General features: G+C 60.8%; 209 protein-coding genes, 7 tRNA genes and 2 riboswitches (2 of these 218 cut by a window edge). Of the genes, 147 read left to right on the forward strand and 69 right to left on the reverse strand.

Features of this window, described 5'->3' with window-relative positions:
- The 10 genes from FBAL_RS04280 to FBAL_RS04325 form a co-directional block, all read left to right on the forward strand.
- Positions 1 to 2052, forward strand: the 3' portion of a protein-coding gene (locus tag FBAL_RS04280; RefSeq protein ID WP_013344343.1) for a TonB-dependent hemoglobin/transferrin/lactoferrin family receptor. It extends 249 nt beyond the left edge of the window; only the last 2052 of its 2301 coding nucleotides appear in the window; its start codon lies off the left edge, out of view; its stop codon occupies positions 2050 to 2052.
- A gap of 189 nt (positions 2053 to 2241) precedes the next feature.
- The gene (gene glyA, locus FBAL_RS04285) at positions 2242 to 3498 is read left to right on the forward strand and encodes a serine hydroxymethyltransferase (RefSeq protein WP_013344344.1); all 1257 of its coding nucleotides are present in this window, start codon (positions 2242 to 2244) and stop codon (positions 3496 to 3498) included.
- Between the two features lie 143 nt (positions 3499 to 3641).
- Entirely contained in the window at positions 3642 to 4094 is a 453-nt protein-coding gene (gene nrdR, locus FBAL_RS04290; protein ID WP_013344345.1) for a transcriptional regulator NrdR, read from the forward strand.
- Positions 4094 to 5215 carry a bifunctional diaminohydroxyphosphoribosylaminopyrimidine deaminase/5-amino-6-(5-phosphoribosylamino)uracil reductase RibD gene (gene ribD / locus FBAL_RS04295; protein WP_013344346.1) on the forward strand — a complete coding sequence of 374 codons (1122 nt, stop codon included), beginning with the start codon at positions 4094 to 4096 and terminating at the stop codon, positions 5213 to 5215. Before nrdR ends, ribD begins: the two co-directional genes overlap by 1 nt.
- Positions 5216 to 5869: a riboflavin synthase gene (locus tag FBAL_RS04300; protein WP_013344347.1), complete on the forward strand. Its 654-nt coding sequence runs from the start codon at positions 5216 to 5218 to the stop codon at positions 5867 to 5869.
- Positions 5870 to 5887: 18 nt separating this feature from the next.
- Positions 5888 to 6982 (forward strand): bifunctional 3,4-dihydroxy-2-butanone-4-phosphate synthase/GTP cyclohydrolase II, encoded by a 1095-nt coding sequence (gene ribBA, locus FBAL_RS04305; RefSeq protein WP_013344348.1) that lies wholly within the window; start codon positions 5888 to 5890, stop codon positions 6980 to 6982.
- Positions 6983 to 7084: 102 nt separating this feature from the next.
- Positions 7085 to 7552 (forward strand): 6,7-dimethyl-8-ribityllumazine synthase, encoded by a 468-nt coding sequence (ribH, locus tag FBAL_RS04310; protein WP_013344349.1) that lies wholly within the window; start codon positions 7085 to 7087, stop codon positions 7550 to 7552.
- A gap of 14 nt (positions 7553 to 7566) precedes the next feature.
- Positions 7567 to 7977 carry a transcription antitermination factor NusB gene (nusB, locus tag FBAL_RS04315; RefSeq protein WP_013344350.1) on the forward strand — a complete coding sequence of 137 codons (411 nt, stop codon included), beginning with the start codon at positions 7567 to 7569 and terminating at the stop codon, positions 7975 to 7977.
- Positions 7978 to 8029: 52 nt separating this feature from the next.
- Positions 8030 to 8998, forward strand: coding sequence for a thiamine-phosphate kinase (gene thiL, locus FBAL_RS04320; RefSeq protein WP_013344351.1), 969 nt, complete (start codon positions 8030 to 8032; stop codon positions 8996 to 8998).
- Positions 8995 to 9480 carry a phosphatidylglycerophosphatase A family protein gene (locus FBAL_RS04325; RefSeq protein ID WP_013344352.1) on the forward strand — a complete coding sequence of 162 codons (486 nt, stop codon included), beginning with the start codon at positions 8995 to 8997 and terminating at the stop codon, positions 9478 to 9480. Before thiL ends, FBAL_RS04325 begins: the two co-directional genes overlap by 4 nt.
- A gap of 47 nt (positions 9481 to 9527) precedes the next feature.
- On the opposite strand, the gene FBAL_RS04330 is transcribed toward FBAL_RS04325, so the two are convergent.
- From FBAL_RS04330 to barA, 3 genes are read right to left on the reverse strand one after another with little or no spacing between them, the layout of a single operon-like run.
- On the reverse strand, positions 9528 to 9707 hold the full coding sequence (locus FBAL_RS04330) for a DUF2986 domain-containing protein (RefSeq protein ID WP_013344353.1): 180 nt from the start codon (positions 9705 to 9707) through the stop codon (positions 9528 to 9530).
- Between the two features lie 6 nt (positions 9708 to 9713).
- Positions 9714 to 10322, reverse strand: a complete 609-nt coding sequence (locus FBAL_RS04335; protein WP_013344354.1) for a YjaG family protein — start codon at positions 10320 to 10322, stop codon at positions 9714 to 9716.
- Between the two features lie 11 nt (positions 10323 to 10333).
- Positions 10334 to 13033: a two-component sensor histidine kinase BarA gene (gene barA / locus FBAL_RS04340; RefSeq protein WP_013344355.1), complete on the reverse strand. Its 2700-nt coding sequence runs from the start codon at positions 13031 to 13033 to the stop codon at positions 10334 to 10336.
- A gap of 74 nt (positions 13034 to 13107) precedes the next feature.
- On the opposite strand from barA, the gene rlmD reads away from it, so the two are divergent.
- The 13 genes from rlmD (at position 13108) to rpoS (ending at position 26582) form a co-directional block, all read left to right on the forward strand.
- A complete protein-coding gene (rlmD, locus tag FBAL_RS04345) occupies positions 13108 to 14451 on the forward strand; it encodes a 23S rRNA (uracil(1939)-C(5))-methyltransferase RlmD (RefSeq protein WP_013344356.1) in 1344 nt (447 codons plus the stop codon).
- A gap of 29 nt (positions 14452 to 14480) precedes the next feature.
- On the forward strand, positions 14481 to 16673 hold the full coding sequence (gene relA / locus FBAL_RS04350) for a GTP diphosphokinase (RefSeq protein ID WP_013344357.1): 2193 nt from the start codon (positions 14481 to 14483) through the stop codon (positions 16671 to 16673).
- 8 nt (positions 16674 to 16681) lie between these two features.
- Complete coding sequence (mazG, locus tag FBAL_RS04355) at positions 16682 to 17473, forward strand: nucleoside triphosphate pyrophosphohydrolase (protein ID WP_216086803.1); 792 nt, start codon at positions 16682 to 16684, stop codon at positions 17471 to 17473.
- A 119-nt stretch (positions 17474 to 17592) separates the two neighbouring features.
- Positions 17593 to 19227: a CTP synthase gene (locus tag FBAL_RS04360; RefSeq protein WP_013344359.1), complete on the forward strand. Its 1635-nt coding sequence runs from the start codon at positions 17593 to 17595 to the stop codon at positions 19225 to 19227.
- Positions 19228 to 19296: 69 nt separating this feature from the next.
- Positions 19297 to 20592: a phosphopyruvate hydratase gene (gene eno, locus FBAL_RS04365; protein WP_041251509.1), complete on the forward strand. Its 1296-nt coding sequence runs from the start codon at positions 19297 to 19299 to the stop codon at positions 20590 to 20592.
- Positions 20593 to 20695: 103 nt separating this feature from the next.
- Complete coding sequence (gene ftsB / locus FBAL_RS04370; RefSeq protein WP_013344361.1) at positions 20696 to 20977, forward strand: cell division protein FtsB; 282 nt, start codon at positions 20696 to 20698, stop codon at positions 20975 to 20977.
- Positions 20978 to 20993: 16 nt separating this feature from the next.
- On the forward strand, positions 20994 to 21692 hold the full coding sequence (gene ispD / locus FBAL_RS04375) for a 2-C-methyl-D-erythritol 4-phosphate cytidylyltransferase (RefSeq protein WP_013344362.1): 699 nt from the start codon (positions 20994 to 20996) through the stop codon (positions 21690 to 21692).
- A complete protein-coding gene (gene ispF / locus FBAL_RS04380; protein ID WP_013344363.1) occupies positions 21692 to 22165 on the forward strand; it encodes a 2-C-methyl-D-erythritol 2,4-cyclodiphosphate synthase in 474 nt (157 codons plus the stop codon). Before ispD ends, ispF begins: the two co-directional genes overlap by 1 nt.
- Positions 22158 to 23210: a tRNA pseudouridine(13) synthase TruD gene (gene truD, locus FBAL_RS04385; RefSeq protein WP_013344364.1), complete on the forward strand. Its 1053-nt coding sequence runs from the start codon at positions 22158 to 22160 to the stop codon at positions 23208 to 23210. Before ispF ends, truD begins: the two co-directional genes overlap by 8 nt.
- 13 nt (positions 23211 to 23223) lie before the next feature.
- On the forward strand, positions 23224 to 23970 hold the full coding sequence (surE, locus tag FBAL_RS04390; RefSeq protein WP_013344365.1) for a 5'/3'-nucleotidase SurE: 747 nt from the start codon (positions 23224 to 23226) through the stop codon (positions 23968 to 23970).
- Positions 23967 to 24605, forward strand: a complete 639-nt coding sequence (locus tag FBAL_RS04395) for a protein-L-isoaspartate(D-aspartate) O-methyltransferase (RefSeq protein ID WP_013344366.1) — start codon at positions 23967 to 23969, stop codon at positions 24603 to 24605. Before surE ends, FBAL_RS04395 begins: the two co-directional genes overlap by 4 nt.
- A complete protein-coding gene (locus tag FBAL_RS04400; RefSeq protein WP_013344367.1) occupies positions 24606 to 25520 on the forward strand; it encodes a peptidoglycan DD-metalloendopeptidase family protein in 915 nt (304 codons plus the stop codon).
- A 75-nt stretch (positions 25521 to 25595) separates the two neighbouring features.
- Positions 25596 to 26582 (forward strand): RNA polymerase sigma factor RpoS, encoded by a 987-nt coding sequence (gene rpoS, locus FBAL_RS04405; RefSeq protein ID WP_013344368.1) that lies wholly within the window; start codon positions 25596 to 25598, stop codon positions 26580 to 26582.
- 56 nt (positions 26583 to 26638) lie between these two features.
- Here the strand turns inward: rpoS and mutS are convergent, their stop codons facing one another.
- Entirely contained in the window at positions 26639 to 29161 is a 2523-nt protein-coding gene (gene mutS / locus FBAL_RS04410) for a DNA mismatch repair protein MutS (protein WP_083771270.1), read from the reverse strand.
- A gap of 239 nt (positions 29162 to 29400) precedes the next feature.
- Here mutS and recA point away from each other — a divergent pair, with 239 nt between their 5' ends.
- The 12 genes from recA to FBAL_RS04470 all read left to right on the forward strand — a co-directional run bounded on the left by recA (position 29401) and on the right by FBAL_RS04470 (position 36495).
- On the forward strand, positions 29401 to 30441 hold the full coding sequence (gene recA, locus FBAL_RS04415) for a recombinase RecA (protein WP_013344370.1): 1041 nt from the start codon (positions 29401 to 29403) through the stop codon (positions 30439 to 30441).
- A 6-nt stretch (positions 30442 to 30447) separates the two neighbouring features.
- Positions 30448 to 30906 carry a regulatory protein RecX gene (locus FBAL_RS04420; RefSeq protein WP_013344371.1) on the forward strand — a complete coding sequence of 153 codons (459 nt, stop codon included), beginning with the start codon at positions 30448 to 30450 and terminating at the stop codon, positions 30904 to 30906.
- Between the two features lie 137 nt (positions 30907 to 31043).
- Positions 31044 to 33674, forward strand: coding sequence for an alanine--tRNA ligase (alaS, locus tag FBAL_RS04425; protein WP_013344372.1), 2631 nt, complete (start codon positions 31044 to 31046; stop codon positions 33672 to 33674).
- Positions 33675 to 33686: 12 nt separating this feature from the next.
- On the forward strand, positions 33687 to 34907 hold the full coding sequence (locus FBAL_RS04430) for an aspartate kinase (protein ID WP_013344373.1): 1221 nt from the start codon (positions 33687 to 33689) through the stop codon (positions 34905 to 34907).
- A 101-nt stretch (positions 34908 to 35008) separates the two neighbouring features.
- Complete coding sequence (gene csrA, locus FBAL_RS04435; RefSeq protein ID WP_013344374.1) at positions 35009 to 35206, forward strand: carbon storage regulator CsrA; 198 nt, start codon at positions 35009 to 35011, stop codon at positions 35204 to 35206.
- Positions 35207 to 35429: 223 nt separating this feature from the next.
- Positions 35430 to 35517: transfer RNA gene (locus FBAL_RS04440), tRNA-Ser, on the forward strand.
- A 4-nt stretch (positions 35518 to 35521) separates the two neighbouring features.
- A tRNA-Arg gene (locus FBAL_RS04445) sits at positions 35522 to 35598 on the forward strand.
- 68 nt (positions 35599 to 35666) lie between these two features.
- Positions 35667 to 35743 (forward strand) — tRNA-Arg (locus FBAL_RS04450).
- Between the two features lie 97 nt (positions 35744 to 35840).
- Positions 35841 to 35917, forward strand: a tRNA-Arg gene (locus FBAL_RS04455).
- Between the two features lie 43 nt (positions 35918 to 35960).
- A tRNA-Arg gene (locus FBAL_RS04460) sits at positions 35961 to 36037 on the forward strand.
- A gap of 152 nt (positions 36038 to 36189) precedes the next feature.
- A tRNA-Arg gene (locus FBAL_RS04465) sits at positions 36190 to 36266 on the forward strand.
- 152 nt (positions 36267 to 36418) lie between these two features.
- Positions 36419 to 36495, forward strand: a tRNA-Arg gene (locus tag FBAL_RS04470).
- A 299-nt stretch (positions 36496 to 36794) separates the two neighbouring features.
- On the opposite strand, the gene FBAL_RS04475 is transcribed toward FBAL_RS04470, so the two are convergent.
- Positions 36795 to 37778, reverse strand: a complete 984-nt coding sequence (locus tag FBAL_RS04475; protein WP_013344375.1) for a hypothetical protein — start codon at positions 37776 to 37778, stop codon at positions 36795 to 36797.
- Positions 37779 to 38074: 296 nt separating this feature from the next.
- On the opposite strand from FBAL_RS04475, the gene FBAL_RS04480 reads away from it, so the two are divergent.
- The 3 genes from FBAL_RS04480 to FBAL_RS04490 are packed head-to-tail and all read left to right on the forward strand — an operon-like array spanning position 38075 to position 41253.
- Complete coding sequence (locus tag FBAL_RS04480; protein WP_013344376.1) at positions 38075 to 38302, forward strand: OadG family transporter subunit; 228 nt, start codon at positions 38075 to 38077, stop codon at positions 38300 to 38302.
- Between the two features lie 17 nt (positions 38303 to 38319).
- Positions 38320 to 40113, forward strand: a complete 1794-nt coding sequence (gene oadA, locus FBAL_RS04485) for a sodium-extruding oxaloacetate decarboxylase subunit alpha (RefSeq protein ID WP_013344377.1) — start codon at positions 38320 to 38322, stop codon at positions 40111 to 40113.
- A gap of 9 nt (positions 40114 to 40122) precedes the next feature.
- Positions 40123 to 41253, forward strand: coding sequence for a sodium ion-translocating decarboxylase subunit beta (locus FBAL_RS04490; protein ID WP_013344378.1), 1131 nt, complete (start codon positions 40123 to 40125; stop codon positions 41251 to 41253).
- 7 nt (positions 41254 to 41260) lie between these two features.
- On the opposite strand, the gene FBAL_RS04495 is transcribed toward FBAL_RS04490, so the two are convergent.
- Complete coding sequence (locus tag FBAL_RS04495; RefSeq protein ID WP_013344379.1) at positions 41261 to 41443, reverse strand: hypothetical protein; 183 nt, start codon at positions 41441 to 41443, stop codon at positions 41261 to 41263.
- A gap of 160 nt (positions 41444 to 41603) precedes the next feature.
- Here FBAL_RS04495 and FBAL_RS04500 point away from each other — a divergent pair, with 160 nt between their 5' ends.
- The 6 genes from FBAL_RS04500 (at position 41604) to FBAL_RS04525 (ending at position 47901) form a co-directional block, all read left to right on the forward strand.
- Positions 41604 to 41993 carry a hypothetical protein gene (locus FBAL_RS04500; protein WP_013344380.1) on the forward strand — a complete coding sequence of 130 codons (390 nt, stop codon included), beginning with the start codon at positions 41604 to 41606 and terminating at the stop codon, positions 41991 to 41993.
- A 75-nt stretch (positions 41994 to 42068) separates the two neighbouring features.
- Positions 42069 to 42503 carry a nitric oxide-sensing transcriptional repressor NsrR gene (gene nsrR, locus FBAL_RS04505; protein WP_013344381.1) on the forward strand — a complete coding sequence of 145 codons (435 nt, stop codon included), beginning with the start codon at positions 42069 to 42071 and terminating at the stop codon, positions 42501 to 42503.
- 4 nt (positions 42504 to 42507) lie between these two features.
- Positions 42508 to 42948, forward strand: a complete 441-nt coding sequence (locus FBAL_RS04510; RefSeq protein ID WP_013344382.1) for a YqaA family protein — start codon at positions 42508 to 42510, stop codon at positions 42946 to 42948.
- Between the two features lie 28 nt (positions 42949 to 42976).
- Positions 42977 to 45823: a M16 family metallopeptidase gene (locus tag FBAL_RS04515; protein WP_013344383.1), complete on the forward strand. Its 2847-nt coding sequence runs from the start codon at positions 42977 to 42979 to the stop codon at positions 45821 to 45823.
- Between the two features lie 80 nt (positions 45824 to 45903).
- Complete coding sequence (gene gshA / locus FBAL_RS04520) at positions 45904 to 47451, forward strand: glutamate--cysteine ligase (RefSeq protein WP_013344384.1); 1548 nt, start codon at positions 45904 to 45906, stop codon at positions 47449 to 47451.
- A 24-nt stretch (positions 47452 to 47475) separates the two neighbouring features.
- The gene (locus FBAL_RS04525; protein ID WP_013344385.1) at positions 47476 to 47901 is read left to right on the forward strand and encodes a hypothetical protein; all 426 of its coding nucleotides are present in this window, start codon (positions 47476 to 47478) and stop codon (positions 47899 to 47901) included.
- A gap of 47 nt (positions 47902 to 47948) precedes the next feature.
- Here FBAL_RS04525 and FBAL_RS04530 read toward each other — a convergent pair whose 3' ends face one another.
- Positions 47949 to 48566, reverse strand: a complete 618-nt coding sequence (locus FBAL_RS04530) for a LysE family translocator (protein ID WP_013344386.1) — start codon at positions 48564 to 48566, stop codon at positions 47949 to 47951.
- 230 nt (positions 48567 to 48796) lie between these two features.
- Here FBAL_RS04530 and FBAL_RS04535 point away from each other — a divergent pair, with 230 nt between their 5' ends.
- Together FBAL_RS04535 and FBAL_RS04540 are read left to right on the forward strand one after the other, a co-directional pair.
- Positions 48797 to 49423 (forward strand): transglycosylase SLT domain-containing protein, encoded by a 627-nt coding sequence (locus tag FBAL_RS04535; RefSeq protein ID WP_013344387.1) that lies wholly within the window; start codon positions 48797 to 48799, stop codon positions 49421 to 49423.
- A 46-nt stretch (positions 49424 to 49469) separates the two neighbouring features.
- Positions 49470 to 49829: a hypothetical protein gene (locus tag FBAL_RS04540; protein WP_013344388.1), complete on the forward strand. Its 360-nt coding sequence runs from the start codon at positions 49470 to 49472 to the stop codon at positions 49827 to 49829.
- A gap of 62 nt (positions 49830 to 49891) precedes the next feature.
- On the opposite strand, the gene dxs is transcribed toward FBAL_RS04540, so the two are convergent.
- From dxs to xseB, 3 genes are read right to left on the reverse strand one after another with little or no spacing between them, the layout of a single operon-like run.
- The gene (gene dxs, locus FBAL_RS04545) at positions 49892 to 51757 is read right to left on the reverse strand and encodes a 1-deoxy-D-xylulose-5-phosphate synthase (protein ID WP_013344389.1); all 1866 of its coding nucleotides are present in this window, start codon (positions 51755 to 51757) and stop codon (positions 49892 to 49894) included.
- A gap of 24 nt (positions 51758 to 51781) precedes the next feature.
- On the reverse strand, positions 51782 to 52669 hold the full coding sequence (ispA, locus tag FBAL_RS04550; protein ID WP_216086823.1) for a (2E,6E)-farnesyl diphosphate synthase: 888 nt from the start codon (positions 52667 to 52669) through the stop codon (positions 51782 to 51784).
- Complete coding sequence (gene xseB / locus FBAL_RS04555; RefSeq protein WP_013344391.1) at positions 52666 to 52902, reverse strand: exodeoxyribonuclease VII small subunit; 237 nt, start codon at positions 52900 to 52902, stop codon at positions 52666 to 52668. Before xseB ends, ispA begins: the two co-directional genes overlap by 4 nt.
- A gap of 199 nt (positions 52903 to 53101) precedes the next feature.
- On the opposite strand from xseB, the gene pomA reads away from it, so the two are divergent.
- The 4 genes from pomA to aroG all read left to right on the forward strand — a co-directional run bounded on the left by pomA (position 53102) and on the right by aroG (position 57583).
- Positions 53102 to 53866 carry a flagellar motor protein PomA gene (gene pomA / locus FBAL_RS04560; protein ID WP_013344392.1) on the forward strand — a complete coding sequence of 255 codons (765 nt, stop codon included), beginning with the start codon at positions 53102 to 53104 and terminating at the stop codon, positions 53864 to 53866.
- The gene (locus FBAL_RS04565) at positions 53866 to 54810 is read left to right on the forward strand and encodes a flagellar motor protein MotB (protein ID WP_013344393.1); all 945 of its coding nucleotides are present in this window, start codon (positions 53866 to 53868) and stop codon (positions 54808 to 54810) included. The genes pomA and FBAL_RS04565 overlap by 1 nt, the downstream gene beginning before the upstream one ends.
- A gap of 123 nt (positions 54811 to 54933) precedes the next feature.
- Entirely contained in the window at positions 54934 to 56388 is a 1455-nt protein-coding gene (thiI, locus tag FBAL_RS04570) for a tRNA uracil 4-sulfurtransferase ThiI (protein WP_013344394.1), read from the forward strand.
- Between the two features lie 139 nt (positions 56389 to 56527).
- A complete protein-coding gene (gene aroG / locus FBAL_RS04575) occupies positions 56528 to 57583 on the forward strand; it encodes a 3-deoxy-7-phosphoheptulonate synthase AroG (RefSeq protein ID WP_013344395.1) in 1056 nt (351 codons plus the stop codon).
- A 63-nt stretch (positions 57584 to 57646) separates the two neighbouring features.
- Here the strand turns inward: aroG and FBAL_RS04580 are convergent, their stop codons facing one another.
- A complete protein-coding gene (locus FBAL_RS04580; RefSeq protein ID WP_013344396.1) occupies positions 57647 to 58522 on the reverse strand; it encodes a ketopantoate reductase family protein in 876 nt (291 codons plus the stop codon).
- Positions 58519 to 58887 carry a VanZ family protein gene (locus FBAL_RS04585; protein WP_013344397.1) on the reverse strand — a complete coding sequence of 123 codons (369 nt, stop codon included), beginning with the start codon at positions 58885 to 58887 and terminating at the stop codon, positions 58519 to 58521. Before FBAL_RS04585 ends, FBAL_RS04580 begins: the two co-directional genes overlap by 4 nt.
- A gap of 131 nt (positions 58888 to 59018) precedes the next feature.
- Between FBAL_RS04585 and FBAL_RS04590 the strand changes: the two genes are divergently transcribed.
- Positions 59019 to 59501 carry a YajQ family cyclic di-GMP-binding protein gene (locus FBAL_RS04590; RefSeq protein WP_013344398.1) on the forward strand — a complete coding sequence of 161 codons (483 nt, stop codon included), beginning with the start codon at positions 59019 to 59021 and terminating at the stop codon, positions 59499 to 59501.
- A 552-nt stretch (positions 59502 to 60053) separates the two neighbouring features.
- Complete coding sequence (locus tag FBAL_RS04595; protein WP_171814249.1) at positions 60054 to 61790, forward strand: methyl-accepting chemotaxis protein; 1737 nt, start codon at positions 60054 to 60056, stop codon at positions 61788 to 61790.
- A 156-nt stretch (positions 61791 to 61946) separates the two neighbouring features.
- Here the strand turns inward: FBAL_RS04595 and FBAL_RS19490 are convergent, their stop codons facing one another.
- From FBAL_RS19490 to FBAL_RS04620, 5 genes are all read right to left on the reverse strand, one after another.
- Entirely contained in the window at positions 61947 to 63092 is a 1146-nt protein-coding gene (locus tag FBAL_RS19490) for a GGDEF domain-containing protein (RefSeq protein ID WP_013344400.1), read from the reverse strand.
- 44 nt (positions 63093 to 63136) lie between these two features.
- Positions 63137 to 64537, reverse strand: coding sequence for an AmpG family muropeptide MFS transporter (locus tag FBAL_RS04605; RefSeq protein ID WP_013344401.1), 1401 nt, complete (start codon positions 64535 to 64537; stop codon positions 63137 to 63139).
- An 81-nt stretch (positions 64538 to 64618) separates the two neighbouring features.
- Positions 64619 to 65212 carry a peptidylprolyl isomerase gene (locus FBAL_RS04610; protein ID WP_013344402.1) on the reverse strand — a complete coding sequence of 198 codons (594 nt, stop codon included), beginning with the start codon at positions 65210 to 65212 and terminating at the stop codon, positions 64619 to 64621.
- Positions 65213 to 65222: 10 nt separating this feature from the next.
- On the reverse strand, positions 65223 to 65777 hold the full coding sequence (locus tag FBAL_RS04615; protein ID WP_013344403.1) for a YajG family lipoprotein: 555 nt from the start codon (positions 65775 to 65777) through the stop codon (positions 65223 to 65225).
- Positions 65778 to 65906: 129 nt separating this feature from the next.
- Positions 65907 to 67007, reverse strand: coding sequence for a methyltransferase (locus tag FBAL_RS04620; RefSeq protein WP_013344404.1), 1101 nt, complete (start codon positions 67005 to 67007; stop codon positions 65907 to 65909).
- Between the two features lie 38 nt (positions 67008 to 67045).
- Between FBAL_RS04620 and FBAL_RS04625 the strand changes: the two genes are divergently transcribed.
- From FBAL_RS04625 to FBAL_RS04705, 17 genes are all read left to right on the forward strand, one after another.
- Positions 67046 to 67642, forward strand: a complete 597-nt coding sequence (locus tag FBAL_RS04625; RefSeq protein ID WP_013344405.1) for an alpha-ketoglutarate-dependent dioxygenase AlkB family protein — start codon at positions 67046 to 67048, stop codon at positions 67640 to 67642.
- A gap of 97 nt (positions 67643 to 67739) precedes the next feature.
- Complete coding sequence (locus FBAL_RS04630; protein WP_013344406.1) at positions 67740 to 68036, forward strand: BolA family protein; 297 nt, start codon at positions 67740 to 67742, stop codon at positions 68034 to 68036.
- A gap of 79 nt (positions 68037 to 68115) precedes the next feature.
- On the forward strand, positions 68116 to 68625 hold the full coding sequence (locus FBAL_RS04635; RefSeq protein WP_013344407.1) for a TRAP transporter small permease subunit: 510 nt from the start codon (positions 68116 to 68118) through the stop codon (positions 68623 to 68625).
- Positions 68622 to 69986, forward strand: a complete 1365-nt coding sequence (locus FBAL_RS04640; RefSeq protein WP_013344408.1) for a TRAP transporter large permease — start codon at positions 68622 to 68624, stop codon at positions 69984 to 69986. The genes FBAL_RS04635 and FBAL_RS04640 overlap by 4 nt, the downstream gene beginning before the upstream one ends.
- 15 nt (positions 69987 to 70001) lie before the next feature.
- The gene (locus FBAL_RS04645; RefSeq protein WP_013344409.1) at positions 70002 to 71093 is read left to right on the forward strand and encodes a TRAP transporter substrate-binding protein; all 1092 of its coding nucleotides are present in this window, start codon (positions 70002 to 70004) and stop codon (positions 71091 to 71093) included.
- A 74-nt stretch (positions 71094 to 71167) separates the two neighbouring features.
- Positions 71168 to 71677, forward strand: a complete 510-nt coding sequence (gene luxS, locus FBAL_RS04650) for an S-ribosylhomocysteine lyase (protein WP_013344410.1) — start codon at positions 71168 to 71170, stop codon at positions 71675 to 71677.
- A gap of 549 nt (positions 71678 to 72226) precedes the next feature.
- Complete coding sequence (locus tag FBAL_RS04655) at positions 72227 to 73564, forward strand: Na(+)-translocating NADH-quinone reductase subunit A (RefSeq protein ID WP_013344411.1); 1338 nt, start codon at positions 72227 to 72229, stop codon at positions 73562 to 73564.
- Positions 73564 to 74790 carry an NADH:ubiquinone reductase (Na(+)-transporting) subunit B gene (locus FBAL_RS04660; protein ID WP_013344412.1) on the forward strand — a complete coding sequence of 409 codons (1227 nt, stop codon included), beginning with the start codon at positions 73564 to 73566 and terminating at the stop codon, positions 74788 to 74790. The genes FBAL_RS04655 and FBAL_RS04660 overlap by 1 nt, the downstream gene beginning before the upstream one ends.
- Positions 74783 to 75562 carry a Na(+)-translocating NADH-quinone reductase subunit C gene (locus tag FBAL_RS04665; RefSeq protein WP_013344413.1) on the forward strand — a complete coding sequence of 260 codons (780 nt, stop codon included), beginning with the start codon at positions 74783 to 74785 and terminating at the stop codon, positions 75560 to 75562. Before FBAL_RS04660 ends, FBAL_RS04665 begins: the two co-directional genes overlap by 8 nt.
- A complete protein-coding gene (locus tag FBAL_RS04670) occupies positions 75555 to 76184 on the forward strand; it encodes an NADH:ubiquinone reductase (Na(+)-transporting) subunit D (RefSeq protein WP_013344414.1) in 630 nt (209 codons plus the stop codon). Before FBAL_RS04665 ends, FBAL_RS04670 begins: the two co-directional genes overlap by 8 nt.
- A 9-nt stretch (positions 76185 to 76193) precedes the next feature.
- Positions 76194 to 76802 (forward strand): NADH:ubiquinone reductase (Na(+)-transporting) subunit E, encoded by a 609-nt coding sequence (nqrE, locus tag FBAL_RS04675; protein ID WP_013344415.1) that lies wholly within the window; start codon positions 76194 to 76196, stop codon positions 76800 to 76802.
- 34 nt (positions 76803 to 76836) lie between these two features.
- On the forward strand, positions 76837 to 78060 hold the full coding sequence (nqrF, locus tag FBAL_RS04680; RefSeq protein WP_013344416.1) for an NADH:ubiquinone reductase (Na(+)-transporting) subunit F: 1224 nt from the start codon (positions 76837 to 76839) through the stop codon (positions 78058 to 78060).
- Positions 78061 to 78092: 32 nt separating this feature from the next.
- Complete coding sequence (locus FBAL_RS04685) at positions 78093 to 79118, forward strand: FAD:protein FMN transferase (RefSeq protein ID WP_013344417.1); 1026 nt, start codon at positions 78093 to 78095, stop codon at positions 79116 to 79118.
- Positions 79115 to 79348: a (Na+)-NQR maturation NqrM gene (gene nqrM / locus FBAL_RS04690; protein ID WP_013344418.1), complete on the forward strand. Its 234-nt coding sequence runs from the start codon at positions 79115 to 79117 to the stop codon at positions 79346 to 79348. Before FBAL_RS04685 ends, nqrM begins: the two co-directional genes overlap by 4 nt.
- A gap of 203 nt (positions 79349 to 79551) precedes the next feature.
- A complete protein-coding gene (locus FBAL_RS04695; protein ID WP_013344419.1) occupies positions 79552 to 81552 on the forward strand; it encodes a methyl-accepting chemotaxis protein in 2001 nt (666 codons plus the stop codon).
- A gap of 110 nt (positions 81553 to 81662) precedes the next feature.
- Positions 81663 to 82733, forward strand: a complete 1071-nt coding sequence (gene dinB / locus FBAL_RS04700; RefSeq protein ID WP_013344420.1) for a DNA polymerase IV — start codon at positions 81663 to 81665, stop codon at positions 82731 to 82733.
- 217 nt (positions 82734 to 82950) lie between these two features.
- The gene (locus FBAL_RS04705; RefSeq protein WP_013344421.1) at positions 82951 to 83364 is read left to right on the forward strand and encodes a hypothetical protein; all 414 of its coding nucleotides are present in this window, start codon (positions 82951 to 82953) and stop codon (positions 83362 to 83364) included.
- Between the two features lie 167 nt (positions 83365 to 83531).
- On the opposite strand, the gene FBAL_RS04710 is transcribed toward FBAL_RS04705, so the two are convergent.
- Entirely contained in the window at positions 83532 to 84989 is a 1458-nt protein-coding gene (locus FBAL_RS04710; RefSeq protein ID WP_013344422.1) for an aminoacyl-histidine dipeptidase, read from the reverse strand.
- Positions 84990 to 85140: 151 nt separating this feature from the next.
- On the opposite strand from FBAL_RS04710, the gene FBAL_RS04715 reads away from it, so the two are divergent.
- The 8 genes from FBAL_RS04715 to FBAL_RS04750 all read left to right on the forward strand — a co-directional run bounded on the left by FBAL_RS04715 (position 85141) and on the right by FBAL_RS04750 (position 95235).
- Positions 85141 to 86658 carry a M17 family metallopeptidase gene (locus tag FBAL_RS04715; RefSeq protein WP_013344423.1) on the forward strand — a complete coding sequence of 506 codons (1518 nt, stop codon included), beginning with the start codon at positions 85141 to 85143 and terminating at the stop codon, positions 86656 to 86658.
- Between the two features lie 634 nt (positions 86659 to 87292).
- Positions 87293 to 88582 carry an NCS2 family permease gene (locus tag FBAL_RS04720; RefSeq protein WP_013344424.1) on the forward strand — a complete coding sequence of 430 codons (1290 nt, stop codon included), beginning with the start codon at positions 87293 to 87295 and terminating at the stop codon, positions 88580 to 88582.
- A gap of 134 nt (positions 88583 to 88716) precedes the next feature.
- Entirely contained in the window at positions 88717 to 89829 is a 1113-nt protein-coding gene (proB, locus tag FBAL_RS04725) for a glutamate 5-kinase (protein WP_013344425.1), read from the forward strand.
- Positions 89826 to 91082, forward strand: coding sequence for a glutamate-5-semialdehyde dehydrogenase (locus tag FBAL_RS04730; protein WP_013344426.1), 1257 nt, complete (start codon positions 89826 to 89828; stop codon positions 91080 to 91082). Before proB ends, FBAL_RS04730 begins: the two co-directional genes overlap by 4 nt.
- Positions 91083 to 91255: 173 nt before the next feature.
- On the forward strand, positions 91256 to 92233 hold the full coding sequence (locus FBAL_RS04735) for a hypothetical protein (protein ID WP_013344427.1): 978 nt from the start codon (positions 91256 to 91258) through the stop codon (positions 92231 to 92233).
- Complete coding sequence (locus FBAL_RS04740; RefSeq protein ID WP_013344428.1) at positions 92226 to 94742, forward strand: hypothetical protein; 2517 nt, start codon at positions 92226 to 92228, stop codon at positions 94740 to 94742. The genes FBAL_RS04735 and FBAL_RS04740 overlap by 8 nt, the downstream gene beginning before the upstream one ends.
- Positions 94739 to 94936, forward strand: a complete 198-nt coding sequence (locus FBAL_RS04745; RefSeq protein ID WP_013344429.1) for a hypothetical protein — start codon at positions 94739 to 94741, stop codon at positions 94934 to 94936. The genes FBAL_RS04740 and FBAL_RS04745 overlap by 4 nt, the downstream gene beginning before the upstream one ends.
- On the forward strand, positions 94933 to 95235 hold the full coding sequence (locus FBAL_RS04750) for a hypothetical protein (RefSeq protein ID WP_013344430.1): 303 nt from the start codon (positions 94933 to 94935) through the stop codon (positions 95233 to 95235). The genes FBAL_RS04745 and FBAL_RS04750 overlap by 4 nt, the downstream gene beginning before the upstream one ends.
- A gap of 89 nt (positions 95236 to 95324) precedes the next feature.
- On the opposite strand, the gene FBAL_RS04755 is transcribed toward FBAL_RS04750, so the two are convergent.
- Entirely contained in the window at positions 95325 to 96866 is a 1542-nt protein-coding gene (locus tag FBAL_RS04755; RefSeq protein WP_013344431.1) for a methyl-accepting chemotaxis protein, read from the reverse strand.
- A gap of 131 nt (positions 96867 to 96997) precedes the next feature.
- Between FBAL_RS04755 and FBAL_RS04760 the strand changes: the two genes are divergently transcribed.
- Together FBAL_RS04760 and FBAL_RS19495 are read left to right on the forward strand one after the other, a co-directional pair.
- Entirely contained in the window at positions 96998 to 99856 is a 2859-nt protein-coding gene (locus FBAL_RS04760) for a M16 family metallopeptidase (protein WP_013344432.1), read from the forward strand.
- Positions 99857 to 99969: 113 nt separating this feature from the next.
- Positions 99970 to 100638 carry a hypothetical protein gene (locus FBAL_RS19495; protein ID WP_013344433.1) on the forward strand — a complete coding sequence of 223 codons (669 nt, stop codon included), beginning with the start codon at positions 99970 to 99972 and terminating at the stop codon, positions 100636 to 100638.
- Between the two features lie 7 nt (positions 100639 to 100645).
- Here FBAL_RS19495 and FBAL_RS04770 read toward each other — a convergent pair whose 3' ends face one another.
- Both FBAL_RS04770 and ubiU read right to left on the reverse strand, forming a co-directional pair.
- Positions 100646 to 101548, reverse strand: a complete 903-nt coding sequence (locus tag FBAL_RS04770) for a U32 family peptidase (protein WP_148226703.1) — start codon at positions 101546 to 101548, stop codon at positions 100646 to 100648.
- Positions 101539 to 102534, reverse strand: a complete 996-nt coding sequence (gene ubiU, locus FBAL_RS04775; RefSeq protein ID WP_013344435.1) for a ubiquinone anaerobic biosynthesis protein UbiU — start codon at positions 102532 to 102534, stop codon at positions 101539 to 101541. Before ubiU ends, FBAL_RS04770 begins: the two co-directional genes overlap by 10 nt.
- 140 nt (positions 102535 to 102674) lie before the next feature.
- Between ubiU and ubiT the strand changes: the two genes are divergently transcribed.
- Positions 102675 to 103076: a ubiquinone anaerobic biosynthesis accessory factor UbiT gene (ubiT, locus tag FBAL_RS04780; protein WP_013344436.1), complete on the forward strand. Its 402-nt coding sequence runs from the start codon at positions 102675 to 102677 to the stop codon at positions 103074 to 103076.
- A 57-nt stretch (positions 103077 to 103133) separates the two neighbouring features.
- Here the strand turns inward: ubiT and FBAL_RS04785 are convergent, their stop codons facing one another.
- A complete protein-coding gene (locus tag FBAL_RS04785; protein WP_013344437.1) occupies positions 103134 to 105545 on the reverse strand; it encodes an OmcA/MtrC family decaheme c-type cytochrome in 2412 nt (803 codons plus the stop codon).
- A 592-nt stretch (positions 105546 to 106137) separates the two neighbouring features.
- Here FBAL_RS04785 and FBAL_RS20710 point away from each other — a divergent pair.
- The 6 genes from FBAL_RS20710 (at position 106138) to FBAL_RS19500 (ending at position 111453) form a co-directional block, all read left to right on the forward strand.
- Positions 106138 to 106521 carry a 4Fe-4S dicluster domain-containing protein gene (locus tag FBAL_RS20710; protein ID WP_325167050.1) on the forward strand — a complete coding sequence of 128 codons (384 nt, stop codon included), beginning with the start codon at positions 106138 to 106140 and terminating at the stop codon, positions 106519 to 106521.
- Between the two features lie 24 nt (positions 106522 to 106545).
- Positions 106546 to 108780 carry an aldehyde ferredoxin oxidoreductase gene (locus tag FBAL_RS04795; protein WP_013344439.1) on the forward strand — a complete coding sequence of 745 codons (2235 nt, stop codon included), beginning with the start codon at positions 106546 to 106548 and terminating at the stop codon, positions 108778 to 108780.
- Between the two features lie 3 nt (positions 108781 to 108783).
- Positions 108784 to 109311, forward strand: a complete 528-nt coding sequence (locus FBAL_RS04800; RefSeq protein ID WP_013344440.1) for a hypothetical protein — start codon at positions 108784 to 108786, stop codon at positions 109309 to 109311.
- A 42-nt stretch (positions 109312 to 109353) separates the two neighbouring features.
- Positions 109354 to 109740 carry an MAPEG family protein gene (locus tag FBAL_RS04805; RefSeq protein WP_013344441.1) on the forward strand — a complete coding sequence of 129 codons (387 nt, stop codon included), beginning with the start codon at positions 109354 to 109356 and terminating at the stop codon, positions 109738 to 109740.
- Between the two features lie 84 nt (positions 109741 to 109824).
- Positions 109825 to 110838, forward strand: coding sequence for a plasmid segregation protein ParM domain-containing protein (gene parM / locus FBAL_RS04810; protein WP_013344442.1), 1014 nt, complete (start codon positions 109825 to 109827; stop codon positions 110836 to 110838).
- 9 nt (positions 110839 to 110847) lie between these two features.
- A complete protein-coding gene (locus FBAL_RS19500) occupies positions 110848 to 111453 on the forward strand; it encodes a plasmid partitioning/stability family protein (RefSeq protein WP_013344443.1) in 606 nt (201 codons plus the stop codon).
- 39 nt (positions 111454 to 111492) lie between these two features.
- On the opposite strand, the gene FBAL_RS04820 is transcribed toward FBAL_RS19500, so the two are convergent.
- Together FBAL_RS04820 and trhP are read right to left on the reverse strand one after the other, a co-directional pair.
- Positions 111493 to 111744, reverse strand: coding sequence for a YfhL family 4Fe-4S dicluster ferredoxin (locus tag FBAL_RS04820; RefSeq protein WP_013344444.1), 252 nt, complete (start codon positions 111742 to 111744; stop codon positions 111493 to 111495).
- A 1-nt stretch (position 111745) separates the two neighbouring features.
- Positions 111746 to 113113: a prephenate-dependent tRNA uridine(34) hydroxylase TrhP gene (gene trhP / locus FBAL_RS04825; RefSeq protein ID WP_013344445.1), complete on the reverse strand. Its 1368-nt coding sequence runs from the start codon at positions 113111 to 113113 to the stop codon at positions 111746 to 111748.
- Between the two features lie 146 nt (positions 113114 to 113259).
- On the opposite strand from trhP, the gene FBAL_RS04830 reads away from it, so the two are divergent.
- Positions 113260 to 114129, forward strand: a complete 870-nt coding sequence (locus FBAL_RS04830) for an HDOD domain-containing protein (RefSeq protein WP_013344446.1) — start codon at positions 113260 to 113262, stop codon at positions 114127 to 114129.
- Positions 114130 to 114160: 31 nt separating this feature from the next.
- Here the strand turns inward: FBAL_RS04830 and queF are convergent, their stop codons facing one another.
- The gene (gene queF, locus FBAL_RS04835) at positions 114161 to 115021 is read right to left on the reverse strand and encodes an NADPH-dependent 7-cyano-7-deazaguanine reductase QueF (RefSeq protein WP_171814288.1); all 861 of its coding nucleotides are present in this window, start codon (positions 115019 to 115021) and stop codon (positions 114161 to 114163) included.
- Positions 115022 to 115076: 55 nt separating this feature from the next.
- Here queF and syd point away from each other — a divergent pair, with 55 nt between their 5' ends.
- Positions 115077 to 115703: a SecY-interacting protein gene (gene syd / locus FBAL_RS04840; RefSeq protein ID WP_013344448.1), complete on the forward strand. Its 627-nt coding sequence runs from the start codon at positions 115077 to 115079 to the stop codon at positions 115701 to 115703.
- 324 nt (positions 115704 to 116027) lie between these two features.
- On the forward strand, positions 116028 to 116237 hold the full coding sequence (locus tag FBAL_RS04845) for a hypothetical protein (RefSeq protein ID WP_041251187.1): 210 nt from the start codon (positions 116028 to 116030) through the stop codon (positions 116235 to 116237).
- 511 nt (positions 116238 to 116748) lie between these two features.
- Here the strand turns inward: FBAL_RS04845 and exaC are convergent.
- Positions 116749 to 118269: an acetaldehyde dehydrogenase ExaC gene (exaC, locus tag FBAL_RS04850; protein WP_013344449.1), complete on the reverse strand. Its 1521-nt coding sequence runs from the start codon at positions 118267 to 118269 to the stop codon at positions 116749 to 116751.
- Between the two features lie 80 nt (positions 118270 to 118349).
- Positions 118350 to 119126: a Zn-ribbon-containing protein gene (locus tag FBAL_RS04855; RefSeq protein ID WP_013344450.1), complete on the reverse strand. Its 777-nt coding sequence runs from the start codon at positions 119124 to 119126 to the stop codon at positions 118350 to 118352.
- A gap of 154 nt (positions 119127 to 119280) precedes the next feature.
- Here FBAL_RS04855 and FBAL_RS04860 point away from each other — a divergent pair, with 154 nt between their 5' ends.
- A complete protein-coding gene (locus FBAL_RS04860) occupies positions 119281 to 120789 on the forward strand; it encodes an MFS transporter (protein ID WP_013344451.1) in 1509 nt (502 codons plus the stop codon).
- Here the strand turns inward: FBAL_RS04860 and FBAL_RS04865 are convergent.
- Complete coding sequence (locus FBAL_RS04865) at positions 120776 to 121069, reverse strand: hypothetical protein (RefSeq protein WP_013344452.1); 294 nt, start codon at positions 121067 to 121069, stop codon at positions 120776 to 120778. The genes FBAL_RS04860 and FBAL_RS04865 overlap by 14 nt on opposite strands.
- A 160-nt stretch (positions 121070 to 121229) precedes the next feature.
- Between FBAL_RS04865 and FBAL_RS04870 the strand changes: the two genes are divergently transcribed.
- Positions 121230 to 121613 (forward strand): DUF3192 domain-containing protein, encoded by a 384-nt coding sequence (locus FBAL_RS04870; RefSeq protein ID WP_013344453.1) that lies wholly within the window; start codon positions 121230 to 121232, stop codon positions 121611 to 121613.
- A gap of 1 nt (position 121614) precedes the next feature.
- Here the strand turns inward: FBAL_RS04870 and FBAL_RS04875 are convergent, their stop codons facing one another.
- Positions 121615 to 121845, reverse strand: coding sequence for a DUF2789 domain-containing protein (locus tag FBAL_RS04875; protein ID WP_013344454.1), 231 nt, complete (start codon positions 121843 to 121845; stop codon positions 121615 to 121617).
- Between the two features lie 78 nt (positions 121846 to 121923).
- Between FBAL_RS04875 and FBAL_RS04880 the strand changes: the two genes are divergently transcribed.
- Positions 121924 to 122550 carry a GNAT family N-acetyltransferase gene (locus FBAL_RS04880; RefSeq protein ID WP_013344455.1) on the forward strand — a complete coding sequence of 209 codons (627 nt, stop codon included), beginning with the start codon at positions 121924 to 121926 and terminating at the stop codon, positions 122548 to 122550.
- A gap of 1275 nt (positions 122551 to 123825) precedes the next feature.
- On the opposite strand, the gene FBAL_RS04885 is transcribed toward FBAL_RS04880, so the two are convergent.
- Positions 123826 to 124245, reverse strand: coding sequence for a DUF3301 domain-containing protein (locus FBAL_RS04885; protein WP_013344456.1), 420 nt, complete (start codon positions 124243 to 124245; stop codon positions 123826 to 123828).
- Positions 124238 to 125266, reverse strand: coding sequence for a DUF3549 family protein (locus FBAL_RS04890; protein WP_013344457.1), 1029 nt, complete (start codon positions 125264 to 125266; stop codon positions 124238 to 124240). The genes FBAL_RS04885 and FBAL_RS04890 overlap by 8 nt, the downstream gene beginning before the upstream one ends.
- Before the next feature lie 91 nt (positions 125267 to 125357).
- Between FBAL_RS04890 and FBAL_RS04895 the strand changes: the two genes are divergently transcribed.
- The 4 genes from FBAL_RS04895 to FBAL_RS04910 all read left to right on the forward strand — a co-directional run bounded on the left by FBAL_RS04895 (position 125358) and on the right by FBAL_RS04910 (position 128527).
- Positions 125358 to 125684, forward strand: a complete 327-nt coding sequence (locus tag FBAL_RS04895; protein WP_013344458.1) for a YqcC family protein — start codon at positions 125358 to 125360, stop codon at positions 125682 to 125684.
- Positions 125681 to 126424 (forward strand): tRNA pseudouridine(65) synthase TruC, encoded by a 744-nt coding sequence (gene truC, locus FBAL_RS04900; RefSeq protein WP_013344459.1) that lies wholly within the window; start codon positions 125681 to 125683, stop codon positions 126422 to 126424. Before FBAL_RS04895 ends, truC begins: the two co-directional genes overlap by 4 nt.
- Positions 126425 to 126630: 206 nt before the next feature.
- Positions 126631 to 127104, forward strand: a complete 474-nt coding sequence (locus tag FBAL_RS04905; RefSeq protein WP_013344461.1) for a flavodoxin — start codon at positions 126631 to 126633, stop codon at positions 127102 to 127104.
- A gap of 4 nt (positions 127105 to 127108) precedes the next feature.
- The gene (locus FBAL_RS04910; RefSeq protein ID WP_013344462.1) at positions 127109 to 128527 is read left to right on the forward strand and encodes a PTS transporter subunit EIIC; all 1419 of its coding nucleotides are present in this window, start codon (positions 127109 to 127111) and stop codon (positions 128525 to 128527) included.
- Between the two features lie 3 nt (positions 128528 to 128530).
- On the opposite strand, the gene FBAL_RS04915 is transcribed toward FBAL_RS04910, so the two are convergent.
- The 4 genes from FBAL_RS04915 to map all read right to left on the reverse strand — a co-directional run bounded on the left by FBAL_RS04915 (position 128531) and on the right by map (position 133437).
- Positions 128531 to 128881, reverse strand: a complete 351-nt coding sequence (locus tag FBAL_RS04915) for a DUF3718 domain-containing protein (RefSeq protein ID WP_013344463.1) — start codon at positions 128879 to 128881, stop codon at positions 128531 to 128533.
- 342 nt (positions 128882 to 129223) lie between these two features.
- A complete protein-coding gene (gene dapD, locus FBAL_RS04920) occupies positions 129224 to 130048 on the reverse strand; it encodes a 2,3,4,5-tetrahydropyridine-2,6-dicarboxylate N-succinyltransferase (protein WP_013344464.1) in 825 nt (274 codons plus the stop codon).
- Between the two features lie 9 nt (positions 130049 to 130057).
- Positions 130058 to 132634: a [protein-PII] uridylyltransferase gene (gene glnD, locus FBAL_RS04925; protein ID WP_013344465.1), complete on the reverse strand. Its 2577-nt coding sequence runs from the start codon at positions 132632 to 132634 to the stop codon at positions 130058 to 130060.
- 8 nt (positions 132635 to 132642) lie between these two features.
- Positions 132643 to 133437 (reverse strand): type I methionyl aminopeptidase, encoded by a 795-nt coding sequence (gene map, locus FBAL_RS04930; RefSeq protein WP_013344466.1) that lies wholly within the window; start codon positions 133435 to 133437, stop codon positions 132643 to 132645.
- A 271-nt stretch (positions 133438 to 133708) separates the two neighbouring features.
- On the opposite strand from map, the gene rpsB reads away from it, so the two are divergent.
- The 19 genes from rpsB to FBAL_RS05025 all read left to right on the forward strand — a co-directional run bounded on the left by rpsB (position 133709) and on the right by FBAL_RS05025 (position 156038).
- A complete protein-coding gene (gene rpsB / locus FBAL_RS04935) occupies positions 133709 to 134437 on the forward strand; it encodes a 30S ribosomal protein S2 (protein WP_013344467.1) in 729 nt (242 codons plus the stop codon).
- 109 nt (positions 134438 to 134546) lie between these two features.
- On the forward strand, positions 134547 to 135419 hold the full coding sequence (gene tsf / locus FBAL_RS04940) for a translation elongation factor Ts (protein ID WP_013344468.1): 873 nt from the start codon (positions 134547 to 134549) through the stop codon (positions 135417 to 135419).
- A gap of 69 nt (positions 135420 to 135488) precedes the next feature.
- On the forward strand, positions 135489 to 136220 hold the full coding sequence (gene pyrH, locus FBAL_RS04945) for a UMP kinase (protein WP_013344469.1): 732 nt from the start codon (positions 135489 to 135491) through the stop codon (positions 136218 to 136220).
- A gap of 24 nt (positions 136221 to 136244) precedes the next feature.
- Positions 136245 to 136802, forward strand: a complete 558-nt coding sequence (gene frr, locus FBAL_RS04950; RefSeq protein WP_013344470.1) for a ribosome recycling factor — start codon at positions 136245 to 136247, stop codon at positions 136800 to 136802.
- Between the two features lie 89 nt (positions 136803 to 136891).
- Positions 136892 to 137644: a polyprenyl diphosphate synthase gene (gene uppS, locus FBAL_RS04955; RefSeq protein WP_013344471.1), complete on the forward strand. Its 753-nt coding sequence runs from the start codon at positions 136892 to 136894 to the stop codon at positions 137642 to 137644.
- 62 nt (positions 137645 to 137706) lie between these two features.
- Positions 137707 to 138561, forward strand: a complete 855-nt coding sequence (locus FBAL_RS04960; RefSeq protein WP_013344472.1) for a phosphatidate cytidylyltransferase — start codon at positions 137707 to 137709, stop codon at positions 138559 to 138561.
- Positions 138562 to 138565: 4 nt separating this feature from the next.
- Positions 138566 to 139756: a 1-deoxy-D-xylulose-5-phosphate reductoisomerase gene (ispC, locus tag FBAL_RS04965; protein ID WP_013344473.1), complete on the forward strand. Its 1191-nt coding sequence runs from the start codon at positions 138566 to 138568 to the stop codon at positions 139754 to 139756.
- Positions 139756 to 141105 carry a sigma E protease regulator RseP gene (rseP, locus tag FBAL_RS04970; protein WP_013344474.1) on the forward strand — a complete coding sequence of 450 codons (1350 nt, stop codon included), beginning with the start codon at positions 139756 to 139758 and terminating at the stop codon, positions 141103 to 141105. The genes ispC and rseP overlap by 1 nt, the downstream gene beginning before the upstream one ends.
- A 29-nt stretch (positions 141106 to 141134) precedes the next feature.
- Positions 141135 to 143633, forward strand: a complete 2499-nt coding sequence (bamA, locus tag FBAL_RS04975; protein WP_013344475.1) for an outer membrane protein assembly factor BamA — start codon at positions 141135 to 141137, stop codon at positions 143631 to 143633.
- A gap of 41 nt (positions 143634 to 143674) precedes the next feature.
- Complete coding sequence (locus FBAL_RS04980) at positions 143675 to 144178, forward strand: OmpH/Skp family outer membrane protein (RefSeq protein WP_013344476.1); 504 nt, start codon at positions 143675 to 143677, stop codon at positions 144176 to 144178.
- Positions 144179 to 144181: 3 nt separating this feature from the next.
- A complete protein-coding gene (gene lpxD / locus FBAL_RS04985; RefSeq protein WP_013344477.1) occupies positions 144182 to 145219 on the forward strand; it encodes a UDP-3-O-(3-hydroxymyristoyl)glucosamine N-acyltransferase in 1038 nt (345 codons plus the stop codon).
- Between the two features lie 21 nt (positions 145220 to 145240).
- Complete coding sequence (fabZ, locus tag FBAL_RS04990) at positions 145241 to 145690, forward strand: 3-hydroxyacyl-ACP dehydratase FabZ (RefSeq protein WP_013344478.1); 450 nt, start codon at positions 145241 to 145243, stop codon at positions 145688 to 145690.
- A 3-nt stretch (positions 145691 to 145693) separates the two neighbouring features.
- Positions 145694 to 146464, forward strand: a complete 771-nt coding sequence (lpxA, locus tag FBAL_RS04995; protein ID WP_013344479.1) for an acyl-ACP--UDP-N-acetylglucosamine O-acyltransferase — start codon at positions 145694 to 145696, stop codon at positions 146462 to 146464.
- A gap of 17 nt (positions 146465 to 146481) precedes the next feature.
- A complete protein-coding gene (gene lpxB, locus FBAL_RS05000) occupies positions 146482 to 147660 on the forward strand; it encodes a lipid-A-disaccharide synthase (RefSeq protein WP_013344480.1) in 1179 nt (392 codons plus the stop codon).
- Complete coding sequence (gene rnhB, locus FBAL_RS05005) at positions 147657 to 148232, forward strand: ribonuclease HII (RefSeq protein WP_013344481.1); 576 nt, start codon at positions 147657 to 147659, stop codon at positions 148230 to 148232. Before lpxB ends, rnhB begins: the two co-directional genes overlap by 4 nt.
- A gap of 11 nt (positions 148233 to 148243) precedes the next feature.
- Positions 148244 to 151741, forward strand: a complete 3498-nt coding sequence (gene dnaE, locus FBAL_RS05010) for a DNA polymerase III subunit alpha (protein WP_013344482.1) — start codon at positions 148244 to 148246, stop codon at positions 151739 to 151741.
- A 36-nt stretch (positions 151742 to 151777) separates the two neighbouring features.
- Positions 151778 to 152737 carry an acetyl-CoA carboxylase carboxyl transferase subunit alpha gene (gene accA / locus FBAL_RS05015; protein ID WP_013344483.1) on the forward strand — a complete coding sequence of 320 codons (960 nt, stop codon included), beginning with the start codon at positions 151778 to 151780 and terminating at the stop codon, positions 152735 to 152737.
- Positions 152728 to 154068, forward strand: a complete 1341-nt coding sequence (gene tilS / locus FBAL_RS05020) for a tRNA lysidine(34) synthetase TilS (RefSeq protein WP_013344484.1) — start codon at positions 152728 to 152730, stop codon at positions 154066 to 154068. Before accA ends, tilS begins: the two co-directional genes overlap by 10 nt.
- A gap of 26 nt (positions 154069 to 154094) precedes the next feature.
- Positions 154095 to 156038, forward strand: a complete 1944-nt coding sequence (locus FBAL_RS05025; protein ID WP_013344485.1) for a cation:proton antiporter — start codon at positions 154095 to 154097, stop codon at positions 156036 to 156038.
- A gap of 4 nt (positions 156039 to 156042) precedes the next feature.
- Here FBAL_RS05025 and FBAL_RS05030 read toward each other — a convergent pair whose 3' ends face one another.
- Both FBAL_RS05030 and FBAL_RS05035 read right to left on the reverse strand, forming a co-directional pair.
- A complete protein-coding gene (locus tag FBAL_RS05030; protein ID WP_013344486.1) occupies positions 156043 to 157164 on the reverse strand; it encodes a patatin-like phospholipase family protein in 1122 nt (373 codons plus the stop codon).
- Between the two features lie 121 nt (positions 157165 to 157285).
- Positions 157286 to 158998: a proline--tRNA ligase gene (locus tag FBAL_RS05035; RefSeq protein WP_013344487.1), complete on the reverse strand. Its 1713-nt coding sequence runs from the start codon at positions 158996 to 158998 to the stop codon at positions 157286 to 157288.
- A 163-nt stretch (positions 158999 to 159161) separates the two neighbouring features.
- On the opposite strand from FBAL_RS05035, the gene FBAL_RS05040 reads away from it, so the two are divergent.
- Positions 159162 to 160754 carry a CHASE domain-containing protein gene (locus FBAL_RS05040; protein ID WP_013344488.1) on the forward strand — a complete coding sequence of 531 codons (1593 nt, stop codon included), beginning with the start codon at positions 159162 to 159164 and terminating at the stop codon, positions 160752 to 160754.
- Here FBAL_RS05040 and FBAL_RS05045 read toward each other — a convergent pair.
- The 6 genes from FBAL_RS05045 to FBAL_RS05070 form a co-directional block, all read right to left on the reverse strand.
- Positions 160751 to 161368: an acyltransferase gene (locus FBAL_RS05045; RefSeq protein WP_013344489.1), complete on the reverse strand. Its 618-nt coding sequence runs from the start codon at positions 161366 to 161368 to the stop codon at positions 160751 to 160753. The genes FBAL_RS05040 and FBAL_RS05045 overlap by 4 nt on opposite strands.
- Positions 161368 to 162078 (reverse strand): tRNA (N6-threonylcarbamoyladenosine(37)-N6)-methyltransferase TrmO, encoded by a 711-nt coding sequence (gene tsaA / locus FBAL_RS05050; protein WP_148226704.1) that lies wholly within the window; start codon positions 162076 to 162078, stop codon positions 161368 to 161370. Before tsaA ends, FBAL_RS05045 begins: the two co-directional genes overlap by 1 nt.
- A complete protein-coding gene (gene rcsF, locus FBAL_RS05055) occupies positions 162065 to 162448 on the reverse strand; it encodes an Rcs stress response system protein RcsF (protein WP_013344491.1) in 384 nt (127 codons plus the stop codon). Before rcsF ends, tsaA begins: the two co-directional genes overlap by 14 nt.
- 48 nt (positions 162449 to 162496) lie before the next feature.
- On the reverse strand, positions 162497 to 163759 hold the full coding sequence (locus FBAL_RS05060) for an amidohydrolase family protein (protein ID WP_013344492.1): 1263 nt from the start codon (positions 163757 to 163759) through the stop codon (positions 162497 to 162499).
- Positions 163760 to 163771: 12 nt separating this feature from the next.
- A complete protein-coding gene (locus FBAL_RS05065; RefSeq protein ID WP_013344493.1) occupies positions 163772 to 166828 on the reverse strand; it encodes an amidohydrolase family protein in 3057 nt (1018 codons plus the stop codon).
- 162 nt (positions 166829 to 166990) lie between these two features.
- The gene (locus tag FBAL_RS05070) at positions 166991 to 167389 is read right to left on the reverse strand and encodes an H-NS histone family protein (protein WP_013344494.1); all 399 of its coding nucleotides are present in this window, start codon (positions 167387 to 167389) and stop codon (positions 166991 to 166993) included.
- A gap of 334 nt (positions 167390 to 167723) precedes the next feature.
- Between FBAL_RS05070 and FBAL_RS05075 the strand changes: the two genes are divergently transcribed.
- From FBAL_RS05075 to FBAL_RS05090, 4 genes are all read left to right on the forward strand, one after another.
- Positions 167724 to 168473, forward strand: a complete 750-nt coding sequence (locus FBAL_RS05075; RefSeq protein ID WP_013344495.1) for an electron transfer flavoprotein subunit beta/FixA family protein — start codon at positions 167724 to 167726, stop codon at positions 168471 to 168473.
- A complete protein-coding gene (locus FBAL_RS05080; RefSeq protein WP_013344496.1) occupies positions 168473 to 169399 on the forward strand; it encodes an FAD-binding protein in 927 nt (308 codons plus the stop codon). The genes FBAL_RS05075 and FBAL_RS05080 overlap by 1 nt, the downstream gene beginning before the upstream one ends.
- 122 nt (positions 169400 to 169521) lie before the next feature.
- A riboswitch (Lysine riboswitch) is annotated at positions 169522 to 169719 on the forward strand.
- 80 nt (positions 169720 to 169799) lie between these two features.
- Entirely contained in the window at positions 169800 to 171386 is a 1587-nt protein-coding gene (locus FBAL_RS05085) for a Na+/H+ antiporter NhaC family protein (RefSeq protein ID WP_013344497.1), read from the forward strand.
- Positions 171387 to 171463: 77 nt separating this feature from the next.
- On the forward strand, positions 171464 to 172042 hold the full coding sequence (locus tag FBAL_RS05090) for a thymidine kinase (protein WP_013344498.1): 579 nt from the start codon (positions 171464 to 171466) through the stop codon (positions 172040 to 172042).
- A gap of 58 nt (positions 172043 to 172100) precedes the next feature.
- On the opposite strand, the gene FBAL_RS05095 is transcribed toward FBAL_RS05090, so the two are convergent.
- Entirely contained in the window at positions 172101 to 172865 is a 765-nt protein-coding gene (locus tag FBAL_RS05095) for a hypothetical protein (protein WP_148226705.1), read from the reverse strand.
- Positions 172866 to 173194: 329 nt separating this feature from the next.
- Here FBAL_RS05095 and FBAL_RS05100 point away from each other — a divergent pair, with 329 nt between their 5' ends.
- Positions 173195 to 173962 carry a hypothetical protein gene (locus FBAL_RS05100; RefSeq protein WP_013344500.1) on the forward strand — a complete coding sequence of 256 codons (768 nt, stop codon included), beginning with the start codon at positions 173195 to 173197 and terminating at the stop codon, positions 173960 to 173962.
- A gap of 52 nt (positions 173963 to 174014) precedes the next feature.
- Here the strand turns inward: FBAL_RS05100 and pepT are convergent, their stop codons facing one another.
- The 12 genes from pepT to hutW all read right to left on the reverse strand — a co-directional run bounded on the left by pepT (position 174015) and on the right by hutW (position 188047).
- Complete coding sequence (gene pepT, locus FBAL_RS05105) at positions 174015 to 175238, reverse strand: peptidase T (protein ID WP_013344501.1); 1224 nt, start codon at positions 175236 to 175238, stop codon at positions 174015 to 174017.
- Between the two features lie 94 nt (positions 175239 to 175332).
- The gene (locus FBAL_RS05110; protein WP_013344502.1) at positions 175333 to 176283 is read right to left on the reverse strand and encodes a hypothetical protein; all 951 of its coding nucleotides are present in this window, start codon (positions 176281 to 176283) and stop codon (positions 175333 to 175335) included.
- Between the two features lie 103 nt (positions 176284 to 176386).
- A complete protein-coding gene (locus FBAL_RS05115) occupies positions 176387 to 177052 on the reverse strand; it encodes a CoA transferase subunit B (RefSeq protein ID WP_013344503.1) in 666 nt (221 codons plus the stop codon).
- A gap of 17 nt (positions 177053 to 177069) precedes the next feature.
- Complete coding sequence (locus FBAL_RS05120; protein WP_013344504.1) at positions 177070 to 177771, reverse strand: CoA transferase subunit A; 702 nt, start codon at positions 177769 to 177771, stop codon at positions 177070 to 177072.
- A gap of 2 nt (positions 177772 to 177773) precedes the next feature.
- Entirely contained in the window at positions 177774 to 178694 is a 921-nt protein-coding gene (locus tag FBAL_RS05125; RefSeq protein WP_013344505.1) for a hydroxymethylglutaryl-CoA lyase, read from the reverse strand.
- On the reverse strand, positions 178691 to 180640 hold the full coding sequence (locus FBAL_RS05130; protein WP_013344506.1) for an acetyl/propionyl/methylcrotonyl-CoA carboxylase subunit alpha: 1950 nt from the start codon (positions 180638 to 180640) through the stop codon (positions 178691 to 178693). Before FBAL_RS05130 ends, FBAL_RS05125 begins: the two co-directional genes overlap by 4 nt.
- Entirely contained in the window at positions 180637 to 181422 is a 786-nt protein-coding gene (locus FBAL_RS05135) for an enoyl-CoA hydratase-related protein (RefSeq protein ID WP_013344507.1), read from the reverse strand. The genes FBAL_RS05130 and FBAL_RS05135 overlap by 4 nt, the downstream gene beginning before the upstream one ends.
- 3 nt (positions 181423 to 181425) lie before the next feature.
- Positions 181426 to 183033, reverse strand: coding sequence for a carboxyl transferase domain-containing protein (locus FBAL_RS05140; RefSeq protein ID WP_013344508.1), 1608 nt, complete (start codon positions 183031 to 183033; stop codon positions 181426 to 181428).
- A 59-nt stretch (positions 183034 to 183092) separates the two neighbouring features.
- Entirely contained in the window at positions 183093 to 184256 is a 1164-nt protein-coding gene (locus tag FBAL_RS05145) for an isovaleryl-CoA dehydrogenase (RefSeq protein WP_013344509.1), read from the reverse strand.
- Between the two features lie 51 nt (positions 184257 to 184307).
- On the reverse strand, positions 184308 to 184700 hold the full coding sequence (locus FBAL_RS05150) for a MerR family transcriptional regulator (protein WP_013344510.1): 393 nt from the start codon (positions 184698 to 184700) through the stop codon (positions 184308 to 184310).
- A 124-nt stretch (positions 184701 to 184824) separates the two neighbouring features.
- The gene (locus FBAL_RS05155) at positions 184825 to 186570 is read right to left on the reverse strand and encodes an ABC transporter ATP-binding protein (protein WP_245544396.1); all 1746 of its coding nucleotides are present in this window, start codon (positions 186568 to 186570) and stop codon (positions 184825 to 184827) included.
- 127 nt (positions 186571 to 186697) lie between these two features.
- Positions 186698 to 188047, reverse strand: coding sequence for a heme anaerobic degradation radical SAM methyltransferase ChuW/HutW (gene hutW / locus FBAL_RS05160; RefSeq protein ID WP_013344512.1), 1350 nt, complete (start codon positions 188045 to 188047; stop codon positions 186698 to 186700).
- A gap of 213 nt (positions 188048 to 188260) precedes the next feature.
- Here hutW and FBAL_RS05165 point away from each other — a divergent pair, with 213 nt between their 5' ends.
- The gene (locus FBAL_RS05165; RefSeq protein ID WP_013344513.1) at positions 188261 to 190168 is read left to right on the forward strand and encodes a propionyl-CoA synthetase; all 1908 of its coding nucleotides are present in this window, start codon (positions 188261 to 188263) and stop codon (positions 190166 to 190168) included.
- 65 nt (positions 190169 to 190233) lie between these two features.
- On the opposite strand, the gene FBAL_RS05170 is transcribed toward FBAL_RS05165, so the two are convergent.
- Entirely contained in the window at positions 190234 to 191124 is an 891-nt protein-coding gene (locus FBAL_RS05170; protein ID WP_041251190.1) for a 1,4-dihydroxy-2-naphthoate polyprenyltransferase, read from the reverse strand.
- Between the two features lie 181 nt (positions 191125 to 191305).
- On the opposite strand from FBAL_RS05170, the gene FBAL_RS05175 reads away from it, so the two are divergent.
- The 4 genes from FBAL_RS05175 (at position 191306) to FBAL_RS05190 (ending at position 195346) form a co-directional block, all read left to right on the forward strand.
- Entirely contained in the window at positions 191306 to 192208 is a 903-nt protein-coding gene (locus FBAL_RS05175; RefSeq protein ID WP_013344515.1) for an SDR family NAD(P)-dependent oxidoreductase, read from the forward strand.
- Between the two features lie 60 nt (positions 192209 to 192268).
- Positions 192269 to 193144 (forward strand): acyl-CoA thioesterase II, encoded by an 876-nt coding sequence (tesB, locus tag FBAL_RS05180; protein ID WP_013344516.1) that lies wholly within the window; start codon positions 192269 to 192271, stop codon positions 193142 to 193144.
- A 172-nt stretch (positions 193145 to 193316) separates the two neighbouring features.
- A riboswitch (glycine riboswitch) is annotated at positions 193317 to 193409 on the forward strand.
- A gap of 119 nt (positions 193410 to 193528) precedes the next feature.
- Entirely contained in the window at positions 193529 to 194890 is a 1362-nt protein-coding gene (locus FBAL_RS05185) for an alanine/glycine:cation symporter family protein (RefSeq protein WP_013344517.1), read from the forward strand.
- 63 nt (positions 194891 to 194953) lie between these two features.
- Positions 194954 to 195346 carry a YbaY family lipoprotein gene (locus FBAL_RS05190; protein WP_013344518.1) on the forward strand — a complete coding sequence of 131 codons (393 nt, stop codon included), beginning with the start codon at positions 194954 to 194956 and terminating at the stop codon, positions 195344 to 195346.
- A 68-nt stretch (positions 195347 to 195414) separates the two neighbouring features.
- Here FBAL_RS05190 and FBAL_RS20405 read toward each other — a convergent pair whose 3' ends face one another.
- The 7 genes from FBAL_RS20405 to FBAL_RS05220 form a co-directional block, all read right to left on the reverse strand.
- Positions 195415 to 195591, reverse strand: a complete 177-nt coding sequence (locus tag FBAL_RS20405; protein WP_013344519.1) for a hypothetical protein — start codon at positions 195589 to 195591, stop codon at positions 195415 to 195417.
- Positions 195591 to 196310, reverse strand: a complete 720-nt coding sequence (locus FBAL_RS05195; RefSeq protein WP_013344520.1) for a hypothetical protein — start codon at positions 196308 to 196310, stop codon at positions 195591 to 195593. Before FBAL_RS05195 ends, FBAL_RS20405 begins: the two co-directional genes overlap by 1 nt.
- Positions 196310 to 196876: a hypothetical protein gene (locus FBAL_RS05200; RefSeq protein ID WP_013344521.1), complete on the reverse strand. Its 567-nt coding sequence runs from the start codon at positions 196874 to 196876 to the stop codon at positions 196310 to 196312. Before FBAL_RS05200 ends, FBAL_RS05195 begins: the two co-directional genes overlap by 1 nt.
- Complete coding sequence (locus FBAL_RS05205) at positions 196873 to 197499, reverse strand: energy-coupling factor transporter transmembrane component T (RefSeq protein WP_013344522.1); 627 nt, start codon at positions 197497 to 197499, stop codon at positions 196873 to 196875. The genes FBAL_RS05200 and FBAL_RS05205 overlap by 4 nt, the downstream gene beginning before the upstream one ends.
- Positions 197486 to 198748: an ATP-binding cassette domain-containing protein gene (locus tag FBAL_RS05210; protein WP_013344523.1), complete on the reverse strand. Its 1263-nt coding sequence runs from the start codon at positions 198746 to 198748 to the stop codon at positions 197486 to 197488. The genes FBAL_RS05205 and FBAL_RS05210 overlap by 14 nt, the downstream gene beginning before the upstream one ends.
- Before the next feature lie 3 nt (positions 198749 to 198751).
- The gene (locus FBAL_RS05215) at positions 198752 to 200857 is read right to left on the reverse strand and encodes a TonB-dependent receptor (protein WP_013344524.1); all 2106 of its coding nucleotides are present in this window, start codon (positions 200855 to 200857) and stop codon (positions 198752 to 198754) included.
- 193 nt (positions 200858 to 201050) lie between these two features.
- Positions 201051 to 201950 (reverse strand): aldo/keto reductase, encoded by a 900-nt coding sequence (locus FBAL_RS05220; RefSeq protein ID WP_013344525.1) that lies wholly within the window; start codon positions 201948 to 201950, stop codon positions 201051 to 201053.
- A gap of 179 nt (positions 201951 to 202129) precedes the next feature.
- Between FBAL_RS05220 and ompW the strand changes: the two genes are divergently transcribed.
- A complete protein-coding gene (gene ompW / locus FBAL_RS05225; protein ID WP_013344526.1) occupies positions 202130 to 202759 on the forward strand; it encodes an outer membrane protein OmpW in 630 nt (209 codons plus the stop codon).
- 69 nt (positions 202760 to 202828) lie between these two features.
- On the opposite strand, the gene FBAL_RS05230 is transcribed toward ompW, so the two are convergent.
- Entirely contained in the window at positions 202829 to 203557 is a 729-nt protein-coding gene (locus FBAL_RS05230; protein WP_013344527.1) for an SDR family NAD(P)-dependent oxidoreductase, read from the reverse strand.
- A 151-nt stretch (positions 203558 to 203708) separates the two neighbouring features.
- Here FBAL_RS05230 and metA point away from each other — a divergent pair, with 151 nt between their 5' ends.
- Complete coding sequence (gene metA / locus FBAL_RS05235; RefSeq protein ID WP_013344528.1) at positions 203709 to 204644, forward strand: homoserine O-acetyltransferase MetA; 936 nt, start codon at positions 203709 to 203711, stop codon at positions 204642 to 204644.
- A 1-nt stretch (position 204645) separates the two neighbouring features.
- Here metA and FBAL_RS05240 read toward each other — a convergent pair whose 3' ends face one another.
- From FBAL_RS05240 to FBAL_RS05255, 4 genes are all read right to left on the reverse strand, one after another.
- A complete protein-coding gene (locus FBAL_RS05240) occupies positions 204646 to 205041 on the reverse strand; it encodes a hypothetical protein (RefSeq protein ID WP_013344529.1) in 396 nt (131 codons plus the stop codon).
- Positions 205042 to 205193: 152 nt separating this feature from the next.
- On the reverse strand, positions 205194 to 207695 hold the full coding sequence (locus tag FBAL_RS05245; protein ID WP_013344530.1) for a TonB-dependent receptor plug domain-containing protein: 2502 nt from the start codon (positions 207693 to 207695) through the stop codon (positions 205194 to 205196).
- A 164-nt stretch (positions 207696 to 207859) separates the two neighbouring features.
- Positions 207860 to 208402 (reverse strand): NADPH-dependent FMN reductase, encoded by a 543-nt coding sequence (locus FBAL_RS05250; protein WP_013344531.1) that lies wholly within the window; start codon positions 208400 to 208402, stop codon positions 207860 to 207862.
- A gap of 47 nt (positions 208403 to 208449) precedes the next feature.
- The gene (locus FBAL_RS05255) at positions 208450 to 209955 is read right to left on the reverse strand and encodes an FMN-binding glutamate synthase family protein (RefSeq protein ID WP_216086825.1); all 1506 of its coding nucleotides are present in this window, start codon (positions 209953 to 209955) and stop codon (positions 208450 to 208452) included.
- A gap of 413 nt (positions 209956 to 210368) precedes the next feature.
- Between FBAL_RS05255 and FBAL_RS05260 the strand changes: the two genes are divergently transcribed.
- The 19 genes from FBAL_RS05260 to fliG form a co-directional block, all read left to right on the forward strand.
- Positions 210369 to 211553 (forward strand): acetyl-CoA C-acyltransferase, encoded by a 1185-nt coding sequence (locus FBAL_RS05260; protein ID WP_013344533.1) that lies wholly within the window; start codon positions 210369 to 210371, stop codon positions 211551 to 211553.
- A 74-nt stretch (positions 211554 to 211627) separates the two neighbouring features.
- Positions 211628 to 213121 carry a CoA-acylating methylmalonate-semialdehyde dehydrogenase gene (locus FBAL_RS05265; RefSeq protein WP_013344534.1) on the forward strand — a complete coding sequence of 498 codons (1494 nt, stop codon included), beginning with the start codon at positions 211628 to 211630 and terminating at the stop codon, positions 213119 to 213121.
- A gap of 10 nt (positions 213122 to 213131) precedes the next feature.
- On the forward strand, positions 213132 to 214289 hold the full coding sequence (locus FBAL_RS05270) for an acyl-CoA dehydrogenase family protein (RefSeq protein WP_013344535.1): 1158 nt from the start codon (positions 213132 to 213134) through the stop codon (positions 214287 to 214289).
- A gap of 55 nt (positions 214290 to 214344) precedes the next feature.
- Positions 214345 to 215118: an enoyl-CoA hydratase gene (locus FBAL_RS05275; RefSeq protein WP_013344536.1), complete on the forward strand. Its 774-nt coding sequence runs from the start codon at positions 214345 to 214347 to the stop codon at positions 215116 to 215118.
- A 13-nt stretch (positions 215119 to 215131) separates the two neighbouring features.
- Complete coding sequence (locus FBAL_RS05280) at positions 215132 to 216259, forward strand: enoyl-CoA hydratase/isomerase family protein (RefSeq protein WP_013344537.1); 1128 nt, start codon at positions 215132 to 215134, stop codon at positions 216257 to 216259.
- The gene (gene mmsB / locus FBAL_RS05285; protein ID WP_013344538.1) at positions 216256 to 217146 is read left to right on the forward strand and encodes a 3-hydroxyisobutyrate dehydrogenase; all 891 of its coding nucleotides are present in this window, start codon (positions 216256 to 216258) and stop codon (positions 217144 to 217146) included. The genes FBAL_RS05280 and mmsB overlap by 4 nt, the downstream gene beginning before the upstream one ends.
- A gap of 19 nt (positions 217147 to 217165) precedes the next feature.
- Positions 217166 to 217927 carry an SDR family oxidoreductase gene (locus tag FBAL_RS05290; protein WP_013344539.1) on the forward strand — a complete coding sequence of 254 codons (762 nt, stop codon included), beginning with the start codon at positions 217166 to 217168 and terminating at the stop codon, positions 217925 to 217927.
- Between the two features lie 220 nt (positions 217928 to 218147).
- The gene (locus tag FBAL_RS05295; RefSeq protein ID WP_013344540.1) at positions 218148 to 219548 is read left to right on the forward strand and encodes a flagellin; all 1401 of its coding nucleotides are present in this window, start codon (positions 218148 to 218150) and stop codon (positions 219546 to 219548) included.
- 348 nt (positions 219549 to 219896) lie between these two features.
- Complete coding sequence (locus FBAL_RS05300) at positions 219897 to 221327, forward strand: flagellin (protein WP_013344541.1); 1431 nt, start codon at positions 219897 to 219899, stop codon at positions 221325 to 221327.
- A gap of 125 nt (positions 221328 to 221452) precedes the next feature.
- Positions 221453 to 221854: a flagellar protein FlaG gene (locus tag FBAL_RS05305; protein ID WP_013344542.1), complete on the forward strand. Its 402-nt coding sequence runs from the start codon at positions 221453 to 221455 to the stop codon at positions 221852 to 221854.
- A 35-nt stretch (positions 221855 to 221889) separates the two neighbouring features.
- Positions 221890 to 223272 carry a flagellar filament capping protein FliD gene (gene fliD / locus FBAL_RS05310; RefSeq protein WP_013344543.1) on the forward strand — a complete coding sequence of 461 codons (1383 nt, stop codon included), beginning with the start codon at positions 221890 to 221892 and terminating at the stop codon, positions 223270 to 223272.
- Positions 223272 to 223598 (forward strand): hypothetical protein, encoded by a 327-nt coding sequence (locus tag FBAL_RS05315; protein ID WP_013344544.1) that lies wholly within the window; start codon positions 223272 to 223274, stop codon positions 223596 to 223598. Before fliD ends, FBAL_RS05315 begins: the two co-directional genes overlap by 1 nt.
- Positions 223598 to 223999 (forward strand): flagellar export chaperone FliS, encoded by a 402-nt coding sequence (gene fliS / locus FBAL_RS05320; RefSeq protein ID WP_013344545.1) that lies wholly within the window; start codon positions 223598 to 223600, stop codon positions 223997 to 223999. The genes FBAL_RS05315 and fliS overlap by 1 nt, the downstream gene beginning before the upstream one ends.
- Before the next feature lie 282 nt (positions 224000 to 224281).
- Positions 224282 to 225706: a sigma-54 dependent transcriptional regulator gene (locus FBAL_RS05325; RefSeq protein ID WP_013344546.1), complete on the forward strand. Its 1425-nt coding sequence runs from the start codon at positions 224282 to 224284 to the stop codon at positions 225704 to 225706.
- Positions 225707 to 225810: 104 nt separating this feature from the next.
- A complete protein-coding gene (locus FBAL_RS05330) occupies positions 225811 to 226842 on the forward strand; it encodes a sensor histidine kinase (protein WP_013344547.1) in 1032 nt (343 codons plus the stop codon).
- Positions 226835 to 228187: a sigma-54-dependent transcriptional regulator gene (locus FBAL_RS05335; protein WP_013344548.1), complete on the forward strand. Its 1353-nt coding sequence runs from the start codon at positions 226835 to 226837 to the stop codon at positions 228185 to 228187. The genes FBAL_RS05330 and FBAL_RS05335 overlap by 8 nt, the downstream gene beginning before the upstream one ends.
- 102 nt (positions 228188 to 228289) lie before the next feature.
- Entirely contained in the window at positions 228290 to 228604 is a 315-nt protein-coding gene (gene fliE, locus FBAL_RS05340) for a flagellar hook-basal body complex protein FliE (protein WP_013344549.1), read from the forward strand.
- A gap of 20 nt (positions 228605 to 228624) precedes the next feature.
- Positions 228625 to 230376, forward strand: coding sequence for a flagellar basal-body MS-ring/collar protein FliF (gene fliF, locus FBAL_RS05345; RefSeq protein ID WP_013344550.1), 1752 nt, complete (start codon positions 228625 to 228627; stop codon positions 230374 to 230376).
- A protein-coding gene (gene fliG / locus FBAL_RS05350; RefSeq protein ID WP_013344551.1) for a flagellar motor switch protein FliG crosses the window boundary here: on the forward strand, positions 230369 to 230686 show its 5' end (the start). The gene runs 732 nt beyond the window's last position; the window shows 318 of its 1050 coding nt (coding positions 1-318); it begins with the start codon at positions 230369 to 230371; the stop codon falls past the right edge of the window. The genes fliF and fliG overlap by 8 nt, the downstream gene beginning before the upstream one ends.

Here is a 230686-nt window from a genome sequence, read left to right on the forward strand (position 1 = left end):
GTGGATGTGAAAGGCGGCGCCGGCAAACCGACCTCCGTGACCATCCGTGGTATCGGTGGCAACCGGGTGATGATGGTGAAAGACGGTGTGCGGGTGAACAACCAGTACGCGTCACCGCTGGGTCCGGGCGCGGAAGGGACAGGTCGTGGCCTGACGGAAGTGGAAACCCTCAAGCAGGTGGAGGTGGTGAAAGCCGCAGCGTCCACCATGTACGGCTCCGATGCGCTGGGTGGCGTGGTGGTGATGACCACCAAAGACGCCTCCGACTACCTGCTCGGTGACGACAAATACTTTTCCGCCAATGCCGGCTACACCGGCATGAACAATGAGTGGTCTACCGGCTTTACCGGTGCGGCCGCTTACGGCGACTTCGAAAATCTGCTGACCGTGCAGCACCGTAACGGCGAAGAGCAGCAGAACTACGATGAAACCCTGCCGGACAGCGACCTGATCAACAACAGCGTGCTGTTTAAGAGCAAATACCTGGTTAACGATTACACCAATATCCAGCTGACTCTGGATTATCTGGACCAGCAGCTCGACCGTTGGGAGCAGCGTGATTACAACGGCGTGCGCAACGAAGACCGCGATATCGACCGTCGCACCCAGGCGTTTAACAGCTCCCTGCGCCTGCGCTCCGATAAGGCCACCATCCTGCACGATAACCTCGATATCGTGATGTATTACGGCTTTACCGACCAGCAGGAACAGCGCGACTACTTCAGCGTGACCGACGATCAGCGCGGTGACATGACCCAGTACCGTGACTACAACTTTGAGGAGTCCCGGATCGGTCTGGCCAGCACCTTTGGTAAGTACATCGGCAGCGACAGCTACGGCCACCAGCTGACCTTCGGTCTGGACGTTGAGTCCTCCACCATGCAGCGCCACCGTACCTACTACACCCCCGGCAAAAACGGTGCCTGGGTGGGTGAAGACCAGTTCGCCTTCGCCGACACCGACAGCCTGCGGGTGGGCGCGTTCTTCCAGGACGACATCAGCCTGCTGGACGGCAAGCTGAACGTGGTGGCGGGTCTGCGTTACGACTACTACCGAAACACCCCGGACGCCCAGATGGCGGAAGAGGCCGGCCGTGATCCGGCGGACTTCCAACAGATGAGCGAAAGCTTCTGGTCACCCAAGCTGGGCCTGGTGTATCACCTGACTGACGCGGTCAGCGTGTACACCCAGTACGCCTACGGCTACAAGATGCCGACCCCGGACCAAAAGTGGGGTGAGCTGGAGATCCAGGACGGTCGTATGCCGTTCCCTGTGGAGATCATGCCGAACTACGAGCTGGAGTCGGAGAAATCCCACACCATCGAGCTGGGCGTTCGCGGTAACCACCACAGCACCTCTTACGAGCTGACCGGTTTCTACACCCAGGCCAAGGACTACATCGACTGGGAGTTCCACGACGCCCCGATGTGTACCCCGACCAGCTGGGGCATGCCGTTCCCGATCTTCGGCCCCTGGTGTGAGGACCCGAACAAGAACGATCCGGTGCTGGCGCTGCAGTACGACTATATGAACCGAGACCGTGTCGAGATCTACGGCATTGAAGGTCAGGTTAACCACTGGCTGACTGACGACTTCGAGCTGTGGGGTAACTTCGCGTACACCTACGGTAAGGACGATCAGGGCAACTACCTCAACACCATCAGCCCGCTGAAGGTGACCGTGGGGGCCAACGCCTACACCAACCTGGCCGGCATCCCGACCCAGTTTGGTGGTGTGGTTCGCATGGCCGGTGCCATGGACCGCGTGACCGATATGGTGATCATCCCGGACGACTCCATCATCTATAAGCCGGAGTACAACGAGGCTTACACCACCGCTGGCTATGCGGTTGTGGACCTGACCATGGCGATGGAGCTGACCAGCAACTGGAAACTGCGCGCTGGTGTGTTCAACCTGTTCGACAAAGAGTACGTGGAATACGCTGATGTGGCGGGTCAATCCAAGTACCTGATGGACAACATGGGCGCGCCGGAAAGTAACTTTACCCAGCCGGGTCGCTACGTGAACCTCAATGTGAACTACCGCTTCTGAGCGAGTGGTTAAGAAGAAACCGGGCCCAGGCCCGGTTTTTTTGTGCCTTTAAGAAAAGGGATTTCATTCACTCGTTATGGTCTTATCAGTGTGACCGGGGTCTCAAAAGCTTGGGTTGGCGTCGGCATGGGAGTACACTGTGGCGCCAACCAAACCCCCTACACAGATGACACCGCCCAGGAGAGACGGATGCTGGATAGAAAGATGAACATCGCCGACTTTGACCCGGAACTGTTTGCCGCGATGGAAGCTGAAAAGGTGCGCCAGGAAGAGCACATCGAGCTTATTGCCTCTGAGAACTACACCAGCCCCCGTGTGCTGGAAGCTCAGGGTTCCCAGCTGACCAACAAGTACGCTGAAGGCTACCCGCACAAGCGTTACTATGGCGGTTGCGAGCACGTTGATGTGGCAGAGGAGCTGGCCATTGAGCGCGCCAAGCAACTGTTCGGTGCCGATTACGCCAACGTTCAGCCGCACTCCGGCTCCCAGGCCAACGCCGCTGTATTTATGGCCCTGCTTGAGCCCGGCGACACCGTACTGGGCATGAGCCTGGCCCACGGTGGTCACCTGACCCACGGTGCCCACGTCTCCTTCTCCGGCAAGATCTACAACGCCGTGCAGTATGGCATCACCCCGGAAACCGGTGAGATCGACTACGCCGAAGTGCGTGCCCTGGCACTGGAGCACAAGCCGAAGATGATCATCGCTGGTTTCTCCGCCTACTCCGGTGTGATCGATTGGGCCAAGTTCCGCGAGATCGCTGACGAAGTGGGGGCTTACCTGTTTGTCGACATGGCCCACGTGGCCGGTCTGATTGCCGCTGACGTTTACCCCAACCCGCTGCCCCACGCCCACGTGGTGACCACCACCACCCACAAGACCCTGGCCGGCCCCCGTGGCGGTCTGATCCTGTCGGCTATCGGTGATGAAGCGGTGTACAAAAAACTGAACTCCGCGGTGTTCCCCGGTGGTCAGGGTGGCCCGCTGTGTCACGTGATCGCCGCCAAGGCCGTTGCCTTTAAAGAAGCGCTGCAGCCGGAGTTCAAAGCCTACCAGCAGCAGGTGGTGAAGAACGCCCAGGCGATGGCGGAAACCTTCATCAGCCGCGGTTACAAGGTGGTTTCCGGTGGTACTCACAACCACCTGTTCCTGCTCGACCTGATCGACAAGGACATCACCGGTAAAGACGCTGACGCCGCCCTGGGCCGCGCCAACATCACCGTGAACAAGAACTCCGTGCCGAACGACCCGCGCAGCCCCTTCGTGACCTCCGGCCTGCGTATCGGTACCCCGGCACTGACCCGTCGAGGCATCACTGAGGGTGAATCCCGCGAGCTGACCGGTTGGATCTGCGACATCCTCGACCAGTTCGGTGACGAGGCCGTGGTAGAGCGCGTTAAGCAGCAAGTACTGGAGCTGTGCCAGCGTCATCCCGTGTACGCGTAAGGATTCCGTTTCCAGAGCGTGACCAAGCCCGCCATTTTGGCGGGCTTTTACGTAGCCGCGTGTTAACCCCAAGCGGAATTTTCGATATGCTTTGCCGACAGTTAAATCCGCGGTAATCCCATTCCCCAATCGTTGGAGGAGCAATGCACTGTCCCTTCTGTGCCGCCACTGACACCAAGGTGATCGACTCCCGGCTGGTGGCGGATGGCCATCAGGTCCGCCGTCGTCGCGAGTGCCTGACCTGCCACGAGCGTTACACCACGTTCGAAACCGCCGAGCTGGTGATGCCGCGAATCATTAAATCCGATGGCACCCGCCAGCCCTTTGATGAAGAGAAGTTGCGGCGCGGCATCCAGCGAGCGCTGGAGAAGCGTCCGGTTGGGGCCGAGCAGGTTGAGCAGGCGATCACCAAGATCAAATCCTCCCTGCGTGCCACCGGTGAGCGTGAAGTGGGCTCAGAGCTGGTGGGCAACCTGGTGATGGAGCAGTTGTCGACACTCGACAAGGTGGCCTACATTCGGTTTGCCTCCGTTTACCGGGCCTTTGACGATCTGGCGCAGTTTGGCGAAGCCATTGCCAGTTTGGAAAAACGTTGATGTTCTCAACCGATGACGCCCGCCATATGGCGCGGGCGCTGGAGCTGGCCCGTCGCGGCCAGCTCACCACCCGTCCCAATCCTCGCGTCGGCTGCGTGCTGGTGCGCGACGGAGAGGTGGTGGGTGAAGGCTTCCATATCCGTGCTGGCGGTCCCCATGCCGAAGTGCATGCCCTGCGTGCAGCGGGGGATAAGGCCCGCGGTGCTACGGCCTACGTCACCCTTGAACCCTGCAGCCATTACGGCCGAACTCCCCCCTGTTCCCAAGCCCTGATCGACGCAGGCGTTGCCCGCGTGGTGGCGGCCATGGTGGATCCCAATCCGCAGGTGGCAGGTCGGGGCCTGGCGATGCTGGAAGCGGCCGGGATCGAAACCCAGCATGGCCTGATGGCGAATGAGGCTGAAGCGGTGAACCCCGGCTTTATGAAGCGGATGCGCACCGGACGGCCCTTTGTGCGGGTTAAGCTGGCGGCCAGTCTGGATGGTCGTACCGCGCTGGCCAATGGCCAATCCAAGTGGATCACCGGGCCCGAGGCCCGCGCTGATGTGCAGCGCCTGCGCGCCATCAGTGATGCGGTGATCACCGGGGCCGACTCCGTGCTGGCGGACAACCCCAGCATGAACGTGCGCCACGCGGAACTCGGCCACTGGCAAAGCCGCATCAGTGAGGCCGATCTGCAGCAGCCGCTGCGGGTGGTGGTCGATGGCAAGGCGCGACTGGCGCCGCCGTTGAAGCTGCTCGACAGCGACGGGCCGCTGATGCTGGCCAGCCTGCGCGGTTATGATTGCCACTGGCCTGCGTCGGTCAGTGTCTGGCCGGCAGCGGATAATGGTGAGGGCAAAGTCGCCCTGACGGCGCTGCTCGACGAGCTGGGCCGACAGCAGATTAACGAGGTGTTGGTGGAGGCCGGTTCCGCGCTTGCGGGCGCCTTTATCAGTGCCGGGCTGTGGGACGAGCTCTGGCTCTACCAGGCCCCGAAGTTGATGGGCAGCGAGGCCCGGGGCCTGTTGGCTCTGCCGGGTGTCGATACGATGGCCGAAGTGCCCTCGCTGACAATTCAGGATGTACGGCGGGTGGGCGCGGATCTGCGCCTGATTCTGACCCGCCAGGAGAAGCCATAAATGTTTACCGGCATCATCGAAGCGGTAGGAACCCTGCGCAAACTGGAGCCTCGCGGCGGCGACCTGCGCCTGACCGTGGCCACCGGCAAGTTGCCGATGGAGGATGTCCAGCTGGGTGACAGTATTGCCACCAACGGCGTCTGTCTGACCGTGGTGGAGAAGGGCGCCGAGCACTACGTCGCCGACGTCAGTGCTGAGACCCTGGCCCTGACCAACTTCCCCCACTATGCGGTGGGGCATAAGGTGAACCTGGAGCGGGCCGTCACCCCCTCCACCCGCCTCGGCGGTCATCTGGTCAGCGGTCACGTTGACGGCAGTGCCGAAGTGGTGGCCCGGGAGAACCGCGCCCGCGCCATTGAATTCTGGCTGCAGGCGCCGGCCGAGCTGGCTCGCTACCTGCCCCATAAAGGCTCTGTCACCATTGATGGTGTCAGCCTGACTTTGAACGAAGTGGACGGTGCACGGTTCCGATTGACCATCGTGCCGCACACCGCCCAGGAAACCACCTTGCTGGATCTGCAGGTGGGAGATCGCGTTAACCTGGAAGTGGACCTGCTGGCCCGCTACCTGGAACGTCTGATGCAACCGGCCCCAACTCAGACCGACTCCGGGTTAACCTTGGAGATGCTGGCCCGAGCCGGGTTTATGAAGTAATTGAGGAAGACCACAGTCATGGCACTGAATACGATCAACGAACTTATCGAGGACATCCGTCAGGGCAAGATGGTGATCCTGATGGACGATGAGGATCGGGAGAACGAAGGCGACCTGATCATGGCCGCTGAGGCGGTAACGCCCGACGCCATCAACTTCATGGCCCGCTTTGGCCGTGGATTGATCTGCATGCCGATGAGTGCTGAACGCTGTGACCGTCTGGGCCTGTACCAGATGGTATCCAACAACACCGAGCAGTACGGCACCGCCTTTACCGTTTCCATCGAAGCGGCCGAAGGGGTGACCACCGGCATCTCCGCGGCAGACCGCGCCCGCACCATTCAGGCGGCCGTCGCCAAGGACGCCAAGCCCAGCGACCTGGTGCAGCCGGGCCACATCTTCCCGCTGCGTGCCAAAGATGGCGGCGTGCTGAACCGTGCCGGCCACACCGAAGCGTCCGTCGATCTGGCCCGTCTGGCCGGTTTCGAATCCGCGGCGGTTATCGTTGAGATCCTCAACGAAGACGGCACCATGGCCCGTCGTCCTGAGCTGGAAGTGTTTGCGGCCGAGCACGGCATCAAGATCGGCACCATTGCCGACCTGATCGAGTACCGCAACCACAACGAAACCACCATCACCCGTGAAGTGAGCTGCACCCTGCCGACCCGCCATGGCGAGTTTGAGCTGGTGGGCTACCGCGACACCATCGATGGTCAGTTCCATGTGGCGCTGTGCAAAGGCCCGATCGGCGACAACACCCTGGTGCGTGTGCATCTGCATGACCCGATGAAAGACCTGTTGGGCAGCCTCGGCGACAGCGCCTGGCCGCTGGATACCGCCATGTCCCGCATCGCTGAGGAAGGCGGTGTGCTGGTGATTCTGGGACGCGAACAGGGCGCCGAAACCCTCGAAGCGCAGCTGCAAATCCTGTCCCAGGAGCAGCAGGGCCAGCGGGTTCCCCGTAAGGCCGCGGGCGCGTCCCGCACCGTCGGCGTCGGCTCCCAGATCCTGGCGGATCTCGGTGTGACCCGCATGCGTCTGCTGTCCGGGCCCAAGCGTTACCACGCCCTGTCCGGCTTCGGACTGGAAGTGACCGAATACGTGCAAGAATAACGGCCATCGCGGGCGCTGGGATTGCGCGTCCGCTGTGCTATCATTACGCCACTTTTTTGCCCCCCACTGGTGGGGCACAGAAAAAACACTACGGAAATGAAGATGAAGGTAATCGAAGGCAACATCGAAGCCAAAGGCGCTAAGATCGCTATTGTGGTTTCCCGTTTTAACAGCTTTATCGTTGACAGCCTGCTGGAAGGCGCGATCGATACCCTCAAGCGGTTTGGTCAGGTAAACGAAGAAGACATCACTGTTGTTCGGGTACCGGGTGCGTTTGAACTGCCGCTGGCTGCCCGCCGCGTTGCCGCCAAAGGGGAGTTCGATGCCATCATCGCCCTGGGCGCCGTGATCCGCGGTGGCACTCCGCACTTCGACTTCGTTGCCGGTGAGTGCAACAAAGGACTGGCCCAGGTGATGCTGGAGTTTGATACTCCGGTCTCCTTCGGGGTACTGACCACCGACACCATTGAGCAAGCCATCGAGCGCGCTGGCACCAAAGCTGGTAACAAGGGCGGCGAAGCCGCACTGGGCGCGCTGGAGATGGTTAACGTCCTTAATCAACTGGCCTAAGGCCGGAGAAATTTGTGAAGCCTTCCGAGCGTCGTAAGGCCCGCCGTTTGGCGGTGCAGGCCATCTATTCCTGGCAAATGAGCGGCAATGCTGTTGCCGATATTGAGCATGAGTTCCTCACCGAGCAGGACACCAAAGGGGCCGATCTGGGCTACTTCCGTGAGCTGCTGGTCGGTGTGGTTTCCCAGTCATCCAACCTGGATGCCCGGCTGAAACCCAACCTGGCTCGCCTGGTGGAAGAGGTGGATCAGCTTGAGCTGGCCATTCTGCGCCTGGCGGCTTTTGAACTGCTGCACCGGGACGATGTCCCCTACAAAGTGGTGATCAACGAAGCCATTGAGCTGGCGAAGGCTTTTGGCGCGGAAGAGAGCCACAAGTTCGTCAACGGGGTTTTGGACAAGTTGGCCATTTCCCTCCGACGTTAAGCGGATAGGAAGACAGGGAGCGCGGCCACATCAGGTGGCCGTGTCGCGTTTTATGGGTTCCGAATTTGATGTCATCAAGCGCTACTTCGACCGCCCGGTACACCGAAAGGATGTGCTGAAAGGGATCGGTGATGATGGCGCACTCCTCGCTTTGCCCCCCAACAGTGAACTGGTGATCTCCACCGACACCCTGGTGTGTGGTACCCACTTCCTGCCGGAGATTGATCCGGCGGACTTGGCCCACAAAGCGGTGGCGGTGAACCTCAGTGATCTGGCTGCGATGGGCGCTGAGCCCGCCTGGATGACCCTGGCGATCACGCTGCCCGGGGAAGATCCGGCCTGGCTGGAGCGCTTCTCCGATGGGTTGCACGAGATCTGCCAGTACTACGGCGTGGCGCTGGTGGGTGGAGATACCACCCGTGGTCCGCTGAGCCTGACCGTGACCGTCCACGGCCATCTGCCCCAGGGCAAAGCCCTGTTGCGCAGCGGGGCGCGGATTGGCGACTGGATCTACGTCACCGGTAACCTCGGTGACAGCGCCGCCGGTCTGCGCTGCCTGTTGGGGCAGTTGGAGGCCGACGACGAGTCCCGTGATTACCTGACTGAGCGTCACCTGCGGCCCCGGCCTCGGCTGTTGGCCGGGCGCGCCCTGCGCCACCACGCCTCCAGTGCCATGGATCTGTCCGACGGACTGGCGTCCGATCTGGGCCACATCCTTAAGGCCTCCGGCGTGGGTGCCCAGGTGGAGCTGAGCCAACTGCCGATGTCTGCGGTGCTGAAGTCGGTGGTGACGCCGGAGCAGGCGCTGGAGCTGGCCCTGGCTGGCGGCGAGGATTACGAGTTGTTGTTCACCGTCCCTGAGGCGGAGAAGGGCGCGCTGGCGACTGCGCTGGCGGAAACCGGCATCAATCACACCTGCATCGGCCAGATCGTGGCCGGTGAGGCGATTCGTTACCAGAACGCGGGTGAGCCGGTTGAGCTGACCCTGTCGGGATACGATCACTTTAAGGAGTCAGAATGAGCCGCGTAGCCGAGCGTTTACCCGGTTTGCGACTGGCTAACCCGGTTCACTTCCTGGCGGTGGGGTTTGGCCTTGGCCTGGCCCGTAAAGCGCCGGGAACCTGGGGAACGCTGGCGGCCCTGCCGTTTTACTTTCTGATGGCCGACCTCAGTCTGCCACTCTACCTGGGCATCACTGCGGTGATGGGGGTTGTGGGGATCTACCTGTGCGGCAAAACCGCAGAGGATATGAACACCCACGACCACCCTGCCATTGTCTGGGACGAAGTGGTGGGGATGTTGATCACCATGGCGATGCTGCCTGCCGGCTGGCCCTGGATGGTGGGCGCGTTTGTGGCGTTCCGCTTCTTCGACATCCTCAAGCCCTGGCCCATCCGCCTGCTGGACAAGCATGTCCATGGTGGTCTGGGGATCATGATTGATGATGTGCTGGCCGGGGTGTTTGCCCTTGGCGTGGTGCAGTTGGCGGCAGCGCTGCTGTAAGCGCCTGCCACCTCAGACGAAAAAGGCCGCCCATCGGGCGGCCTTTTTTATTGCTCTGAGTCGGTCTCAGGCGGAGTGCTCTCCACGTTGGCTTGCGCCTGTGCCTCCTGCTCGGCCCGTTCGGCCTTGGAGATGTAACGTGGCTTGTTTGGGTTGGTGGCCTTTTTGGCCCGCGCCTTCTTCGCCTGTTTCAGCAGCGTCTGCTTGACCTTCTTTTTGCGGTTCACCCGGGTTTACTCCTCGCTCAGGGAGACGCCGATGTTGGAGACACCCTCTTCGCGCAGCTCTTTACGCAGACCCTTAATGGCGTCGACGTCTTTGCGGCTCAGGGTTTCCACCAGAGTCAGAAGCTCGGACTGAAGGCCGCGCTCCTCCTGCATCAGCGGGTGGGAGAAGACAAACTCGTCGAGGGCGTCGTCGTCCTCGAACTCCGGCTGTTCGGTGGCCTCAATAAAGGCCGCCACGGTGCTGCTGGAGAGCTTGGAGATGTTCACCAGATCCGCTTCCACTTTCTGTTGCAGGGCGGTAAGGATGGTGCTGATCGCCATCAGGGCATCGGAGGCGGGGTAAACGCCATAGAACTCGTGCACCTGCGGGTCCGGCATGCGCTCTTCCAGCTGGTTGAGCATGCGTTCGTAGTTCAGCCGGATATCCTTGCTGTACAAAGACTGCCACAGCATATCGAGCTGAGTGACCACCTTGTCGGCCTCCTCGGCTTCGGTCAGTTCAGCAAACAGCAGGTAGTTGGGCAGCATACGCTCGGCCAGCGCAGTGGCAAACAGGGTTTTCTGCCACAGGTCGAGGGCTTTGATTCGGCTGAAGAAGCCTTGTTTTGCAGTCATGTGTGTGTCCGTCAGGCCGCCAATATCGCTTTGGCGGCGGATTCTACTTTATCCAGCTCATCCCGCAACTCCAGCAGTTCGGGTTGCAGGGATTCGGCGGAGTTGCCCTGCTTCAGGGCGGCCTCCAGCTGGGCACAAAGTTTTTGCAGTGCCGGCACCCCAGAATAGCAGGTGGCACCGTGCAGTTTATGAATGGTTCGAACCAGTTCGTTGTCTGATTGGGCTTCATCCAGCTGGTCGCGGGTGGCGGGGATGCTGTCCACCAACATCGCCAGCATCTCCCGGGCCAGGTCGGCATTGCCGCCAGCCTGGGTCAGCGCCAGTGACCAGTCCACCACCGAATCCCCCTGCTTGGGCGAGCGGACCCAGCGCATCAGCACCTGGCGCAGGTCGGCTTCGTCGATCGGCTTGGTGAGGTAGTCGTCCATGCCGGAGGCCAGGATCTTCTCCCGCTCATCGCCCATGGCGTGGGCCGTAACCGCAATCACCGGGCTGTGGCGGCTGCGGGAGTCCATCCGGATCGCCTGGGTGGCCATCAGACCGTCGATGTCCGGCATCTGGATGTCCATAAAGACAGCGTCGTAGCGGTGTTGGCGGCACAGCTCGATGGCGGATTGGCCCCCGGTGGCGGTGTCCACCTCGGCCACCAGCTCACGCAGCAGGGTGGCAATCAGCTTCAGGTTGGCCGGGTTATCGTCCACCGCCAGTACCTTGAGCGGGTGCTGTGGGGTGACGGGGGGCGCAGGCTCCGGCATCGGTGCCGGGGCCAGTTCCTCCAGGCAGAGGCTGCTGTAGAGGCGACGCTGGCTCATCGGCATCGCCACCAGACGAGCTTTCTCTTGATCGGCCATCTGGCGGGCCCAGCTCACCGGCTCGCCTTCGCACAGCAGCAACAGTTGGCCGCCCTTGGCTTCCAGGGTGGGGAGGATGGCAGCCAGGGCATCGTAACTGGGGACGCTGGCGGTGGCGATCACCGTGTAGTCCACCGGCGGATTGGCCACCAGGGTATCGGACAGGGCCAGCAGGGTGCCGGTGGCGCTCGGCAGCATGTGCCATTGTTCAAACTGGCGTACCAGAGCGTTGCGGCTGAGTCGGCGGGACTCCAGCACCACCACGCGCGCGCCCTGAATCGGTGCCTTGGCCAGTGGGTCGCTGATGGAGAAACCGCTCTTTTCAATGCTGAGGGTAAACCAGAAGGTGGAGCCCTGGTTCTGATGGGAGGTAAAGCCGATCTGGCCCTCCATCTGGTTGACCAGGCGCTTGGTGATCACCAGCCCCAGACCGGTGCCGCCAAAGCGGCGGCTGACGGAGCTGTCGGCCTGGCCAAAGGCCTGGAACAGCATCGGTTGCTGCTCCTCGGCGATGCCGATGCCGGTGTCGGACACTTCGGCCCGCAGCAGCACGCGCTCGGCACTTTCATCCGCCAGGTCGAGACTCAGTCGGACACTGCCTTTGTCGGTAAACTTGATGGCGTTGCCCATCAGATTGGTGATCACCTGCTGGATGCGCATGACGTCGCCACAGAGGCTGTCCGGCACCCGCTCGTCGATCTCCACCACCATCTCCAGCCCTTTGTCGTAGGCGGAACCGGACAGCAGGGTGAGGGTTTCATCCAGCGAATCCCGCAGGGCAAAGGGCACGTTATCCAGCACCATCTTACCCGCCTCCAGTTTGGAGAAGTCGAGGATGTCGTTGATGATCGACAGCAGGTTGGAGGCGCTGCGCTCGATGGTGCGCAGGTAATCTTTCTGGTTGTCGTGCAGCGGGGTTTTCAGCAGCTGGCGGGTAAAGCCGATCACGCCGTTCAGCGGGGTGCGCAGCTCGTGACTCATGTTGGCCAGGAACTCGGACTTGATGCGGCTGGCTTCCAGGGCGCGCTTCTTGGCGATATCCAGTTCGACGTTCTGGATCTCAATCTGCTCCAGCGTTTCCCGCAGGTCGGAGGTGGCCTGGTCGATGTTCTGCTGCATCTCGTTGTGGTACTCCGACAACGAGGCGGCCATGGCGTTGATGCCGCGCTTGAGGTGGTCCAGCTCGCCAATCAGGTCGCCCTGCAGTCGGGTATCCAGTTTGCCTTCGCGGATCTTGGCCACCGCCCGCACCATCTCGGTGACGTTTTTCAGCAGGCGGAAGGTGAACAGCAGGTTCAGCTGCACCCCGATAAGCACGATGATAAAGGCGGCGACCGCTGCCCGGTATTGCTCCAGCAGGGCTTCATGCTTGTTCAGCTGCAGGGCGATGTAGCCCAGTTGGGTCAGGCGGTTATTGCCCAGCGCGGAGGCGGTGCTTTCACTCATCACCGGGGTGCGCAGTACCAGAGTGTCACCGAAGTGCTCGACCTGGGTGCCCCGGTTGAGGTCGCGGTTCTCCGGCAGCTTGATCAGTTCGAAATCCCGATGATACTTACTGCTGACGAAAATCTGGTTTTGATTGTCGAACACGGCAATGGACTGAACCAGACCGGAGTTCTGACGATGGGTAAGGTCAATCAGGCGTTTGGTGTATTCCCGATTGTTCATCAGCAGCCCGTACTCGCTGGCGATGGCCAGGGGCTCGATGATGTTGGTGCCCTGACGCAGCAGGGTCTGTTCCAGTTCGGAGAATCGACTGGAGGTGAAGTAGCCGCCCAGCAGCAGGCCCACCAGCATGGTCGGCGCCAAAGCCAGCACCAGTACCCAGGTGCGCAGACTGTATTTGGTCACCGTTTTCATCTATGGGACAATGCTCCCCTTATCCGTTAGTCGGGCTACGCTCGATCCCACTATTGTAAACATTGACGCTTTCCATGGCACAGTTTTATTCCGCAAAGTCCAACAAAACAAAGCACTTGTCCCAAAAAATTTCGCTGACCCCCACGGCGCTGGACCATCAGGGCCAGGCGGTGGCGGAGCATCAGGGCAAAGTGGTCTTTGTCCCCGGGCTGCTGCCTGGTGAATCCGCCCAGGTGCAACTGGTCGAGAATAAAGCCCGTTTTGCCCGTGCCAAAGTGCTGAAGCGCACCTCGGATCACCCCCAGCGTATCGCCCCGCCGTGCCCCCACTTTGCCCGCTGTGGCGGCTGCCAGTTGCAGTTTGCCCCGACCGGATTGCAGCGTGACTTAAAGCAGCAGGCGCTGGCGCAGGTGGTGAGTAAACTGTCCGGCCTGACGCCGGAACAGTGGGCGGAACCGCTGCTGGGCCCCGATTGGCACTACCGCCGCCGGGCCCGTTTGGGGTGCCGTTATGACGCCGGTGAATTGGTACTGGGCTTCCGCCAGGAGGGCAGCAACCGCCTGACCGCCATCGATCACTGCCCGGTGCTGGCGGAACCTTTGAGTGAATTGATCACGCCGCTGCAGCAGCTGTTGGCGCCGCTGAAGCTGGCCCGGCATGTTGGCCACCTCGATCTGATGCTGGCCAGTGAAGGGCCGGTGGTGGTGGTGCGCCTGCTGCGCCCGCTTCGCGAGGAGGAGCGGGAGGCGTTGGCGGCGTTCGGCCAGAGCCGTGGTGTGCAGATGCTGATCCAGGGCGATGCGTTGACTGACCTGTCCGGTCAGGCGGTGGCGCCGCTGCACTACGACATTGGTGAAGGGCGTCCGCAGCCGGCTTTTCTGCCCGGGGATTTCTTCCAGGTCAACGGAGTGGTCAACCAGGCGATGATCAGCCAGGCCATCGAGTGGCTGCAGCCACAGCCCGGCGAGAAGGGGCTGGACCTGTTTTGCGGCGGCGGCAACTTCACTCTGGCGCTGGCGGGGCAGAGCGCCGAGATCATCGGTGTCGAAGGGGTACCCGCCATGGTGGAGCGCGCCCGTGCCCGTGCCGCTGAACTGGGCCTGGAACAGCTGCGTTTTGAGTACGCGGATCTCAATGGTGAAGCGCCCAAGGCGCAATGGCTGAAAGATGTGGATTGGGTCCTGCTGGACCCGGCCCGCGCCGGCGCCCCCGGGGTGATGGAGTGGCTGGCTAAGCTGCGCCCCAGCCGCATTCTCTACGTGGCCTGCAACCCGGCCAGCCTGGGGCGCGATGGCAAAGTGCTCGCCCAGCAGGGGTATCGTCTGTCAAGGCTTGGTCTGGTGGACATGTTCCCGCATACTCATCACCTTGAGTCGATGGCTCTGTTTGAGCCGGGCAACAACAAACATCCTAAGTAGTTGGTTGCGCAAGGAGGGGAACGCACACCATGGTATCGGTTCGTCAAATTCACTTTGGGGATTCACCCCAGGCATTGGTTCAGTGGCTCGATGGTCTGGGGCTGACTCATCAGCAGCAGCAAGTTCTGACCGCCTGCTATCGCGAATGCGAGGCTCTGCCATGTGATGACGCGGCGCTCAAGGAAGCGCGACTGATGCGGGCACGGGAGATCATTGAGATCCTGCTGCCGCTCAATATGGACCTGGATACCCTCAAGGCCAGCCTGCTCTATGTGATGCTGGATGCGGGCCTGCTCAGTGCTGAAACGCTGGAGGAGACCCAGGGCACCGCCATGAGCACACTGGTGCAATCTGTGGTGGTGATGGACGCCATCCGCACCTTGCGCCAGCAAAGCGCGCCCGGGGTCAGCCAGATTGAGAATCTGCGCAAGATGCTGCTGGCCATGGTGGAGGACGTCCGCGCCGTGGTGATCAAGCTGGCGGAAGCGGTGGTGCTGCTGCGCGAGGTGAAAAAAGCCGACGAGGAGACCCGGGTGGTGCTGGCCCGCGAAGTGCGGGATGTGCACGCGCCCCTGGCTAACCGCCTCGGCATCGGTCAGCTCAAATGGGAGCTGGAAGATCTGGCGTTCCGCTACCTGCACCCGGACACCTACATGGAGATTGCCCACTGGCTCGACGGCAAGCGCCTCGACCGTGAGCAGTACATCGACGAGTTTGTTTCCGGCCTGCAGGCCTCTCTCGATGAAGAGGGGATCCGGGCCGAAGTGTATGGCCGTCCCAAGCACATCTACAGCATCTGGCGAAAGATGCAGAAGAAGAACCTCGCCTTTGACGAGCTGTTCGACGTGCGCGCCGTGCGCATCATTGCCGAGCGTCTGCAGGACTGCTACGGCGCGCTGGGGGTGGTGCACACCCACTGGCGCCACCTGCCTAACGAGTTTGACGACTACATCGCCACCCCCAAACCCAATGGCTACCAGTCTATCCACACCGTGGTGATGGGGCCGCAGGGCAAAACCGTCGAGATCCAGATCCGCACCCGCGAGATGCACGAAGACGCCGAGCTGGGCGTGGCCGCGCACTGGAAGTACAAAGAGGGTACCGGCGGTAAGCAGGGGGGCTTCGAAGAGAAGATCAACTGGCTGCGCAAGATCCTGGCGTGGCAGGAAGACGTGGTGGAAGCGGGCAACCTGGTGGAGGAGATCCGCGCCCAGGTGTTCGAAGACCGGGTTTACGTCTTTACCCCCAAAGGCGAGGTGGTGGACCTGCCCGCCGGTTCCACCGTGCTCGACTTTGCCTACTACATCCATTCGCAAGTGGGCCACAAGTGCATCGGTGCCAAGATCGACGGCCGCATTGTGCCCTTTACCACCACGGTGGAAACCGGCCAGCGGGTTGAGATCATCACCGCCAAACAGCCCAATCCGAAGCGGGACTGGCTGAACCCCAACCTGGGCTACATCAAGACCAGCCGCGCCCGTGGCAAGATCCAAAGCTGGTTTAAGCAGCAGGACAAAGACAAGAACCTGGTCGCCGGCCGCGACATGCTGGAAGCGGAGCTGACCAAGGTGGGCCTCTCGCTGGCTGACACCGACAGCGCCATCGAACGCTTTAATATGCACAGCCTGGACGACCTGTTGGCGGCCATCGGCGGTGGTGACGTGCGCCTGAATCAGGTGGTGAACCACCTGCAGAGCCGCCTGCAGCGTGAAACTTTCGATGAAGAGCAGGCGCTGGAAGACCTGATCGCCAAACCGGCGCACCGGCCCCGCAGCCAGGGCCATATCGAGGTGAATGGCGTTGGTAACCTGATGACCCATATGGCCAAGTGCTGTGAACCGCTGCCCGGCGACAGCATCTACGGCTTTATTACCCAGGGGCGTGGCGTGTCGGTGCACCGGGAGTCCTGTGACCAGCTGGCCACCCTGCTGGAACGCCACCCCGAGCGGGGCGTCGAAGTGGTGTGGGGCGAAAACTACAGCGGCGGCCACAGCGTCAGCCTGCGCGTGGTGGCCAATGACCGTTCCGGCCTGCTGCGGGACATCACCACATTGTTGGCCAACGAAAAGAGCAATGTGCTGGAGATGCGCAGCCACTCTGACACCAAGCAGCAAACCGCGGCCATTGATCTGCGCATGGAGCTGTACAACATGGAGTCGTTGAGCCGCATTCTCAGTCGCCTGAGCCAACTGCCCGGCGTGATCGAGGCGAAACGACTGTGAGCCATTCATTGCCTGACGCACCGATCGAACGTCTGCTGGCGATCATGGCGGCGCTGCGCCACCCCGAGCATGGCTGCCCCTGGGACCGCAAACAAACCCTGGCCACCATCGTACCCCACACGCTGGAGGAAGCTTACGAGGTGGCGGACGCCATCGAGCGCAACGATCTGGACGAGCTGCCCGGTGAGCTGGGTGACCTGCTGTTCCAGGTGGTGTTCTACGCCCGCATCGCGGAGGAGGCGGGCCAGTTTGATTTTGTTGAGGTGGTGAATCGCCTCAACAACAAACTGGTGCAGCGCCATCCTCATGTGTTTGCCGGTCTGCAGGCGGATGAGGCCACCATCAAGGCCAACTGGGAGCAGGGCAAGGCGCAGGAGCGGGCGGACAAAGCTCAGCACTCTGCGCTGGATAATGTGCCGCTCAACCTGCCGGCGCTGTCCCGCAGCATCAAGCTGCAGAAGCGGGTGGCCCGGGTGGGCTTCGACTGGGACAGCCTGGGACCGGTGGTGGAAAAGATCGTCGAGGAGATCGACGAAGTGATGGAAGAGGCGCATCAGGCGGTGCTCGATCAGGCGCGCCTGGAGGAGGAGATGGGCGATCTGCTGTTTGCCGTCACCAACCTGGCCCGCCACCTCAACGTCAACGCGGAGCAGGCGCTGCGTAAAGCTAACCTCAAGTTTGAAAAGCGCTTTCGCCAGGTGGAGGCACGTTGTGCCGAATCCGGCCTGGCAGTAGACCGTGCAGGGCTGGATCAGCTCGAAGCGTTCTGGCAGCAAGTTAAGGCGTCAGAAAAGCGTTAATTAGCACGGCCGACCGTTGTTGGATTTGGGGGGCTCTGGTATAATGTCGTCCCGTCCTATTGGTTGTTGCCGCAGTTCCTGCGCCGCAGCACGAAGTTCCCAATTTTCTCAGGTTCAGCATGACTACAAACTACATCTTCGTTACGGGCGGGGTGGTCTCCTCCTTGGGTAAAGGTATTGCCGCAGCGTCTGTGGCAGCACTGCTTGAAGCCCGCGGTCTTAACGTCACCATCATGAAACTGGATCCCTACATCAACGTGGATCCGGGCACCATGAGCCCGACTCAGCACGGTGAAGTGTTTGTGACCGAAGACGGTGCCGAGACCGACCTGGATCTGGGCCACTATGAGCGCTTCATCCGCACCAAGATGACCAAGCGCAATAACTTCACCACCGGCCGTATCTACTCTGACGTTCTGCGTAAAGAGCGCCGTGGTGACTACCTGGGTGCCACCATCCAGGTGATTCCGCATATCACCAACGCCATTAAAGAGCGCGTTATCGCCGGCGCCGAAGGTCACGACGTGGCCATCGTCGAAGTGGGCGGTACCGTGGGTGACATTGAGTCCCTGCCGTTCCTGGAAGCGCTGCGTCAGCTGGCGGTTGAACTGGGCCGTGAGCGCGCCATGTTCATGCACCTGACTCTGGTGCCTTACCTGGCCGCCGCCGGTGAAGTGAAAACCAAGCCGACTCAGCACTCAGTAAAAGAGCTGCTCTCCATCGGTATCCAGCCGGACGTACTGGTGTGTCGTTCCGACCGCGCCATCCCGGCCAACGAGCGCCGTAAGATCGCTCTGTTCTGTAACGTTCAGGAGCGCGCCGTTGTGTCCATGAAGGACGTGGACAGCATCTACAAGATCCCGGCCCTGCTGAAATCTCAGGGTGTGGACGATCTGTTCGTTCAACGTTTTGGCCTGTCCTGCCCGGAAGCCGACCTGAACGAGTGGGAAAAGGTGATCTACGAAGAAGCCAATCCGATCGGTGAAGTGACCATCGGTATGGTCGGCAAGTACGTTGAGCTGCCGGACGCCTACAAGTCCGTCAACGAAGCGCTGAAGCACGCCGGTCTGAAGAACCGCCTGCAGGTGACCATCAAGTACATCGATTCTCAGGACGTTGAGTCCAAGGGTGACGAAGCGCTGCAGGGCATCGACGGTATCCTGGTACCGGGTGGCTTCGGTGAGCGTGGTGTGGAAGGCAAGATCATGGCCGCCCGCTTCGCCCGCGAAAACAACCTGCCGTACTTCGGTATCTGCCTGGGTATGCAGGTGGCTCTGATTGAGTACGCCCGCAACGTTGCCGGCCTCAAAGGCGCGCACTCCTCTGAGTTCGATGCCAAGGCCAAGCACCCGGTAGTGGGTCTGATCACCGAGTGGCTGGACGCCGACGGTAAAGTGGAAGAGCGTTCCGAGACCTCCGATCTGGGCGGCACCATGCGTCTGGGTGCGCAGCTGTGTCACCTGGTGAAAGGCACCAAGGCTCAGGCTCTGTATGGCAGCGACACCTGTGTTGAGCGCCACCGTCATCGTTACGAAGTGAACAACAACTACCGTGACGCGCTGGAAAAAGCCGGCCTGGTCTTCTCCGGTCTGTCCGCCGACAAAAAATTGGTGGAGATGATCGAGATCCCCAGCCATCCTTTCTTCGTGGCTGGGCAGTTCCACCCCGAGTTCACCTCTACCCCGCGTGACGGTCACCCGCTGTTTGAAGGGTTCGTTAAAGCGGCCGGTGAATTCAGCAAGAGCGCAAGCTGAACCTGACTCCATAAGCCGGGCCATAAGGTCCGGCTTTTCTGTTTTTGGAAAACATTGAGGAAGCTAATGATGGCTAAAATCGTCAAGGTACTGGGCCGTGAAGTGATGGATTCCCGCGGTAACCCCACCGTGGAAGCGGAAGTGCACCTGGAAGGAGGCTTTATCGGCATGGCGTGTGCCCCGTCCGGTGCCTCCACCGGTACCCGCGAAGCCCTGGAGCTGCGTGACGGTGACAAGTCCCGCTACCTGGGCAAGGGTGTACTGAAAGCGGTTGCCAACGTGAATGGCCCCATCGCTGACGCCCTGCTCGGTCAAGACGCCCTCGCGCAACGTGCCATTGACCAGATCATGATCGATCTGGATGGCACCGAGAACAAAGACAAGCTGGGTGCCAACGCCATTCTGGCGGTGTCCCTGGCCAACGCCAAAGCCGCTGCTGCCGCCAAAGGCCAGCCGCTGTACGCCCACATCGCTGAGCTGAATGGCACTCCGGGTGTGTACTCCATGCCGCTGCCGATGATGAACATCCTCAACGGTGGTGAGCACGCCGACAACAACGTCGACATCCAGGAGTTCATGATCCAGCCGGTTTCCGCGCCGAACTTCCGCGAAGCGCTGCGCATGGGTGCCGAGATCTTCCACGCGCTGAAGAAAGTGTTGTCCGCCAAGGGCCTGAACACCGCCGTGGGTGACGAGGGTGGTTTCGCCCCGAATCTGGCCTCCAACGCCGACGCTCTGGCCGTGATCAAGGAAGCGGTGGAAGCCGCCGGTTACGTGCTGGGCACCGACGTGACCCTGGCCCTGGACTGCGCCGCCTCTGAGTTCTACAAAGACGGCCAGTATGTGCTGGCTGGCGAAGGCAAGAGCTTCGACGCCAACGGTTTCTCCGACTACCTGGCTGAGCTGACCGAACAGTACCCGATCATCTCCATCGAAGATGGCCTGGACGAGTCTGACTGGGACGGCTGGGCTTACCAGACCCAGATCCTGGGCGACAAGATCCAGCTGGTGGGCGACGACCTGTTCGTGACCAACACCAAGATCCTCAAGCGCGGTATCGAGAACAGCATCGGCAACGCCATCCTGATCAAGTTCAACCAGATCGGCTCTCTGTCCGAAACCCTGGACGCCATCAAGATGGCCAAGGACGCCGGCTTTACCGCAGTGATCTCCCACCGCTCCGGTGAAACCGAAGACGCCACCATCGCCGACCTGGCGGTGGGCACCGCTGCTGGCCAGATCAAAACCGGCTCTCTGTGCCGCTCTGATCGCGTCGCTAAGTACAACCAGTTGCTGCGCATTGAAGAGCAACTGGGCGGCCAGGCCCCTTACCGCGGCCGCGCCGAAGTGAACGGTCAGGGCTAAGTCCCGCAGTTCACCCATAAAAGCCGCCTTCGGGCGGCTTTTTGCTTTTCTTTTTCCGGAGCTTGCGCCAAGATCTTCGGACGAATGGTTTGAGGCGGGACAGATGCGGATCTTACTGGTGGTGTTGACCCTGTTACTGGTGGCGACGCAGTACCGACTTTGGGCGGGTGAAAACAGCCTGCGTGAAGTGGTGCGCCTGCGGGAGCAGATCCAGCGCCAGTTGGACGGCAATGCTGCCCTGGTGGAACGCAACCAGGTGTTGGAGCAGGAGATTGAAGACCTGCGCCACGGTCTGGATGCGGTGGAAGAACGGGCCCGCCATGAGTTGGGCATGATCCGGGAGGACGAACAGTTCTATCGGGTGATCCGCCGGCCTCAATCCTGAGCTCCCTGGAGTCCCCATGCCACTGAATGAATCCGCTCCGCTCTACGCCGTGGTGCCTGCCGCCGGCGTTGGCAAGCGTATGGGCGCCGATCGGCCCAAGCAGTACCTGCTGCTCAATGATCGCACCATCCTGTCCCACACCCTGTCGGTGCTGCTCAGCCACCCGCGTATTCACCAAGTGATTGTGGCGCTGGGGCCGGAGGATGGCTATTTCGACAGCCTGGAAGAGGCCAGCCATCCGAGACTGATTCGGGTGGACGGCGGCCGCGAGCGCTCCGACTCGGTACGCCTGGCGTTGGCCGCCATTGAGGATAAGGCCGCCTGGGCCCTGGTGCACGATGCGGCCCGGCCCTGCCTGCACCACGATGATATTGATCGCCTGCTGGCGTTCCCCGGCGACCAGGGGGCCATCCTGGCCAGCCCGGTGCGGGACACCATGAAGCGGGCCGGGGCCGATGGCACCATCGACCATACTGTGCCAAGGGAAGCGCTTTGGCATGCCCTGACACCCCAACTGTTTCCAGCGGAGGCGCTGCACCAGGCCCTGGTGCGGGGGGAGCAGGCCGGAGCGGTCATTACCGATGAAGCCTCCGCCATGGAGCGTGAAGGCTGGCACCCGGCACTGGTGGCCGGGCGTCCGGACAACATCAAGATCACCCATCCCGACGACCTGCGCCTGGCGCAGCTGTATTTAGCCAGTAGAGAGGCACAATGATGCGGATCGGACACGGTTTCGACGTACACAAATTTGGCGGCGAAGGCCCACTTATTCTCGGCGGCGTCTCGGTGCCGTTTGAACAGGGCCTGCTGGCCCACTCCGATGGCGACGTCGTGCTGCACGCCATCAGTGATGCGCTGTTGGGCGCGGTGGCGATGGGCGACATCGGTCGCCACTTCCCCGATACCGATCCGGCCTACTCCGGCGCCGACAGCCGGGTGCTGCTGCGCCACTGCTATGGCCTGGTGCGGGAGCAGGGCTACCGACTGGGTAATCTGGACGTCACCATCATCGCCCAGATGCCCAAGATGGCACCGCACATCGACGCGATGCGCGCCAACCTGGCGGCCGACCTCGGGGTCGAGCTGTCTCAAGTTAACGTAAAGGCGACCACGACGGAGCGCCTGGGATTTACCGGACGGGGTGAAGGGATCGCCACCGAAGCCGTGGTACTGCTTTGTCATGACTGATTACACCCTGCCGCAATGGCACTATCTGCTGGGCGAACCCAGCTCTGAAGCCTGGATCCGCCGCGAACCTGAGCACTTCCAGGTCGATGAAATGCTGCCTTTCACCCCCGATGGGGCGGGCGAGCACCACCTGCTGCACATCGAAAAGCGCGACCTGACCACCCACCAGCTGGCCAAGATCGTCGCCAAATTTGCCGATGTGCCGGCCCGGGACGTCAGTTGGGCCGGCCTGAAAGACCGCCACGGCGTGACCCGCCAGTGGTTGTCGGTGCGTATCCCCGGCAAGGTGGACCCGGACTGGGCCCAGCTCAACGATCGATACATTACCCTGCTGGCGGCGCACCGCCATGGCCGTAAGCTGCGCACCGGGGCCCTGCTGGGCAACCGCTTTAAGATCGCCCTCAGTGGCGTCACCGACCGAGACGCGCTGGAAGCCCGCCTGGCTGAAGTCAGCAAAGGGGTGCCGAACTATTACGGTGAGCAGCGTTTTGGCCACGGTGGCAACAATGTGCGCCGCGCCGCCGAGATGTTCTCCGGTCGCAAGGTGAAAGACCGCAACAAGCGCAGCATCTACCTCTCTGCCGCCCGCAGTTTCCTGTTTAACCACGTGGTCTCTGCCCGACTGGCCCAGCACGGTGTGACGCCGCTGGCTGGTGATGCGGTGATGCTGCACGGCAGCAACAGCTTCTTTGTGGCGGAGCAGTGGGATGCGGAAAACCTGGGGCGTCTTCTGCAGGGCGACATCGAACTGTCGGCGCCGCTGCCGGGCGACGGAGACCTGCGCAGCCAGGGCGTGGCCAACGCGTTTGAAACCGAAGTGCTGGCGCCCTTTGCCGAGTTGACCGAGGGGCTGAAGGGCGCCCGGGTGGACGTTGACCGTCGTCGCCTGTTGCTGAAACCGGAGCAGTTCCGCCATCACTGGGAGGATGACCTGCTGTGGCTGGAGTTTGTCCTGCCCTCCGGCGCCTTTGCCACCAGCGTTTTGCGTGAGCTGGCCCGGTATCAGGATGCGCAAGCCATTGAGCTGCGGTCGGAAATTGAATAACAATAGGCAGGTTATGAAGATCTTAGTCAGCAACGATGACGGCGTGCACGCCCCGGGCATAAAGGCCCTGACCGATGCCCTGGCCGCCATCGCCGAAACCGTTACTGTGGCGCCGGACCGCAACTGCTCCGGCGCGTCGAACTCCCTGACCCTGACCAACCCGCTGCGTGCGCAGCGGCTGGAGAACGGCTACTACCAGGTCAATGGCACGCCAACCGACTGCGTGCACCTGGCGATCCGTGAACTGATGGATGGCGAACCTGATCTGGTGGTGTCCGGCATCAACGCCGGCGCCAACCTGGGCGACGACACCCTCTATTCCGGTACCGTGGCCGCGGCCATGGAGGGGCGTCACCTGGGGCTGCCCACCATTGCCGTTTCCCTGGTGGGGCGCAAGCTGGAGCACTACGATACCGCGGCGGCAATCACCGCCCAGATCGTTCAGGGCCTGCTGGCCAACCCGCTGCCGTCAGAGCAGATCCTCAACATCAACGTGCCGGACCTGCCACTGGAGCAGATCCAGGGCATTCGGGTCACCCGGCTGGGCGCCCGCCACAAGGCGGAAGGCATGGTCAAAACTCAGGACCCTGCGGGCCGCGATATCTACTGGTTGGGCCCTCCGGGGGGCGAACAGGATGCCGGTGACGGCACCGACTTCCATGCGGTCGCCAACGGTTACGTGTCGGTGACGCCCCTGACCGTAGACCTCACCGCGCACAGCCAGCTGGCGCCGCTCACCCAGTGGTTTAATCAGCTATGACTACGGCCACTTCCGCCTACGGCAGCCGACTGGCGCACCTGATGCGCGAGGGCGGCATCAGCAACCCCCACGTTTTGGACGCGATGGCCGCCGTGCCGCGCCAGCTGTTTGTTGACGGCGGCCTGGCCCCCCGGGCGTGGGAGAATACGGCGCTGCCGATTGGCCAGGGCCAGACCATCTCTCAGCCCTATATCGTGGCGCGGATGACGGAGTTGTTACTGGAGCGACTGGGCCCTGGCCCGGTGCTGGAGATCGGCACCGGTTCCGGTTATCAGGCGGCGATCCTGGCCAGCCTGGTGCCTCAGCTGTGCACCGTGGAGCGGATCAAAAGTCTGCAGATCCAGGCCCGTCGCCGGCTTAAGCAACTTGACCTTCATAACATCGCCTTTAAGTACGGTGATGGCTGGCAGGGCTGGCCCAGCAAAGCCCCCTTTGGCGGCATTCTGGTGACTGCCGCTGCCAGTGAGGTGCCGCAGGCGCTGTTGGCGCAGCTGGCGGAGGGCGGTCGCCTGGTGATCCCGGTGGGCAGCGAGTACCAGGTGCTGCGGGTGATCGACAAGATCGACGGCCAGCTGCACAGCCGGGATGTGGAAGCGGTGCGCTTTGTGCCTTTGGTACCGGGAGAGACCGAGTAGATGCTCGGCCTGGCCCGCTGCTGGCCCTTTTCCGCCTTACGCCAACTGGGCTGTGTCAGCCTGGCGTTGCTGCTGGCCGGTTGCTCGTTGCAACAGCCACCGGCCCCGGTGGAAACGCTGTACAGCGGGCAGACCTACCGCGAACGCCCCCGTGGCAGTTTGCAGAGCCAGAACTATACGGTTAAGGCTGGCGATACCCTCTACTCGATTGCTTGGGCCGCCGATCAGGACTTTCGAACGTTGGCTCAGCGAAATGGGCTGCGATCGCCCTATGTGATCCACCCTGGTCAGACCTTGAAATTGAGTGGTTCGGCAACAAGAACTCACAATTCTTCAACAGCTACTCCACCGCGTCCTGCGCCAGCGAAACCCAGACCAGCTGCGGCCTCAACAGGTCAAGTTGCTAAAACATCCACAGAAAACCGAGAGAATAAATCGGTTGATCCCGCTCCACAGCCTAGTTATGCTGGTTCAACGACGTTACAAACCAGTAACACGACTGGCTCAGTAACGGCGTCACGCGACACGGCACTGCCGGACCGCGTTGCCCAGTGGCGTTGGCCGGTTAAGGGGAAGGTCATTCGCCGATTCTCAGCCACCGAGCAGGGCAACAAGGGACTCGATATTGCGGCACCCACCGGGACTCCGGTGATCAGCGCCGCCGAGGGGCGAGTTGTGTATGCGGGGAGCGCGTTGCGTGGTTACGGACAGCTGATCATCATCAAACACTCCGATGAATACCTCAGTGCCTACGCCCATAACAGCCGCATCCTGGTGAAAGAAAAACAAAGGGTCAGCGCAGGACAAAAGATTGCAGAAGTGGGCAGCAGTGACGCCGACAGGCCGATGTTGCACTTTGAGATCCGCTATAAAGGCAAGTCCGTTGATCCGCAAAGGTATTTACCCCGTCAATGAGGGGATTGGGTTGTCAAAACAAGGAGGAAAACTGTGAGAGTTAACTAGGTTTGGGACAAATTGGGAGATTAGCCAATGAATCGCAAGAGCAACGCTTTTGATGATGTGGCTGCCGTCGATTTAAGTCGTACCGAGGTTGTAGGGACCCCGGAAGAAGTCGAAGCCAACAACACTGAGGAACGCTCCTCATCTAACATTGACCAACTGGTCCAGGACGATCTGCAAAAAAACCTGGATGCGACACAGCTGTACCTCAGCGAGATTGGGTTTTCCCCCTTGCTGACGGCCGAAGAAGAAGTCTATTACGCCCGCCGGGCTCAGCGCGATTGCGCTAAGTCTCGCAACCGCATGATCGAAAGTAACCTCCGTTTGGTGGTGAAGATCGCCCGCCGTTATAACAATCGTGGTCTGGCCCTGCTGGATCTGATCGAAGAGGGTAATCTTGGCCTGATCCGAGCGGTGGAGAAGTTCGACCCCGAGCGCGGTTTCCGCTTTTCCACTTACGCCACCTGGTGGATCCGTCAGACCATTGAACGGGCCATCATGAATCAGACCCGCACGATTCGTCTGCCCATCCATGTGGTGAAAGAGCTCAATGTCTACCTGCGCACCGCCCGTGAGCTGGCCCATACGCTGGACCATGAACCGACCGCAGAAGAGATCGCCATGAAGCTCGATAAGCCGGTGGAAGACGTCAGCCGCATGCTGAAGCTGAACGAGAAGATCAGCTCCGTGGACACCCCGATCGGTGGTGACTCGGATAAGGCCTTGCTGGATGTGATTGCGGATGACGACCGGGTTTGCCCGGAAGTGCAGGCGCAGGACGACGACATCAACGGCTCAGTAGTGCGCTGGTTGGGGGAGCTGAACTCAAAGCAACGCGAGGTGCTGGCCCGCCGCTTTGGTCTGCTGGGCTATGAGCCTTCAACGTTGGAAGATGTGGGACGTGAAATCGGGCTGACCCGGGAGCGGGTCAGGCAGATCCAGGTCGAAGCGCTGCGCCGACTGCGTGAGCTGATCGGCGCTCAGGGCCTCTCGGTGGAATCTCTGTTCAAACCCTGATGACAACCCATCATAAAAAAACGCCGCCCATCGGGCGGCGTTTTTGATCCTGAGGCTTACAGCTGAGCTTTGAGCTGGTACAGCATATCCAGCGCCTGACGCGGGGTCAGCGCATCCGGGTCGAGGCGTTCGAGCAGTTCGACCACCGGATGAGGCTCCGGCAACAGCGGCAACTGGCCACCGCTGACTTCAGCACTGGGGGCCACACGGGGTTGCTGCTCCAGCTGGGACAGGCGTTGCTTGGCGGCGGCCACCACCAACTTGGGCACCCCGGCCAGGGCCGCCACCTGCAGACCATAGCTGCGGCTGGCCGGCCCCTCCTGTACTGCGTGCATAAAGGCGATGGTGTCGCCGTGCTCGACCGCGTCGAGGTGGACGTTGTGTACGCCCTCAAGCTGGCTCGGCAGTTCGGTCAGCTCGAAGTAGTGGGTGGCGAACAGCGTCATCGCCCGGATCGATTTGGCCAGGTGCTGGGCCGCGGCCCAGGCCAGGGACAGGCCGTCATAGGTCGAGGTGCCGCGGCCAATCTCATCCATCAGCACCAGGCTGCGCTCGGTGGCGTTGTTGAGGATGTTGGCGGTTTCGGTCATCTCCACCATAAAGGTGGAGCGGCCTGAGGCTAGGTCATCGGAGGCGCCAATGCGGGTAAAGATGCGATCCACCGGGCCGACCACCGCGTGTTCTGCCGGGACAAAGCTGCCGATGTGGGCCAACAGGGTGATCAGTGCGGTCTGGCGCATGTAGGTGGATTTACCGCCCATGTTGGGGCCGGTCACGATCAGCATGCGACGCTGGGGTGACAGCAGCACCGGGTTGGCGATAAAGGGTTCGCTCATCACCTGTTCCACCACCGGGTGGCGGCCGTTGTCGATCTGGATGCCCGGCTGTTCGCTCAGTTGCGGACGGTGGTAATCCAGCGTGTCGGCACGTTCAGCGAGGTTTTGCAGTACGTCCAGTTCGGCGCAGGCAAAGGCGGATTCCTGCAGCGCCGGCAGCACCGGCAGCAGCAGGTCAAACAACTCTTCGTACAGGCGTTTTTCCAGCGCCAGAGCTTGGCTCTGGCTGGTCAGCACCTTGTCTTCCAGCTCTTTCAGCTCCGGCACGATGTAGCGCTCGGTGTTCTTCAGGGTCTGGCGGCGCACGTAGTTGCTGGGCACCAGCGCGGACTGGGCACGGCTGACCTCGATAAAGAAGCCATGCACCTTGTTGTAGCCCACCTTCAGGGTGGCGATGCCGCTGCGTTCACGCTCCTGCTGCTCCAGCTGGGTGAGGAAGTCGGTGGCCCCCTGAGACAGGGCACGCAGCTCGTCCAGCTCGGCGTTGTAGCCCTCGGCCAGTACGCCGCCATCGCGGATCACCACCGGCGGGTTGTCTTTGATGGCGCGGGTCAGCAGGTCGAGCTGCTCCGGGAATTCCCCCAGTTGATTGTGCAGTTGTGCCAGCTGGCGGCCGGGCAGCTCGGCCAGCAGTTCACGCAGTTGCGGCAACTGACCAAGGGCCTGGCGCAAGCGGGTCAGGTCACGGGGGCGGGCGCTGCGCAGGGCGAGGCGGGCCAGTACCCGTTCGAGGTCACCCACCGGCTTGAGCAGCTCAGCCAGATCCAGATAAGCGGTTTGATCTTTCAGGCAGGCCACGCTGTCGAGTCGGCCCTCCAGCACGCTGCGCTGGGTCAGGGGCTGGTGCAGCCAGCGTTTCAGCAGGCGTGAGCCCATCGCGGTGGTGGTGCGGTCCAGTACCGCCGCCAGCGTGTTGTCGAAGCCCCCGGCCAGGTTTTGGGTCAGCTCCAGGTTTCGACGGGTGGCCGCATCCAGCACGATGGCGCTGCCGTCCTGCTCTTTCACCAGAGCGCGAATGTGGGGCAGGGCGGTGCGCTGGGTGTCTTTGACGTACTGCATCAGGCAGCCAGCGGCGCACAGGGCGCGCTCCGCCTGCTCAACCCCGAAACCGGTCAGGTCGCGGGTGCCGAACTGTTCATTCAGCAGGGCCCGGGCGGTGCCCAGTTCAAACTCCCACTCCGGGCGACGGCGGCAGCCCTTGAGGTGGTCGATCAGGTCCATGCGGGGGAACAGTTCCGGGTAAAGCAACTCGGCGGGGCGGGTGCGTTGCAGTTCCGCCTGCAGCGCTTCGTCGTCCGCCAGTTCATTCACCACAAAGCGACCGGAGGCGATGTCGAGAGTGGCGTAACCGTATTGGCCGCGGGACTCGTAGACCGCCGCCAACAGGTTGTCCTGGCGCTCCTGCAACAGGGCTTCATCGGTCACCGTGCCGGGAGTGACGATGCGCACCACCTGGCGTTCCACCGGACCTTTGCTGGTGGCCGGGTCGCCAATCTGCTCACAGATGGCGACGGATACGCCTTGCTGTACCAGTCGGGCGAGGTAGCCTTCCACCGCGTGGTAGGGGACACCGGCCATCGGGATGGGATCACCGGCGGCGTGGCCGCGGGCGGTCAGGGAGATGTCGAGCAGTTCGGCGGCTCGCTTGGCGTCGTCAAAGAACAGCTCGTAGAAGTCCCCCATCCGATAAAACAGCAGGACGTCGGGGTGCTGGGCCTTGATGGTCAGGTACTGACGCATCATTGGGGTGTGCTGTTCCAAGTTGGCCGGGCTGCGCTGGGTCACGAGGTCTCCTGAAGACGAAAGAAAGCTAGCCCGCTATGATACCCAAATTTGCCGCTGACGCAGGGCCGGACGAGGGAAAATTTGCCCCGCCGGCGCATTTGCTGAGCCACCAGGGTTGATACTGTATGATTGTACAGTATACTACTGGCATTACATCGAATCCTGTCGCCGCCAAGGCATCTTTTCTGGAGCTTGAAATGGACGAGAACAAAAAACGCGCCCTAAGTGCCGCACTGGGTCAAATCGAGAAGCAGTTTGGCAAAGGGTCCATCATGCGTCTTGGCGATGCGACCACTCTGGACATTGAATCTGTATCCACCGGCTCCCTGGGCCTGGATATCGCCCTGGGCATTGGCGGCCTGCCGTACGGCCGTATCGTTGAGATTTACGGTCCGGAATCTTCCGGTAAAACCACGCTGACCCTTCAGGTGATTGCCGAAGCGCAGAAACAGGGCAAAACCTGTGCGTTTGTCGATGCGGAACACGCCCTGGATCCGGTTTACGCCGCCAAGCTGGGCGTTAACGTCGAAGAGCTGCTGGTGTCCCAGCCGGATACCGGTGAACAGGCGCTGGAGATCTGCGACATGCTGGTGCGTTCCGGTGCCGTTGATGTGGTGATTGTTGACTCCGTGGCTGCCCTGACTCCGAAGGCGGAGATCGAAGGTGAGATGGGTGACTCCCACGTGGGCCTGCAGGCGCGTCTGATGTCCCAGGCACTGCGTAAGCTGACCGCCAACATTAAGCGCTCCAACACCCTGTGCGTGTTCATTAACCAGATCCGTATGAAGATCGGTGTGATGTTCGGCAGCCCGGAAACCACCACCGGTGGTAACGCGCTCAAGTTCTACGCCTCCGTTCGTTTGGACATCCGCCGTATTGGTGCGGTGAAAGACGGTGACGAGGTGGTGGGTAACGAAACCCGCGTTAAAGTGGTGAAGAACAAGGTTTCCCCGCCGTTCAAACAGGCTGAATTCCAGATTCTGTACGGTGAAGGCACCTCCAAAGAGGGTGAGCTGATCGACCTGGGTGTACAGCAGAAGCTGATCGAGAAGTCTGGCGCCTGGTACAGCTATCAGGGCGAGAAGATCGGCCAGGGTAAAGCCAACAGCATCCGCTTCCTGAAAGAGAACGTGGCCATTGCCAACGAGATCGAGAAGCTGCTGCGTGACCGTCTGCTGCTGAAGGCTGCACCGCAAGCCGAAGACGAAGACGAAGTTGAGGCGCCGGAGCTGGGCTAATCGGCCATGGCAAAAGCGTCACAGGACCGGGACCCGGTCGCTGCTGCGGTGGGACTGTTGTCCCGCCGCGATCATAGCCGCGAGGAGTTAAAGCAAAAGCTGCGCTCCCGCGGCTTTGTCGTTTCCGATATCGATAAAGCCATCGCCCGGGTGGACGATTGGGGCTACCTCAATGACGCTCGCTTCGCCGAAGGCTTTGTCCGTTACCGTTCTGCCCGTGGTCTTGGCCCCATCCGGCTGGCCAACGAACTGCGTGAACGCGGCGTCGCGGCGGAGCTGATCCGCCAGACCCTGGCCGAAGCCGAACAGGACTGGTTCGAGCTTTGCGCCGACCTGTGCCAACGCAAATTTGGCACCGCTCCCCCCTCCGATTTCAAGGCTCGGGCCAAGGTACAACGCTACCTGGCTTACCGGGGCTTCGACATGGAACAGATCCGCTACGCTCTGGAGAGCCTGCACAGCTGACCGGAAAATAGGCCAAACCGTGGATTATCTGCGGCCATGGTGCTGGTTTGAGCAGGAGTGTTGCGGATATAATTGGCCGTTTACACGGCTTGCCGGCGGTCGCCGGCGCTCACTGTCAGTTTTTTCAGGATGACCTCATGCACATGACCACCGCCGAGATCCGGACCGCGTTCCTGGAGTATTTCCGTTCTCAAGGCCACGAAGTGGTGGCATCCAGCTCGCTGGTGCCGCACAACGATCCCACTCTGCTGTTCACCAATGCCGGTATGAACCAGTTTAAGGATTGCTTCCTTGGTGCAGAACAACGGGCATACACCCGCGCGACCACGGCACAGCGTTGCGTACGTGCTGGCGGTAAGCACAACGACCTGGAAAACGTTGGCTTTACTGCCCGTCACCACACCTTCTTCGAAATGCTGGGTAACTTCAGCTTTGGCGACTACTTCAAGCATGACGCCATCAAGTTTGCCTGGCAGTTCCTGACCGAAGTGCTGCAGCTGCCGAAAGATAAGCTGTGTGTCACCGTGTACCACACTGACGACGAAGCCTTCGACATCTGGAACAAAGAGATCGGCATCGCCGCGGAAAACATCATCCGCATCGGTGACAAGCCCGGCAAACCGGCTTACACCTCTGACAACTTCTGGCAGATGGGTGACACCGGCCCGTGCGGCCCCTGCACCGAGATCTTCTACGACCACGGCGACCACATCTGGGGCGGCCGTCCGGGCACCCCGGAAGAGGACGGTGATCGCTTTATCGAGATCTGGAACATCGTGTTCATGCAGTTTAACCGTCACGCTGACGGCACCATGGACCCGCTGCCGAAGCCGTCCGTGGATACCGGTATGGGCATTGAGCGTGTGGCGGCCATTATGCAGGGCGGCCACTCCAACTATGACATCGACATCTTCCAGCGCCTGATCAAAAAAGCCGCTGAGATCACCGGTACCACCGATCTCGACAACAAATCCCTGCGCGTTGTGGCGGACCATATCCGCTCCTGCGCCTACCTGATCGTGGATGGCGTGATGCCCTCCAACGAAGGTCGCGGCTACGTGCTGCGCCGCATTATCCGTCGCGCCGTTCGTCACGGTCGCAAACTGGGCGCCAACGACACCTTCTTCTTCAAGCTGGTGGGTGAACTGGCTGACGTGATGGGCGCTGCCGGTGAAGAACTGAAACAGCAGCAGGCCATTGTTGAGAAAGTGCTGCGCATCGAGGAGGAGGGCTTTGCCCGTACTCTGGAGCGCGGTATGCAGCTGCTGAACGAGGCACTGGATAACCTCGACGGCGACGTACTGGACGGCGCCACCGTATTTAAGCTGTACGACACCTACGGCTTCCCGGCTGACCTGACCAACGACGTGGCCCGCGAGCGCGGCTTTAGCATCGACGAAGATGGCTTCGAAGTGGAGATGGAGCAGCAGCGCCAGCGTGCTCGTGACGCCGGTCAGTTTGGTACCGACTACTCCAAAGTGGTCAGCATCGACAGCGACAGCGTGTTCACCGGTTACGACCGCACTGACGACCAGGGCAAAGTTGTGGCCATCCTGGTGGAAGGCAACGAAGTGGACAGTCTGATGGGCGAGCGTGGCACTGATGCTGTGCTGGTTCTGGATCAGTCCCCGTTCTACGCCGAGTCCGGTGGTCAGGTGGGTGACACCGGTGTGATCCGCTGCGGTGATGCTGAATTTGAAGTGACCGACACCCAGAAGCTGGGTAACGCCATTGCCCACAAGGGTAAGTTGGTGAGCGGTGCGTTCCAGCGCGGTGACGCGGTAGCGGCCGAAGTGGACGCCAGCCGTCGTGATGCCATCCGCCTGAACCACTCTGCGACCCACCTGCTGCACGCTGCCCTGCGCAACCTGCTGGGTGACCACGTGACCCAGAAGGGTTCACTGGTTATGGCGGACCGCCTGCGCTTCGACTTCTCCCACTTCGAAGGCGTGAGCCGTGACGAGCTGGTGGCGATCGAAAATCAGGTGAACGAGCAGATCCGCGCCAACCACAGCATCGACACTGAGCTGATGGACATCGAAGCGGCTAAGGCCCGCGGTGCCATGGCGCTGTTTGGTGAGAAGTATGATGACCAGGTGCGGGTACTGGCGATGGGCGACTACTCCATCGAGCTGTGTGGCGGTATTCACGCCAAGCGCACCGGTGATATCGGCTTCTTCAAGATCGTTTCTGAAGGCGGCATCGCCGCTGGCATCCGCCGTATTGAAGCGGTAACCGGCAACGGCGCTGTGGCGTTCGCCCGCAGCCAGGAAAACCAGCTGCTGGAAACCGCGGCGCTGGTTAAAGGTGATGCTCAGAGCGTCGCTTCTAAGGTCAAGGGGCTGTTGGACAAGAACCGACAGCTGGAGAAAGAACTGGAGCAGCTGAAGCAGAAACTGGCTTCCGCAGCCAGTGCCAACCTGGTCGACAGCGCCGTGGATATGGGCGGTGTGAAGGTCCTGATCAGCCAACTGGAAAACGCCGACAGCAAAGCGCTGCGCGGCATGGTGGATGACCTCAAGAACCAGATGGGCAGCGGCATTGTTCTGCTGGGCAACGTGGCCGACGGTAAAGTGGGCCTGATTGCCGGTGTCACCAAAGACCTGACCGGCAAAGTCAAAGCCGGTGAGCTGGTGAACCTGGTGGCCCAGCAGGTCGGCGGTAAAGGTGGCGGTCGTCCCGATATGGCGATGGCTGGCGGCACCGATGCTGCGGCCCTGCCGGCGGCACTGGAAGCAGCCAAAGCCTGGCTGGCTGACAAGCTGTAATTGGACGCGTCTGTGGCCCTTTTTGTACAGAAATTTGGCGGAACCTCGGTGGGCTCATTCGAGCGCATCGAGGCCGTCGCGGACCGGATCGCCCGCAGCGCCCGAGCCGGCCACCAGTTGGTGGTGGTGCTCTCGGCGATGGCGGGTGAAACCAACCGATTGTTGTCGCTGGCCAAGCAGGTCGCGGCAACACCATGCCCCCGTGAGCTGGATATGCTGGTCAGCACCGGTGAGCAGATCTCCATCGCCTTGATGGCGATGGCGCTGCATAAGCGGGGACTCAAAGCCCAGTCATTGCTGGGTGAACAGGTGGGCATCGTCACTGATGGTCGCCATGGCCGTGCCCGTATTCGCGAAGTGCAGACCGAGCGGATGCAGGCGATGCTGGCGTATGGGATCATTCCTATCGTGGCGGGCTTTCAGGGTCGTTGCCTGGACAACCAGGTGACAACACTGGGGCGGGGTGGTTCTGACACCACCGCCGTGGCGATTGCCGCTGCATTGAAGGCCGACGAGTGCCAGATCTTTACCGATGTGGATGGCGTGTACACCACCGATCCCCGGGTGGAACCCAAGGCGCGCAAGATGGACAACATCACCTTTGAGGAGATGTTGGAACTCTCCAGTCTTGGGGCAAAAGTACTGCAGATCCGCTCAGTAGAGTATGCTGGTCGTTACAACGTACCGTTGCGGGTGCTCTCCAGCTTCCGCGATGGTGAAGGCACCTTGATCACCTATGAGGAGAATGCCATGAACGCCCCTGTGGTTTCCGGTATTGCTTTCAGCCGTGATGAGGCCAGCCTGACTCTGGTCGGCGTGCCGGATGCGGCCAATGTGGCGGCCACCATTTTGGCCCCCATCGGCGATGCCGGAATCGACGTCGACATGATCGTTCAGAATGCCACGGGGGATGGTAAAGCGGATTTCACCTTTACCGTGGCTCGGAATGATCTGGATCAGGCTCAAGCGCTGTTGGCGCCGGTGTTACCCCAGTTGGGGGTGGCGGCGCTACGCAGCGATGATACGCTGTGCAAGGTGTCCGTGGTTGGCGTAGGGATGAAAAACCATTCCGGCGTGGCCAGCCAGATGTTCCAGACTCTGGGGCAGGAAGGGATCAGTATCGCCCTGATCGCCACATCCGAGATTAAAATCTCCGTGGCCATCGATGAGAAGTATCTGGAGTTGGCGGTCCGCAGCCTTCACCAGTCATTTAATCTGGCTGGCGAAGAGTAAATCCCTTCGGTGGCTATAGATTTAATCTGGTCTAACTTTATAATACTGCTGAAAGATTCAAACGCCGCTGCGGAATGAGTTGGAGATAGAGGAGCAATAGAATGCTGATTTTGACTCGCCGTGTTGGCGAAACCTTGATGATTGGTGACGAAGTCACTGTTACCGTCCTGGGTGTGAAAGGTAACCAGGTACGTATCGGCGTGAACGCTCCTAAAGAGGTTTCTGTTCATCGCGAAGAGATTTACATGCGCATCCAGGCCGAGAAAGACGGCGGCGCTGCCCCCAGCGGCAACTTCTGATTTGAAAAGACCGGCCAAGCGCCGGTTTTTTTCTGCCTGTACGTCACTTCCTGCAACGCCCTCCTTCAACTTTTTTCCGCTATCTGGCCAGTTTTTGACGGCAAATTCACCGCTTTGTGACCGCCTTGCCACCACCTTGATGGAAATCCGTTCAAACGCGTTCCTGGCCCAGAAAAAGCGTTTGACTTATTTCCCTTAGCCCGTAATATACGCCCCACGAAACGGTGAGGTGGCCGAGTGGCTGAAGGCGCGCCCCTGCTAAGGGCGTATACCGACAGGTATCGAGGGTTCGAATCCCTCCCTCACCGCCATTGCGCGTCCGTAGCTCAGCTGGATAGAGTACCTGGCTACGAACCAGGCGGTCGGAGGTTCGAATCCTCCCGGACGCGCCACTTTTATCAGGAGCCGCGCAGAGCGCGGCTTCTTGGTTTTCAAAGGACGAAAACCCACACCCAATTACGCATCCGTAGCTCAGCTGGATAGAGTACCTGGCTACGAACCAGGCGGTCGGAGGTTCGAATCCTCCCGGATGCGCCATCTTCCTCGTCGGCTTAGCCGAGCGACAGTGCTGATACTGCCATGGATGCGGTCAGGCACTATACTTCGCCACCAGTGCGAGACCCAAGTTTGATGTGCGTCCGTAGCTCAGCTGGATAGAGTACCTGGCTACGAACCAGGCGGTCGGAGGTTCGAATCCTCCCGGACGCGCCATCTTCTTAACCCCAAGTGGCAGGGGCAAAAGCCACACCGATGCGCGTCCGTAGCTCAGCTGGATAGAGTACCTGGCTACGAACCAGGCGGTCGGAGGTTCGAATCCTCCCGGACGCGCCATTTTACTTGAAGGTCGGATTTCCGGCCTTCGCGCGGAGCGCTACGGCGCTCAGGCGGCGCAAGCCAAACTGTTGGCTTGCTCTATCCGCCTTCCCCCTCCCGGACGCGCCATCTTCAACCCCAAGTGGCAGGGGCAATTGCTGCACCGATGCGCGTCCGTAGCTCAGCTGGATAGAGTACCTGGCTACGAACCAGGCGGTCGGAGGTTCGAATCCTCCCGGACGCGCCATTTTACTTGAAGGTCGGATTTCCGGCCTTCGCGCGGAGCGCTACGGCGCTCAGGCGGCGCAAGCCAAACTGTTGGCTTGCTCTATCCGCCTTCCCCCTCCCGGACGCGCCATCTTCAACCCCAAGTGGCAGGGGCAAAAGCCACACCGATGCGCGTCCGTAGCTCAGCTGGATAGAGTACCTGGCTACGAACCAGGCGGTCGGAGGTTCGAATCCTCCCGGACGCGCCATCTTCATAGAAAACCCGACCTTTGGTCGGGTTTTTCTTTTTCCCCCTTCCCTCTCTTCTTTATTTCTTCTTAATTAAGACACCCATCTTAAGCCCATCTTAGCTGAGCGCTTTCAATGAGCTCCGTAGCTCAGCTGACCGTCGAATCTCCATCGTCATTCTGATTCAACTCGAGCACAGGCTCCTGTCGCGCTGTCAGTGGGGCCACGTTGTGGGAAAAGGCTGTCCTTAGCCTGGATGGGAGGTGCGCAGAGCTCTGCACCGGCGTGCATGTGGCATTCGATCTCTGAAGGAAGCCTTTTAGGCTGCAAACAATCGTCTGGCGTTACCTGAGCCGCGTATTCGGATAAGACCGGCGTGGCTCTGACTTCGTCGAAGACTGGGCAATGTGCCAACTCGACAGCCGAACTGGTATTCAAAACCCTGGGTTAAGGTCAGCCAGTTTGCCATGGATATGCCTAAGCGTTGGGCGAGTGCAGGCGCTTGTTCTGGGATCCTGCCCGGTTTATCCATGCTCAGAGCGCGCCCGGTATGCTCGACTAACTCTAAATAGTCATTGAGATGGCATGGCAATGCCGCTTCGTTATCGTGCTCACTGGATCTGAATGGTTTTAATGCAAAGGGCTGAAGGCCTTTTAATGCGGCCTTGATGCGCAACCGGATGCTGGTGTGCTCTGACGTTTCGGGTGTTTTGGCGATATCGGCTCGGATGGGGTTGAGGTCCACGTAGGCCATACAGGACAGAAGAGCTTGTTCGTCCAATAGTGCCTGGGATTTAAACCGCCCTTCCCAGAACCGGCCTGTGCATCCATCCTCCCGATTTGCCATCCGGGCGATTGGCTCATTCAGGGCCCGCATAAACCAACTGATGTCCGTGAGTCTTTGTCTGTAGGTCTCGGCTTGCAGTTCGGCCTTAAGGCGCTCCGCTTTGGGCATCGGCTCGCGCTCATCAGTCTGACAGTAGCGTTGCGTCAGCGGCGTTCCACTGAAGAGCGTATACCAGCGCTTAAGCACCGTCATGGTATCCCAATCTTCAGCCTGTTCTGGGTCTACGCACAGCACCACGTGGGTATGGTTACTCATCACCGCATAAGCGCAAACACTGATGGCAAATGTTTTGGCTAAGAAAAGCAGTCGTTTTTCGACCCACAAACGGCGGTGCTCATAGCTCTTGCCCGTGTACAGGTCGGTGCCGCAGAGAAAGCTTCGGCGTACGCAGCGGCTGATGCAGTGGTAATAGCGGGTTTCCTGCAGGCTGACTTGGTTTCGACGAGGCTGTGCCATAAGTGTGCCCTGGGCTGTGTTGAGTTACTCCTTAACCTACCTGCATGAAAAGGCTGCGAGTCATAAGTTCGAGTTAATTGGGATTAAAGGTGGGTGTCTTGGTTGGGAGGGCAGAGGATTTGGTATTGATGTTTGGTCATACCAATTGGGTTAGGTTTCTTTTGGGTCTGTAATTAACTGATTTGACTATGTCGAATTGGTATAACCAAAGTACGAGGTGGGGGCCGGGCTTTGACATGCTTATGCGTTGCGTGTGAATATCGATGCCCTCGTGAGTGATTTGTTATGGAGTGGCAATGGAATCTTTGGCACCTCTACTCAGCCAGGCCGCGCAGTTGATGCTGATGGGCATGGTTCTGGTGTTTGGCTTTCTCGGTAGCCTGGTTGTGGCTTTGAAACTGCTGGCGCGTGCCTATGCACCTGAGCCGGTTGCGCCACAATTGCCGGTAGACAGCGAATCCGTTGACCCCGCCGTAGTCGCGGCCATCAGCGCGGCCATCCACGCCCATCGCCGCGCCCAGTAATCGATAAGGAGATCCCCATGACGGCAACCCCCCTGGCCCTGACTGACGTGGTGCTGCGTGATGCGCACCAATCCCTGCTGGCCACCCGACTGCGTCTGGACGATATGCTGCCAGCCGCTGAACAGCTCGACCGTGTTGGTTATTGGTCCCTGGAAAGTTGGGGCGGCGCCACCTTTGACGCCTGCATCCGCTATTTGGGTGAAGATCCCTGGTACCGCATCCGGGCGCTGAAAGAGGCGATGCCCAATACTCCGCAGCAGATGTTGCTGCGGGGCCAGAACCTGCTGGGTTATCGCCATTATGCCGATGACGTGGTGGAAGCTTTTGTTCAGCGCGCTTATGCCAGTGGTGTTGAAGTGTTTCGCATCTTTGATGCCCTTAACGACACCCGAAACCTGGAAACCGCCATACGGGCAGTGAATGCCGCCGGCGGCCATGCTCAGGGGACACTCTCCTACACGACTTCCCCGGTACACACTCTGGAGAGTTGGGTTGAACTGGCCAAAGAGCAGGCGGCACTGGGCTGCCAGTCCTTGTGTATCAAGGATATGGCGGGGTTGCTGACGCCAACGGCTGCCTTTGAACTCATCACCACCCTGAAGAGTGAGGTGGGCCTGCCCATCGCCATGCAGTGTCACGCCACCACCGGACTCTCGACAGCCACCTACCAGAAAGCGATCGAAGCCGGTATTGATGTTCTCGACACCGCCATCTCCTCAATGAGCATGACCTACGGCCACACCGCGACGGAGACCGTCATGGCCATGGTGGCGGGCACCGACCGCGATACCGGTCTCGACCCGGCCCAGCTGGCACCTATCGCTCAGCACTTCCGTCAGGTGCGGAGTCGCTATGCCGAATTTGAAGGCAGTTTGCGCGGGGTTGATGCCCGCATTCTGACCGCGCAGGTGCCCGGTGGCATGCTCACCAATATGGAGAATCAGCTGAAAGAGCAGGGGGCGCTCGATCGTCTCGATGAGGTGCTGGAGGAGATCCCGCGGGTTCGCGAAGAGCTTGGCTTCCTGCCGCTGGTGACACCGACCTCTCAGATCGTGGGGACTCAGGCGGTGCTCAACATTCTCACCGGTGAGCGCTATAAGAGCATCACTAAGGAGACCCAGGGCGTCTTGCGCGGCGAATATGGCCGTACCCCCGCTCCGGTGGATGCTGAACTGCAGGCCCGGGTGCTGGATGGGCAGGCACCGGTGACCGGCCGCCCGGCCGATGACCTGGCCCCGGAGCTGAACCGTCTGACCGAAACCGTCACCCAGCTGGCCCAGAGTGATGGCTTTACCCTGGCCGACTCCGCCATCGATGACGTGCTGACCTATGCGCTGTTCCCGCAGATTGGTCGCAAGTTCCTGATGAACCGTGGCAATCCCGATGCCTTCGAACCGGCGCCGGGCCAGGCTAAGGCAGCCAAGCCTGTCGCCACTGAAGCACCGGTTCAGCCGGCTTCCCGTGGCCCTGCCACCTATCAGGTGCGGGTCGACGGCCGCAGCTATTCCGTGGAAGTGAGTGAAGGTGGCGAGATTGGCCAGATCCAGCCTCAGCCTGCGGCATCGGCAACGCCCACACAACCGACTCCGGCCCCTGTCGCCAGCGTGGTGAGCGCGCCGCTGGCCGGTAACGTGTTTAAAGTGCTGATTGGCCCCGGCCAGACCGTCGCCGAAGGGGATGTGGTGCTGGTGATGGAAGCGATGAAGATGGAAACCGAGATCCGCGCCAGCAGTGCCGGCCAGGTGCAGCAGCTGCATGTGCGCGAAGGCGATGCCGTGTCTGTCGGTGACCCTCTGGTCAGTCTCAGCTAAGGAGTGAATGTGGAAGGTATCATCGCATTCTGGCAGCAAACCGGGCTGGCCAATCTGACCCTGGGGCAGGGCGTAATGATGGCGGTGGGGGCCGGGTTGTTGTACCTGGCGATCTCACGCCGCTTCGAGCCCCTGCTGCTGTTGCCCATCGGCTTCGGCGCCATTTTGGCGAACATCCCCGGTGGCGGATTCAACGAGCCGGGCGGGCTGCTTTATTACGCTTACCATGTGGGCATTGAGAGCGGCGTGTTTCCGCTGCTGATCTTTTTGGGCGTCGGCGCCATGACCGACTTTGGCGCGCTGATCGCCAACCCCCGGACGCTGTTCCTGGGCGCCGCGGCGCAGTTTGGTATCTTCGCCACCCTGCTGGGAGCCATCGCCCTCAATCTGGTGCCGGGTTTCTCCTTTACGCTGGAGGATGCCGCCGCCATTGCCATTATTGGTGGTGCCGATGGCCCAACCGCCATCTTCCTGGCGTCACGGCTCGCCCCGGACCTGCTGGGCGCCATTGCGGTCGCGGCCTACTCCTACATGGCACTGGTACCGTTGATCCAGCCGCCGATCATGAAGGCGCTGACCACCGAGCAGGAGCGCCGCATCGAGATGGCTCAGCTGCGTGAAGTGAGCCAGCGCGAGAAGATCCTGTTTCCGCTGCTGGTGCTGGGGCTAACCATCCTGGTGCTGCCGCCGGCCACACCATTGGTGGGGATGTTCTGTTTGGGCAACCTGATGAAAGAGGCCGGGGTGGTGGATCGCCTCTCCTCTACCGCCCAGAACGAGCTGATCAACATCGTCACCATCTTTCTGGGCTTGGCGGTGGGCTCCAAGTTGTCGGCGGACAAGTTTCTGACCGTCAACACTCTGGGGATTCTGTTGCTGGGGGCGGTGGCCTTTGCCGTGGGAACCGCTGCAGGGGTGCTGCTGGCTAAGCTGATGTGTCGCTGGAGTGGTGGAAAGATCAATCCGCTTATTGGCGCGGCTGGGGTTTCTGCGGTGCCGATGGCGGCGCGGGTGGTTAACAAGGTCGGGCTGGAAGCCAACCCCCACAATTTCCTGTTGATGCACGCCATGGGGCCCAACGTCGCTGGGGTACTGGGCAGTGCTGTCGCTGCAGGGGTTTTGCTGGCTGTTCTGGGCTAACCCCAGTTCACATATTCTGGGCGTTGGTGATCCACAACAGCAGACTCATCACGCCCAGCAGTCCCCCGGAGAACACCAGGATATAGATAAAACCTTTTTGACCCTGCTTTAGGCTATAGCCGTTGACCTGTAGGTAGACGTACCACAGCAGGCATAGCACCATCGGGATAAGAAACATGCGGGTAATCATCGGCGCTTACCTCTCCCTTTTTTCTCAGCTTATCATTCACCTTGCGTTGTTGTCAGGGAATGTAAAACCCCGGTAAACAACTGTTGTGATGTGAGCGGTGTCACGATTTGCTCATCGGTGAGTCAGTAGCATGGCGCCAATTTGTCTGTTGGAGCCGGCCATGCGCCTCGCTGTATTACTGCTGTTATTGCCTTGTCAGGCTTGGGCGCTGTTTGGATTCAGTCTGCCGGAATGGCTCGATAAAGAGAGCCGCCAACTGGCTCAGGAACTGAACCGAGGCGTTGGCCAGAGTCAGAACCCCAACTTTCTCCGCGCCGAATACCAGGGCGGTGTGATGTCCTTCTATTACAAGGCCTTCAGTGCGGATGCCATGGCCCCATTCGGTGCGGTTGTGGAAGATCAGACCGACGCGGTATTGCGCGGCTACTGTCAAAGTGGCTACTACCGCAAACGCCTTGATGCCGGCCTGGTGTACCGCCACATCTATGAGGGCCCAACGGCGCCGCCCATGCTCACTATCCGGGCCAGCTCCTGTCAGGGGCAGTACTGAGGTTTAAAAGTTGCACGCCAGAGCAATGTTTCAGCACCTCACTTCGGGTAAACTCTTTCACCGGAGGTACTCAACGTGCAATTAACCAGTTTCAGCGATTTCGCCTTTCGCGCCCTGATCTATCTCGGCACCCTGCCCAAAGAGGAGCTGACCAGCATCAGCCGTGTCACCGAAGTGTACGGTGTGTCCCGTAACCACATGGTAAAGGTGATCAACAAATTGGGCCATGCCGGCTTTGTCACCACGGTACGTGGTAAAAAGGGGGGCATCCGCCTGGCCAAGGCACCGGCCGAGATCGGCCTGGGAGACGTCGTGCGCGCGCTTGAGCCACTGAAGCTGGTGGATTGCGGCAGCCCGTTCTGCCACATCGTGCCGGCCTGCCGCCTGAAAGGGGTACTGGAGGAGGCCACCAACGCCTTCCTGGCCGCACTGGACCAGTACACTCTGGCCGATATGCTGAGCAACAACCCGCATCTGGTGACGCTGTTGCAACAGCCGCCCGCCCGCTAAGCCGATGTTCACCAGTCTGACCCTGTGGGGCCTGTTTGCCAGTGCCTTCATCTCGGCGACACTCGCCCCTGGCGGCTCCGAAGCGGTACTGGCCTACCTGGTGAACCAGGGGGAGTGGGCGCTGCTTCTGCTGTTGTTGGTTGCGACCGTCGGAAATACGCTTGGCTCACTGACCAGTTACCTCATTGGTCGGGTGGTGCACAGTCATAAAACCCCAGAACAGTTGTTGTCCGGGCGCGAAAGCCGGGTGCTGGGGTGGGTTGAGCGCCACGGTATCTGGTCACTGCTGCTGGCCTGGCTGCCGGGCATTGGTGACGCGATTCCCCTGCTGGCAGGTTGGTTTCGTTTTCCCATCCTCTTTAGTACTCTGTTGATCTTCACTGGCAAGTTTCTGCGTTATTCAGTTGTCGCCGGGGTAACCCTGGGGGTCCTCGGGACGGCCTGATCGCATCTCACTCATACACGGAGGTTTTATGAAGGGTTGGCAACGGCTGTCAGTCGCAGCCTTGACCGCGGCCATGCTGGTCGCTTGTGCGGGCGACCCCGCGGCGCCGAAGGTGCCCGCAGGCTTTACCCTGGTTGAGCAGGTGGAAGTCGCTCCGGGCGAAGTGCGCATCCCCTACCAGAAGTATCGGATGGACAACGGCCTCACCGTTATCCTCAGCCCCGATGATTCCGACCCGCTGGTGCACGTGGACGTGACCTACCATGTGGGCTCTGCCCGTGAAGAGCTGGGTAAATCCGGTTTTGCCCACTTCTTTGAACACATGATGTTCCAGGGCTCCAAACACGTTGCCGATGAACAGCACTTTCAGCTGATCACCGAAGCCGGTGGCACCCTGAACGGCACCACCAACACCGACCGCACCAACTACTTCGAAACCGTTCCCGACAATCAGCTTGAGAAGATGCTGTGGCTCGAGGCGGATCGCATGGGCTTCCTGCTCGATGCCGTCACCGAAGAAGCGTTCGAAGTGCAGCGTGCCACCGTCAAGAACGAACGTGGCCAGCGCGTGGACAACCGCCCCTATGGTCGCATGGGCGAGCGGGTTGGCCAGGCGATGTACCCGCAGGGTCACCCCTACTCCTGGCCGGTGATTGGTTGGATGGACGATCTGGACCGCGGCAACGTCGAGGACCTGCGTCGATTCTTCCTGCGCTGGTACGGCCCCAACAACGCCACCCTGACCATCGGTGGCAACATCAACGTGGCACAAACCCTGGCCTGGGTAGAGAAGTACTTTGGCCCCATTCCCCGCGGCCCGGAAGTCGAAGACGCCCCCAAGCAGCCCGCCACGCTGACTCAGGACCGCTACATCTCGATGGAGGACAAGGTTCACCTGCCGCTGTTCTACATGAGCTTCCCTACTGTCTATGCCCGTCATCAGGATGAGCCGGCGCTGGACCTGCTGGGCGACATCCTCGGCGGTGGCAAAACCTCCATCTTCTATAAAAACCTGGTGGAGCAGGGCTACGCGGTCCAGGCGGGCGTCAGCCACCCCTGTCGTGAGCTGGCCTGTGAGTTCACCCTGTATGCGCTGGCCAACCCGGCCAAAGAGCTGAAACTGGCCAACATCGAAGCGCTGGTGCGTGACTCCATCGCCGAGTTTGAACAGCGCGGTGTGACCCCGGCCGATCTCGAAAAAGCCAAAGTCCAACACGAAGCCCGTACTCTGTACGGTCTGCAAAGTGTGCGCGGCAAGGTCAGCACCCTGGCCTACAACGAAACCTTCTTTGACAACCCGGACCTGATCGCCGAAGACCTTAAGCGCTACGAAGCGGTTACCGCAGAGGATGTGGTACGGGTGTTCAACACCTACATCAAGGGTCAGCATGCGGTGATCATGAGCGTGGTGCCGGAAGGTCGTACCGAGCTGATCGCGGCTGAGGACACCTTCACTCCGGCACCGCTGGAGCTGAAAGCGGCTCCGCAAACCCTGCAGGCGGTTATGCCGCCGGTGATCGTGGACAACTTCGATCGCAGCCAGATCCCGCCGGCCGGTCCGAACCCTCAGGTGGACGTGCCCACTCTGTGGCGCGCCAAGCTGGACAACGGCGTGCCGGTGATTGGTACCCAGAGTCTGGAAACCCCCACCATTGAGCTGCTGATCGCCCTCGACGGTGGTAACCGTCTGCTGAATGCCGATCAGGCTGGCCTGGCCCAGCTGACCGCATCCATGATGGGGGAATCCACCGAGAACTACAGCACCTCCGAATTTGCTGAGGCACTGGAGCTGTTGGGCTCCCGCATCAGTGTCAGCGCCTCCGGCTACCGCACCTATGTGTCGGTCAGCGCCCTGAGCCGCAACCTTCAGCCCACCATTGAACTGCTGCAGGAGCGCCTGCTGCGCAGCGCCTTTACTGAGGCCGATTTTGCCCGGGTGAAGGAGCAGCACCTGCAGGGCCTGATGCACTCCATGAACGAGCCGGGTTGGCTGGCTTCCACCGCCTGGAGCGATCTGGTGTATGGCGAGGCCAACCCGCAGGGCCACCCGCTGGGCGGCACCGTGGAGAGCGTGAGCGCCCTGACCCTGGCCGACGTTAAGGCCTTCTATCAGAAGCAGTTCCGTGCCGGTAATGCCGAGATGGTGGTCGTGGGTGATCTCAACGAGAGCCAGTTGATGGCCGCCCTGGCCCCGCTGTCCCAGTGGCAGGGTGACAAGTCCCAGTGGCCGGCCATGGCGCCGCTGCCGCAACTGGGCGGTCCGGTGGTTTACCTGCTCGACAAGCCCGGCTCTGCCCAGTCGGTGATTCGCATCGGTAAGCGAACCGTACCGTACGATGCCACCGGCGAGCACTTCCTATCCACCCTGATGAACTACCCGCTGGGTGGCGCATTTAACAGCCGCATCAACCTCAACCTGCGTGAAGACAAGGGCTACACCTACGGTGCCCGCAGTGGTTTTAACGCCGGTCCTGAGCTGGGTCAGTTCCTGGCCAGTGCGGATGTGCGCTCCGACGCAACCGCGGCCTCCGTGGCCGAGTTCATCAAGGAGATCACCCAATACCAGGCCGAGGGAATGACGGCAGAGGAACTGGCCTTTATGCAGTCCTCCATCTCCCAGTCCGAGGCGCTCAAATTTGAGACCCCGGGACAGAAAGCGCGCTTCCTCGACAAGCTGCAGCGTTACAGCCTGAGCGACGATTACGTCAAACAGCAGGGTAAGATCATCGCCGATGCCACCCTGGAACAGCTTAACGCCGTCGCGGCCCGGGAACTGAAACTGGACCAGATGATCATCCTGGTGGTCGGTGACAGAGCGAGCAATGAACCGGCACTACGCGAACTGGGCTATGACGTACGTCTCATTAGCCTGTAAACTAGATGCCATAACCTTCACATTCCACGGCTAAATGGGCGACCTTCGGGTCGCCCGTTTCCCTAACTAAGAGATCGGCATTGAACGCCTTTAATTCAGCTGTCGAGCGGTTAAGCCAGCCCCAATGGCACGATGCCCTGCGTGGCTTCAATCGCGGTATTGAACGGGAAGCCCTGCGCATTGACGCGCAAGGCCACCTGGCCCAGGACCCTCACCCTCAGTCCCTGGGTTCCGCCCTGACTCACCCCTGGATCACCACCGATTTCAGTGAAGCCCTGATGGAGCTGATCACCCCGGTGTACCAGGACCCGGACGCGCTGCTGGCGCACCTTGCGGACACCCACAGTTACGTGCTGCGCCATCTCAATGGCGAGCGCCTGTGGCCGCTGTCGATGCCCTGCTTTATCGATTCCAGTCAGAATATCCCGATTGCCCAGTACGGCAGCTCCCACAGCGGCCGGATGAAGACCCTCTATCGGGTGGGGCTGGAGCACCGCTACGGCGCCATGATGCAGGCCATCGCCGGTTTGCACTTCAACTTCTCTGTGCCGGACACCCTGTGGCGTGCCCTGGGCGTAGATGGCGATGATCAGGGTGAGATCTCTGCCCGCTACTTCTCCCTGCTGCGCTACTACAAGCGCCACGTCTGGGTACTGGCCTACCTGTTCGGGGCGTCTCCCAGCCTGTGTGGCTCGTTCCTGCAGGGCCAGCGTCCCAACCTGCCGTTTGAGGAGCAGGACGGTACTCTGTACCTGCCGTACGCCACCTCGCTGCGGATGAGCGACCTCGGTTACACCAACAAGGCGCAGGACCAGCTCAAAGTCAGCATCAACAGTCTGGGCGAATACGTTCGTGACCTGAAAACCGCCATCAGTATCCCCTCGGAGGAGTACGCCAAAATCGGCGTTAAGGTGGATGGCGAGTACCGTCAGCTTAACGCCAACGTGCTGCAGATTGAGAATGAGCTGTACTCTCCGGTACGTCCCAAGCGCACCACCGGTCCGGGCGAAACCCCGTCCGATGCGTTGGCGCGCGGTGGCGTGGAGTACGTGGAAGTGCGGGCGCTGGATGTGAACCCGTTTGAGCCGCTCGGCATCAGCCGTGATCAGGTGCTGCTGCTGGACCTGTTCCTGCTGGCGGGCTTGATCGAAGTGCAAGCGCCGATGGATGCCCGGGAAGAGGCTGAGCAGAAGGCTAACTTCAGTGAAGTGGTGCTGGATGGACGTCGCCCCGGCAAGACGCTGCAGCGGGATGGGGAAACCATTGCGCTGGCGGATTGGATGAGCGAGCTGATGGCACGCTGGAGTCAATTGGCGGATGTGCTTGATGCGGCCCATGGCGACGGTCGTTATGGTCAGGCCCTGGCGGCCTGGCGCGGGGCGGCCACGGACCCGGAGCAGACCCTGTCAGCCAAGGTGCTGGCGGCCAGTCTGGCGGAAGGGCACGGCCACTGGGCCAGCCGCATGGCCACCGAGCATCGTCAGGCGCTGCTGAATCGCGATTACACTTTGTTGACCGAAGCCCGACTGGATGCGGCTGTGGCGAAGTCCATTGCGGACCAGGCCGAGCGCGAAGCCAGCGATCGCGGTAGCTTTGACGAGTTCCTGGCGGAGTACTTCCGTCAGTAACCCGGTTAACCGGAGGTGCGTAGTATGGTGGATAAGCGTCATTGGAGTGGCTTGATTGCTGCACTGGTGCTGGCTGGTTGTGCCAGCCAGGGCGATGTGGGCGAACCCTGTGGTGAAGTCTCCACCTTCTACCAGCCGCCGGAGACCCAGAACCTTTACAAGGTGGTGGTGACGCGGATTGACGATGACAACGTCATCAGTAAGCCCAACTACCAGCTGGCTCCGGGGACTTACCAGCTTCGTCTGGTTGAGTTGATTGACGATCCGCGCCTGTCGGTATCGCTGCGTAATCGTGGCTACAAGGAGCTGACGCTGACCGTGAAGGCGGGGACTCGTTACCACCTGGCAGCACGCTTTAACACCGATAAGCGCTTTCAGGGGCCCTCCCGGGAGTATTGGGACCCGGTGGTGTGGCGAGAATCCACCACAGAGTGCCGTATGAAACCCTGAAAACAAAAACGCCCCGTCGAGACGGGGCGTTTTTTTATGGGGCGGGCTCAGTACAGCAGCATCATGCCGCCGAGGCTCATAAACACCAGCCCACAGCAGCGGTTAAACCCCTTTTGGGCGCCAGGGTTGGCCAGGTGGTGAGCCAGCGCGCAGCCGCCCAGTGCCACCAGGTTCAGGATCACAAAGTCCACCGCGGTGAAGGTGAGGCTGAGAATCATAAACTGCTCGGTCAGGTTTTCACCGGACTGGATGAACTGGGGAAACAGGGCAGCGAAGAACAGCAGGCCCTTGGGGTTGGCCAGACCGACCATCAGGGTTTCGCGGAACAGCGCGCGACGGCTGCGGCATTGGTGCTGGTAGCCTTCGGCCGCGGGGGTGGCCTTGCGGGCGCGCCAGGCGTTGATGCCAAGCCAGATGAGGTATGCGGCACCGCCGTAGCGCAGCAGGTCGTACAGCATCGGCTGTGCGGTGATCAGAGCGCCAATACCGGTGGCGGAAAGCACCATCAGGATCAGGCCGGCGACGTTGGAGCCCAGTACAGTGAACAGGGCGCGGCCGTGTCCAAATCGGACGCTGGTCGAGAGGGTCATCAGGGTCATTGGGCCGGGGGCTGCCAGCAGCACCACCACGGTGGCCAGATAGACCAAGTACAGCTCTGTGGACATCAGATTGTTTGAGTGGGTTTCAGAAGGCGCGCAATTTAAGCCGTCATGGAGTCGCTGTAAAGGGTTGGCATAAAAAAACGGGAACCCCTGCCAAGGTTCCCGCAAAATTAGGAGGATAATGATGAACACAGTAAATCGGTTCAGTTAATGAGACTGTGGCCCTTTCCTTAAGTTCCACTTACAGGCAAACTTTTTCTCAGAATCTTCAAAAGACCCAGAATAACAATACGATGCAGATCGACTTTTTTCGCCACTTTGTGCTGGCAGCGGTGCTGACTTCGGTCCTGTCCGGCTGTGCCACCCCGCCGCCGCGAGACCCGGAGAACCTGTGTGCGATTTTTGAAGAAAATCGCAGTTGGTACAAAGCGGCCAAAGCCACCCAGGAGAAGTGGGGCGTGCCGGTGCATGTGCCTATGGCCATGATGTATCAGGAGAGCTCGTTCCGGCATAACGCCCGGCCGCCGATGCAGTACTGGCTTGGCTTTATTCCGGTGGGTCGGGCCTCCAGTGCCTATGGTTATGCGCAAGCTAAGACATTGACCTGGGACGATTATGTGCGGGAAAACAACCGCACCTGGGCCAGCCGCAGCAACTTTGCTGACGCCCACGACTTTATGGGTTGGTTTATCTATAAGAGCCATCAGGTCAATGGCGTGTCCAAATGGGACGCCTATGCCCAGTACCTCAATTACCACGAGGGTTGGGGGGGCTACCGTCGTGGCACCTATAACCAGAAACCGTGGCTGATTAACGTGTCACGGAAAGTTGACAGTCGCGCCAGACGCTATGCGGCGCAATACAACCAATGTAAGGAAGATCTCGACCGCAGTTGGCTGTGGCGGTTGTTCTTCGGCTGATTCAGGGCGCCTTCGGGCGCCCTTTTGCGTTCACAGGGAGGCGAAAATGGTCGTGTTCTATCGTGTCGTGACTCGGCAGGCGTGGCAGCGGGCACAAAGGTCGGGCTATCTGTTGCCTTCGGCCGAAGAGCGGCAGGCAGGCTGGGTTCAGGTGAACTGCCCTGAAGATCTGTCGCTGGTGGCCCGTCGTGACTGCCGCCCGGAGCAGCAACCGCTGGCGCTGGAACTTGACCTGGCCGGGCAGGAGGGGCGCTTGCGTTGGCTCGACCCGAGCCCGGCCAGACCCTGGCAGCAGCCAGTGCTGAAGGTGGCACGACTGGAGCTGGCCTGGGTACGGGCGGTGCACCCTTTGATGGCGGAGGCGCGGGGGGCGCGCTATCGGTTGGGCAGCGCTGAACCGGTTTAACCCGCGCCAGTCTCCCCAACAAAAAAGCCCTGCGAGTGCAGGGCTTTTTGCGTTGTCGGGGCTTAGAGGCTGAAGAACGCCTTGGCGCGCTTGATGATGCCCGGGCCGTCGATCTCCAGCTCGGTATGCATCTCCTCCTGGCTGCCCTGCTCGATAAAGCGGTCAGGCAGGCCCAGTTGCAGCACCCGTTTGGCCAGGCCCTGTTGCGCCAGAGACTCCAGCACTGCGGAGCCGGCGCCGCCCATAATGGCGTTCTCTTCCAGAGTGATCAGGTGCTCGTGGCTGTCCGCAATCTGCTTCACCATCTCGTGATCCAGCGGCTTCACAAAGCGCATGTTGACCACGGTAGCGTTGAGCGCCTCAGCGGCCTCCAGGGCATAGGGCAGCATGGTGCCGAAGCTGAAGATCGCCACGCCTTCACCCTGGCGGCGGATCTCCGCCTTGCCCAGCGGCAGTGCCGTCATTTCGGCCACCGGCTCAACGCCCATGCCGTTACCACGGGGGTAGCGAACCGCAGCCGGACCATTGTGCACATGGCCGGTGTAGAGCATCTGGCGACACTCGTTCTCGTCCGCCGGTGCCATCACCACCAGGTTCGGAATGGCGCGCAGGTAGCTCAGGTCAAAGGCGCCCTGGTGGGTCTGGCCATCGGCACCGACCAAGCCGCCACGGTCAATGGCGAACAGCACCGGCAGGTTCATGATGCCTACATCGTGGATCACCTGATCGTAAGCGCGCTGCAGGAAGGTGGAGTAGATCGCCACCACCGGCTTAAGCCCTTCACAGGCAAAACCGGCCCCCAGAGTCACCGCGTGCTGTTCTGCGATGGCCGCATCAAAGTACTGGCCCGGGAAGCGCTGGGAGAACTCCACCATGCCGGAGCCTTCACGCATCGCCGGGGTGATCGCCACCAGCTTATCGTCAGCCTCAGCCATATCGCACAGCCAGTCGCCAAACACCTTGGAGAAGGTCGGTTTGCCGGGCTCGGACTTGGGCAGTTTCCACTCTTCCGGGTTGAATTTGGGGACGCCGTGGTAGCCGATGGGGTCCTCTTCGGCGGGCTGGTAGCCCTTACCCTTCTTGGTCATCACGTGGAGGATCTGCGGGCCCTTGAGGTTGCGCATATTGCGCAGGGTTTCCACCAGTCCTTCCACATCGTGGCCGTCGATGGGGCCGATATAGTTAAAGCCCAGCTCCTCGAACAGGGTGCCCGGTACCACCATGCCCTTGAGGTGTTCCTCGGCGCGGCGGGCCAGCTCCTTGATCGGCGGCATGGCCCCCAACACCTTTTTGCCGCCTTCGCGGATGGTGGTGTAGAGGCTGCCAGACAGCAGGCGGGCCATGTGTTTGTTCAGGGCACCGACGTTTTCGGAGATGGACATCTCGTTGTCATTGATGATGACCAACATGTCCTTGTGGATGTCGCCGGCGTGGTTCAGCGCTTCAAACGCCATACCGCCGGTCAGGGCGCCATCCCCAATCACTGCCACCACTTTGCGACCAGCGGCTTCGCGGTCGGCGGCAATGGCCATGCCCAACGCGGCACTGATGGAGGTGCTGGAGTGGCCAACACTGAAGGTGTCGTATTCGCTCTCTTCACGCCACGGGAACGGGTGCAGGCCATCCTTTTGACGGATGGTGTGCATCTGTTCGGCACGACCGGTGAGGATCTTGTGCGGGTAAGCCTGATGGCCAACGTCCCACACTAACCGGTCAAACGGGGTGTTGTAGACGTAGTGCAGGGCCAGAGTCAGCTCGACGGTGCCCAGACCGGAAGCAAGGTGGCCAGAGGAGCGGCTGACAGAGCGCAGCAGGAAAGTGCGCACTTCGTCGGCCAGTGGGGCCAATTGCTCCTGGGACAGTTGCCGCAGGTGTTCCGGCGTCAATGCCTGTGAGAGGAGCGGGTAGTCAGACAGATCCTGGCTCATTATCCGTATTCGCTTGTTTGTTCGTTACTGGCCGCGCTCGACGATATAGCGAGCGAAAGCCTGAAGATGTTCGGTATTGTACGGCAACTCTGCGAGTGCTGTCAGGGCATCCTGATACAGACTCTGCGCCGCGTCACGAGCGCCGTCCAGTCCGAGTAGGGCGGGGAAGGTGCTCTTGTCCGCCGCCTGGTCAGAACCCTGGGGCTTGCCCAGCTGTTCGGTGTCGGCGGTGATGTCCAGGATGTCGTCCTGAACCTGGAACGCCAAGCCAATGGCCTCGGCATAGCGCAGCAGCGCATCGCGATGCTCGGTGGCCAGGTCGGCCACGCCGTAGCTGCCCATTTCCACGGCAGAGCGGATGAGTGCACCGGTTTTCAGTCGATGCAGCTGCTGCAGGGCGTCCAGCTCGATACGTTTGCCGGTGCTGGCCAGATCGATGGCCTGGCCGCCACACATCCCCTGATAGCCGGAAGCCCGGGCCAGGCTGCGCAGCATGGCGATGCGATTGCCTTCCAGCGCCGCCGGAAGTGGCGCTTCGGCCAGCAGTTCGTAAGCCAGCCCCTGCAGTGCGTCACCAGCCAGAATCGCGGTGGCCTCATCAAAGGCGATGTGCACCGTGGGCTGGCCGCGGCGCAGGTGGTCATCATCCATGGCCGGCAGGTCGTCGTGGATCAACGAGTAGGCGTGGATGCACTCCACTGCCGCCGCCAGGCTGTCCAGATCGTCCTCTTTGGCCCCCAGCATGGTGCCGGTAGCATAAACCAGAAAGGGACGAACCCGCTTGCCACCCAGCAGGGTGCCGTAGCGCATGGCATCGAGCAGGCGCGGATCGGTGACCGGCAGATCATCGAAGATCCGCTCAAGGGCAGCATTAACCCGGGTTTGGTAGTGACTCAAAGCGGTGTGCATCAGGCGTCCTCAGCACCAAAAGGCTGCAACGGTTGGTTGGGATCCTGGCTCAGGATCTGCACCTGCTGCTGAGCCTGTTCCAGCTTTTGCTGGCTGGCACGCACCAGGGCGATGCCCCGCTCAAACTGGGTCAGGGCTTGCTCCAGCGGCACTTCGCCTTGCTCCAGCTGAGCCACGATTGCCTCGAGCTCGGCCAGTGCCGCCTCGAAGGCCATATTTTCCGGTTTTTTCGCCACTGTCTGACTCCCATGGATATCGGGGGCTAAAAGGTACTGTTTTGGCCAGTCTGGATCAATGAAGCAGCGCCCAGCTTCGGGAAATTTCTCTAAACTTGCCAGTGCCGGAACCGATAAGGACAATAGGGCAGCATTTTCAACTTCCTGCGGCCGCCTTAGGCCATTAACCCAATACAGTGGACTGTAGCTAGGAGCATCTGTGGATCTGGCGACTCTCATCGGCCTTATTGGTGCCTTCGCCTTTGTCATCATGGCAATGGTGCAAGGTGGCGACGTGATGATCTTTGTCAATATCGAATCGGTACTGATTGTACTGGCCGGTTCGCTGTTCGTGGTGATGATGAAGTTCAACATGAAACAGTTTTTTGGTGCGGTAAAGATCGCCACCAAGGCGTTCATGTTCAAACTGGACAAACCGGAAGAGCTGATTGACCAAAGCGTGACAATGGCGGACGCCGCCCGCAAAGGGGGCTTTCTGGCCCTGGAGGAGGCGGAGGTCAACAACAGTTTTATGAAGAAAGCGGTCGACCTGCTGGTGGATGGCCATGATGCCGAGGTGGTGCGGGATGCGCTGGCCAAGGACATCGGCCTCACCGCAGAGCGTCACGCCGCCGGCATCGACATCTTCCGCAAACTGGGGGAGGTTGCCCCGGCCATGGGGATGATCGGTACCCTGATTGGCCTGGTGGCCATGCTGAACAACATGGATGACCCCAAAACCATCGGCCCGGCCATGGCAGTGGCGTTGTTGACCACCCTGTACGGGGCCGTTATCGCCAACATGGTCGCACTGCCCATTGCTGACAAACTGGAGCTGCGGATGCAGGAGGAGATGCTGAATCGCCGCTTGATTATGGATGCGGTGCTGGCGATTCAGGATGGCCAGAACCCCCGGGTGATCGAGGGCTTCCTCAAGAATTACCTGAATGAGAAGAAGCGCGCCATCGATACCACGGAGGATTGATGTCGGAATTTGCTCCTAAGCGTAAGCAGGCGGCTGGCGCACCGGCATGGATGGCCACCTTTGCGGACCTGGCCACCCTGCTGATGTGCTTCTTCGTTCTGCTGCTGGCGTTCTCCGAGATGGACGTGCTGAAGTTCAAGCAGATCGCCGGCTCTATGAAGTACGCCTTTGGTGTGCAGAACAAGGTGGAAGTGAAAGACATCCCCCGTGGCACCTCAGTGATCGCCCAGGAGTTTCGTCCGGGCCGTCCTGACCCCACCCCCATCGAAGTGATTCAGCAGCAAACCGTTGAGTTCACCCGCGATATGCTCAACTACCAGCCCGGCGAGTCTGACCAGGCCGGTGGCCAGCAGAACCAGAGTGGCAACAGCCGCGGCGGCACCTCCAGCCAGACCGCCAACCAGCCCAGAGCGGAGCAGAGCAACCAAAGCCAGACCCGCACCAGTGCCTCGGACGCCGATAACGTCAATGAGCTGACCAAGAAGATCGCCCAACAGCTGGAGGACCAGATCCTCGATGGCGCCATTGAGGTGGAATCTTTGGGTCAGCAGATCATCATCCGGATCCGTGAAAAAGGCGCCTTCCCGGCGGGCTCGGCGTTTTTGCAGCCCCGCTTTCGCCCGGTGATCCACGCCGTGGGTAACCTGCTCAAGGATGTGCCCGGCATCATCAGTGTGACCGGCCATACCGACAACACCACCATCGACAACGAGCTTTACCGCTCCAACTGGGAGCTTTCCACCCAGCGGGCCGTATCGGTTGCCCATGAGCTGGTGAAAGTGGAGGGCTTCGACCCGGGCCGGATGGAGCTGCGTGGTGTGGCGGAAAACGAACCGCTGGTCAGTAATGACACCTGGGAAGGGCGGGTGCGCAACCGTCGGGTTGAGATCACCATCAATCAGGGCAAGGCCAAAGAATCGGAAGAGATCCGCGTTCTTCCCTGATCGGGTTCACCTTTACACCCCTGCGGTGTCACTTCTATGCTCGGAAAAGCGTCAGGAGGCTCCCCCGTTGTCACGGCGTGGGGTATAATCCCGCGCTTTTCAATCTTAGGTGTCAGACAGGTCATGAAATTTATCGTCAAGCTGCACTCGGAAGTGATGATCAAGTCCAAGCCGGTGCGCGTGCGCTTCTCCAAAATGTTGGTGTCCAACATTCGCAATATCCTGCGCAAGCTGGATGACGACGCGCGGGTTCGGTTCAACTGGGATCACATCGTTATCAGCAGCCAGAGCGATGAGCCGCAACTGCGTGACCGCTACGTTGAGACCCTTAAGTGTCTGCCGGGCATCAGCCACTTCCTGGAAGTGACCCAGCACAATTTCGAAAGCCTGGACGACATCTACCAGCACACCCAGCGCATCTTTGGCGACCGCCTGGCCGGCAAGACGTTCTGTGTGCGGGTTAAGCGTTCCGGTAAGCACGAGTTCAGCTCTCTGGACGTTGAGCGCTACGTGGGTGGTGGTCTGAATCAGCACTGCCAGAGCAATGGCGTGAAACTGAAAGATCCGGATATGACCATCCATATCCAGATCGAAGAGGACAAGTGCTATCTGGTTGAGCATCGTCACCAGGGCCTGGGCGGTTTCCCCATTGGTACCCAGGAAGACGTGCTGAGCCTGATTTCCGGCGGTTTTGACTCCGGTGTCTCCACCTATCAGGCGATCAAGCGCGGTACCCGTACCCACTACTGCTTCTTCAACCTCGGCGGTGCAGAGCACGAGCGCGGTGTGAAGGAGGTGGCGTACTACCTGTGGAACAAGTTTGGCAGCTCCCACCGAGTGCGCTTTATCAGCGTGCCGTTTGAGCCGGTGGTTGAGGAGATCCTCGAGCGGGTTGATAACGGCCAGATGGGCGTGGTGCTGAAACGCATGATGATGAAAGTGGCTGCTGAAGTCGCGGCCCGTTTCGACATCCCGGCGCTGGTGACCGGTGAAGCGATGGGACAGGTGTCTTCCCAGACCCTGACCAACCTCAACGTGATCGACCGTGCGACCGACACCGTAATTCTGCGTCCGCTGATCACCTGGGATAAGCAGGAGATCGTGGATACTGCGCGGGCCATTGGCACCGCCCCGTTCGCTGAAGTGATGCCCGAATATTGTGGTGTTATCTCTCAGCGCCCCACCGTGAAAGCGGTGCTCTCCAAGGTGGAAGCGGAGGAAGCCAAGTTCTCCGAAGACCTGATTGAGCGCGTGCTGGCGGCCACCAAAGTACAGGACATCCGGGAGTTGGCGATGGCACAACCGACCGAAACCGTTGAGATGGAAACCGTACAGCAGGCCGCTGCCGGTGAGATCATCCTTGATATCCGCGCCCCGGAAGAGGAGGAGCAGAGCCCCCTCGTCGTGGCGGGCAGCGAGGTGATGACCCTGCCGTTCTTCAAATTGGCCAGCCAGTTCGAAAACCTGGATGCCAGCCGAACCTACCTGCTGTATTGCGACCGTGGTGTCATGAGCAAACTGCAGGCGTTGTATCTGAAAGAGCAGGGCTATAACAACATTAAGGTTTATCGTCCCTGAGTCATCGGGTTATCAACGCAAAACGGCGCCTTCGGGCGCCGTTTTTTGTGATGGGAATTTAGCCATGCTGTGATAGGGTACCAAAGTCAGAGCCATCCAGAAGGCCAAGTTTTTTCCCGAGAACCAGCGTGGTAAGCCAATGTATTACAAGAATGACGATGTTCGCATCAACGAAATCAAAGAACTCCTTCCCCCCATCGCCATTCTGGAACGCTTTCCGGCCACGGAAACCGCCTCTGAGACCGTCTTTAATGCGCGTCGCGCCATCCATAAGTTGCTGCAACGGGAAGATGACCGCCTGTTGGTGGTGATTGGCCCCTGCTCCATCCACGACCCGGAAGCGGCGCTGGAATACGGCCGTCGCCTGCGGGTACTGCGCGAACAGTACCAGGACCAGCTTGAGGTGGTGATGCGGGTCTACTTCGAAAAGCCCCGTACCACGGTGGGCTGGAAGGGACTGATCAATGACCCGGGGCTGGACAACAGTTTCCGCCTCAATGATGGCCTGCGTACCGCTCGTAAACTGCTGGTGGACCTGAATGACATGGGCCTGCCCACTGCCGGTGAGTACCTGGATATGATCACCCCCCAGTACGTCGCTGACCTGATGTGCTGGGGCGCGATTGGCGCCCGAACCACGGAATCCCAGGTGCACCGCGAGCTGGCCTCCGGCCTCTCCTGCCCGGTGGGCTTTAAGAACGGCACTGATGGCACCATCCGCATCGCCATCGACGCCATCGCCTCCGCCAGTGCGCCGCACCACTTCCTGTCGGTCACCAAGTATGGCCATTCCGCCATTGTGGCCACCGCCGGTAACCCGGATTGCCACATCATCCTGCGGGGTGGAAAGACGCCCAACTACAGCGCCGAGCATGTGCAGGCCATCAGCACCGAACTGGCCGAAGCCGGATTGCCGCAAAACCTGATGATCGACTTCAGCCACGCCAACAGCGCCAAGCAGTTCAAGCGCCAGTTGGCGGTGTGCGAAGACGTTTGTGGACAGCTGGCCAATGGCGAGCGCGCCATCTTTGGCGCCATGGTGGAAAGCCATCTTGTGGAGGGGCGTCAGGATCTGGCGGCCGGCTGTGAACTCACCTTTGGCCAGAGCGTGACCGACGCCTGCATCGGTTGGGAGGACACCGAGACGCTGCTGGCGCAGCTGGCGGATGCGGTCAGTCGCCGACGTGCCGGTTAAGTCAGCACCCACTAACAGAAAGGCCAGCGAATGCTGGCCTTTTTCGTATCGGGTAGCGGGTGCTTAGCCCTGAAGTTGCTGATACAGCGCCTGATGGCCGGGGCAGGGGAGGCCGTAACGGCGGGCCTGTTGCAACAGGTAGCCGGTGATGGCATCCAACTCAGTGGGGCGCCCGGCCTCAATGTCCTGCAGCATTGAGGAGCGGTTATTGGCGGTGGCACTGGCCACGCTCAGGGCCCGGTCAAGAATGGCTGCCGGAGAGTCGGCATGCCCTGATGCCTGGCCCACGGCCGCCGCCTCATCAGCCAACTGTCGCAGGGTGGCCAGATAGTCGCGGTGTAGCAGGGTGCCATTGGTGACCCTGTCCCGGGCAGTCAGGGGGTTTATCAGCAGGTTGACCGTGAGTTTCTGCCACAGGGCGGTCATGACCTCTGCGTCATACTCAAATCCCAGCTGGGCCAAGGGAGCGGGCATCGCCATTGCCTGAACCGATACGGAGAGCGGCCCGGCCCGCCGCGTGCCCTGGCCCGTATGACGGACGGTATGCGGGTTCAGCGCCAGGGCGCCATCACTCAGGCTTCCCGCCCACCAAGGGCGTTCTGGCCAACGCTCGGCCGCCGCCTGCTGTGGCCCGAGGCCGTTATGCAGTAGCACCACCGGTACCGACTCGGGCAACCAGCTGAGCAGAGGCGCCAAGGCGTTGAGGCAATCCTGGGCTTTGGTCAACACCAGAACCAGGCTGAGGGGAAGGGGAGTATCGCTGGCGACATGGGTCAGGCTACGTCGCTGCTCAGGTCCGTTAAGGGGGTGCAAAGTATGGCTGATCTGGCGGTCCGTGGTGCCGGGGCGGCGCAACAGAGTAACGGACAGATCGGCCGCGGCCAGCTGATGCGCCAGCAGCTGGCCCAACGCACCGGCGCCCAGCACCCCGACGGTCATGACGCCTGCCAGCGTCGCAGCAGCAACAGCAGCAGGTGGAAACTCAGTGCGCCCAGCATATCGGCGATAAGGTCGGCCACATCGGCACTGCGGTAGGGCAACTGTCCCTGCACGATCTCAATGGCCGCCGCGTAGACCAGTAACAGGGTGAGCTGAGTCAATGGGCGCCAGTTGGTGGCCAGCTGCAGCAGAGCGGCCAGCGAGAAGAACGCGCCCAGATGGCCCAGTTTGTCGAAATGGTTGAACGGCTGACCGTATCCGGGCTTGGAAAAGACCAGATAGGAGGTGACCGCAAGCGCCAGCAGCAGGAGCAGCTGGCCGATTCGACGCTGGTCGGTATTGGGTTGAGTAATGATCTGAAGCATGGGGCGATAGTATGCAGCCAAAGTCCGTATGTCATCAATTAACGCCAAAGTCGACGTGTGCCGACAGGGCGCGGGTGCCAGGCAAGCGTTCCTAAGGTAAACTTGCACCACTATTATGGTAGGAGGTTCCAATGCCGTCATTTGACATCGTATCCGAAGTGGATGCGGTAGAGATTAAGAACGCCGTCGATAATTCCGTCCGTGAGCTGGAAACCCGCTTTGATTTTCGCGGCGTTGATGCGAGCTTCAGCTACAAAGACATGGTCGTGACCATGAAGGCTGATGCGGAGTTTCAGATCCAGCAGATGGAGAGCATCCTGCGTGGCAACCTGGCCAAGCGCAATGTGGATGCCGATGCCATGAGCCTGGGCAAGGCGGAGTTTTCCGGCAAAACCGTCTCCCGTCCCGCGACATTCCGCCAGGGCATTGAGCAAGACTTTGCCAAGAAGCTGGTGAAACTGATCAAAGAGTCCAAGCTGAAAGTGCAGGCTTCGATTCAGGGCGACAAGGTTCGGGTAACCGGCAAGAAGCGCGACGACCTGCAGGCGACGATGGCGTTGCTGCGCGGCGAGAACCTGGACCAGCCGGTTCAGTTCAACAACTTCCGTGATTAATTACCGGTAATGCTGACTCAAAAACGGGCTGCCTCAGGGCAGCCCGTTTTGTTTGGTGACATGCCATTGGGGCCAGTTGAGAGGCAGTGATCCGACGCTTGGCATTGATCCTGTTCTCTTATCCATGAGTCATCATCCTGCGGGCGATTTGGGGAGCGTGCAGTGATGAGCTAACGATTACGATACGTTGTTCACCTCTTTAGAGCCGGACTTTGCATAACAGACGAAGTCGGTCGCTGTTTATAAATTAAATGCCGATTAACAGATCATAAAACTAATTAAATTTTATTAATTAGGTAGATTAAGCAAGGGGATTGGTTAAAGCTCACCTAGATTGCCTTTGGCATTAGCTTTGAGGCGCCGCATATGAAGGCTTGTCTTAACCGGGTTTCGTCTAAAGTGCATTAGGTTAACCTTATGAATATTTTTTCAAGTGTGAAATTTAATATATACTTCATTATTTCCTCTGTAATATCCGCAATAATACTGTTTGGGTATGTGGTAAATAGTGCAATACATGAAAATTCAGTTGGAGTGAGTGTGGTCAACTCCATGAACGAAGTTAAAGAGAATGTATATTTAGCCAGAATATATAAGCAGGGCTATATATTGCTTGGCGACCCAGTAATCGCTGATAGATTTGAGGAAAATTACAGGCACGGTGTCGACAAGCTGGCAGAGATTAATGGGGCGCATAAAGAGCATATAAGCGATGCAGAGTTGTTGAAAATTAGGGGGCTGCTGGATGGGTTTCACCAAACATTTGAGTCCTATAATAAATCAAGTGAAGAGCTGGATATTAAAACGAAGGAGTTTTCTTCTGTTTCATTAATGCTTATTGAAACCATTGAGCGCCTGTTGGAGGATGACTCAGGAATTTTCACCGACTTGGAAAGGGATGAAATTTTTGACCTTAAAGACTCGATAGTTAAAGTGGGTGTGTTGATTCCTAATTCACAATGGCTTGATGATTACCAGTTACTTTTCGATGAAAGTGTTTTAAGTAAAATCCCTGAGGATAATAAGAAAGAGATCGAACAAGAGATATCCACACTGAATGAAATTATATCCAGTACGCTAAAAATCAAGTCAAAAATAAAAGACGACCAAAATCGTGGTATCGACTTGGCCATAAAGTCATCTCAAACGCTCAATGATATGACGGACGAGGAAAAGAGACTCCTTGAACAAACCTCGGAACAAACGAAAAACACAATATACATATATCTTATCGGTGTTCTTGCTTTCTGTAGTTTTGCAGCAGTTTATCTCATAAGGAAAATATACAGGCCAATTGGCGGTGAACCTTTAGAAATTGAAAGGATAGTTGAAAGTGTTGCGTCTGGAGATTTATCAATAGATGACGAGAGTCAATATCACGAAGAGCTCACGGGCATCTACTCTTCGGTTATCCGGATGTCCTCCAACCTGAGTTCTGTTGTTAAAAGTATCATCTCATCATCAAATTCAACGGGTGAGCTTGCCAAGCAGGTGCGTGAGAATTCGATGGAAACGAAAGCGGTTTCCAACCTTCAGGCGGAGCAGATTGAGTGTTTGATGGCTTCGATGACTCAGGTGTCTTCAACCGTTGAGGAGATCGCGAGGAATGCCCAGTTGACTGCCAACTCAACCACAGATGCCAGCACCAATGTCAAGGAGGTTGTCGCGTTAACTGAAAGCTCGAATGAGCTCGTTAGTGATCTGGTTTCCCAAGTGGGTATGGCCAAAGTGAGAATGACGGAGTTGCTGGATGAGTCGAATAACATTGCAACAATATTGGACGTCATTAAAAGCATTACCGAACAAACCAATTTGCTCGCACTTAATGCCGCTATTGAAGCGGCCAGGGCGGGCGATGCCGGAAGGGGCTTTGCGGTTGTGGCGGATGAGGTCAGATTGCTGGCGTTGAAAACCCAGGAAAGTACCGAGCAGATTAACGCTTTGATTCTTGCTTTGCAGACGAAAGCCTCCGAAACAAACGAGTTAATAAACAGTACTCAGGATATGGCAACCGGCAGCATCGACGGGGCCAATGCCAGCTTGGTTGCCATGCAAAATATCTCAAACCTGACGGAATCGATCAGTGACATGAACAATCAGGTGGCAACCGCGGCCGAACAGCAGAACGTGGTGGTACAAAGCGTCAATGCCAACTTGCACAAGGTGCAGGAGTTATCGACCAAGGCATTACGATGCTCTGAAACAACCTATGACATTTCAGAGTCACTGGAGGAAAGCTCCAACAGCATGCACGCGTCAGTCAGTCACTTTACCTTGGCCAAGGCGTGATGGCTTTCCGTACTCTGCAGTGACGCCACACTCTCGACAATCCCGCCCAATCGGGATTCTCGCTGCCGGCTGATTCGACGCATTGGTCATTTCAAGGGTTCGGAAATATGTGATGACGTGGCCTGTTGGGGGGGGCGGTCTACGGGCGCAGTGGCCTCAGAGCCCGCTTAAGCCAGGCGCCGGTCGGCCAGACATTGGTGCAAAGCCGGTGCGGTCTCGACCGGCGCGCTTGGCGTGAAGCAGCCAGTGGTCGGCCCGTTCCAGCAGGGCTTGCGGGGTGTCATCCTGACCCTGCAATACACAAACCCCGGCACTGAAAGTCAGCGAAATGGGGTGTTCAGCCCCCACGTCAAAGGGCTCGGCCTGAATCCGCTCATGCAGTTTGGCCAACACGGTTTTGGCCTCCTCCAGTGAGGTTTGGCTCAGTACCAGACAAAACTCTTCGCCACCGTACCGGGCCAGCAGGTCGCCGGCTCGCAGACCCGCGTTCAGGCGTTGGGAAAAAGCCGCCAGTACCCGGTCGCCAACGCCATGACCGTAGCGGTCGTTGACCCGTTTAAAGAAATCCAGATCCAACATCACCACGGCCAGGGGCTGGCCGTTACGCTTGGCCCGTTCACTGGTGAGCATCAGGTGTTGTTGCAGGAACGCCCGGTTGTAGAGCCCGGTCAGGGGGTCTTTCAGGGCATTGCGCTCGAGGTTGCAGGCACGGTTTACCAGCGTCCAGGCCAGCATGGTGGCCATCAACAGCAGCAGCAGGCGGCTCACCTGGTCCGGCAGAAAGAGATTGCCGTAGCGGTCTATCCACTCTGGCTCAGGGTTGGCGATCGCCGGGTGTTCCAGGGCCACAGCAAACAGCAGGCTGTAGGAGGCGATGGCCAGCCCGCCGCCAAACAGGCTGAGGCGTCGGTCGTAACGCAGTGCGGTGGAGGTGATGGCAAGAAAATAGAGGGCAAAGGTGCCCTTATTGTTCACCAGCGCCAAGCCGGTATCGCGGCTTTGATAATCCAGCCAGAGGCCGAGAGTGATCAGGGAGATATCAAAGGTGACTGAGGCGAACGCCATCGCCGGAACGTACTGTCGGCGGCGCAGAAAGGCGCGCCACATCAGGGCCAGAGCCAGGCCAATAAAGCTGACCGAAAGGGCTGGGGTCAGGTCGGTGCCGGTGATCAGCTTGTAACTGGGCACCAGAGCAATCAGCAGGATCATCAGTACCCGCAGATTGGCCATGGTCTGCTCACCGGACGAGGCGGCCATCAGGGTTTGCTGCTCGGGTCGCCCCCACAGAGTGTCTTGGGTCATCGCCTAAGTCCTTGGCAACGAAATCTTTTGTTACCTTACCCCGTTCATTCAGGCTGGGTCGACTGCAATTTTTCTGGCGCTGGCTTTGGTGAGGCCGCTTGCAGCGTTTGTTTACGCAAAAGGTGGATCAGCAACAGCACCGGCAGACCCAGCAAACTGGCGGAGACGAAGAACCAGATGTAGCCCACCTGATCGACCACATAGCCTGAGAATCCCGCAACGAATTTGGGGAACAGCAGCATCATGGAGGAGAGCAGGGCGTATTGGGTGGCGGAATAGGCGGTGTTCACCAGGCTGGAGAGATAGGCGATAAAGGCCGAGGTGGCGATGCCGGCGCTCAGGTTGTCGGCACTGATGGCAAACACCAGCAGGGTGAGGTTGTAGCCCACCTGAGCCTGCAGCGCGAACAGAAGATTGGTGGCGGCCACCAGCGCCGCACCGAGAAACAGGATGGGGATGGTGCCGAAACGGAACACCAAGGCCCCACCGAGTGCGGCGCCCACCAGGGTCATGATCACGCCGAACACTTTGGACACTGCCGCGATCTCTGCCTTGGAGAAGCCCATGTCGATATAGAACACGTTGGCCATCACTCCCATTACCACATCGGAGATGCGGTAACAGGCGATCAGCGCCAGGATCAGCAGTGCCTGCTTGCCGTAGCGCTGAAAAAAGTCCTGAAAAGGCGCAACGATGGCGCTGTGGCCCCAGGCCAGAATGCGGGCCGGCCAGGGGGGCAGGTGGTTCAACCGGGCCAGGGTGGCAGCCTGTGCGTCGCTGGCTTGTTGGCGGTCCACCTCCGGCTCACTGGCCAGCAGGGTGGTGAGCAGGCCAATGCTCATGGCGGCCGCCATCACCAGATAGGCGGTGCGCCAGGCTTCAATGCGGTAAACCGACGGGTCGGGATCGGCCCAGGCGGCGATGGCCAGGGCGCCGGCGCTGGAGAGGATCATCGCCAGCCGGTAACCCATCTGGTATGCGGCGGCGAGCGCGGCCTGCATCTTTTCCGGAGCGGCCTCGATGCGAAACGCGTCCACCACGATGTCCTGGGTGGCTGATGCAAACGCCACCATCAGGGCAAAGCCCACCAGTGCCGCCAGATTGGCCATGGGATCGGTCATCGCCATCCCCGCCAGACCGGCCATCAGCATCAGCTGGGCCAGTACCAGCCAGGCCCGGCGTCGCCCCAGTAATCGGGTCAGCAGGGGGATGGGCAGGCGATCCACCAGTGGTGCCCAGAGGAACTTGATGGAGTAGGCCAGCGTCACCCAGCTAAGAAATCCGATGGTGGCCCGCTCAACCCCCGCTTCCCGCAACCATGCCGACAGGGTACCGAACACCAGCATCAGGGGCAGACCGGAGGAGAACCCCAGGGCCAGCAGGATCAGCACCCGCTTGTGCAGGTAGACGGAGAGGGCTTCAAAGCGGTGTGCCAATGGCGCCATGGGCAATCGGTTCCTGGTGGGGGTTAGGCTCAGGGTACGGGGTGACAGCAGGCGGACACAAGGTCCGCCCGGTGTAAGGGGTTATTCCGGCAGCAGGGTGGCCTTAATCAGCACCATCGGGGTCACGGGGATGGTGTCACCGGGTACGTCATCATGGGGGCCGGTTTCCACCGCCGCCATGCTCTCAAGCACTTCGCTGCCCTCCACCACTTCACCAAATACCGCGTAGCCCCAGCGGCGGGAGGAGGGGTCCAGGCGTTCGTTGTCGGCGACATTGAAGTAGAACTGGTTGGTGGCGCTGTGGGGTTCGTTGGTGCGGGCCATGGCGATGGTGCCGTAGCTGTTGGAGAGGCCGTTGCCGGACTCGTTCACTACCGGGTCCCGCTCCGGGATGGGCTGGTAGTCGCGATCGTAGCCGCCACCCTGTACCACAAAGTCACCGATCACCCGGTGAAAGACGCTGTTGTTGTAGGCGCCGTCCACCACGTACAGCAGAAAGTTATCGACGGTCAGCTCCGCGCGGCTGCGGTCCAGCTCCACCACCAGGGTGCCGAGGCTGGTTTCCATCTGCACTTTGGGGAACAGGTTGCCCGGCTGGATCCGCGGGTCATTATCGGTGGCCTGGACCAGGCTGGCAAACAGCAGGCCAAAGGCAAGGGTGAGGGCACGGGTCATAGTGGCGTCCTTACTGAATGAATTGATGCAGTTCCGGATCGTTAAGCATGGCATTGAGCAGCTGGTTCAGCCGGTCATTGACCTCACGCTCCAGTACCGACGACTCCACCTTGAGTACGCCTTTCACTTCGCCCCGGGCCTGGTAACGCTTGACCAGCTGGCGGTTGTCCTGCTCCACCACCAGGGTAGCCGTGGCTCGGCTGTTGGCGATGTGGCGCATGGCGCTTTGGTCAACATCCACCTGCAGCTCTTCCAGTGTCAGGGCCATACGCACGGTGCCGTGGCCGCTCATGGCGTAGCCCTGGCGACTCAGGCCATCGCGCAGGCCGGACTCCAGTAGGGCGCGGGGGTTGCTGGAGGCATTAATCAGCTGGGCCGGGCCATCGCCATCATGGATCCGCACCAGGAAGGTGTCGGTGCGATGGTCGGTGGAGCTCAGTTCAACGCTGGCGCTGCTGGCGGCGTTGACGCTGGGCATGGGCTCGGTGGGGGCGATGATCAGGCTTTGCGGATGGCTGGCACAGCCTCCGAGCAGAACGGCGGCGGCCAAAAGCAGTTTTTTCATTGAGTTATCTCTGTGTTAACCGGTACCCGGCAGAATACCCGATTCTGAGATTGGGATCTTCTGCTGTGGCGGAGGGGGGGGAGAGCCAGGCCGTCGCTTCCCGGTGGTGGCAAGCGACGGTCAGCAGGTTTAACGCTTCTGCGCCTCCAGCACCACGAACTTGGCGTTGGAGGCGATGGTGGTGCAGCCACCGAACAGGCGGGTCAGCTTGATGTGGTAGCCGAGGTGACGGTTGCCGACGATGCGCAGACGGCCCCCCATCTTGAGGATGCGTTTGGCGTCTCGGAACATCTGCCAGGCGATATGGTCGGTCACCGCCTGTTGCTGGTGGAACGGGGGGTTGCATACCACCCAGTCGGCCTGGCCGCCATCCATACCGGACAGACAGTCGTTCCACACCACCTCAAAGCGGGATTGATCGGCCACACTGGCGAGGTTTTCCTCGGTAGAGCGCACCGCGTCCCAGGATTCGTCCACGGCCAGAATGTGGGCATCCGGGTTGGCTTGCAGCAGCGCCATCGACAGCACGCCATTGCCGCAACCGAGGTCGACGATTTCACCGTCGCTGCTGGGCAGGTGCTGCAACAGCAGGCGTGCGCCGATATCCAGCGCCTTGGCTCCGTAGACATTGGGGTAGTTACGCACGGTGGCGTCGATGGGCTCGCAATGCCAATCCAGCCGCTCCGGCACGCCGCTTTGGCGACCGCTGAGCTGGCCATACACCAAACGGGCTTTCTTGACCGCACGGGAAGGGGAAACCTCGTCCAGCAGCTGGCGGGTCAGGTCCGGCAGGGTGGAGGGCATGTCTTTCTGACGGGCGCCAATCACCACCGGGGTGCCTGCCGGAAGGTTGGCATTCAGCCAGTCCAGTTGGGTGGTGAGCAGGCGCAGGCTACGTGGCAGCTTGATCATCACCCCAACCACGGCCGTGGCTTCGGTGCCCAGGGCACTGAGGGGAGTGAGCGCGGGCTCCAGCTCATTCAGTTCCAGATTCTGTTCCAGCGCCTGGTGGGCGACATAGCTGTCATTGACCCACACCAGCGGGCGGTCAGACAAACCGCAGGCCAGCGCGCCGAAGTGATCATTCAGCACCAGCACCGGGCCATCGGGAAGCTGGTGAGCATGCAGCAGCAGCTCATCGGCTGCGTCCCAGGCCTGAAGGGGATCTTCTGGCTGGGGAGGGAAGCGCTCAAGGCGCAATTCATTGCCGTTAACGGTAAGCTGGGACATGCAGGGGACTCATAGCCAAAAGGGAAATTTTCGCAAAAATGCCGGATCCTGAACAGTGTATTACCGATCGTGCCGGACGTCTGCTTGCCCGTATCGTGCCGCAATGGTTGAGTGAGGCGGAACAAGCCGAGTTATGGCCGGTGTTGCAGTCGCTGGATTGGCAGCAACCGCAGGTGCAGATCTTTGGCAAATCTCACCCGATACCGCGCCAGCAATGTTATCTGGGGCGGCCCGGTTGCGATTACCGCTATTCGGGGCTGTTGATGGCCCCGCAACCACTGCCTGCGCCCCTGTTGCCGCTGATGGCCCGGCTGGGGCCCGGATTCAATGCGGTGCTGGTCAACCGATACCGGCATGGTCAGGACAGGATGGGCTGGCATCGTGACAACGAACCTGAACTGGCACCGGACTTGGCGATTTTGTCTCTGGGCGGGTGTCGGCGCCTGCGGTTGCGGTTTGATGCCAAAGACGCCCACGGTGTTGATCTGCCCTCCGGCAGCTTGTTGTGGCTGGCACCAGGGGTGTATCACTGCCTGGCGCCCACCGCCCGGGAGGTGGGTGAGCGCATCAGTCTGACCTTTCGTCAGATCACCCCCGGCTTCCACCGTCAGGAGGGAGCCGGAATCCGAGGGTGAAGAGGGCGGCCTGGCTGAATCGCCTGGCTGGCTTGCCCCCGGCCAGTGCCTACGGGTATAACACGGCTCTCCCCTAATACCGACGTTGGAGTGCGCCATGAGCATGCAACAGACCATCGAAACCAAGATCCAAGCCGCCCTCAGTCCCACCCATATGGAAGTGATCAATGAAAGCCATATGCATCGGGGCCCGGCGGAAGAGAGCCACTTTAAGCTGATCGTGGTCAGTGAGCAGTTTGACGGCCAACGCCTGCTGGCCCGTCACCGTGCTGTGAACGCCGCCCTGGCCGAAGAGCTGGCCGGCACCCTGCACGCCCTGGCGCTGCACACCTACACGCCGGTGGAGTGGTCAGAGCAGCAACAGGCCCCGCGCACCCCCAGCTGTCTGGGCTGAGCCGCCTTCTTATAGGGATTTCTTTCCGACGGCGGATTTGTTATCAAAAGGTTACGTTGCCTTTTGAGTATGCAAATCCATGTCGTCCTTCACGCTGTCCTGGATCGATCGCCTGAGTGAATGGCTGGGCCGCCTGTGCGGCCTGCTGATGTTGGCGATGTTGTTGCTGGCCACCGCCGTGGTGGCTTTGCGATATGGCATGGAGAGTGGCTCCATCGCCCTGCAGGAGAGTGTCCTGTACCTGCACGGTGCCCTGTTCACCCTGGGCGCCGGTTTTACCCTCAAACACAACGGCCACGTGCGGGTCGACATCTTTTACCGCAACTGGTCGGCGCGTCGTCGCGCCTGGGTGGACCTGCTTGGCACCCTGCTGTTGCTGCTTCCCCTGATTGGCTTTATTGGCTGGCAAAGCTGGCCCTACGTGATGGCCAGCTGGGCCCGGCTGGAAGGCTCACCGGAAGCCGGGGGGCTGGCGCTGGTGTATCTGCAGAAGACGTTGCTGTTGGGCCTGGTGCTGACCCTTGGGCTGCAGGCGCTGGCGGAACTGGCACGGGCGCTGGCTACGCTGCGCCGGGAGGCCCCGGTATGATGGCGTTGTTGCTGTTTCTCTGTGTCTGCCTGGTGCTGCTGTCTGGTTACCCGGTGGCGTTCGCCCTTGGCGGAACCGCATTGTGGTTTGCGCTGATTGGCTCGGCCACCGGCCATCTTGATGCCGCCTATTTGGGGGCCTTACCCAACCGCCTGTATGGCATTCTCAACAACCAGACCCTGATGGCGGTGCCACTGTTTGTGGCGATGGGGGTGATCCTGGAGCGCTCGCGCCAGGCCGAGGCGCTGCTGTCCGCCATGGGCCAGCTGTTCGGCCGCCTGCGGGCCGGACTGGCGATCTCGGTGATGTTGGTTGGCGTACTGCTGGCGGCCAGCACCGGCATCGTCGGTGCCACGGTGGTGACCATGGGGCTGCTGTCTCTGCCCGCCATGCTTCAGCGCGGCTACCAACCGGCGTTTGCTTCCGGGGCCATCTGCGCCACCGGCACCCTGGGCCAGATCATTCCTCCCTCCATTGCTCTGGTGCTGCTGGGGGACGTGCTCTCCTCCGCCTATCAGCAGGCGCAGCTTAAGCAGGGGATCTTCTCCCCCAAGACCGTCTCGGTGGGTGACCTGTTTGCCGGTGCGCTGATCCCCGGATTGGTGCTGGTGGGGCTCTATATTGCCTACACGCTGCTGCTGTCCTGGCGTCGGCCCCAGCACTTTGCGGCTACCGAATCCGTGCCGCTCAACTACGCTTTCGTGGTGACCCTGCTCAAAGCGCTGGTGCCGCCCATCGCCCTGATTTTGCTGGTGTTGGGCTCCATCCTGATGGGCGTTGCCACCCCCACGGAAGCGGCGGCAGTGGGGGCTTTCGGTGCGCTGATGCTGGCCCTGGCTAAGCGCAGCCTGAGCTGGAGCGCCCTGATGGCCGCGCTGCAGGAGACGGTCCGGGTTACCGCCATGGTGTTTATGATCCTGGTTGGCGCCGCGCTGTTTTCCCTGGTGTTCCGGGGACTCGGAGGGGAAACCCTGATCCATCAGGCGCTGTCCGACCTGCCCGGTGGGGTGGTGGGGGCGACGCTGGTGGTGATGCTGGTGATCTTCCTGCTGGGGTTCATTCTCGACTTTATCGAGATCACCTTTGTGGTGGTGCCCATGGTGGCACCGACCCTGTTAATGCTGGGGCTGGACCCGGTGTGGCTGGGCATCATGCTGGGGCTGAATCTGCAGACCTCGTTTTTGACCCCGCCATTCGGATTTGCCCTGTTTTATCTACGTGGTGTGGCGCCGCCGTCACTGGACAGTGCCACCCTATACCGGGGCGTTGCCCCCTTTATTGCCCTGCAGATCCTGATGATGTTGCTGCTGGCGCTGTGGCCGGAACTGGCCACTTGGCTGCCGCAGCGGATCTACGGCTAACCCGAGGAGAAACACATGAGACGGATCGCACTGAGCCTGTTGGCGCTCGCCTTTACCCTGACGGGGTGTCAGCCGGCTCCGACCCAGACGGAGCAAGCCCAGCCTGAGCAGCCCCAGCAGCAGTACCAGTGGAAGCTGGTGACCTCCTGGCCAAAGAACTTCCCGGGCCTGGGTATGGCGCCGGAACGTTTTGCCGAAAAGGTGAACGCCATGTCCGGCGGTCGGCTGACCGTCACCGTGTACGGCGCCGGTGATCTGGTGCCCGCATTTGAGGTGTTTGATGCGGTGAGTCAGGGCACGGCTGAGATGGGCCACAGCGCCGCCTACTACTGGAAGGGCAAAACCCCGGCGGCCCAATTCTTCGCTTCCATCCCCTTTGGCATGAACGCTCAGGAGATGAATGGCTGGCTCAACTACGGCGGCGGCATGGCATTGTGGCGCGAAGTGTACGCGCCCTTTGGCATCATTCCGCTGGTGGGGGGGAATACCGGTGTTCAGATGGGCGGTTGGTTTAATAAAGAGATCAACAGCATTGATGACCTCAAAGGGTTGAAGATGCGCCTGCCGGGCCTGGGCGGCGAAGTGCTGTCACGGGTAGGCGGGGTGCCGGTGACTCTGCCGGGACGGGAGCTGTTTACCGCCCTGCAGACCGGTGCCATTGACGCCACCGAGTGGGTTGGCCCCTATAACGACCTGGCCTTTGGCCTGCACAAGGCCGCCAAGTTCTACTACTACCCGGGTTGGCATGAGCCGGGCACTACGCTGGAGTTCCTGGTCAACAAAGCCGCGTTTGAAGGGCTGCCGGATGACCTGCAGGCGATTGTGGAAACCGCGGCACAGGCGGTGAACCAGGATATGCTGGATGAGTACACCAGCCGCAATATTGCCGCACTGGACGCGTTGGTGAACGAGCACGGCGTTGAGCTGCGCCGCTGGCCGGATGAAGTGATCGAAGTGCTGCGGGACACCAACGCCGAGGTGATGGCTGAAGAGGTGGCGAAAGACCCGATGATGCGCAAGGTGTACGACCACTACCGTGCCTATCAGGAAGGGGTGTGGCGCTACCACTCACTGTCGGAAGAAGCCTACAACGACATCCGTCAGTAATCCCATTGACCCCGCCCCTGAGGCGGGGTTACCTTTTGTCCACTGGATGGATAGACGTATAGAAGGAGATCTCCATGCCCCTGCTCGACAGCTTTACCGTCGACCACACCAAGATGGCCGCCCCGGCGGTGCGCATCGCCAAAACCATGGCGACCCCAAAAGGGGACACCATCACGGTGTTTGACCTGCGGTTCTGCCTGCCCAACGCCGAGATCCTCAGCGAGAAAGGGATCCACACCCTGGAGCACCTGTTCGCTGGCTTTATGCGTGACCACCTCAATGGCGACTCGGTGGAGATCATCGACATCTCCCCGATGGGCTGTCGCACCGGCTTCTATATGAGCCTGATTGGCACACCGTCTGAAACTCAGGTGGCCGACGCCTGGCGCGCCAGCATGGAGGATGTGCTGCAGGTGGAAGACCAGAACAAGATCCCTGAACTGAACGAGTACCAGTGTGGCACCTACGCCATGCACTCGCTGGCCGAAGCGCGCCAGATCGCAGAGGGAATTCTGGCCCGTGGGATCGCCGTCAATAAAAACGACGAACTGACCCTGAGCGCGGCCCAGCTCTCCGCGCTTTAAGCCATCGGACGGTACGCCGTTCACACCCATAAAGTGGTGAAAAAACGCCCCGCATCGCGGGGCGTTTTTGTTGCTCAATAACATCGTCGTATGTCACACAAGTTCCGGTTATGAATGGAAACTTTATACAAAATGCGGGTTTTATCGGTGCACGGCTGGCTCGGCCGCGAAACCACGGCTTTTGCGCAGTTATTGAACCCCTTTCAGGCCTGTATTGAGCTCTCGGGCGCGTCAGAAAGCGTGATGATGACAGCTTGCAGGGCGGGCAAATGGTGAAAAAGTCTACAAAACAGGGCAAAAATAGCGCGATCTTAATCGGTTCTGCCCATCAGACCATCACCTTGTAAAGGTAAAGCCATTTTTCATGGCAGCAGTGGGGCCTTTGCGGTATGATGCGCCCGAGTCGCCGTGATGCAGGTCGCAAATATTGGGATTTTTTGCGCTACCAGGTGTCCTTCGACGTAAGTGAGAACGATGTCAAGAAAGCCGTCGCGCCGTTAAGCGCAGAGGCGGCGAGATGGACTTCCCAGACAAAGCAGTGCAGTGAGTATGATTACAATAAAACAAGGATTGGACCTGCCCATCAGCGGTGGGCCAGAACAAGTAATCCAGGATGGTCCCGCCATCGCTCGCGTTGCGATCCTGGGTGAAGAATATATTGGTATGCGTCCCACCATGTCCGTAAAGGAAGGGGATCGCGTTAAGAAAGGTCAGGTGCTCTTCGAAGACAAGAAGAACCCGGGCGTCCAATATACCGCCTTCGCCAGCGGGGTTGTCAGTGCGATTAACCGGGGTGCCAAGCGCGTCCTCCAATCCGTGGTCATCGACGTTGATGGCGACGAGCAAGAATCCTTTGCCCGCTATGACGCCTCCGCGCTGGCTTCGCTGGATCGTCAGGCCGTGCAGGACAACCTGGTAGCCAGTGGCCTGTGGACCGCTCTGCGGACCCGCCCCTTCAGCAAAGTGCCCGCTCTGGACAGTGTACCGGCGGGCATTTTTGTCACCGCCATCGACACCAACCCGCTGGCGGCCGACCCGAAGGTGGTGATTGCCGACCAGGCTGACGCCTTCCAACACGGCTTGACCGTGCTGGCTCGCCTGACCGAAGGCAAGGTGTTCCTGTGTGGTGCAGAGGCGCTGCCCGGTGCAGACCTGGCTGGCGTTGAAGCGGCCCAGTTTACCGGCCCGCACCCGGCTGGCCTGGTGGGCACTCACATCCACAAGCTGTTGCCGGCCAGTGCGACCCGCACCGTATGGCACATCGGCTACCAGGATGTGATCGCCATCGGTCACCTGTTTACCACCGGTGAGCTGAACACCGACCGCGTAGTGGCCCTGGCCGGCCCGGCGGTGGTGAAGCCGCGCCTGGTGCGCATCCGCCTGGGTGCTGACCTGAGCCAACTGACCGAAGGCGAGCTGAGCCACAACCACGTCCGGATCATCTCCGGTTCCGTGCTGTCCGGCCGCACCGCCAGTGGTCCTCATGCCTATCTCGGCCGTTACCATAATCAGGTGAGCGTGCTGACTGAAGGGGATGAGAAAGAGCTGTTTGGCTGGGTGCTGCCCGGTGCCAACAAGTTCTCCTTTACCCGCACTTTCCTGTCCCATTTCAGCCCGGGCAAACTGTTCAACATGACCACCAGCACCGGCGGTTCCGACCGTGCGATGGTGCCGATTGGCCAGTATGAGCGCGTGATGCCCCTGGATATTCTGCCCACCCTGCTGCTGCGCGACCTGATTGCCCGTGATACGGACAATGCGCAGAAACTGGGTGCGTTGGAGCTGGATGAGGAAGATCTGGCCCTGTGCACCTTCGTATGCCCTGGCAAGTATGACTACGGCCATGAGCTGCGCAGCTGCCTTGAGATCATCGAGAGGGAAGGCTAATGAGTCTGAAGCATTTTATCGAGCGTATTGAGCCCGACTTCGAGAAGGGCGGGAAATACGAAAAGTGGTATGCGCTCTATGAAGCGGTTGCCACCATTCTCTACACCCCGGGTAAAACCACCCGCGGTACCACCCACGTGCGTGACAACATCGACCTCAAGCGGATGATGATCACCGTGTGGCTGTGTACCTTCCCGGCCATGTTCTTCGGCATGTACAACGTCGGTTGGCAAGCCCAGGAAGCGCTGGCCGCCGGCTTTGGTACCCCGGACGTTTGGCAGGTGGGTCTGTTTGAACTGCTCGGTGGCAGTCTGAGTGCCGACACCGGCCTGTTGGGCCTGATGTTCTACGGCGCCTGTTTCTTCCTGCCCATCTATGCGGTGACCTTCGCCGTCGGTGGCTTCTGGGAAGTGCTGTTCGCCTCCGTGCGTAAGCACGAAGTGAACGAAGGCTTCTTCGTCACCTCCGTCCTGTTTGCCCTGACCCTGCCCGCCACCATCCCGCTGTGGCAAGTGGCTCTGGGTATCACCTTTGGTGTGGTTGTGGCCAAGGAGCTGTTTGGCGGCACCGGCCGTAACTTCCTGAACCCGGCCCTGGCAGGTCGTGCATTCCTGTACTTCGCCTACCCGGCTCAGATCTCCGGTGATGCGGTATGGGTAGCGGCTGACGGCTATTCCGGCGCCACCATGCTGGGTCAGGCCGCTGCCGGCACCGTCGACTTTGCCAACTACGCCTGGTACTCCGCTTTCTCCGACCCGAACTGGATGGACGCCTTCCTCGGCTTTATCCAGGGTTCCGTGGGTGAAACCAGCACCCTGGCGCTGGCCATCGGTGGCCTGATCATTATGTACACCCGCATCGCCTCCTGGCGCATCGTGGTGGGTGTGATGCTGGGTATGATTGCGATGTCCTCGCTGTTCAACCTGATCGGCTCCGACACCAACCCCATGTTCAGCCTGCCGTGGACCTGGCACCTGGTACTGGGTGGCTTCGCCTTCGGCATGTTCTTTATGGCGACTGACCCGGTGTCCGCCTCCTTCACCAACTCCGGCAAGTGGGCTTACGGCATCCTGATTGGTGTCATGACCGTGCTGGTGCGTGTGGTGAACCCCGCCTTCCCGGAAGGGATCATGCTGGCGATTCTGTTCGCTAACCTGTGGGCGCCGCTGTTTGACCACTTCGTGGCGCAGGCCAACATCAAGCGGAGACTGGCACGCAATGGCTAAGAAAAACGATACCTTTGGCAAAACCCTGGGCGTGGTGATTGGCCTCTGCCTGGTGTGCTCCCTGGTGGTGTCCGGTGCCGCCGTTGCCCTCAAGCCTCTGCAAGAGCGCAACAAGGCCGAAGACACCCAGCGTTACGTACTGGAAGCGGCGGGTCTGCTGGACAAGATTGATGGCGGCATTCAGGCCACCTTCAACCGCTACATCGACGCCCGAGTGATTGATTTCAACACCGGCGAATTCGACGCCAGCATTGACGCCACTACCTACGACCAGCGCAAGGCGGCCCGCGATACCGCGACCTCCTCTGTGCCGGCCAACGACATCGCCTCCATCAAACGCCGCGCCGACAAAGGCCTGGTGTATCTGGTGAAGGACGCCAGCGGTGAGCTGGAAACCGTTATCCTGCCGATCCACGGCTACGGCCTGTGGTCCACCATGTACGCCTTCGTGGCGCTGGAGCCGGACTTCAACACCGTAAAAGCGATGGTGTACTACGACCAGGGTGAAACCCCGGGTCTGGGTGCCGAAGTGGAGAACCCGCGCTGGAAAGCCCAGTGGGTAGGTAAGGAACTGTTTGATGCCGATGGCAAGCTGGCCATCAAAGTGGTTAAGGGCGGCGCCCGTGAAGGTGACATTCACGGTGTAGACGGTCTGTCCGGTGCCACCCTGACCAGCAACGGCGTTCAGAACAGCCTCGACTTCTGGATGGGCGACGAAGGCTACGCAGCCTTCCTGGCCAAGGCCCGCAAAGGAGAGCTGAACAATGGCTGAGAAAACCTTGAAAGAGGTCCTGGTCGGACCGATTTTCGGCAACAACCCCATTGCGCTGCAGGTGCTGGGTGTCTGTTCCGCCCTGGCGGTAACCACCAAGATGGAAACCGCCACCGTAATGAGCCTGGCCCTTATCTTTGTAACGGCCTTCTCCAACCTGTTCATCTCGCTGATGCGTAACCACATCCCCGGCAGCGTGCGAATCATCGTTCAGATGACCGTTATCGCCTCGCTGGTGATTGTGGTGGACCAGGTGCTCAAGGCTTACGCCTATGACATCTCCAAGCAGCTGGCTGTGTTCGTTGGCCTTATCATCACCAACTGTATCGTGATGGGGCGCGCTGAAGCCTTTGCCATGAAGAGCCCGCCGCTGGTGAGCTTTGTTGACGGCATCGGTAACGGCCTGGGCTACGGCTTTATCCTGCTGACCGTAGGCTTCTTCCGCGAACTATTTGGCAGCGGCAGCCTGTACGGCGTTGAGATCCTGGCGAAGGCCTCCGAAGGTGGTTGGTATCAGCCGAACGGCCTGATGCTGCTGGCCCCCAGCGCCTTCTTCCTGATTGGCTTCATCATCTGGGCACTGCGCACCTGGAAGCCGGAACAGGTTGAGCCCAAGGAGTAAGGAGCGAACATGGAACACTATATCAGCCTGTTTATCCGGGCGATCTTTATCGAAAACATGGCCCTCTCCTTCTTCCTGGGGATGTGTACCTTCCTGGCGGTTTCCAAGAAAGTCACCACCGCCATGGGTCTGGGTGTGGCCGTTATCGTGGTACTGACTCTGGCAGTGCCGGTTAACCAGGTTATCTACTCCAACATCCTGGCCCCGGGTGCCCTGAAGTGGGCCGGCCTGCCGGAAGCGGACCTGAGCTTCCTGCAGTTCATCACCTTTATTGGTGTGATTGCTGCCCTGGTTCAGATCCTGGAGATGACCCTGGATAAGTACTTCCCGCCGCTCTATAACGCGCTGGGTATCTTCCTGCCGCTGATCACCGTGAACTGTGCAATCTTTGGCGCCGTATCCTTTATGGCGCAGAAGGAGTACACCTTCACCGAGTCCGTGGTGTATGGCCTGGGCGCCGGTACCGGTTGGGCCCTGGCCCTGGTACTGCTGGCAGGTATTCGCGAGAAGATGAAGTACGCCGATGTGCCGGACGGCCTGCGCGGTCTGGGCATCACCTTCATCACCGCTGGCCTGATGGCTCTGGGCTTTATGTCCTTCTCCGGGGTGTCGCTGTAAGCGGCCGTCGTATAGGAAGAAAAAGGATTAGTCGATGGAAATTGTACTCGGCGTAGGGATGTTTACCGCGATTGTGACCGTGCTGGTGCTGGTGATTTTGTTCGCCAAATCCAAGCTGGTTGCCAGCGGTGACGTTCGTATCAATATTAATGGCGACCCCGATAAAGGGATCGTAACCGGCCCGGGCGACAAACTGCTGGGCAGCCTGGCCAACAATGGCATCTTTATCTCCTCTGCCTGTGGTGGCGGTGGCTCCTGTGGCCAGTGTCGCGTCAAGGTGAAAGAGGGGGGCGGTGAGATCCTGCCGACCGAACTCGACCACATCACCAAGCGTGAAGCCCGCGAAGGCTGCCGTCTGGCGTGTCAGGTTGCAGTGAAGAGCGACATGGACATTGAGCTGCCGGAAGAGGTGTTTGGCATCAAGAAGTGGGAGTGCACCGTTGTTTCCAATGACAACAAGGCCACTTTCATTAAAGAGCTGAAGCTGGCCATTCCGGATGGCGAATCGGTACCGTTCCGTGCCGGCGGTTACATCCAGATTGAAGCTCCGGCCCACCATGTGAAGTACAAAGACTTCGATATTCCGGAAGAGTACCGTGCCGATTGGGAGCGCTTTGGCTTCTTCAATCTGGAGTCCAAGGTGGATGAGGAAACCATCCGTGCTTACTCCATGGCCAACTACCCGGAAGAGCATGGCATCATCATGCTGAACGTGCGGATCGCGACCCCGCCGCCGAATAACCTGTCTCTGCCTTGTGGTAAGATGTCGTCGTACATCTGGAGCCTCAAGGCCGGTGATAAGGTCACCATTTCCGGTCCCTTCGGTGAGTTCTTCGCCAAGGAAACCGACGCTGAGATGGTGTTCATCGGTGGTGGTGCCGGTATGGCACCGATGCGCTCCCACATCTTTGACCAGCTTAAGCGCCTCAACTCCAAGCGTAAGATCAGCTTCTGGTACGGTGCCCGTTCCAAGCGTGAAATGTTCTACGTGGAAGACTTTGATGGCCTGGCGGCAGAGAACGATAACTTTGAGTGGCATGTCGCCCTGTCTGATCCTCAGCCGGAGGACAACTGGGAAGGCTACACCGGGTTCATCCACAACGTGTTGCTCGAGAACTATCTGAAGAACCACGATGCGCCTGAAGATTGTGAGTTCTACATGTGTGGACCGCCGGTGATGAACGCCGCTGTGATCAATATGCTGAAAGATCTGGGCGTTGAAGACGAAAACATCCTGTTGGATGACTTCGGCGGCTGATCCACATAACGCCAATGGATAGAGGGTTCACGTTGTTCCGAACCACACTGCAATGGCTGGCCCCGCTGGGGCTGGCCCTTTTTATTCTCGGCTGCACGCCAGCCCCGACCGTGGTGTCCATTCAGGGCAACACCATGGGGACCAGTTACCACATCTCCTGGGTACAACCGGCCAAGCCGGTGGAAAAGTTGACCCTGCAAGCGGCAGTGGACCTGCGGCTTGAACAGATCAACGACTCCATGTCGACCTGGCGTAATAACTCGTTGATCAGTCAGTTTAACCGTCATGACTACACCACGCCGATGCGGATTGACCGCGACTTTTCGCGGGTGGTGGGGGAAGCGATACGGTTGTCCAGGCTGACCGATGGTGCCCTGGATGTGACCGTGGGCCCATTGGTGAACCTCTGGGGCTTTGGTCCTGATGGCCGGGTGGAGAGCGCCCCCAGCCGGGTGGAGATCAACGAGGCCAAGGCCCGGGTTGGGGTAGACCATCTCCGCCTGGACGGCTTGTTCCTCAGTAAGGACCATCCCGGCCTGTACCTCGACCTCTCCTCCATCGCCAAGGGCTATGGGGTGGACGTGGTGGCCGAGGTGCTGGAACAACGTGGTATCCACAACTTCCTGGTGGAGATTGGTGGTGAGTTGCGGTTAAAGGGCCACAAGCCCGATAACAAGCCGTGGCGCATTGCCGTGGAGCAGCCGGATGAGTCCGGGCGCGAAGTGTTCAAGGTGATTGAGCCTGGCCAGATGGCGGTGGCCACCTCCGGTGACTACCGCAACTTTTTCGAAGAAGATGGCCGTCGCTTCTCACACTTGATCGACCCGCGCAGTGGTGAGCCGGTTAACACCCGCTTGGCCTCAGCTACGGTGCTGGCACCCTCCTCGATGACCGCCGATGGCCTGGCCACCGCGTTTATCGTAATGGGGACGGAAGCGGCATTGGCACTGGCGGAGCAGGAAGGTTTGCCGGTAATGTTGATTGAGAAATCCCAGGAGGGGTACCAGGTGCATTACTCCTCCGCATTTAAGCCCTATTTGGGGGAGACCAGACCATGAGTACCTTTTTAGCCACCTTTGGTGCGATGTTGTTGGTGTTTGGCCTGATGTCCGTGGGTTACCTGCTTAAGAAGAAGGCGATCAGTGGCTCCTGCGGCGGCCTGGCTGGCGTTGGCATCGACAAAGAGTGTGACTGCCCGGAACCCTGCGATCGTCGAAAGGCGAAAATGGCCAAAGAAGCGGCCGAAGCCGAGCGTCGTGAGCGACTGGCGCAGCATCGCATTCTGTAATCCCTGAATTCGGCTCGATTCGCCATTGAATTCACCGGGGCGGCCAATAGGCCGCCCCGTTCTTTTCCCCGCTTTACTCATAACTCCTTACGACTCTTACCGTTGTTTTTTCAGGGCTAAACGGTATTTTGTTATCAACTCGTTGCCTCTGGTGCCGATAACAACAAGACACAAAACAAGAATAGGTTTGGGAGATTCAGGGGATGGAGTTCCTTCGTCGATCCATTACGCGACAACTGGTCGCCGCCATCGGCGGCAGTGTGTTCGCGATTCTGTTGCTGGGCAGTGTGCTGCTTATCCTGCAAAGTGCCGACAACACCCGGGCGGAGATCACCGCAGAGGTGCGGCAACTGGTCAAACGCCAGAGCACTGCCATCACCGGATTCTTTGAAGCCCGCGGTCAGGTGATCCACAGCATTTTCGCCAACCCGCAGGTGATCGACTTCTTCCGCGACTACGATCAACGCGGTGGCGACCTGGCCGGTGACGCGGACTACGCCGATGTGGTGCGTTACTTCCGCCACTTCTCCAACACGGATGCCAGCATCAAGAGCATCTTCTTTGGCAGCGAGAATACCCACGAATACTTCGATCTGAACGGTCGTTACGAAGACGACCCCAACTACTACACCGCCAAGCGCCCCTGGTGGGGCGAAGCCAAGGCGCAAAACCGCCTGTTTGTCGGTGACCCGGCGGTCGACGCCAATGATGGCTCCATCTCCGCCACCGTTAAGTTGCCGCTGTATGAGAATGGCCGCTTCCTGGGCATCGGCGGCATGGACATCCTGATCTCCACCATCGGCGAGCAGCTGCTTTCTGAGGTGCGTTATCAGGGCGAGGGCCAGGCGTTCCTGGTGACTGAGCAGGGCAAACTGGTGTTCTTCCCCGGCTTCAATGAGGCCTTTCCTCCCGGCTCTATGATGCAGGATGTGGATGGCCAGTTTGCCGACTCCCACGGCTTCTCTGCGCTGGCGCAGGCCCTGGCACGGGAAGGCAGCGGATTGGCGGAGGTGCAGCTGTCCGGTGAACCGATGCTGGTGGAGTGGGAGAGTGTAGAGAGCGACTATCCGCATCTTCGTTGGCGTCTGGGCCTGCTGCTGCCGCAGCGGGTGGTGTCAGAGCGGGTCACCAGCGCCGCCTGGTCCACCGCTTGGGCCAGCATCGGTTTTACCCTGTTGCTCAGCCTGCTGGTGTGGGCGCTGTTGCTGCCGCTGCGTAAGCAGCTCGGTAAGCTGCTCCACGCCATGGAGGAGATCGCCGACGGCGATGCGGATCTGCGTCAGCGCATCGAGATGGACCGCATTGACGAGCTGGGCCGCATGGGCGGCGCCTTTAACCGCTTCGCCGGCCGCATTCACGAACTGGTGCGCCAAACCACCAATATGACCAGCTCCGTTCGTTCCGCCAGTGCCAACGCCGGTGAGGTATGGCAACAAACCATGCTGGCGATTGAGGAGCAGAAGCTGGAGATCGATCAGGTCTCTACCGCCACCACCGAAATGGCGCAGACCAGCCATGAGATGGCTCAGGCCGCCAGTCGGGTCAGCGATCATGCCGAGTCCGCCCAACGCCAGGTTGGCCAGGCGGTGCAGGAGGTGGACAGTGCAGCCCAGGGCATCCAGCGCCTGAACCAGCAGGTACAGAGTGCCGCTGCGGTGGTGACGGAGTTGCGCAGTAACTCCGAACAGATCGGTGAAGTGCTGAACGTGATCCGCACCATCGCCGAACAGACCAACCTGCTGGCACTGAATGCTGCCATTGAGGCGGCCCGTGCCGGTGAGCAGGGCCGGGGCTTTGCGGTGGTGGCTGATGAGGTGCGTACCCTGGCATCCCGCACCCAGGATTCCACTGCCAACATTCAGCAGATCATTGAACAGCTCCAGCAAGCCAGCGAGGCGGCTCAGCAGGCGATGCAGCACAGCTGCGAAGAGGCCTCTGCCAGTGCCGAGATCAGCGGCAAGATCAGCCAGGCGCTGGCGCAGGCCAATGGTGCGGTAGGGGAGATCCAGGGCCAGATCCACGAGATCAGTGCCGCCATCAGCCAGCAGGCGACGGTGGCGGAGGAGATTGACGCTAAAGTGATCCGGGTGCGTGAGCTTTCCGATGTCACCACCGCTGCGTCTGAAGCCCTGGAGGGGGCGGTAGGGGAGATGACCTCCTCCTCACGGGAGATTGGCGTGCAGTTGGATCAATTTAAGATCTGAGCCTGTTCCGGGCCATGATTCAGGGGCGCCTTCGGGCGCCCCTTTTGCGTTTGTGCCTGCCAGCGACTGTGATAGCATTACTAAACTGGATAAATATACAGTTGTCGGTAATGAGCGAACAGGTGAAGGGCCGCAAGATCATCCATGTGGATATGGATTGCTTCTTTGCGGCGGTGGAGATGCGCGATAACCCGGAGTACCGGGGCCGCCCTCTGGCGGTGGGCGGTGCCGCAGATTCCCGTGGCGTGATCGCCACCTGCAACTACGAGGCGCGCCAGTTTGGCGTGCGCTCCGCCATGCCCAGCAGTGAAGCCAAGCGCCGCTGTCCGGAATTGTTGTTGGTGCGCGGCCGGATGGCGGTCTACAAAGCCGTTTCCGAGCAGATCCGCGCCATCTTCGCCCGCTACACCGACCTGATCGAGCCGCTGTCGCTGGATGAAGCCTACCTGGATGTGACCGACTGCCCCGTCTGCCAAGGCAGCGCCACCCTGATTGCCGAGCGGATCCGGGCCGAGATCCTGGCTGAAACCGGGTTGACCGCTTCCGCCGGCATCGCCCCGAACAAGTTCCTCGCCAAGATCGCCTCCGACGAAAACAAGCCCAATGGTCAGTTTGTGATCCCCCCGGGTAAGACCGCCGAGTTTGCGGCCACCCTGCCTTTGCGCAAGATCCCCGGAGTTGGCCCGAAAACCGCAGAGCGTCTGGCCAGCCACGGCCTGCAAGTGGGGGCTGACGTATTAACCTGCACCCCGGAGCAGCTGGCCAGCTGGTTTGGCAAGTTTGGCCCAGTGCTGCACCAGCGGGCTCAGGGCATTGATCCCCGTCCGGTGCAGACCCACCGCGAGCGCAAGTCCGTTGGCGTGGAGACCACGCTGGCGCGGGACCTGACCAGCGCCGAGGGCTGCTTTGAGATCCTTCAGGGGTTGTTGCCGGAGCTGGAGCGACGACTGCGGGAGCGCCCCTTTAAGGGGGTTCAGGTGAAGCTCAAGTTCCACGACTTTCAGCAAACCACTCTGGCTCAGCAGGCCACCGTACTGGAGTTGAGTCAATTGCAGGCGATGGTGATGGGCGCGTTTGAGCGTGGCGAGGGACGTCGGGTGCGGTTGGTGGGGTTATCCGTGACCCTGTCCGGGCCGGAGCAGGATAAGGTGCAGCAGCTATCCCTGAGTCTGGGAGAGTGACATATGATGTCCGGACAGGTCAAATTGGAAAAACCTGCCGCAAAAGGTCGGTTTTTTTGGCGTTTGATGCTGCTTCGTTGTCGCTTCTGAATAGTTATGTTCAATGAGTGTGGTTTTATTGATCGCGATCAACAGGGATTTCGCGATTCACTCCTAGTCTGAGAGTAAGCCCCTGAGGCAATGGTGGGGCGGAAAGCGCAGCACAAGGAGGCCCAGGATGAGAATACGTAGCCTGTATCGTCAACTCTTTACCGCAGTCTTTATGCTTGGCGTCGTGACCCTGGTACTGTTTACCCTGGCATTCCAGTTCAATGAAGCCAAACCGATGCGTGATGTGGAGCGCTTTGACCAATACGCTGGCGAAAAAACCTACTGCCGTACCCTGAATCACTACCAAGCGAAACAGAAGGACAAAACCGTGGATCGCCTGATCGAATCCAGCGATCACAACGCCATGGATTTCATTCTCTGGCGCTTTGGTAAGGAGAAGGGCACCGATATGGTCAGAACCTGCGAAAAGGCCAAGAAGGCCCATATTGTGGAGCGCTGCGAACAGCAACCGGAACTGTCCATAGAGCAGGTGATACTGGAGTACAACCGACCCGCCATCGTGGCCAAGGGCTACATCTGATATTTTCGGGGGCATCTGCCCCCGTTTTTGATCCTGTGCTGGCGGCCTGAAAGGCCGCCTTTATATTGCCTGACGCTCTGTCCCTTCCGACATTGCAGAGTGGCCGGGCAGGTCAAGGCAATAAAAAACGCCGCCCCAGGGGCGGCGTGTTCTTTTTAGCGCCAGGCTTACTTGGCCGGAATCGCTTTCAGTACGGCCAGCAGCAGCTGCCAGTACTTCTCAACGGTGGCGATCTCCACCTTCTCATCCGGCGAGTGCGGGAAGCGGATGGTGGGGCCGATGGAGACCATATCCAGGGCCGGGTAGGGCTCCTTGAACAGGCCACATTCCAGACCGGCGTGGATCACCTGAATGTTGGGCAGCTTGCCGAACAGGCCCTGGTAGGTTTCCCGAACCACCGCCATGATCGGCGAGGTCGGATCCGGCTGCCAGCCCGGATAGGCACCAGACAGCTTCAGCTCGGCACCGGCCAGATCGGCCAGGGCCTGCAGCATGTTCTCTACCATGGAGCGACCGGAGTCGACGGTAGAGCGGATCAGGCACATCACCCGGACGCTGTCTTCCTTGGTGGTGATCACGCCCATGTTGAGGGAGGTTTCCACCACGCCCGGGAAGGCGTCACTCATGCGGATCACGCCATTCGGTCCGGCGTGGATCAACGCCAGCAGGCGGGTTTGATCGGCGGCGGCAAACACCTCGGCAGGCATATCGATGGCGGATAGGCTCAGGCTCAGGTCGGTTTCGATCGCCTGCAGCTCGTTGCTCAGTACGTCGCTGTAGTGCGCCACCAGACGCTCCAGCTCGGCCACATTGGCGGCGGGCAGAACCAGGTCAACAAAGGCTTCGCGGGGGATGGCGTTACGCAGGCTGCCGCCCTTGAACTTACTCAGGCGCAGGCCCAGCTCGGCGGCGTGGGAGAACAGGAAGCGACCCAGCAGCTTGTTGGCATTGCCGCGGCCGGTGTGGATGTCACAGCCGGAGTGGCCGCCCTTCAGGCCGGTCAGAGCCAGTTGCAGGGAGACGTGGTCCGCCGGTACCGCTTCGCGGCCCACCGGCAGGGTCAGTTCGGCGTCCACACCACCGGCGCAGCCCATGTAGACCTCGCCTTCCTCTTCGGAGTCGGTGTTGATCAGGATGTCGCCCTGCAGCAGACCCGCTTGCAGACCAAAGGCACCGGTCATGCCGGCTTCTTCGTCGATGGTCAGCAGCACTTCCAGCGGACCGTGCTCGATGCTGTCGTCACCCAGTACCGCCAGAGCGGAGGCCATGCCGATGCCGTTATCGGCACCCAGGGTGGTGTCCTTGGCGGTCACCCAGTCACCGTCGATGTAGGCCTGGATGGGGTCGCGGTCAAAGCGGTGGTCGGTGCCCGAGTTCTTCTGCGGCACCATATCCAGATGGGCCTGGATGATGACGCCCTTGAGGTGCTCCAGACCGGCGCTGGCGGGCTTGCGGATCACCAGGTTGCCGACGCCATCGATAACGGTTTCCAGCCCCTTGTTCTCGGCCCACTGCTGGATATGGTCACGCAGGGCGATTTCACGCTTGGAGGGATGGGGGATGGAGCAGATGGTTTCAAACCAGGTCCAGAGGCCCTGGGGGGATAGGGTGCTCAGTGCAGACACAGCACTCTCCTTATCGTTATTCGTTCGGGGGGATTGAAAACCGGGCCAGTGTATCACAGTGGCGCGAAAGCGTGACGCCAGTGGCATATTGGCCGCTGGCCCTGATATGGTGTGGCCCAGAATGACTCGGCCAGGATAAGGAAAAAGGACCATGAGCAAGCTGTTGATTGTCAATGCCGACCACGCCGATGCCCTGTTTGGTGAAGGGGGCTGGGATGCGGTGGTGGTGGTGGGTGAGCCGGAACGTCTGGAGGCGCACCCGGAGATCCGTCAATTGGTGTCTCACGCCGCCCATGTGGACGCCCGCATCGGTCGGGAGCCGCTGATGCTGCTGGCGCCGGGACTGGCGGGAGGCCGTCTGGTGCTGGCCCCGACCGGCGATCTGACTGCAGAGTATGAAGATGTGCGCCGTTTTGCCGAAGCGGCTCAGGCCGGCGTCGGCATCGCCCTGCGCGCCGGTGCCCGCAAGCCGCTGCTGGTGGTGGCGGAGCATGACGACCTGCGTTACAGCAACGCCCTCGAGGTGGCACTGCTGGGGGCGGGCCACGAGATCTATCAGCCTTTCGATGTGGCTGGTCCGGATGTGACCCTTGGGGTTCTGGGTCTGGACGATATGGCCCGGGCCAATGCCCTGGAGAATGGTCGCATCGCTGCCCGGGATCTGTGCGGGGGGGACCCGGAGCAGATGGCCCCGCCGGCCTTTGCCGATTACTGCGTGGAGCTGTTCGCCGACAGCCCGGTCAGCGTCAGTGTGATTGATGATCCCGAGACTCTGGTGCGCGACTACCCGCTGCTCAGTGCCGTGGCGCGGGCCTCCTTTGCCGTCCCTCGCCATGCGCCGCGGGTGGTGCGACTGGAGTACGTCGGTGAAGGGGTCATCAGCCGCAACTGGTTCCTGGCGGGAAAAGGCGTCACCTTCGATACCGGCGGGGCCGACCTGAAGATCGGTGGTGCCATGGCGGGGATGAGCCGCGACAAGGGTGGCGCCGCTGCGGTGGCGGGCCTGATGGCGACGCTGGCCCAGTTGCAGCCCAAGGGCGTGCGCGTGGTGGCCGAATTGGGCCTGGTGCGCAACAGCATCGGTTCCGAGGCGTTTGTCCCGGATGAGATTATTGAGAGTCATGCGGGCGTAAAGGTGCGCATCGGCAACACCGATGCGGAAGGCCGACTGGTGCTGGCGGATGTGCTCAGCCACCTGCGTCTGGCCGCTGCCGAAAGCGACGACCCGGTGATGATGTCACTGGCCACCCTGACCGGCCATGTGGGTCGGGCTTACGGGCCCTACAGTGCGGTGATTGAAAATGGCGTGGCCCGGGGCCAGGCCATGGGTGGCCAACTGCAGATGGTGTCGGAGCTGTGGGGCGAGCCCTTTGAACTGTCCCGCCTGCGCCGTGAGGACTATGCCCAGGTGGCCGCCCGTTCGCCGTCAGAGCGCCTGTTGTCCTCCAACAATGGGGCCTCGGTGAACATCGCCCGTGGGCACCAGTTCCCGATGGCGTTTTTGGTTCAGGCGTCCGGTCTCGACCAGCACGGTCTGGGCAGTGATCACCCCATCGCCTATATGCATCTGGACATTGCCGCTTCGGCGGTAGAGAAACGTGATCCGCTGTATGGTCAACCAACGGCGGCCCCGGTGGCGACCTTGTTGGCTAACTTGCTGGATCACTGAGACTTTCTCACCAGCTGAGCCTCACCAGGGTTTCGCATTAAAATCCCTCATTCGGTAATTAAATTACATCCTGAGCCGAATGGGGGTTTTTTTATGGCTTGAGGTTGTAATAAAACTACATCTTGATATGATGCTTGCCATCGGGAGCTGACGAATCCCGAACACGTTTGGCTAGGACAGCCCGCGTTCTCCAAGGAACCGAGTGACGATGACACCACGGCAATGCCGTGATCCTGTCGTTTATTGTCATTTGTTTATTTTTACGGAGTTCGGTATGCAATACCCATTTTCCTATGACGTGACCCTCTACAACACTTGGTTCTCCCGTTCTTGGACTACCGGTGCCTTGTTCCCCTTGGGTCGCTGATTGTCGTCACTTTGCTTCATCAACCTGTAATTCGGGCGATCTGGTGAACGGCTAGGCAGGCTGTTTTGGATTTCCCCAGTAGGGTTTCTCTTCCCTTTGGCGCCTTTATGGCGCCATTTTTTTTGCCTCTCTCCCAACTTTCGCCCTTTTTATTGGCACCTTCACAACAAAACAGGGATAATCCCGCGCCAAATTTGCTGACGTTTCAAGCGACAGCGAGTTTGCCTCTCTGTGCACTACAAAACACACAATAATTAAGGTCCGACAATGCTCGAGTCTCTGTTCAAGCTCAGTGCGAACCGTACTACGGTTCGTCAGGAAGTGGTTGCTGGTATCACCACCTTCCTCACCATGGCCTACATCATCTTCGTAAACCCTGCCATGCTGGCGGACGCCGGAATGGATCACGGCGCCGTGTTCGTTGCCACCTGTGTGGCCGCAGCCGTTGGCTGTCTGGTGATGGGTCTGTTGGCCAACTACCCCATCGCGCTGGCCCCGGGTATGGGTCTCAACGCCTTCTTTACCTACACCGTCGTTCTGGAGATGGGCCACAGCTGGGAAACCGCGCTGGGTGCCGTATTCCTCTCCGGTATGCTGTTCCTGCTGCTCTCGGTACTGAAAGTCCGTGAGTGGATCGTCAACGCCATCCCGATGTCCCTGCGACTGGGCATTGCCGCTGGTATTGGCCTGTTCCTGGCCCTGATTGGCCTGAAAAATGCTGGCATCGTGGTCTCCAACCCCGCCACCATCGTGGGTCTGGGTGATGTGACCAGCTTCCCGGTGGTGATGGCCGCGCTGGGCTTTGCCCTGATCATCGCGCTGGTGCACTTCGGCCTGAAAGCCGCCGTGATGATCTCCATCCTGGTGATCACCGCTCTGGGCCTGATGTTTGGTGACGTGCAGTACCACGGTCTGGTCTCCATGCCGCCGTCCGTTGCCCCCACTCTGGCTGCTCTGGACATCGCCGGTGCGCTGGAAGTTGGCATGCTGTCCGTGGTGTTCGCTTTCCTGTTCGTTGACCTGTTCGACACCTCCGGCACCCTGGTGGCCGTTGCCCAACGTGGTGGCATGCTGGACGATAAAGGACGTCTGCCGCGCGCGAACCGCGCGATGATGGCGGACTCCTCTGCCACCATTGCTGGCGCCTTCCTGGGCACCTCCACCACCACCAGCTACATCGAGAGCACTGCGGGCGTATCCGCCGGTGGCCGTACCGGCCTGACTGCGGTGGTTGTTGGCCTGCTGTTCCTGGGCTGTCTGTTCATCTCTCCGCTGGCGGGCATGGTTCCGGCCTACGCCACCACTGGCGCGCTGGTCTACGTGGCCATCCTGATGATGTCCGGCCTGGTGCACCTGGAGTGGGACGACCTGACTGAAGCCGCTCCGGTGGTGGTGACTGCCATCATGATGCCGCTGACCTTCTCCATCGCCCACGGCATCGCCATCGGCTTTATCACCTACGCCGTGATCAAGCTGCTGAGCCGTCGTTTCCAGGACGTCAGCCCGGCGGTTGGTATCCTGGCGGTACTGTTCATTCTGAAGTTCATGTACCTGTAAAACGCCCCGCTTTTTGGGTCTTACACCGCCTCCCGAATGGGGGGCGGTGTCGTTTCTGTGCAGCAAACCTGCTGTGCGAACGACGCTTTTTCGGTATAACTACTCCTTCTGTCTTTTTTCGAGCCTTTACCTGAGTGAATCCGCTACGTTATCGCCGGATTGTGGTCAAACTGGGCACCAGTGTCCTGACCTCCGGCAGCCCCAAGCTGAACCGTGCCCATATGGTGGAACTGGTCCGTCAGATGGCGCGCCTGCGCCAGGCCGGTTGTGAAATCATCCTGGTGACCTCCGGCGCCATCGCCGCAGGCCGTGAGCACCTGGGTTACCCAACCCTGCCGGATTCGCTGGCCAGCAAGCAGATGCTGGCGGCGGTAGGGCAGAGTCAGCTGATCCGCACCTGGGAGCAGCTGTTCAACCTCTATAACCTGAACGTGGGCCAGATCCTGCTGACCCGCGCCGATCTGGATGACCGCGAGCGTTACCTCAATGCCCGGGACACCCTGAACGCGCTGCTGGACCACGGCATCATCCCGGTGATCAACGAGAACGACGCGGTGGCGATTGCCGAGATCAAGGTCGGGGACAACGACAACCTGTCGGCGCTGGCGGCACTGCTGGCAGAAGCCGAGTTGTTGATGCTGCTGACTGACCAGCCCGGCCTGTTCGATGCGGACCCGCGCAGCAACCCGGACGCAAAGCTGATCCCGGAAGTGCAGCACATCGACGACAGCCTGCGCCGCCTCGCTGGCGGCAGTGGCACCAACCTGGGCACCGGTGGCATGGCCACCAAGCTGCAGGCGGCCGATGTGGCCCGCCGCGCCGGGGTGGAAGTGGTGATTGCGGCCGGTCATGCCGAAGGGGTGATTGAAGGGCTGACCCGCGGCGAAGCCATTGGCACCCGTTTCCCGGCGCTGGCCTGTCCGCTGGATGGCCGCAAGCGCTGGATCCTGGCTGGGCCGCCGCCGGCAGGTACCCTGCATCTGGACAGTGGTGCGGTCAGAGCGCTGGTGGAGAAGGGCTCAAGCCTGCTGCCGAAAGGGATCACGGCGGTTGAGGGGGACTTCTCCCGAGGCTGCACCCTGCTGCTGAAAGATCCGGAAGGCCACCTGATTGGCCGCGGGATCACCCGATACGGGGCCACCGACTTGCGTCGTCTGGCTGGCCAACACTCTAACGCGATCGAAACGCTGCTGGGCTACAGCTACGGCACCGTGGCGATCCACCGAAACGATCTGGTGGTGCTATGACAACCAACCCGCTTTTGCCGATGGGCGAGAAAGCCCGCGCGGCCAGCTACGCCCTGCTGGGGCTGGGCGCCGCAGAGAAGAACGCGCTGCTGGCCACCATCTCTGCTCAGCTGCATGCGCATCAGGAGGCGATCCTGGCCGCCAACGCCGAGGATATGATCCTGGCTGAGCAGTCCGGCCTGTCCGGTGCCATGCTGGACCGCCTGCTGCTCACTCCTGAGCGGCTGGCCGCCATCCGCGCAGACATCGATACCGTGATCGGCCTGGCCGATCCGGTGGGCATCGACATCGACAGCCGTCTGCTGGAAAACGGCATGCGCCTGGCGCGTCGTCGCATTCCACTGGGTGTGGTCGGAGTGATCTACGAGGCCCGTCCCAACGTCACCGTCGACGTGGCTGTGTTGGCGCTGAAAACCGGTAACGCCGCCATTATGCGCGGTGGCAAAGAGACCGTGCGCTCCAATCAGGCGCTGATGGTGGCGATCCACGCCGCTCTGGCGGAGCGTGGCCTGCCTAAAGAAGCGGTGCAGCTGATCGACAACCCGGACCGCGCCCTGGTGACCGCGCTGCTGAACCTGGACAGCCATGTGGACATGGTGATCCCCCGGGGTGGCGCCGGTCTGCACCAGCTCTGCAAAGAGCAGGCGCGGATGCCGGTGATCACCGGCGGCATCGGCATCTGCCATATGTTTATCGACCGCGCCGCCGATCTGAAGCGCGCCCTGGCGCTGGTGGAGAACGCCAAGGTGCAGCGTCCCACCGTCTGCAACGCCCTGGATACCCTGCTGGTGCACCAACAGGTGGCGGCCGAGTTTCTGCCCCAGGTGGCAGCGATGCTCAAGCCTCAGGGCGTGACCCTGAAGGCCTGCCCCAAGGCGCTGGCGCTGCTGTCCGGTGAAGCCGAAGCGGCGGGCGAGGGGGACTTTGACACCGAGTGGTTGTCACTGGTGCTGGGGGTGAAGGTGGTGGCCGACGTGAATGAGGCGATCGCCCACATCCGTGCCCACTCCTCCGAACACTCCGAAAGCGTCATCACCGAAGATCGTCGGGTGGCAGACCAGTTTGTGGCGGCCATCAACTCCGCCGCGGTGTACGTCAATGCCAGCACCCGCTTCACCGACGGCAGCCAGTTTGGCCTGGGGGCCGAGGTGGCGGTCAGTACCCAGAAGCTGCACGCCCGTGGGCCGATGGGGCTGGAAGCGCTGACCACCTACAAGTGGGTGGGTACCGGCGATTACCACGCTCGTCAGTAAACGCTTTGGCAAAAACAAAAGGGACGCATCGGCGTCCCTTTTTTGTGCCTGTGCACGGCGTAGGCGAAAGGGTCGCTTACGCGGCTTAACGGATTGTAAATGCGGGGAATAAGTGATTGAATGCGGCGCCCGGCAGCGCCTGCGCCGGCGATTGATTAAGGATAGTACTGCTGATGAGAGCCCTTCGCAGTGCGGTGATCACGGCGACAATGATGTCGCTGGCAGCCTGCACCTCAGCCCCCCCGAAAGCCTACGTGGCGCCGACCATCTCCACCACGGTCTCCGCACCGGGTAATGCCGACCTCAGCGAGGCCAATGCGACGCTGCAGCGTGCCTTGAACGAACGCCATCTCTATCTGACCGTGGACGGTGATGTGGCCCCCTATCCGGATTCCAGCTGTCGTAACGGTTTGCTGAAGCGGGTCAGCTCACCCGCTGAGATTGGTGCCGCTCAGGATCCCCTCTATGCCGGGTATCTGTTGCCGGTCCGGCTGCAGGCCAGTGGCGTGCGTTATCGGGACAGCATTGGGCAGTGGCAGCCGCTGACCTCCCTGCCTGCTACCGCCATGACGGTTTATCTCGATCTCAGTGATGATGCCCGGACGCCGCTGGCGGCGCCGGCCCTGTCGGCCCTCTCCGGCCAGCCGGTGTCTCTGGTGCTCAGCGACGCGCAATACCAGCAGTGGCAAAAGGCGGGCAGTGCATTGGGACAAGAACGGGTCTGGGTGAAGCGCGCGCCCCCGCTGCGTCGGCCAGAACCGGCTGGTGCCAGGATTGAGCACCTGTTTCAGGCGCATTCCGGCGCGGCGCTTCTGGCCCTGGACGGCAACCCGCTGGCCGCCTGCCAAAGCCAGCAGGATTCGGTATTTATCGCCAGCGCCACGGTGCCTTTTCAGCCGGGCCGCGGTTACCGGCTGTCGGATCTGGTGGCGATGCTGCCCCAGGACGCAGACTTCAACCAGCTGTTTCGCCAGGCGGCGCTGGTGGCCAAAGGTCGCTATCTGACCTTCTGGGGCAAGCTGGCGGTGCTGCAGGATCGCTGCAAAAGCGGTGAGCTGGGCGCCGACGTGTGCGGCAAAGGCCGGGCCACCAGCCAGCGGGATGATCAGGGGCTGATTGTGGTGATCGGCGGAGAGAGCAGCAATGACTAAGCGTGGCTCCACATTGCTGACGGTGCTGGCGCTGCTGCTGGCCCTGTGTGGCCTGGGGCTCTACCTCGGCGCAGAGGTGATCCTGAATGTCAGTCTGGTCAGCCTCTATTCCACTGACCTTGGGGCGCTGGTGGAGCACCACCACGGCCTGGTGGAGCAGGTGGAGCTGGTGGGTCGCCTGATCAGCGGGTTTGGCCTGGCGCTGGGTATCGCCTCCTGGCTGCCCAATCGATTCCTGGCCCGTTTGCCGCGGGGCCGGGGTGCAGCCCGAGCCGTGCTCTTTGTACTGTTGTGGCTGGTCAGTGTGCCCAGCCTAAAACTGGCGGTGGAGCAGCTGGTGGTCAGTACCACGCCGCAGCAGAAGCTGGCCTCGGTGCGCTCCCTGCTGTTCCGTGAAGCGCTGGATCGCCAGCTGCTGAAGTTTGACGGCGCCGAGAGCCTGAACCGCATTGTGGCCGATGAGGCCCAGCGGGATCTGCTGGTGGCGATGCTGCCCTCGCTGGCGTTGGTGTCCAGCGCCGTGGACAGCACCATTGAGGCCCAGACCGAAGCGATGGTGGTGGCGATGATGGAGCGCGACCAGCGTGGCCACTTCCGCGACCAGATCTTCCCCACCTACCAACGCGCCTGGCAGCGCTACGACGCAGAATGGGCCCGCTACAGCGATGCCAAGGCCAAGGCCAGAGCGCTGCGCCAGCAACTGACGGCGCCTGGGGTGATGGAGCAAACCTTTGCCCGGTTGCAAAAGGGCATTGACCAGCAGCTGGCCTCCGAGTGGCTGCTGTACCAGACCGCCTTTGATGAGGTGGATGAGTTCAGCAAACCGCTGACCGCGGCCTTCCTGCCCTATTTCCGCGAGCGCACGCCCCAGTTCAAATCGAGCCGGTGCGACCGACAGTGTAAGGCGCAGATCAACGCCGACTGGCACCAGTTTATGTTGCAGGCCCGGGCTCAGGGCTTCCAGGGCATGGATGAGATCGATCTGGCGGAAGACGAGAAGTGGTTTGTCACCACCTACGTATTCGGCCGCGAAATCCACTTGCAGGTGAAGTTCCAGCAGGCCCGCGAGCGCTATCTGGAGCAGCGCTTCCCCTTCGATGACGATCTGGAACAGGCGGAGTTTGTCGCTGAACCAGCGATGCAGAAACGGGTGGTTGAGTATGTGCGGTCGCAGGGGTTTGCGGTGCCGGACAGCTGGCAGCGCACCGATTTCCAGGCGATTAAGCGTGCACTACAGGCTCGTGCTCAGCAGCAGATCGACCAAGTCTGGCTGGCGTACCAGCAGCAGAGTGAGTTTAAGTTTGTTGACCGCACCATGGATAAGGCTGAATACGCCCGCGCCCGGGAAGTGGATGCGATGCACCGGCAGCTGCTGGGCGAGCACTACTTCAGTGGTTACCGCCGCAGCCTGAGCTTTGACGCCCTGTATGACCGTTGGTCTGACAACCAGGACAACGCCAACTTTGTCCGCATGCTGACCGATGCAGCGGCGGAAGCGGCGTTCTCGCCCGGCGGTATCCTCTACGACCTCGGGGTCGACGCGGTGCGTCTCTCCTACATCCCGCCGGTGGCCATTGTGGCCTCCTTCAGCGCCATGCTGCTGTTGCTGGGGCGTTTTGGCAGCGTGTTGCACCGACGGTCCCGTTACCTGGGCATGGGCTATGCCGTGGTGTTGGTGGCGCTGGCCGGACTGGGCATTGTGCGGGTCGCCACCAGCCCCAACAGCTATGCCAACGCCATGAAGGAGTTTGGCCAGCAGACGGTGGCGCTTGCACCGACGGATCTGGCGGTGGCCACCCTGTTGGGGGGCATCATCGATGCCGAGCGCGGCTTGTTTAACCTGATGGGCCGACCGGATCTGGCGCAGGTCGGCAGACTGTTCAGCGAAGCGGGGATGCCACCGGCACTGTGGCAGGGCTATCAGGCCATCGATCGGTTCGATGAACTGGCCTATCAGGGACTGAGCCAGCTGTTGCTGCTGAAGCGGGATATGGAGCGCGGTGCCGAGGCCCCGTATGACTTCAATCTGGCGGTGGTGAAAGCGGATGAGCGCATCGGTTTTTACGCCGGTCTTAATTACGACGATGAGGGCCGGTTGAGCCAGGTCAGCATCCCTAATGTGCTGGCGTCAAAGGAGATCGGTTTCCTGTTCGACCAGCGCTGGATCTACCGTCCGGACCCGTTGCGCGACGCCTACCTGGTGATCAACAGCTTCCAGAGCCCTGAGGGGTGGCTGGATCTTCGCGACATCGGCAAAACCTCGCTGCGCGAAGCGCTGGAGCGGCGCACCCTGCAGGTGATGCAAACCAGCAACAGTCCGCAGCTTAAGCGGGTTCACAAGGCCTATGCCAATGGGCACAACAACCTGATTCTGGTGCAGCGCAACCGCGGCGACCTGTATGACTGTTACCAGTTGCCCAAGCTGGGGATGGCCAACATCGCCCAGCTCACTACCGGCCAGGCGATCGCTGGCCAGAACAAGTTTGAATGTCGAGGAGCGTTGTTTTGACCCAGACCCCAACCGCCTCACGCTGGCAATCGGTGCGTGGCGCGATGGCGCCGCTGCTGCTTAAGGTCGTGGTGGCTGCCCTGGTGATTGGTGCGGTGAGCTACCTGACCGCGCAGCAGGACCAGGCCGCTCATGCGGTGTATCAGCAGGCGGAACGCATTAAATTAAAACTTCAGATGACAGGACTGAGATGATGGCAGAACAACACAAAATGCGCTGGTTTTCGGTCAGCGACCTGACCACTCTGGTGGCCGGTCTGGCGGTGATCTACACCGTCTGGGCCCAGCATAACGAGAGCATGGCGAACCTGCGCCAGACCCAGGCGATGCTGAGCAAATACGAAGCCCAGTTGGACCTTGCCATCGCCAACGATGGCAATGTGCTGAAAACCTACCAGAACAATCTGCGTGCCATCAGCAAAGCGATGAGCAAAGAGGAGCGGGCCCTGCTGGAGCAACTGCTGGCGGTGGATGCCAGCGTGGCACGCCAGTAAGGCGGACTGGCCGTCTTATCGAAAAGGGGAGCTTAGGCTCCCCTTTTATTTTTCCCGCCTGAGCGCGGTTATCGGTTTGTCCCGATGGCTCAGCCGAAGGTGCGACCCAGCTCGCTGATCCCTTCCACCTCGCTTTTGACCTGCTCGGCGGTGTGCTCTACCTGTTCCGATTGCTGCAGGACCTGCTGAGTCAGCTGATGGATCGACTCCAGGTTTTCCGCAATCTCGGTGGCGGCCATACGCTGCTGAGACGCGGCGGTTGCGGTTTCTGCGGCCATCTGTTCCACCTGCTGCACCTGTTGGTTGATGGTGTCCACCTGCGCTGCACTGTCTCGGGCGTGGGCGGCGCAATCGTCCGCCTGGGCGCGGTTTTGTTCCATCTGTTCAACCCATTGGGCCAGCACTTGGTTCATCTCCTGCACGCTGGTCTGGATGGCGGTGGTGGCTTGCTGGGTGCGGCTGGACAGCGCCCGTACCTCGTCGGCCACGACGGCAAAGCCACGTCCCTGCTCACCGGCACGGGCGGCTTCGATGGCGGCATTAAGGGCCAGCAGGTTGGTCTGCTCGGCGATGCCGTCGATCTCCTGCATGGCGGCGGATACCTTCTCCGCCTCTCCGTGCAGGGTGCCGGCGCGATTGGCGGCCTGGTCCACGCTGCGGGCCAGATCATCAATGCGCTCAGAGCTGGTCAGCATGGCGCTGCGGGTCTTCTGGCATATCTGGTGCGTCTGCGACACCTGTTGGGAGTTGGCTTCGGCGTGGTTGGCGATCTCGCCAATGGTGACGTTCATCTCCTCCACCGCGGTGGCGATTTGGGCCAGGCGCTGGCGTTCATCGTCGATGCCGGCACGGGCCTGGTGGGCGATGGTCACCAGCTCTTGGGCGGAGCCATCCAGTCGACGTCCGGCGTCTGCGGTGCGGCCCAGTACCCCCTGCATCTTGGCCTTGGCCATCCCCAGCTGGAAGCGGGCTACGGCACTGCTGCCGGTGCCCTCGTAGACCCAGCGACTGACGCTGTCGTACTCCTTCTGCAGGTCTGCCAGCAGGCTGGGCACTGTCACCGCTTCGTCCCAGAACAGCCACACCAACAGCGCGAAGCTGATGGCTGCGGGCAGCAGCACCATAGGGCCAAACTGCCAGGCAGTCAGGACCGCCATCGCCCCGGCCAGCAGGGCGGCAACCCCCTGCTTACGGCGCAGTGGCCACTCCCGGGGCAGGGCTTTGTTGCTGTTGAGGCGATGGTAGAGTCGACTGGCCCGTTGCACCATCTCGGCGCTGGGCTGGCGCCGTACCGACTGGTAACCGACGATGGCGCCGCGTTCAAAAATGGGGGTGACGAAGGCATCCACCCAGTAGTAGCGGCCATCTTTGCAACGGTTCTTAACGACCCCGCGCCAGCTATTGCCCGCTTTCAGGTGTTGCCACAGATCCGCAAAGGCTGCGGCAGGCATATCCGGGTGCCGAACCAGGTTGTGGTTATGGCCAATCAGCTCCGCCTCATCAAAGCCGCTGATGCGGATAAAGTCGGCGTTGGCGTAGGTGATGATCCCTCGGGTATCGGTGGTGGACACTAATTCATCGTCGGCACCAATGGCCACTTCCTGGTCAAGACAATGACGGCTCCGTGTCATGTGATTTACATCCTGTAACGGCGGGAATTGTGAGATTTATCCATTTTAACGGAAGATTATGTGAAAATCTTGAGCCGAAAATTGTAAGTGTCTGAAATTTATTCTGCTTTACTCAGCAAGGAGCGCTACTGATGGTTATCTTTCGCCCCCTGGCGGCGGCCTGCGCCGTGGTGTTGGCCCTGGCGGGTTGCGGCTCGACTGATGCGACCCCACCGGCGGATCGCACCGAGTCCGCCAAACTCTTTACCCTCGACTACCGCCAGTTGACCCTGGATAACGGCCTCAAAGTGGTGCTGGTGCCCACCGATTACCCGGATGTGGTGGCGATGGAGATGACCGTTGGCACCGGGTCCCGTAACGAAGTGGAGCCGGGCAAAACCGGTTTTGCCCATTTCTTCGAGCACATGATGTTCAAGGGCACCGAAACCCACCCACAGGCGGTGTACCAGTCGATGCTGAAGGAGCGTGGTGTGGATAACCGCGCCTACACCACCGACGACTACACCAACTACCATCAGGTGTTTGCCAAAGACCATCTGGAAACCATGCTGCGTCTGGAAGCGGACCGCTTCCAGAACCTCCAGTACGACGAAACCACCTTCCGCACCGAGGCACTGACGGTAAAGGGCGAATACCTGAAAAACTTCGCCAGCCCTGTGAATAAGCTGTTTGCCGGACTGCGTGAGCGGGCTTATACCACCCACACCTACCGTCACAGCACCATGGGCTTTTTCGAAGACATCGAGAAGATGCCGGAGCAGCTCGACTACGCCAGCCTGTTCTTTGCTCGTTACTACAAGCCGGAGTACGTCACCCTGACCCTGGTGGGCGACTTTGACCCCGCCGACGCTGAGCGTTGGGTGCAGCAGTACTGGGGCGACTGGGCCCGTGGCGACTTCAGCGTGGAGGTGCCGGCGGAGCCGCGTCAGACGGTGGCCAAATACGACCACCTGAACGAATCCGCAGGTGGACAGAGCTGGTACGCCATCGGCTTTCATGGCCCGGCGTTCAGTGACAGCAATAAGGATTTTGCTGCGGCGCAGCTGCTGGGAGAGCACTTCTTTGGTGCCAACTCCAGTCTGTATCAGCAACTGGTGGTGAATGAGCAGCTGGCCAACCAGATGTTCCACTACTTCCCGCCCCGCAAAGACCCTAGCCAGCTGATGCTGTTCTTCCGCTCCGCCGATGGCGAAGCGCTGCTGGCGGTGCGTGAGGCGCTGATGGACACCCTGGCGCAGATCCGCACTGAACCGATGTCCGAACGTGACCTGGCCCAACTGAAAAGCCACCTGAAATACCGCTTTGCCAGTGGTCTCGACAGCTCTAAGAGCATTGCTGATGTGCTGGCCACCTTCCTGCACTTTGACCGTGACGTGGAAACCCTCAACCGCTACTACGCCCAGCTGGATCAGGTGACTCCTGCGGACATTCAGGCGGTGGCCAACCGTTACTTTGTGGAATCCGGCAGCACCGGGCTGACCCTGGCAGAGGGGGACGCCGTCGCCGGTTTTGACACCCCACTGGGGCTTGAGCAGCGGGTGGCGGCCCTGACGGCCCCGACTGAGCCGCAGTTCGCGCTGGTGGACCAACGTTCCGCTTCGCCGCTGATCGACCTGAACCTGTTGTTTAACACCGGCGCCGCCTGGGACCCGGCTGACGCCAAAGGGCTGGCTCAGTTCACCGCCCAGATGCTGGTGAACGCCGGTTCAAGCCAGCGCAGCTACCGCGATCTGGAGCAGGCCAATTACCCGCTGGGGGCCAGCCTCAGTGTGCAGGTGGACAAGGAGATGGTCAGCATCCGGGGGCGGGTGCATAAGGACAACTTCGACGCCTGGTATCCGCTGTTTATCGAGCGGGTTCTGAGCCCCGGCTGGCGCGAAGAGGACGTGAGTCGTCTGCGCACCGAACTGGTCAACAGCATCGAGTCCGGGCTGAAGGCCGCTAACGATGAGGAGCTGGGCAAAGAGGCGCTGTATCAGCAGATCTACCAGAACCACCCCTACCAGAGCCTCAATCTGGGCCGGGTCAGCCACGTCGAAGCGATCACCGTACCGCAGCTGCAGGCGTTCTACCGCAACCACTTCACCCAGCAGAACCTGACACTGGGGGTGGCCGGTGATCTGTCCGACGGCCAGTTGGCGCGACTGCAGGCAGACCTGTCCGCATTGCCGGCGAGCGGAGTCGCACAACCGGCCATTGCCGAGCCGACCCTGCCAGCCGGCCGCCATGCGCTGGTGATCAATAAGCCGCAGACCAAGGCGACCGCCGTCAGCTTTGGTTTCCCCATCAGCCTGAATCGGGCGGACCCGGACTGGGTGGCGCTCTACCTGGTGCGCAGCTACCTGGGTGAGCACCGTTCCGCCAACAGCTTCCTGTATCAGCGTATCCGCGAACTGCGGGGGATGAACTACGGCGACTACGCTTACATTGAGTACTTCCCCCGGGGCATGTACCAGACCAAGCCGGACGCCAACCTGGGCCGGTCCAGCCAGATCTTCCAGGTGTGGTTGCGCCCGCTGCGGGATAATCAGGATGCCCACTTTGCCACTCGGGTCGCGATGTACGAGCTGGAGCAGCTGGTGGAGAACGGCATGAGCGACAGCGCTTTTGAAGCCACCCGCAACTTCCTGACCAATGCCGTGCCGCAGTTGGTGGCGAGCCAGGACCGCCTGCTGGGCTACGGCCTCGACAGCGCGTTCTACGGCACTGACACCTTTGTCAGCGAGGTGCGCAAGGGTCTGGAGGCGCTGACTCTGGAGCAGGTGAACCGGGTGATCCGCGAGCAACTGAAGCTGGCGGACATGCAGTTTGTGTTTGTCAGCCCACAAGCGGAAGAGATGGCACAACGCCTGCGTCAGGAGCAACCTTCCCCGATGCGTTATAACGCCGAGATGGCGCCTGAAGTGCTGGCGGAGGATGCCCGTATCGAGGCGCTGCCGCTGAAACTGAAGCAGGTGGAAGTGGTGACGCTGGAGAGCCGATTCCAATGATCCACTGAGAGCCGGATCGGAGAACGAAAAACGCAGCCATTGGCTGCGTTTTTTCCTTCGGCAGATTCGAGTATGCTGGGGCGGTGTCATCGACAAAAGCGAAACAACCTCCTATGCCTGCCAACGACGGACAAACCCTTGAACGCCTTGCCAACCGCTTGGGTTCCATGGGTGTACTGATGCTGGTCCTGCCGTCTCTGCTGGCCTCTCTGTTGTATGAGGGGGAGGCGGGCGAACCCTTCAATTTCCTTAACCACTCGCTGTCGGAGCTGGGCCGTTATGAGTCCTCACCGCTGGCGCTGTTGGTCAATGGCGGGCTGTTCTTTGGTGGCCTGTTCCTGGTGGTCAGTTTTATCTCCCGGGGCTGGCTGCGCCGCCGGCGTCCCATCAAGCTGTCACTCAATCTCTCCGGGGTACTGATGTCGCTGAGCGTGGCGGCCTGTGGCCTGTTCCCGGTGAACGTCGGCATGGTGCACGCCTGGGCGATGACCGCCTTCTACGTGATGACGCCGATCTGTGCGGTGCTCTACTGCTTTGCCATCCTGACCGAAATCCCACCCCGCTGGGGGGTGATCCCGGCACTGGCCGCGGCGGGGTGCGCCATAGCGTTGCTGACCCGGGATGACCGCCTTCTGGCGCTGATGGACCGCTACCCCTACGGCCTGTTCGGCGCTGACCGACCCCTGATCTGGTGGCCAGCGCTGTTGGGCTGGATGTTGCTGGGCTTTGTGGCCCTGTGGCTGCTGTACGCGCTGGTGCTGGTGACCCGCCGCAACCGCTGAGACGGCGTTACTCGTTGGAGAGCGCCACCGTGGTGTGTTGGCGCTGCCAGAACTGACGCATCCCCACCACCGGCGGGTCGAACCGATCCGCCCCCTCCCGCAGTGCCACCGCAAGGTCGGCTGCCCAGTGCCAATCCAGTGTCGGACCCGGGTCCAGGCGCAACCAATCCAGTTTCAGTTCACGCAGAATGGCCAGGCTGTCGAGCAGGTCGATGGGGCGGTCACCGTGCACCTGCACGCCGTTCAGCAGCAGCATCGGATCCCCCTCAAGAGAGTCGGCCCGTTGCGCGCCGCGCTCCTGACACACGGTGTCACAGCGCTTGCGGTTACGTCCGGCCACCCGCGCCGTGGCGCAGCGCGCTGAAACCGACAGCGGCGGCTGGCCGTAGCCGAGCAGTTCCAGCTCAAACCGGGCCCGGCTGCCGCTGGCTTCGGCTTGGGCCATCAGGGTGCTGAGCACCGGCTGAGCCATCTCCAGCGGGGGCTGGTAGCCGGTCATGCCCAGGCTCAGCAGCCAGTCCAGACTGGCCAGGTTATAGATGTTCAGGCCCTGGCCCGCCACAAACGGCAGACCCGCCTCGTGGGCGGCGCCCACCGCCCCCATCTCGTTGGCCTCAATGGCAAACTGGTGTTGCTGGCACAGCTTCTCCAGCAGCGCCAGATCCCGCTCGCTGCCCAGCAGGGTGAGGCTGGTCAGCACCACCTCTTTGCCGGCTTGCTGCAGCTGTTCGGCGAGGGTCAGCAGGGTGCGCGGGGCCAGTCGGTCACGCAGGCTGCAGACGCTCTCGCCCAAATAGATGCGCTCAAAGGGGCTGTCCAGCAGGCTGTCGAGATAAGCGTGCTGCTCGGCACGGGCCATCGGCCACCAGTTCGGCGCCAGACTGAGGCGCGGGGTATGAATCATTGCCATGGGTTCAGGTAGGGTCCGGTGGTCAGCTGCTGGCCTTCCGCCAGGGCACGCAGGGTGGCCTGGGCGGCGGGGTCGGTACGGTAGTGCTGGGGGTCGGCCCGGTACGCGTCGATCGCCCGACGCCAGACCGCGGTGATCTGGGCGCTGTAGTGGGCGCTGCGTTGCCGTCCCTCCAGCTTCAGTGCCGCCACACCGGCCTTGGCCAATCGCGGCAGCAGCGGCAGGGTGGAGAGCGAACAGGGGCTGGAGATGGGGTGCATGGTGCGTCCCTCCACCTGGTAACGGCCCTTACACACGGTGGGGTAGCCACCGGGTTGGTTGGGCGGCACCCGGTCCAGCAGGCGGCCATTGAGGCGGGCCTCACGCCCCTGTGGGGTTTCCACCCAGCTGACCAGCGAGGCCGGTGAACAGGCCCCGCCGGAGTTGGGGGAGTGACCACTGACCCAGGTGGAGAGCTGACACCGTCCTTCCGCCATCACGCACAGCGAGCCGGAGGCAAAGACTTCCAGCTCAACCGGGGAATCTTCGGCAATCCGTTCAATCTGCTCAATGTCCAGCACCCGGGGCAGCACCGCCCGGGTGATGCCGAATTGTTGGTGAAACAGCTTCAACGCTGGCAGGTTGGCGGCACTGGCCTGCACCGACAGGTGGCGCTCCAGGTCGGGGTGACGGTCGGCGGCGTAGGCCAGCAGGCCCGGGTCGGCCATGATGACGGCGCTGATCCCGGCTTCGGCAGCACGGTCCACCGCCTGGTGCCAGCGTTGTTCCTGGCCCGGCTGGGGAAAGGTGTTGATGGCCACGTACAGCTTGCGACCAGCCTGGCGGCACTGTTCTGCGGCCTGGGCCAGTTCGTCCGGGGTAAAGTTGAGGCCGGCAAAACGACGGGCGTTGGTGTCGTCCTTCAGGCCGACGTACACGGCGTCGGCCCCCTGTGCCAGGGCGGGGGCCAAACCTGCCAGGTTGCCCACCGGGGCGAGCAGTTCCATTAATAGGGCTCCATTGCGGATAAGAAAACTACGGCGTCTAACTTAGCAATGGGATCGCGATCATTTATTGATGTAAAACAGGAACAAGATCCAATTGCGGCGTTATCATCCAGCGGTTTATCTCTGTTTTGGTCAAAAAAATGCTACCGCGCCCCCCTTTGGGTCCCATCCGGGCCTTGCTTCTGCCCCTGCTTAACCAACGTCTGGCTGCACCGCTGCGTGACGGCGAGCTCGATTTTCTCGAGGGCCGCAGCGTCAGCATCGCGGTGCGGGAGTTGCCGTTGCCCATCAAGTTGGGCCTGAGCGAAGGTCGCTTATGGCTGGACTGGGCCGATGCCAGCGTGGATGCCCGCCTGTCCGGTGATGCCCGGGCGTTGTTGCAGATGGCGCTGGGCAGTGCCGATGGCGATGCCCTGTTTTTCCAGCGCCGGCTGGCGATGGAGGGGGACACCGAGCTGGCGATGGAACTGAAGTCGCTGCTGGGCCGTTATCCGCTGTTGCCAGCGCCGCCGTTCTCCCTGCCGGGGTTAGGAACGGTGTAAACGCTTCGGCCATAAAAAAGGGCGCTCATTCGAGCGCCCTTTCTGTTTTCTGCCCGCTTATTTCAGCCGGTGCAGTTTGTCGACTCCGGCACTTTGCCCTTCACCGTGGCAGGTGGCGCAGGTCTCGCTGCCGCTCTGGTAGATAGGGCCGTTAATGGCATCCGGGTTGACCACGGCCCCAAAGGCGATGGCGTGGTTTTGCCAGCTGGCCAGGTTGAGGTGGCAGGCGGCGCAGGTGGCGGTAACGGGGGAGATCTCTACGACCTCACCGCGACCGGCCGGGTCTGCCCCTGATTTGGCCACAATCAACGACGGTTGCCCACTCAGTCCGGCCAGAGTGAGCTGACCCGGCGCATGGCAGGCGCGACAGTCGCTGGCGGCACGGGTGTAATCCACCGGTTCACGTTCGCCACCGGTATAGCCGCTGACGGTGCGGGTATTGGCGTGCAGGCTGTGAACCAACTCGGCGTAGGCCAGACTGTTGTTCAGGGTACGGTACCCCTTCACCGTGGCCGGGCCGGTGCCGTGTTTCAGCGTGGCGTTCATGTAGGTCACCATGTCGCCGGTGTGGCAGGCAACGCAGCTGCCGTCGGTCAGGCTGGTGGCTACAGAGGGCGCATGGCAGGCACCACAACCGCCGCTGGACGGCGTATTGTTGCGACTGTGGGCGTCCGCCACCCGCACCATGAACTGATTGTCATGGCAGGCGATGCAGCGCGACTCATCCGCTTTGGCAGTCCGCACCATCAGCGCGTCGCTGTCAGCGGCAAACGCCTGGGGCGGGGCAGACAACTCCACCACCACCTTATCCGGGCTGTCACAGGCGATGGCCATGCCGGTGGCCGGGTCCGCGCAGATCTGCGCTTTCAGCCACAGGCTGCCTCTCTGTTGCGGCCCCCAGTCGGCAGGGTTGATGCCGCTGATGGTGACCGACAGCCGCGGCCCGGCGCGACTCAGCAGGATGTCATCACTGGCGCTGGCCAGGTCCCACACCTTGCGATTCTGGTAGTTGGCCACGTCGTTGTGATAGCTCTCGTCGAGATGGCCCGCCGCGGTCAACCACAGGCGCTGAATCGCCACGTCCTCGGTGGGCAGCTGAGTCAGGCTGGCAAAGTCGATCTCCACCTTTAGGGTGCCGTTGGCACTGGCGAGCACACCAGGCTGCAGGGTGGCGTCGTACAGGGTGGCCAGATCGTGCTCCAGCTGGGCCCGGGCGTTATGGAACACGCCTGCCCCTTGTGGGTTGCTGCTGTCGGGGTGACAGCCGGCACAGCCCATTGCCCACGCCTTTGGATAACGCTCCCGCTGGTGGAACAGGCCCACCGCCGTGCCATCCCACTCGGCGTTGGCATCGCCCTCGTGACAGCTCAGGCACGCTTCCTGACGGGGCCAGAAGTAGGCGCTGGCCTGAGGCGTGGCCGCCTCGCCCTGCTCCACGTGACATTGACGACACTGCGTCATGTCACCGGGGTAGGTGAGGGCACTGTAATCGATGGCGTGGCCACCCCAGCCAATCATCAGGTAATCCCCCTGATGCAGGCGATGCACCATGGCACCCAGATCGAGGGTGGCGCCGGTTTCCGGGTCGCCGCTGTAGGTGGTGTGGCACATCACGCAGCCTTCCAGGGCAAAGCGTTTGTTGCCGTGCATCACCAGAGCGCCGTTATCCAGATCGGTACCGTGGCAGCGTTGGCACTGGCTGGCGGCCATCAGCTCACGGCCCTGGTCCGGCTCAATGGCGCGGGATTCCGCGGGCAGGAAGTCGTAGACCGTATTCACCAGTTTGTCGTTCATCGCCTGGCCGGAAGCGAGGCTCAGTTCGAGGTAAACCCGGTGCACCAGATCCGGCTGGTATTGGGTGTCGATGCCTGCCACAACCGGGTAGTCATCCAGCGGCTGGGTAAAGGTGTAGCGGTACAGGCCGTTGCCCACCACTTCGATGCAGTCGAGTCCGCACTGGGACTCGATGCCCGCCTGGATCTGCGGTGACTGGTGTTTATCCCAGCCCTCCGGCAGCGAATCCGGGTCTTGCACCGTGCCGGGTTCCACCACCCGGTTGAGGTAGCTGACCCACTGCGGCTGCAGCTCGATCGTCATCATCGGGGTGGCGTCTGCCAGGGCCGATTGGTGGCCGGGAAGGGGTCGGTCGCGGCGCTGCAACTCGGAGAGTTTGGCGATGCCCATCCCCAGGCCGTGGACGGCATCGAGTGCCTCCAGGCCGGAGAGCGCTACGCCACGCTCGTCGTGCAGGAAGAAGTCGACGGAGACCTTAAGGGACTCGTCGATATGAACCGATTCGATCTGGGCACGAACAGCCTGCGCTTCGCCGATGGGGATGTGGATCCCGCCGGGGGCGCCATCGTCGCCGTCGCTGCCATCATTGCCATCACTGAAACAGCCAGCGAGTGCCATAACGGGCAACAGCGCCGTGACCAGCCTGCGGCCAGTCAGGACGTTAATGTTTTTCATAATTGCGTTCCAAATTGAACAACGTTATTCGGAGCGGCTTCGGTGTGTGCGATTCAGAGCATAGGGGAATTAAATAAATAAATGGATTCGATGGGATCACAGAAAAACATCGTTCAAGTGAAATATTAATTAATTGCTTCTATCGGAATTCTTTAAGGAAAAATATCAAAAAGGGAAGCGTGACCGACTGCTACGGTTCCGATTTAAAAAGGTAAATAACCTTCTTTTGTGATCCTGACGGGTTTTTGTTTTTTATTTCTCAAAGAAACTGGCAGTGCGGACAAGGTGAGTGTGCAAAACCGTCTGTGAGCTAACCCAAGGGATACTAACAATGATTACCCGTAGGAAAGTGTTGAAAAATGGTACCGCGCTAACTGTCGGTGCCGTTTATAGCGGATCGTTAATCAGCGTGCTGACCGGCTGTTCAAGCAGTTCCGACAGTAATGATGAGGTGGAAGTCTTGGCCGGTGGTTTGATGGTGGTGAGACCCTCTCTCTGTGTCGGTTGTCGCCGCTGTGAAATTGGTTGTTGCTGGAATCATGGTGACAGCAGTCAAGGGCCTGAGCTTTCCAGGGTTAAAGTGGAAAGAAATATGAATTTCGGTCCTCATGGCGTCCAGTTTAATTATCACGATCAGCATGGTCAGGTGGGGAATAGGAATATTGTTCCACAAACTTGTCGCCAATGTGACGTGTGTATGACGGTGTGCCCGCAACAGGCCATCAGCGTCAATGAAACCACCGGTGCCCGGGTGGTGGATGAATCCCTCTGTGTGGGGTGTGGCTATTGCGCCGACCACTGTCCGCAGCAGGTGATCACCATCGACAAGCGCCGCCGCACCGCGCAGAAGTGCGACCTGTGTGAGGGTGAACCGGCCTGCGCCCAGATGTGCCCGACCGGTGCCATGCGCTTCTACAGCTGGGCCGATGCCGAAGCGGCGATCGAGCACCACGACATCTATTTGCGTCTGATTTGATTTTGCGGATAAAGGATTGCAGTTATGACTGAGCAATTAGGCGGTTGGGCAGGTAAAGTCCTGCGCGTAAACCTCACCACGGGCGTGATTCATGTTGAACCCACCAGTCAGTACCACCCCTATATCGGGGGGATGGGCATCGGCTACAAGGTGCTGTGGGATGGCCATGTGGATGACATCCTGGCCACTGACGAAGAGAACAAACTGGTGATCTCCGCCGGTCCGCTGACCGGCTCCGGTGCCATCTGTACCGGGCGCACCACGATCACCTCCCGCTCCCCGGTGATTCGGGGTGATTTGATCACCGACGGCCACTTCGGCGGCCACTTCTCACCGGCCCTGAAGTTTGCCGGTTACGATGCGGTGGTGTTTGAAGGCAAGGCGGCGGAGCCGGTTTGGCTGCGCATTGAGGACGATGAGGTCCGGCTGGAGTCCGCCGCGGCGATCTGGGGCAAGGGGATGCACGACACCTTTGCCTGGGTGGCCAAGACCATGGGCCAGTCAGCCCAGGTGGCGGCGATTGGCCCGGCCGGTGAGCATCTGGTGGCCCAATCCACCATCCAGACTCAGGGCGGCCACTCCGCCGGTGGTCACGGTGCGGTGCTGGGCTCCAAAAACCTGAAGGCGATCGGCGTTATCGGCACCGGCGGTGTCGGCGTGGCGGCGGGCAACGAGGCCCTGCGCCAGCTGGACGATCATGTACTGGGCATCATCGGTGCCAACAACCAGGGTGTGGTGCCTAATCAGCCCCAGTCCTGGGCCGAGTACAGCTCCTCCGGCAGCCGCTGGCGCGGTGGCCCGGGGGTTCAATGGGGCGCCGCCGATGAGCCGGTGGACATCGGGGAAACCCCGTGGGATGACAAGGCCAAGGTGGGGATGCGTACCTCCATGGCGGAGATGTACTTCGGCCGTGAAGAGGCCAACAAGCACTTCCGTCGTGCCGGCGGCTGTCATGCCTGCCCCATCCGCTGCTTCTGCGAGATGAAAAACCCCAAGATGAAGAGCAAGTACGGCCTGCCCACCGAGCACGTGACCAACGTTTGCCTCGGCTTCCTCGACCCCTGGTACGCCATGGGCAAACCGGGCCACTCGCCGAAGCGCACTGACATCCAGACCGTGGGCGGTTACCTGATGGACGATCTGGGGGTCTGGAGTGCCTATGGTCAGATGAGCCACGTATTCCGCGAGTTCCATAAGCGCGACTTCTGGCGTGAGATTCTGCCGGTGGCCGAGTTCGAGGCGATTGCCTGGCAGCAGGTGAACGATCAGGACGCGCACTTTATGGAGTTCTTCTACACCACTCTGGCCCACGGCAATGGGGTGCTGGGCAAGTTCCTCGGTTGTGGTCTCTACCAGGTTGTGGACTTCTGGCATGGCCCTGAGCCGGTCAGTGAGGCGGACTACCGGCTCGATCTGGGGCAGGATCTGGCCTTTATGGTCGTGCTGCACCAAAAGCTCAATGCCCTGACCTTTGCCCTCGACAACGACCTGGCCGACCTCAAGGGGCAACCCTACTCACTGTTCAAGGACAAGGCCTGCAACATCTTCAACCAGTCGATGGTTGGAGGGCTGCACCACGCCAGCGAGACTGCTGCCCAGGTCGGCGCTTTGATCAACACCACGTTCAACCGCGATGCCCAGTGCCACTCACACATCAACCTAGTCAATTGCGGTCTGCCACAGGGGATGATCGAAACCATCGCGGCCGAACTCTGGGGCGAGGGGGCGTTCGATAAGGTGAAGCACTACACCCCGATCAACGCGGCCAAGATCGCCTTTGCCAAGTGGTCGCTGGTGAAAAACGTGCTGCACGACTCGCTGACCCTGTGCAACTGGATGTTCCCGCTGGTGGTGTCGCCGGACAAGAACCGCGATTACCGCGGTGACAGCACCATTGAGGCGCAGATGTTCACTCTGGTCACCGGTCGCCAGACCAGTGAAGCGGAGCTCGACCACATGGCCGAGCGGGTGCTGCACCTGCACCGGGCCCTGACCGTGTTGCAGATGAAGCAGATGGACCAGCGCAACCACCACGACGTGCTGACTCCCTGGGTCTACGACATGGACCCGGACAAGGCGTTTGGCGACGAGGGCACCATCAAGATGGATCGCGACGACATGCAGAAGTCCCTGGACCTGTTCTATGCCGCGTTTGGCTGGGATGTGGCTACCGGGGCACCGACCCGGGCCACCCTGGAGCGGTTCGAACTGGGCTTCGTTGCGGACACCCTTGAGGCCCGCGGCCTGCTGCCGGCTTAAACCATGGACAGCCCGTTGCTCCCCCTGGTGGGGTTCATCCGGCTGCTGAGTCAGCGTGGCCGTCTGGCCACGCTGGACCAGCTGCTGCCGCTGTCTGGACTGGAACTGGAGGTCGAGGACGTGCCAGCCGCCTGGCAAACGCTGGTGGCCGACCCGGCCTATCGCGATGTCCGCCTGCTCAGTGAGGGGGAAAACCACTACCTCTACTCCAACGCGTCGATGGTGGATGCCTACGCGGAACGCTATGTGGCGATACAGTCGGGCCGGTTGGCGCAGACTGTGGCAGAGCACATCCGCCACTACAGCGCGCTGGGGGAGGTGTTTCCCCAGAGCACGCTGAACCATCCGCCCTATCAGTTGGATGAGACAGCTCAGGTGGCATTGCGGGCCCAGCTTCAGGCCGATGACCAGACCCGTGACATCGACTGGGGGGAGGGCAGGGATGGCCCCTATGGTTTCTCCCGTCTTCACCTGAGCCGGGATTACGCGGCGGTACTGGCCAATCAGGACCCGTTCGAGTTCTGCTGCTGAACGCCCCCTATACTGGGGGGAGACAAAAGCGGAGGGACGGCCATGCCATTGGTGCTCTGGTGTTTGGTGGTGCTGCTGTTGATCCCCTATGTGCTGGCGGCACTGGGGGGCTACTACAAACTGCGCCACCTCGGTGGCCTGGATCTGCACCATCCCCGAGCCCAGGACGCGGGTCTGACCGGCATCGGTAATCGCATCAGGGCCTCCCAGAGTAATGCCTGGGAGGCCCTGATTTTTTTCATCGGTTGTCTGCTGGTGGCCTCCCTGCGCGGTGCACCATTGGACGCCCTGTCCCTGCCCGCATTGCTGTTTACTGCCACCCGCCTGGCCCACCCCTTATTGTATGTGGGCGACCTGCCGCCTCTGCGCTCTGCGATGGTGCTGGTGGGGCTGATCAGTGGCCTCTATCTGGCGTTGTGGGCCGGTTGATTTCAGTTTTGCCGAATCTCGGTCGCATTAGCCCACGTAAGTGGGCTTTTTTGGGCCTGGGCAAACACGAATGAGGGATTTGGGATGGCCGTAGCCAAGATGAAATTTGCCATTGATGATGGTTCCACCAACGTCAAGATCAGCTGGATCGAAGGGGGCCAGATGCGCAGCATCATCTCCCCCAACTCGTTCCGCAAAGATTGGAAGAGCGCCGCGCTGCTGAGCGACAAGAAGGTGTACAACTACCAGGTGGGCACCACCAAGTACACCTTTGACGCCACCTCTGACAAAGCGTTGGCCACCACCCACGTGGCTTACCAGTACGATGACCTCAACCTGCTGTCTGTGCATCACGCGTTGCTGCAGACCGGGGTTACCCCCTGCCCGGTGAGCATCATGGTGACCCTGCCCATCACCGAGTACTACAACGCCGATGATTGCCAGAAGAACGAGGTGAACATCGCCCGCAAGCGCGCCAACCTGATGCGCGAGATCAGCCTGAACAAGGGTGAGCTGTTCGAAATCGTGGACGTGGAGGTGCTGCCGGAAAGCCTGCCAGCCGTGCTGACCACCCTGATGGATTCCGGCGTCAACGAATACACCAAATCTCTGGTGATCGACTGCGGTGGCACCACCCTGGATATGGGGGTGATCGTGGGTGAGTTTGAGGACGTGTCGGCGGTGTACGGTAATGCCGAGATTGGCGTGTCCATGGTGACTGATGCTGCCCGCAAGGCGCTGGCTGCTGCGGACAGTGACGCCAGCTATCTGGTGGCCAACGAACTGATCAAGCGCCGCCATGACCGCGAGTTCGTTGAACAGGTGATCAACGACCTGACCAAAGTGGATTGGGTGCTGAGCCGCATCGACGACAAGATCGCCGAGTTGGGCGCAGCGGTGGCCCACGAAGCCAAGATCTTCGCCCGCAACCCCAACCGCATCTACCTGGTGGGCGGTGGCGCACACCTGGTGGCCCCGGCCATCGAATCCGCCTACCCCAGCCTGGGTGAGAAGATCACCGTGGTGCCGGAGCCCCAGTCCGCCCTGGCCCGTGAGATCTGCTGCTACCACGCCGCGGACCAGGCTCAGGCCAGCTAAGGAGTCGTGATGCGTGTGAGTTGCAGCTTTTCCCTCACGCCGGAGGGGTCGGAAGCCGACGCCCGTGCGGTTCAGTTACTGAAAACCTGGCAGCAGGCGGAGCAGGAGCGGGCCGAGAGCTCCGAGGTTCAGCGCCAGAGACGGGGCGACTTCCATCGCCAGATCTACCTGTCTGGCCTGTTTCTGCATCAGTTGGCACCGCGCCTGCCGGCGTTGCTGGCCCAGGCTCTGGACGGCGATGCCGGTGCTGAGCAACTGGTGGCGCTGGCGGCCGGGGCGGGGGTGGAGCTGCGGCCGGAGCCGGGCTTGTCCGCGGCCCAGTGGCAGAAACTCAGCACCCTGATGGCCACCGCACCCACCCTGGACCCCAGCCCCATTGTCGAGGCGTTGTTGCGCCAGCAGGGCAGTGGTGCTGAGGCGCCGGACAATGACGCATTGCTGGGAGGGCTGGCGGCGCTGCAGGCGGGTCAGGCCCGCACTCTGGCGGCCCTGACCGCGCTGTCGGAACAGATGGCAGGCATGGCCCCGGTCGGGGTGCCGGAAGTGGCCCCGGAGCCCGGACTGGAAGCGCAGCTGGAGAAGGCCCGAAAGGTGAAGCAGAAAGGGCTGTGGTAAGGCATGAAAAAAGGCAGCCAATTGGCTGCCTTTTTGTTGTCAGGCTTTCCCGGTCAGGATCAGGTACTTGGCCATCAGGGTGTCCGGGTCTTCAACGTGTTCCGGGTCCACCTCGATGCAGTCGATGGGGCAGACACTGATGCAGGTCGGCTTATCGTAGTGGCCGACGCACTCGGTGCAGCGGTCCGGATCGATCTCGTAGATCTCCTCGCCCATGGTGATGGCGGCGTTGGGGCACTCCGGCTCACACATGTCGCAGTTGATGCAGCTGTCGAGGATCACCAGCGCCATATCAGACTTCCTTCGCCAGCGGGTTACGGGTGGTCTGGCCCTCGTCCAGATTGCGCATCAGGATGGCGTGGGACAGGTCCAGTTCCTGGGGCAGCGGCAGGTACATGGTGTGGCCATTACCCGGCGCCACATCCACCGACTCACCTTTGCGGGACTCGATGTGGCCCAGGGTCAGGTTGAGGTTGCCCTGCGGGGTCATCAGTTCCACGTGGTTGCCCACTTCGAAACGGTTTTTCACCAGCACTTCGGCCAGGCCCTGGGCATTGCGTTCGCCGGTAAACTCACCCACAAACTGCTGCTTGTCGGACACGGAATAGCCGTAGTCGTAGTTCTGGTAGGTGTCGTGGGTGTGACGGCGCAGGAAGCCTTCGGTGTAGCCACGATGAGCCAGAGACTCCAGGCTGTGCATCAGGCTCGGGTCGAACGGCTTGCCCGCCGCGGCATCGTCAATCGCCTTGCGGTAGAGCTGGGCGGTACGGGCCACGTAGTAGAAGCTCTTGGTACGACCCTCAATCTTCAGGGAGTGCACGCCCATCTTGGCCAGGCGCTCCACGTGCTGGATGGCACGCAGGTCCTTGGAGTTCATGATGTAGGTGCCGTGCTCATCCTCAAACGCCGGCATGTATTCGCCCGGACGGTTCTCCTCCTGCAGCAGGAAGATGCGGTCGGTGGCCGGGCCCTCGCCCAGGGTCGGCTGCTGGATCTGCACCTCGGGCTGCACGGCAACCACATCACCGGACTCGTCCTCTTTGGCTTCGTGGACGTCGTACTTCCAGCGACAGGCGTTGGTGCAGGTGCCCTGGTTGGGGTCACGCTTGTTGATGTAACCGGACAGCAGGCAACGGCCGGAGTAGGCCATGCACAGGGCGCCGTGGACAAACACTTCCAGCTCCATCTCCGGCACCTGCATGCGGATCTCTTCGATCTCGTCCAGGGACAGCTCCCGCGACAGGATCACCCGCTCAATGCCCTGTTTCTGCCAGAACTTCACCGACGCCCAGTTGATGGCGTTGGCCTGCACAGAGAGGTGGATCGGCACGTCCGGCCATTTGTCCTTCACCATCATGATCAGGCCCGGGTCGGACATGATCAGGGCGTCAGGATTCATTTCCACAACGGGTGTTAAATCTTTGATAAAGGTTTTAAGCTTTGCGTTGTGAGGGGCGATATTAGAGACCACGTACAGCTTTTTGCCGAGAGCATGGGCTTCCTGGATACCCGTCGCCAGGTTCTCCAGATTGAAGTCGTTATTGCGCACCCGCAGGCTATAGCGGGGCTGGCCGGCGTATACGGCGTCGGCGCCGTACGCGAAGGCGTAGCGCATGTTTTTCAAGGTCCCGGCAGGGGAAAGCAGTTCGGGTTTAAACATGGTGGCCTCAAAGGGGTTCATAGCGGGCGGCAATTCTACTGCCGGCCCTGCCCTGTTGCAAATGTAGACAAGGTGGAAGAGGGTGCGGTTCCCAGCCACGCCCATACCGGAGCACTACGCTCAAGGAACGAGTACAAGAGAAGGCTATGTCAACGGATCATGCGCTGCTGGTGCAGCTACTAGGGAAAGTGAAAAGCGGTGAGCTGGTGTTGCCCAGCCTGCCTGAAGTCGCCATCGGCGTCCGGGAGATGGCCCGTCAGCCCGATTGCTCATTGTCGGAGCTCTCCGCTGAGATCAGTAAAGACCCGGCCCTGGCGGCGCGCATCGTCAGCCTCTCCAACAGTGCCGCCTTTGGTGGTGTCAGCAAGTCTACCAGCGTGATTGCTGCGGTCACCCGACTGGGGTTGCATCGCACCCGCGATCTGGCGGTGGCGGCGGCCATGCAGCAACTGTTTCGCACCTCCCGCAGCATGACCTGGGACCTGATGGACGAGATCTGGCGCTTCAATGTTGAAGTGGCCTCCTGCGCCAGTGCCATTCTGGCCTGTCAGCATGAACTCGGAAACCTGCGCGCGCTCTCAGCCGATACCCTGCTGCTGGCGTCGCTGATCCACAATATCGGCGCGCTGCCCGTGCTGGAGCAGGCAGAACTGAAGCCTGAGCTGTTTGCAGAACGTGAACAGTTGCGCCGCATCACTCAGCTGCTCAAAGCGCCGATTGGCCGCTCAGTGCTGCTGGAGTGGGGTTTCGATCAGGAGCTGATTGAGGTGGTGCACCGCTGGGCGGATTTCAGCTTCCAGACCCAGGAGGTTGGTTATCTGGACCTGGTGCGACTGGCGGCCATCTACAGCCGGGAAGTGGTGTTGGCGGATCCCTTCCCTTCGGTGCTGGAGATGTTTGTCAGCAAAGGGGTGATCCCGAGCCTCGACCTGTTCGGCATGGAAACCTACTTCCTCACCTACAACGAGATCAAAGCCAGCTTCGACAGTGGGCCGGGCTACCGGCGCACTGGCTGAAAAAAAGGGCACCGCAAGGTGCCCTTTTTGTTTACTGGCGTGCCAGCCGGACGTTGTCCGGCAGCGCTTCAAAATCGGAGCGGAACGGATTGATGTCGAGGCCGCCGCGGCGGGTATAACGGGCGTAGACCGTCAGCTGCTGGCAGAAACAGAAGCGTTTGAGGTCCATAAAGATGCGTTCAACGCACTGTTCATGGAACTCGTTGTGGCGACGGAAGCTGATCAGGTAGCGCAGCAGGGCTTCGTGGTTGATCTTCGGGCCGCGATAACGGATCTGCACACTGCCCCAGTCCGGCTGGGAGGTGATCAGGCAGTTGGATTTCAGCAGGTCAGAACGCAGGGTCTCCTCCACCACCTCACCGTCGGCGTCGGCCGCCCCGGCCAGATGCTCAGGCTCAAAGCTGTAATCGGCGATCTCGATGTCGAGGTCATCAATCAGCTCACCCTCCAGCTCGGCCAGCGGCTGGTGACGGAACTCGCTGGGCAGCACCAGGCTGACCTGCACGTCGCCCTCGGCGCAAGCGGACAGGTCAGCGGCCAGGGTTTGCTGGAGCTGTTCCACGGAGTCGATGCGGGTTTGGTTAAAGCTGTTGAGGTAGAGCTTAAAGCTCTTGGATTCGACCAGGTTGGCACTGGTGGCGGGCAGCACAAACTGAGCAATGGCCACCATCGGTTTGCCTTTGGCATTGAGCCAGGACAGCTCGTAGCCGGTCCAGATGTCGGCGCCGCTGAAGGGCAGGGCATCGGTCAGGCCGATGGCGTCGCGGTTGAGCGAACGCGGTACCGGTTGCAGCAGGCTGGGATCGTACTGATCCTGGTATTCGGTTTTCTGGCCCAGGGTCAGGCCTTTGAGCGCATCCGCGCCAGCGTAAGGGTCGTGATGTGACATGATACTCGGGTTTTCTGGCACACTATGGCCCTATTGTACCCCAACTGAGCGCACGCACATGTCTGTTGAGGCCCTGGACGCCTTTCATCAACGTTATTTCACCAGCTGGCAGCAGGCCCTGGGTCAACATCCGGTCAGTGATAAGCCGGAAAGCGGCCCGGCAGAAACCGGCCGCGACGCAGAGGGCCGTGCCCTGTGGCAGGCCCGCCGTCGGGAAACGGTGGCCGGTTTCGATAACGTAGCGCAGGCCCTGGAGCTGACCCTGCATCCCGCCCTGACCGACCTGTATGGCCATTTCTATGCCGGCAACCTCTATTTTGAGGCGCCCTTTGGCCGTGGTGAACTGTTGCAGGTGTGGTGCGATGAGGATTTCCAGTTTCTGCAGGAGAACCTGATTGGCCATCTGCTGATGAAGCAGAAGCTGAAGCAGGCGCCGACGCTGTTTATTGGTGTGGTGGAGGAGCGGATGCTGGTGCTCAACAACGACGATGGCAGTGTCTGGCTGGAGTTGCCTGGCGAAGCGCCGTCTGAACAGGTGGCCGACTCGCTGGCGGCGTTGCTGGCGATGATGGCGCCGGTCACCCAGTTGCCGGAGCCCCCCGCCGCAGCCCCGGCCCCCACTCCCTCATTTGGCGAGCGGGTAAAGACCATGTTGGGCCACCTTTGGCCGGGCGGACGTCGCTGAACGAGTAAAAAACGGGAGCCGAAGGGCTCCCATTTTGCTTAGAACCTTGTCGCTAAGAGTGTATTGTTGATGAATGGCACACCAGAGGTGCCAACCTGAGCTACAGCTTCTGTACTCTACCGGATGCTCTTAAGTCGTTATGGATATTTCACCCTGAACTATATGGTCATGACTCTCAACATTCAAGTCTAGTTTAAGTTGTTAATCAAAATCTTAAATAAACATCATCAAACTTAATCGGTATTAATTCGTAATCAATATCATGTGATGTTAGGTTCCTAATTGCGCCTAAAATATGGCGTAAAATAAATGGAGAGATTTGATATGAACGTTAACAAATTAAAGGAAATGACTAGTGATGAATTAGTGATGGTAGCTGGCGGGAATCCTGTGGTTGGAGGGATCATTGGAGGTATCATTGGAAACTATATATATGACGCTATCGGTGGGGCGGAGGGAATAAACTCATTCTTTAATTCATGGGGCGGTGCCGCACATAGAGCAGCACAACGACAAATGTATATGAGATATTAATGCACTTGATAATAAAGACATCCGCGTTCGCATTGCTAGGGTCTATAATTTATCAGATGTTTATATCTGAAGGTGAATTAGACTTTGTTAGAGCCTTTTTTGTGGGAGTATTTTCCGGGGTTGCAACAAGGGTATATGTTGAATTAAGGTGTTGGTTTTCAAATGATAAAACAGTATGAATTTATTCGTACTGTTTTTCTTTCTGCTGAATAATAATTATATGCAGCATTAATGACCAGGCGATTGTTTTTAGTCAAACACTGCCGATAAGTGGCAATGTACCTCAGTATTGTGTTCTTATGCAGTTGCTAGGAGCCGGATATCATTGCCATTGCCTCAGCATGAGAATGAATTGTACTGATTCTCTAAACGAATTCAGCGTACCTTCACGGCAGTTACCTCACTCCCTCATTTGGCGAGCGGGTAAAGACCATGTTGGGCCACCTTTGGCCGGGCGGACGTCGCTGAACGAGTAAAAAACGGGAGCCGAAGGGCTCCCGTTTTGCTTGGGTCAGAAGAACCCGAGGGGGTTGGGGTCGTAGCTGATCAGCAGGTTTTTGGTCTGCTGGTAGTTGGACAGGGCCATCTTGTGGGTCTCCCGGCCGATGCCGGAGCGCTTATAGCCACCGAAGGCGGCGTGGGCGGGGTAGAGGTGATAGCAGTTCACCCACACCCGTCCGGCTTCAATGCCCCGGGCCATGCGGTAGGCACGGTTCTGGTCCATGGTCCAGACTCCGGCGCCCAGGCCGTAGCTGGTGTCGTTGGCGATGGCCAGCGCCTCCGCCTCGTCACGGAAGGTGGTGATGCCCAGAGTCGGGCCGAAGATCTCCTCCTGGAACACCCGCATGTCGTTGGTGCCTTTCAGCAGGGTGGGCTGGACGTAGAAGCCGCCGGCCAGATCGGCACTCAGTTGGGCGGCCTGGCCGCCGAGCAGGAACTCGGCCCCTTCCGCTTTGGCGATCTCCATATAGGAGAGAATGCGGTCGAACTGCTCCTGGGACACCTGCGCCCCCACCTGGGTGTCGGTATCCAGCGGATTGCCCTGGCGGATGGTCTTGGCCCGGGCCAGCAGCTTCTCCATAAACTCGGGGTAGATCGACTCATGCACCAGCGCCCGGGACGGGCAGGTGCACACCTCACCCTGGTTAAAGAAGCCCAGCAACAGCCCCTCCAGACACTTGTCGAGGTAGGCGTCCCCCTGGTTCATGATGTCTTCAAAGTAGATGTTGGGGGATTTGCCCCCCAGCTCCAGGGTGACCGGGATCAGCGAGTCGGCACCGCAGCGCATGATGTGACGCCCCACCTCGGTGGAACCGGTAAAGGCCAGCTTGGCGATGCGGTCGGAGCTGGCCAGCGCTTGTCCCGCCTCCTCGCCCATGCCGTTGACCACATTAACCACCCCCGGTGGCAGCAGGTCACCGACCAGCTCCATCAGAACCAGGATCGATACCGGTGTTTGCTCCGCGGGCTTCAGTACCACCGAGCAGCCTGCGGCCAGGGCCGGGGCCAGTTTCCAGGCCGCCATCAGCAGCGGGAAGTTCCACGGGATGATCTGCCCCACCACGCCGATGGGCTCATGGAAGTGGTAGGCGGCGGTATTGGCGTCCAGGTCAGCAGCGGTGCCCTCCTGGGCGCGAATGGCACCGGCGAAATAGCGGAAGTGGTCGATACAGAGGGGCAGGTCAGCGTTCAGGGTTTCCCGGATCGCTTTGCCGTTGTCCCAGGTTTCCACGTAGGCCAGGGTTTCCGTGTGCTGTTCGATGCGGTCGGCGATCTTGAGCAGCAGGTTAGCGCGTTCAGTGACGGAGGTTTTGCCCCAGCTGGCCTGAGCGGCGTGGGCGGCGTCCAACGCCAGGTTGATGTCGTCACCATCGGAGCGGGCCACCTCGGCGATGACGGAGCCGTCCACCGGACTGATGGCGTTGAAGTAGCGGCCTGACTTCGGTGGCTGCCATTGGCCACCGATGTAGTTGTGATAGCGGGACTGGAACTGGAACGGGGCACCCTCGGTACCCGGCTTGGCGTAGATCATGGCGCGTCCTTGTACGTGGTTGAGAGTGTCTCAACCTGCGCGCAAAAAATCGCCAGTGTAAGTCGACTTTGGTCGAAGCCTCAGTGCAGGTCCCAGGACAGGTTTGAGACGATGCGGCAGGCGTCGCACTTGAAGTAGAACAGGTCGTGCAGCGGTTCATCCAGTGCCCACTCCGGATTACCGCAGCGGGGGCAGGGACGGGCCCGTTCGGCTTCGAGGCTTTCGCCGCCAACCCGGTACAGGTAGTAGTAAGTCGGCACGCCGGTGAGGTACTCAATGCGACCGCGCAGATCCCAGCCCCGACGGAACAGGGTGCTTTGCGGGTCGGCAATCTCTGCCAGAGCGGCAAACTCCACCTGGCCACTGCCGGCCATCTGCAGTTCATCGCAGGCCTGCCACTCGGTTTGCCACTTCACCACCGCCTTATGGTCACCGTTAAAAGTGGCGGGCAGGCGGTACAGTGGAACCGGCATCATGGTGTTGCCGTCACGCAGGGGCGAGCAGCTGTGAACATAGGTGGTGTACAGCACCTGCCAGTCGGTAGGCACCGCGTCGGCACTGGCTTCGGAGTTGATGTCACGACCCAGCATCTTGACCCGGGGTTGCAACAGCTTGGCATCGGTCAGGGCCGCCAGGGCTTCGCGGGCCCAGTCGGAATGAAAACGGCTGTGCAGGCTGTCGCTCTCCGGGCACATCGCCCGGAGCCGGAACTCCGCCTCGTTCTGCACCAGCGGGAACTCCCTGCCCAGCAGTTGACCGTTATGGCGCCACGCCTCCATCAGGCCATTAATGGCCCGCTCCACCGCACTCAGGGTGGTGTCAGCAAAGCATTCAAAACGGATCTCAACCAGGTACATCAGGGCACTCCTCATTGTGGGGGCGCCAGTATAGCGGTGCCCCGGGATTCCGCCAAACCGGCCTGCTCCCGCGCCGCTGCCGGGGCCTGCCCTTGCCATTTTCCGTGATCCCGGTATGGTTTGTATAAAATATAAAAAGGAAAAGGTTTCACGGATGAATGCAGAAAATCCGACGCTGGATCACGGTCGTCGACTGGGGATCTGGGCGGCACTGGCCAGCCTGGGTTACGTCTTTTGGGTGGTCGGCGGCATGGAGCTGGTTGAGCGCCTGGCTTACTACGGGGTGAAAACCACGGCACCGATCTACGCCACCGATGCGGTGTCCGATGGGGGGCTGGGGCTGACCATGACCCAGTTCGGTCATGTGCTGCTGGCCTGGGCCCTGTTCCAGTCCTTTGTGCCGGTGTTCTTCGGCGGTCTGGCGGATCGCCTGGGCTACAAGGAAACCATCGCTCTGGCCACGGTGTTCAAGGCGTTTGCCTACCTGGTGATGGCGTGGTTCCCCTCGTTCTGGGGATTTCTGGTGGGGGCGGCCCTGCTGGCCTTCGGCACCGGCATCTTCAAACCCGGCATCCAGGGCACTCTGGTGAAATGCAGTCGTCCCGATAACTCCGCCATGGCCTGGGGCGTGTTCTACCAGATGGTGAATATTGGTGGCTGGATCGGCCCGTTGCTGGCGGCGCAGCTGCGGATCCTCTCCTGGGACAAGCTGTTCTACTGCTGCGCGGCCATCATCCTGCTCAACTTTATCCTGTTGCTGACCTACAAGGAGCCGGGCAAAGAGGAGCGCCTTCGCCAGCCCCGTCAGCAGGGGAGCCTGTGGCGCGATGCCTGGCGGGAGATCCAGCAGCCCTACCTGATCCGCTATGTGCTGGTGTTCTCCGGCTTCTGGTTTATGTTTATGGCCCTGTTTGACGTGCTGCCGGTGTACGTGCGCGACTGGGTGGATACCACGGCCATTGTCACCACCCTGTTTGGTGATGGCAGCCCCAGCGCGCTGTGGCGAGGTTTGTTGGCGATGGACCCGGAAGGCACCAGAGTACTGCCGGAAGGGATCATGAACGTCAACTTCGGCCTGATTATGCTGGTGTGTTTTCTCTACGCCGGGCTGGCGGGCCGTCTTGGCACGGTGCCATCACTGATCTTCGGTACTGGTCTGTGCGCCATGGGGCTGCTGTTACTGGGCGCTTCCCACCTGGCCTGGCTGGTGGTGCTGGCGGTGGTGATTTTCAGCTCCGGCGAAATGCTGGCCAGCCCCACCAGCAGCAAATTCATCGGCAATATCGCACCGCCGGACAAAAAGGCGATGTACCTGGGCTTCAAAGAGCTGCCTTATGGCATCGGCTGGGTGGCGGAAACCCTGGTGGGGCCCCGCCTCTATGATGCGACCGGCTCTCGCGAGACCCTGGCGCGGGAAGCGCTGGCCCAGGAGCACGGTGTGGGCGCGGCGCGACTGGCAGAGATCCCGGCTGGTGAAGCCTTCGCCCACCTCGTTCACCTCAGTGGCCAGTCTGAGGCGGTGGTGCGGGAGGCCCTGTACCAGGCGAACGCCGTTGGCACGGTATGGTACGTGATGGGGGGCGTGGGATTAGTCAGCACCCTGGGCCTGGTGGTATTTGGCCGCTGGCTGAAGCGCCAGGGCGCGGATCTTAACGCGGCTTAAGAGCAGCCAGCTGATCGCGAAGTTCTGCCACTTGTTGGCGCAGGTCATCAATCTGCTGCTGAAGTTCAGCGTTGCTGGGCGCTCCGGCAACCCTGGCCTGCGGCTCCGGCGCCACCTCCTCATGCAGGGGTTGTGGCGCCACCTTCCATTGCTGTAACGCCTGGATCAGCACAGGCATGGGGTAGCGCTGAGCGCCCACCCTGGCTTTTAGCTGGGCCAGGGTGGCGGTTTTGCCGGACTCCGTCAGCAGAGTCAGGGCACGGCGAAGCGTGTCGTCCATCGAGATCTCAAAGGGTGGTCGGATTTACTAAAAGTTTGCCTTATCGCCCACGCTTGCGCCAGCATATAACATTAAGTCACTGAAAAGTAAGGTTAATAAAATGTGGCATGATGGCTGCTTTGTTAACGGCGTCCCATCAAAGAGCAATAAGGAAATCGAAATGAACAAGAAGGTGACTTTGGCGGCCATTCTGGCGGTAACCCTGGCTGGCCCTTTGAGCGGTTGTGTCATTGCTGTCGGTGATAAGGGGTGGGACGCTCAGTCCAGCGCCGATTGGGAGAAAAAGCAGGACAGCAATCGTCGCAAGCTGGAACAGATTGAGTTGGGCATGGCGCTGAGCGACGTGCGCAGCATTATGGGCACCGCAGACTTCAACGAGCTGTATCAGCAGCAAGAAGACCAGGTTCAGGTGCTGTATTACCGCACTCACCGGACCCGTGGGGACAGCAAAACCACCAAAGACGAGTGCACCCCGATTGTGCTGACCAACGGGGCCGTGACCGGTTGGGGCAATACTGCCCTGGAAAATGCCGTCCGCCTGTAACCTAGTTTCGCAGTAAGGTGTCCAGGACGTCGATGGTCTCACTCCATTCGGCGTCCCTGGCCCGCTCCTCCCTCAAAAAGGCCCGCTGACTCTCGTTCCAGAAGGGCGCTTCCTCCAACCGTTCGTGGCGGCCGAGTTTATGCTGGCGGATAAAGGCATCGACCCGTTCCGGTTGACCATCCAGGCCCAATTGGGCAAACAGGTGGCTTAAATCATGGGGAGTGGTGTCCATAGGTTCGCTCCGAGCTTGCTTTTTGACTAGTGTTTGTTCGATGTTTAGCCAGGTCAAGCTCACCGCAAAGGAGTCGCCATGGAATTGGCCAATGAATCCTGCTCTTCACCCAAGATGGCGTTTCTGCAGACGGAAGACCTGCGGGTGGCCGCGTCGGTGTTGTTGAACGCCTATAAAGACGATCCCTTCTTTCGCTCCACGTTACCCGCCAGTGACTATGAACAGCGCCTGCGGGCTGCTATTCGTGAGGAGTTGCAGGCGCTATGGCAACAGAATCAGAAATTGGTTGGGCTGTTTATTGGCGACACTCTGGTGGGCATTGCTGCGCTGCTCGACCACAGCTACCCCAAAGGGCAGACCCGTTTTTGGAACTGGCGCCTTAAGATGGCGTTGGGGGCGGGATGGGGTTCAGCCCGGCAGTGGATGGCGCGGGAAGAAGCGTTGGTGGACCTGACGCCAGCCAGCCCCTTTTCGCTGCTGCAGTTTATTGCCATTGCGCCCAACTATCAGCAGCGGGGCTATGGACGCCTGTTGTTACAGGCCATAGTGAACCTGGCCAATGAGCACCATGAAAACCTCGCTGCCTACGTCTATCAGCCTGAACATGGCACCCTATTTGAATCTCAGGGCTTTGAATCCACTGGTGAAATTAACTCGAATGGGGTTTTGGGCAGGCTCTATTTTAAGCGCGATACGGCAGCCTGAATCGAGCGTGATGCGGACAAAGGCCCGGTATCTTGTAAGAGATATCTCACACGGGTGTGAGATATCCATGTTGAGCAAAGCAGGGATAGACTGCGCATAAATGTTAAATAACATATTAATCAACAGCTTGAATCAATGTGATCTCCGTTGGGATTTTGCGGGAATTGTGGGGTTTGTAGGATGAGCCTTGTTCCGAATCGGACTCGGGATACAATGTGCCTGTGTCGAGGGAAAGGCGCCCAGCTGAAATCCAGGTACTGACAGGGAGTCGGAACCAATCGGAATAAGCGGGGAGCGAAGGAACCTTTCTGACAGGGAGTCGGAATGGAAGATCTCGCTCAACCGGTCAGGATGACAATTGCCAGGGACGACATTGGACACCTCCAGGATGGAAGGCGATCGGCAACAGGACGTTGTCGTCATACGGAGATGAGTAACTTCGGTTACAGGGAAGCCCAGGGACGAGGCCAGGGAAGACGCCAGGAACGGCAAACAGTACGCAGGGACGGGCCAGGGAGTGGCACGAATTTAGGCGGGATTGCTTAGCGTAGAAACAAGGGGCGCAACTTAGGTTGCGCCCCGTCCTATTTTGGGCCCGGAGAAATTCAGCGTATCCGGTTATGATCCTCTCTTCATCGGGTTTGAACCGATTTCCCTCTCTGCGTTTTCCCGCGGCTTTCCACCTTTCCATTGGCTTTGTAAGCCTTCTCTCACAGCACTGTGCGACTACACCACTTCACGTTGTCCTACCCCGCCAGAAGATAAATCGATATTCACATTTAAAACAATAGCTTAAGAAAAACCATTCCAGCAGTAAGGGATTGGGCCGGGTACTCTGGTTCAGGAGCCCACCTTGAGAGAGTAGAACCTTGTTCTACAATTACTTTCGTATCGACACGGAATGTTCTGAACCGGAATGGTCACGCAGGATGCGGATCGGATTCCGGGGATGTCAGTCAATGACAGGAAGTCACCAGGCTGACCGGATTTTCAGGGACGATGCAGGAGATCTCCAGGATGGAGAGTGTTCGACCATAGGAAGTGGTCGTGCTAAGGAAGCCAGTACTTCGGTACAGGGAAGCTGACGGAACAGCTCAGGGAAGATGCCAGGAAGGCAACGTACGCATGGATGACTAGGGAAGACAATCTGCAACGGATAGCAGCGTAATGGTAGTACCCGAACCGCAACAGTTTACTGTTGCGGTTCTTTTTTTGCCCAGAGAAACGTCTGGAGCGGGCAATAAAAAACGCCCCGGCTTGGGGCGTTTGCGGTGATCAGCGGCAGCTGCCGCTGCTGCAGTTGCTCTTGGGGCCGCAGCTGCTGGCACCGCCCCCACACCCTCCCATGCCGATGCGGCCGCGGGCGGTTGGGGCTTGTTGCCACTCGGGTTCAGGATAGAGCGGCATATGGATCCCTTTCAGGCGTTGACCCAGCATTTCGATTCGGGCGGTTAACTGGTTCATGCCGTCGGTGCTGAATTCGCACTGGTACTCACACACCCAGCCGATGCCCCCACCGGGTATGCGACCCAACTTGGCCTTGGAGCGGGCGACATTGAGCAGCTGAAGCCGACGTTGCTGGCAGGCGCGCTGGGCATGAAACTGGGCCAGCTCAGAGATGCGTCGAAGCTGCCAGAAAAAGGCACCGATGCCGGCAAGGGCCATCAGAATAACGATGTCGTACAGGTCAATCACGGCGTGCTCCTTTTACGCTTTGCACCAGCTGGGCGATGGCCTGGTTCAGAGACTCAGAGCGAGCCGGATCACGCAGGGTCATCAGTACCCAGGCGCGTTGGCCGGGGATGGCCACCAGATCGCTGTAGATCTGGTTAAACAGTGGGCCTGGATAGTGGGCCAGGTGCTCAAGATATCGGGGCATTCTTGTCTGGTCCAGCGATTCCCACAGTCGGGCGGCCAGCACAATCAGGCTGTCCTCATCCAGCTGTGGTTGGGACAGCAGGGCATCAACGGCCTGATCACGCCAGCGGGGGGCACCAGCAAGAGCACGCAGGCAAAGCAGGGACTCGTGGCGATCGGCACTGGCTTGCCAGCGTTGGAACCAGGCCTGGCCGATGGCATCGTCCAGCTCGGTGTGTTCCTGTACGGTGGCGAGTGCGCTGAGGGGGTCAAACGGCATCGCGTCCACCGCCTGGGCCAGCTGTTCCACCGGCACACTGCCGGGACGTGCCATCAGGTCGGCAAACCCCTGCAAGCCGAGGGAGTGCCACTGCTGCCAATCCTGCTGTCCACTCAGGTATTGCTGAACCGGTTCAAAGTAGACCGACGCAGGCTGAGCCAGGTGTTTGCGAACCAGAGCGTTGAACAGGGCCATCTTTTCCTGGCCCGGCGTGAAGGTGAAGGGGTTGTTGGCCAACCGCTCCTCCTGCTCTTCGGACAATGCCGCCGCCGGATCTTGCCCCAGAGCCTCCATCACCATCTGCAAAAACTGGTTGCGGGCAGCCGGGTTCAGCAGGCCGCGCTCATCCAGCGGCAACTTCAGAAACCAGACGTAGTGCTGTTTGGATGCCTGGGCGTTCCAGAACAACACGCCCATCCAGGCGTATCCACCACGCGGGGTGGGGTAGGGCAGGGTGCCCGCTTCCAGTTGGGCAAACAGGATGGGGTCCAGTGGGCGCACGCGACGGCTCAGGTCGTAAACCTGGAACTGGGTGCCAGCCTGGGTCAGAAATTGGCTCAGTGTGGTGATCGCTTCCATAACGGCTCGGTCCGGATTTTTGCGGCCATTATAGGGGGAGGGCGGGGCAGATGGTATGATTCCGCGCCCAGCCCATCCTCAGGAGAGATCCATGCCTCATTCGGCCCCGATAAGCGTGACCCTGGACGCCATCGAACACGCCATGAAGGTCGCCGGTTTATGGCAAACCGTGCCGCCGTCGCCCGAGGCCCTGGCCAGCAGCCAGCCCTTTTGCTGCGACACGCTGACGTTTGAACAGTGGTGTCAGTGGATCCTGCTGCCCCGTTTACGCGCCTTGCTGGACGCTGGCATGCCGTTGCCGGGAAATGCTGCGATGGCGCCGATGGGGGAGGAGATGTGGCGTGGCCGGCCCGAGTGTGAACCGGTGCTTGAACAACTGCGCCTTCTGGATAATCAACTGAGCGGTACCCCTGAATGATCGAGATCCTCTACCAAGATGACCACCTGGTCGCGGTGCATAAACCGTCTGGTTTGCTGGTGCACCGCAGTTGGCTGGATCGCCATGAAACCCAGTTTGCCATGCAGATGACCCGCGATGCCGTGGGATGCCATGTGTTCCCGGTGCATCGGTTGGATCGCCCCACCTCCGGCGTCCTGCTCTTTACCAAGAGTGCTGAAACCGCGCGCATCATGTCAGAGAAGATGGCGGCCCACGATATCGACAAGCACTACCTCGCGTTGGTGCGCGGCTATGTGCATGAGGCGGGGGAGCTGGATTACGCCCTGAAAGTCGAGCTGGATGACATCGCGGATAAGATGGCGGATAAGGATAAGGCGCCTCAGGAAGCGGTGACCCGATACCGTCCGCTGGCTCAGGTTGAGCTGCCCTTTGCGGTGGGTCGCTACCCCACCAGCCGCTACAGCCTGATGGCATTGGAGCCGCTGACCGGTCGTAAGCACCAGCTGCGCCGCCATATGGCGCACCTGCGCCACCCGATTGTGGGTGACACCACCCATGGGGATGGTCGACACAATAAGTTCTACCGCGACCACTTTGGGGTGCAGCGTTTGTGGTTGATTGCCAAAGGGCTGGGATTTGCTCACCCGGTGTCCGGTGAACCGCTGTGGATCGAGGCACCGCTGGAGCAGGAGTGGCTGACGCTGTTCGAGACCTTTGGTTGGTCAACCGCGCAGCAGGATTACCTTATCCGGTCTTAGGTTTGCCGTTCCAAAGTGGGGCTGGCGCCTTATGTTCCGTCATAAAGTAGAGGGTGCGACGGATCTGCCGGCGGTGGTTAACTTTGCGGTGTGCCTGGCGGCGGCGGAGACTGCGCTGCTGCATGTTGGGCCTTCCCTGAGACCGGTTGCGCCAAAGTGCCCCTTACAGTAAGTTGGAAACCTCTGGGTTTCAAGTGGATCACTCAATGGCAGCATTTCATCTGGCGGTCGGCAGCGTATACGGTGCCGCAGAACACGTGGCAGAACAGTTGACCGAGAAGCTGAGCGAACAGGGGCACCAGGTGCACCTGATTGAAAGCGACGACCCTCAGGTCATCATCGATGCCAGCAAAGACGTGCTGTTGGTGATCACCTCTACCACCGGCAGCGGTGACCTGCCGGACAACCTGGCCCCCCTGTTTTTTGCCCTGAAAGACCGTTTCCCGCTTCTGCCCGATCTCCGTTATGGCGTCATTGCGCTGGGCGACAGCAGCTACGGCGAAACCTACTGTGGCGCCGGCCGCCAGTTTGACGAACTGCTGGAGGAGCTGGGAGCCCGGCGGGTGGGTGAGCGTCTGCAGATCGATGCCTGTGAGACCTTCGCTCCGGAGGAGGAGGCACTCAAGTGGCTGCCGGACTGGCTGGCTCAGTTGGAGCAGCAAACCGCCAACACCGCCTGAGCCAATGAAAAGCGGCTGGTTCCACCGCCTGCAGAGGGTCGGCAAGGCCCTGATGGTGCCGGTCGCGGTGTTGCCGGTGGCGGGCCTGCTGGTCGGCCTCGGCACCAGTCCTATCCCCTTTATTCCTGACCTGCTTGGCGACCTGCTGCTCTACTGCGGCGCCGCCGTCTTCTCCCTGTTGCCCCTGATGTTTGCCATTGCGGTGGCGCTGACGTTCAGCCATCAGGATGGCACTGCGGCGCTGGCCGCGACCACCGGTTACGCGTCGATGCTGGCGGCCATGGCGGTGCTGGCGATGCACTTTGGCTGGCCGACCCGTGATGTTCTGGGATTTGAAACCCTGGACACCGGTGTGCTCGGTGGCGTCCTGATGGGGTTGGTGACCGGTGCGGTTTACCGTCGCTTTCATCAGGTCCGGTTGCCGGAGTTTCTGGCCTTTTTCTCCGGGCGCCGGCTGGTGCCGCTGGTTAACGTGTTGGCCGGGATGGTGCTGGCGGTGTTGCTGGCGTCTCTGTGGCCATTGCTGGCACTGGGACTGGACCGGTTCTCCGAGTGGGCCATCTACCAACAACCGATACTGGCCTGGGGTCTTTATGGCGCGGTCGAGCGGCTGTTGATCCCGTTAGGGTTGCACCACATCTGGAACCTGACGTTCTTTTATGAGTTGGGCAGCTACTCTACCGCCGGCGGTTATCTGGTGCAGGGCGAGGTGGGGCGTTTTCTGGCGGGGGATCCCAATGCCGGTCATCTGGCCGGGGGCTACCTGATTAAGATGTTTGGCCTGCCAGCGGCTGCACTGGCCATCTGGCGTTGCGCCGAGCCCGCTCAGCGTGCGCAAACCGGTGGCATTATGCTGTCGGCAGCGGTGACCAGTGCGCTCACCGGGGTGACCGAGCCCATCGAGTTCGCCTTCCTGTTTATCGCCCCGGGCCTGTTTTTGCTGCACGCCCTGTTGACTGGCCTGGCCTACATGATAGCGGTGCAGCTGGCGGTCCATCACGGCATGGTGTTTTCGCAGGGCCTGATCGACTTTTCCCTCTACTTCCACCTGGCTGACAACCTGGTTCAGCTGGTGTGGCTGGGGCCCCTGTTTGCCGGCTTGTATTACCTGGTATTCACCCTGGCCATCCGCCACTTCAATCTGCCTACGCCGGGGCGTCACCGTCACCGGGCCCGCCGGGTTCGCCAGCGCACAGCGCCCGCGTTGCTGGCGGCACTGGGTGGGGCGGAAAACCTGAATGATCTGGATGCCTGCCTGACCCGGCTTCGGTTGTCGGTCTATGACCCGGACAAAGTGGATGAAGCGGCGCTGAAACGGCTGGGGGCGAAAGCGGTGATTCGTCATGGCCTGGGGGTACAGGTGGTTGTAGGCCCCCAGGCGGAAGGGTTGAAGTCAGCGCTGCAACAAGCGCTGGGTCACTGACCGTTACGGTGCCATATCAAACCACACCTCAACCGGTGCATTCATTGACAGATCCTGGATGGAGACGGTACCTGGCAGGTAACGCTCGATCCGTGCGGCCGTGCGGTCATTGCCCCGACTCAGGGCAAAGGTGTGGATGTCTTCCCCGTTACAGACCAGCTTGGGCAGAACCCGGTGGCCGTTGATGCGGTAAGTTTTCATGGTCTGGTTAAAGGTGACGGGTTGGTTGGTCAGGCTGGCTTTGCATACCGCAACCAGAGACTGTTCCATCCATCCGGTAAAGGCCGCCTGGGCGGTGGCACTGGCCATTAACCCTGTAGCCAGGGTGGCTGCGATGGCGTAACGCGTTTTCATAACCGAGCTCCTGCTGAGGTGCACAACGCTCAATAAAGATGGTGTGATGGCCGCGTTCGCGCCTGTTTCACTGTGTTGCCGAGGATTGCTGAGGGCGACTGCGTCGCAAGAAACGCGGGAAGTGGCGGAGATTGAACCCGCTTTGTTGTCATTGCTGCTTACAAATCAAGCCCCAAAACGGCCCAAATGGTCCCTGTCCCGGCGCAATATTCGGTGAGTGTGTGTAAACGTGAAAAAGGGTGTCTGTGGACACAACTCTGCCCATTCAGACACCCTTTTTACGTTTTCTTACCCTTGTTACCGGCCCTTACAAATTGATGCCGGCAATCGGGGGAGAATCACTTATTCAGCGGCGCGCAGCAGCTCATTGATGCCCACTTTGCCACGGGTCTTGGCGTCCACCTTCTTAACGATGATGGCGGCGTACAGGTCACAGGTGCCGCACTTGGACGGCAGGGTGCCGGACACGACCACCGAGCCTGCCGGTACGCGACCGTAGTGGATCTCACCGGTCTCGCGGTCGTAGATGCGGGTGCTCTGGCCGATGTACACGCCCATGGAGATCACGGAACCTTCCTCGACGATCACGCCTTCCACCACTTCAGAGCGAGCGCCGATAAAGCAGTTGTCTTCGATGATGGTCGGGCTGGCTTGCAGCGGCTCCAGTACGCCACCGATGCCGACGCCACCGGAGAGGTGTACGTTCTTACCAATTTGGGCACAGGAGCCCACAGTGGCCCAGGTGTCGACCATGGTGCCTTCGTCGACGTAGGCACCGATGTTGACGTAGGAGGGCATCAGCACGGTGTTCTTGGCGATAAAGGCGCCCTGGCGAACCGCTGCCGGCGGCACAACGCGCATCCCTTCAGCACGGAAGCGAGCTTCGTCGTAGTCGGCAAACTTCATCGGTACCTTGTCGTAGAAGCGGGTTTCCGCGCCTTCCATAACCTGGTTGTCGAACAGTCGGAACGACAACAGCACCGCCTTTTTCAGCCACTCATTCACGACCCATTTGCCGTCCTGTTTTTCGGCAACGCGGGCAGCGCCGCTGTCCAGCATGGCCAGAACGGATTTAACGTCGGCCACCAGGCTGGCGTCGGCGTTGGCGGGGGTGATGTTGGCGCGGTCTTCAAAAGCCGCTTCGATGCGTTGTTGCAGTTCGGTCATTCCGTACTCCTAGGGTTGGTCTTGCTCCAGCGCGCCCACCAGGGCGCGGCTCAGAGTATCCTGCTCGGCCGGGCTTAACGCCTGGCCTTCGGGGTTGCAAAGCATAAAGAAATCTTCCGCCTTTTCCCCCACGGTGGTGATTTTAGCGGCCTGAATGGACAGTTCGCAGCGATCAAACACCTGGGCGATCTGGGCCAGCAGGCCCGGCCGATCCAGCGTTACCAGCTCCATCATGGTGCAGTTTTTGCGCTGGCTGGAAAGAAATTGCACCCGGGTGGGGACCCGGAAAGAGCGCAATTTTCGAGACAGCGGACGCAGAGGGCGAGCGGTTAAGGTGCCCTTGGTCAGTGCGGTATTGAGACTGTGGCGAAGCCGGTTGATCCGCGAGGGATCCTGAATCGGATGGCCATCATGCTCAAGGATGACGAAGCTGTCCAGTGCGTAGCCGTCGCGAGTGGTGAAGATCTGGGCGTCATGCACCGAAACCCGCTTGGCGTCGAGCTGGGCCATCACCATGGCAAACAGCCCGGGTCGGTCCGGCCCGTACACCAGCAGCTCAGTGCCGCCCCGGGTGACGTGGGTGGAGAGGTGCACCTGGTAGGCTTCCAGATCCCGCCCCAGCAGCATCTCTGAGTGCCACTGGATCTGGGCCGGGCTGAAGCGCAGGAAGTAGTCCGCCGACAGGCGCTGCCACAACGCGTCGATCTGCTCCGGCATAAAACCCTGCCGAACCAGCTGGTTGTGAGCCTTGCCCTTGTGTTCACGGATGCGGGCGCGGCTGTCCACCGGCTTGGCCATGCCGGCATTCAGGCGGTCGCGGGCGGCGTGATACAGCTCCCGCAGCAGTGACCCTTTCCAGTTGTTCCACAGCTTGTCGTTGGTGGCGCAGATGTCCGCCACGGTCAGGCAGTAGAGGTAGGAGAGGCGGTCGGCATCCTGAACCTGATCGGCGAAGGTTTCGATCACCTCCGGATCGGTGATGTCCCGGCGCTGGGCGGTGACCGACATCAGCAGGTGGTGCTCCACCAGCCACGCCACCAGGCGCCCATCGTGCACGTTCATATTGTGCTGCTGGCAGAACTGGCGCGCTTCCTCGGCGCCAATTTCGCTGTGGTCGCCACCCCGCCCCTTGCCGATGTCATGGAACAGCGCGGCCAGCACCAGCAGGCCCTTTTTCGGCAGTTGGTCGATCAGCACACTGCCAAGGGGGAAAATGTCCTTGTGCTCCGGGTCGGCAAAACGCTCGATAAACTGGAGCAGACGGTGGGTGTGTTCATCCACGGTAAAGGCGTGGAAGAGATCAAACTGCATCTGGCCGACGATGCGCTGCCACGGTTTCAGGTAGGTGGCCAGGATGCCATGACGGTGCATCAGCGAGAGCGCCTTGATGCCGTCCGGGTGGCGCAGAATGGCCATAAAGTGGGCCCGGCACTCAGGCAGCTCAGAGAGCGGCTGCTTCTGTTTACGACGGGCCTTACGCAACAGCCGCAGGGTGGCGGCGGACACCGTGTCCACCTCGCGCTGGCGGGCGGCCTGAACAAACAGTGCCAGGATTTGGCTTGGGTCGTCGAACACCTGATCGTGGGCCGCTTCGATCAGGCGGCCCCGGCGGATAAAGGGGCCTTCCAATGCCACCGGATCGGGCAGGGCCCGCTGCCGCAGCGTGGAACGGAACAGCCACAGCAGCATCTGGTTCAACTCCCGTACCGCCCGGACCGTGCGGTAGTAGCGCTTCATCATCTGCTCCACCGCCAACTGGGTGTCGTCGCGGTAGCCCATCAGACTGGCTACGGCCCGTTGGTGGTCGAACAGCAGACGGTCTTCCGCCCGGCCAGCAACACAGTGCAGGGCAAAGCGAAGACGCCACAGGTGGTCGCGGCAGGTGTTGAGCTCTTCCAACTCCTCCGGCGCGAGGAAGTCGTGGCTGACCAGCTCGGCCAGGCAGGAGGCATTAAAGTGACGCATCGCGACCCAGCTGATGGTCTGGATGTCGCGCAGACCGCCCGGGCAGGATTTGAGGTTGGGTTCGAGGTCGAAGGCGCTGGCTTTGTTGTGGCGGGCCTGTTGCTCGGTGAGCTTGGCTTCGAAGAAGGGCGCGCTGGGCCAGAAATCGTCCTGGCTGATCGCCTCCTGAAGTTCGGCATAGAGGCTGGTGTCGCCGGTTAAGGGGCGGGACTCCAGCAGGTTGGTGGCGATGGTGATGTCGGCACTGGCCTGGGCCAGGGTTTCTGCCACCGAGCGGACCGAGTGGCCCACTTCCAGCCGGGCATCCCACAACGCTTGCAGCAGGGTAGTGAGCTTGGCTTCCAAAGCCGCGCTGGGCTCCGGGCCGGTCAGGATCAGCAGGTCGACGTCGGAGTGGGGGTGCAGTTCGCAGCGGCCATAACCGCCGACGGCCACCAGGGTGGCCGCCTCACCGTCCAGGCCGAAATGGTGCCAGAGGCGGACCAGGTTCTGGTCCATCTCATAAGCCCGTTCGGCCAACAGGACGCCGATCGCCTCGCCGTCGATGAATTTCTGCCGGGCCGACTCGGCCTGGGCGCGTAAATTATCCCGGCATTGGGAGATGGCGTCCTTGTCCGTCATGCTGTCTCTCAGGCGTGTTCAATCACGCGGGGCAGAATGCCCTCTTCGTCGGCGCGCAGGGTCAGCACTTCACAGCCGTTTTCGGTCACCAGCAGGGTGTGCTCGTACTGGGCAGAGGGTTGGCCGTCTTTGGTGGTGGCGGTCCAGCCATCTTTCTTGCTGACTTTGCAGCGGTAGTCACCGGCGTTGATCATCGGCTCGATGGTGAAGCACATGCCGGCTTTGATCTCGAGCTTGCCGCGGTTGCGGTAGTGCACGATCTGCGGCTCTTCGTGGAAGGTGGCACCAATGCCGTGACCGCAGAAGTCGCGTACCACGGAGAAGCCCGCTTTTTCGGCGATGGGCTGAATCACCGCGCCGATGTCGCTGATGCAGGCGCCGGGCTTGATGACCTTGATGGATTCATACAGGGCTTCTTGAGTCACTTCGCACAGCTTGCGGTTACGCGGCGAGGTGTTGCCGACGATGAACATGCGTGAGGTGTCACCGTGGTAGCCGTCTTTGATCACGGTGATGTCGATATTAACGATGTCGCCGTCTTTCAGTTTCTTGTGGCTGGGGATGCCGTGACAGACCACTTCGTTGATGGAGATGCAGGTGGACTTGGGGAAGCCGTGGTAGTTGAGCGGCGCCGGGATCGCTTGCTGCTCGTTGACGATAAAGTCGTGGCAGATCTGGTTCAGCTCATCGGTGGTGACACCCGCTTTGACATGGGGCTCAATCATCTCCAGAACCTGGGCAGCCAGCCGGCCGGCCACACGCATTTTCTCGATCTCTTCAGGGGTCTTGATGACGATGGTCATTAGTCTACTCTTTAGTCGGTTTTTGCCTGCAAAAAACGCCCGCCGAATTTGAGCCTGAGGGCGCGTTATGGTATAAAGCGCGCCGACTCTGGCGAGTCTGTGGCGGGAGGGGCCCTATGGGCAACTGCAGTTCGGGCTCAATGGACGTCATTATATCTGTAAAGTGACTTTATAAACCACACACGTACCGGCACATGCTCCGGGGTGCCCGAAAGGGTCGGAACATGGGGTGCGTGGAGGCTTAACCCCAACTTAATTTTTGAGGAATATCATGGCTACTGTATCCATGCGCGACATGCTGAAGGCCGGTGTGCACTTCGGTCACCAAACCCGTTACTGGAACCCCAAGATGAAGCCGTTCATCTTCGGTGCTCGTAACAAGGTTCACATCATCAACCTGGAACACACTGTTCCGATGATGAACGAAGCCCTGGCCTACCTGGGTGGCGTTGCTTCCAAGAACGGTAAAGTTCTGTTCGTTGGTACCAAGCGCGCTGCAGGTCAAGCTGTCCGCGAAGCAGCTCAAAGCTGTGACCAGTTCTACGTCGACAACCGCTGGCTGGGCGGTATGCTGACCAACTGGAAGACCGTACGTCAGTCCATCAAGCGCCTGAAAGACCTGGAAGCTCAAGCTCAAGACGGCACCTTCGAAAAGCTGACCAAGAAAGAAGCGCTGATGCGTTCTCGTGAAATGGCCAAGCTGGAGAAGTCTCTGGGTGGTATCAAAGACATGGGCGGTCTGCCGGACGCTCTGTTCGTGATCGACGCTGAGCACGAGCACATTGCTATCAAAGAAGCCAACAACCTGGGTATCCCGGTAGTGGCTATCGTTGATACCAACACCAACCCGGATGGCGTTGACTACATCGTACCGGGTAACGACGATGCGATCCGCGCCATTCAGCTGTACACCGGCGCTGTTGCTCAAGCCGTTAAAGAAGGCCGTTCTCAGGATCTGGCTGTTCAGGCTGAGCAAGACGGTTTCGTTGAAGCCGAGTAATAGGGCGGATTGCTTGCAATCTCCCAAAGACCAAGCTGAATGATTGGTTTAACGGGGGCCCTATGGCCCCTGTTTTTTAAATCCGACGATTCTCGAGAGGAATAGGACAATGGCAGTTACTGCTTCCCTGGTAAAAGAGCTGCGCGAGCGCACCGGCGCTGGCATGATGGATTGTAAGAAAGCCCTGGTAGAAACCAACGGCGATATCGAGCTGGCCATCGAGAACATGCGTAAGTCCGGTCTGGCTAAAGCCGCTAAGAAAGCCGGTCGTGTTGCCGCCGAAGGTACCATCGTAATCAAGCAAGAGAGCGGTGTTGCTGCAATGGTTGAAGTCAACTGCGAAACCGACTTCGTTGCCATGGACAAGTCTTTCCAGGCTCTGGCCAACGGCGTTGCTGACATCGCTCTGGCTGGCAAAATCACCGACATCGAAGCCCTGCGTGCGGCTCCGATGAACGATTCCGACGTTGAAACCGTTCGTGCTGAACTGGTTGCCAAGATCGGCGAAAACATGGCTGTTCGTCGTGTAGAAATCGTTGAAGGTTCCAACCTGGGTGCTTACATCCACGGCCGTAAGATCGGTGTTATCGCCGTTCTGGAAGGTGGTGATGAAGAGCTGGCCAAAGACGTTGCTATGCACGTTGCCGCTTGCAGCCCGCAGTTCGTAACCCCGGAAGACGTGTCCGAAGAAGTGGTTGCCAAAGAGCGTGAGATCCAGGTTGAACTGGCCATGAACTCTGGCAAGCCGAAAGAGATCGCTGAGAAGATGGTTGAAGGCCGTATGCGCAAGTTCACCGGCGAAGTATCTCTGACCGGTCAGCCGTTCGTTAAGGACCCGTCCATCACCGTTGGCAAACTGCTCGAGCAGCACGGCGCCAAGGTTGTTAACTTCGTTCGCCTGGAAGTGGGTGAAGGTATCGAGCGAGAAGAAGTAGACTTCGCTGCTGAAGTAGCTGCTCAAGTCGCCGCTGCCAAGGCCTAAGGCCACGCTTCTCAATCAAGATCAGACCGCAGCATCCGCTGCGGTCTTTTAGCATCAGGAAATCAGTCAATGAGCACCAATCCAAAACCTGCATACCGTCGTATTCTGCTGAAACTCAGCGGGGAAGCCCTGATGGGCGAGGAAGGGTTCGGCATCGATCCCAAGGTACTGGACCGTATGGCCCAGGAGATCAAAGAGCTGGTTGAGCTCGGCGTGCAAGTGGGTTTGGTGATCGGGGGCGGTAACCTGTTCCGCGGTGAAGGTCTGGCGAGTGCTGGCATGAACCGCGTGGTGGGCGATCACATGGGTATGTTGGCCACCGTGATGAACGGTCTGGCGATGCGCGATGCCCTGCACCGTGCTTATGTGAATGCCCGTCTGATGTCCGCCATTCCGCTCAACGGCGTGTGCGACAACTACAGCTGGGCCGAGGCGATCAGCCTGCTGAAGTCTGGCCGCGTGGTGATTTTCAGTGCCGGTACCGGCAACCCCTTCTTCACCACCGACTCCGCAGCCTGTCTGCGTGGCATCGAGATTGAAGCCGACGTTGTGCTCAAGGGCACCAAGGTTGACGGCGTGTACACCGACGACCCGGTCAAAAACCCCGATGCGACAAAATATGATAAGCTCAGCTACCAGGAAGTTCTGGAAAAAGAGTTAAAAGTGATGGACCTGTCTGCCTTTACTCTGGCCCGGGATCACCATCTTCCGATCATGGTGTTCAATATGAATGAGCCTGGCGCCCTGCGTCGCGTTGTAATGGGCGACAGCATCGGCACCGTGATCTGCGATCTGGATTAATCTGCTTCTAATAGGACGTACAACGTGATTAACGACATCAAGAAAGACGCCAAAGACCGCATGGTTAAGAGCGTAGAAGCCACCCAAACTCAGATGAGCAAGGTGCGTACCGGTCGCGCCCATCCCAGCCTGCTGGACAGCATCATGGTGTCCTACTACGGCGTTGATACCCCCCTGAAGCAGGTGGGTAACGTTACCACCGAAGATTCCCGCACCCTGGCGGTTACCGTATTCGACAAGAGCATGATCCAAGCGGTTGAGAAGGCGATCATGGCCTCTGACCTGGGTCTGAACCCGAACTCTGCTGGCACCATGATCCGCATCCCGCTGCCGCCGCTGACTGAAGAGCGTCGTCGCGATCTGGTTAAAGTGGTACGCGCGGAAGCCGAGCACGGCCGCGTTGCAGTACGTAACATCCGTCGTGATGCCAACAGCGACATCAAGGCGCTGGAAAAGGAAAAAGAGATCAGCGAGGACGATGCCCGTCGCGGTGAAGACGACATCCAGAAGCTGACCGATCAGTACGTGAAGCAGATCGACGCTATCCTGGCTGACAAAGAAAAAGAGTTGATGGAAGTCTAAGCTGACCCCATCTCCCTAGAGTTGAAACGCCGTGTAGGGGTATACTACGCGGCGTTTGTGTTTTTAACCCTATCAGGAAGTTCCACTGAATGACCCAACCGGATCCGCAACCGATTTCCGTTTCCACGCCCCGCCACATTGCCATCATCATGGATGGTAACGGCCGTTGGGCGGAAGCGCAGGGTCAACCGCGCGTCATGGGCCACCGGGCTGGCGTGAAGTCAGTGCGCAATGTGGTCGCCCTGTGTCGGGAACGTCAGGTGGAATCCCTGACCCTGTTTGCCTTCTCCAGTGAGAACTGGCACCGCCCTGAGCGCGAAGTCAAACTGCTGATGCGCCTGTTTACCACGGTGCTGCGCCGGGAAGTGAAGCTGCTTAAGAAAAACGATGTGCGGCTGAAGATCATCGGCGATGTCAGCGGTTTTGATGAGAAGCTGCAGGCGCGCATCCTCCAGGCCGAGGCGGATACCGCTGAGTGCACTGGCATGGTGCTGAATATCGCGGCCAACTATGGGGGTCGCTGGGACGTGGTTAACGCGGCCCGAAAATTGACGGAACTGGCGCTGCAAGGGGAGATTGCCGTCAGTGACATCGACGAAGCGCTGCTCGATCGCTTCACCTCATTGAGTGATCAGGCCGAAGTGGATCTGCTGATCCGCACAGGTGGTGAGCAACGCATCAGCAACTTTGTGTTGTGGCAGTGCGCCTACAGCGAACTGTTTTTTTCCGACACTCTGTGGCCCGACTTTGGCGAAGCCGCCTTGCAGGAGGCGCTCGACGCCTTCGCTTGCCGACAGCGGCGATTCGGTTTGACCAGCGCCCAGGTGGCGCCCGTCGCGTAAAGGGATGCTGCGCCCTCTACACTTCGCTCAGGCTATGACTAAAAAGAGAATAAGAGGTTTTTTTGCTTAAGCAACGTGTCCTGACCGCCCTGTGTCTGCTGCCTTTGGCCCTGGCCGGGATCTTCATGCTGCCCTTGCCCACCTTTGCGTTGGCGGTTGCGGCGATTATCGTTCTTGCCGCACGGGAATGGGGCGCCCTGATCCGCCCCGGTGACCAGCTGATCAAAGGCGCTTATGCGGTGGCTGTTGCGCTGCTGCTGGGGGCCCTGATGGTGCTGGTGCCCGAGCCCTTGCTGTGGGTCGACCAACAGCTCCACCCGCTGGCCCACGGTGTCTTGCTGGCCGGTGGCTTGTGGTGGGTGGCCAGCTTGCTGCTGGTCCTGAGTTACCCCAAAAGTGCCCGCTGGTGGCACCGCTCCCCCTGGCTGAAATCTCTGTTTGGCCAACTGACCCTGCTGCCCTGTTTCGTTGCCCTGGTGGTGCTGAAAAGCTGGCCGGGCCTGGACAACCTCGATGGCGCTTATCTGGTACTGGCGGTTCTGCTGCTGGTGTGGGGCGCGGATACCGGCGCGTACTTTGTCGGTAAAGCCATCGGTAAAAACAAGCTGATCCCCCGTGTCAGCCCCGGCAAGACCCGCGAAGGGCTGTTCGGTGGCATGGCGGTATGCGCTCTGCTGGGCTTGCTGGGCGCCTATCTGGTGCCTAACCTCAGCGTGGTGGAGGCTCTGGCACTGGCTCTGATCACCGGCCTGGCCTCGGCGCTGGGCGATCTCACTGAAAGCATGTTCAAACGCGCCGCCGACATCAAAGACAGCGGCCGCCTGCTGCCGGGTCACGGTGGCATACTCGACCGCATCGATAGCGTCACCGCCGCCATGCCGGTGTTCGCGCTTCTCTATCTCTACTTCGGGATCTGATCTCATGCAAAACCTGGCGGTAATGGGTGCCACTGGTTCCATTGGAACCAGCACCCTGGACGTTGTCCGTCGTCACCCCGACCTGTACCGGGCCTACGCCCTGTGCGCCCACAGCAGCGCTGAGGCGATGGCTGAGCTGTGTCGGGAGTTTCGCCCTGCGTATGCGGTAATGGTCGACAGCGATGCGGCATTGCTGCTGGAGCGCGCTCTGGCCGGACAGGTGCCCACCAGGGTACTGGCCGGTGAGCAGGCGCTGATCGAAGTGGCGGGTCTGGCTGAGGTGGATACCGTGATGGCGGCCATCGTCGGCGCCGCCGGTCTGCACTCTACCCTGAAAGCGGTGGAGCAGGGCAAACGGGTACTGCTGGCCAACAAAGAGGCGCTGGTGGTATCCGGTCGCCTGTTTATGGATGCCGTCGCGCAAAGCGGTGCCACTCTGCTGCCGGTGGATTCTGAGCACAACGCCATCTTCCAGAGCCTGCCGCAGGCGGTGCAAGCCAACCTCGGTCACTGCGACCTGGCTGGCCACGGCATCTCTCATCTGCTGCTGACCGGTTCCGGTGGCCCCTTCCGCACCCGCGATCTGACCACTTTCGATGCCATCTCTCCGGCCGAAGCCTGCGCTCACCCGAACTGGAGCATGGGGCGCAAGATCTCGGTGGACTCCGCTACCATGATGAACAAGGGGCTGGAGTACGTGGAAGCGCGCTGGTTGTTTAACGCCAGTGCGGAACAGATCCAGGTGGTGATTCACCCGCAGAGCGTTATCCACTCGATGGTGCAGTACAAGGATGGCTCGGTCCTGGCTCAGATGGGCCAGCCGGATATGCGGACGCCCATCGCCCACAGCCTGGCCTACCCGGAGCGGATCCAGGCCGGTGTGGAACCATTGGACTTTTTCCGGGTCGGACAATTGACCTTCGAGCAACCGGACTTCGCTCGTTACCCCTGCCTGAAGTTGGCCATTGAGGCCTGCAATCACGGTCAGGAAGCGACCACGGTGATCAACGCCGCGAACGAAGTAGCGGTGGCGGCGTTTCTTGATGGACGCATTCGCTTTAGTGACATTGCCCGGGTAAATGGGTACTGTCTGGAGCAGGCTGAGCTGGCCCCCCTGGGCACATTGGAAGGCTTGGCACAATTGGATATCCAGGCCCGCGCCCTGGCGCAGGACTGGTTGAGCAGAGGACACTGATGCTGGCATTTGTATGGAACCTGGGCGCGTTTATCGTTGCGCTGGGGATCCTCGTTACCGTTCACGAGTTTGGCCACTTCTGGGTGGCACGCCGTTGTGGCGTCAAAGTGGAGCGCTTCTCCATCGGATTTGGTAAAGCGATCTGGCGTCGTACCGGCGCCGATGGCACTGAATACGTGGTGGCGATGATCCCGCTCGGCGGTTACGTCAAGATGCTGGATGGCCGGGTCGATGACCTGGCGCCGGAGATGGCTTCCCAGGCGTTTGACCGCAAGCCGGTCTGGCAACGCATCGCGGTGGTGTCCGCTGGTCCTCTGGCCAACTTCGCCTTTGCCCTGGTTGCCCTCTATGCGATGTACCTGGTGGGCGTGCCCGCGGTGCGTCCGGTGCTGGACAACCCGGCTCCTCAATCCATTGCAGAACAAGCCGGTCTTGAGCCGAAAAGCCTGATCACCTCAGTGGCGGGTCAGGAGGTACTGGATTGGGAAGCGGTGAACCTGGCGTTGCTGGGCCAACTGGGCCAGGAGCACATCGCCCTGACCGTGGAAACCCCCGGTGGTGGTCTGCGTGATGTGTCGCTGAATACCGCCAGTTGGAAGGTGAATCCGGAAACCCAATCCATTCTGGCCAGCCTGGGCCTGGTGCCTTGGTCGCCGAAGGCCACCGATACCCTGGCCTTTGTCGATGAGTCCGGTGCAGCGTATGCCGCCGGAGTGCGCCAGGGCGACCGCCTGCTCGCGTTGGGCGACCAGCCCTATCAGGACTGGGATGAGCTGGTGGCGATGGTGCAGGCGCATGCCGACAAACCTCTGGCCATTGAGGTTGAGCGTGCGGGTGAGCGCTTCAGTTACACCATGGTGCCCAAAGGCGAGCTTGAGAATGGTCAGCTGGTCGGCAAAATTGGCGTGGCGCCGGGTCGCGAAGACTGGCCCGAAGCCTACCGAATCGATTTGAAGTACGGCGCGTTTGACGCGCTGGTAAAAGGCGCCGAGCGGACTTGGGAGCTGACGGCGCTTACCCTGAAGATGATTGGCAACCTGTTTACCGGCGAAGTGTCGGTGAAGAGCCTCAGCGGCCCCATTTCCATCGCTCAGGGAGCGGGTGCCACAGCAGGTTTTGGTCTGGTCTACTTCCTCGGATTCCTGGCACTGATCAGTGTCAACCTCGGAATCATCAACCTGCTGCCTCTGCCTGTGCTTGATGGTGGCCACTTACTTTATTACTTTATTGAACTTTTAACGGGTCGTCCGGTGCCGGAGCGGGTACAGGAGATCGGTTTCCGAATCGGCTCGGCGCTACTTCTGTTGTTGATGTCCATTGCCATTGTCAACGATGTCGCCCGACTTTAGGGACTAAGGGAATAACAAGAAACGCGTCTATGAGACTGAATAAAATCATGGCGTCGATGCTGCTGGTCGGGGCGACCTATGCGGGTCATGCCCAGGCAGTCGGTTTCGAGCCGTTTGTCGTTGACGACATTAAAGTTGAAGGATTGCAGCGTGTTGCCCTTGGGGCGGCACTGCTTAACTTGCCGGTGAAGGTGGGCGACGAACTGGACCCACTGCTGCTGCAGCAATCCATCCGTGCCCTCTATGCCTCGTCCAATTTCGAAGACGTTCAGGTTTCCCGTGATGGCAATACCCTGGTGGTGAAGGTGACCGAGCGTCCCACCATCTCCAGCATCGTGCTTGACGGCAACAAAGACCTTAAAGATGAACAGCTGCAGGAGAGCCTCGACAGCTCCGGCGTGAAAGTGGGTGAACCGCTGGACCGCACCATCCTGTCCGAGATTGAGAAGGGCCTGCAGGACTTCTATTTCAGCGTTGGTAAGTACAACGCCCGGGTGGAAGCGCAGGTGGTTAACCTGCCCCGTAACCGGGTTGAACTGAAGTTTCAGTTTAAAGAGGGTGATGCCGCCGAGATCCACCAGATCAACGTGGTCGGCAATACCATCTTTGCCGACGATGAGCTGATCAGCCAGCTGGAACTGACCGACTACGTAGCCTGGTGGGACTTCTTTGGCGACCGCCGCTACCAGAAGCAGAAGCTGGAAGGGGACCTCGAAACCCTGACCTCCTACTATCAGGACCGCGGCTACATCCGTTTCCGTGTTGACTCCACCCAGGTGGCGATGACCCCCAACAAAATGGGTCTCTACGTCACCATCAACGTGGATGAAGGTGAGCAGTACTCGGTTAAGGAAGTGAACCTGACCGGCGAACTGCTCGGCAAGCGCGAGCTGATGGAGAAGCTGGTTCCGCTGGAACCCGGCAGCACCTACAACGGCGCCGAAGTGACCTTCACCGAGGAGATGCTCAGCAAGTTCCTCGGCCGCTATGGCTACGCCTACCCGGAAGTGACCACTTACCCCGAAATTGACGATGAAACCAAAGAGGTGACCCTCAACATCAACGTCAATCCGGGCAAGCGCGTGTACGTGCGCAACGTGGAGTTCACCGGTAACCAGGTGACCAAAGACGAAGTGCTGCGCCGCGAGATGCGTCAGATGGAAGGCGCGTGGCTCAACAGCCGTAACGTTGAGCTCTCCAAAGAGCGTCTGAACCGTCTGGGCTTCTTTGAAACCGTTGAATCCACCACCACCCCGGTGCCCGGCTCCGATGATCTGGTGGACGTGGCCTACAACGTGAAAGAGCAGCCGTCCGGCTCCTTCACCTTCGGTGTGGGCTACGGCACAGAGAGTAAGCTGAGCTTGCAGCTGGGTCTGTCCCAGAGCAACTTTATGGGCTCTGGTAACAGCGTTGGCATCAACGTGAACACCAACAGCTACTCCAAGAGCGTCAACCTCTCCTATCGTGATCCTTACTTCACCAAGGATGGCGTGAGCGCCGGCGGTAACGTCTACTGGTCCGCCTTTGACGCCGACCAGTTCTACCTCGAGTCCTATAAGAACGACTCCTACGGTGTCGCGTTTGACCTGTCCTGGCCGGTCAACGAATACAACCGACTGGGTGTTGGTGTGGGCTACCGCCACAACGAACTGTCCGAAGTGTCGCCGTACCAGCAGGTGCTCAAGTTCTACAACATCTACGCCGATGTGAACAACCCGACCACCACGCTGGCCTTCGACAACTACGAGTTGAACGCCAACTGGACGCGCAGCACCCTGAACCGGGGCATGTTCCCGACCGCGGGTAACAACCAGCGCCTGTCCGGTAAGATGACCGTGCCCGGCAGTGACAACCAGTACTTTAAGCTGAACTTTGATACCAGCTTCTACTACCCGCTGAACCGGACCCACGAGTGGGTGTTCCTGACCCGTGGCCGTCTCGGTTACGGTAACGGTTACGGCACCTTCGACAACGGTGGTGTTGAGCACGACCAGATCCTGCCGTTCTGGGAGAACTTCTACGCCGGTGGTAGCACCATCCTGCGTGGTTTCGAGACCAACTCCGTCGGTCCTCGTGCGTTCTACCTGACCGGCGACGGTACCCCCTGTATCCCTGACCCGTCCGGCTTCCCGGGCTGTGGTCTGCCGGGTGATCCGGACACCATTACCGTAGAGAATGGCCGTTCCGTGGGGGGTAACGCCATCGCGACCCTGAGTGCTGAGCTGATCGTCCCCACCCCGTTCCTGGACGAAGCGTACCGCAACACCGTGCGTACCTCGCTGTTCGTCGATGCCGGTAACGTGTGGGACACCGAGTTCGAGTACGACAGTTACCGCTTCCTGCCGCAGTCAGAGTTTGATAAGTTGCAGGATTTCTCCGACCCAAGCCGCATCCGTGCTTCTTACGGTTTGTCCGTGCAGTGGGTTTCCCCGATGGGGCCGATGGTGTTCAGCCTGGCCTGGCCCATCAAGGAGTACGAGGGAGACAGAACGGAAGTCTTCTCGTTTAACATTGGCCGCACGTTCTAAGCCGACGTGGGTTTGAGATTCTTTTTGAAGGAGTGAGTGTTTTGAAAAAAGTGATTGCTACTGCCGCCCTGATGCTGGCGACCCTGGCTCCGGCCGCAATGGCGGAACAGAAGATCGCCATCGTGGACATGGGCGCAGTTGTGGCTCAGCACCCGCAGCGTGAAGCCATCGGTCAGCAGATGGAAAAAGACTTCGGCGAGCGTATGGCCGAAGTGCGCAAACTGCAGGAAGAGCTGCGTGGTCTGGCTGAGAAGAGCCAGCGCGACGGCGCCCTGATGAGCGCAGACCAGAAGACCGAGCTGGAGCGTCAGGCTCAGGCCCTGCAATCTGACCTGCAACTGAAAGGCAAAGCCCTGGAAGAGGACATGCAGAAGCGTCAGAACCAGGAGCAGCAGAAGATCCTGATGGACGTAAAACGCGCCATCGACTCTGTTGCTGCGGCTGAAGGCTATGACATTGTTCTGGAAGCCCGTGCCGCCCTGTTCGCCACTGACCAGGTGGACATCTCTGCTAAGGTTGTGGAAACCATCTCCAAAGGCAACTGATCCATGACGACGATGACCCTGGCGCAGTTGGCGAGCGCCTTAGAGGCTCGTCTGCAGGGTAATGGCGACACCCTCATTGAGGGTGTCGCTACGTTGGGCAATGCCAACGCCTCGCAGATCGCCTTCCTGGCCAACAGTAAGTACCGCAGTCATTTGGACAGCACCGCCGCCGGGGCGGTGATTTTGTCTGAAGCGGATGCGGAACATTTCTCCGGCAATGCGCTGATCATGGCGAACCCCTACCTGGGTTACGCTCAGGTGGCGCAGCTGCTTGATACCACTCCGGATTGTGCCGAAGGCGTCCATCCCACCGCGGTGGTGCACCCGGAAGCCACTCTGGGCGACAATGTCAGCCTCGGAGCCAACGTGGTGATCGAAGCCGGCGCCATTATCGGTGATAATGTGCAGATCGGCCCCGGTTGCGTCATTGGCCGTGGTGCCCAGCTGGGTGCTGGCACCAAACTGTGGGCCAACGTGACCGTGTACCACAACGTGATTGTGGGCCAGGACTGCCTGGTGCACAGCGGCGCGGTAATCGGTTCCGACGGTTTTGGCTACGCCAACGAAAAGGGCCAGTGGGTGAAGATCCCGCAGCTGGGCTCGGTTCGTATCGGCGACCGGGTTGAGATCGGGGCCAACACCTGTATCGACCGCGGTGCGCTGGATGACACCATCATCGAAGAGGGCGTCATCTTGGATAACCTGGTGCAGATTGCCCACAACGATGTGATTGGCGCCCATACCGCCATCGCCGGTGCCACCGTTCTGGCGGGCAGCACCACCATCGGCAAGTACTGCATCATCGGTGGCAACAGTGCCATCGCCGGTCACCTGACCATCGCTGACGGCACCCACATCTCCGGTATGACTGGGGTAACCGGAAGCATCAAGGAAAAAGGGCTGTACGCCTCACCCCCGCCGCTGCAGGAAGCAAAACAATGGCGAAAAAATAGCGTGCGCATGCGACAGCTGGACGAGATGTACCGCCGCCTGCGTGAACTGGAAAAGCAGATGGCCAACCTGGCCACTGACGACGACTAATTTTCTGTTGAGGACAGTGCTTTGTCAGAGCAACTGAACACCATGGACATCCAGGAGATCCTGGATTACCTGCCCCACCGCCACCCTTTCGTCCTGGTGGATCGCGTGCTGGAGATCGTCCCGGGCGAGCGCCTGGTGGCGCGCAAGAACGTCACCTTTAACGAGCCCTTTTTCCCGGGTCACTTCCCCAATATGGCCATCATGCCGGGGGTACTGATTCTGGAAGCGCTGGCTCAGGCCTCCGCCATCCTGGCGTTCAAAACCCATGGTAAACAGGACAACGCGCTGTACCTGTTCGCCGGCATCGACAACGCCCGCTTTAAGCAGCCGGTCGTGCCGGGCGACAGCCTGACCCTGGAAGTGGAAGCCATCAAAGAACGTCGTGGCATCGGCTTCTACAGCGCCCGTGCGCTGGTTGATGGCAAGGTGGTGTGCAGCGCCGACCTGATGTGTGCCAAACGCGAGATTTAAGCCGTGATTGATGCTACTGCCGTCGTTCATCCGGACGCGAAAATCGGAAATAACGTCACCATCGGAGCCTTCTGCTACATCGGCGCCGACGTGACCATTGGCGACGACACCTGGCTGAGCAGCCACGTGGTGATTAAGGGCCCGACCACCATTGGTAAGGGCAACAAGTTCTTCCAGTTCTGCTCCATCGGTGAAGAGTGCCAGGACAAGAAGTACGCGGGTGAAGCCACCCGCCTGGAGATTGGTGACAACAACGTATTCCGCGAGTGTTGCACCGTTCACCGTGGCACCATCCAGGATGAAGGGCTGACCAAGATCGGTTCTGACAACCTGTTTATGGCTTATACCCACGTGGCGCACGACTGTGTTGTGGGCAACCACGTGATTCTGGCCAACAACGCTTCCATCGCCGGCCACGTAAAAGTGGACGACTGGGCGATCCTCGGTGGCATGACCGGTGTACACCAGTTTGTGCACATCGGTGCCCACGCCTTCACCGCCGGCTGCTCGCTGGTGCTGCAGGACGTGCCGCCCTACGTGATGGTGTCCGGCCAGAGTGCGGCACCTCGCGCCACCAACAGCGAAGGTCTGAAGCGCCGCAACTTCTCCAAAGAAGCGGTACTGGCCATCCGTCGTGCGTACAAACTGCTGTACCGCAGCGGCCTGACCACCGCCGAAGCCCTGCCGCAGATCCGTGAGCTGGCTGAGGAACATCCGGAAGTGGCCATCATGGCTGACTTCGTGGAGAGCTCCAGCCGCGGCATTGTGCGCTGAACGATGAGGAGAGACGCTTGCGTCCATTAACCATCGGAATCGTCGCCGGAGAACTCTCCGGCGATATTTTAGGTGCTGGCCTGATCCAGGCGATTCGCGCGCGTCATCCTGACGCGCGCTTTGTTGGTATTGGCGGCCCGCGCATGATTGAGCTGGGCATGGAGAGCCTCTTCCCGATGGAAGACCTCGCCGTGATGGGCCTGGTTGAGGTGCTGGGCAGCTTGCCCCGCCTGCTGCGCATCAAGCGCGAACTGGTGGCGCACCTCAGCGAGCTCAACCCCGACGTCTTTGTCGGCATCGATGCCCCCGATTTCAACCTGCGCATTGAGAAGATCCTGAAGCAGCGTGGTATCCCCACGGTGCATTACGTCAGCCCCTCGGTCTGGGCCTGGCGCCCCAAACGCATCTTTAAAATCGACGCCGCCACCGATCAGGTGCTGGCGTTGTTGCCGTTTGAAAAGGCGTTCTACGACCAGTACCAGGTAAGCTGTGAGTTTGTCGGCCACACCCTGGCCGATGAGATCCCGCTGGTCAGCGCGCAGGCACCGGCCCGGGCCGAGCTCGGCCTGCCGGAGCAGGGGCAGGTGCTGGCTCTGCTGCCGGGCAGCCGGGGCGGAGAGATGAGCCGGCTCGGCCCGGACTTTATCCAGGCCGCCGCGGTGCTGAAGCAGCGCCATCCGGCGCTCACCATCGTGGTGCCGCTGGCCAACGAGCATCGCCGCGCCCAGTTTGAGCAGCTTCTGGCCAACTGCCCGGAGCCGCCGGAGCTGACTTTGGTGGACGGCCACTCGCGCAGTGTGATGGCTGCCAGTGACGTCATTCTGCTGGCCTCAGGCACCGCCACGCTGGAAGCGATGCTGGTCAAACGCCCTATGGTGGTGGCCTACAAGGTGGCGCCGCTCTCCTATCAGTTGGCCAAGCGACTGATGCTGATTGACCGCTTCAGTCTGCCCAACCTGCTGTCGGGCGAGAAAGACCTGGTGCCGGAGCTGATCCAGCACGACTGCACCGTCGACAACCTGGTGGCGGAAGTGGAGGCCAAGCTGGCGATGGACCCGGCCCCGCTTTTGGCGCGCTTTACCGAACTGCACCAACAGATCCGGCTGGACGCCTCAGAGCGTGCCGCCGATGCGGTATTGGCGCTGGTGCCTGAGCGGCCGCAACCGGAACCTGCCAACAGGGAGCAAACCGCATGAGCCGCCTGATTGCCGGTGTCGACGAGGTGGGTCGCGGCCCACTGGTTGGGGACGTGGTCACCGCTGCGGTGATCCTTGATCCCAACAACCCCATTGAGGGGCTGCGAGACTCCAAGAAACTCAGTGAAAAGCGCCGGGAGGCGCTTTACCATGAGATCCGGGAAAAGGCCCTGGCCTGGTGCGTGGCCCGTGCCAGCGTGGCTGAGATCGACCAGCTGAACATCCTGCACGCCACCATGCTGGCGATGCAGCGCGCCGTTGCCGGATTGCCGGTTCAGCCGGATTTTGTCAGGGTTGACGGCAATCGCTGCCCGGACTTTGGCGGCATTGGCGCCGAAGCGTTGGTGAAGGGGGACGACAAAGAGCCCGCCATCAGTGCCGCGTCCATCCTGGCCAAGGTCACCCGGGATGAGGAGATGAAAGCGCTGGATCAGCGCCATCCCCAGTACGGTTTTGCCAACCACAAAGGCTACCCGACCGCAGCCCACCTTGCTGCGTTGGCGGAGCATGGTGCTCTGCCGGAACATCGCACCAGTTTTAAACCGGTCCGGCGCGCGCTGGGCCTGGAGTAACGACACACGCCATGAGCGAACCCAAATTTATCCACTTGCGGGTCCATTCCGACTTCTCCATGGTCGATGGCCTGGCCAAAGTCGGCCCCCTGCTGAAGCGGGTGGCCGAGTTGGGCATGCCCGCCGTGGCCCTGACCGATCAGACCAACCTGTGTGGCCTGGTGAAGTTCTACAGTGGTGCCCACGGCAGCGGCATCAAGCCGATCATTGGCGCCGACTTCTGGATGCTGAGCCCCCTGCAGGGCGACGAACAGTCGCGCCTGGTGGTGCTGGCGATGAACAACACCGGCTACGCCAACCTGACCGAGCTGATCTCCCGCGCCTACCTGCGCGGCCACGTTGATCACCGTCCGGTGATCGATCGGGAGTGGCTGGAGGAGCTGGGTGAAGGGCTGATCCTGCTGTCCGGCGCCAAGGACGGGGAATTGGGTAAGGCCCTGGTTAAGGGCAACCTGGCCATGGCCCGTGAGATCGCGTCGTTCTACCAGACCCACTTCCCGGACCGCTACTACGTCGAGCTGCACCGCACCGGCCGCGCCGACGATGAGAGCTACCTGCACAGCGCGGTGGATTTTGCCGATGAGATGGGGCTGCCGCTGGTGGCCACCAACGAAGTGGTGTTCCTGCAGAAGGAGGATTTTGAGTTTCACGAGATCCGGGTCTGTATCCACGATGGCTACCCGCTGGATGATGCCCGTCGCCCGCGACTCTACTCTGAGCAGCAGTACCTGCGCAGTGAGGAGGAGATGTGTGAGCTGTTTGCCGACATCCCCGAGGCACTGCAAAACAGTGTGGAGATCGCCAAGCGCTGTAATGTCACCGTGCGACTGGGCGAGTACTTCCTGCCCGACTTCCCCACCGGCGACCTCAAGATTGAGGACTTCCTGGTTAAGGTCTCGGAAGAGGGGCTGGAGGAGCGTCTTGAGTTCCTGTTCCCGGACCCGGAAGAGCGCGCGGCCAAGCGACCGGCATACGATGAGCGCCTCAAGATCGAGCTTGAGGTGATCAACAACATGGGCTTCCCGGGTTACTTCCTCATCGTGATGGAGTTTATCCAGTGGTCCAAGGACAACAACATCCCCGTGGGGCCGGGGCGGGGCTCCGGTGCCGGCTCTCTGGTGGCCTACGCGCTCAAGATTACCGACCTCGACCCGCTGGAATTTGACCTGCTGTTCGAACGTTTCCTTAACCCGGAACGGGTCTCCATGCCCGATTTCGACGTCGACTTCTGTATGGATCGACGGGACGAGGTGATCGAGCACACTGCGGAGCTGTATGGCCGTGACGCGGTATCCCAGATCATCACCTTCGGCACCATGGCGGCCAAGGCGGTGGTGCGGGATGTGGGTCGGGTGCTGGGCCACCCGTTCGGCTTTGTTGACCGGATCTCCAAGCTGATCCCCGGCGACCCGGGCATGACCCTGGCCAAAGCCTTTGAGGTGGAGCCACAGCTGCAGGAGGTGTACGACGGGGATGAAGAGGTTCGTACCCTGATCGACATCGCCCGCAAGCTGGAGGGCACCACCCGAAACGCCGGTAAACACGCCGGGGGCGTGGTTATCGCGCCGACCAAGATCACTGATTTCGCGCCGCTCTACTGCGACGACGAAGGTAAGCATCCTGTTACCCAGTTCGACAAGAACGACGTGGAAACCGCCGGTCTGGTTAAGTTCGACTTTCTGGGTCTGCGCACCCTGACCATCATCCAGTGGGCACTGGATATGCTCAACCCGGCGCTGGAGGCCAAAGGCAAAGCGCCGGTGCGGATCGAGTCGATTCCGCTGGATGACCCCAGAAGCTTCGAGTTGCTGCAACGCTCTGAAACCACTGCGGTATTCCAGCTCGAATCCCGCGGTATGAAGGAGCTGATCAGCCGCCTTAAGCCGGACTGCTTCGAAGATATGATCGCACTGGTGGCCCTGTTCCGTCCGGGGCCGCTGCAGTCGGGCATGGTGGACAACTTTATCGACCGTAAGCACGGTCGTGAGGCGATCTCCTACCCGGATGAAACCTGGCAGCACGAGAGCCTGAAACCGATCCTGGAGCCGACCTACGGCATCATTCTCTACCAGGAACAGGTGATGCAGATCGCCCAGGTGCTGTCCGGCTACACCCTGGGTGGCGCGGACATGTTGCGCCGTGCGATGGGTAAGAAGAAACCCGAGGAGATGGCCAAGCAGCGGGCCACCTTCGAAGAGGGCGCCATCGCCAACGGCGTGGATGGCGAACTGGCGATGAAGATCTTCGACCTTGTGGAGAAGTTCGCCGGTTACGGCTTCAACAAATCGCACTCCGCCGCCTACGCTCTGGTGTCTTACCAGACCCTGTGGATGAAGACCCACTTCCCGTCCTACTTTATGGCGGCGGTGATGTCGGCGGATATGGACAACACCGATAAGGTGGTGACCCTGGTGGACGAGTGCAACCGCATGGGTCTGCCGGTGCTGCCGCCGGACGTGAACCAGGGTCTGTACAAGTTCAACGTTAACGAGAAAGAGGAGATCGTCTACGGCATCGGCGCCATTAAGGGCGTGGGTGAAGGCCCGGTGGACGAGATTCTGGCGGCCCGTGAGCGCGGCGGAAAATTCCTCGACCTGTTTGATTTCTGCAACCGGGTGGACCTGAAGAAGGTCAACCGGCGCACCATTGAAAAACTGATCCTGGCGGGCGCCATGGACAACCTCGGCCCGCGTTTGCCCGACGGTGCCCCGCACCGTGCCAGCCTGATGGCGACGCTGGAAGAGGCGATGAAGTCCGCTGCCCAGAACGCCCGCAACCTGGCTCAGGGCATGGATGACCTGTTTGGTACCCTGACCCCGGAACCGGAGCAGGCGCACCACTCCTTTGTCAAAGTGGCGCCCTGGTCTGATAAAGAGTGGCTGGATGGTGAGCGGGAAACCCTCGGGTTGTACCTCACCGGCCACCCGATCAACCAGTATCTGAAAGAGCTTAAAAAGTTCACCGCGGGACGACTCAAGGATGTGTCTCCCACCGGCCGGGGCAAGACCACCCGGGCGGCGGGTCTGGTGATCGCCTCGCGCATCATGATCACCAAACGCGGCAGCAAGATGGGGATCTTTACCCTCGACGACAAATCCGGTCGCCTTGAGGTGATGCTGTTTGCCGAAGGGGTTGAGAAGTATCAGGATCTGCTCACCACCGACCGGGTATTGGTGGTTGAGGGAGAGGTCAGCTTTGATCAGTTCAGCGGTGGCAATAAACTGTCTGCCAAAGAAGTCTTGGATATTGGCCAGGCCCGCGAACGTTACGCGCGGGCATTGATCCTGACCCTGGACCAACAGCAAAGCGATGCGGCCCGACTGGATTCCCTCAAGGCGCTGTTGAAGGAACATGGCGCCGGCGGTTGTCCGGTGCAGATCCAGTACCAGCGACCGGACGCCCACGGGGTGTTTGAGTTGGGCGACCCCTACCGGGTGGTGCCCACCGATGAGTTGCTGAGCGGGCTGAAAAAGCTGTTTGGGTCGGACAAGGTAACTGTGGCATTTTAACGGGTGGGGCGGCGGCCCCCCGAAAAGAGTATTGGTATGAGCCTGGAATTTCTGGAATTTGAACACCCGATCGCGGAACTGCAAGCCAAGATCGATGAGCTGAAAAACGTCTCCCAAAATGGCGATCTGGACCTGGATCTGCAAAAGGAGATCTCCCAGCTGGAGGAGAAGCGCGAAGGTCTGACCCGCAAAATCTTCGCCTCCCTGGAGCCGTGGCAGGTGGCCCAAATGGCCCGTCACCCGCTGCGCCCCTACACACAGGATTACGTTGACGCCCTGTTCACCGATTTCGATGAACTGTGCGGTGACCGCGCCTTCGCCAACGACGAAGCGATCATCGGTGGTACCGCCCGCTTTAATGGCCAACCGGTGATGGTGATTGGCCACCAGAAGGGGCGTGACACCAAAGAGAAGATCCGCCGTAACTTTGGTATGCCGCGTCCGGAAGGTTACCGCAAGGCGCTGCGCCTGATGGAGATGGCCGAACGGTTCCGCATGCCGATCATCACCTTTATCGACACTCCCGGTGCCTATCCGGGCGTGGGTGCGGAAGAGCGCGGCCAGTCCGAAGCGATCGCCCGCAACCTGAAAGTGATGGCGGGCCTGAAAGTGCCGACCATCTGCACCGTAGTGGGTGAAGGCGGTTCCGGTGGCGCGCTGGCCATTGGCGTGGGGGACCGGGTTAACATGCTGCAGTACTCCACCTACTCCGTGATCTCCCCGGAAGGCTGTGCCTCCATCCTGTGGAAGGATGCCGGTAAGGCGGCGCTGGCGGCCGAAGCGATGGGCATTACCGCTGAGCGTCTGCACGAGCTGGGCCTGGTGGACAACGTGATCCGCGAGCCGATGGGCGGCGCGCATCGCGATATCCCCGCCATGGCCGAACAGCTGCGTGTCCGTCTGGAAGAGGACCTGGCCGTGCTGCAGGGGTTGGACCTGGATACCCTGCTGGCTCAGCGTTATGAGCGCCTGATGGGGTACGGTTATTGTCGCTGACGGCCCCTCTGGCGCGGCTTGAGGCCGCGCTGGCCGAGGCCCTCAAGCCCCACCTCGCCACCACTGGCCGCATCCTGCTGGCCTACAGTGGCGGGGTCGATTCTGAACTGCTCGCCGTTTGCCTGGCCCGATGGGCCGGGCAGTGTGCGTCTCCCCCCGTCTCCCTGATCCATATCCATCACGGCCTGTCGGCCTATGCCGACCAGTGGGCCGGGCATTGTGCTGCCCGGGCCAAAGCGCTGGATCTGCCCATCGAGGTGGTGGCGGTGCAGCTGCAACGCGGTCCTCGCATCAGCATTGAAGCCAGTGCCCGCCAGGCCCGTTATGACGCGTTCCGGGCCCGCCTTGGGCCCAACGACCTGCTGCTGACGGCACATCACCTGGATGACCAGGCCGAGTCGCTGTTGCTGGCCCTCAAGCGTGGCAGCGGTCCGCGCGGGCTGTCTGCCATGGCGGCGCAACAGGCGCTGGGGCAGGGCAGGATGGTCCGGCCCTGGCTGGGGCTGCGACGGGCGGAGATCGAGGCCGCGGCGGCTCAGCTGGGTGTGGAACACATCGAAGACGACAGCAACGCCGACACCCGCTTTGACCGTAACTTTCTGCGACATCAGGTGCTGCCACAGCTGAACCAGCGTTGGCCCGGTTTCAGTCAGGCGGTGGTGCGCAGTGCCGCACTGTGCGCTGAACAGCAGCAGCTGTGTGATGAACTGGCAGAGGCCGACCTGCTTACCCACCAACGGGATGATGGTGCCCTGTCAGTCACGGCGCTGGCCGCCCTGTCGGCGCCACGGCGCAACAACCTGCTGCGCTTCTGGCTCCGTCAGCAGGGGGCCCTGATGCCATCGCAGCTGCAGATGGCGGCGATGGCGCCCCTGTGGCAGGCGCGCGAGGATGCTCAGCCGCAACTGGATTGGGGTGAACATTCGCTGCGCCGGTTTCGCGATGGCCTTTATCTGGCGACTCCCCAGCCCGCGCTGAGCGTGGCGCAAGAGTCGCTCTCTCTGTCTGCCCCGACCCAACTGGCTAACGGTCAGTGCTGGCGCTTTATTGAAAGCGCTCAGGGGCCAAGGTTGCGGTCACCGGCCCCCGGTCAGCAAGTGTCGGTGCGCTATGGTTTATCCGGTACCGTCAGATTAAAACCGGCAGGCCGCAGCGGTTCACGCCCGCTGAAGAAGTTGTGGCAGGAGCAGGGTGTGCCGCCCTGGCTGCGCGGGCGGGTTGCCATGCTTTGTTATGATGACGAGGTGGTCGCCGCGCTGGGTTACTGGCTCGAAGCCGCTGCACTGTGCGAGGATGGAACCGGCTGGGTGCCCCAGCTGGCACACGAATAACAGACGGACAAGGAGATGGGCTAGGGATGGATCACGGCTGGCTTGAAGTGGGATTGGCAATGGCCGCGATGGCGGTCCTGGCCTTGTGGTTGTGCCGCCGATTGGGATTGCCGGTGATTCTGGCCTGGTTGGGCCTGGGGCTGTTGGCCGGGCCACAGGGGCTGGATTGGCTGGCCACGGAGCAGATCCACCTGGTGGCGGAACTGGGCATCGTGTTCCTGATGTTCTCGCTGGGTCTGGAGTTCTCTTTGCCCCGACTCTGGGCCATGCGCAGCCGGGTGTTTGGTCTGGGTTCCGCTCAGGTGTTGATCACCGGCGGACTGGGGTGGCTGATTTCACTGGCGCTGGGCATTGAGCTGCGCTCGGCGCTGGTGGTGGGGGCCGCGATTGCCCTCTCCTCTACCGCTATTGTCCTGAAACAACTGGATGAGCTGGGCTGGCTGAACCGCCGCCACGGCGAACTGTCCGTCAGTATCCTGCTGTTCCAGGACCTCGCCGTTATCCCCCTGTTGATCGTCATCCCTATGCTGGGCTCCGACAGCGCCGGTACCGCCCTGATGGCGGAGCTGGGGTGGGCGCTGCTCAAGGGGTTGGCGTCCTTTGCCATCCTGTTGTGGGCCGGGGGATACCTGTTGCCACGGCTGTTTGATGAGGTGGCGCGCTCCCGCTCCGACGAACTCTTTGTGCTGACCACCCTGGTGGTGGCGCTGGCCACCGGCTTTATCACCCTGTGGCTGGGGCTGTCGATGGCACTGGGGGCGTTCCTGGCCGGTATGCTGCTGGGGGAAAGCCAGTATCGTCAGCAGCTGGAAGCGGACATTCGCCCATTCCGGGATCTGTTGATGGGATTGTTCTTTGTCTCGGTCGGCATGCTGCTGGATCTGACGCTGGTGGTCGACCACGCGCCGCTGCTGTTGGCACTGGTGGTTTCCGTGATCATCGGTAAGACCGCCGTGATCATGGCACTGGGGGTAATCAGCGGTGAGAAATATAAGGACGCCCTGGCCACCGGGCTGTGTTTGGCCCAGATCGGCGAATTCAGCTTTGTATTGATTGGCCTGGCGCTGACCTGGCAGGTGCTGGACCCGACGCTGGCCAACCTGCTGGTGGTCACTGGGGTGATCTCGATGGCGTTGGCCCCGAGTCTGATTAACCGCTGCCTTGACCTGGCCAAGCGCCTGATTGGGCAGGGGCATCAGTGGACCACGGATCCGGAAGAGGATCTCTCGTTACCGCGGGAAGACCACGTTGTGCTGCTCGGCTACGGTCGGGTGGGGCAGACCATCGCCCGCTTTTTGCGTCGTGAAAGCATCCCCTATACCGCCCTCGACCTCGACCCCATCCGGGTTCGCGAAGCCCGCCTGGGGGGCGAACCGGTGATGTTTGGTGATGGCAGCCGGGCGGACATCCTGAAGGAAACGGGCATTACCCGGGCCAAGCTGGCGGTGATCACCTTCGATAATCGCCGGGGCATCTTTAATCTGCTGGACTGCATTCGCGACCTGGCACCGGATTGCCGCATCCTGGTGCGAACCCGGGATGACGACACCTTGATGGCGCTGGAGCAGGCCGGTGCCGATCAGGTGATCCCCGAAAGCCTCGAGGGCAGCCTGATGCTGGTGTCTCAGGTGCTGTACCAGCTGGGCGTGCCGTTGCCGGTGATCCTGAAACGGCTGGAGCGGGAACGGCGACGTCACTACCGCACTCTGCACGGGTTCTTCTCCGGTGAAGAGGGGGTCACGGAGCAGCTGCACGGGGTGACTCTGCCAGAAGGTGCCTGGGCAGTGGGACGATCGCTCTCCAAGGTGTCACTGACCCACTGGCAGGTCAGCATTGAGGGGGTGCAACGGGAGCGGGAGCGACTGGAAGCGCGCGAGGACCTGGTGCTGGCTCCGGGCGATACCCTGCTGTTGATGGGCGCCTCCAGCAAACTGGAGCGGGCGGAGCGGCGGCTGCTGGACGGCTACTGAAGCACTACAGGTCGAAGAAGTACTTGAGCTCGCCCTTGCGGGCGAGCGCGTCGTGGTAGCCCAACTCAATCAGTTCACAGCAGTAGGGCGCCTCAAACATCAGGTAGCTCAACAGGCTCGAATCACTGTCCTTCTGAACGCCGATGGTGCGCAGCAGCAGCCGTACCGGCGTCGGCAGCGTCCGGTAGTGACGCCGGGCGATCTCATCCAGGTCCCGCGAGGGCTTAATCACCAGAGTTTCAATCGGCTTGAGCGGCTGGCTCTGTCGCTGGTCCGGTGGGATCAGCGACAGCGACCGGTTGATCCGTTCCAGACGCTCCAGGTCGGAGTTGAGGGTATCGGAGAACACGGTATCCAACAGATGCCCGGCAATCTCACTGGTGGCCGGGGCCCGGTGGCGTTGAGCCATGGTCTGGCGTCCGTGTGGGCTGTCGAGGTTGACCACCAGCAGGCGGCTGGCGCCAAGGTGAATCGGGGGGCTCAGCGGCGAGAGCTGCAATACCGAACCATCGCCGTAGTGGTCATCCCCCAGGCGCACCGAGGGAAAGATCAGGGGGATGGCGCTGGAGGCCATCAGGTGATCAATGCTGAGCTGGGTGGGCTCGCCGCGCCGGCGAAAGCGTTGCCAGGGCAGCAGGCTGGGGTCGCCCTGATAGAAGTTCACCGAGCAGGGGTCGTGGTAGCGGCTGACGGATAGGGTGATGGCCCGCAGATAGCCACCCTGAATGTGCCGGTCCAGCCGCTCCAGCGGCAGGACGCGTTCCAGCAGGGCGCGCAGCGGCCGGTTATCAAACAGGCTCGGAGGGCGTCCGGCCAGGCGCCGGCCCAGGGCGAGGTGACCAAAGTGTTTGGCCATGCCGAGGCTGTCAGCGCGGTAGACCTGGTGGGTGGAGAAGTTTTCCCAGACCCACTCCAGCTTACGCACCCCAAGGTGGAAGCAGCTGGCAAAGCAGGCCAGGGTGGCGGCATTGATGGCCCCGGCAGAGGTGCCGCACAGAATCGGAAAGGGCAGGCCATGGTTGCGGGGATAGAAACTGGCGATCGCCTTAAGCACCCCAACCTGATAGGCCGCACGGCCACCGCCACCGCTCAGTTGTAACCCGTACTGGTTGTGCTTTGATGCCATCGTTTCCCGCTAACTCACTCCCTGATAACGAAATTCTAGGCGTTTTTTTGGCCAGGTGGAACGGCATAAAAAAAACCAGGGCCGAAGCCCTGGTCAGTCGTTAGCGGGGGAAACGCGCCGTTCAGGCGAATTTGCCCTTGAAGAACTCCACCACCTGGTCGATGGCCAGTTCGGATTTCTCGCCGGTCTTGCGGACCTTGTATTCCACGTTGCCGTCGTCGATGCCACGGTCGCCAATCACGATGGTGTGCGGGATGCCGATCAGTTCGTGGTCGGCAAACATCACGCCGGGGCGCTCTTTACGGTCATCGAACAGCACTTCAATGCCCGCTGCGGTCAGTTCGGCGTACAGCTTCTCAGCCAGCTCGGCCACGCGGTGGGACTTGTGCATGTTCATCGGCAGGATGGCCACCTGGTAGGGGGCGATGGCGTCCGGCCAGATGATGCCGCGATCGTCGTGGTTCTGCTCAATGGCAGCGGCCACGATGCGGGACACGCCCACGCCGTAGCAACCCATGATCAGCGGGGTGGCTTTGCCGTTCGGGTCCAGTACGGTGGCGTTCATGGACTCGGAGTACTTGGTGCCCAGCTGGAAGATGTGGCCCACTTCGATGCCACGGGCGATCTTCAGGGTGCCATTGCCACAGGGGCTCAGGTCACCTTCCACCACGTTACGCAGGTCGGCCACTTCCGGCAGCGCCACGTCGCGCTCCCAGTTGATGCCAAAGTAGTGCTTACCGTCGATGTTGGCGCCGGCGCCAAAGTCGTTCAGGGTGGCGACAGAGCGGTCAACGATAACCGGGATCGGCAGGTTAACCGGACCCAGGGAGCCCGGGCCAGCGCCGATGGCGGCACGGATCTCTTCTTCGCTGGCGAAGGTCAGCGGGGCAGCCACCAGCGGCAGTTTCTCCGCTTTGACTTCGTTCAGCTCGTGGTCACCGCGCACCATCAGGGCCACCAGCTCGTGCTCAGCGCCTTCGACGGCTTTAACGATCAGGGTCTTAACGGTCTTCTCGATGGCCAGGTCAAACTGCGCCACCAGCTCAGCGATGGTTTTGGCGTTCGGGGTGTCCACCAGAGTCATCTCCTGGGTGGCTTCACCGCGCTCACCCAGAGCCAGCGCTTCCGCTTTTTCGATGTTGGCGGCGTAGTCGCTTTCGGTGCTGTAAGCGATGGCGTCTTCACCGCTCTGAGCCAGTACCTGGAACTCGTGGCTGTGGCTGCCGCCGATGGCGCCGGTGTCGGCCAGTACCGGACGGTAGGCCAGGCCCATGCGCTCGAGGATGCGACAGTAGGCGTCGTACATCGCCTGGTAGGTCTCATCCATGGTTTCCTGATCCAGATGGAAGGAGTAGGCGTCCTTCATCAGGAACTCACGGGCACGCATGACACCAAAGCGCGGACGACGCTCGTCGCGGAACTTGGTCTGGATCTGGTACAGATTGATCGGCAGCTGCTTGTAGGATTTGATCTCGTTGCGAACCAGATCGGTGATCACCTCTTCGTGGGTCGGGCCCAGAACGAAGTCGCGGTCGTGACGGTCTTTCAGGCGCGCCATTTCGGCACCCATGTCGTCCCAGCGGCCGGTTTCCTGCCACAGGTCAGCCGGCTGAACCACCGGCATCAGGGTTTCTACGGCACCGGCCCGGTTCATCTCTTCGCGAACGATATTTTCCACTTTGCGCAGCACGCGCAGACCGCTTGGCAGCCAGGTGTACAGACCGGCAGCAAGTTTACGGATCATACCGGCGCGCATCATCAGCTGATGGCTGACGATTTCCGCGTCGGAGGGGGTCTCCTTCATGGTGGAGATCAGGGTTTGGCTGGTACGCATTGTTGTGGGATCCAACTGCAGAAAAGTAGCCGAGTATTTTATCAATTCAATGGGACAAGTCTATCGCCCTGAATCACCTATCGGGGCCGACAGTATGGCGTTCTGCAACGCCGTCTCCTACTCTGAGACCCATGACATGGATGTTCCAAGGCTAAGGATAGTTGTGCACCGTTCTGTCTCCCTGTTGATCATCGCCGCGCTCGGCTGCGCCCTTTCGTTCTGGGCGGCGCACCGCATCGCCCAATCGGAACAGTCGCTGCTGGAGGAGGAGTTCCGCCACAGCGCTGACAATCAGGCGCAGATGCTGCGCTGGCACCTCAGCTCCCTGTACGACACCCTGAACCAACTCGGGGTGTTGTTTGAGGGCTCAGAAAACGTCAGTCCGGAAGAGTTTGCCCGGGTGGCTGAGGGGATGCTGTCGCGCCATCGCGAGATTCAGGCGCTGGAGTGGGTGCCTGCGGTGCCCCAGTCCCAACGCGCCGGGATGGAGGCGATGTGGCGTAAACGTTACCCGGGCTTCAGCTTCAGTGAACGGCAGCACGGTGTGATGGTCGAGGCCCGTCCCAGGCTGATGTATTACCCGGTGTACTATGTCGAGCCATTTTCCGGCAATGAGCGCGTCTTTGGTTTTGACCTTGGCTCAGAACCGATTCGCCTGAAGACGCTGATGGCCGCACGAGACCGCGGGCGGTTACTGGCGTCGGAGCCCATCCATCGGGTTCAGGGTGGCCAGGAGCGCACTGCCACTCTGGTGATGCTGCCGGTATACCGTGGCTTGCCCGGCACCCTGGCCAATCGGCGGGCGAATCTGATGGGGTTTGTGCTGGGGGTGTTTCAGATAGAGAAACTGGTGCAGGCGGTGTTTTTTAACCGGGCCCACAGTCGCATCGATTTTCGTTTGTTTGATGACACTGCCGATGGTGCGGCGCTGGCGACGGTGGGGGGCTTTGATGACAGTATGGCCGACTGGAGTTATGACCAGCCCCTGCCCGATGTTGCGGGACGCCAGTGGCGTCTTCAGGCCCGTCCCCAACCCACATTTTTCCGTGACCAGCGCTCGTTGTTGCCTTGGATGGTGGGATTGGGTGGCCCAATCCTTATCCTGATTCTGACCAGCATGGTGTACCAGATGCGTCAGCGTAACCTGGCCATTGCCGCCTTGGTGGAGCGTCGCACCGAGGAGTTGGACGAAGCCAATCGCAAACTGATTCAACTGACCCTGACCGACAGCCTGACCGAGGTGGGCAACCGCCGCCAGTTCGACCAGTGGCTCAGTTCGGAGTGGGACGCCGGCCGGCGCAGTGGACGGCCATTAACCCTGATGCTGGTGGACGTGGATTACTTTAAGTCCTTCAACGACAACTATGGCCATCGTGCCGGGGATAAAGCGTTGCGGTGCATCGCTGCCACCCTGCGGGAGCGTTTACACCGGCCCCGGGATCTGGTGGCGCGATATGGGGGGGAGGAGTTTGCCATCCTGCTGCCCGAGACGTCAGACAATGTGCCCTTACTGGCTCAGGCACTGTGTGATGCGGTGGCGGAGCTGGGGATTCGCCATGAATGTGGTGGCGAGACCGGGGTGGTGACCGTCAGCATCGGTGTGGCGACGCTGGTGCCTGCGGTAGAGCAGCAGGCGGAGCATCTGGTGGAGCTGGCGGATCAGGCGTTGTACCGGGCCAAGGCCGAGGGACGAAACCGGGTGATCAGCTATGGCGGCCAGGTGCACCTGCAACTGGCCCCCGGCAGCCCGGCTTAATCGTCGCGGCGGTCGCCAATAATCCGCGCTGGACTGCCCGCCACCTTGGCGTAGGCCGGAACATCCCGGGTGACCACGGCTCCCATGCCGATAATGGCGTGATCGCCGATGCTGACCCCATCCACAATGCCCGCCCGGGCACCAATCCACACATCCTTACCGATGGTCACCCCTTTGGAGCTCACCGCCTGTTGGTACAGCGGCTTATCCAGTGCCATGCCGTGGTTAAAGGCGTAGATGGTGACGCCATGGGCGATGCGGGTCTGCTCGCCGATGCGGATGCCGGCGCGGCCCCCGTCCAGGCTGCAACCGTGGTTGATGCTGACCTCACCCTCGATATGGATGGGGCCGTGGAGAAAGCAGCCTGCGGCGATCATGGTCTGCCGACCGATGTAGACCGGCCGGCCCGGTTCGGCGAACAGGGCCAGATCCGGCGCGATAAAGCAGTCCGGCTCAATGGTGACGGTTTCCAGTGCCGCCAATCGGGCCTGAATCTCCGCCTGCCAGGGCTCCGCCCAGGCCCGGTGCTTGGGTTTGAGCCGGTAATAGAGCCAGGGCATCCAGGCCAGGCGGCGCTGGTGCTGGGCCCGGTAATCCTCAGGAGCTAATGCCATCACAACCGCACCACGGCACAGACGCTGTTCACCTCATCCTTAACCTGCCAGCGCAGGTCCCAGTCATACAGTTGCACGCCGTAGACCCGTTCCGGTTCCGCCTGCTGGTAGGCAGGGCGCGGGTCCTGGGCCAATACCTGCCGGGCCAGCTCGGTAAAGCCGGGTTGCTGACGCTCCGCTTCCGCCAACTGCGCTTCCGCCTGGGGCTGCACCGTCATGGTCATCTGCGCCGGGGGCTCCTGAGCGTAACCGCCCTGGGCGTCCGGGTGGGCGTCGGAGTAGGGGATATAGGGCTTGATGTCGTAGATGGGCGTGCCATCCAGCAGGTCGATGCCGGACACCTCGAGATAGTGTTGTTTGCCCTGCTGGCCGATACCGTGCAGTCGCACCACCGAGAGCCCCAGACCGTTGGGGCGGAAGGTGGCGCGGGTGGCGAAGACGCCCAGTCGGGTATTGCCGCCCAGCCGGGGCGGCCGCACCATCGGTTTCCAGCCCTGGGCCTGGTTTTCATGGAAGCCCCAGATCAGCCACAGGTGGGAGAACTGCTCCAGCCCTTTGAGGATCTCCGCCCGGTTGCACTCCCCCTGCAACAGCAGGCGACCGATGGCCGCCGGCACCAGGTTAGGCTGGCGCGGAATGGCAAATTTTTGGCGATAGGGGGATTGGCAGAGCGCCACCGGGCTCAGCAGGTGACCCTCACTCATCGACATTGCCCTGCTTGATGGCCTGGCCATAACAGGCCCGGGCGGCAACACAGCCGGGTTGCTCCTCCAGCGCCAGGCACTGGTGCAGGCGAACCGCATCGGCCCCAAGCTTGCCCGCTTGCAGACGCATATCGGTGCGGGCGTCGGCGTCATTGGCCGGCACATCGCGGTTGTCGCTTTGGCAGCTTATCCCCTCCACCAGGCCCAATACGGTGGCATTGCCGATGGGGGTGTCGGCACTGAGCAGGGCCACCTGGCTGGGGGCAAAATACTGCTCAAAATTGTCGCGACTGAGGTTGGAGTTGATGGCGTAATCGCCAGCGCAGCCGGTTAACAGCAGGGCAGTAACCGAAAGGGAGAGGAGATAACGGGGCATAGGCTCAGTTGAGTGACCAAGGTATGCCCCGATTGTATCAAGCTTTTGTTAGCGTTGACGGTACTTTTGGTAGAGGCGCTGGTGGCGGTTGTCGAGGTCGACGGCGCGCCCCTCCAGGTAGAGGCCGGTGACGTTGCCCTGGCCCATATCGAGCAGGTCGCCGTCACTGATCACCAGGCTGGCACGCTGGCCCACCGCCAGGGTGCCCATCCCTTCCACCCCAAGCAGGCGGGCCGGCACCTCGGTGATGGCACTGAGCGCCACCTCGGCGGGCAGGCCGTAGGCCACCGCCTGTCCGGCGGCAAAGGCCAGGTTGCGGCTGTCCCAGCTGCCGGTCCAGGCCAGCGCCAGGGTGATGCCCTTATCGTGCATCAGGCCCGGCAGGGCGAAGGCGTGGTCGTAGGGTTCGTCGATACGACGGGGCAGGCCGTTGGCGTGGGTGTAGATCACCGGCACCTCCATGGCCACCAGTCGCTCGGCAACGTGCACGGCGTCGTAGCCCCCCACGATAACCGCCGGGAATCCATATTGCTCAACCAGATCCAGTGCCTGCTCAATCTGGCGGGCGTCATTGGCGTGGATAAACAGGGTCAGCTGGCCTTCGAACAGGGGACGCATCGCTTCCCAGCGGGTGTCCACTGGCAGGCTGCCATCCTGGGCCTGGTGGTAGCGTTGGGCGGCTTCAACGCTTTGGTAGAGCTCATCCAGTCGCGCCTCGCGCTGCTGCTGAGTGGCTTTGCGCTCTTCGACATCCCCCTGGGGCAGGTCGGCACGGGGCCAGTACAGATGCAGGCCGGTGTCCTGCTGTACCAGGCTGTCATGCAGGTTCCAGCCATCCAGTGCCACCAGCGCGGAGCGACCGGCCAGCAGGTCACCTTCCGGCACCAACTGGGCGTAGCCGATGCCATTGCGGCGGACCGTCGGGATCACCTCGGAGTCCGGGTTGAAGGCCACACTGGCACGCAGTTGCGGGTTGTGATCACCCACTTCGTAGGTGTCCACGGTGCTGCGGACCATGCCGATCTCGCGCAGACCGAGCTGGCTGTCCAGTGCGATCAGGGCGGGGTAGAGATGGTGGCCCGAAAGGTCAATCACTTCGGCATCGGCCGGGGCGTCCAGAGTGGGGCCCACCGCCTGGATAACGCCGTCGGCGATCAGCAGGTCGCCCTGGGGCAGCACACCCTGGCTGACGGTGTGCAGAGTGGCGCCCTTAAACAGCACCACACCGCTCTCCTTGGCCGGGATCAGGTCGTGGGCCTGGGCCGGGATAAGGCTGGCCAGCAGGGCCAGCGATAGGGTCAGAAATCGCATGTTGCGGGCTCCTTAGTGGTGATGCATGACCAGGCGGCCATTAACAAAGTGGCTGACGGAGTCGCAGTGCCACTCCGGTGTCTCCTCCGGGGTGACATCGAGGTCACCGCTGCCGGCGGGCGCATCGTCGGCCAGCAGCTTCTGCAGCAGGGCCTGGCGCTCGTCACTGAGGCGTCGGCGCTCGGCCAGGTCGCGCTGGCGGTCGAAGTAGGGCTTGCCGGCAATCCAGGTGGTTTCGGCGCGGGCATAGACCGACAGCGGATTTCCACTCCACAGCACCAGATCCGCCTGCTTGCCTTCGGCGATGGAGCCGACTAGGTGATCAATCTTGAGCTGTTGGGCTGGGTTGATGGTGATCATCTTCCACGCTTCCTCCGGGCTCATATCGCAGTACATCACCGATTTGGCGGCTTCCTGATTCAGTTTGCGGATCAGGTCGCGGCTGTCGGAGTTGATGCTGGTGTTCACCCCCTGTTCGGTCATGATGCAGGCGTTTTGCGGAATGGCGTCGTACACCTCGAACTTGTACGCCCACCAGTCGGAGAAGGTGGATGCGGTGGTGCCGGCGGCCGCCATCTCCCGTGCCACTTTGTAGCCTTCGAGGATGTGGGTGAAGGTCTGCACCTTGAAGTCCATCTCTTTGGCCAGATCGAGCAGGGCGATGATTTCGGACTGCACGTAGGAGTGGACGTGGATATGGCGGTTCTCCTCCAGAATCTCCGCCAGGGCATCCAGACGATAATCCGGGCGCGGCGCCAGGGTGCGGCGTTGGGCACTGCGGCTCAGGTCGTCATAACGCTGCTGGGCAGCGCGATACTCGCGGGCGGCCTGGAAGGCGTCGCGATACAGCGCCTCCACCCCCATCCGGGATTGCGGGTAGCGGGTGACGTAGTCATCGCCCCAGTTGGACTGCTTGACGTTCTCCCCCAGTGCGAACTTGATGCTGGGCGGTGCAGCGTCGAACTTCAGCCCTTCGGCATTCTCGCCCCAACGCAATTGAATGGTCTGGGCTTGCCCGCCAATGGGGTTGGCGCTGCCGTGCAGCAGCTGGGCGGTGGTCACGCCGCCGGCCAGGGCACGGTAGATGTGGATGTCGCTGGGGTCGAGGATGTCGCCGATGCGCACCTCGGAGGTGATGGCGTCGGACCCCTCGTTGGTGCCCCCATACAGGGCGATGTGGGAGTGCTCGTCGATGATGCCAGCGGTCAGATGTTTGCCGGTGCCGTCGATGACCCGGTAACCGCGGGGCGTCTCCAGGTTTTTCCCCACTTCACGAATGCGGCCATCGCGCACCAGCACATCGGTGTCGGTGAGGATGCCACGCTCGTCACTGGTCCAGACCGTGGCGTTTTGAATATGAAGGTTTTCAGCCTGGGGCAGGGCATCCAGACCATAGGCCCGGTTGGGCAGGGTGACGCGACTGACGTACTCCGGACGGTCGGATTCGGGATCCGCTTGTGCGGTACTCTCTGCTTTGCTCTGGCTGGTCAGGGCCAGAGCCTGGCGCTGGCCATCCGGCAGCAACAGGGTGCCATTCAGCCCGCCGCTGGACGGCGAGAGGCTGAGCACACTGATGCCGGGGTAGCCCAGGGCATCCAGTCGAACCTTACCATTGAGCTGGTATGGGTTGACGTTAACGTCAAACAGCTCAAGGCTGGCTTCGCCACTGGAGAGGGAAGCGCTCAGCTCGTCCTGATTCTCCACCAGCAGGCTCAGTTCATTGTCGTCCAGCGTCAGGGCAAACTGGCCGAGATAGGGCGGAGTGTGGTCCACCTCAAGCGGATGATATTGCCCCTGCAGATAGAGCGCCTGCAATTGGCCATCGGCAAACAGATCGCCTTTGGCCACTACCAGATCGGCGCGGTAACCCGGCGCGATTTTGCCAGCCTGGTCGGCAATGCCGGTGATTCGGGCCGGCACCGTGGTCAGGGCGGCCAGTGCATCGTCAGCGCTGAGGCCATGCTCGATGGCGGTTTTCAGGCGCGGCCAGAACTGGTCCGCTTCAATGCCGTATTGGGTCAGCGCAAAGGGCAGGCCAGCTTCGGCAACGGCGGCCGGGTTGCCCGGGGTGCGTTCCCAGTGGCGCAACTGACGCAGACTGATGTCCAGCGCATCACCGCTGCTGTCGAGACTGGGTTTGGCGGCCTGTTTAAGAGGCAGAATCAGGGTGGCATTCCAGCGGCTCAGATCAGCCAGGCGTTCAAACTCCAGACCGGTGCCCAGCAGCGCAGGCTTGACCTCGAACTCACCCAGCAGGCGCAGGGCGCGGAGGGTGTCATCGGGATGGTAACTGGTGAACACCACCTGCTGCTCAGGCAGGTTGGCCAGTGGCGCGAGGCTTTGCTGGGGTTCCAGTTCGGTGATGAGTCCCTTTTCTGATTGGGCCTGATACCAGCGGGCATCGGAAAGCGTCTGTCGAATCAGCGCCATTGAGCCCATGATGGAGGCCGGGTACTCCTGATAGCCGCTGCCCCGGTCAAAACTGATCTGGTGGGCGCCGTCGCTGCGATAGATCAGCGGGTGGTTCTCTTTATCGGCCAGAGAAACGGTGACGGCCTGGCCGCGGAACACCCCATCCTGAATGCTGCTTTGTACCGCAGTGAACCCATTATTACGCCATTGCCCGGCGCTGTCGTCGGGCTGAAAGTGTTCGGCCCAGCGCATCTCACTGTGAACGGAACTGTTGTAATGACGGGCACCAATGGGTTCGATTTGATATATCGGGCCGTCATCCGGTGCGCCGGGGTATTCCCAATCAAGACCATAATCCGCGTAGGGATCAATAAAGCCCGGATACAGGGTATAGCCGGTCATATCGACTTGATAGGCACCATCGGGGATGGATACGCGTCGGGAAACGGCGCGGATAATGCCGTCTTCAATCAGGATTGTGGCGTTATCCAATACCTTGCCAGGTTCGGTAACAATTCGAGCGTGGGTCAGTGCGGTAAGGCTGGGGGTTTTATCCCGTATCCCTAATTCAGGCTGGGTTTGATTGGCATATCCGGAGAAACTGATAACACTCAGTCCCGTCAGGACACCCAATACCCAATGTCGTTCCACAACCATGTGGTACTCCCAGTTCTAATTATTGGTTAGGTAAGGGGAGGCATTATCTGGTGTGGGCTGTAAGCTTGGCAACCGTTACGTTACAAACGAGCCATATAAAATGTAACGTTGGGTAAAACGAAAAACGGCCGCCGAGGCGACCGTTTTAACTCAGGGCAGCAATCAGCCCTTGATCAGGAACTCTTCCAGAGAGTGGCCGGCGTCCAGCTTCTCTTTGATGGCCTTGGGGGTGCGGCCCTGGCCGGTCCAGGTGATGTGCTCACCGTCTACGGTGATTTCATACTTGGGCGGACGCGGCGCGCGCTTTTTACGCGGCGCAGCTTCGGTCAGCACATTCAATTCTTCCAGGCTGATACCATCTTCAGCCAGTTGCTTACGGATCGCTTCAATTTTAGCAATGCGCTCGGCATTGGCGGCATTTTCAGCGGCCAGCTCTTCTTCACGCTCTTCTGCAATCTTCTGCATCTTGGCGATGACTTCCTGCAGTTCGTCCAGGGTCAGACCCTTTAATTGCGCTTTCAGACGACGACCGTGGGTCAGGATCTCAAGAAACTCTGCCATATTGCTTAAACCTTTTCGATGAACACAGGGAGGGTCAATTAATACTACCTGATTATAATAGTGTCATTTAGAAAAGAAAGGGCATTTTTTTACTGAGTTTTTCATTACTGTGCTGCAAATAAGTTTCCAAATTAATACTCCCGGTCTTATTCAGGCCCGGTTCAAAATTCAACAGGCGGCAATAGGGGGGTAATTTGACCCCGATATATATTGAGTTGCAGCCGGATAAGGCCGATAAAGCAAGGGTTGCAGCGCCATGTTGACGTTTACGTTAACAGAAAGTAGAGTGGCCCGAGGATTGCGGCACTGTGCCGGTACGCAATAAGGACTGACAATGAAGATTCTCGTTCCCGTTAAGCGGGTGGTCGACGCTAATGTAAAAGTTCGCGTCAAAGCGGATGAATCCGCTGTGGAGCTGGCCAACCTGAAGATGGCCCTCAACCCCTTCTGTGAGATCGCGGTAGAAGAAGCGGTTCGACTGAAGGAGCAAGGCAAAGCCAGCGAAGTGGTGGTGGTTTGCATCGGCCCGAAAGCGGCTCAGGAGCAGTTGCGTACCGCGATGGCACTGGGTGCTGACCGGGCGATTCAGGTGGAAACCGATCAGGAGCTGGTTCCATTGTCTGTGGCCAAGCTGCTGAATGCCATCGTGCAGAAGGAGCAGCCGGAGCTGGTGCTGCTGGGTAAGCAGTCCATCGACGGTGACAACAATCAGACCGGCCAGATGCTGGCGGCGCTGATGGGTGCGGGCCAAGCCACTTTCGCCTCCGAAGTGAGTGTTGTCGATGGTGGCGTTCAGGTGGTGCGTGAAATTGATGGCGGCCTGCAAACCGTCAGCCTGAAGCTGCCGGCGGTGATCACCGCTGACCTGCGCCTCAATGAGCCGCGCTACGCCTCCCTGCCGAATATCATGAAAGCCAAGCGCAAACCGCTTGAGGTGGTCAGCGTTGATGACCTGGGTGTGGCGCTGGGCGAGCACCAGAAGGTGCTGAAAGTGGCGGCCCCGAGTGAGCGTCAGGCCGGTGTGATGGTGGGCTCAGTGGAAGAGCTCGTGGACAAGCTGAAAAACGAAGCGAAGGTGGTGTAATGGCGATTCTGGTAATTGCAGAGCTGGATGGCCAGCTCAAGGCGGACACCGCCAAGGTGGTTCATGCGGCTCAGGCCATCGGCGGTGATGTGCACCTGCTGGTGGCGGGTCATCAGGTTGCGGATGCGGCTCAGGCCGGTGCAGCGCTGGCTGGGGTTACCCAGGTGCTGGTGGCGGACGATGCCCGTTTCGAACACGGTCTGGCGGAAAACCTGGCGGACCTGATCGTCAGCCTGGGTCGTGACTACAGCCACATCCTGGCCGCCGCGTCGGCTCAGGGTAAGGATGCGCTGCCCCGCGCGGCTGCGCTGCTGGACGTGTCGATGTTGTCCGACGTAGTGGCGGTGGAGTCTGCGGACACCTTTATCCGTCCCATCTACGCGGGTAACGCGATGGCCACCGTACAGTCGCTGGATGCCATCAAGGTGATGACCATCCGTACCGCCGCGTTTGATGCGGTGGGCGAGCAGGCGGCTGCACCGGTTGTGGCGGCCAGCGGCGGTGCCGATACCGGTCTGACTCAGTTTGTGGGTCTGGAGCGCATTGAATCCGAGCGTCCGGAGCTGGGTGCCGCCCGCGTGGTGGTTTCCGGTGGTCGTGGCGTTGGCAGTGGCGAGAACTTCGCTCTGATCGAAGCGCTGGCGGACACCCTGGGTGGCGCTGTGGGCGCATCCCGCGCCGCTGTGGATGCGGGCTTTGTGCCGAACGATTACCAGGTGGGTCAAACCGGTAAGATCGTTGCGCCGGAGCTGTATGTGGCAGTGGGGATCTCTGGTGCCATTCAGCACCTGGCCGGGATGAAGGACTCCAAGGTGATCGTCGCGATCAACAAGGACCCGGAAGCCCCGATCTTCCAGGTGGCCGATTACGGTCTCGAGGCGGACCTGTTTGAGGTTCTGCCGCAGCTGACCGCACAGCTGGCCTAAGCGAACACGCCGGCCCACTCTGTGAGCTGGATCACAATCTGGTGGCATTCTCTGGCGCGACGGTATGCCGTTGTGGTTAGAATGCCGCCGTTGTGTTGCTCATTCGGGCAATGCAACTGCCTAAGTAAGGTAGAGGCGCACCGCCTATCAGTCCTCCGGAGTAGGGTGATTCCCGTTTATCCCGGACAAAAGGAGTCGGTGCCGAAGTGCGAAGGGCGTCATCCCGTCGTGCTGGGGTCGTATCGAATAGGTCCGACACTGCCATAGTAATCTCTGTCAGGACGACAGCAGTGGGTTTACTATGGAGCGCTACTGAAAGGACGGTGGATCACTTCTCATATCCCCCCGCGGTATCTATTGCCGTGTCAGTTGCCTCCATCTCATAACGACGACAATAAAGATGGTTTCCATGCAATTCGCCAATACGGCGTTCGCGCTGCTGCCGCCGGTAGTGGCCATTCTGATGGCGGTAATCACCCGCCGGGTTCTGCTTTCACTGGGTGTGGGTATCCTGCTGGGTGCCCTGATGTACAACGGCTTCGCGCCGATGGCGACCCTCTCTGATATCGCCGACCGGGCCATTGGCCTGGTGATCGACGATGGCGCTCTGGAATCCTGGAACGTCCCGCTGATCGGCTTCCTGTTCGTACTGGGTATGACCATCGCCGTGATCAACGTGACCGGCGCTGCCAAAGCCTTTGCCCGCTGGGCCCGTCAACGGGTGAAAACCCGCCGTGATGCCCGCCTGATGACCATGATGCTGGGCTTCATCATCTTTATCGATGACTACTTCAACACCCTGGCCGTGGGCTCCGTGGCCAAGCCGGTGGCGGATGACCACAAGATCTCCCGCGAAGAGCTGGCCTACGGGGTGGACTCCACCGCTGCGCCGGTGTGCGTGATGGCGCCGATCTCCTCCTGGGGTGCCTACATCGTTGGTTTGATTGGTACCGTGTTTGCTGCCCGCGAAATCACCGAATTCAGCGCCCTGAACGCGTTCCTGCAGATGATCCCGATGAACCTGTACGCCCTTACCGCTCTGGCATTGCTGGCGTGCGTTATCGTGTTCAACCTGCAGATCGGGCCGATGGCCAAGGCCGCGCAGCGCGCCACCGAAACCGGTGAGCTGTGGGATGACAGCAAGGGCCTGCCGCCGGGCGCCGATCTGGACCTGCCGGAAGCGGATAACGGTTCCATTTGGGGCCTGCTGCTGCCGATCCTGGCACTGGTCGCGTCCTCCGTTTACTTTATGCTGGCCACCGGCGCTGCCAACCTGGGCGATGAGCCGTTCACCGTAATGGCGGCTCTGGAAAATACCGACACCACCATTGCGCTGTTCTACGCCGCGCTGGTGAGCCTGGTGGTGGCTTTGGCCACCGCGTTCTACCAGAAGCTGACTCCGGCCATGATCAGCAAGGCGCTGATCAGCGGCGCCAAGTCGATGCTGCCGGCGGTATACATCCTGCTGTTCGCCTGGACCATCGCGGGCGTGATCCGCGATCTGGGTACCGGCACCTACCTGGCCTCCCTGGTGCAAACCACCATGCCAATGTGGTGTCTGCCGGTGCTGATCTTCCTGCTCTCCGGGGTGACCGCCTTTGCCACCGGTACCAGCTGGGGCACCTTCGCCATCATGCTGCCCATCGCCGCAGATATCGCCATCGCCTCCGAGATGGCCATGCTGCTGCCGCTGATGGCCGCGGTACTGGCGGGTGCGGTGTTCGGTGACCACTGCTCGCCGATCTCCGACACCACCGTACTGTCTGGCACCGGGGCGGGTTGTCACCATATCGACCACGTGTCGACCCAGTTGCCCTACGCGGTGTCTGCCGCACTGATTGCCGGCCTGGGTTACCTGGCCATTGGCATCACCCACTCCGCCATCGCCGGCTTCCTGGTGAGTGCAGTGGCCCTGACGGTCTGGGTACTGGTGATGCGCAGCTACTGTGACCGCACCATCGCGATGCCGAGCGCGTCACAGGCCTAAGCGTTCAGCCCAACCGGCGGTGGTTCTCACCGCCGGTTTTTTATAAACTGGCGCGAACGTTTTTCGGGGGTCTTCACTTGGCACAGCTCTATTTCTACTACTCGGCGATGAACGCCGGTAAATCCACCTCTTTGCTGCAATCCGCGTACAACTATCGTGAACGCGGCATGGTGCCGTTGGTGCTGACTGCCGGCTTGGATGACCGCTATGGCGTGGGCAAGATCACCTCCCGCATTGGCCTGGAGTCAGAAGCGCTGATCTACCGCAGTGAAGACAACCTGATTGAGCTGATCAAAACCGAAGTGGCCAAAGGAGCGGTGCACTGCATCCTGGTGGATGAGAGCCAGTTCCTGACCAAACTGCAGGTGCAGCAATTGACCCATGTGGTCGACAACCTCGACATTCCGGTGCTCTGCTACGGTCTGCGTACCGACTTCCAGGGCGAACTGTTTGAGGGTGCCCAGTATCTGCTGGCCTGGGCCGACAAGCTGGTGGAGCTGAAGACCATCTGCCACTGCGGTCGCAAAGCCAATATGGTGGTGCGGATGGACGCCGAGGGTAACCCGGTGCGTGATGGTGATCAGGTGCAGATTGGCGGTAACGACAGTTATGTGTCGATGTGCCGTACCCACTTCCGTGAGTTGGTCTGGGACTGAGATTGAACTCAAACAGAAAACCGCCCATTGAGGCGGTTTTTTTATGCTCATGTTTCCATCAGTAGCGGAAGTCCACCACCATGTTGAGAAAGGTTTCGCTGTGGTTTTGCGTGGATTGGTGGGGCAAGTGGCCGTCAAACCGGGTGTTGGCGTAAACCAGTTCCAGGGTAAAGCCAAGACTCGCCTGAAATCGGTATTCCGTTGCCAGGTTGGCGCCCCAGATTTGCCCGTCGGCCTCCATCGTTTGGCTCAATGTCGGGGCCTCCGGGTAGCCTTGCCATAATCCCCGGGCCTCACCAAACCGGTAGTAGGGGCCACCATAGACTAACCTGCCAGCGCGGGGGCGGTAGCCGATGATCCAGGCCAGATCATAGAGCGCCAGTTTGGCGCGCCAGAGGTCGGATTCGCCGTCACTGCAAAAGGCGCAGTACGTTGACTCATCACTGTCAAACCGCTCCGTGGCCAGACTGATGGCCTGAGACCAGTTGCCGACGTCGGAGAACTCCGCATATTGCCCGGCAAACTGGTATTTGAGGCTGTATCGGGTTGCCTGGCCGGCGGCGGCGACCCCGAACTCGATACCATGGCCCAGGCTCAACCCGATTCGGCCCAGGAGGTCGCTTTCCCGCTCCTTGAGCACCACCTCGTTCTGCAGCGGCACCTCCCGCTGGTTGACCTGGCCGAGGCCGATATTGGGGCGTAACGGGCGGGCGTCCACTTCGGGGCGATCCATGCGGAAGTGCTGAGGGGTAAATGAGACGGTGGTGGCACATCCGGTCAGCATCAGGCCGCATACCATCATCCATCCAAATCGCCACATCATTCTCTCCTTGCTGAGCGATGCTGGCACCGATATGGCACCCGGTTTGGTCTAGAGAAAAAGGGCGACCAGAAAAAGCCAAAACCGTTAGGGATGGAACCGTTTTCGGGCAGACCGGGGAGAAAAGAGGGGCAGGCATTGCTGTTCGACTGATTCCGCCTGGATAAATGGGCAGACGCGTGAGGGCCGGCCGTTTCAGGCGCCGCCTTACGCCAAGCTGTGATGACACTTCTCTATGGAGAAAGGAAATGAGCGGTACGTGGTGGTGTTGATGAATGGGGCTCGGCATACTCAGGCGACACATTGAAATGGTTGAGCTAAGGATGGCGAGAATGTGTAAAAAGCTCGGATTAATCGGTGTATTGATGCTGTTGTTGAACGCCTGCACCACGGTGGTGACCGTCACCCCACAGCACTACCGTATGGATCGTCCGGAAGTGGATAGCCGGTCATTTCGTCCCAACCTGGCGCTGGGGATAGCCGCCAGCGAGACGATGGCGCTGGAGGAAAATCGGGATTCTGGAGGCAATAGCCTTTATCCGTTGGGGCGGGTCGGCCTGAGTCTGGGGCATGGCGCCGAGTTCAGTGTCGCGATGGTGGATAATGCCATGCGCTACGCCGCCAAGTGGCAGTTTCGCGGCCAGCGCGCCGAGCAATCGGAAGCGGGTAACTGGTCACAAGCGCTGAGTCTGGCGGTGGAGCTGTCCGACAGCGAAGATGCGGTCAGTTGTCACTACTGGTGTGGGCTTCCGAGAGAGACCGCCTGGAATGCGGATCTGGCACTCTATGACCTGGCCTGGATCTTCGGCTACCGTCCAGAGCGGGGCTGGTTGCTCTATGGCGGTCCCTACTATCGTGTGGGGAAGGTGGATGGCCACTGGCATCATAAAGAGGGCGATGTCGTGACGGAGCGGCGCATCCGCAGTGATGGCGAGATCTACGGAGCCAACCTGGCACTGGAGTACCGTTTCGGATTTGGACTGGGGCTGACGGTGGAGGGGATCTACGCCACCACGCGCTTTGACAGCTTCCGGGCAGGTGAACCCCGGCAAAGCCAGTCCGATGCCTTTCTCAATTTCTTAGTGGATTACCGTTTTTAACCGGCAATAACGACATTGGGCCCCGCACTGCGGGGCCCAATGGTTTGGTGTATCAGCCGTAACGCTGTGCCGTCAGCTGGCACAAGCGGACAATCACCTTCACCGCCTTTTCCATCCCCTCCAGCGTGATGTACTCATGCTTGCCGTGGAAGTTATCACCGCCGGTAAAGATATTGGGGCAGGGCAGGCCCTTGTGGGACAGCACGGCGCCGTCGGTGCCGCCGCGGATCGGCTTGATGATGGGCTGCACATCGCAATCCACCATCGCCTCACGGGCCAGCTCGATAATGTGCGCGTGGGGCTCCACCTGAGTTTTCATATTGCGGTAACCCGCCTCCCACTCCAGTCGGCAGGGATGACCCTGGGCTTCCAGCTTCGCCACCAGCTGTTCCAGCAACTGGCGACGCCCGGCCAGACCGGCCTCTTCAAAATCGCGGACGATGTAGTGCAGGCTGGCCTCAGCGGTGCCGCCGTTGATCGCCACCAGATGGAAGAAGCCCTGATAGCCCTCGGTGGTTTCCGGAGTCTGGTCGGTGGGCATCTGGGCGTGGAACTGAGTCGCCAGCGTCAGCGCGTTAACCAGTTTGCCCTTGGCGCTGCCCGGGTGGACCGAATTGCCGGTGATGATGATGCGGGCGCTCGCGGCGTTGAAGTTTTCATACTCCAGCTCGCCCACCGGGCCGCCGTCGACGGTGTAGGCCCATTGGGCATCGAAACGGTCCAGATCAAAGTGATCAGCCCCCCGACCAATCTCCTCATCCGGGGTAAAACCGATGCGGATGGGGCCATGTTCAATCTCCGGGTTGGCCTGCAGGGTGGCGATGGCGGTCAGGATCTCGGCCACCCCCGCCTTATTGTCTGCACCCAGCAGGGTGCGGCCATCGGTGGTGATCAGGGTTTGTCCCTGCAGCGCCTTGAGAGCCGGGTACTGCTCCGGGTCCAGGCGATCGCCCTGGCTGCCCAATACCACGGCGTGACCATCGTAGTTGGGGATCACCTGGGGACGCACATCCCGACCGCTGGCGTCCGGGGCGGTATCCAGATGGGCAATAAAGCCGATGGCCGGCACCGGCTTATCGGTATTGGCGGGCAGGGTGGCCATCAGGTAGCCGCGCTTATCGAGGTGGACGTCGCTCAGCTCCATGGCGGTCAGCTCCTCATAGAGGGCTTTGGCCAGCACCATCTGACTCGGGGTGCTGGGGCAATCCTGGCTGTTGGCGTCGGACTGGGTATCGAAGGTGACGTAACGCAGAAAGCGGTCGAGCAAGCGGTTCATGATGGCCTCAAAACAACAGGGGGAACCGACCATTATGGGGAGCCGGGCGCGCTGCGAGCGCGCGCGGGATCACAAAATTGCGAGGCGCGCTGCATCAGGGAGAGGCGGAGGCCGACGGGGGTTCGTGGGCTATGTCGAGCCCGAAGTGCTGTTTCAGAAAGGGCTCAGCCGCCCGCTGTACCTTGATCAAGGGCCCTAAGGCGAGCTCGAGATGGTGCAGACCGGACAGCACCCGCTCGTTGCTCGCCGGTTCAGCCGGGGCGGGGGCCAGGGGGTCACGGTCGCTGTAGAGGGCAAAATAGGGAGCGGGGCTGCGGTGTAACCACGTTTGCCCATTGATTCCGCTGTGCCCACTCTGCTCCGCCAGATTTTGTGCCGCCTCGCGAAGCGAAGCGGTGGGCACCAGGTGGGCATACCAGGGCACCGGAACGTACCCCACGCTGCTGGCGGTGGCCGTGGCAAAGTCACCCATGGGGGCGATGGCCAGCAATCGGGTGGGGCGGTCACTGTGACGAATCAGCTCTACCGCCGGGATCACCCCCATTGAGATACTGACCACCAGGGTTGGCTGTTCTGTCGCCGGTTGAGACGCCAGCCACTGTGCCGCCAACCGGGCATTCGTCAGGCCAAAATCAAAAGGGTCGGACTGGCTGGGGCCCGCCAGCGCGGTGCAGTCAAATCCTAACGAAGTCAGCCACATGGCGTAGAAGCCTGATGCCATCAGGTCGGTGCTATGGCCGCCAATCAGCAGCGCTTTGGGGGCGTCGGCACGAGGCTCCGGCATCGACAGAATCTGTGATGCTCCGTTCAGGCTCATGGTGATTTGGGGCAGTCGTTCGCCATCGCTGAGCAGCATCGGCCAGTGCAACAGGGGCAGGCACTGTGTCTCCTGGCACCACTGTTCAACCCGGAAAAAGGAATCGGTGCTGGATTTGAACTCGATATAATCGCCCAGGACCGGGACGGGCTTGCTCAAATGCTGCTCCACCAGGGCGGTGCAGCCGCTCAGCAGCAGTAACAGGGCTGGGATAAGGGCACGTAACATTCGGTTAAATTAGCGGTTTTGATGCCAGGGGGAAATGGCGGGGGGACGCATTGGAGTGAGCCGGAATTTGCAATGGCACCCGAAGGTGCCATTGCTGTGGGGGTCAGCCGTTGGTGAACTGCATCTCTGGCACGTGCTCCGGTACCACCAGTTCGCCACCGGTTTTGGCGACGATCTCCTCGACGCTGACACCGGGGGCGCGCTCCACCAGGTGGAACCGGCCGTCACGGATCTCGATGTAGGCAAGGTCGGTCACCACCTTGTTGATGCAGCCGGCGCCGGTCAGCGGCAGGGTGCATTGGGGCAGCAGCTTGGAATTACCGTGTTTGTCGGCGTGGGTCATGGTGACAATGATGTTGTCGGCTCCGGCCACCAGGTCCATGGCGCCACCCATTCCCTTTACCAGTTTGCCCGGGATCATCCAGGAGGCGATGTTGCCGTGCACATCCACCTCGAAAGCGCCCAGTACGGTCAGGTCAACGTGACCGCCGCGGATCATGGCGAAGGATTCCGCTGAGTTGAAGATGGACGCGCCGGTGATGGCGGTGACGGTCTGCTTGCCAGCGTTGATCATGTCGGCGTCCACCGCGTCCTCGGTGGGGAAGGGGCCCATGCCCAGCAAGCCGTTTTCCGATTGCAGCATCACCTCCATGCCCTCGGGCACGTAGTTGGCCACTAAAGTGGGGATGCCGATGCCAAGGTTGACGTAGTAACCGTCCTGCAGCTCCTGCGCCACCCGCATGGCCAGCTGTTCTCGACTGAGTGCCATGTTGCTCTCCTTATTCGTTACGCCGGGCGCACTGTGCGCTGTTCAATCCGTTTTTCAAATTGGCCCTGGATCACCCGATTCACGTAGATGCCAGGGGTGTGGATCTGGCTGGGGTCCAGCTCGCCGGGTTCGACAATCTCTTCCACCTCCACCACGGTGATCTTGCCCGCAGTGGCGGCCATCGGGTTGAAGTTCTGGGCGGTGTGGCGGTAGATGACGTTGCCATAGCGGTCCGCTTTCCAGCCCTTAACGATGGCAAAGTCACCGGTGATGGAGCGCTCCAGAATGTAGGGCCGGCCATCAAACTCGCGCACCTCTTTGCCCTCGCCGACCGGGGTGCCGTAACCGGTGGCGGTAAAGAACGCCGGGATACCGGCGCCGCCGGCGCGCATCTTCTCCGCCAGGGTGCCCTGAGGGGTCAGTTCCACCTCCAGTTCACCGGACAGCAGCTGCTGTTCAAACAGCGCGTTCTCGCCCACGTAGGAGGCGATCATCTTCTTGATCTGGCGGTCTTCCAGCAGCAGCCCGAGACCGAAGCCGTCCACCCCGGCGTTGTTGGACACCACGGTCAAACCGCGGGTGCCCATCTTCTTAATCTGGCCAATCAACCCTTCGGGAATGCCGCACAGGCCAAAGCCGCCGGCAATGATGGTCATGCCATCGCTCAGTTCGGCCAGCGCTTCTTCGTAGCTGCCGACCACTTTATCGAATCCAGACATCCTTACTCTCCGCTTGCTGATTGGGTCTGACACCGGCCGGTGAGGGCCTGTGCCACTTTGGAGCCATTGGGGCGGCCCAGCCGTTGGCTGATCTGATTGCCCGCCAACACCAGGGCGTCAAGCTCCACGCCGTGGCGGATCCCGAGGCCATTGAGCAGGTAAACCAGATCCTCCGTGGCCAGGTTGCCACTGGCGCCCGCCGCATAGGGGCAACCGCCGAGACCGGCCACTGCGCTGTCGATGGTGCTGACGCCCAGCTCCAGGCAGGCCGCCACATTGGCCAGCGCCTGACCATAGGTATCGTGAAAATGCAGGGCCAGGGCGTTCATCGGCACCCGCGCCGCCACCGCTTCCAGCATCGCCACCGCCTTATCCGGGGTGCCGATGCCGATGGTGTCGCCCAGGGAGATCTCGTGACAGCCCATGGCGTACAGCGCGTGTGCCACCTCCGCCACCTTGGCCGGTGCCACGGCCCCTTCGTAGGGGCAGCCCAGGACGCAGGAGACGTAGCCGCGCACCCGGATATCGGCCTCTTCCGCGGCCACCATCACCGGCTCAAACCGGGCCAGGGATTCGGCCACTGAGCAGTTGATGTTCTTCTGGCTGAACGCTTCGGAGGCCGCACCGAACACCGCCACCTCCTGAGCCCCCGCCGCCTCGGCGGCTTCAAAGCCGCGCAGGTTGGGGGTCAGGGCGGAGTAGGTTACGCCGGGGCGGCGTTCAATGCGCTCAAACAGCGTGTCGGAACCGGCCATCTGCGGCACCCACTTGGGGGAGACAAAGCTGCCCGCCTCAATCTGTTTCAGGCCAGTGGCGGAGAGCGCGTTAACCAGCGCAATCCGATCCTCCAGGGTCACTGCCGCTTCGTTCTGCAGGCCGTCACGGGGGCCCACTTCGACGATTTTGACTTCCCGTGGCCTCATGCTTCAGCCTCCAGGGCCACCAGCGCCGTACCATCGGCCACCTGAGCGCCTTCGGCAAAGGGCAGGGCGGTGACGGTGCCGTCAAACGGCGCGCTGATGGTGTACTCCATCTTCATCGCTTCCATCACCACCAGGGCCTGACCGGCGCTGACCGCATCCCCCACGTTGACCAGATTGGCCACCAGGGTGCCGTTCATCGGTGCTTGCAGGGCTTGATCGGCATCGCCCTGGCTCTGTTCACCCTGATGGGTGACCTGGGCGAAGCGCAGCGGGCCGCCGGGCAGCAATACGGTGATTCCCTGCTCGTCACGGTGGCAGGGCCAGGATTTCAGGTGGCCGTTAAGTTCCAGGCGCAGGCGGTTGCGGCAGGGCACCTGAGCCAGCTGCACGGTGTCGCCGTTGTGCTCGGTGGTCCAGCCATGGTCGGCGGCGGTCAGCAGGATGGGGTAGTGTTCGCCGTGTTCATCTTCGAGCAGCAGCTGGGCCCGGGCCGGGGCGTTGAGGCGCCAACCCAGCGGCACATCGCCGCTATCACCCTGCTGCAGCAGCGCCAAAGCCACGGCCCAGGCGGCAGGCCAGGCGTCCTGGCTCGGTGCCAGCAGGGCGTCGCTGTGTTGTTCGATAAAGCCGGTGTGCAGATCCGCCGCAGCAAAGGCCGGGTGGTCGGTGATGCGGTGCAGGAACGGCAGGTTGGTGGTGATGCCCGCCAGCTCACATTGGCCGAGGGCCTGAACCATGCGGCGGATCGCCATCAGGCGGTCATCGCCAAAGCTGATCAGCTTGGCGATCATCGGGTCGTAGTAGGCGGTAATCGCGTCGCCCTCGATCACCCCGGTGTCGACCCGCACCCCATCCCCTTCGGGCCAGCGTAGGCGTGCCAGGGTGCCGGTGGCCGGCAGGAAGTCCCGCTGGGGATCTTCCGCGTAGAGGCGCACTTCGACCGCGTGGCCCTGCACTTTGATCTGCTCCTGACGCAGCGGCAGCGGTTCACCGGCAGCTACCGCCAACTGCCAGGCCACCAGGTCCTGGCCGGTCACCAGCTCAGTCACCGGGTGCTCCACCTGCAGGCGGGTGTTCATCTCCATAAAGTAGAAACGGCCCTGCTCATCCAGCAGGTATTCGACGGTGCCCGCACCCAGGTAGTTGATGGCCTGAGCGGCTTTGACCGAGGCTTCCCCCATCTCCGCCCGCAGGGCATCAGAGAGGCCCGGTGCCGGCGCTTCTTCCACCACCTTCTGGTGGCGACGCTGGATGGAGCAATCCCGGTCGGACAGGTACACCACATTGCCGTGGTCGTCCGCAAACACCTGCACCTCAACGTGGCGTGGCGCGGTCAGGTAGCGCTCCAGCAGCAGTTGGTCATTGCCAAAGGCGCTTTGGGCTTCCCGTCGGGCGGTGGCCAGGGCAGCGCCCAGTTGCTCCGCTTTCTCGACGATGCGCATCCCTTTACCACCGCCACCGAAGGCGGCTTTCACCAGCAGCGGGTAGCCAATCTTGTTGGCTTCTTCGGTCAGCCTTTGGTCGCTCTGGTCGTCGCCGTGGTAGCCTGGCAGCATTGGTACGCCCGCTTTGGCCATGATCGCCTTGGCGGCGCTTTTGGAACCCATCTTGGCGATGGCGTCGGCGCGGGGACCGATAAAGGCGATGCCCGCGTCGGCGCAGGCCTGGGCAAAGTCGGGGTTTTCCGACAGAAAGCCGTAACCCGGGTGAATGGCGTCGGTGGCGCTGGCTTTGGCCACCGCCAGCAGGCGCTCGGTATCCAGATAGGAGAGGCGGGCTTCTGCCGGGCCAAGGCGAAACGCCTCATCCGCCAGGGCCACATGGCGGGCGTGACGGTCGGCGTCGGAGTACACCGCTACAGTGGCGATGCCCAGGCGACGACACGTGTCGATGACCCGGCAGGCGATCTCGCCTCGGTTGGCGATCAGCACTTTCTTAATGTTCATTCGGCCTCCTGCCATTGGGGGGAGCGTTTGTCGAAGAAGGCCTGCAGGCCCTCCTGGCCCTCCGGGCTGACCCGTACTTCCGCGATGCGGCGGGCGGTCTCTTCGCTCAGGGTGTCATCGATGGGGGCGTCGGCCACATGGGCCAGCAGCGATTTGCAGGCACGCAGCGCCTGGGGGCCATTGCTGAGCAGGGCGTCAATCAACGGCTGGGCGGCATCGGCGGGGGTGTCCGCCAGTTCGTGCACCAGCCCCAGTGCGTGGGCGCGCTGGCCATCAAAGCGCTCTGCGGTCAGGGCATAACGGCGCATCTGGCGCAGGCCGATGGCGCGGCTGACGTAGGGGCTGATGGCGGAGGGGATCAAACCCAGTTTCACCTCGGAGAGGCAGAACAGGCTGTTGGGCTGTGCCACCACGATGTCGGCGCAGGCGATCAGGCCCAGTGCCCCGCCAAAGGCGGCGCCCTGTACCAGTGCCACCACCGGAATCGGCAGTTGATCGAGCCGCTGCATCAACAGCGCCAGCTGGCGGGCATCGGCCAGGTTGGCGTCGGCGTTCATGGCGGCCTGGGCCTGCATCCAGCCCAGATCAGCACCGGCGCAGAAGTGTTTGCCGTTGGCGTCCAGTACCAGCAGGCTCAGCGCGTCGTCAGCGGCGACGCTGGCCAGGGCATCCAGCAGCTCGGCGATGGTCTCGGCGTTAAAGGCGTTGTGCTTATCCGGCCGGTTCAGGGTCAGCCGGGCCAGGCGGCCCTGCTGAGTCAGTTCAATGTATTGGTAGGCCATGGTTTACATCCTGAACACGCCAAAGCGGGTGGGGGTGGCCGGGGCGTTCATCGCCGCTGACAGAGCCAGGCCCACCACATCGCGGGTTTGGGCCGGGTCGATAATGCCGTCATCCCAGAGTCGGGCGCTGGCGTAATAGGGGTGACCCTGGCGCTCATACTGCTCGACGATGGGGGCTTTAAAGGCGTCCTGTTCGGCCTGCGGCCACTCAATCCCCTTCTTGGCTAGCTGGTCGGCTTTGACCTGGGCCAGCACGTTCCCGGCCTGCTCGCCCCCCATCACCGAGATGCGGGTGTTGGGCCAGCTCCACATCATGGTGGGGTCAAACGCGCGGCCACACATGCCGTAGTTACCGGCACCGTAACTGCCGCCAATCACTACCGTGAACTTTGGCACCGTGGCACAGGAGACGGCGGTCACCAGCTTGGCGCCGTGTTTGGCGATCCCTTCATGTTCGTACTTCTGCCCCACCATAAAACCGGTGATGTTCTGCAGGAACAGCAGCGGAATGCCGCGCTGGCAGCACAGCTCGATAAAGTGGGCGCCCTTCTGGGCGGACTCGGAGAACAGGATGCCGTTGTTGGCCAGGATGCCGATGGGGTAACCGTGCAGGCGGGCAAAGCCGCACACCAGGGTGCTGCCGAAGCGGGCCTTAAACTCATCAAAATCGGAGTCGTCCACCAGGCGGGCGATCACTTCCCGCACCTCGAAGGGCTGCTTCAGGTTGGTGCCGACGATGCCGTACAGCTCGCGGGCATCGAAGCGTGGTGCTTTCACCTCGGCCCGGGCCACCGGGTTGGCTTTCTGGTGATTCAGGCGGGTGACGGCCTGACGGGCCAGTTGCAGGGCGTGCTGGTCGTTGTCTGCGAGGTGGTCAGCCACCCCGGAGATCTCGGTGTGAACCCGGCCGCCGCCAAGGTCTTCGGCGCTGATCTCTTCGCCGGTGGCGGCTTTGACCAGCGGCGGGCCAGCCAGGAAGATGCTGGCCTGCTCCTTGACCATGATGGACTCATCGGCCATGGCGGGCACGTAGGCGCCCCCGGCGGTGCAGAGGCCCATCACCACGGCGATCTGCGGGATCCCTTCGGCGGACATCTGGGCCTGGTTAAAGAAGATGCGACCAAAGTGGTCCCGGTCCGGGAACACCTCATCCTGACGCGGCAGGAAGGCGCCGCCGGAATCCACCAGGTAGATGCAGGGCAGGTGACAACGACGGGCGATCTCCTGGGCCCGCAGGTGCTTTTTCACCGTCAGCGGGTAGTAGGTGCCGCCCTTCACGGTGGCGTCATTGGCGATGATCATGCACTCAACGCCGCTGACCCGGCCAATGCCGGCAATCACCCCGGCGGCGGGCACGTCGTCTTCGTAGCATTCGAACGCGGCCATCTGGCCGATCTCGAGGAAGGGGGCGCCCACATCGAGCAGCTGCTCAACCCGCTCACGGGGCAGCAGTTTGCCCCGGCTGGTGTGGCGTGTCCGGGCGGTTTCACTGCCGCCGGGCAGAATGGCATCGAGCTTGGTCTTGAGGTCTGCGACCAGCTCGGCCATGGCGTCATGGCGCAGCCGGAAGGCACCGTCATGAACATTGATGGTGGAGTGCAGTTGGGTCACGGTCTGGTTCCCTGTCTTAAACGACTGGCAGGGCCGGCCTGAGACCGGCCCGGTACGGATCAGCGGATCTCGTTCATCAGTTCCCGGCCGATCAGCCAGCGGCGGATCTCCGAGGTCCCGGCGCCGATCTCATACAGCTTGGCGTCACGCAGCAGGCGTCCGGTGGGGTACTCGTTGATGTAGCCGTTGCCGCCCAGAAGCTGGATGGCATCGAGGCTGATCTGGGTGGCCAGCTCGGCACTGTAAAGAATCGCACCCGCGGCATCCTTGCGGGTGGTTTCACCACGGTCGCAGGCGGCGGCCACGGTGTAGACGTAACTGCGTGCGGCGTTGGCGCGGGTGTACATGTCCGCCATCTTGCCCTGCACCAGCTGGAAGTTGCCGATGGCCTGGCCGAACTGCTCGCGCTGGCCAACGTAATCCATCACCGCATCCATGGCGGCGGCCATGATGCCAAGAGGGCCGCCGGACAGTACCACGCGTTCGTAGTCGAGGCCGCTCATCAGCACCTTCACGCCGTTGCCTTCGCCGCCAAGAATGTTCTCGGCGGGGACTTCGCAGTCTTCAAACACCAGCTCGCAGGTGTTGGAACCGCGCATGCCCAGCTTGTCGAGTTTCTGGGCCTGGCTAAAGCCGGGGAAATCGCGCTCGACGATAAAGGCGGTGATGCCTTTGGAGCCCGCGTCTGGGTCGGTTTTGGCGTAGATGACATAGGTGTGGGCATCCGGACCGTTGGTGATCCACATCTTGTTGCCGTTGAGGATGTACTTGTCGCCCTGTTTGCGGGCGGTCAGTTTCATCGACACCACGTCAGAACCGGCGCCAGGCTCGCTCATGGCAAGGGCACCAATGTGCTGGCCGCTGACCAGCTTGGGCAGGTAGCGGGCTCTCTGGTCATCGTTGCCGTTTTTGACGATCTGGTTGACGCAGAGGTTGGAGTGGGCGCCATAGGAGAGCCCGACTGAGGCGCTGGCGCGGGAGATCTCCTCCATCGCCACTACGTGGGCCAGGTAGCCCATGTCGGCGCCGCCGTACTGCTCCGGCGCGGTGATGCCCAGCAGGCCCATCTCGCCCAGTTGCGGCCACAGTTCGTTGGGAAAGGCGTTTTCCCGGTCGATGTCAGCGGCCCGTGGGGCGATCTCGCCCTGAGCAAACTCCCTCACTGCATCGCGTAGCATGTCCACGGTCTCACCGAGACCGAAGTTGAATCGTCCTAGATACATTCGCTTCTCCCCTTGTGCGAATCGGCCCGCCTGGCCTTTGAGCGATGATTATTATTTTTGGATCGCTTCCAGGGCCTGGCGGCATTGGTTTTCTGCGGAGGTGAGTTCCATCATGATCACCTTGATGTCATCCATCTGCATCTGCAGGTCCCGCTTCTTCTCCTCGATCAGGTCCAGCATGGTGTGCAGCTGGGTCTGACTGGAGCGGTCGGCGTCGTACAGCTCAAACAAGCGGCCGGTTTCCGCCAGCGAAAAGCCCAGGCGTTTGCCACGCAGAATCAACTTAAGGCGAACCCGGTCCTGCAGGCTGTAGATCCGGGTCTGACCCCGGCGCTTCGGCTTGAGCAGGCCCTGATCCTCGTAGAAGCGGATGCTGCGGGTGGTGATATCAAACTCCCGCGCCAGCTCACTGATGGAGTAGGTGGCTTGTGAACCTTTGGTCATGGTGTTCCTATACGGATGACATTTTTTGTCACCATATATGAAGTTTACGTAAAGGTAAAGTTGGGCCCCTGGGGCGTGGGGCAAAGGGCGGGCTGGCGCGGCCTGCGTGGCCGCGCAGTGAGGCTCAGTTGACCTGCAGGTTGCCGTACAGGGTCTGGTAGAGGCCTTCGTGCCGGATCAGTTCGCTGTGGTGACCGGACTGGGTCACCTTGCCGTCCTCCAGCACGTAGATGAGGTCCGCCTGTTTTACCGCGGACAGGCGGTGCGCCACGATAAGGGTGGTGCGACCGGCCAGTGCCTGATTCAGCGCTTGGTGCAGCGCCGCCTCGGTTTGTGGGTCAAGTGCTGAGGTGGCTTCGTCCAGGATCACCAGATCCGGATCGGTCAGCACCATGCGGGCGATGGCCAGGCGTTGGCGCTGACCGCCGGAGAGCCGCACGCCGTTTTTGCCCAATGGCGAGTCCAACCCGTCGGGCAGCGCGGCAATCACCTCCCTGAGCTGGGCGACGGTCAGAGCCTGCCACAGCTGCTCGTCACTGAAGCGGGGGTCGCCTAACGTCAGGTTCTGGCGCAGGGTGTCGTTAAACAGCGCCGGGTGCTGCAACACCACCGACATCCGCTCCCGCAACGCTTCGTAGCCCACCGCCTCGATCGGGGCACCGTTAATCAGGATATCGCCGGAGGATTTCTGGTAGATCCCCATCAGCAGCTGGATAAGGGTGGACTTGCCGCCACCGGACGCGCCCACCAGGGCCACCCGCTTACCGGCCGGAATGGTCAGGCTGAGTTTCTGCAGCACCTGCTGTTCGTCGTTGTAGGCAAAGCACAGGTCGCGAATGGTGACCTCCACTTTGCGGTCTGGGGTAAAGGGGTTGATGGTGGCGCGGGGACGGTTCTCCTCTTCCAGCTGCAACAGGCTGTTGAGGCGGCTGATGGCGGCGGAAGCGCCGTACCAGGCGTACTGGATCCCCAGCAGCTCCTGCACCGGGGTGAGCATAAACCAGAGGTAGCCGAACACCGCCAGGATCTGGCCAATGGTGAGGTCACTGAACAGTACCATCACCAGGGCGGCGGCCCGGAACACCTCAAACCCCAGCAGGAACATCAGGAAGGAGGTGCGGCTGGCGGCTTCTGAGCGCCAGGCAAAGCGGTCAGCGTCGTGGCGGATCCCTTCGGCGTCCTGCTTCAGGGTGTCGAGATAGGCCCGTTCGCGGTTGGCGGCGCGGAGCTGGTACAGGCCGTCGAGGGTTTCCACCAGACGCTGCTGGAAGCGCTCAAAGGTCTGGTTCTCCTTACTCTTCAGTTGGCCCACATGCTGGCCGAGCTTTTGGGACAGGTAGATGATCACCGGGTTAAGCAGCAGGATAAACAGCCCCAGACGCCAGTCCAGCCACAGCAGCACAATGGCGATCCCCACCACGGTCAGTACGCCGACGATCAATCGGCTCAGGGTTTCACCGACAAAGCGGTCGATGGTTTCGATGTCGGTGACCAGCAGGGAAGCGACGCCGCCGCTGCCGCGAGCCTCGTACTGACTCATGCTGATGCGGCCCAGTTTGTCCAGCATCGCCTGGCGGATCCGGCAGGTCAGGGATTTGGCCACCAGGGTGAACTGCCGGCTCTGCAGGATATTGAGCGCCTGGCTGCTGCAGCGCATCAGGATCACCAGCACCAGCACAATGCCGATGTAGGTGACCGGCTGCTGCCAGCTGGCGGGCAACACCTCATTCATGGCGTGCAGCAGGGTGCCGGGCTGGTTCAGCAACACCTCATCCACCAACAGGGGCAGCATCAGGGGAATGGGCACGCTGATCACCGTGGCGACGATGGCGATCAGGTTAGCGGCCAGCAACCGCTTTTTGTGTGTCATCGCCTGCTGGACAATCCAGCGTGGCGTCAATGAGGTCAGGGTTGGGTGTGGCAAATAATCCTCCTGATGAACGCGGTCGTGCCCGGTTCCGGGGCGCGACGCCATATTAAGATTGGCTCTGTTAAGCCTAGGCGGCCTGGTGTTCAGAACGCAGGGTAATCACGCTGCGGATCAGGTTTTGGGCCAGGGTGACCGACCAGAACTGGCCCGCCAGAGTCAGCACCAGGTAGTCCGGCTCCAGGGTCACCAGCCCGTTGTCCTGCCAGGCCCGGAACAGAGGTAACAAAGTCGGGTACAGGTCGTCACCGGCCACCCGCTCAAGGGCACGGCGGGACAATACGCCATGATCAAATGCCGCTTTGATGTGACCCTGCAATGCCTGACCGGCGGGGGCTCGCAGCAGCATCGGTACCGGGTAGCGTTCGGCGTGAATCGCGTCGAGGTAATCCTCCATCTTGCGCGTCTGCATCATCTGCAGGCCAGCCACGTTGCCACCGCCCCCGGCGCCCAGCGGCAGGATCTCGGCGGTGGTTTTGGCGAGGCTGTTGTAGAGGCTGCGCTCGCGGTTATCCCGGGCCCAGTGATTGATGCTGAGGCGCCGTTGGTGATGGATGGCCATAAAGCGCACACCCTGTTCAAACATCGTGGCTTTGGTGGCGGTATCCGCGGGCGGTGGCAGCTTGCCCTGCTCAACCTGTCGGTGCATCGGCAGTCCCTGCATGTCGATAAGCTGGTAGAGGTCAACGCCGTGGGCCCCGCTCTCCAGGTAGTCCGCCAGATCCTGCTGCCAGACCTCCAGGCTTTGATGTGGCAGCCCGTAAAGCAGGTCAATCACGATGGGGGCACTGTTGTAGGCCACTATCTCCTGGATCCGGCGCATCACCACATCACCATCGTCGAGCCGCCTGGCAGCCCGCCGTACCTGGCTGTTGAAACTCTGCACGCCAAAGGAGAAACGGTTAAAACCGCCGGCGAGAGCGGACTCAAATTTGGCCCGGTCGAAGCCATTGACGCGCCCCTCCAGAGTGATTTCGCAATCCGGCGCCAGTGGGAAGTGCTGGCGCAGCATCTGCCCCAGCTGCTGTAACTGAGTGGCGCTCAGATCGGTGGGGGTACCACCACCGATGTAGACCGCCTGAAAGGGAGCCGCCTGACTCCAGGGCTGCGCGGCCTTGTGCCGGATCTCCCGACACAGCGCATCGAAATACTGGTCTATCAGCGACTGGCTGGAGGCGTACTGGAAGAAGTTGCAGTAACTGCAGCGCACGCGACAGAAGGGGATATGAACGTACAGGCAGCGTGTGTCCCCCGGCTGTCCGGCGCCATCCAGTGCTTGTTGCAGGGCGGTTTGAACCTGGGAACCGGGTACGACCTCGCTGTCGCTGCCAGCGTGGGCGCCGTGTTTGCGGGCAAAGGCGTATCTCAGAGGGTCGGGGGTGGATTGACCGACCAGTTGGGGGTCGTTCAGGTCGAGCATGCTGGCTCCCTATTGCCGATGAACCGATTGGGTAGGCGCACTCTACCAAAAGAGAATCGTAGTGCAAATGAGAATTAATTGCGTTAGTTGATCTGGCGCAGGCTGAGCACAACCCGCAAGCGGCATCAGTAGCCTTAGGTCTAATGGGGCTTTGCCATTACCCCTGCTAAAAAAACCGGGACAGGCACAGCGTCGTGTCGAAAGGAGGCAAAGATGACGTCTATCCGGGCATTGCAGCAACGCGCCAAGATCGAACCCCAAGAATTCTGGGCCGAAGCCGCCGAAGGCATCCACTGGGACCAACCCTGGCAGCAGGTGCTGGATGACCGTGCGGCGCCGCTCTATCGCTGGTTCGACGGGGCCATGATCAACACCTGCTATAACGCCGTTGACCGCCACGTTGAGGCGGGCTTTGGTGATCAGGTGGCGATCCACTACGACAGCCCGGTGACCGATACCGCCTACGCCATCACCTATGCCGAGTTGCAGGCTCAGGTGGCGCGGCTGGCGGGGGCGCTGCGGGCCCAGGGGGTGGAGAAGAGCGACCGCGTCGTCATCTACATGCCGATGGTGCCGGAAACCGTATACGCCATGTTGGCCTGTGCCCGCCTCGGTGCCATCCACTCCGTGGTGTTTGGCGGCTTTGCCGCCGCGGAGTTGGCGACCCGAATTGACGACGCTTGCCCGAAGCTGGTGCTGTCCGCCTCCTGCGGCATTGAACCCTCCGGTGTGGTGCCCTACAAGCCGCTGCTGGATAACGCCCTGGAGCTGGCTCAGCATCCGGTTGAGCGCTGCCTGATCCTGCAACGTCCGCAATGCAGTGCGGTCCTGCATGAGGGGCGGGATCTGGACTGGCACCAGGCCCAACATGGGGTGGAACCGGCCGACTGTGTGCCGGTCGCCGCCACGGATCCGCTCTATATCCTCTACACCTCCGGCACCACCGGTACCCCCAAAGGGGTGGTGCGGGACAATGGCGGCCATGCGGTGGCGCTGCACTGGTCGATGAAAGCGATCTACGACATCGACCCGGGGGACACCTTCTGGGCGGCGTCCGATGTGGGCTGGGTGGTGGGTCACTCCTACATCGTTTATGGCCCGCTGCTGGCCCGCGCCACCACCGTGCTTTATGAAGGCAAGCCGGTGGGCACGCCGGACCCCGGCGCGTTCTGGCGGGTGATTGAGCAGTATCAGGTCAAAAGCTTCTTTACCGCCCCCACCGCCATCCGCGCCATCAAGCGGGAAGACCCCAATACCGAGTACCTGCAGCGGTACGACATCAGCACCCTCAAAGCACTCTATCTGGCCGGTGAGCGTTGTGATCCGGACACCCTGAACTGGGCGATGGACACCCTTAAGGTGCCGGTGGTGGATCACTGGTGGCAAACCGAAACCGGCTGGGCCATCTGCGCCAATCCGCTGGGTATTGAACCGTTGCCCATTAAGGCCGGCTCTCCGTCCCTGGCGGTGCCGGGTTACCAGGTGGAGGTGCTGGATGAGGAGGGCAACCCGATGGCCGCCGGGCAGAGTGGGGCGATCGCCATCCGCCTGCCGTTGCCACCGGGCACCCTGCCTACGCTGTGGGGCAATGATCAGCGTTACATCGACAGCTACCTGAGCCGCTATCCCGGCTACTACCTGACCGGCGATGCCGGCTATCAGGATGAGGAGGGCTACCTCTACATCATGAGCCGCATCGACGACATCATTAACGTGGCAGGCCACCGCCTCTCCACCGGTCGCTTCGAGGAGGTGCTGGCGCAGCATCCGGCAGTGGCGGAAGTGGCGGTGATCGGCGTTGCTGACAAGCTCAAAGGGCAGGTGCCGCTGGGCCTGGTGGTGCTCAAATCCGGCGTTGAGCTTGGCGAGGATGAGCTGTATCAGCAGCTGATTGCGCTGGTGCGTAAGGAGATTGGCCCGGTGGCGGCGTTTAAGCTGGTCAGCGTGATCAACAAACTGCCGAAAACCCGCTCCGGCAAGATCCTCCGTGGCACCATGCGCAAGATGGCAGACAATCAGGACTACGTTGTGCCCGCCACCATCGAAGACCCGGCGGCGCTGGACCTGGTGCACAACACCCTGGTGCGACTGGGCTACGGCAAGGGACGGGTGACCGGATAACCGGCGATGACAAACAAAAAACGCCGCTCATTTGGGCGGCGTTTTTGCGTTTAGCGCGAATGGGCTCAGGCCATCCAGCGGGCCAGGATCAGGCCCAGGCTGCACAGCAGGCTGTATACCAGAGTCAGCTGGGCGGTACGGCCCAGCAGCGGGTTCAGGGCTGCGCCTTCGGTTTGCTCAAACGCACTGGCCAGCTTCACGGCCATAGGCGCGGCGATGGCCGCCAACAGCACGGTCTGTCCCGGCAGGGCACCCAGCAACCAGGCTACGGTGATCATCAGGAAAGGCAGCAGCACCAGCGCACGGTACAGCATTCGGGCACTGTGCTGGCCGATGCGCACGGCCAGGGTGCGTTTGCCCGCTTCGGTGTCGGTGGCGATATCGCGGGTGTTGTTCACCAGCATGATGGCCGCGTTATACAGACCCAGGGCGGAAGCCAGCAGCCACGCTGGCAGGTCGGTGTGACCGGTCTGGATAAAGTACACCCCCACCACGGCCACCAGACCGAAGTAAACAAAGGCCGCCACCTCACCCAGCCCCAGTGACGCGATGGGGTAGGGGCCGCCGGAGTAGCCCAGCGCCCCGGCCACCGCCAGCGCCGCCAGCACCGCGATGGGCCAGCCGCCGACGTAGATCAGATAGAGGCCGACCGCCACCGCCAGTACCAGGCTCAGTGCCATGGCATTGCGCACGGCCGTAGGGGCCAGCAGGCCCGCCTGAGTCACCCGGGTCGGGCCCAGGCGCGCTTCGGTGTCGACGCCGCTTTTAAAGTCGAAGTAGTCGTTGGCCAGGTTGACGCCAATCTGCAGCAACACGCCGCACAGCATGGCACAGCCCGCCACCAGCCAGGAGAACTGGCCTTGATACCAGGCCAGCACATTACCGAGCAACAGAGGGCTGATCGCCGCGGGCAAAGTTCGGGGGCGGATCGCCATGAGCCAATATTGGAATTGCATTGATAACGCAGTTGAAAAAAAACAGGTACGCGAAGTGTACCTTGTCGGCACACAAAAGACTCCGATCACCCTCACGGAGGTTTCCAAGCAGCAGTAATACCCTTTGCACGGAGGATCACAGAAATTTCTCCCACCATGAGCCACAGTGACCGGACAATCACTCAAGGAAAGGCATCTAAACGTGATTCAATTTGTCGACCAGGTGATTCTGGTTACTGGCGCGGCCCGGGGATTGGGTCGTGCTTATACGCTGGCGCTGGCGGAGCGCGGTGCCCATGTGGTGGCGCTGGACTCCGGTTGCGATACCGATGGCGAGGGACGTGATCCGGCCTTTCTCGAGGACGTGATCGAGCTTGCCCACGATATGGGGGCCGAGGTGATTGGCCACTGTGTCGATGTGCGCGACCCGGAAGCCCTGCAGCAGGTGGTACAGGATACCCTCAAGCGTTTTGGCCGGATTGACGGCCTGGTTTGCAACGCCGGGGTGCTGATCTGCCAGGAAGAGCTGGGCACCGACCTGGGCCTGTACCGCCGCCATATGGATGGCAACTACTTCACCACGCTGGCCAGCATTCAGGCGGTCTGGCCGGTGATGCAGGCGCAGGGCTACGGTCGCATTATGGTGACCTCCGGCTTCTCCGCCCTGTACGGCGATGACCGCATGGCCGGTTACGCCGCCTCCAACGCGGCCAATCTGGCACTGGTGCGTAGCCTTCACGTCAAAGCCAACGAAGCGGGGATCCGCATCAACGCCCTGTGTCCGGCCTGCTACAGCCGCCTTTCCAAACGCTGGGTCCTGCCGGAGCAAGCGGATGAGATGACGCCGGATACCGTGGTGCCAGCGATGTTGTGGCTGATGTCGCGACGGGCCCCCAACGGCGAGGTGATCACCGCTGGCGGTGGCCACTACGCATTGGCGGGCGTGCAGGAGGGGGTGGGATTGCGGCTGGAGCCGGCGGAGCGTCGTCCGGAAACCCTGGCGAGCCTGTGGCCCAACCTGAAGTCCAGCCCGAAAACCCAGAGTTACGACAGTTTCGCCCAGCGCCTGGCCCGCACCATGCGCAGTGTCATCGAGGGGCGCTAGAAATTCGGCGGATTTGCCAGTAGCGTATTGCCTCTTGTGCTCACTGAAGTGGAATACGCGATGTCAGATACGCTTAATCGCCTGCTCGGGATCCTGTCCCTGGAGCAACTGGAAGATGGCCTGTTCCGTGGCCAGACCCTGGACCTGGGCTTTGGTCACCTGTTTGGTGGCCAGGTGCTGGGCCAGGCCCTCAGCGCCGCCAAGGAGACCGTGGCGGCAGAACGCTCGGTTCACTCTTTCCACTCCTACTTCCTTCGCCCCGGCGACCTGTCCCGTCCGGTTCTCTACGAGGTGGAGAGCCTGCGCGACGGCGGCAGTTTCAGCGCCCGCCGGGTCAGTGCCATTCAGCACGGCCGCCCGATCTTCTACATGACCGCCTCCTTTCAGGGAGAGGAGCCCGGGTTTGAACACCAGGATCCGATGCCCCAGGTGCCCGGCCCCGAGGGGTTGCCCAATCAGCATGACCTGGCCAAAGTGCTGGCGGACAAACTGCCCAAAAGCCTGATGGAGCGCTACCTGGATAACGCCGCCATCGAGATGCGCCTGGTGGAGCAGATCGACCCGTTCCGGCCCAAGGCCAGCGAGCCGCGCCGTTACGTCTGGATGCGCACCCAGGGCAAGCTGCCGGATGACCCGCGCCTGCACCGCTACCTCCTGGCCTACGCCTCTGACTTCAATTTCCTGGTCACTGCGCTGCAGCCTCATGGCCTGTCCTGGCTCGACCCGCGCCTGAAGGTTGCCACCATCGACCACGCCATGTGGTACCACCGCCCGTTCCGCTTTGACGAATGGGTGCTATACGCCATCGACAGCCCCAATGCCACCAACAGCCGTGGCCTGGTGCGGGGCCAGTTCTTCAATCAGAAGGGGGAGCTGATCGCCAGTGCGGTGCAGGAGGGTTTGATGCGCCAGCAGAAGAAAATCCCCAAAGTGTGAAACACATCACCACCGTGCCCCATTGCGGCACGGCGGTTTTTTGTTACATTGCCTCTCCCCGCCTTTCACAAGCGGGGAACTCGGATGAAGGTATCAGGAGAGTGGTGGCCCAGCCGCCCGCCGAAGAAGTAAATCTTTCAGGCGTCGGGAGTTCCCGATGAGGACTGTTACTGGACGAGCCTCTGGAGAGATCCATTGATTTGGACGCCGAAGGCGCAAGCGGCTATGCCGTGAAACGCTCAGGCAAAAGGACAGAGGTGCTGAATACCGCCATCGATCTCTCGATGGCGGCCTGCACTGCCGCTGTATCTCGGGCATTGGTCCCGGTCCATCATGGTTTCTCCTCTTTGTGTAGTGAGTCGTCACACAGGAGGAAAAACACCCATGAACTCACTCGAAAACGCACTAGCCACACTGTCATCCTGGGTTTGGGGTCCGCCGTTGCTGATCCTGCTGCTGGGAACCGGTCTGTACTTCACCATCAATCTGGGCATGCTGCAGCTGCGCGGTCTGCCTCTGTCGTTCAAGCTGATGTTCCAGAAAAGCGGCAGCACCGGTGATGTCAGCCGCTTCAGCGCCCTGTGCACCGCCCTCGCGGCCACCATCGGTACCGGTAACATTGTCGGTGTGGCCACCGCGGTGAAGCTGGGCGGCCCTGGGGCCCTGTTCTGGATGTGGCTGGCGGGTTTGCTGGGTATGGCCACCAAGTACGCCGAGTGCATGCTGGCGGTGAAATACCGCCGCACCGATGACCGCGGCGAGCAGGTCGGTGGTCCGATGTACTACATCGCCCACGGCACCGGCCTGAACTGGCTGGCTAAGCTGTTTGCCCTGTTTACCCTGCTGGTGGCGTTTTTCGGTATCGGAACCTTCCCCCAGGTGAACGCCATTGTGGACGGCGCCAATATCGCCTTTGCCATCCCCAATACCCTGACCATGGTGGCACTGACCGTGCTGGTCGCGGCTGTGGTTCTGGGGGGCATTAAGCGCATTGCCACCGTCGCCACAGCGTTGGTGCCGACCATGGCGATCGGTTACGTGCTGGCCTGTAGTGCACTGTTGCTGCTGAACTGGCAAGCGGTGCCCGGCGCCTTTGCCCTGATTTTTGAGTCGGCCTTCAACCCGGTTGCGGCCGGAGGCGGTTTTGCCGGCGCCACCGTGATGATGGCGATCCAGTTCGGTATTGCCCGCGGCGTGTTCTCCAATGAAGCGGGCCTGGGCAGCGCGCCGATGGCCGCTGCTGCCGCCAAGACCGATTCTCCAGTGGAGCAGGGCCTAGTGTCGATGGCGGGACCGATGCTGGATACCCTGATCATCTGCACCCTGACCGGTCTGGCGCTGGTGCTCAGTGGCGCCTGGCAGGGCGACACCGCCGGTGCGGCCATGACCTCTGAGGCGTTCAATACCGCACTCTCCTCCTTTATCGGCACCAAGATCATCACCGTGGCGCTGCTGTTCTTCGCCTTCACCACCATCCTGGGCTGGTGTTACTACGGTGAACGGGCGGTGCTGTTCCTGGTGGGTGAACGCGGCCGCTTCCCCTACCGCGTGGTGTTTGTGGCGCTGGTGGCGGTCGGCGGCCTGCTGCAACTGGAGCTGATCTGGCTGCTGGCGGACGTGGTGAACGGCCTGATGGCGGTGCCGAATCTGATCGCGCTGCTGCTGTTGCGCAAGGAGATCCTGGCGGATACCCGTGCCTATCTGGCCGCTCGCGCACAGGCCGCGTCGGATCCACAACCGGCCTGACTTGAGGCAGGCAGAGCCGTTGATTACACTGGGTTGCATGCCCATTACGGAGCCATCTGGCCAATGATTAAACGACTGCTTTGCCTGCTTTTTGTTGTCACCCTGAGCGGTTGCGTGACCGTCACGCCAACGGAACCGGACTACGTTCGCGTCAGCGGCGTGATCACCTATAAGGAAGCCACGCTTCTGCCGGATGGGTCCCGCGTGGTGGTGGCGATCATTGACGCCAAAACACCGGGCGTGATCCTGACTCAGAAAGAGTTTGATGTGGGTAAGCTGCCGGTGCCGTTCTACTTCTCGGTGCCGGAAGACATTCTCGATAAGAAGGCGGAATACGTGGTGTGGGCAGCGGTGCGTGTGAATGGCCGCCCCATCCTGCAAACCTTCGATCTCTACCCGGTGATCAACAACAAGGAGTTCAGTGCCGAAGTGATGCTGGAACCGATCCAGTCCTGATGGCCTGAGCCAAACAAAACGCCCCGCATCGCGGGGCGTTTTTTGTTATGCCGTCAGACGGGGCTTAATCACTGCGGGCGGCGGCACTCAAAGCCGTCAATCAGCCAGCGACGGTAGCGGCAGTTGTAGCAACTGACCAGCTCACTGTCGGTGTGTTCATCTTCGTCGTCGGGGCCAAATTGCGGGCATTGGCTGGCCAGCAGACGCACTTCGGTGTAGGCGCTAAAACCTTTGTGCAGCGTCATCAGTACTCCTTCAGGTGGGGTTTCTGGGCATTGATCCAGCGGTCGCCATCGGCCACCACCAGCAGGGTATTGCGGTGATCCCACCACACGGTTTTGACCTTATCCAGCAGGGTGATCATCGTATCCGGAGCCAGCACTTCACCGGCCGGTGTGGTCACCGCGTCGATCTCCGGGTGGGCCAGCAGTTGGGCCACCGTCAGTTGTTCTGCCTCGACTTTTAACCGCCCTTTGCAACGACCATCGCGGCCACTCAGGCGCAGGCCAACCCCGGCCAGCGCCCCAATCACACCGTCGCCGCGGCCACCGTGTTCACTGAGGTGGACGCCCAGCTCAAACGCCAGTTGGTAGGCCTCTGCGCGGGTCAGGACTTCGCGCTTTGCAGCCTGGCCAAAGGCGATGATGCGGGCCGCGTCGAGGGATTCGGCCGGGGCGATGCAGAGGCCCGGGTCGGAGCCAGCGGCAGATTGGGTCAGCAGGAACTGCTGCGCCATGCCGCTCAGGGTGCCGTAGTGGCGCGCTTCGGTCAGAACTTCGAAGCACATGGCGCTGTTGTGCGAGGTGTAGGGGATGTCCGGGTGCACATACAACTGGTGACGGGTAATGGCGGAACACTGGCCCAATGATTGTTGGTGAATGGCGTCGATCAGCTCCTGGGCCAGTTCACCGGTGCCCTTGGTGCCAATTTCGTCGGTGTCATCAATGCAGATAAAGAGTTTCATCAGCAGGCCTCCTGGGCCGGTTGCAGCTTAGCGGGTTGGCGGTTGGCCGGGATCAGTTGATGGTGGGCCAGGTGGCGCAGCAGGGTGGGCACCAGCAGGCAGGCTAAAGTGGCAAACACGCAGCCGCCAAACAGTTTCCAGCCCGCCTGCACCAGCATCACCTCGTAGGTGGCGCCGGCCAGGGCCAGCTCCAGAACGCCTTTGGCGGTCCAGGCGGCCACCCCAATAAAGGCCACCACCATCGCCTGCAGGCGATACCAGGGGGCGAACGGCAGCAGCCACAGCGCCAGTTCGACCGCCACCGCCGGCATCATAAATTTGAGCAGCACCAGCGGCCCGCCTTTGCCCACCCCCAGCACCATGGCGAGCAGACCGGCGATCAGGCCACAGTAAAATACCGAACCTTTGACCGGCACCAGACCACGGGCCAGCAGCAGGGTGGTCATCAGGAAAAACATGGAGTGGCCGGTCAGGCCCAGCTTAAAGCGGAACACGGACTTCACCGCCACAAACAGCAGCGCCAGGGTGCCCAGCAACAGGGCATCGTTCAGAGAGCGCGCGTTCATAAGATCTCCTTAAATCGGGTCAGGGGTTGGTCTTCCTGGTAACCCCGGCTGCGCAAGGCCAGGGCTTGTTGTTCGGAAAAGCGCATCATCTGCACCAGCAGCGGCAGCAGCACGGTTTGCCCTAGCTCGGCGTAACCCCGGGGACGCAGAAAGTCGCGGGCGGACAGGTGCGCGCCGCGCAATTTGGCGAGCTGAAACAGCAGTCGGGCTTCATTGACCATGGTCGGCAGCAAGGCCAGTGCGGCCTGCAGCACGGTGGCGTTGCGTCGCGACAGCCAGGGATCCAGCGCCCGGATCAGGGTTTGCCCCGGGGTCGACAGGTAGAACCACAGCCCCGGCAGGATCCCCAGCAGGATACGAACGCTGATAAGGCCAGCCATCGGCAGGCCGTCTGCCCCAAACTTGAAGGCGTAGACGGCGCTGATCAGCAGCCAGTTGGGCAGCATAAACAGCAGGGTACGCCGCAGTTGGCGTGGCCCTTTCGGCAGGGGCAGCAACACCGCCAGCCAGGCCAGCATAAGCGGCGCCAACAGCCAGTTTGGTCCGGACAGGCCCAGCAGGGTCAGCAACGGTACGGCCAGTAGTTTGGCCTGGGTCAGACGCACCGGATCAGGCCGCCACATGTACACCTCCGTTATCGATATGCCAGGCCAACCCGGTATCGGGTAGGGCACGATGGCTGGCGATGACAATGGCCATCCCCCGCTGGCACTGGGTGATCAACAGTTCCCACAGCCGGGTTTGCGCGTTGGCATCGAGTCCGGCCAGTGGGTCATCCAGCAACAGCAGATCCGGCTTGGCGGCCAGTTGGGCCAGCAGCGCCAGTTGATGCTGTTGGCCGTAGGAGAGGTGCAGGGGCGAACGCTGGGCCAGATGACCGAGCCCCAGTGTGTCGAGCCAGTGCGACACCTCGTTTAGGCTCTGGCCGGAGCGACGCAGGCTGAAGCCGATCTCCTCCGCCACAGTGGCGGCAAACAGTTGGCGGTCGGGTCGTTGCAGCAGGCAGCCAATACGGCCTGCGGCGCCTCTTTTGCCGCGTTGTCCGGGACGACGTCCCAGCACTGAAACCTCGCCCTCAAGGCGATGCTCCAATCCGGCCAGAGCCTGCAACAGAGAACTTTTCCCACTGCCATTGGCGCCACTGAGGGTGACGCATTCACCCGCCCGCAGCGCCAGCCTCGGCAGCACCAGCAGTGCGGTATCGTCGGTGCGCAGCAGCGCATCCTCCAGGGCCAGAACGTTGTGGCCGCGGGGCAGTTGTGGCCATCGGACGAGGGTAACCGGCTCGGTATGGCCGAGCGGATAGTGGCGCGGATTGAGGCGGGCAAACGCCTCCGCGTGGTGTTCGGCAATCACCATGCTGACGCCTTTCTGGCGCAGGCTGTCGAGGGTGTCCAACACCACCGCCAGTGCCTCCGGGTCCAGCTGGGCCCAGGGTTCGTCAAGCAGCAGCAGGTTCGGTTCGGCCACCAGTTGTGCGGCCAGCAGCAGGCGGTATTTCTGTCCCTGCGACAGCTGGGCCACCGGGGTGTCCAGCGGCAGCTTCAGCCCTACCTGGGCCAGCGCGGTTTCGATACGGGGACGCATCTGTGCCGGTGGCACAGCGAGGTGTTCGAGCCACAGTGCCACTTCCGGGCCGATGCGTTCGCGCATCAGCTGCAGCGCCGGGTCCTGCATCACCAGGCCGATACGGGGGGGACGGGTGATCTGGCCGGAGGGGCTCTCCAGCAGATCGGCAATCTGCAAAAGCAGGGTGCTTTTGCCGGAGCCCGTGGGCCCGCTGAGGATCATCACCTCACCGGGCGCCAGGGTGAATGAGATCGACAGAGCCGGGTTACCCCGGCTCAACGTCAACTGGTCAAGTTGCAGCACGACTTACCATTGGCCCTTCAGCTGCAGCAGCCATTGCCGACCCGGTTGGGGCAGGGCGCGGCTGGTTTCATACAGCTCATCGAACAGGTTGGTCACGGTGAACTGCCAGCTCAGGCCGTCAACCGGCAGCGGCTGACTGAAGCTGATGTCCACCAGCACGTAGTCGTCCAGTTCCTGCTGCTCGCCGCTCTTGTAGAAGACCTGGTCCATCACGTACTGACTGTCCAGACGAGCGGTCAGTTGCCACGGCAGGTAAGCGGTGACATTGGCCTTCACGGTGTGCTTGGGACGGTACTGCAGGGTGGTGCGATTCTGGTCGTCCTCACCACGGTTCTCGGCGTCGAGGTAGCTGTATCCCAGCATCCAGTGCACCGACTCGAAGGTCTGGTTCTGCCAGCTGGTGTCCACACCGGTAAAGCGGTAATGGGCGTAGTTGCGCAGAACGTCGTTGTCGTCCTTCTCGATGTAGTTGGCCACATCGCTGTAGTAAGCACTCAGTTCGATGCGGTTGGTCTGGCCCAGGTATTGGGTCAGGCCCAGCTCGTAGTGCTCGGTGGTTTCCGGCTCAAGTTCCACATCGGCTGCCGCCTCGTACTGGTTTTCCAGAGTCGGGTAGCGGATCTTACGAGCGGCACTGGCGCTCAGCTTGGTGCTGTCAGTCACGTAGTAGTAACCGGAGCCCAGCAGGCTGTGGCGCAGGGTGTCGTCCATGTCGTTGTCGTGCAGACCGCCACTCAGGGTCAGGCCGCCAGACTGGCTGGGCTGCCACTGGTATTCCGCCACGATGGACTGGGTACGTTGGTCGCGCTGCTGCATCGGGTCGCCACTGCCGCCACCGGAGCCGTCGCCACCGCCAGTGCCACCACCGGAACCGTCGCCCCCGCCAGTGCCGCCACCGGAACCATCGCCACCGCCAGTGCCACCACCGGAACCGTCGCCACCGCCAGTACCACCACCGGAACCACTGCCGTCACCAGAGCCACCGCCAGTACCGCCGCCGGTACCGCCGCCAGAGCCTGTGCCGCCGGCAAAGGTGCTGGCAGAGAGGTCATCCAGCTCGGAGCGCCAGCGCTGCTGTTCCAGCATGTAAGCGGTGGTCAGCAGGTGAGCGTCCTGCTTCCAGACCCATTGCAGGTTGATGCCCTGATTGGCCAGGTGCACGTCGGTACGGTCCAGCGCCTTGGCCAGGGTGTCATCGGCGTAGGTACGGCGCTCTTCGTCCTGCTCGTGGTAGTAGACGTAGCCGCGCAGCTGATGCTGCTCGGTCAGGTTGTGGCTGGCGCGGGCCTGGATGCCAAAGCGGTCCTGATTTTCGATGCGCTCCACTTCGCTCTTCTTGCTGTCCACCTGGATGGGGTTGCCCTTCTCCAGGGTGCCCCAGTTGGCGGTCAGTCCGAGTTCGGTGTCTTCGCTCAGCTGCCAGTCGTATTCGCCCAGCAGGCTGTGTTGTTCGTAGTCGCTGTTGTTGCGGGTGCCGCCATCTTCCTGGGCCTGGGCGTCGAAGTCGGAGGGCAGGCGGAAGCCGTCGCGGCCATAGCCCTGGTACTGCAGCAGGCCAGAGTGGGTCTGGTCGCCCAGTGCCACACCGGCGCCCGCTTGCCAGGCACCGTCGTTGCCGCCACCGGCATTGGCGCTGAAGCTGTGACCGTCGAAGGATTTGCGGGTGATGATGTTGATAACACCGCCTGCACCACCCGGGCCGTACAGCAGGGAGCCGCCGCCGGTGACCACTTCAACCCGCTCGATCAGGTTAACCGGCAGGGTGGCCGGGTCGAACTCACCGTCGCTGCCGTTGTTGTACGGCACGCCGTTGATCAGGAAGGTCAGGTGGCGGGTTTTAAAGCCGCGGGCTTCAATGCGGGCCGGGCCTTTATTGGCGTTGCGGATGTGCAGGCCGGGGACCTCCTGCAGCACCTGCTCCAGGCTCTGGGCACCGGACAGCTCAATGTCGGAACGGCTGACGGTGTACTGGGTCGCGGCTTCGCGCTGGGCTGTGGGCTGGTCAGCATGAACCACCACCACTTCATCAATCCCCCCGGCAGAGACCGCCAGGGCCGGAAGCGGCATCAGCATGGCGACCAGAATGGGGTTGAGTCCAAATTTCAACATTCTGAAAATCCTCGAAATAATCGGCCGTATTTTGGTGAAGCCGATTACCCCCGGGCAACGCCACGGGGAAGAAATTCAGAGATGGATCAACCAGAAATAACCTGATCTGACTACAGGGGTGAAAAGTCCGAATTGCGCTGGACAGAATGTCTCGCCTGAGGGCCATTGTGACCCGGGTTCAGGACAGTTTGGCTCAGGGCACATTGTGGCCGGTTGAGGCCACCCAGATGCGGAACCACTGCTCCCGGGTGAGGTTCAGGCGCTCTGCCGCCACCGCTTGCTGAAGTCGTTCAATCTTGCCGCTGCCCAGAATCGGCAGCGGGTTGCTGGGCAGCGCCAGCAGCCAGGCCAACGCCACCTGATCCACGCCCTCGGCGCCCACCTCTTCCGCCACTTTTGACAGCTCCAGGCGGACGCTGCGGGCCTGTGGGTCTGCGGGGCTGAACAGGCGACCGCCCCCCAGGCAGGACCAGGCCATGGGGCGGATGCGGTGTTGCTGCAGGTGGTCCAGCGTACCGTCGTGCAGGGCGGTCAGTTGCAGCGGGGAGATCTCCACCTGATTGGTGACCAGCGGCTGATCAAGCCGGGATTGCAGCAGGTCAAACTGACTGGGGGTGAAGTTGGAGACGCCGAAATGACGCACCTTCCCGGCCTGCTGCAGCTGGTTGAACGCTTCGGCCACTTCGTCCGCCTGCATCAGCGGGTCGGGACGGTGGATCAGCAGCAGGTCGAGGTAGTCGGTGCCAAAGTGGCGCAGGCTCTGCTCCACCTGGTGCTGGATATGGCCAGCGCTGGTGTTGTAGTGGGGCAGGTCATAGCCCTTGCTGCCGGGCAGGCAGATGCCGCACTTGGTGACCAGTTGGATCCGCTCGCGCAGGCCGGGGTTCAGTGCCAGTGCTTCACCAAACGCGGCTTCACACTGGTAATCGCCATAGATGTCCGCGTGGTCACAACTGCTGATGCCCAGATCGAGATGAGCTTGCAGGAAACCTAATCGTTGCTGCGGCGTCATCTGCCAGTCGAGCAGTCGCCAGTAGCCGGCAATAAAGCGGGAAAGAACCGGGCCTTGCGGATGTGTCGGGGCGTGCAGCATAGGAACGTCCTGTCATAAAAAGAGATGATTTCGTGATGCTGATCACGATGGGATGGTGCTGTTTCCTAATTGTTTCAGAGAGGTTGAGCGAGATCAAAGTTGCTGTTGGGAAAGCTCGCTAGGGTTGGCGCCATAAGGTTACGGGAACCAACCCTTTCTCACCTCATGGAGTGAACAAGATGAAAACCAAACTGCTGTCTCTGGCGATTCTCACTGCCCTCTCTGCTCCGGCCTTTTCTCACGAAGCGGGCGATTTTATCGTTCGTGTTGGTGCTGCCACCGTAGCGCCGAATGAAAGCTCAGGGCAAGTAGCCACTTTTGGTGAGTTTGCGGTTGATGACAACACTCAGCTGGGCCTGAACTTCACCTACATGGTGACTAACAACTTTGGTGTGGAACTGCTGGCCGCTACCCCATTCAGCCACGAAGTGACCCTGCCGGAAGCTGGTGTCAACGATCTGGCTAAGCTGAAGCACCTGCCGCCGACCCTGATGGCCCAGTACTACTTCGGTTCCGGTAACCTGCGTCCCTATATCGGTGCCGGTGTGAACATGACCGTTTTCTTCGACGAGAAGTTCACCAATGACCTCGACGGCGCACTGAGCGATCTGGACGTGGACACCTCCTTTGGCCTGGCGGGCCAGGTGGGCATCGATTACAAATTTAACGACAACTGGCTGGTGAACGCGTCCGTTTGGTATATCGATATCGGCACCGACGTGAACTTCAATCTGGGCGAAGACCGGGTATCCATTAAGACCGACATCGACCCCTGGGTTTACATGCTTTCCGTGGGTTACACCTTCTAAAGCGAAACCCGGTCACAAAGACAGACGCAAAAAAGCCACCCGCTTGGGTGGCTTTTTGCTGTGCGGGCCTCAGCCCTTGTATTTGCGCTTGTTGTAGATGTACTCCGGCAACAGCGCAGTCAGCCAGCTGATTACGCGCCAGCGGCGGGTAACGTACACAGTGTGTTTGGCTTTTTTCATTGCTTTGACGCACTGCTGGGCGATCACCGGCAGCGGCGCGCTCCACAGCTTGCTGCCGCGGCCCTGCATCTTGTCGAGGTAGCCCATGCGCAGGTCGGTGATGGTAACCGGCAGCTTCAGGCGCTGGGCATGCAGGCGCAGGCCCTGCAGGTAGTTCTGCTGGAACGCTTTGGAGGCGTGGAAGGCCACCTGCGGACCACCGCGCTCACCGGCGATGGAGGTCAGGGCTGCCAGTTGGCCATACTTTTGCTCCACCATGCGGGCAAAGGCGGCGTTGGCCAGGGCGGTAAAGCCGGTGACGTTGATGTCGATGACGGTTTTGTCCAGTGCCCAGGGCAGGTCCAGGTCCAGGCCACCGGCGGCGGTGTTGATCACCACCAGGGCGGCGCCGTCCAGCTTCTGCCACAGGGCCTCGAACGCCTCCCGACAGGCTTCCGGGTTCTGGATGTCGATGGCCACCATCTCGGTCTGCGGGCCCAGCTTTTCAGCCAATGGGGCCAGCGCGTCGGTATCCGCGGCCATCAGGCCGAGGCGCACGTTGTCTTTGGCCAGTTCCAGCGCCAGGGCCTGGGAGAGGCCGGAGTTTGCGCCGATCAGGATGGCACTTAATTGACTCATAAAAATGGAAACTCTTGCGGGGTATGGGCCGATTCTAGAGAGGCTGAAGGGGCCTCACAAGGTCATAACCGACACTTTCACAAAAGCTGTCCGGACTTGTGGACGTCCAGATGTCCTGTTATAACGGTCGAGTTACTTAAGGAGAAGCGATATGCCGGTCAAGGTGCCTGACAGTCTGCCCGCGTCCGCAATACTGCGGGGCGAGAACATCTTTGTGATGTCTGAAACCCGGGCTGAGGCCCAGAACATCCGGCCCCTGAAGCTGCTTATCCTTAATCTGATGCCCAATAAGATTGAAACCGAAACCCAGCTGTTACGGTTACTGGGCAACAGCCCCCTGCAGGTGGATGTGGAGCTGCTGCGTATCCACAACCGTCCCTCAAAGCACACCCCCTGTGACCATATGAACGCGTTTTATCGTGACTTCGAACAGGTGCGTGGCAACAACTACGATGGGCTGATCATCACCGGTGCGCCTCTGGGTGATCTGGAGTTTGAAGAGGTGGCCTATTGGGATGAGATCCGCGCCATCATCGACTGGTCACAGCAGCACGCCACCTCGGTGTTGTTCCTGTGCTGGGCGGCTCACGCGGCGTTCTACCATCTCTACGGCATCAAGCGTTACCTGCGGGAGGAGAAGATCTCCGGGGTGTTCCAGCACCGTCGGGTGCATGAGCATGTGCCGCTGCTGCGGGGCTTTGATGATGAGTTCTGGGTACCGCACTCCCGTTATGCCCAGGTGTCGCTGGACCAGCTCAAGGCCCATGGCGACCTGAAGGTGCTGGCGGAATCCGATGTGGCGGGCGCCTATCTGGTGGTGGATCAGAACAACCGCAATCTGTTTGTGACCGGCCATCCTGAATACACCCGCACTACCTTGCAGGATGAATACCGCCGTGACCTGGCCGCCGGGCTGACGCCGCAGGTGCCGAACCACTACTATCCCGAGGATGACCCCACCCGGCCGCCCCGGGCCAGTTGGCACGCTCACGGGGCCTTGCTGTTCAGTAATTGGCTCAACTACTACGTCTACCAGCAGACCCCGTTCGATCTGAACGACATGGCGGGCATGACCCCCTGGGAGTGACTCAGAACGGCATCTTTGTGGCGCCCTGGGGCAGGTGCCAGAAGCGTTTGTCGGCGAAGGCGTACTGCCACACCGGATACATCAGGATCAGCACCACCACGAAGTGCATCAGCAGCGGGAACAGGTGCATCGGGTCCGGTTGGTCGAGCCACACCATAAAGCCCATCACCAGGGTGAACTGACAGGTCACAAACAGCAGGCTGGCGCAGGCGATGGCAAACCAGCGCGGCACAATGGGATAGTGGTAGGCAAAGCCAAAAGCGGGCAGCAGCAGCAAACCACCGCACCAGACCACCAGCCACTGCAGCATGGTCAGCCCTCCGGTAAACAGCCAGGTCAGCAGTTGGGTGCCCATCAGGGCCGCCACCATGGCAATCATTACGCGCCAGAACAGCATCGTCGTCTCCCCAAAAGTGCGTATGCCATGCCGTTGTACCAAGGGGAATTTTCCCATTCAACTCAACTCGTTGGGTTACTTAACGCAGATCATGGTGAACAAAAAAAGCGCGGCCTGGGCCGCACTTTTTGGGGGGGGAGGGGGATGATCACTCAGAAGTCGTAACTCAATCTCAGGTAATAGAATCCGCCGTTAATGCCAACCGGTGCGGTGGCGGGATAGCGAGCCCCCGCAATGCCCTGCCAGGGATGCTCATCAGCACGTTGATCCAACAGGTTCTGGGCACCGATGGCAGCCGACACGCCATCTGCCATGTGGTAACGAAGCTCGGCATCCACGGTCCAGGCGGCCTCACCCTCAATGGGGAAGATCTCGGAATCCAGGTGGTCCTCAAAGTATTCGCCAAAGTAGTTGAGCCTGAGCAGGCCATCATAGTCGCCGATGCGGTGGTTGGCGGACAGGTTGCCTTTGTGGCGCGGCAGGTTTTGCTCCAGCAGTCGCACTTTGGTGTCACTGATGTTGGCCGGGTTGAAGTCGGTGACTTCGGTTTGGTTCCAGTTGTAGGCCAGGGCAAAGCTGGTGTCGCCCCAACCGCTGCTCAGGCGGTAGTTCGCCACCAGGTCGACCCCCTGAGTGGTGGTATCGAAGTCATTGGTAAAGTAACGCACGCTGCTGAAGCTGCTGGCGTCCAGAATACCCTGATTGAGCAGTGCCTGGATCTCATCGTCCGTCAGCGTCAACGGTGAGGTCTGACTGATTCGGTCCTGCACCTCGATATGGTAGTAATCGAAGGTAACGTACAGGTCACCCAGGGTGGCAACGGCGCCGAGGGTGTAACTGAAGGACTCCTCAGGTTCCAGCGGCTTGCCCCCTTTCTGCATTGCGATGGGGTTGGTCGGCGGCAGGGTGGCCTGGTCCTGCAGGCCGGTGGCGGAGAATTGGGTGGTCACGTTACGGACATTTTCCTGGCCAACGGTGGGTGCCCGGAAACCGGTATTGACGCTGCCCCGCAGCTTGAAGCGTTCGGACAGATCCCACAGTGCGGAGAGTTTGCCATTGATGGTGTCACCAAAGCTCTGGTAGTCCTCGTAGCGCAGCGCGGCGGCGAGAAGCAGAGTGTCGTCAACGCTTTTCTCAATATCGGTGTAGAGGGCGATGTTTTCCCGGCTGTGGGAGCCCTGGTCGCGGGGCTGAAAGCCCGGGAAGCCGTTGGAACCGATACTGAACCCCTGAGAGGCCAGAGGGCCGATGGTCCATGAGGCCGGGTCGCCGGCGTAGATCTCAAAGGTTTCTTTGCGGTATTCGCCGCCGAATGAGAACACCCAGGTGTCCATGGGGTAGGAGAAGTCGGCGTTAACACCGTTCTCTATCTGCACATAACGGCCGGGCTTAAAACGGGTCGGAGAGTTCGGGCCCATCGAGGCGTTTACCGTATTTTCGATAAAGAAATCGACTTCGTTGCGACCGGCTCCGGCGCTGAAATCGTAATACAGCCCGTTGGCCCACTCCCCCTTCACCCCTGCGGTCAGGGAGAGGTCCAGCATGTCGCCGCCGAAGCTGGGCGTGAAGCCGCCGGGGAAGCGTTGGTAAAAGGTGAAACAGTCCGGGTTGGCGGCCACCTGAGCGAGGGCGTCCGGGTCGGGGATCTGATCCACGATGGGCACGACGGGGCAGTTGCCGTTCATCCCATCGCTGAGGTCACCCACCAGCAGGGTATCGCCGCCATCGCCGGAGAATACGCCTCCGCGGGTATTGGGGTTGCGGAAGTAAAAGCCGCCGGTGGCAGTGCGCTCTGCCCAGTTGCCGAACAGGTAGGCATCGCTGTTTTCGCTCAGGGCGAGGCCGGCATTCACAAACAGTTTGATGTCTCTATCGATGGCCGGAGAACCCCACACCTGCGCCGGGTTGGCGACGGCGCTGTTGCCAGCGTTGATGAGATCGGCGGCATCGTCACGTTGAATCGAGCGGCTGGTGGCGTCGGCGGTTTTGTACTCGGCGCTGAGGTTGATAAAGCCCTGCTCGGACAGGGGGAGGCCCAGGTTGGCCGCCAGATTCAGGGTATCGCCGTCGCCTTCGTAATATTGGCCATATCGGGCTTCTATCCGGCCACCGGAATCGGCGTCCTTGAGCACAAAGTTGATCACGCCGGCGATGGCATCGGAGCCGTACTGCGCGGCCGCACCATCCCGCAGCACTTCCACCTGTTTCAGGGCAATGGCGGGGATCACCGACACATCCGTGGCCTGGGCCCCATCGGAGATGCCACCGCCGAGAAAGGTGATGACTGCGGCACGATGGCGCCGTTTGCCGTTGACCAACACCAGGGTGCTGTCCGGCGACAGGCCTCGCAGATTGGCGGGGCGCACCAGGGTGGCGCCGTCAGAGATGGGTTGGGCATTGACGTTATAGGAGGGCACCACCGTGGTCAGCATGGCGTCCATATCGGTGCTGCCCTGGCGCTCAAACTCCTCGGCATCGATGATGTCGATGGGCACCGGGGAGTCATCAACCGAACGGGGCAGGGCACGGGTGCCGACAACGGCGATGCGCTCAGTCTGAGCGGTGGACTCATTGGCCAGAGAGGCCGGTATCGAGTGGAAGCTGGTGACGATCAGGGTCAACGCGATGCTCCCGGAAGACAATGGGTTGCTCATGGGCGTTCCTTGAGACTGAAGGGGGCTCTGAGCTGAACCGGGTACCGCGGGTTCAACAAATTGATTTCACAGGTGATTGCACCTGCGAAATCAACCTAAGTGGGGAGAGGGGGTGGGCACAATGGTGTGCCCGGGGAGATTGGTAAGCGGGTTGTAATGGCGGCTCAACGCACCATTCCGGCCAGCGCGGCCATCTGCCGCTGAACCAATTGGACAAGATGGGGGTCTTTCAACTGGCCCTGACCGTCAAAAGCGGTATCGGCGGCACTGAGCATCACCTCTGGCCGGTTCAGTACCCAGGCGTTGAGAAACACCATCACCTGACGTAGATGGTATTGGCAGCGGGCGGTGCCCAGACGTCCCGGGCTGGCGCCCATAATGGCCAGTGGCTTGTTGTCGAACCCCTGATGGTCAAACCGCGACAGCCAATCGATGGCGTTCTTCAGTGGGGCGGGGATGGAGTAGTTGTATTCCGGGGTGACGATAAGCACCGCATCGCTGGCCCGCAACTGCTGATGCAGGTTGATGGCGGCCTGGGGAAATCCGGCATCCTGCAGATCGGCGTTATAGAGCGGCAGGCTGCCGATCTCGCCGATGCGAAAATCCACATTGGACGGGGCCAGACTGATGGCGCACTGCATCAATTGGCGGTTCAGTGAGTCCCGGCGCAGGCTGCCGCACAGCGCCATGATTGAGATGGGTTCCACAGCGATTCCCCCTCGTTACCACCCTAACTCCCGATGATGCTTCCAGTTTAGGCCCCCGGTGGGCGCTTGTCGGGGGACGACGGCAATTGATCGGCAAGCGGTACCGGCAGGCCATGGTCGTCGATCACCATCGCGTGCAGTGGCGACAACTGGTGCGGCCCCTTGACCCCACAGGAGTGGGCGATAACGCCCACCTCATACATCAGGTTGGTGGCGTATTGGGCCACCCGGTCACTTTTATCGCTGACCACCAGCCCCTTTTGCAGCTTAGGATCGTGGGTGGTAATGCCGGTGGGACAACGGTTCTTATTGCACTGCAACGCCTGGATGCAGCCCAGCGCGAACATAAAACCGCGGGCGGAGGTCACCACATCGGCGCCCACGCAGAGTGCCCAGGCCACGTCGGAGGGGTTGATCAGCTTGCCGGAAGCGATGATGCGAATGCGCTGCTCCAGACCAAAACGTTGGCGCCATGCCACCAGCAACGGCAGGCTGCGGCGGATAGGCAGGCCCATGTAGTCCATCAGTGACTGCGGTGCCGCACCGGTGCCGCCGTCGGCGGAATCCAGCGTGATAAAGTCCGGTGCGCTGCCGTTACCCCGCTGATGGATGAGCTGGCCCAGCTCGTCCAGCCAGGCGGTGCCACCGAGCACCGCTTTAAACCCCACTGGCTTGCCGGTGACGTCGCGGATGTGCTCAATCATATCCAGCAGGTCGTCCACCGACCGGATCTCCGGGTGGCCATTGGGGCTGATGGAGTCCTTTCCCTCGGGAATGCCCCGGATGGCGGCGATCTCGGCGGTGACTTTCTCCCCGGGCAGGATCCCCCCTTTGCCCGGTTTGGCGCCCTGGCTGAGCTTCAGCTCAAACATCTTCACCTCCTGATGGGCAGCAACCGCCCGCAGACGCTCGTCGCTGAGCCGTCCCTCGGCGTCACGGACACCGTATTTGGCGGTGCCGATCTGGAACACGATGTCGCCGCCGCCTTCGAGGTGGTAAGGGGAGAGTCCACCCTCACCGGTATTCATCCAGATCCCGGCCTTGGCCGCCCCCAGCGACAGGGCCCGCACAGCGGGCACAGAAAGGGAGCCAAAACTCATGCCGGAGATGTTGAAGAAACTGGAGGTGGTGTAGGGCTGACGGCAAACCCGTTGGCCAAAATGGATCGGTTCTGGTGGTACGGCGTCCTCTTTAAGGGTAGGCAGCAGGCAGTTGAGAAAGATGATGTCGCCAGGTTGGTTAAGGGGACGGGTGGAACCAAAGGCGACGGTGGAGTCGAGGTTTTTGGCTGCCCGATACACCCAACTGCGCTGGGCCCGGTTAAAGGGCATCTCCTCACGGTCCAGTGCGAAGAAGTACTGGCGGAAAAACTCCCCCATATGTTCAAACCAATAGCGAAACCGGCCCAATACCGGGTAATTGCGGCGAATGGCCTGCTGAGTCTGGGTGATGTCACGCAGGTACAGCACCAGCACGATCAGCACCAGGCTCCCCAACAGGAAGATAAACAGGGCCGCGCTGAACTCCAGTGCCCGAAAGGCCCAACTGGTCATGTTTTCCATATCGTCTCCTCCGCCTTGGCTTAAGCATAGGAGGGGGGATTCAGGGGGCGAATTTCAGCCAATCAAGATAGCGCCATTGGCGATGGTTATAACCCCGGGGCAGCCGCTTGAGAAATCGTCACTTTGCCACTTTATTCAATAGGGCTGTTTTCCCCGGTGAGCGGGTCTGACCGGAGCAGATCGATCTGGTAGGAGCAGTGGCACACTGCCACGGCTTTGTCATTTGGCGATAGGAAAGTGGCACAAGTGGGCCCGCCAAGTCCGCTCCCAGGGGCATTGGTGCGGTTTTCCCACACTCGGGTTCAGCGGTTTTAACCCAGACGAACGGCCCGAAACTTTACGTTGCCGTAAACGTCAAAACTACAGTAACCTTTGTAACAGTCGCATGACATTGGAGAGTAACTATGGCTAAGGAACAGGCGATCGTGATTGCCGCTGCCACCCGAACCCCGATGGGGGGCTTTCAGGGCAGCCTGAGCAGCGTCCCGGCATCCGATCTGGCAGCAACCGCCATCAAGGCCGCGCTGGCTAAGGCGGGCCTCGCAGGTGAGCAGGTCGACGAGGTACTGATGGGGTGCGTTCTGCCCGCAGGCCAGGGCCAGGCCCCGGCTCGTCAGGCTACCCTCAAGGCCGAACTGCCGCTGGCGGTGGGCGCCACCACCGTCAACAAGGTGTGCGGTTCCGGCATGAAGACCGTAATGATGGCCCACGACCTGATTAAGGCCGACAGCGCCGAAGTGGTGCTGGCTGGCGGCATGGAAAGCATGTCCCTGGCGCCTTATCTGCTGGATAAGGCCCGCGGCGGTTACCGTATGGGTCACGGCAAGGTGATGGACCACATGTTCCTCGATGGTCTGGAAGACGCCTACACCGGCAAAGCGATGGGCACCTTCGCCCAGGCCACCGCCGACAACTACGGCCTGACCCGCGAACAGATGGACGCCTACGCGCTGGAAAGCCTGTCCCGCGCCAATGCCGCCATTGAATCCGGCGCCTTTGAAGCGGAGATCACCCCGGTGGTGATGCAGACCCGCAAAGGTGACGTTACCGTAAGCGTCGACGAGCAGCCCGGCAACGCTCGCCCGGATAAGATCCCGGCCCTGCGTCCCGCGTTTGCCAAAGACGGCACCATTACCGCTGCCAATGCCAGCTCCATCTCTGATGGCGCCGCCGCTCTGGTGGTGACCTCCGAAGCCTACGCCGAAGCCAATGGCCTGCCGGTTCTGGCCCGCATCGTCGGCCACAGCACCCACGCCCAGGAGCCCGGTGAATTCACCATTGCGCCGATTGGCGCCATCACCAAGCTGCTGAACAAGCTGGAGTGGACCAGCAACGACGTCGACCTGTGGGAGATCAATGAGGCGTTTGCCATGGTCACCATGCTGGCGATCTCCGAGCTGGGCCTGGACCACGGCAAGGTCAACGTGAATGGCGGCGCTTGCGCACTGGGCCACCCCATCGGCTGCTCCGGTGCCCGGGTGATTGTTACCTTGATCCACGCCCTTAAGGCGCGCGGTCTGAAGCGTGGCGTTGCCAGTCTTTGTATCGGTGGCGGGGAAGCCACCGCTCTGGCAGTGGAACTGCCCTAACCAACGGACACGCCGCCGACCGAATAACAACAACAGCGGTCGGCGGTTTGGTTTTCTCTGGGAGAACACAAACGATGACAGTACAAGTCCATCACTTGATCGGCGGTGAATACGTTGCCGGTCAGGGTCAACACACCATTTCCGTCACTAACCCCGCCAACAACCAGCCGATTGCCCAGCTGAACGCGGCCACTGAGGCCGAGGTCAATCAGGCGGTGGCAGCGGCCAAAGCGGCCCAGCAAGAGTGGAAAGAGGTGGCCGTTTCCGAACGTGCCCGGGTCATGCTGCGTTACCAGCACCTGCTGAAAACCCACCACGATGAGCTGGCCACCATCCTGGCCAAAGAAACCGGCAAAACCTTTGAAGATGCCAAAGGCGATGTCTGGCGTGGCATCGAGGTGGTGGAACAGGCCGCCAATATCGCCAGCATGATGATGGGCGAAACCGTGGAAAACGTTGCCCGTGGCATCGACAGCTACAGCTACATCCAGCCTCTGGGTGTGTGCGTGGGCATCACTCCCTTTAACTTCCCGGCGATGATCCCGCTGTGGATGTTCCCGATGGCCATCGCCTGCGGCAACGGTTTTGTACTGAAGCCGTCCGAACAGGACCCGATGACCCCGATGCGTCTGGCCGAACTGTTTGAAGAGGCGGGCGCGCCGAAAGGGCTGCTCAACGTGGTGCACGGCACCAAGGATGCGGTCGACCAGCTGCTGACCCACCAGGACGTTAAGGCGATCTCCTTTGTCGGTTCTGTGCCGGTGGGCCAGTACATCTACAAGACCGGTACCGAGAACATGAAGCGGGTGCAGGCGTTTGCCGGTGCCAAGAACCACATGGTGATCATGCCGGATGCGGATAAGCAGACCGTGATCAACCAGCTGGTGGGGGCCTCCGTGGGCGCCGCCGGTCAGCGCTGCATGGCGATCTCCGTGGCGGTCTTTGTGGGTAACACCAAAGAATGGATCCCGGAAGTGGCCGAAGCCGTGGCCAAAGTCCGTCCCGGCCTGTGGGACGATCCGGAAGCCGGTTACGGCCCGCTGATCAATCCGGCCGCCAAAGCGCGGGTGCTGGAGCTGATCCAGTCCGGCAAGGATGAGGGCGCCAACTGCCTGGTGGATGGCTCTGACTTCACCGTAACGGGCCATGAGTCCGGCAACTGGGTCGGCCCCACCGTGTTCTCCGGCGTGACCCCTGAGATGCGCATCTATCAGGAGGAGATCTTCGGCCCGGTGCTCTCCTGCACCGAAGTGGACACGCTGGCCGATGCCATCGCCCTGGTGAACGCCAACCCGTTCGGTAACGGCACCTCCATCTTCACCAACTCCGGTGCGGCCGCCCGTAAGTACCAGCACGAGATTGAAGTGGGCCAGGTGGGCATCAACATCCCGATCCCGGTGCCGCTGCCGTTCTTCTCCTTTACCGGTTGGAAGAACTCCTTCTACGGCGACCTGCACGCCTACGGCAAGCAGGCGGTGCGCTTCTACACCGAAACCAAGACCGTTACTGCCCGCTGGCCTGAGTCCGGCATCGTTGAAGGGCAGAACCTGACCATCGCGCTGAAGTAAGGGGTGCGCCATGAACTTTAACCTGACCGAAGACCAGCAGGCCTTTGTGGACGCCGCCCGTCAGTTTGCGGAAGCGGAGCTGGCCCCTCATGCCGCCGAGTGGGATGAGAAACACCACTTTCCCAAGGACGTGATCCAGCGTGCTGGAGAGCTGGGCTTTTGCAGCCTCTACACCCCGGAAGAAGCCGGTGGCCTGGGTCTGCCCCGTCTCGACAGCGCACTGATCTTTGAGGAACTGTCCAAGGGCTGTACCGCCACCACCGCGATGATCACCATCCACAATATGGCCACCTGGATGGTGGCCTCCTGGGGCACCGAAACGCTGAAAGACCAGTGGTGTCCCTCTTTGGTGACCGGCGAGAAGCTGGCCTCCTACTGTCTGACGGAGCCGGGGGCCGGTTCCGATGCGGCCAGCCTGCGCACCAAGGCGGAGCGCGATGGCGACCACTACGTTATCAACGGCAGCAAGATGTTTATCTCCGGCGCCGGCGCCACTGAACTGCTGGTGGTGATGTGTCGCACCGGCGAGGACGGACCGAAAGGGATCTCCGCCATTGCCGTACCGGCGGATGCCGAGGGCATCAGCTACGGCAAAGCCGAAGACAAGATGGGCTGGAACGCCCAGCCGACCCGACTGGTGACCTTTGAGAACGTGCGGGTGCCGGTGGCCAACCTGCTGGGCGAGGAGGGGCAGGGCTTCACCTTTGCCATGAAGGGCCTGGATGGCGGCCGCATCAATATTGCCGCCTGCTCTCTGGGTACCGCTCAGGCGGCGCTGGAACGGGCTCAGCAGTACATGACGGAGCGTAAGCAGTTCGGCAAGCCGCTGGCGGCGTTCCAGGCCCTGCAGTTCAAACTGGCGGACATGGCCACCGAACTGGTGGCGGCCCGTCAGATGGTGCGTCTGGCGGCGTTTAAGCTGGACAGCAATGACCCGGAAAAAACCGCCTACTGTGCCATGGCCAAACGGTTTGCCACCGATGTGGGCTTTACCGTCTGCAACGAAGCGCTGCAGATCCACGGGGGTTACGGTTACATCCGTGAGTACCCGCTGGAGCGCCACGTCCGTGATGTGCGGGTGCACCAGATCCTCGAAGGCACCAATGAGATCATGCGACTGATTGTTGCCCGCCGCCTGCTGGACGAGCACGCCGGCGACATCCTCTGAGGCCGAAACGGGGGCGGTTGCCGCCCCCGACTGACCACAACAGGAAATGACTGAGATGGAATTTATCAAGCTGGAGCAGCGTGGCCACACCGCGCTGGTCACCATCAGCAACCCCCCTGCCAATACCTGGACCGAACAGAGCCTGGGTGAACTGAAAACCCTGGTGGAAGAACTCAACGGCAACCGCAGTGTGTATGCGCTGGTGCTGACCGGTGAGGGCGACAAGTTCTTCTCCGCCGGTGCTGACCTTAAACTGTTTGCCAGTGGTGACAAGGCCGTGGCCGTCACCATGGCGCGCCGATTTGGCGAAGCCTTTGAAGCGTTGTCGGCGTTCCGGGGCGTCTCCATTGCCGCCATCAACGGCTACGCCATGGGCGGGGGCCTTGAGGTGGCGCTGGCCTGTGACCTGCGCATCGCCGAAAGCCAGGCCCAGATGGCACTGCCGGAAGCCACCGTGGGGCTGTTGCCCTGCGCTGGCGGCACCCAGAACCTGACTGCCCTGGTGGGCGAGGGCTGGGCCAAGCGGATGATCCTCTGCGGTGAGCGCATCGGTGCTGAACAGGCACAAACCATCGGCCTGGTGGAGCAGGTGGTGGACACCGGCACGGCCGTCGAAGCCGCCCTGGCACTGGCCGAAAAAGTGGGTCGCCAAAGCCCGGTGGCCGTCAGCGCCTGCAAGCGCCTGGTTCAGGCCGGCCGCAGCATGCCGCGCCAGCAGGCGCTGGTGCTGGAGCGCGAGTACTTTGTTGACCTGTTCGACAGCGAAGACCAGAAAGAAGGGGTGCAGGCGTTCCTTGAGAAGCGCCGGGCCGAGTGGAAGAACCAGTAAGAGGATGACCAAGATGACTGCCCCCGTGCTTTTCTCCACCCGAACGGCCGCCAATGGCCGCCAGATTGGGGTGGCGACTCTGAACAGCGAAAAGTCGCTGAATGCCCTCTCTCTGGAGATGGTGGATGCGCTTCATGCCCAGCTTCTGTCCTGGCAGGCGGATGACAATGTGGTGTGCGTGTGGCTGCAGGGCGCTGGTGAAAAAGCGTTTTGTGCCGGTGGCGACATTCGCGCCATGCACCAGGCCGCCGCGGACCATCCCGGCGAACAAACCCCGGAAGTGGAAGCCTTCTTTACCCGTGAATATCGGCTGGATTACCTGATCCACCGCTATGGTAAGCCGATCGTGGTGTGGGGCAGTGGCATCGTGATGGGGGGCGGCCTTGGCCTGATGGCCGGAGCCAGCCACCGTCTGGTGACAGAAACCTCCCGCATCGCCATGCCGGAGATCACCATCGGTCTGTATCCGGACGTGGGCGGCACCTGGTTCCTCAACCGGATGCCGGGGCATTGTGGCCGCTTTTTGGGCCTGACCGGCTACAGCATGAACGGCGCCGATGTGCGTTACGTTGGGCTGGCGGATCACCTGGTGGCCAGCGAGCGTCGCGACAGCCTGCAAGAAGCGCTGCTGACTCTGGGTTGGCAGGCGGACGCCCGGGCCAACCATGACCTGCTCAGTGGCTATCTGCGCGGCATCGAAGAGCAGGACCTGCCCACCATGCCACACAGTACGCTGCATGAAGCGCAGGCCCAGATCGATGAGCTGATGGCGGGCAGCAGCCTGGAGCTGATCGCTGAGCGTGTCGCTGCGCTGGAAACCGACCAGAAATGGCTGGCCCGGGCGCAGAAGAGCTTTCTGGCGGGCAGCCCGATCACCGCACACCTGGTTTGGCACCAGCTGACCTGCTGCGGTGAGTTGTCGCTGGAAACCGTGTTTCAGCGTGAGCTGATCTGGTCAGTGCGATGCGCTGAACTGGGGGATTTCGTGGAGGGCGTGCGCGCCCTGTTGATCGACAAGGATGGGCAACCGCGCTGGCGCTATCCCGACATCGCGTCGGTACCGGCTTCGCTGATGGCCCAAATGTTAACCAGCCCGTGGCAGGAACACCCGCTGGCTGATCTGAAGGAGACCGTCGTATGAGCACCATCGCATTTATTGGACTGGGCAACATGGGTGGGCCGATGGCCCGCAACCTGGTCAAAGCGTGCCGCACCGTACGGGTGTTTGACCTCAACGAACAGGCGGTGCAGTCGCTGGCCGAGGCCGGTGCCTTCGCCTGCAACAGCGTCTGTGGTGCGGTGGCGGGCGCCGATGTGGTGATCACCATGCTGCCTGCGGGCAAGCACGTTCGCGCGCTGTACCTCGGCGGGGAAGGGATCATCCAGACGGTGGCCAGTGACACCCTGCTGATCGACTGCTCCACCATCGACGCCGGCAGTGCGGTTGCGGTGGCTGAAGCCGCGGCCGAGCGTGGCCTTGAGTTTGTTGATGCCCCGGTATCCGGCGGCACCGCAGGCGCGGCCGCGGGCACCCTGACCTTTATCTGTGGTGGCAGCAACGCGGGCTTTGATGCTGCCCGTCCGGTGTTGGAACTGATGGGGGCCAACATCTTCCATGCTGGCGGCCATGGCGCCGGCCAGGTCGCCAAGATCTGCAACAACATGCTGTTGTCGGTGCTGATGGTCGGCACCAGTGAGGCACTGCAACTGGGTCGTCATCACGGGCTCGACCCCAAGGTGTTGTCCGAGATCATGAAGGTCAGCTCCGGCGGCAACTGGACCCTGGAAAAGTACAACCCGTGCCCCGGCGTGATGGAAGCCGCACCAGCCAGCAACGGCTACCAGGGCGGCTTTATGGTCGACCTGATGGCCAAGGACCTGGGGCTGGCGATGGAAACCGCTGGCCAGAGTGGCAGCGCCACCCCAATGGGCGCGTTGGCAGCCAGTCTGTACCGCATGCACGCCGCAGCAGGCAACGGCGGCCGGGATTTCTCCAGCATCTTTGAACAGTTTGAAAAGGACGCCTGAGTCCGGATAAGGAAAGGATATGGATCTCAATAACAAGATCGTTGCCATTACGGGCGGGGCGCGTGGCCTCGGTCTGGCCATGGCACAGCGACTGGGACGTCAGGGTGCCCGACTGGCCCTGCTCGACATCAATGGTGACCAGCTGGAAAGCGCCGTTGCGACTCTGGCCGCTGAGGGCATTGAAGCACGCTGCTACACCCTGGACATCACCAATGAAGCTCAGGTAGAGGGCGCTTTCGATGCCATTCGTCGGGATTTTGGCGCGCTGAACGTGCTGGTTAACAACGCCGGTCTGCTGCGGGACGGTCTGCTGATTAAGGCCAAAGAGGGCAAGGTCAGCGACAAGATGTCCCTCAGCCAGTTCCAGTCCGTGATTGACGTGAACCTGACCGGCACCTTTCTGTGTGGGCGGGAAGCCGCCGCTTTGATGATTGAGTCCGGCAGTGAGGGCGTGATCATCAACATCTCCTCGCTGGCCCGCTCCGGCAATATGGGTCAGACCAACTACTCTGCCTCCAAGGCGGGTGTGGTGGCAATGACCGTCTCCTGGGCTAAGGAGCTTGCCCGCTTTGGCATCCGTACCGGGGCGGTGGCGCCCGGGGTGATCGCCACGGACATGACCGCCGCGATGAAACCAGAGGCCTTGGAGCGCCTGGAGAAGATGGTCCCGGTGGGGCGTCTGGGGCAGCCCGATGAGGTGGCCCATGCCGTCGAGTTTATTCTGGCCAACGATTACTTCAGTGGCCGGGTGGTTGAAGTGGATGGCGGCATCCGTTTGTAGAAGGTGTCGCGCATGTTAAAGCCAGTGCATTTGCACTGGCTTTTTTGTGTCAAATTGGTTGCTTCTGGATCAAATAAAATGCTTTTAGATCAGCGCATTGTTAAAAAGATCAAAAAAGCGTTAAAGCAAAGTTCGGCTGGGGCGATAAACAGGTTGAGTGTTTGATATGGCCGGCACCGAACGAGGGAAGGCCGAACAAAGAGAAAGAGGACCTTAAGTTATGGCCATCACCGTAAATACCAACGTCACTTCCATGACGGCTCAACGTAACCTGAACACCTCCAATGCCAACCTGCAGCAGTCTATGGAGCGACTCTCTTCAGGTCTGCGTATTAACTCCGCCAAGGACGATGCGGCCGGCCTGCAGATCTCCAACCGTCTGACCTCTCAGGTTCGTGGTTTGGATGTGGCCATGCGTAACGCCAACGATGGCATCTCCATCGCCCAGACCGCAGAAGGCGCGATGCAGGAATCCACCAACATCCTGCAGCGTATGCGTGACCTCTCCCTGCAGTCCGCCAACGGCTCCAACTCCGCCGAAGACCGCACTGCGATGCAGAAAGAGATCTCTGCGCTGCAGACCGAGCTGACCCGCATCGCCGAAACCACCGCGTTTGGTGGCCAGCAGTTGCTGGATGGCAGCTTCGGCAGTCAGAGCTTCCAGGTGGGCTCCAACGCCAACGAAACCATCGGCGTTAGCTTGTCCAACGTTTCTGCCGGCTCCCTCGGTTACCAGCAAATCGACAGTGCGGGCAGTGCCGCCGGTGCCGCCATCGCCAACAACGGCAATGGTTCCTTTGGCCTGGGTGCCACCGCTGGTGACATCACCGTAGCGGGCCGCGATGGCAAGGTGGATATCACTCTGGCGGCAACCACCACTTCTCAGGACATTGCGGATGCGGTCAATAACGCCGACATTGGTATCGAAGCGAAAACCGAAGTAACCGCCACCATCAGTGGTCTGGCCGCCGGTGACCAGGGCTCTCTTGAAGTGGGTGACAAAACCTACGACCTGTCCGAATTTGCAATGAACAAAGAGGGTCTGGTTGATAAGCTCAATGAGGATGGCTTCAAAGCGGAGCTGACCGACAGCGGTGACATCAGCCTGACTGCCGAAAATGTCGCGGGTGTGGCGATTACCGGTGGTGCTTCTACCAACACGGTAACCCTGAACGGTAACGCGGCGGACGACAGCAACAACCCCGCAGTCACTTCCAAGATCGTACTGACCTCCGAGAACAGCTTCGGTGTCGCCGACGACAACACCGCTGACATCTCTGAAGTGTTCGGTGTGACCGGTTCCAGCATCAACAGCGTTGACGCCATCGACATCACCAGCGCGGAAGGTGCTCAGGACGCCATCTCTGTGATTGATGCGGCCATTGCTGGCATCGATTCCCAGCGTGCTGACCTGGGTGCGGTACAGAACCGTCTGGGCCACACCATCAACAACCTGGGTAACATCCAGACCAACGTGGCCGACGCCCGCAGCCGTATCCAGGATGTGGACTTCGCCAAAGAGACCGCTGAGATGACCAAGCAGCAGGTTCTGCAGCAGTCCGGTTCTGCCATGCTGGCGCAGGCCAACCAGATCCCGCAGCTGGCCCTGTCCCTGCTGTAAACGGATTGGGGGCGCGGCCCCCTCTCTCCTCAGACAGAGCGCACCGCTTTCCCTTACAGCTGGCCGTGTGAACTGGGTGAGATGTCGACTTCGGTCGATGCCAAAAACGGAAGGCGATTGCCTTCCGTTTTTCTGTTGCGTGTTGGTAAAAGTGGTGACGTTGAATATGGTTTGGTTTTTATGGGGTTTGCGGTCTGTTAAGTGGTGGTAAAAGTGGCGGTTTTTTAAGGTTTTTTCCTTAAGGGGGGATACCTCGGGCCGAAACAGCGTGTGTAAGGGAAAGCGGTGCTGCAAAGCACTGATAGTCGATGAGTTACATCGTTGAATCTGTACTGAGGAAGACCGCCCATGGCAATCACAGTAAACACTAACGTCACTTCCATGACGGCACAGCGCAACCTGAACGGTGCCAGTGCCAGCATGCAAACCTCCATGGAGCGCCTCTCCTCCGGTTTGCGCATCAACTCCGCCAAAGACGACGCAGCTGGCCTGCAGATCTCCAACCGTCTGACCTCTCAGGTTCGTGGTCTGGACGTGGCGATGCGCAACGCCAACGATGGTATCTCCATCGCTCAAACCGCTGAAGGTGCCATGCAGGAGTCCACCAACATTCTGCAGCGTATGCGTGACCTGTCCCTGCAGTCCGCTAACGGCTCCAACTCCGGCGAAGACCGCACCGCAATGCAGAAAGAGATCTCTGCCCTGCAAACCGAGCTGAACCGTATCGCAGAAACCACCTCTTTCGGTGGCCAGACTCTGCTGGACGGCTCCTACGGCAGCCAGAGCTTCCAGGTGGGTTCCAACTCCAATGAAACCATCAACATCGCCCTGCGCAGCACCGATTCCGGCTCCATCGGTTCCAGCCAGATTGGTCAAACTGTTGGTACCGTAGCCGGTGTAATCGGTGCAGATACCGTAGCTTATACCGCTGGTGACTTTACTATTACCAACGCCGTGAGCGGCAAAGCGGAAACCATCACCACCACCGTTGACGATGATGCGTCCACCCTGGCCAAGAAAATCAATGACGTCAGTGGTTCTACCGGCGTAACTGCCACCGCGTCCAACACCATTGAATTGAGTGATATCGACTTCGACAGCGGTTCTCTGGATTGGGAGATCGGCGGTGCCACCATCACCGGTGCACAGTCTGAACAGGACATGATCGACCAGATCAACTCCCAGTCCTCCACCACCGGCGTGTCCGCCGCCATGGTTGAGGGTAAGGTGCGCATCACCCAGGAGTCCGGCGCTGACATGGCATTTGATGCTGCCGTAGCTGGCGGTGGTGGTAGCAATACTCCTGTTATCAAAATGCAGTCAGTTGTTGGGGATACTCTGGGTGCCGAATTCACTGCCGCAGACGGCAGCAATGCCAACGGCGTTCTGAGCTTCAGCTCCAACTCCGCCTTTACCATCGGTGGAACTAATGCAGGGCAACTGACTTCCGGTACTCAGTCCACTCTGAGCACCGTAGCGTCCATCGATATCTCCTCTGCCGACGGCGCCCAATCCGCCATCGACATCATCGACGGCGCGATCTCCATGATCGACAACCAGCGCGCTGACCTGGGTGCGGTACAGAACCGTCTGAGCCACACCATCAACAACCTGGGCAACATCCAGACCAACGTGGCCGACGCCCGCAGCCGTATTCAGGATGTGGACTTCGCCAAGGAGACCGCCGAGATGACCAAGCAGCAGGTGCTGCAGCAGTCCGGCTCCGCCATGCTGGCCCAGGCCAACCAGATCCCGCAGCTGGCTCTGTCCCTGCTCTAAAGGATCGCGATTGACGGCCGATAACAACGGTAGGGGCTTGCCCCTGCCGTTTTTTTATACCCAAAAGAGACGGGTAGCGACGGCCGGAATGGGACGTTCGGCACATCACAAGGAGTCCATAAAAGATGAATGGCATCGATTCGCTGGGTCTTTCTGGTACGGATCCTGCTTTTAAAACCACAACGGCGGCATCCGGCACAGCAAACGCGGACATCAGCAGTGTCGCTCAGCCGGTCTCTGCGGCGCTACCCGGCGCCGTCAGCGCGACGGCCCAAAGCACCTCAGCGGCGGACGCCGGTATGGACAGAGACCAGCTCAGCCGCATCGCCGAAGAGCTGGAGCACTTTATTGGTGGCAACCAGCGCGGTCTCTCTTTCCATGTGGATGAGGACACCGGTCGCGACGTGGTGGTGGTCAAAGACATCGCCACCGATGAAGTGATCCGGCAAATTCCTGCCGAAGAGGTGCTGGAACTTGCCGCCCGTTTGTCGGATCTCACCGGCATGTTGGTTGAAACCGAGGCCTGAGCGGGCCAGAGGCGTATGCGCCTAAGGATGTTGTTATGGGCTTAACGGCCGCAGGTATTGGTTCCGGACTGGACATCAACGGCATTGTGTCGGCGTTGGTGGATGCCAGTTTTGTGCCGCGCCAGGTGACGCTGGATCAGCGGGAGGCGGCGGTACAGACTGAGGTGTCGGCTATCGGCACCCTCAAATCCGCCATGAGTGAATTCCAGGACAAGCTGGAGTCGCTGCAGAAGCTCGACACCTTTGACAAGCGCAAAGCCACCACCAACATCAGTGATTACCTGACCGCCAGCGCAGAGTCTGACGCGACTCCGGGCACCTACAACGTGGTGGTCAAGTCGCTGGCGGAGAGCCACAAGATCGGTTCAGCGGCCGTCGCCGATGCGGATTCGCCGGTGGGGGAGGGGCAGTTAACCCTCACTGCGGGCGTGGACGACGAGGGCAACCCCACCTCGATGACCCTCAATGTTGAGGCGGACGACACCCTCGCCGACATCGCCGCCAAGATCAACAGCGCCGAAGACAATCCGGGCATCACCGCCACCATCATTACCGGTGACAACGGGCCGCGACTGGTGATGACCTCGGACAAAACCGGTACCGATCATCAGATCACCGTGACCGCCACTGACACCAACGGCACCGGCCTGACCGACACCTTCGGCGCGATGGAAGAGCTGGTGGCGGCAGAAAACGCCAGCCTGACCATTGATGGCATGGACGTTACCTCCCAGAGCAACAGCGTTAAAGACGCCATTCAGGGGGTGACGCTGAACCTGAAAGATGCGGATCTCAGCAAGACCACCAAGGTCACCATTGCCAAAGACACCGGCAGCGCTAAGACCGTTATCAAAGAGTTCGTTGACGCCTATAACGGACTGCAGGAGCAGATCGACAGCCTCAGTGCCTACGATGCGGAGACCGAAACCGCCGGGCCGCTGCAGGGCGACAGCCTGCCCCGTTCCATCACCAGCCAGCTGCGCAATGTGATGAGCAGCGCCTATGACCTCGGTAACGGTGAAACCGGCTCACTGGCCCAGTTTGGCCTCAGCTTTGACCGTTACGGTAAGCTCAATATCGATGACGATCAGCTGAACGACGCCCTGAAGGACGATGCGGCCAGCATTGCCCAGCTGTTTGCCGCCGAGGACACCGGTCTGGCTTACCGGCTGGACAGCACCGTTGACGTCTACACCCAGACCGGCGGACTGCTCTCCAGCCGGGATGACACTCTGAAAAGCCAGCTCGACCGCATCGAGTCAGACCGGGATCAGCTGAACCGCCAGATGGCCGCCTACGAGGCCCGCCTGTTTAAGCAGTTCAACGCGATGGATTCGGTGGTGTATCAACTGAATGCCCAGGCGGCGATGTTGACTGAGCGCCTCTCCAGCCTGCCGGGTCTGGTAAGAAGTAGCTGATGGTCACTGAACAGACACTGACTGAACTGAATCAGCGCATCGAGTCGGCCCTTAAGGGGCTGGTGGATGCCGACGACGAGGCCCGGGAGCTGCTGCTGGCGCAGCTGCTCGACCAGCTGGAGTTGCGTCAGCAAACCCTGACGGCACTGCTGCAAACCCCGCTGGGCGAAGATGGCCAGTGGTTGCAGGCTCAGCTCAGCCAAACCCAACAACTGGCCAGCGAGGCCAATCAACACCTGTCTGCCCAGCGCATGCGGCTGGGCGGCTACCGCAAGGGCCGCAAACAGGTCCGAACTTATCAGCAAATTGAAGCAGGAAGAGGCTAATGCGAGGCTCACTGAAGGCATACAACAAGGTCAACATCAGCAGTCAGGCGGCGGAAGCCAGTCCGCACAAAGTGGTACAACTTTTATTGGGCGGCAGCATCGATAAGTTGCTGCAGGCCAAATTGGCCATTGAACAGAACGCCACCGCCAAGAAAGGCGAGCTGATTGGCCGCACGGTTGAGATCGTGGCGCATCTCCAGGCGGCACTGGACTTTGAGCAGGGTGGCGAGATCGCTCAGAACCTCTCCGCCATGTACGACTACATGGTGCGACGTCTGGTGGATGCCAACCAAAACAACGACGTCGATGCGTTGATGGAAGTGATTGATCTGCTTCGCACCGTGAAGTCCGGCTGGGACGCCATCCCGGTTGAGCACCACCATCTTAAGAAACCCGCATAATCATTGTGGAAACAGATGGTTAGATGACCGGCAGAGGCCGGTCATTTTGTTCTCTGATTTCAGGTTCGGTGGATCTTCGTCGCATTGGGCCTGAAAGGCCCCGTTTTTCCGTGGGTTGAAAAGTAATCGGCAGCGATCGAGTGGCTTGCTAAGACCATTTGGCTCGCTACAATGAGCCAAGCTAACTCGCATTCGAAGGCGGGAGAAACCCGTCCGACACCCACTCATCAATAATAAGAGACATGACCTGGGCGAAAGGACTTAACCCCGGTAAGCGTAACCATGCAGATTGATCAGCGCATATTGCTTGTAGACAGCGACGACGCACGCCGCCAAAAGCTCAGCTATTTGCTTGAGTTTCTTGGGGAACCGGTGGAGCATGCCGACTTTTCGGCTCTGGGCGATCGTCTGGTCACCGAGCGCTTTCGGTCCGTGATTATCGGTGGTGATGCTCACCCTGATCTCGACTCTCTTCTGAAGCGCAACTCTCGCCAACCTTTTCTTACCCTGGGCAATCTTGCCCCGGTTCAGCCCAACCTTGTTGGGCAACTTGATGAACCCTTTGCTTACGCGCAAATCACCGAACTGCTGCACTACTGCCAGGTGTACCAGCGGGTGCGCTACGAAGTGGCCCCGACCAGCCCCAACCAAACCAAGCTGTTCCGCTCGCTGGTTGGGCGCAGTGAAGCGATCTCACAGGTTCGTCATCTGCTGGCGCAGGTGGCGGAAACCGATGCCAGCGTGCTGGTGACCGGTGAGTCCGGCACCGGCAAAGAGGTGGTGGCGCGTAACATCCACTACCTCTCCAGCCATCGTGATGGCCCCTTTATCCCGGTCAACTGCGGTGCCATTCCGCCAGACCTGCTGGAGAGCGAACTGTTTGGCCATGAGAAGGGCGCTTTCACCGGTGCCGTGGCCACCCGCAAAGGCCGCTTTGAGCTGGCCGATGGCGGCACCCTGTTCCTCGACGAGATTGGTGACATGCCGCCGCACATGCAGGTGAAGATCCTGCGGGTGCTGCAGGAACGCTGCTTTGAACGGGTCGGTGGCAACAAATCGATTCAGGCCAATGTCCGCATCGTGGCGGCCACCCACCGTGATCTGGAGAAGATGATCGACGAGGGCGAGTTCCGCGAAGATCTCTATTACCGTCTTAACGTTTTCCCCATTGAGATGCCGTCGCTGCGTGACCGTGCCGAGGACATCCCGCTGCTGCTGAATGAACTGGTCAGCCGCATCGAAGGGGAGGGCAAGGGCACCGTACGCTTTACCAAGCGGGCCATAGACTCTCTGGTGGAGCACCCCTGGTCCGGCAATGTGCGCGAGCTGTCCAATCTGGTGGAGCGGATGGTGATCCTGTTCCCCGGTGGCCTGGTGGACGTCAACGACCTCCCCAGCAAATACCGCCACGTGGAAGTGCCGGAGTTTACGCCCGAGTACCCGGAAGAGATGCAGGAGCGCGATGCTTTGGCGGCACTGTTCAGCGGTGAAGAGCCGGTGGAGTTGCCTGAGCAGCGTTTCAACAACGAACTGCCGGAAGATGGTGTGAACCTCAAAGATATGCTGGCCGAGCTGGAGGTGGATATGATCCGCCAGGCCCTCGACCAGGGTAACGGCGTGGTCGCCCGTGCAGCCGAACTGCTGGGGATGCGTCGCACCACCCTGGTGGAGAAGATGCGCAAATACGGTCTTTCCAAAGAGGGGTGAGCCGTCCGGCTTGCCCCCCGCTCTCCTTTTTCCCTTCTGGTACAAAAGCTGCATCACCTTGCAGAACCAATGGAATAACAGCGTTTTTTTGACGGACGGTCTGCATGTCGCAAGCCCTTGCGGAGCCACAACTTGATGATGCCCAGCGCGCAGCCAGCCGCTTAAACCACCTGATGCAACTGCTGCCAGCCGGTCTGGTGGTGTTGGACGATGGCGGGGTGGTGGTGGAAGCCAACCCCCAGGCCATTGAGCTGCTGGGTGAGCCCCTGCTGGGGCAACCCTGGCGCTCGGTGATTGGCCGTGCGTTTGCCCCCCAGGCCGATGATGGTCACGAGATCTCCCTGCGCAATGGTCGCCGGGTCCGTCTCGCCACCCGGGCGCTGGACCCGGAACCGGGCCAACTGCTGATGCTGACCGACCTGACCGAAACCCGCCAACTGCAGCAAAACCTGTCCCATATGCAGCGCCTGTCGGCTTTGGGCCGCATGGCGGCCTCACTGGCACACCAGATCCGCACGCCGCTCTCTGCCGCTTTGTTGTACGCCGCCAACCTGGGCAATCGTAATCTCGACGAAGCGGGCCGGGCGCGCTTTCAGGACAAACTGATGGCCCGGCTGGGAGAGCTGGAGCAGCGGGTGAACGACTTGCTGCTGTTTGCCCGTGGCGGCCACACCCAGGCCCAACAGAAGGTCAGTGCCGAGGCTTTGTGCCAGCAACTGGCCACCAGCTGTGAAGCGGCTCTGGAGCGACGTCAGGCCCGTTTTGACTGGCAGTGTGATGAAGCGCTCCAGCTGCAGGCCAATCCGGATGCGCTGGTCAGCGGCCTGCAAAATCTGGTCAATAACGCGCTCGAGGCCGGCGCCACTGCGCTGCGCCTGCACGCCCGTCCCCAGGGCGAATTCCTGGCGCTGACCCTGATGGACAACGGCAAGGGCATGAGTGCCGAACAACAAGCCCAGGTGATGACCCCTTTCTTTACCACCAAGGCCAATGGTACGGGCCTTGGACTGGCCGTGGTGCAATCGGTATGCCGGGCCCACGGTGGCCGGCTGGAACTGCAATCGGTGCCCGAGCAGGGCAGCGCCTTTACCCTGATTCTGCCGCGTCTGCATGATAAGGACATGAGCGATGACTAAACCCCTCATTCTGGTGGTCGAAGACGACCTGGGCCTGCGCGAAGCGCTGGTGGATACCTTGTTGCTGGGCGGCTACCGCTGTGTGGAAGCGGGCAATGGTGACGAAGCCCTGGTGCAGCTGAACCAGCATCCGGTGGCGCTGATGATCTCCGACGTGCAGATGGCCGGCATGGATGGTATGACCCTGCTGAAAACCGTGCGTGCCCAGAACAGCCGCCTGCCGATCCTGCTGATGACCGCCTACGGCAGCATTGATGCTGCGGTGGAAGCGATGCGCTATGGCGCCAACGATTATCTGGCCAAGCCCTTCGCCCCTCAGGTGCTGCTCGATCAGATCAGCCGTTACCTGCAGGCTGAGCCGCCCTCCGGCGATGATCCGGTGGTGGGCGATGTGCAAAGCCAACAGATGCTCGACCTGGCCGCCCGGGTGGCGCAGTCCGATGCCTCGGTGATGGTGCTGGGCCCCAGTGGCTCAGGCAAAGAGGTGCTGGCCCGCTTTATCCACGCCCGCTCGGCCCGCCGGGGCAAACCCTTTATCGCCCTGAACTGCGCCGCCATTCCGGAGAACATGCTGGAAGCGACCCTGTTCGGCTATGAGAAGGGCGCCTTTACCGGCGCGGTACAGGCGTGTCCCGGTAAGTTTGAACAAGCGCAGGGCGGCACCATTCTGCTGGATGAGATCACTGAGATGGATCTCAACCTGCAGGCCAAACTGCTGCGGGTCTTGCAGGAGCGCGAAGTGGAACGTCTGGGCGGGCGCAAAACCCTGTCTCTGGATGTTCGGGTGCTGGCGACCTCCAACCGGGATCTGAGACTGGCGGTGGAGGAAGGACGTTTCCGCGAAGACCTCTACTACCGGCTCAACGTCTTCCCCCTGACCTGGCTGCCGCTGGCACAACGGCCCGGCGATATCCTGCCTCTGGCGGAACATCTGCTGGCTCGTCACGCCAGCCGCGCCGGACGGGCGGTACCGGTACTCAGCGCGGATGCCCGCAGTAAACTGCTGGCGCACCCCTGGCCCGGTAACGTGCGGGAGTTGGACAACGTGATTCAGCGCGCCCTGATCCTGTGTCAGGGCGACAGCCTGTCGGAGATGGACCTGTTTCTCGACGGGCAGGCCGGGGTGCCGACGGTCAGCGTCGCCGTGAGCACACCGAAAGCACCGCAGGCGGTGGCGGAAGACCTGGGCAGCGAGCTGAAGCATCAGGAGTTCCAAATCATTCTGGATGCGCTGGCGGCGTGCCAGGGCAGCCGTAAAGCGGTGGCCGAGCGACTGGGCCTGAGCCCGCGAACCCTGCGATATAAGTTGGCGAAGATGCGGGAAGCGGGCATTGCCCTGCCCTAAGTCACGGGTTTGCCAGTAAATGTGCTGAACTGGCAAGTGCCTTGCATTACAATGCGGGGCACTCGCGCTCGTCAATGGTTTGACTGACACAAGGAAACGGTAATGGAGATCGGAAATAATCCCCTGCTGGTGGAGATGCACAGCCTGGCCCGAGAGGCCGGCAGCAGCGCCGAACTGGCGCCGGTCAAGCCGCAACAGGATTTCTCATCTTTCCTGAGCAACGCCATTGATCACGTCAATGGTTTGCAGATGAACGCCAGTGATATGGCCACCCGGCTTGAGCTGGGCGACAGCCGGGTGTCGCTGTCGGACACCATGATCGCCAAAGAGAAGGCGGGGGTCGCGTTTGAAGCGACCGTGCAGGTACGCAACAAGTTGGTCGAAGCGTACAAGGAAATCATGAATATGCCGGTGTAACCGGCTTTTGAGGTAATGCGGTGGCTGAGGCGAACACGTCAACCGAACTGATGCTCAACGACGGCGGCAATACCATGCCGGCCACCGTCGCGGGCGGTGCCAGTGGAAACACCGGTGGCGAGATCGAGGAGAACAAGGTTAGCCCGCTGTCCTCTTTCGGCAATATCGATGTGCTGCGTCAAATCAGCCTGATCCTGGCGCTGGCCATCAGCCTCGCCATAGCGGTATTCCTGATCATCTGGGCGCAGGAGCCCTCCTATCGCCCACTGGGCCAGATGGAAACCCAGGAGTTGATCGACACCCTGGATTTTCTGGACCAGCAGAAGCTGCCTTATCAGCTGAACGGCAACACCATCTCCGTGCCGGAAGATCGTTTTGCCGATATCCGCCTGATGCTCACCCGAAATGGTTTGGGCCCCGCCCGTCCCCAGCAGGATTTCCTGACTCAGGACAGCGGCTTTGGGGTTAGCCAGCGGATGGAGCAGGCCCGTCTTAAGCACAGCCAGGAGCAGACCCTGGCGTCCGCGGTTGAAGAGCTGCGCAGTGTGCAGCGCGCCCGGGTGATTCTGGCGCTGCCGCAGCAGAACGTGTTTGCCCGTCAACAACGCGAGCCCTCCGCCACGGTGGTGGTTACCCTCAATCGCGGTACCGAACTGCGCCAGTCCGAAGTGGATGCGGTGGTGGACATTGTGGCCTCCGCTGTACACGGTCTGAAACCGGCCCGGGTTACGGTGACTGACCAACATGGCCGGCTGCTGAATTCCGGCAGCCAGGACGGCATCTCCGCCCAGGCCCGCCGCGAGCTGGAACTGCGCATTCAGCAGGAGCAGCTCTACCGTGAGAAGATCGACAGCATCCTGATCCCGGTACTGGGCATTGGTCGCTACAGCGCCCAGGTGGACGTCACCATGGACTTCTCCGCGGTGGAAGAAACCTCACGTCGCTACAACCCGGATATGCCTGCGGTGCGCAGCGAAATGCTGATCGAGGATAACCAGTCCGGCTCCGGTCCGGTCGGTATCCCCGGCGCACTGACCAACCAGCCCCCCATCGCCTCTGAGATCCCGCAGCAGGTGGAGGGCGCGGGTCAGGACGAGCGTCTGGCCTCCGGCCGCAACCGCAGCGAAGTGACCCGAAACTTTGAGCTGGACTCCACCATCAGTCACACCCGCCAACAGGTGGGTACCGTGCGTCGCGTCACCCTGTCGGTGGCGGTGGACCATAAGCCGGTGGCGGGCGCGGATGGCGCAACCACCATGGCACCGCTGTCTGAAACCGAGCTGGCCAGCATTCGCCGCCTGTTGATGGGCAGCGTCGGCTTTAACGCCGCCCGGGGTGACGTGCTGGAAGTGGTGTCGGTGCCGTTTGCTGATGATCTGGCGCTGGAGCCGCTCAATATCCCGATTTACGAGCAGGGCTGGTTCTGGCGCGCCGTGAAATGGTCGCTGGGGGCACTGGGCCTGCTGGTGCTGTTCCTGGTGGTGGTGCGTCCGATGGTGAAGCGCCTGCTCAATCCGAATGAAGGCAAGGCCACCGAGGGTGCCACCGGACCTGGTGGCGATCTGGCGGAGCTGGAAGACCAGTACGCCGCCGATACCCTGGGCCTGTTGAATACCGGCGACAGCGATTACTCCTATGCCGAAGATGGCTCCATACTGCTGCCGGATCTGCATAAAGACGATGACATGCTGCGTGCCATTCGTGCCCTGGTGGCCAATGAGCCGGATCTCTCCACCCAAGTGATTAAGAGTTGGTTGAACGAAGATGGCTGAGCAAGCACTGGCGAAAGCCCCGGCCCAGGCCAAAGCCTTTGATGTGGCCAAACTCAATGGCATTGAGAAGACCGCGATTCTGCTGCTCTCCCTGAGCGAGTCCGATGCGGCCCAGATCCTGAAAAACCTCGAGCCCAAGCAGGTGCAGAAGGTGGGGATGGCGATGGCGGGTATGCGCGATTTCAGCCAGGAGAAGGTGTCGGCGGTACACCGCCTGTTTCTGGAGCAGATCAAGCAGTTCTCCTCCATCGGTCTGAACAGCGAAGATTTCGTCCGTAAAGCCCTGACCCATGCGCTGGGTGAGGATAAG

Source organism: Ferrimonas balearica DSM 9799 (assembly GCF_000148645.1).
Lineage (GTDB): Bacteria > Pseudomonadota > Gammaproteobacteria > Enterobacterales > Shewanellaceae > Ferrimonas > Ferrimonas balearica.

Bases quoted from the DNA above. Each gene is read 5' to 3' on its own strand.
- glyA (WP_013344344.1), top strand. From the start codon at position 2,242: ATGCTGGATAGAAAGATGAACATCGCCGACTTTGACCCGGAACTGTTT.
- nrdR (WP_013344345.1), top strand. From the start codon at position 3,642: ATGCACTGTCCCTTCTGTGCCGCCACTGACACCAAGGTGATCGACTCC.
- ribD (WP_013344346.1), top strand. From the start codon at position 4,094: ATGTTCTCAACCGATGACGCCCGCCATATGGCGCGGGCGCTGGAGCTG.
- FBAL_RS04300 (WP_013344347.1), top strand. From the start codon at position 5,216: ATGTTTACCGGCATCATCGAAGCGGTAGGAACCCTGCGCAAACTGGAG.
- ribBA (WP_013344348.1), top strand. From the start codon at position 5,888: ATGGCACTGAATACGATCAACGAACTTATCGAGGACATCCGTCAGGGC.
- ribH (WP_013344349.1), top strand. From the start codon at position 7,085: ATGAAGGTAATCGAAGGCAACATCGAAGCCAAAGGCGCTAAGATCGCT.
- thiL (WP_013344351.1), top strand. From the start codon at position 8,030: ATGGGTTCCGAATTTGATGTCATCAAGCGCTACTTCGACCGCCCGGTA.
- FBAL_RS04325 (WP_013344352.1), top strand. From the start codon at position 8,995: ATGAGCCGCGTAGCCGAGCGTTTACCCGGTTTGCGACTGGCTAACCCG.
- FBAL_RS04335 (WP_013344354.1), bottom strand. From the start codon at position 10,322: ATGACTGCAAAACAAGGCTTCTTCAGCCGAATCAAAGCCCTCGACCTG.
- barA (WP_013344355.1), bottom strand. From the start codon at position 13,033: ATGAAAACGGTGACCAAATACAGTCTGCGCACCTGGGTACTGGTGCTG.
- rlmD (WP_013344356.1), top strand. From the start codon at position 13,108: ATGGCACAGTTTTATTCCGCAAAGTCCAACAAAACAAAGCACTTGTCC.
- relA (WP_013344357.1), top strand. From the start codon at position 14,481: ATGGTATCGGTTCGTCAAATTCACTTTGGGGATTCACCCCAGGCATTG.
- FBAL_RS04360 (WP_013344359.1), top strand. From the start codon at position 17,593: ATGACTACAAACTACATCTTCGTTACGGGCGGGGTGGTCTCCTCCTTG.
- eno (WP_041251509.1), top strand. From the start codon at position 19,297: ATGGCTAAAATCGTCAAGGTACTGGGCCGTGAAGTGATGGATTCCCGC.
- ftsB (WP_013344361.1), top strand. From the start codon at position 20,696: ATGCGGATCTTACTGGTGGTGTTGACCCTGTTACTGGTGGCGACGCAG.
- ispD (WP_013344362.1), top strand. From the start codon at position 20,994: ATGCCACTGAATGAATCCGCTCCGCTCTACGCCGTGGTGCCTGCCGCC.
- ispF (WP_013344363.1), top strand. From the start codon at position 21,692: ATGCGGATCGGACACGGTTTCGACGTACACAAATTTGGCGGCGAAGGC.
- truD (WP_013344364.1), top strand. From the start codon at position 22,158: ATGACTGATTACACCCTGCCGCAATGGCACTATCTGCTGGGCGAACCC.
- surE (WP_013344365.1), top strand. From the start codon at position 23,224: ATGAAGATCTTAGTCAGCAACGATGACGGCGTGCACGCCCCGGGCATA.
- FBAL_RS04395 (WP_013344366.1), top strand. From the start codon at position 23,967: ATGACTACGGCCACTTCCGCCTACGGCAGCCGACTGGCGCACCTGATG.
- FBAL_RS04400 (WP_013344367.1), top strand. From the start codon at position 24,606: ATGCTCGGCCTGGCCCGCTGCTGGCCCTTTTCCGCCTTACGCCAACTG.
- rpoS (WP_013344368.1), top strand. From the start codon at position 25,596: ATGAATCGCAAGAGCAACGCTTTTGATGATGTGGCTGCCGTCGATTTA.
- mutS (WP_083771270.1), bottom strand. From the start codon at position 29,161: ATGATGCGTCAGTACCTGACCATCAAGGCCCAGCACCCCGACGTCCTG.
- recA (WP_013344370.1), top strand. From the start codon at position 29,401: ATGGACGAGAACAAAAAACGCGCCCTAAGTGCCGCACTGGGTCAAATC.
- FBAL_RS04420 (WP_013344371.1), top strand. From the start codon at position 30,448: ATGGCAAAAGCGTCACAGGACCGGGACCCGGTCGCTGCTGCGGTGGGA.
- alaS (WP_013344372.1), top strand. From the start codon at position 31,044: ATGCACATGACCACCGCCGAGATCCGGACCGCGTTCCTGGAGTATTTC.
- csrA (WP_013344374.1), top strand. From the start codon at position 35,009: ATGCTGATTTTGACTCGCCGTGTTGGCGAAACCTTGATGATTGGTGAC.
- FBAL_RS04475 (WP_013344375.1), bottom strand. From the start codon at position 37,778: ATGGCACAGCCTCGTCGAAACCAAGTCAGCCTGCAGGAAACCCGCTAT.
- FBAL_RS04480 (WP_013344376.1), top strand. From the start codon at position 38,075: ATGGAATCTTTGGCACCTCTACTCAGCCAGGCCGCGCAGTTGATGCTG.
- oadA (WP_013344377.1), top strand. From the start codon at position 38,320: ATGACGGCAACCCCCCTGGCCCTGACTGACGTGGTGCTGCGTGATGCG.
- FBAL_RS04495 (WP_013344379.1), bottom strand. From the start codon at position 41,443: ATGATTACCCGCATGTTTCTTATCCCGATGGTGCTATGCCTGCTGTGG.
- FBAL_RS04500 (WP_013344380.1), top strand. From the start codon at position 41,604: ATGCGCCTCGCTGTATTACTGCTGTTATTGCCTTGTCAGGCTTGGGCG.
- FBAL_RS04510 (WP_013344382.1), top strand. From the start codon at position 42,508: ATGTTCACCAGTCTGACCCTGTGGGGCCTGTTTGCCAGTGCCTTCATC.
- FBAL_RS04515 (WP_013344383.1), top strand. From the start codon at position 42,977: ATGAAGGGTTGGCAACGGCTGTCAGTCGCAGCCTTGACCGCGGCCATG.
- FBAL_RS04525 (WP_013344385.1), top strand. From the start codon at position 47,476: ATGGTGGATAAGCGTCATTGGAGTGGCTTGATTGCTGCACTGGTGCTG.
- FBAL_RS04530 (WP_013344386.1), bottom strand. From the start codon at position 48,566: ATGTCCACAGAGCTGTACTTGGTCTATCTGGCCACCGTGGTGGTGCTG.
- FBAL_RS04535 (WP_013344387.1), top strand. From the start codon at position 48,797: ATGCAGATCGACTTTTTTCGCCACTTTGTGCTGGCAGCGGTGCTGACT.
- FBAL_RS04540 (WP_013344388.1), top strand. From the start codon at position 49,470: ATGGTCGTGTTCTATCGTGTCGTGACTCGGCAGGCGTGGCAGCGGGCA.
- dxs (WP_013344389.1), bottom strand. From the start codon at position 51,757: ATGAGCCAGGATCTGTCTGACTACCCGCTCCTCTCACAGGCATTGACG.
- FBAL_RS04565 (WP_013344393.1), top strand. From the start codon at position 53,866: ATGTCGGAATTTGCTCCTAAGCGTAAGCAGGCGGCTGGCGCACCGGCA.
- thiI (WP_013344394.1), top strand. From the start codon at position 54,934: ATGAAATTTATCGTCAAGCTGCACTCGGAAGTGATGATCAAGTCCAAG.
- aroG (WP_013344395.1), top strand. From the start codon at position 56,528: ATGTATTACAAGAATGACGATGTTCGCATCAACGAAATCAAAGAACTC.
- FBAL_RS04580 (WP_013344396.1), bottom strand. From the start codon at position 58,522: ATGACCGTCGGGGTGCTGGGCGCCGGTGCGTTGGGCCAGCTGCTGGCG.
- FBAL_RS04585 (WP_013344397.1), bottom strand. From the start codon at position 58,887: ATGCTTCAGATCATTACTCAACCCAATACCGACCAGCGTCGAATCGGC.
- FBAL_RS04590 (WP_013344398.1), top strand. From the start codon at position 59,019: ATGCCGTCATTTGACATCGTATCCGAAGTGGATGCGGTAGAGATTAAG.
- FBAL_RS04595 (WP_171814249.1), top strand. From the start codon at position 60,054: ATGAACGAAGTTAAAGAGAATGTATATTTAGCCAGAATATATAAGCAG.
- FBAL_RS19490 (WP_013344400.1), bottom strand. From the start codon at position 63,092: ATGACCCAAGACACTCTGTGGGGGCGACCCGAGCAGCAAACCCTGATG.
- FBAL_RS04605 (WP_013344401.1), bottom strand. From the start codon at position 64,537: ATGGCGCCATTGGCACACCGCTTTGAAGCCCTCTCCGTCTACCTGCAC.
- FBAL_RS04610 (WP_013344402.1), bottom strand. From the start codon at position 65,212: ATGACCCGTGCCCTCACCCTTGCCTTTGGCCTGCTGTTTGCCAGCCTG.
- FBAL_RS04615 (WP_013344403.1), bottom strand. From the start codon at position 65,777: ATGAAAAAACTGCTTTTGGCCGCCGCCGTTCTGCTCGGAGGCTGTGCC.
- FBAL_RS04620 (WP_013344404.1), bottom strand. From the start codon at position 67,007: ATGTCCCAGCTTACCGTTAACGGCAATGAATTGCGCCTTGAGCGCTTC.
- FBAL_RS04625 (WP_013344405.1), top strand. From the start codon at position 67,046: ATGCCGGATCCTGAACAGTGTATTACCGATCGTGCCGGACGTCTGCTT.
- FBAL_RS04630 (WP_013344406.1), top strand. From the start codon at position 67,740: ATGAGCATGCAACAGACCATCGAAACCAAGATCCAAGCCGCCCTCAGT.
- FBAL_RS04635 (WP_013344407.1), top strand. From the start codon at position 68,116: ATGTCGTCCTTCACGCTGTCCTGGATCGATCGCCTGAGTGAATGGCTG.
- FBAL_RS04640 (WP_013344408.1), top strand. From the start codon at position 68,622: ATGATGGCGTTGTTGCTGTTTCTCTGTGTCTGCCTGGTGCTGCTGTCT.
- FBAL_RS04645 (WP_013344409.1), top strand. From the start codon at position 70,002: ATGAGACGGATCGCACTGAGCCTGTTGGCGCTCGCCTTTACCCTGACG.
- luxS (WP_013344410.1), top strand. From the start codon at position 71,168: ATGCCCCTGCTCGACAGCTTTACCGTCGACCACACCAAGATGGCCGCC.
- FBAL_RS04655 (WP_013344411.1), top strand. From the start codon at position 72,227: ATGATTACAATAAAACAAGGATTGGACCTGCCCATCAGCGGTGGGCCA.
- FBAL_RS04660 (WP_013344412.1), top strand. From the start codon at position 73,564: ATGAGTCTGAAGCATTTTATCGAGCGTATTGAGCCCGACTTCGAGAAG.
- FBAL_RS04665 (WP_013344413.1), top strand. From the start codon at position 74,783: ATGGCTAAGAAAAACGATACCTTTGGCAAAACCCTGGGCGTGGTGATT.
- FBAL_RS04670 (WP_013344414.1), top strand. From the start codon at position 75,555: ATGGCTGAGAAAACCTTGAAAGAGGTCCTGGTCGGACCGATTTTCGGC.
- nqrE (WP_013344415.1), top strand. From the start codon at position 76,194: ATGGAACACTATATCAGCCTGTTTATCCGGGCGATCTTTATCGAAAAC.
- nqrF (WP_013344416.1), top strand. From the start codon at position 76,837: ATGGAAATTGTACTCGGCGTAGGGATGTTTACCGCGATTGTGACCGTG.
- nqrM (WP_013344418.1), top strand. From the start codon at position 79,115: ATGAGTACCTTTTTAGCCACCTTTGGTGCGATGTTGTTGGTGTTTGGC.
- FBAL_RS04695 (WP_013344419.1), top strand. From the start codon at position 79,552: ATGGAGTTCCTTCGTCGATCCATTACGCGACAACTGGTCGCCGCCATC.
- dinB (WP_013344420.1), top strand. From the start codon at position 81,663: ATGAGCGAACAGGTGAAGGGCCGCAAGATCATCCATGTGGATATGGAT.
- FBAL_RS04705 (WP_013344421.1), top strand. From the start codon at position 82,951: ATGAGAATACGTAGCCTGTATCGTCAACTCTTTACCGCAGTCTTTATG.
- FBAL_RS04715 (WP_013344423.1), top strand. From the start codon at position 85,141: ATGAGCAAGCTGTTGATTGTCAATGCCGACCACGCCGATGCCCTGTTT.
- FBAL_RS04720 (WP_013344424.1), top strand. From the start codon at position 87,293: ATGCTCGAGTCTCTGTTCAAGCTCAGTGCGAACCGTACTACGGTTCGT.
- FBAL_RS04730 (WP_013344426.1), top strand. From the start codon at position 89,826: ATGACAACCAACCCGCTTTTGCCGATGGGCGAGAAAGCCCGCGCGGCC.
- FBAL_RS04735 (WP_013344427.1), top strand. From the start codon at position 91,256: ATGAGAGCCCTTCGCAGTGCGGTGATCACGGCGACAATGATGTCGCTG.
- FBAL_RS04740 (WP_013344428.1), top strand. From the start codon at position 92,226: ATGACTAAGCGTGGCTCCACATTGCTGACGGTGCTGGCGCTGCTGCTG.
- FBAL_RS04750 (WP_013344430.1), top strand. From the start codon at position 94,933: ATGATGGCAGAACAACACAAAATGCGCTGGTTTTCGGTCAGCGACCTG.
- FBAL_RS04755 (WP_013344431.1), bottom strand. From the start codon at position 96,866: ATGACACGGAGCCGTCATTGTCTTGACCAGGAAGTGGCCATTGGTGCC.
- FBAL_RS04760 (WP_013344432.1), top strand. From the start codon at position 96,998: ATGGTTATCTTTCGCCCCCTGGCGGCGGCCTGCGCCGTGGTGTTGGCC.
- FBAL_RS19495 (WP_013344433.1), top strand. From the start codon at position 99,970: ATGCCTGCCAACGACGGACAAACCCTTGAACGCCTTGCCAACCGCTTG.
- FBAL_RS04770 (WP_148226703.1), bottom strand. From the start codon at position 101,548: ATGGCAATGATTCATACCCCGCGCCTCAGTCTGGCGCCGAACTGGTGG.
- ubiU (WP_013344435.1), bottom strand. From the start codon at position 102,534: ATGGAACTGCTCGCCCCGGTGGGCAACCTGGCAGGTTTGGCCCCCGCC.
- ubiT (WP_013344436.1), top strand. From the start codon at position 102,675: ATGCTACCGCGCCCCCCTTTGGGTCCCATCCGGGCCTTGCTTCTGCCC.
- FBAL_RS04785 (WP_013344437.1), bottom strand. From the start codon at position 105,545: ATGAAAAACATTAACGTCCTGACTGGCCGCAGGCTGGTCACGGCGCTG.
- FBAL_RS20710 (WP_325167050.1), top strand. From the start codon at position 106,138: ATGAATTTCGGTCCTCATGGCGTCCAGTTTAATTATCACGATCAGCAT.
- FBAL_RS04795 (WP_013344439.1), top strand. From the start codon at position 106,546: ATGACTGAGCAATTAGGCGGTTGGGCAGGTAAAGTCCTGCGCGTAAAC.
- FBAL_RS04800 (WP_013344440.1), top strand. From the start codon at position 108,784: ATGGACAGCCCGTTGCTCCCCCTGGTGGGGTTCATCCGGCTGCTGAGT.
- FBAL_RS04805 (WP_013344441.1), top strand. From the start codon at position 109,354: ATGCCATTGGTGCTCTGGTGTTTGGTGGTGCTGCTGTTGATCCCCTAT.
- parM (WP_013344442.1), top strand. From the start codon at position 109,825: ATGGCCGTAGCCAAGATGAAATTTGCCATTGATGATGGTTCCACCAAC.
- FBAL_RS19500 (WP_013344443.1), top strand. From the start codon at position 110,848: ATGCGTGTGAGTTGCAGCTTTTCCCTCACGCCGGAGGGGTCGGAAGCC.
- FBAL_RS04820 (WP_013344444.1), bottom strand. From the start codon at position 111,744: ATGGCGCTGGTGATCCTCGACAGCTGCATCAACTGCGACATGTGTGAG.
- trhP (WP_013344445.1), bottom strand. From the start codon at position 113,113: ATGTTTAAACCCGAACTGCTTTCCCCTGCCGGGACCTTGAAAAACATG.
- FBAL_RS04830 (WP_013344446.1), top strand. From the start codon at position 113,260: ATGTCAACGGATCATGCGCTGCTGGTGCAGCTACTAGGGAAAGTGAAA.
- syd (WP_013344448.1), top strand. From the start codon at position 115,077: ATGTCTGTTGAGGCCCTGGACGCCTTTCATCAACGTTATTTCACCAGC.
- FBAL_RS04845 (WP_041251187.1), top strand. From the start codon at position 116,028: ATGAACGTTAACAAATTAAAGGAAATGACTAGTGATGAATTAGTGATG.
- exaC (WP_013344449.1), bottom strand. From the start codon at position 118,269: ATGATCTACGCCAAGCCGGGTACCGAGGGTGCCCCGTTCCAGTTCCAG.
- FBAL_RS04855 (WP_013344450.1), bottom strand. From the start codon at position 119,126: ATGTACCTGGTTGAGATCCGTTTTGAATGCTTTGCTGACACCACCCTG.
- FBAL_RS04860 (WP_013344451.1), top strand. From the start codon at position 119,281: ATGAATGCAGAAAATCCGACGCTGGATCACGGTCGTCGACTGGGGATC.
- FBAL_RS04865 (WP_013344452.1), bottom strand. From the start codon at position 121,069: ATGGACGACACGCTTCGCCGTGCCCTGACTCTGCTGACGGAGTCCGGC.
- FBAL_RS04870 (WP_013344453.1), top strand. From the start codon at position 121,230: ATGAACAAGAAGGTGACTTTGGCGGCCATTCTGGCGGTAACCCTGGCT.
- FBAL_RS04875 (WP_013344454.1), bottom strand. From the start codon at position 121,845: ATGGACACCACTCCCCATGATTTAAGCCACCTGTTTGCCCAATTGGGC.
- FBAL_RS04880 (WP_013344455.1), top strand. From the start codon at position 121,924: ATGGAATTGGCCAATGAATCCTGCTCTTCACCCAAGATGGCGTTTCTG.
- FBAL_RS04890 (WP_013344457.1), bottom strand. From the start codon at position 125,266: ATGGAAGCGATCACCACACTGAGCCAATTTCTGACCCAGGCTGGCACC.
- FBAL_RS04895 (WP_013344458.1), top strand. From the start codon at position 125,358: ATGCCTCATTCGGCCCCGATAAGCGTGACCCTGGACGCCATCGAACAC.
- truC (WP_013344459.1), top strand. From the start codon at position 125,681: ATGATCGAGATCCTCTACCAAGATGACCACCTGGTCGCGGTGCATAAA.
- FBAL_RS04905 (WP_013344461.1), top strand. From the start codon at position 126,631: ATGGCAGCATTTCATCTGGCGGTCGGCAGCGTATACGGTGCCGCAGAA.
- FBAL_RS04910 (WP_013344462.1), top strand. From the start codon at position 127,109: ATGAAAAGCGGCTGGTTCCACCGCCTGCAGAGGGTCGGCAAGGCCCTG.
- FBAL_RS04915 (WP_013344463.1), bottom strand. From the start codon at position 128,881: ATGAAAACGCGTTACGCCATCGCAGCCACCCTGGCTACAGGGTTAATG.
- dapD (WP_013344464.1), bottom strand. From the start codon at position 130,048: ATGACCGAACTGCAACAACGCATCGAAGCGGCTTTTGAAGACCGCGCC.
- glnD (WP_013344465.1), bottom strand. From the start codon at position 132,634: ATGACGGACAAGGACGCCATCTCCCAATGCCGGGATAATTTACGCGCC.
- map (WP_013344466.1), bottom strand. From the start codon at position 133,437: ATGACCATCGTCATCAAGACCCCTGAAGAGATCGAGAAAATGCGTGTG.
- rpsB (WP_013344467.1), top strand. From the start codon at position 133,709: ATGGCTACTGTATCCATGCGCGACATGCTGAAGGCCGGTGTGCACTTC.
- tsf (WP_013344468.1), top strand. From the start codon at position 134,547: ATGGCAGTTACTGCTTCCCTGGTAAAAGAGCTGCGCGAGCGCACCGGC.
- pyrH (WP_013344469.1), top strand. From the start codon at position 135,489: ATGAGCACCAATCCAAAACCTGCATACCGTCGTATTCTGCTGAAACTC.
- uppS (WP_013344471.1), top strand. From the start codon at position 136,892: ATGACCCAACCGGATCCGCAACCGATTTCCGTTTCCACGCCCCGCCAC.
- ispC (WP_013344473.1), top strand. From the start codon at position 138,566: ATGCAAAACCTGGCGGTAATGGGTGCCACTGGTTCCATTGGAACCAGC.
- rseP (WP_013344474.1), top strand. From the start codon at position 139,756: ATGCTGGCATTTGTATGGAACCTGGGCGCGTTTATCGTTGCGCTGGGG.
- bamA (WP_013344475.1), top strand. From the start codon at position 141,135: ATGAGACTGAATAAAATCATGGCGTCGATGCTGCTGGTCGGGGCGACC.
- lpxD (WP_013344477.1), top strand. From the start codon at position 144,182: ATGACGACGATGACCCTGGCGCAGTTGGCGAGCGCCTTAGAGGCTCGT.
- rnhB (WP_013344481.1), top strand. From the start codon at position 147,657: ATGAGCCGCCTGATTGCCGGTGTCGACGAGGTGGGTCGCGGCCCACTG.
- dnaE (WP_013344482.1), top strand. From the start codon at position 148,244: ATGAGCGAACCCAAATTTATCCACTTGCGGGTCCATTCCGACTTCTCC.
- accA (WP_013344483.1), top strand. From the start codon at position 151,778: ATGAGCCTGGAATTTCTGGAATTTGAACACCCGATCGCGGAACTGCAA.
- FBAL_RS05025 (WP_013344485.1), top strand. From the start codon at position 154,095: ATGGATCACGGCTGGCTTGAAGTGGGATTGGCAATGGCCGCGATGGCG.
- FBAL_RS05030 (WP_013344486.1), bottom strand. From the start codon at position 157,164: ATGGCATCAAAGCACAACCAGTACGGGTTACAACTGAGCGGTGGCGGT.
- FBAL_RS05035 (WP_013344487.1), bottom strand. From the start codon at position 158,998: ATGCGTACCAGCCAAACCCTGATCTCCACCATGAAGGAGACCCCCTCC.
- FBAL_RS05045 (WP_013344489.1), bottom strand. From the start codon at position 161,368: ATGGCATTAGCTCCTGAGGATTACCGGGCCCAGCACCAGCGCCGCCTG.
- tsaA (WP_148226704.1), bottom strand. From the start codon at position 162,078: ATGTCGATGAGTGAGGGTCACCTGCTGAGCCCGGTGGCGCTCTGCCAA.
- rcsF (WP_013344491.1), bottom strand. From the start codon at position 162,448: ATGCCCCGTTATCTCCTCTCCCTTTCGGTTACTGCCCTGCTGTTAACC.
- FBAL_RS05060 (WP_013344492.1), bottom strand. From the start codon at position 163,759: ATGCGATTTCTGACCCTATCGCTGGCCCTGCTGGCCAGCCTTATCCCG.
- FBAL_RS05065 (WP_013344493.1), bottom strand. From the start codon at position 166,828: ATGGTTGTGGAACGACATTGGGTATTGGGTGTCCTGACGGGACTGAGT.
- FBAL_RS05070 (WP_013344494.1), bottom strand. From the start codon at position 167,389: ATGGCAGAGTTTCTTGAGATCCTGACCCACGGTCGTCGTCTGAAAGCG.
- FBAL_RS05075 (WP_013344495.1), top strand. From the start codon at position 167,724: ATGAAGATTCTCGTTCCCGTTAAGCGGGTGGTCGACGCTAATGTAAAA.
- FBAL_RS05080 (WP_013344496.1), top strand. From the start codon at position 168,473: ATGGCGATTCTGGTAATTGCAGAGCTGGATGGCCAGCTCAAGGCGGAC.
- FBAL_RS05085 (WP_013344497.1), top strand. From the start codon at position 169,800: ATGGTTTCCATGCAATTCGCCAATACGGCGTTCGCGCTGCTGCCGCCG.
- FBAL_RS05095 (WP_148226705.1), bottom strand. From the start codon at position 172,865: ATGATGTGGCGATTTGGATGGATGATGGTATGCGGCCTGATGCTGACC.
- FBAL_RS05100 (WP_013344500.1), top strand. From the start codon at position 173,195: ATGTGTAAAAAGCTCGGATTAATCGGTGTATTGATGCTGTTGTTGAAC.
- pepT (WP_013344501.1), bottom strand. From the start codon at position 175,238: ATGAACCGCTTGCTCGACCGCTTTCTGCGTTACGTCACCTTCGATACC.
- FBAL_RS05110 (WP_013344502.1), bottom strand. From the start codon at position 176,283: ATGTTACGTGCCCTTATCCCAGCCCTGTTACTGCTGCTGAGCGGCTGC.
- FBAL_RS05115 (WP_013344503.1), bottom strand. From the start codon at position 177,052: ATGGCACTCAGTCGAGAACAGCTGGCCATGCGGGTGGCGCAGGAGCTG.
- FBAL_RS05120 (WP_013344504.1), bottom strand. From the start codon at position 177,771: ATGTCTGGATTCGATAAAGTGGTCGGCAGCTACGAAGAAGCGCTGGCC.
- FBAL_RS05125 (WP_013344505.1), bottom strand. From the start codon at position 178,694: ATGAGGCCACGGGAAGTCAAAATCGTCGAAGTGGGCCCCCGTGACGGC.
- FBAL_RS05130 (WP_013344506.1), bottom strand. From the start codon at position 180,640: ATGAACATTAAGAAAGTGCTGATCGCCAACCGAGGCGAGATCGCCTGC.
- FBAL_RS05135 (WP_013344507.1), bottom strand. From the start codon at position 181,422: ATGGCCTACCAATACATTGAACTGACTCAGCAGGGCCGCCTGGCCCGG.
- FBAL_RS05145 (WP_013344509.1), bottom strand. From the start codon at position 184,256: ATGTATCTAGGACGATTCAACTTCGGTCTCGGTGAGACCGTGGACATG.
- FBAL_RS05150 (WP_013344510.1), bottom strand. From the start codon at position 184,700: ATGACCAAAGGTTCACAAGCCACCTACTCCATCAGTGAGCTGGCGCGG.
- FBAL_RS05155 (WP_245544396.1), bottom strand. From the start codon at position 186,570: ATGACACACAAAAAGCGGTTGCTGGCCGCTAACCTGATCGCCATCGTC.
- hutW (WP_013344512.1), bottom strand. From the start codon at position 188,047: ATGCTCGACCTGAACGACCCCCAACTGGTCGGTCAATCCACCCCCGAC.
- FBAL_RS05165 (WP_013344513.1), top strand. From the start codon at position 188,261: ATGACGTCTATCCGGGCATTGCAGCAACGCGCCAAGATCGAACCCCAA.
- FBAL_RS05170 (WP_041251190.1), bottom strand. From the start codon at position 191,124: ATGCAATTCCAATATTGGCTCATGGCGATCCGCCCCCGAACTTTGCCC.
- tesB (WP_013344516.1), top strand. From the start codon at position 192,269: ATGTCAGATACGCTTAATCGCCTGCTCGGGATCCTGTCCCTGGAGCAA.
- FBAL_RS05185 (WP_013344517.1), top strand. From the start codon at position 193,529: ATGAACTCACTCGAAAACGCACTAGCCACACTGTCATCCTGGGTTTGG.
- FBAL_RS05190 (WP_013344518.1), top strand. From the start codon at position 194,954: ATGATTAAACGACTGCTTTGCCTGCTTTTTGTTGTCACCCTGAGCGGT.
- FBAL_RS20405 (WP_013344519.1), bottom strand. From the start codon at position 195,591: ATGACGCTGCACAAAGGTTTTAGCGCCTACACCGAAGTGCGTCTGCTG.
- FBAL_RS05195 (WP_013344520.1), bottom strand. From the start codon at position 196,310: ATGAAACTCTTTATCTGCATTGATGACACCGACGAAATTGGCACCAAG.
- FBAL_RS05200 (WP_013344521.1), bottom strand. From the start codon at position 196,876: ATGAACGCGCGCTCTCTGAACGATGCCCTGTTGCTGGGCACCCTGGCG.
- FBAL_RS05205 (WP_013344522.1), bottom strand. From the start codon at position 197,499: ATGTGGCGGCCTGATCCGGTGCGTCTGACCCAGGCCAAACTACTGGCC.
- FBAL_RS05215 (WP_013344524.1), bottom strand. From the start codon at position 200,857: ATGTTGAAATTTGGACTCAACCCCATTCTGGTCGCCATGCTGATGCCG.
- FBAL_RS05220 (WP_013344525.1), bottom strand. From the start codon at position 201,950: ATGCTGCACGCCCCGACACATCCGCAAGGCCCGGTTCTTTCCCGCTTT.
- ompW (WP_013344526.1), top strand. From the start codon at position 202,130: ATGAAAACCAAACTGCTGTCTCTGGCGATTCTCACTGCCCTCTCTGCT.
- FBAL_RS05230 (WP_013344527.1), bottom strand. From the start codon at position 203,557: ATGAGTCAATTAAGTGCCATCCTGATCGGCGCAAACTCCGGCCTCTCC.
- metA (WP_013344528.1), top strand. From the start codon at position 203,709: ATGCCGGTCAAGGTGCCTGACAGTCTGCCCGCGTCCGCAATACTGCGG.
- FBAL_RS05240 (WP_013344529.1), bottom strand. From the start codon at position 205,041: ATGCTGTTCTGGCGCGTAATGATTGCCATGGTGGCGGCCCTGATGGGC.
- FBAL_RS05245 (WP_013344530.1), bottom strand. From the start codon at position 207,695: ATGAGCAACCCATTGTCTTCCGGGAGCATCGCGTTGACCCTGATCGTC.
- FBAL_RS05255 (WP_216086825.1), bottom strand. From the start codon at position 209,955: ATGACCAGTTGGGCCTTTCGGGCACTGGAGTTCAGCGCGGCCCTGTTT.
- FBAL_RS05260 (WP_013344533.1), top strand. From the start codon at position 210,369: ATGGCTAAGGAACAGGCGATCGTGATTGCCGCTGCCACCCGAACCCCG.
- FBAL_RS05265 (WP_013344534.1), top strand. From the start codon at position 211,628: ATGACAGTACAAGTCCATCACTTGATCGGCGGTGAATACGTTGCCGGT.
- FBAL_RS05270 (WP_013344535.1), top strand. From the start codon at position 213,132: ATGAACTTTAACCTGACCGAAGACCAGCAGGCCTTTGTGGACGCCGCC.
- FBAL_RS05275 (WP_013344536.1), top strand. From the start codon at position 214,345: ATGGAATTTATCAAGCTGGAGCAGCGTGGCCACACCGCGCTGGTCACC.
- FBAL_RS05280 (WP_013344537.1), top strand. From the start codon at position 215,132: ATGACTGCCCCCGTGCTTTTCTCCACCCGAACGGCCGCCAATGGCCGC.
- mmsB (WP_013344538.1), top strand. From the start codon at position 216,256: ATGAGCACCATCGCATTTATTGGACTGGGCAACATGGGTGGGCCGATG.
- FBAL_RS05290 (WP_013344539.1), top strand. From the start codon at position 217,166: ATGGATCTCAATAACAAGATCGTTGCCATTACGGGCGGGGCGCGTGGC.
- FBAL_RS05295 (WP_013344540.1), top strand. From the start codon at position 218,148: ATGGCCATCACCGTAAATACCAACGTCACTTCCATGACGGCTCAACGT.
- FBAL_RS05300 (WP_013344541.1), top strand. From the start codon at position 219,897: ATGGCAATCACAGTAAACACTAACGTCACTTCCATGACGGCACAGCGC.
- FBAL_RS05305 (WP_013344542.1), top strand. From the start codon at position 221,453: ATGAATGGCATCGATTCGCTGGGTCTTTCTGGTACGGATCCTGCTTTT.
- fliD (WP_013344543.1), top strand. From the start codon at position 221,890: ATGGGCTTAACGGCCGCAGGTATTGGTTCCGGACTGGACATCAACGGC.
- FBAL_RS05315 (WP_013344544.1), top strand. From the start codon at position 223,272: ATGGTCACTGAACAGACACTGACTGAACTGAATCAGCGCATCGAGTCG.
- fliS (WP_013344545.1), top strand. From the start codon at position 223,598: ATGCGAGGCTCACTGAAGGCATACAACAAGGTCAACATCAGCAGTCAG.
- FBAL_RS05325 (WP_013344546.1), top strand. From the start codon at position 224,282: ATGCAGATTGATCAGCGCATATTGCTTGTAGACAGCGACGACGCACGC.
- FBAL_RS05330 (WP_013344547.1), top strand. From the start codon at position 225,811: ATGTCGCAAGCCCTTGCGGAGCCACAACTTGATGATGCCCAGCGCGCA.
- FBAL_RS05335 (WP_013344548.1), top strand. From the start codon at position 226,835: ATGACTAAACCCCTCATTCTGGTGGTCGAAGACGACCTGGGCCTGCGC.
- fliE (WP_013344549.1), top strand. From the start codon at position 228,290: ATGGAGATCGGAAATAATCCCCTGCTGGTGGAGATGCACAGCCTGGCC.